General features: G+C 33.3%; 237 protein-coding genes, 1 pseudogene and 1 other annotated feature (2 of these 239 only partly in view). Of the genes and pseudogenes, 164 read left to right on the forward strand and 74 right to left on the reverse strand.

Annotated elements, in window-relative coordinates; all coding sequences use genetic code 11:
- Nucleotides 1–852: the 3' portion of a helix-turn-helix transcriptional regulator gene (locus CAB05_RS04675; RefSeq protein WP_244972763.1), read on the forward strand. Its footprint begins 117 nt before the window's first position; the window shows 852 of its 969 coding nt (coding positions 118–969); the start codon falls outside the window, past its left edge; its stop codon occupies nucleotides 850–852.
- A 165-nt stretch (nucleotides 853–1,017) separates the two neighbouring features.
- Here the strand turns inward: CAB05_RS04675 and CAB05_RS04680 are convergent, their stop codons facing one another.
- Nucleotides 1,018–1,731 (reverse strand): DUF421 domain-containing protein, encoded by a 714-nt coding sequence (locus CAB05_RS04680; RefSeq protein WP_087998681.1) that lies wholly within the window; start codon nucleotides 1,729–1,731, stop codon nucleotides 1,018–1,020.
- 231 nt (nucleotides 1,732–1,962) lie between these two features.
- Here CAB05_RS04680 and CAB05_RS04685 point away from each other — a divergent pair, with 231 nt between their 5' ends.
- The 3 genes from CAB05_RS04685 to CAB05_RS04695 are packed head-to-tail and all read left to right on the forward strand — an operon-like array spanning nucleotide 1,963 to nucleotide 4,346.
- Complete coding sequence (locus tag CAB05_RS04685) at nucleotides 1,963–2,685, forward strand: ABC transporter ATP-binding protein (protein ID WP_087998682.1); 723 nt, start codon at nucleotides 1,963–1,965, stop codon at nucleotides 2,683–2,685.
- Nucleotides 2,682–3,698, forward strand: coding sequence for an ABC transporter permease (locus tag CAB05_RS04690; protein WP_087998683.1), 1,017 nt, complete (start codon nucleotides 2,682–2,684; stop codon nucleotides 3,696–3,698). Before CAB05_RS04685 ends, CAB05_RS04690 begins: the two co-directional genes overlap by 4 nt.
- Nucleotides 3,699–3,701: 3 nt before the next feature.
- Nucleotides 3,702–4,346 (forward strand): TetR/AcrR family transcriptional regulator, encoded by a 645-nt coding sequence (locus CAB05_RS04695; RefSeq protein WP_235821368.1) that lies wholly within the window; start codon nucleotides 3,702–3,704, stop codon nucleotides 4,344–4,346.
- A 99-nt stretch (nucleotides 4,347–4,445) separates the two neighbouring features.
- On the opposite strand, the gene CAB05_RS04700 is transcribed toward CAB05_RS04695, so the two are convergent.
- Nucleotides 4,446–4,739 (reverse strand): RNA polymerase alpha subunit C-terminal domain-containing protein, encoded by a 294-nt coding sequence (locus tag CAB05_RS04700; protein ID WP_087998684.1) that lies wholly within the window; start codon nucleotides 4,737–4,739, stop codon nucleotides 4,446–4,448.
- A 236-nt stretch (nucleotides 4,740–4,975) separates the two neighbouring features.
- Here CAB05_RS04700 and CAB05_RS04705 point away from each other — a divergent pair, with 236 nt between their 5' ends.
- Nucleotides 4,976–5,209, forward strand: coding sequence for a YrhC family protein (locus CAB05_RS04705; RefSeq protein WP_158093176.1), 234 nt, complete (start codon nucleotides 4,976–4,978; stop codon nucleotides 5,207–5,209).
- Nucleotides 5,210–5,231: 22 nt separating this feature from the next.
- Here CAB05_RS04705 and sigK read toward each other — a convergent pair whose 3' ends face one another.
- Nucleotides 5,232–5,951 carry an RNA polymerase sporulation sigma factor SigK gene (gene sigK / locus CAB05_RS04710; protein WP_087998686.1) on the reverse strand — a complete coding sequence of 240 codons (720 nt, stop codon included), beginning with the start codon at nucleotides 5,949–5,951 and terminating at the stop codon, nucleotides 5,232–5,234.
- A gap of 258 nt (nucleotides 5,952–6,209) precedes the next feature.
- Nucleotides 6,210–6,440, forward strand: a binding site (T-box leader).
- Between the two features lie 112 nt (nucleotides 6,441–6,552).
- On the opposite strand from sigK, the gene CAB05_RS04715 reads away from it, so the two are divergent.
- The 4 genes from CAB05_RS04715 (at nucleotide 6,553) to CAB05_RS04730 (ending at nucleotide 10,762) form a co-directional block, all read left to right on the forward strand.
- On the forward strand, nucleotides 6,553–7,635 hold the full coding sequence (locus CAB05_RS04715; protein WP_087998687.1) for a bifunctional 3-deoxy-7-phosphoheptulonate synthase/chorismate mutase: 1,083 nt from the start codon (nucleotides 6,553–6,555) through the stop codon (nucleotides 7,633–7,635).
- Nucleotides 7,636–7,675: 40 nt separating this feature from the next.
- Nucleotides 7,676–8,776: a prephenate dehydrogenase gene (locus tag CAB05_RS04720; RefSeq protein WP_087999529.1), complete on the forward strand. Its 1,101-nt coding sequence runs from the start codon at nucleotides 7,676–7,678 to the stop codon at nucleotides 8,774–8,776.
- A 143-nt stretch (nucleotides 8,777–8,919) separates the two neighbouring features.
- Nucleotides 8,920–10,152, forward strand: coding sequence for an aminopeptidase (locus tag CAB05_RS04725; protein WP_087998688.1), 1,233 nt, complete (start codon nucleotides 8,920–8,922; stop codon nucleotides 10,150–10,152).
- Between the two features lie 160 nt (nucleotides 10,153–10,312).
- Nucleotides 10,313–10,762: an SRPBCC family protein gene (locus tag CAB05_RS04730; protein WP_087998689.1), complete on the forward strand. Its 450-nt coding sequence runs from the start codon at nucleotides 10,313–10,315 to the stop codon at nucleotides 10,760–10,762.
- An 86-nt stretch (nucleotides 10,763–10,848) separates the two neighbouring features.
- Here CAB05_RS04730 and crcB (CAB05_RS04735) read toward each other — a convergent pair whose 3' ends face one another.
- The 4 genes from crcB (CAB05_RS04735) to CAB05_RS04750 all read right to left on the reverse strand — a co-directional run bounded on the left by crcB (CAB05_RS04735) (nucleotide 10,849) and on the right by CAB05_RS04750 (nucleotide 13,355).
- Nucleotides 10,849–11,205 carry a fluoride efflux transporter CrcB gene (gene crcB, locus CAB05_RS04735; RefSeq protein ID WP_087998690.1) on the reverse strand — a complete coding sequence of 119 codons (357 nt, stop codon included), beginning with the start codon at nucleotides 11,203–11,205 and terminating at the stop codon, nucleotides 10,849–10,851.
- Nucleotides 11,202–11,591: a fluoride efflux transporter CrcB gene (gene crcB / locus CAB05_RS04740; RefSeq protein WP_087998691.1), complete on the reverse strand. Its 390-nt coding sequence runs from the start codon at nucleotides 11,589–11,591 to the stop codon at nucleotides 11,202–11,204. Before crcB (CAB05_RS04740) ends, crcB (CAB05_RS04735) begins: the two co-directional genes overlap by 4 nt.
- Before the next feature lie 65 nt (nucleotides 11,592–11,656).
- A complete protein-coding gene (locus CAB05_RS04745; RefSeq protein WP_087998692.1) occupies nucleotides 11,657–12,418 on the reverse strand; it encodes a CPBP family intramembrane glutamic endopeptidase in 762 nt (253 codons plus the stop codon).
- A 301-nt stretch (nucleotides 12,419–12,719) separates the two neighbouring features.
- Nucleotides 12,720–13,355 carry a GTP pyrophosphokinase gene (locus CAB05_RS04750; protein ID WP_087998693.1) on the reverse strand — a complete coding sequence of 212 codons (636 nt, stop codon included), beginning with the start codon at nucleotides 13,353–13,355 and terminating at the stop codon, nucleotides 12,720–12,722.
- Between the two features lie 262 nt (nucleotides 13,356–13,617).
- On the opposite strand from CAB05_RS04750, the gene CAB05_RS04755 reads away from it, so the two are divergent.
- Nucleotides 13,618–14,397, forward strand: a complete 780-nt coding sequence (locus CAB05_RS04755) for a phosphatidylserine decarboxylase (RefSeq protein WP_087998694.1) — start codon at nucleotides 13,618–13,620, stop codon at nucleotides 14,395–14,397.
- A 139-nt stretch (nucleotides 14,398–14,536) separates the two neighbouring features.
- On the opposite strand, the gene CAB05_RS04760 is transcribed toward CAB05_RS04755, so the two are convergent.
- A complete protein-coding gene (locus tag CAB05_RS04760) occupies nucleotides 14,537–14,677 on the reverse strand; it encodes a sporulation histidine kinase inhibitor Sda (protein ID WP_087998695.1) in 141 nt (46 codons plus the stop codon).
- 257 nt (nucleotides 14,678–14,934) lie between these two features.
- Between CAB05_RS04760 and CAB05_RS04765 the strand changes: the two genes are divergently transcribed.
- The 7 genes from CAB05_RS04765 to CAB05_RS04795 are packed head-to-tail and all read left to right on the forward strand — an operon-like array spanning nucleotide 14,935 to nucleotide 19,423.
- Nucleotides 14,935–15,456: a YqeG family HAD IIIA-type phosphatase gene (locus CAB05_RS04765; RefSeq protein WP_087998696.1), complete on the forward strand. Its 522-nt coding sequence runs from the start codon at nucleotides 14,935–14,937 to the stop codon at nucleotides 15,454–15,456.
- Nucleotides 15,453–16,562, forward strand: coding sequence for a ribosome biogenesis GTPase YqeH (gene yqeH / locus CAB05_RS04770; protein WP_087998697.1), 1,110 nt, complete (start codon nucleotides 15,453–15,455; stop codon nucleotides 16,560–16,562). Before CAB05_RS04765 ends, yqeH begins: the two co-directional genes overlap by 4 nt.
- Before the next feature lie 23 nt (nucleotides 16,563–16,585).
- Nucleotides 16,586–17,428 (forward strand): shikimate dehydrogenase, encoded by an 843-nt coding sequence (gene aroE, locus CAB05_RS04775; protein ID WP_087998698.1) that lies wholly within the window; start codon nucleotides 16,586–16,588, stop codon nucleotides 17,426–17,428.
- Nucleotides 17,422–17,712 (forward strand): ribosome assembly RNA-binding protein YhbY, encoded by a 291-nt coding sequence (gene yhbY, locus CAB05_RS04780; RefSeq protein WP_087998699.1) that lies wholly within the window; start codon nucleotides 17,422–17,424, stop codon nucleotides 17,710–17,712. Before aroE ends, yhbY begins: the two co-directional genes overlap by 7 nt.
- A 36-nt stretch (nucleotides 17,713–17,748) precedes the next feature.
- The gene (gene yqeK, locus CAB05_RS04785; RefSeq protein WP_087998700.1) at nucleotides 17,749–18,315 is read left to right on the forward strand and encodes a bis(5'-nucleosyl)-tetraphosphatase (symmetrical) YqeK; all 567 of its coding nucleotides are present in this window, start codon (nucleotides 17,749–17,751) and stop codon (nucleotides 18,313–18,315) included.
- Nucleotides 18,316–18,326: 11 nt separating this feature from the next.
- A complete protein-coding gene (gene rsfS / locus CAB05_RS04790) occupies nucleotides 18,327–18,683 on the forward strand; it encodes a ribosome silencing factor (RefSeq protein ID WP_087998701.1) in 357 nt (118 codons plus the stop codon).
- Nucleotides 18,680–19,423 (forward strand): class I SAM-dependent DNA methyltransferase, encoded by a 744-nt coding sequence (locus CAB05_RS04795; protein ID WP_087998702.1) that lies wholly within the window; start codon nucleotides 18,680–18,682, stop codon nucleotides 19,421–19,423. The genes rsfS and CAB05_RS04795 overlap by 4 nt, the downstream gene beginning before the upstream one ends.
- Nucleotides 19,424–19,538: 115 nt before the next feature.
- On the opposite strand, the gene comER is transcribed toward CAB05_RS04795, so the two are convergent.
- Nucleotides 19,539–20,354 carry a late competence protein ComER gene (comER, locus tag CAB05_RS04800; RefSeq protein ID WP_087998703.1) on the reverse strand — a complete coding sequence of 272 codons (816 nt, stop codon included), beginning with the start codon at nucleotides 20,352–20,354 and terminating at the stop codon, nucleotides 19,539–19,541.
- Nucleotides 20,355–20,443: 89 nt separating this feature from the next.
- Between comER and CAB05_RS04805 the strand changes: the two genes are divergently transcribed.
- The gene (locus tag CAB05_RS04805) at nucleotides 20,444–21,070 is read left to right on the forward strand and encodes a helix-hairpin-helix domain-containing protein (RefSeq protein WP_087998704.1); all 627 of its coding nucleotides are present in this window, start codon (nucleotides 20,444–20,446) and stop codon (nucleotides 21,068–21,070) included.
- An 8-nt stretch (nucleotides 21,071–21,078) separates the two neighbouring features.
- Entirely contained in the window at nucleotides 21,079–23,418 is a 2,340-nt protein-coding gene (locus CAB05_RS04810) for a DNA internalization-related competence protein ComEC/Rec2 (protein ID WP_087998705.1), read from the forward strand.
- 41 nt (nucleotides 23,419–23,459) lie between these two features.
- Here CAB05_RS04810 and CAB05_RS04815 read toward each other — a convergent pair whose 3' ends face one another.
- A complete protein-coding gene (locus CAB05_RS04815) occupies nucleotides 23,460–23,594 on the reverse strand; it encodes a YqzM family protein (protein WP_087998706.1) in 135 nt (44 codons plus the stop codon).
- 210 nt (nucleotides 23,595–23,804) lie between these two features.
- On the opposite strand from CAB05_RS04815, the gene holA reads away from it, so the two are divergent.
- Entirely contained in the window at nucleotides 23,805–24,809 is a 1,005-nt protein-coding gene (gene holA, locus CAB05_RS04820; RefSeq protein WP_158093177.1) for a DNA polymerase III subunit delta, read from the forward strand.
- A gap of 42 nt (nucleotides 24,810–24,851) precedes the next feature.
- Here holA and rpsT read toward each other — a convergent pair whose 3' ends face one another.
- Complete coding sequence (gene rpsT / locus CAB05_RS04825; RefSeq protein WP_087998708.1) at nucleotides 24,852–25,118, reverse strand: 30S ribosomal protein S20; 267 nt, start codon at nucleotides 25,116–25,118, stop codon at nucleotides 24,852–24,854.
- Between the two features lie 218 nt (nucleotides 25,119–25,336).
- On the opposite strand from rpsT, the gene gpr reads away from it, so the two are divergent.
- The 12 genes from gpr to CAB05_RS04885 all read left to right on the forward strand — a co-directional run bounded on the left by gpr (nucleotide 25,337) and on the right by CAB05_RS04885 (nucleotide 39,919).
- Nucleotides 25,337–26,437, forward strand: coding sequence for a GPR endopeptidase (gene gpr / locus CAB05_RS04830; RefSeq protein WP_087998709.1), 1,101 nt, complete (start codon nucleotides 25,337–25,339; stop codon nucleotides 26,435–26,437).
- Nucleotides 26,438–26,458: 21 nt separating this feature from the next.
- A complete protein-coding gene (locus tag CAB05_RS04835; RefSeq protein WP_087998710.1) occupies nucleotides 26,459–26,809 on the forward strand; it encodes a DUF3679 domain-containing protein in 351 nt (116 codons plus the stop codon).
- 109 nt (nucleotides 26,810–26,918) lie between these two features.
- Nucleotides 26,919–28,739: a translation elongation factor 4 gene (gene lepA, locus CAB05_RS04840; RefSeq protein ID WP_087998711.1), complete on the forward strand. Its 1,821-nt coding sequence runs from the start codon at nucleotides 26,919–26,921 to the stop codon at nucleotides 28,737–28,739.
- Nucleotides 28,740–29,039: 300 nt separating this feature from the next.
- A complete protein-coding gene (gene hemW / locus CAB05_RS04845) occupies nucleotides 29,040–30,176 on the forward strand; it encodes a radical SAM family heme chaperone HemW (protein ID WP_087998712.1) in 1,137 nt (378 codons plus the stop codon).
- Between the two features lie 336 nt (nucleotides 30,177–30,512).
- The gene (gene hrcA, locus CAB05_RS04850; RefSeq protein ID WP_087998713.1) at nucleotides 30,513–31,541 is read left to right on the forward strand and encodes a heat-inducible transcriptional repressor HrcA; all 1,029 of its coding nucleotides are present in this window, start codon (nucleotides 30,513–30,515) and stop codon (nucleotides 31,539–31,541) included.
- A 57-nt stretch (nucleotides 31,542–31,598) separates the two neighbouring features.
- Complete coding sequence (grpE, locus tag CAB05_RS04855; RefSeq protein WP_087998714.1) at nucleotides 31,599–32,174, forward strand: nucleotide exchange factor GrpE; 576 nt, start codon at nucleotides 31,599–31,601, stop codon at nucleotides 32,172–32,174.
- Between the two features lie 159 nt (nucleotides 32,175–32,333).
- Nucleotides 32,334–34,157: a molecular chaperone DnaK gene (gene dnaK, locus CAB05_RS04860; protein ID WP_087998715.1), complete on the forward strand. Its 1,824-nt coding sequence runs from the start codon at nucleotides 32,334–32,336 to the stop codon at nucleotides 34,155–34,157.
- 375 nt (nucleotides 34,158–34,532) lie between these two features.
- Nucleotides 34,533–35,663, forward strand: coding sequence for a molecular chaperone DnaJ (gene dnaJ / locus CAB05_RS04865; RefSeq protein WP_087998716.1), 1,131 nt, complete (start codon nucleotides 34,533–34,535; stop codon nucleotides 35,661–35,663).
- 153 nt (nucleotides 35,664–35,816) lie between these two features.
- Nucleotides 35,817–36,767 carry a 50S ribosomal protein L11 methyltransferase gene (prmA, locus tag CAB05_RS04870; protein WP_087999530.1) on the forward strand — a complete coding sequence of 317 codons (951 nt, stop codon included), beginning with the start codon at nucleotides 35,817–35,819 and terminating at the stop codon, nucleotides 36,765–36,767.
- A 1-nt stretch (nucleotide 36,768) separates the two neighbouring features.
- Nucleotides 36,769–37,521: a 16S rRNA (uracil(1498)-N(3))-methyltransferase gene (locus tag CAB05_RS04875; protein WP_087998717.1), complete on the forward strand. Its 753-nt coding sequence runs from the start codon at nucleotides 36,769–36,771 to the stop codon at nucleotides 37,519–37,521.
- A gap of 4 nt (nucleotides 37,522–37,525) precedes the next feature.
- Nucleotides 37,526–38,860, forward strand: coding sequence for a tRNA (N(6)-L-threonylcarbamoyladenosine(37)-C(2))-methylthiotransferase MtaB (gene mtaB / locus CAB05_RS04880; protein ID WP_087998718.1), 1,335 nt, complete (start codon nucleotides 37,526–37,528; stop codon nucleotides 38,858–38,860).
- A 228-nt stretch (nucleotides 38,861–39,088) separates the two neighbouring features.
- Nucleotides 39,089–39,919, forward strand: coding sequence for a peptidoglycan-binding domain-containing protein (locus CAB05_RS04885; RefSeq protein WP_235821369.1), 831 nt, complete (start codon nucleotides 39,089–39,091; stop codon nucleotides 39,917–39,919).
- Nucleotides 39,920–39,985: 66 nt separating this feature from the next.
- On the opposite strand, the gene CAB05_RS04890 is transcribed toward CAB05_RS04885, so the two are convergent.
- The 7 genes from CAB05_RS04890 to nikC form a co-directional block, all read right to left on the reverse strand.
- Entirely contained in the window at nucleotides 39,986–41,311 is a 1,326-nt protein-coding gene (locus tag CAB05_RS04890) for an SLC5/6 family protein (protein ID WP_087998719.1), read from the reverse strand.
- Between the two features lie 3 nt (nucleotides 41,312–41,314).
- Nucleotides 41,315–42,013 carry a response regulator transcription factor gene (locus tag CAB05_RS04895; RefSeq protein WP_087998720.1) on the reverse strand — a complete coding sequence of 233 codons (699 nt, stop codon included), beginning with the start codon at nucleotides 42,011–42,013 and terminating at the stop codon, nucleotides 41,315–41,317.
- Nucleotides 42,010–42,777 (reverse strand): sensor histidine kinase, encoded by a 768-nt coding sequence (locus tag CAB05_RS04900; RefSeq protein ID WP_087998721.1) that lies wholly within the window; start codon nucleotides 42,775–42,777, stop codon nucleotides 42,010–42,012. Before CAB05_RS04900 ends, CAB05_RS04895 begins: the two co-directional genes overlap by 4 nt.
- 89 nt (nucleotides 42,778–42,866) lie before the next feature.
- Entirely contained in the window at nucleotides 42,867–43,853 is a 987-nt protein-coding gene (locus CAB05_RS04905) for an ABC transporter ATP-binding protein (protein WP_087998722.1), read from the reverse strand.
- Complete coding sequence (locus CAB05_RS04910) at nucleotides 43,853–44,878, reverse strand: ABC transporter ATP-binding protein (RefSeq protein ID WP_087998723.1); 1,026 nt, start codon at nucleotides 44,876–44,878, stop codon at nucleotides 43,853–43,855. Before CAB05_RS04910 ends, CAB05_RS04905 begins: the two co-directional genes overlap by 1 nt.
- 12 nt (nucleotides 44,879–44,890) lie before the next feature.
- Nucleotides 44,891–45,811 carry a nickel ABC transporter permease gene (gene nikB, locus CAB05_RS04915; protein ID WP_087998724.1) on the reverse strand — a complete coding sequence of 307 codons (921 nt, stop codon included), beginning with the start codon at nucleotides 45,809–45,811 and terminating at the stop codon, nucleotides 44,891–44,893.
- A 12-nt stretch (nucleotides 45,812–45,823) separates the two neighbouring features.
- Complete coding sequence (gene nikC / locus CAB05_RS04920; RefSeq protein WP_371870386.1) at nucleotides 45,824–46,693, reverse strand: nickel transporter permease; 870 nt, start codon at nucleotides 46,691–46,693, stop codon at nucleotides 45,824–45,826.
- A 238-nt stretch (nucleotides 46,694–46,931) separates the two neighbouring features.
- On the opposite strand from nikC, the gene CAB05_RS04925 reads away from it, so the two are divergent.
- The 10 genes from CAB05_RS04925 (at nucleotide 46,932) to CAB05_RS22335 (ending at nucleotide 59,685) form a co-directional block, all read left to right on the forward strand.
- Nucleotides 46,932–48,488: a glutathione ABC transporter substrate-binding protein gene (locus tag CAB05_RS04925; RefSeq protein WP_087998726.1), complete on the forward strand. Its 1,557-nt coding sequence runs from the start codon at nucleotides 46,932–46,934 to the stop codon at nucleotides 48,486–48,488.
- A 137-nt stretch (nucleotides 48,489–48,625) separates the two neighbouring features.
- Nucleotides 48,626–50,098 (forward strand): chlorohydrolase family protein, encoded by a 1,473-nt coding sequence (locus CAB05_RS04930; protein WP_087998727.1) that lies wholly within the window; start codon nucleotides 48,626–48,628, stop codon nucleotides 50,096–50,098.
- Between the two features lie 187 nt (nucleotides 50,099–50,285).
- Entirely contained in the window at nucleotides 50,286–51,851 is a 1,566-nt protein-coding gene (locus CAB05_RS04935; protein WP_087998728.1) for a glutathione ABC transporter substrate-binding protein, read from the forward strand.
- A 300-nt stretch (nucleotides 51,852–52,151) separates the two neighbouring features.
- Nucleotides 52,152–53,405 carry an amidohydrolase family protein gene (locus tag CAB05_RS04940; RefSeq protein WP_371870387.1) on the forward strand — a complete coding sequence of 418 codons (1,254 nt, stop codon included), beginning with the start codon at nucleotides 52,152–52,154 and terminating at the stop codon, nucleotides 53,403–53,405.
- Between the two features lie 24 nt (nucleotides 53,406–53,429).
- Nucleotides 53,430–54,674, forward strand: coding sequence for an amidohydrolase (locus tag CAB05_RS04945; RefSeq protein ID WP_087998730.1), 1,245 nt, complete (start codon nucleotides 53,430–53,432; stop codon nucleotides 54,672–54,674).
- Between the two features lie 33 nt (nucleotides 54,675–54,707).
- Entirely contained in the window at nucleotides 54,708–55,952 is a 1,245-nt protein-coding gene (locus CAB05_RS04950) for an amidohydrolase (protein WP_087998731.1), read from the forward strand.
- Nucleotides 55,953–56,039: 87 nt separating this feature from the next.
- Nucleotides 56,040–56,933, forward strand: a complete 894-nt coding sequence (locus tag CAB05_RS04955; RefSeq protein WP_087998732.1) for a DMT family transporter — start codon at nucleotides 56,040–56,042, stop codon at nucleotides 56,931–56,933.
- Between the two features lie 25 nt (nucleotides 56,934–56,958).
- Nucleotides 56,959–58,242 (forward strand): uracil/xanthine transporter, encoded by a 1,284-nt coding sequence (locus CAB05_RS04960; protein WP_087998733.1) that lies wholly within the window; start codon nucleotides 56,959–56,961, stop codon nucleotides 58,240–58,242.
- 573 nt (nucleotides 58,243–58,815) lie between these two features.
- Nucleotides 58,816–59,349: a signal peptidase I gene (lepB, locus tag CAB05_RS04965; RefSeq protein ID WP_087998734.1), complete on the forward strand. Its 534-nt coding sequence runs from the start codon at nucleotides 58,816–58,818 to the stop codon at nucleotides 59,347–59,349.
- A gap of 162 nt (nucleotides 59,350–59,511) precedes the next feature.
- Nucleotides 59,512–59,685, forward strand: coding sequence for a hypothetical protein (locus CAB05_RS22335; RefSeq protein ID WP_217348560.1), 174 nt, complete (start codon nucleotides 59,512–59,514; stop codon nucleotides 59,683–59,685).
- 176 nt (nucleotides 59,686–59,861) lie between these two features.
- Here CAB05_RS22335 and deoD read toward each other — a convergent pair whose 3' ends face one another.
- Entirely contained in the window at nucleotides 59,862–60,572 is a 711-nt protein-coding gene (deoD, locus tag CAB05_RS04970) for a purine-nucleoside phosphorylase (RefSeq protein WP_087998735.1), read from the reverse strand.
- Between the two features lie 362 nt (nucleotides 60,573–60,934).
- On the opposite strand from deoD, the gene CAB05_RS04975 reads away from it, so the two are divergent.
- The gene (locus tag CAB05_RS04975) at nucleotides 60,935–61,669 is read left to right on the forward strand and encodes a GntR family transcriptional regulator (RefSeq protein WP_087998736.1); all 735 of its coding nucleotides are present in this window, start codon (nucleotides 60,935–60,937) and stop codon (nucleotides 61,667–61,669) included.
- Nucleotides 61,670–61,786: 117 nt separating this feature from the next.
- Here CAB05_RS04975 and CAB05_RS04980 read toward each other — a convergent pair whose 3' ends face one another.
- The 3 genes from CAB05_RS04980 to CAB05_RS04990 form a co-directional block, all read right to left on the reverse strand.
- On the reverse strand, nucleotides 61,787–62,425 hold the full coding sequence (locus CAB05_RS04980; protein ID WP_087998737.1) for a FusB/FusC family EF-G-binding protein: 639 nt from the start codon (nucleotides 62,423–62,425) through the stop codon (nucleotides 61,787–61,789).
- A 145-nt stretch (nucleotides 62,426–62,570) separates the two neighbouring features.
- Nucleotides 62,571–62,834, reverse strand: coding sequence for a CD3324 family protein (locus CAB05_RS04985; RefSeq protein ID WP_087998738.1), 264 nt, complete (start codon nucleotides 62,832–62,834; stop codon nucleotides 62,571–62,573).
- A gap of 273 nt (nucleotides 62,835–63,107) precedes the next feature.
- Entirely contained in the window at nucleotides 63,108–64,193 is a 1,086-nt protein-coding gene (locus CAB05_RS04990; RefSeq protein WP_503487624.1) for a UvrB/UvrC motif-containing protein, read from the reverse strand.
- 184 nt (nucleotides 64,194–64,377) lie between these two features.
- On the opposite strand from CAB05_RS04990, the gene CAB05_RS04995 reads away from it, so the two are divergent.
- Together CAB05_RS04995 and CAB05_RS05000 are read left to right on the forward strand one after the other, a co-directional pair.
- Nucleotides 64,378–64,713 carry a hypothetical protein gene (locus tag CAB05_RS04995; protein WP_087998740.1) on the forward strand — a complete coding sequence of 112 codons (336 nt, stop codon included), beginning with the start codon at nucleotides 64,378–64,380 and terminating at the stop codon, nucleotides 64,711–64,713.
- 81 nt (nucleotides 64,714–64,794) lie between these two features.
- Nucleotides 64,795–65,526: an AAA family ATPase gene (locus CAB05_RS05000; protein ID WP_087998741.1), complete on the forward strand. Its 732-nt coding sequence runs from the start codon at nucleotides 64,795–64,797 to the stop codon at nucleotides 65,524–65,526.
- 65 nt (nucleotides 65,527–65,591) lie between these two features.
- Here CAB05_RS05000 and CAB05_RS05005 read toward each other — a convergent pair whose 3' ends face one another.
- Nucleotides 65,592–66,140 carry a GNAT family N-acetyltransferase gene (locus CAB05_RS05005; protein WP_235821405.1) on the reverse strand — a complete coding sequence of 183 codons (549 nt, stop codon included), beginning with the start codon at nucleotides 66,138–66,140 and terminating at the stop codon, nucleotides 65,592–65,594.
- Between the two features lie 371 nt (nucleotides 66,141–66,511).
- Here CAB05_RS05005 and CAB05_RS05010 point away from each other — a divergent pair, with 371 nt between their 5' ends.
- The 3 genes from CAB05_RS05010 to CAB05_RS05020 are packed head-to-tail and all read left to right on the forward strand — an operon-like array spanning nucleotide 66,512 to nucleotide 70,189.
- A complete protein-coding gene (locus CAB05_RS05010) occupies nucleotides 66,512–67,957 on the forward strand; it encodes a spore germination protein (protein ID WP_087998743.1) in 1,446 nt (481 codons plus the stop codon).
- A 25-nt stretch (nucleotides 67,958–67,982) separates the two neighbouring features.
- Nucleotides 67,983–69,053 (forward strand): GerAB/ArcD/ProY family transporter, encoded by a 1,071-nt coding sequence (locus CAB05_RS05015; protein ID WP_087998744.1) that lies wholly within the window; start codon nucleotides 67,983–67,985, stop codon nucleotides 69,051–69,053.
- A gap of 17 nt (nucleotides 69,054–69,070) precedes the next feature.
- Entirely contained in the window at nucleotides 69,071–70,189 is a 1,119-nt protein-coding gene (locus tag CAB05_RS05020) for a Ger(x)C family spore germination protein (protein ID WP_087998745.1), read from the forward strand.
- 42 nt (nucleotides 70,190–70,231) lie between these two features.
- Here the strand turns inward: CAB05_RS05020 and CAB05_RS05025 are convergent, their stop codons facing one another.
- Nucleotides 70,232–72,457 carry a heparinase II/III domain-containing protein gene (locus tag CAB05_RS05025; RefSeq protein ID WP_087998746.1) on the reverse strand — a complete coding sequence of 742 codons (2,226 nt, stop codon included), beginning with the start codon at nucleotides 72,455–72,457 and terminating at the stop codon, nucleotides 70,232–70,234.
- Between the two features lie 122 nt (nucleotides 72,458–72,579).
- Between CAB05_RS05025 and CAB05_RS22030 the strand changes: the two genes are divergently transcribed.
- Nucleotides 72,580–72,825 carry a hypothetical protein gene (locus tag CAB05_RS22030; protein WP_158093178.1) on the forward strand — a complete coding sequence of 82 codons (246 nt, stop codon included), beginning with the start codon at nucleotides 72,580–72,582 and terminating at the stop codon, nucleotides 72,823–72,825.
- Between the two features lie 199 nt (nucleotides 72,826–73,024).
- Complete coding sequence (locus CAB05_RS05030) at nucleotides 73,025–73,609, forward strand: GNAT family N-acetyltransferase (RefSeq protein WP_087998747.1); 585 nt, start codon at nucleotides 73,025–73,027, stop codon at nucleotides 73,607–73,609.
- Between the two features lie 269 nt (nucleotides 73,610–73,878).
- Here the strand turns inward: CAB05_RS05030 and CAB05_RS05035 are convergent, their stop codons facing one another.
- The 6 genes from CAB05_RS05035 to CAB05_RS05060 form a co-directional block, all read right to left on the reverse strand.
- Nucleotides 73,879–75,210, reverse strand: a complete 1,332-nt coding sequence (locus CAB05_RS05035; protein WP_087998748.1) for a cytochrome P450 — start codon at nucleotides 75,208–75,210, stop codon at nucleotides 73,879–73,881.
- 171 nt (nucleotides 75,211–75,381) lie between these two features.
- Complete coding sequence (locus tag CAB05_RS05040) at nucleotides 75,382–75,681, reverse strand: hypothetical protein (protein ID WP_087998749.1); 300 nt, start codon at nucleotides 75,679–75,681, stop codon at nucleotides 75,382–75,384.
- Nucleotides 75,682–75,804: 123 nt separating this feature from the next.
- Complete coding sequence (locus tag CAB05_RS05045; RefSeq protein WP_087998750.1) at nucleotides 75,805–76,986, reverse strand: MFS transporter; 1,182 nt, start codon at nucleotides 76,984–76,986, stop codon at nucleotides 75,805–75,807.
- A complete protein-coding gene (locus CAB05_RS05050; RefSeq protein ID WP_087998751.1) occupies nucleotides 76,979–77,434 on the reverse strand; it encodes a MarR family winged helix-turn-helix transcriptional regulator in 456 nt (151 codons plus the stop codon). The genes CAB05_RS05045 and CAB05_RS05050 overlap by 8 nt, the downstream gene beginning before the upstream one ends.
- A gap of 396 nt (nucleotides 77,435–77,830) precedes the next feature.
- On the reverse strand, nucleotides 77,831–78,574 hold the full coding sequence (locus tag CAB05_RS05055; RefSeq protein ID WP_087998752.1) for a hypothetical protein: 744 nt from the start codon (nucleotides 78,572–78,574) through the stop codon (nucleotides 77,831–77,833).
- A gap of 158 nt (nucleotides 78,575–78,732) precedes the next feature.
- Nucleotides 78,733–80,190, reverse strand: a complete 1,458-nt coding sequence (locus CAB05_RS05060; RefSeq protein WP_087998753.1) for a S8 family serine peptidase — start codon at nucleotides 80,188–80,190, stop codon at nucleotides 78,733–78,735.
- 293 nt (nucleotides 80,191–80,483) lie between these two features.
- Here CAB05_RS05060 and CAB05_RS05065 point away from each other — a divergent pair, with 293 nt between their 5' ends.
- Together CAB05_RS05065 and CAB05_RS05070 are read left to right on the forward strand one after the other, a co-directional pair.
- A complete protein-coding gene (locus CAB05_RS05065; RefSeq protein WP_087998754.1) occupies nucleotides 80,484–82,136 on the forward strand; it encodes an FAD-binding dehydrogenase in 1,653 nt (550 codons plus the stop codon).
- A 134-nt stretch (nucleotides 82,137–82,270) separates the two neighbouring features.
- On the forward strand, nucleotides 82,271–83,143 hold the full coding sequence (locus CAB05_RS05070; RefSeq protein WP_087998755.1) for a LysR family transcriptional regulator: 873 nt from the start codon (nucleotides 82,271–82,273) through the stop codon (nucleotides 83,141–83,143).
- Between the two features lie 35 nt (nucleotides 83,144–83,178).
- Here the strand turns inward: CAB05_RS05070 and CAB05_RS05075 are convergent, their stop codons facing one another.
- Nucleotides 83,179–84,075: a PhzF family phenazine biosynthesis protein gene (locus tag CAB05_RS05075; RefSeq protein ID WP_087998756.1), complete on the reverse strand. Its 897-nt coding sequence runs from the start codon at nucleotides 84,073–84,075 to the stop codon at nucleotides 83,179–83,181.
- A gap of 427 nt (nucleotides 84,076–84,502) precedes the next feature.
- Here CAB05_RS05075 and CAB05_RS05080 point away from each other — a divergent pair, with 427 nt between their 5' ends.
- The 7 genes from CAB05_RS05080 to CAB05_RS05110 all read left to right on the forward strand — a co-directional run bounded on the left by CAB05_RS05080 (nucleotide 84,503) and on the right by CAB05_RS05110 (nucleotide 88,806).
- On the forward strand, nucleotides 84,503–84,892 hold the full coding sequence (locus tag CAB05_RS05080; protein ID WP_142283053.1) for a hypothetical protein: 390 nt from the start codon (nucleotides 84,503–84,505) through the stop codon (nucleotides 84,890–84,892).
- A gap of 138 nt (nucleotides 84,893–85,030) precedes the next feature.
- Entirely contained in the window at nucleotides 85,031–85,351 is a 321-nt protein-coding gene (locus CAB05_RS05085) for a YbjQ family protein (protein WP_087998758.1), read from the forward strand.
- On the forward strand, nucleotides 85,351–85,578 hold the full coding sequence (locus CAB05_RS05090; RefSeq protein WP_087998759.1) for a hypothetical protein: 228 nt from the start codon (nucleotides 85,351–85,353) through the stop codon (nucleotides 85,576–85,578). The genes CAB05_RS05085 and CAB05_RS05090 overlap by 1 nt, the downstream gene beginning before the upstream one ends.
- A gap of 150 nt (nucleotides 85,579–85,728) precedes the next feature.
- On the forward strand, nucleotides 85,729–86,214 hold the full coding sequence (locus tag CAB05_RS05095) for a VanZ family protein (RefSeq protein ID WP_087998760.1): 486 nt from the start codon (nucleotides 85,729–85,731) through the stop codon (nucleotides 86,212–86,214).
- A gap of 164 nt (nucleotides 86,215–86,378) precedes the next feature.
- A complete protein-coding gene (locus tag CAB05_RS05100) occupies nucleotides 86,379–87,365 on the forward strand; it encodes a cation diffusion facilitator family transporter (protein WP_087998761.1) in 987 nt (328 codons plus the stop codon).
- Nucleotides 87,366–87,607: 242 nt separating this feature from the next.
- Nucleotides 87,608–87,979, forward strand: a complete 372-nt coding sequence (locus CAB05_RS05105; RefSeq protein ID WP_087998762.1) for a VOC family protein — start codon at nucleotides 87,608–87,610, stop codon at nucleotides 87,977–87,979.
- 203 nt (nucleotides 87,980–88,182) lie between these two features.
- On the forward strand, nucleotides 88,183–88,806 hold the full coding sequence (locus tag CAB05_RS05110; RefSeq protein ID WP_087998763.1) for a class I SAM-dependent methyltransferase: 624 nt from the start codon (nucleotides 88,183–88,185) through the stop codon (nucleotides 88,804–88,806).
- Nucleotides 88,807–88,837: 31 nt separating this feature from the next.
- Here CAB05_RS05110 and CAB05_RS22285 read toward each other — a convergent pair whose 3' ends face one another.
- Nucleotides 88,838–88,996 (reverse strand): hypothetical protein, encoded by a 159-nt coding sequence (locus tag CAB05_RS22285; RefSeq protein WP_167374460.1) that lies wholly within the window; start codon nucleotides 88,994–88,996, stop codon nucleotides 88,838–88,840.
- 180 nt (nucleotides 88,997–89,176) lie between these two features.
- On the opposite strand from CAB05_RS22285, the gene CAB05_RS05115 reads away from it, so the two are divergent.
- Nucleotides 89,177–89,470 carry a hypothetical protein gene (locus CAB05_RS05115; RefSeq protein WP_087998764.1) on the forward strand — a complete coding sequence of 98 codons (294 nt, stop codon included), beginning with the start codon at nucleotides 89,177–89,179 and terminating at the stop codon, nucleotides 89,468–89,470.
- 85 nt (nucleotides 89,471–89,555) lie between these two features.
- Here the strand turns inward: CAB05_RS05115 and CAB05_RS22575 are convergent, their stop codons facing one another.
- Complete coding sequence (locus CAB05_RS22575) at nucleotides 89,556–89,690, reverse strand: hypothetical protein (RefSeq protein ID WP_268876377.1); 135 nt, start codon at nucleotides 89,688–89,690, stop codon at nucleotides 89,556–89,558.
- Between the two features lie 74 nt (nucleotides 89,691–89,764).
- Between CAB05_RS22575 and CAB05_RS05120 the strand changes: the two genes are divergently transcribed.
- Nucleotides 89,765–89,944 carry a hypothetical protein gene (locus CAB05_RS05120; RefSeq protein WP_087998765.1) on the forward strand — a complete coding sequence of 60 codons (180 nt, stop codon included), beginning with the start codon at nucleotides 89,765–89,767 and terminating at the stop codon, nucleotides 89,942–89,944.
- A gap of 64 nt (nucleotides 89,945–90,008) precedes the next feature.
- Nucleotides 90,009–90,365, forward strand: coding sequence for a hypothetical protein (locus tag CAB05_RS05125; protein WP_087998766.1), 357 nt, complete (start codon nucleotides 90,009–90,011; stop codon nucleotides 90,363–90,365).
- A gap of 78 nt (nucleotides 90,366–90,443) precedes the next feature.
- Here the strand turns inward: CAB05_RS05125 and CAB05_RS05130 are convergent, their stop codons facing one another.
- Nucleotides 90,444–90,983: a helicase gene (locus CAB05_RS05130; RefSeq protein ID WP_087998767.1), complete on the reverse strand. Its 540-nt coding sequence runs from the start codon at nucleotides 90,981–90,983 to the stop codon at nucleotides 90,444–90,446.
- Nucleotides 90,984–91,204: 221 nt separating this feature from the next.
- On the opposite strand from CAB05_RS05130, the gene CAB05_RS05135 reads away from it, so the two are divergent.
- The 3 genes from CAB05_RS05135 to CAB05_RS05145 all read left to right on the forward strand — a co-directional run bounded on the left by CAB05_RS05135 (nucleotide 91,205) and on the right by CAB05_RS05145 (nucleotide 93,533).
- Nucleotides 91,205–92,668: a flavin monoamine oxidase family protein gene (locus CAB05_RS05135; RefSeq protein ID WP_235821370.1), complete on the forward strand. Its 1,464-nt coding sequence runs from the start codon at nucleotides 91,205–91,207 to the stop codon at nucleotides 92,666–92,668.
- Nucleotides 92,669–92,906: 238 nt separating this feature from the next.
- Nucleotides 92,907–93,098, forward strand: coding sequence for a hypothetical protein (locus tag CAB05_RS05140; protein ID WP_087998768.1), 192 nt, complete (start codon nucleotides 92,907–92,909; stop codon nucleotides 93,096–93,098).
- A 138-nt stretch (nucleotides 93,099–93,236) separates the two neighbouring features.
- Complete coding sequence (locus CAB05_RS05145; protein ID WP_087998769.1) at nucleotides 93,237–93,533, forward strand: hypothetical protein; 297 nt, start codon at nucleotides 93,237–93,239, stop codon at nucleotides 93,531–93,533.
- A gap of 153 nt (nucleotides 93,534–93,686) precedes the next feature.
- Here the strand turns inward: CAB05_RS05145 and CAB05_RS05150 are convergent, their stop codons facing one another.
- Both CAB05_RS05150 and CAB05_RS05155 read right to left on the reverse strand, forming a co-directional pair.
- The gene (locus CAB05_RS05150; RefSeq protein WP_087998770.1) at nucleotides 93,687–94,583 is read right to left on the reverse strand and encodes a LysR family transcriptional regulator; all 897 of its coding nucleotides are present in this window, start codon (nucleotides 94,581–94,583) and stop codon (nucleotides 93,687–93,689) included.
- A gap of 280 nt (nucleotides 94,584–94,863) precedes the next feature.
- The gene (locus CAB05_RS05155; RefSeq protein WP_087998771.1) at nucleotides 94,864–96,330 is read right to left on the reverse strand and encodes a spore germination protein; all 1,467 of its coding nucleotides are present in this window, start codon (nucleotides 96,328–96,330) and stop codon (nucleotides 94,864–94,866) included.
- A gap of 388 nt (nucleotides 96,331–96,718) precedes the next feature.
- Between CAB05_RS05155 and CAB05_RS05160 the strand changes: the two genes are divergently transcribed.
- Together CAB05_RS05160 and CAB05_RS05165 are read left to right on the forward strand one after the other, a co-directional pair.
- Entirely contained in the window at nucleotides 96,719–97,621 is a 903-nt protein-coding gene (locus CAB05_RS05160; protein WP_087998772.1) for a DMT family transporter, read from the forward strand.
- Between the two features lie 207 nt (nucleotides 97,622–97,828).
- Entirely contained in the window at nucleotides 97,829–98,419 is a 591-nt protein-coding gene (locus tag CAB05_RS05165; RefSeq protein WP_087998773.1) for a dienelactone hydrolase family protein, read from the forward strand.
- A 138-nt stretch (nucleotides 98,420–98,557) separates the two neighbouring features.
- Here the strand turns inward: CAB05_RS05165 and CAB05_RS05170 are convergent.
- Nucleotides 98,558–98,719, reverse strand: a pseudogene (locus CAB05_RS05170) (DinB family protein); the annotation flags it as partial.
- 335 nt (nucleotides 98,720–99,054) lie between these two features.
- Here CAB05_RS05170 and CAB05_RS05175 point away from each other — a divergent pair.
- The 3 genes from CAB05_RS05175 to CAB05_RS05185 all read left to right on the forward strand — a co-directional run bounded on the left by CAB05_RS05175 (nucleotide 99,055) and on the right by CAB05_RS05185 (nucleotide 101,295).
- The gene (locus CAB05_RS05175; RefSeq protein WP_087998774.1) at nucleotides 99,055–99,750 is read left to right on the forward strand and encodes a Dph6-related ATP pyrophosphatase; all 696 of its coding nucleotides are present in this window, start codon (nucleotides 99,055–99,057) and stop codon (nucleotides 99,748–99,750) included.
- A gap of 195 nt (nucleotides 99,751–99,945) precedes the next feature.
- A complete protein-coding gene (locus CAB05_RS05180; RefSeq protein WP_087998775.1) occupies nucleotides 99,946–100,341 on the forward strand; it encodes a spore coat protein in 396 nt (131 codons plus the stop codon).
- Between the two features lie 390 nt (nucleotides 100,342–100,731).
- Nucleotides 100,732–101,295 carry a hypothetical protein gene (locus CAB05_RS05185; protein WP_087998776.1) on the forward strand — a complete coding sequence of 188 codons (564 nt, stop codon included), beginning with the start codon at nucleotides 100,732–100,734 and terminating at the stop codon, nucleotides 101,293–101,295.
- A 116-nt stretch (nucleotides 101,296–101,411) separates the two neighbouring features.
- Here CAB05_RS05185 and CAB05_RS05190 read toward each other — a convergent pair whose 3' ends face one another.
- Entirely contained in the window at nucleotides 101,412–102,806 is a 1,395-nt protein-coding gene (locus CAB05_RS05190; RefSeq protein ID WP_087999533.1) for a PQQ-dependent sugar dehydrogenase, read from the reverse strand.
- Between the two features lie 246 nt (nucleotides 102,807–103,052).
- On the opposite strand from CAB05_RS05190, the gene CAB05_RS05195 reads away from it, so the two are divergent.
- The 4 genes from CAB05_RS05195 to CAB05_RS05205 all read left to right on the forward strand — a co-directional run bounded on the left by CAB05_RS05195 (nucleotide 103,053) and on the right by CAB05_RS05205 (nucleotide 104,401).
- On the forward strand, nucleotides 103,053–103,475 hold the full coding sequence (locus CAB05_RS05195; protein WP_087998777.1) for a hypothetical protein: 423 nt from the start codon (nucleotides 103,053–103,055) through the stop codon (nucleotides 103,473–103,475).
- An 86-nt stretch (nucleotides 103,476–103,561) separates the two neighbouring features.
- Entirely contained in the window at nucleotides 103,562–103,849 is a 288-nt protein-coding gene (locus tag CAB05_RS05200) for a hypothetical protein (RefSeq protein WP_087998778.1), read from the forward strand.
- 41 nt (nucleotides 103,850–103,890) lie between these two features.
- Nucleotides 103,891–104,034 carry a hypothetical protein gene (locus CAB05_RS22035; protein ID WP_158093179.1) on the forward strand — a complete coding sequence of 48 codons (144 nt, stop codon included), beginning with the start codon at nucleotides 103,891–103,893 and terminating at the stop codon, nucleotides 104,032–104,034.
- A 187-nt stretch (nucleotides 104,035–104,221) separates the two neighbouring features.
- Nucleotides 104,222–104,401: a hypothetical protein gene (locus CAB05_RS05205; protein ID WP_087998779.1), complete on the forward strand. Its 180-nt coding sequence runs from the start codon at nucleotides 104,222–104,224 to the stop codon at nucleotides 104,399–104,401.
- Between the two features lie 55 nt (nucleotides 104,402–104,456).
- On the opposite strand, the gene CAB05_RS05210 is transcribed toward CAB05_RS05205, so the two are convergent.
- From CAB05_RS05210 to CAB05_RS05225, 4 genes are all read right to left on the reverse strand, one after another.
- Nucleotides 104,457–105,035 (reverse strand): hypothetical protein, encoded by a 579-nt coding sequence (locus tag CAB05_RS05210; protein ID WP_087998780.1) that lies wholly within the window; start codon nucleotides 105,033–105,035, stop codon nucleotides 104,457–104,459.
- A 96-nt stretch (nucleotides 105,036–105,131) separates the two neighbouring features.
- Nucleotides 105,132–106,478 carry a D-serine ammonia-lyase gene (gene dsdA / locus CAB05_RS05215; RefSeq protein WP_087998781.1) on the reverse strand — a complete coding sequence of 449 codons (1,347 nt, stop codon included), beginning with the start codon at nucleotides 106,476–106,478 and terminating at the stop codon, nucleotides 105,132–105,134.
- Nucleotides 106,479–106,743: 265 nt separating this feature from the next.
- The gene (locus tag CAB05_RS05220) at nucleotides 106,744–106,944 is read right to left on the reverse strand and encodes a cold-shock protein (protein ID WP_087998782.1); all 201 of its coding nucleotides are present in this window, start codon (nucleotides 106,942–106,944) and stop codon (nucleotides 106,744–106,746) included.
- Nucleotides 106,945–107,101: 157 nt separating this feature from the next.
- Nucleotides 107,102–107,818: a 3-ketoacyl-ACP reductase gene (locus CAB05_RS05225; RefSeq protein ID WP_087998783.1), complete on the reverse strand. Its 717-nt coding sequence runs from the start codon at nucleotides 107,816–107,818 to the stop codon at nucleotides 107,102–107,104.
- Between the two features lie 384 nt (nucleotides 107,819–108,202).
- Here CAB05_RS05225 and CAB05_RS05230 point away from each other — a divergent pair, with 384 nt between their 5' ends.
- The 3 genes from CAB05_RS05230 (at nucleotide 108,203) to CAB05_RS05240 (ending at nucleotide 111,384) form a co-directional block, all read left to right on the forward strand.
- Nucleotides 108,203–108,709, forward strand: coding sequence for a protease inhibitor I9 family protein (locus CAB05_RS05230; protein WP_235821371.1), 507 nt, complete (start codon nucleotides 108,203–108,205; stop codon nucleotides 108,707–108,709).
- Between the two features lie 518 nt (nucleotides 108,710–109,227).
- Nucleotides 109,228–110,526, forward strand: a complete 1,299-nt coding sequence (gene ftsZ / locus CAB05_RS05235) for a cell division protein FtsZ (RefSeq protein ID WP_087998784.1) — start codon at nucleotides 109,228–109,230, stop codon at nucleotides 110,524–110,526.
- A 204-nt stretch (nucleotides 110,527–110,730) separates the two neighbouring features.
- Nucleotides 110,731–111,384 carry a glucosaminidase domain-containing protein gene (locus CAB05_RS05240; protein WP_087998785.1) on the forward strand — a complete coding sequence of 218 codons (654 nt, stop codon included), beginning with the start codon at nucleotides 110,731–110,733 and terminating at the stop codon, nucleotides 111,382–111,384.
- 36 nt (nucleotides 111,385–111,420) lie between these two features.
- Here CAB05_RS05240 and CAB05_RS05245 read toward each other — a convergent pair whose 3' ends face one another.
- A complete protein-coding gene (locus tag CAB05_RS05245; RefSeq protein ID WP_087998786.1) occupies nucleotides 111,421–111,927 on the reverse strand; it encodes a hypothetical protein in 507 nt (168 codons plus the stop codon).
- 100 nt (nucleotides 111,928–112,027) lie between these two features.
- Between CAB05_RS05245 and CAB05_RS05250 the strand changes: the two genes are divergently transcribed.
- The 3 genes from CAB05_RS05250 (at nucleotide 112,028) to sstT (ending at nucleotide 115,274) form a co-directional block, all read left to right on the forward strand.
- Entirely contained in the window at nucleotides 112,028–112,612 is a 585-nt protein-coding gene (locus CAB05_RS05250) for a vWA domain-containing protein (RefSeq protein WP_087998787.1), read from the forward strand.
- Between the two features lie 173 nt (nucleotides 112,613–112,785).
- Nucleotides 112,786–113,493 (forward strand): YwaF family protein, encoded by a 708-nt coding sequence (locus CAB05_RS05255; RefSeq protein ID WP_087998788.1) that lies wholly within the window; start codon nucleotides 112,786–112,788, stop codon nucleotides 113,491–113,493.
- Between the two features lie 542 nt (nucleotides 113,494–114,035).
- The gene (gene sstT / locus CAB05_RS05260; protein WP_087998789.1) at nucleotides 114,036–115,274 is read left to right on the forward strand and encodes a serine/threonine transporter SstT; all 1,239 of its coding nucleotides are present in this window, start codon (nucleotides 114,036–114,038) and stop codon (nucleotides 115,272–115,274) included.
- 340 nt (nucleotides 115,275–115,614) lie between these two features.
- Here the strand turns inward: sstT and CAB05_RS05265 are convergent, their stop codons facing one another.
- Nucleotides 115,615–115,989 carry a hypothetical protein gene (locus tag CAB05_RS05265; RefSeq protein WP_087998790.1) on the reverse strand — a complete coding sequence of 125 codons (375 nt, stop codon included), beginning with the start codon at nucleotides 115,987–115,989 and terminating at the stop codon, nucleotides 115,615–115,617.
- A gap of 208 nt (nucleotides 115,990–116,197) precedes the next feature.
- On the opposite strand from CAB05_RS05265, the gene CAB05_RS05270 reads away from it, so the two are divergent.
- The gene (locus tag CAB05_RS05270; RefSeq protein ID WP_087998791.1) at nucleotides 116,198–117,157 is read left to right on the forward strand and encodes a RelA/SpoT-related domain-containing protein; all 960 of its coding nucleotides are present in this window, start codon (nucleotides 116,198–116,200) and stop codon (nucleotides 117,155–117,157) included.
- A 139-nt stretch (nucleotides 117,158–117,296) separates the two neighbouring features.
- Nucleotides 117,297–117,575, forward strand: a complete 279-nt coding sequence (locus CAB05_RS05275) for a DUF3892 domain-containing protein (RefSeq protein WP_235821372.1) — start codon at nucleotides 117,297–117,299, stop codon at nucleotides 117,573–117,575.
- 142 nt (nucleotides 117,576–117,717) lie between these two features.
- Here CAB05_RS05275 and CAB05_RS05280 read toward each other — a convergent pair whose 3' ends face one another.
- The 5 genes from CAB05_RS05280 to CAB05_RS05300 all read right to left on the reverse strand — a co-directional run bounded on the left by CAB05_RS05280 (nucleotide 117,718) and on the right by CAB05_RS05300 (nucleotide 125,823).
- Nucleotides 117,718–120,120, reverse strand: a complete 2,403-nt coding sequence (locus tag CAB05_RS05280) for an Ig-like domain-containing protein (RefSeq protein WP_158093180.1) — start codon at nucleotides 120,118–120,120, stop codon at nucleotides 117,718–117,720.
- A gap of 288 nt (nucleotides 120,121–120,408) precedes the next feature.
- Nucleotides 120,409–121,800, reverse strand: coding sequence for a glucuronate isomerase (uxaC, locus tag CAB05_RS05285; RefSeq protein ID WP_087998792.1), 1,392 nt, complete (start codon nucleotides 121,798–121,800; stop codon nucleotides 120,409–120,411).
- Nucleotides 121,801–121,818: 18 nt separating this feature from the next.
- Nucleotides 121,819–123,306, reverse strand: a complete 1,488-nt coding sequence (locus CAB05_RS05290) for a UxaA family hydrolase (protein WP_087998793.1) — start codon at nucleotides 123,304–123,306, stop codon at nucleotides 121,819–121,821.
- Between the two features lie 3 nt (nucleotides 123,307–123,309).
- Complete coding sequence (locus CAB05_RS05295) at nucleotides 123,310–124,737, reverse strand: tagaturonate reductase (protein WP_087998794.1); 1,428 nt, start codon at nucleotides 124,735–124,737, stop codon at nucleotides 123,310–123,312.
- Between the two features lie 84 nt (nucleotides 124,738–124,821).
- Nucleotides 124,822–125,823: a LacI family DNA-binding transcriptional regulator gene (locus tag CAB05_RS05300; protein ID WP_087998795.1), complete on the reverse strand. Its 1,002-nt coding sequence runs from the start codon at nucleotides 125,821–125,823 to the stop codon at nucleotides 124,822–124,824.
- A gap of 477 nt (nucleotides 125,824–126,300) precedes the next feature.
- Here CAB05_RS05300 and CAB05_RS05305 point away from each other — a divergent pair, with 477 nt between their 5' ends.
- From CAB05_RS05305 to CAB05_RS05315, 3 genes are all read left to right on the forward strand, one after another.
- Entirely contained in the window at nucleotides 126,301–127,791 is a 1,491-nt protein-coding gene (locus CAB05_RS05305) for an MFS transporter (protein ID WP_087998796.1), read from the forward strand.
- Nucleotides 127,792–127,811: 20 nt separating this feature from the next.
- Entirely contained in the window at nucleotides 127,812–128,957 is a 1,146-nt protein-coding gene (locus CAB05_RS05310) for a glycoside hydrolase family 88/105 protein (protein WP_087998797.1), read from the forward strand.
- Between the two features lie 115 nt (nucleotides 128,958–129,072).
- Nucleotides 129,073–129,900, forward strand: coding sequence for a sugar phosphate isomerase/epimerase family protein (locus CAB05_RS05315; protein ID WP_087998798.1), 828 nt, complete (start codon nucleotides 129,073–129,075; stop codon nucleotides 129,898–129,900).
- A gap of 97 nt (nucleotides 129,901–129,997) precedes the next feature.
- On the opposite strand, the gene CAB05_RS05320 is transcribed toward CAB05_RS05315, so the two are convergent.
- The gene (locus CAB05_RS05320; protein ID WP_087998799.1) at nucleotides 129,998–131,380 is read right to left on the reverse strand and encodes a hypothetical protein; all 1,383 of its coding nucleotides are present in this window, start codon (nucleotides 131,378–131,380) and stop codon (nucleotides 129,998–130,000) included.
- Nucleotides 131,381–132,460: 1,080 nt separating this feature from the next.
- Between CAB05_RS05320 and CAB05_RS05325 the strand changes: the two genes are divergently transcribed.
- The 9 genes from CAB05_RS05325 to CAB05_RS05370 all read left to right on the forward strand — a co-directional run bounded on the left by CAB05_RS05325 (nucleotide 132,461) and on the right by CAB05_RS05370 (nucleotide 140,946).
- On the forward strand, nucleotides 132,461–133,432 hold the full coding sequence (locus CAB05_RS05325) for an HNH endonuclease (protein ID WP_235821373.1): 972 nt from the start codon (nucleotides 132,461–132,463) through the stop codon (nucleotides 133,430–133,432).
- Nucleotides 133,433–133,575: 143 nt separating this feature from the next.
- Nucleotides 133,576–133,965 carry a (deoxy)nucleoside triphosphate pyrophosphohydrolase gene (locus CAB05_RS05330; RefSeq protein WP_087998800.1) on the forward strand — a complete coding sequence of 130 codons (390 nt, stop codon included), beginning with the start codon at nucleotides 133,576–133,578 and terminating at the stop codon, nucleotides 133,963–133,965.
- Nucleotides 133,966–134,052: 87 nt separating this feature from the next.
- Nucleotides 134,053–134,175, forward strand: coding sequence for a WCX domain-containing protein (locus CAB05_RS22725; RefSeq protein ID WP_371870388.1), 123 nt, complete (start codon nucleotides 134,053–134,055; stop codon nucleotides 134,173–134,175).
- Between the two features lie 166 nt (nucleotides 134,176–134,341).
- Nucleotides 134,342–134,671, forward strand: coding sequence for a nucleoside triphosphate pyrophosphohydrolase (locus CAB05_RS05340; RefSeq protein ID WP_087998801.1), 330 nt, complete (start codon nucleotides 134,342–134,344; stop codon nucleotides 134,669–134,671).
- A 169-nt stretch (nucleotides 134,672–134,840) separates the two neighbouring features.
- Entirely contained in the window at nucleotides 134,841–135,551 is a 711-nt protein-coding gene (locus CAB05_RS05345; RefSeq protein WP_087998802.1) for a metallophosphoesterase family protein, read from the forward strand.
- 964 nt (nucleotides 135,552–136,515) lie between these two features.
- Nucleotides 136,516–138,006: a spore germination protein gene (locus CAB05_RS05355; protein ID WP_235821374.1), complete on the forward strand. Its 1,491-nt coding sequence runs from the start codon at nucleotides 136,516–136,518 to the stop codon at nucleotides 138,004–138,006.
- Entirely contained in the window at nucleotides 137,999–139,165 is a 1,167-nt protein-coding gene (locus tag CAB05_RS05360) for a Ger(x)C family spore germination protein (RefSeq protein ID WP_158093181.1), read from the forward strand. Before CAB05_RS05355 ends, CAB05_RS05360 begins: the two co-directional genes overlap by 8 nt.
- Nucleotides 139,165–140,262 (forward strand): GerAB/ArcD/ProY family transporter, encoded by a 1,098-nt coding sequence (locus tag CAB05_RS05365; RefSeq protein ID WP_087998806.1) that lies wholly within the window; start codon nucleotides 139,165–139,167, stop codon nucleotides 140,260–140,262. The genes CAB05_RS05360 and CAB05_RS05365 overlap by 1 nt, the downstream gene beginning before the upstream one ends.
- A 441-nt stretch (nucleotides 140,263–140,703) precedes the next feature.
- On the forward strand, nucleotides 140,704–140,946 hold the full coding sequence (locus CAB05_RS05370) for a DUF2187 family protein (protein WP_087998807.1): 243 nt from the start codon (nucleotides 140,704–140,706) through the stop codon (nucleotides 140,944–140,946).
- A gap of 192 nt (nucleotides 140,947–141,138) precedes the next feature.
- Here the strand turns inward: CAB05_RS05370 and CAB05_RS22580 are convergent, their stop codons facing one another.
- The 3 genes from CAB05_RS22580 to CAB05_RS05380 form a co-directional block, all read right to left on the reverse strand.
- Nucleotides 141,139–141,264, reverse strand: coding sequence for a hypothetical protein (locus tag CAB05_RS22580; protein ID WP_268876379.1), 126 nt, complete (start codon nucleotides 141,262–141,264; stop codon nucleotides 141,139–141,141).
- Nucleotides 141,265–141,716: 452 nt separating this feature from the next.
- Nucleotides 141,717–141,920 carry a YbdD/YjiX family protein gene (locus CAB05_RS05375; protein ID WP_087998808.1) on the reverse strand — a complete coding sequence of 68 codons (204 nt, stop codon included), beginning with the start codon at nucleotides 141,918–141,920 and terminating at the stop codon, nucleotides 141,717–141,719.
- A complete protein-coding gene (locus CAB05_RS05380) occupies nucleotides 141,913–143,988 on the reverse strand; it encodes a carbon starvation CstA family protein (RefSeq protein WP_087999539.1) in 2,076 nt (691 codons plus the stop codon). The genes CAB05_RS05375 and CAB05_RS05380 overlap by 8 nt, the downstream gene beginning before the upstream one ends.
- Nucleotides 143,989–144,513: 525 nt before the next feature.
- Between CAB05_RS05380 and CAB05_RS05385 the strand changes: the two genes are divergently transcribed.
- The 3 genes from CAB05_RS05385 to CAB05_RS05390 all read left to right on the forward strand — a co-directional run bounded on the left by CAB05_RS05385 (nucleotide 144,514) and on the right by CAB05_RS05390 (nucleotide 147,577).
- On the forward strand, nucleotides 144,514–145,512 hold the full coding sequence (locus CAB05_RS05385) for an NAD(P)H-dependent flavin oxidoreductase (protein ID WP_087998809.1): 999 nt from the start codon (nucleotides 144,514–144,516) through the stop codon (nucleotides 145,510–145,512).
- A 189-nt stretch (nucleotides 145,513–145,701) separates the two neighbouring features.
- Nucleotides 145,702–145,836 carry a hypothetical protein gene (locus CAB05_RS22585; protein WP_268876380.1) on the forward strand — a complete coding sequence of 45 codons (135 nt, stop codon included), beginning with the start codon at nucleotides 145,702–145,704 and terminating at the stop codon, nucleotides 145,834–145,836.
- A gap of 346 nt (nucleotides 145,837–146,182) precedes the next feature.
- The gene (locus tag CAB05_RS05390) at nucleotides 146,183–147,577 is read left to right on the forward strand and encodes a hypothetical protein (protein WP_087998810.1); all 1,395 of its coding nucleotides are present in this window, start codon (nucleotides 146,183–146,185) and stop codon (nucleotides 147,575–147,577) included.
- 74 nt (nucleotides 147,578–147,651) lie between these two features.
- Here the strand turns inward: CAB05_RS05390 and CAB05_RS05395 are convergent, their stop codons facing one another.
- On the reverse strand, nucleotides 147,652–149,358 hold the full coding sequence (locus CAB05_RS05395; RefSeq protein WP_235821375.1) for a glycosyl hydrolase family 18 protein: 1,707 nt from the start codon (nucleotides 149,356–149,358) through the stop codon (nucleotides 147,652–147,654).
- Nucleotides 149,359–149,565: 207 nt separating this feature from the next.
- Between CAB05_RS05395 and CAB05_RS22040 the strand changes: the two genes are divergently transcribed.
- The gene (locus CAB05_RS22040; protein WP_158093182.1) at nucleotides 149,566–149,724 is read left to right on the forward strand and encodes a hypothetical protein; all 159 of its coding nucleotides are present in this window, start codon (nucleotides 149,566–149,568) and stop codon (nucleotides 149,722–149,724) included.
- Between the two features lie 17 nt (nucleotides 149,725–149,741).
- Here CAB05_RS22040 and CAB05_RS05400 read toward each other — a convergent pair whose 3' ends face one another.
- On the reverse strand, nucleotides 149,742–150,614 hold the full coding sequence (locus CAB05_RS05400; RefSeq protein ID WP_087998812.1) for a metallophosphoesterase: 873 nt from the start codon (nucleotides 150,612–150,614) through the stop codon (nucleotides 149,742–149,744).
- Nucleotides 150,615–150,799: 185 nt separating this feature from the next.
- On the opposite strand from CAB05_RS05400, the gene CAB05_RS05405 reads away from it, so the two are divergent.
- From CAB05_RS05405 to CAB05_RS05415, 3 genes are all read left to right on the forward strand, one after another.
- A complete protein-coding gene (locus CAB05_RS05405) occupies nucleotides 150,800–151,444 on the forward strand; it encodes a response regulator transcription factor (RefSeq protein WP_087998813.1) in 645 nt (214 codons plus the stop codon).
- 110 nt (nucleotides 151,445–151,554) lie between these two features.
- Nucleotides 151,555–152,841 (forward strand): sensor histidine kinase, encoded by a 1,287-nt coding sequence (locus tag CAB05_RS05410; RefSeq protein ID WP_158093183.1) that lies wholly within the window; start codon nucleotides 151,555–151,557, stop codon nucleotides 152,839–152,841.
- Nucleotides 152,842–153,067: 226 nt separating this feature from the next.
- Nucleotides 153,068–154,066 carry an LCP family protein gene (locus CAB05_RS05415; protein ID WP_087998815.1) on the forward strand — a complete coding sequence of 333 codons (999 nt, stop codon included), beginning with the start codon at nucleotides 153,068–153,070 and terminating at the stop codon, nucleotides 154,064–154,066.
- A 49-nt stretch (nucleotides 154,067–154,115) separates the two neighbouring features.
- Here the strand turns inward: CAB05_RS05415 and CAB05_RS22045 are convergent, their stop codons facing one another.
- A complete protein-coding gene (locus tag CAB05_RS22045; protein WP_158093184.1) occupies nucleotides 154,116–154,271 on the reverse strand; it encodes a hypothetical protein in 156 nt (51 codons plus the stop codon).
- Between the two features lie 122 nt (nucleotides 154,272–154,393).
- Nucleotides 154,394–154,885: an ABC transporter permease gene (locus CAB05_RS05420; RefSeq protein ID WP_235821376.1), complete on the reverse strand. Its 492-nt coding sequence runs from the start codon at nucleotides 154,883–154,885 to the stop codon at nucleotides 154,394–154,396.
- Nucleotides 154,886–155,158: 273 nt separating this feature from the next.
- On the opposite strand from CAB05_RS05420, the gene CAB05_RS05425 reads away from it, so the two are divergent.
- Entirely contained in the window at nucleotides 155,159–155,707 is a 549-nt protein-coding gene (locus tag CAB05_RS05425; protein ID WP_087998817.1) for a hypothetical protein, read from the forward strand.
- 188 nt (nucleotides 155,708–155,895) lie between these two features.
- A complete protein-coding gene (locus CAB05_RS05430; protein WP_087998818.1) occupies nucleotides 155,896–156,228 on the forward strand; it encodes a YjcN family protein in 333 nt (110 codons plus the stop codon).
- 91 nt (nucleotides 156,229–156,319) lie between these two features.
- Here the strand turns inward: CAB05_RS05430 and CAB05_RS05435 are convergent, their stop codons facing one another.
- Complete coding sequence (locus CAB05_RS05435) at nucleotides 156,320–156,715, reverse strand: YybH family protein (RefSeq protein ID WP_087998819.1); 396 nt, start codon at nucleotides 156,713–156,715, stop codon at nucleotides 156,320–156,322.
- Nucleotides 156,716–156,973: 258 nt separating this feature from the next.
- Nucleotides 156,974–157,144, reverse strand: coding sequence for a hypothetical protein (locus tag CAB05_RS22050; RefSeq protein ID WP_158093185.1), 171 nt, complete (start codon nucleotides 157,142–157,144; stop codon nucleotides 156,974–156,976).
- A gap of 252 nt (nucleotides 157,145–157,396) precedes the next feature.
- Between CAB05_RS22050 and CAB05_RS05440 the strand changes: the two genes are divergently transcribed.
- Nucleotides 157,397–157,693 (forward strand): hypothetical protein, encoded by a 297-nt coding sequence (locus tag CAB05_RS05440; protein ID WP_087998820.1) that lies wholly within the window; start codon nucleotides 157,397–157,399, stop codon nucleotides 157,691–157,693.
- A gap of 235 nt (nucleotides 157,694–157,928) precedes the next feature.
- On the opposite strand, the gene CAB05_RS05445 is transcribed toward CAB05_RS05440, so the two are convergent.
- The 4 genes from CAB05_RS05445 to CAB05_RS05460 all read right to left on the reverse strand — a co-directional run bounded on the left by CAB05_RS05445 (nucleotide 157,929) and on the right by CAB05_RS05460 (nucleotide 162,372).
- Nucleotides 157,929–158,999, reverse strand: a complete 1,071-nt coding sequence (locus CAB05_RS05445) for a Ger(x)C family spore germination protein (protein WP_087998821.1) — start codon at nucleotides 158,997–158,999, stop codon at nucleotides 157,929–157,931.
- On the reverse strand, nucleotides 158,986–160,065 hold the full coding sequence (locus CAB05_RS05450) for a GerAB/ArcD/ProY family transporter (protein WP_087998822.1): 1,080 nt from the start codon (nucleotides 160,063–160,065) through the stop codon (nucleotides 158,986–158,988). The genes CAB05_RS05445 and CAB05_RS05450 overlap by 14 nt, the downstream gene beginning before the upstream one ends.
- Nucleotide 160,066: 1 nt before the next feature.
- Nucleotides 160,067–161,398, reverse strand: a complete 1,332-nt coding sequence (locus tag CAB05_RS05455; RefSeq protein WP_087998823.1) for a spore germination protein — start codon at nucleotides 161,396–161,398, stop codon at nucleotides 160,067–160,069.
- A 212-nt stretch (nucleotides 161,399–161,610) separates the two neighbouring features.
- Nucleotides 161,611–162,372: an MBL fold metallo-hydrolase gene (locus CAB05_RS05460; protein ID WP_087998824.1), complete on the reverse strand. Its 762-nt coding sequence runs from the start codon at nucleotides 162,370–162,372 to the stop codon at nucleotides 161,611–161,613.
- A gap of 131 nt (nucleotides 162,373–162,503) precedes the next feature.
- Between CAB05_RS05460 and CAB05_RS05465 the strand changes: the two genes are divergently transcribed.
- A complete protein-coding gene (locus CAB05_RS05465; RefSeq protein WP_087998825.1) occupies nucleotides 162,504–162,914 on the forward strand; it encodes an Lrp/AsnC family transcriptional regulator in 411 nt (136 codons plus the stop codon).
- A gap of 157 nt (nucleotides 162,915–163,071) precedes the next feature.
- The gene (locus CAB05_RS05470) at nucleotides 163,072–163,632 is read left to right on the forward strand and encodes a GNAT family N-acetyltransferase (protein WP_087998826.1); all 561 of its coding nucleotides are present in this window, start codon (nucleotides 163,072–163,074) and stop codon (nucleotides 163,630–163,632) included.
- A 114-nt stretch (nucleotides 163,633–163,746) separates the two neighbouring features.
- Here CAB05_RS05470 and CAB05_RS05475 read toward each other — a convergent pair whose 3' ends face one another.
- A complete protein-coding gene (locus tag CAB05_RS05475) occupies nucleotides 163,747–164,181 on the reverse strand; it encodes an Ig-like domain-containing protein (RefSeq protein WP_087998827.1) in 435 nt (144 codons plus the stop codon).
- Between the two features lie 439 nt (nucleotides 164,182–164,620).
- Here CAB05_RS05475 and CAB05_RS05480 point away from each other — a divergent pair, with 439 nt between their 5' ends.
- Nucleotides 164,621–165,013, forward strand: coding sequence for a hypothetical protein (locus tag CAB05_RS05480; RefSeq protein WP_087998828.1), 393 nt, complete (start codon nucleotides 164,621–164,623; stop codon nucleotides 165,011–165,013).
- A gap of 100 nt (nucleotides 165,014–165,113) precedes the next feature.
- Nucleotides 165,114–165,245 carry a hypothetical protein gene (locus CAB05_RS22590; protein ID WP_268876381.1) on the forward strand — a complete coding sequence of 44 codons (132 nt, stop codon included), beginning with the start codon at nucleotides 165,114–165,116 and terminating at the stop codon, nucleotides 165,243–165,245.
- A gap of 67 nt (nucleotides 165,246–165,312) precedes the next feature.
- Here CAB05_RS22590 and CAB05_RS05485 read toward each other — a convergent pair whose 3' ends face one another.
- Complete coding sequence (locus CAB05_RS05485) at nucleotides 165,313–166,101, reverse strand: HAD family hydrolase (protein ID WP_087998829.1); 789 nt, start codon at nucleotides 166,099–166,101, stop codon at nucleotides 165,313–165,315.
- 217 nt (nucleotides 166,102–166,318) lie between these two features.
- Between CAB05_RS05485 and CAB05_RS05490 the strand changes: the two genes are divergently transcribed.
- On the forward strand, nucleotides 166,319–166,615 hold the full coding sequence (locus tag CAB05_RS05490; protein ID WP_087998830.1) for a hypothetical protein: 297 nt from the start codon (nucleotides 166,319–166,321) through the stop codon (nucleotides 166,613–166,615).
- 13 nt (nucleotides 166,616–166,628) lie between these two features.
- Nucleotides 166,629–166,916, forward strand: a complete 288-nt coding sequence (brfA, locus tag CAB05_RS05495) for a ribosome rescue factor BrfA (RefSeq protein ID WP_371870367.1) — start codon at nucleotides 166,629–166,631, stop codon at nucleotides 166,914–166,916.
- A gap of 22 nt (nucleotides 166,917–166,938) precedes the next feature.
- Here the strand turns inward: brfA and CAB05_RS05500 are convergent, their stop codons facing one another.
- The gene (locus CAB05_RS05500; RefSeq protein ID WP_087998832.1) at nucleotides 166,939–167,913 is read right to left on the reverse strand and encodes a hypothetical protein; all 975 of its coding nucleotides are present in this window, start codon (nucleotides 167,911–167,913) and stop codon (nucleotides 166,939–166,941) included.
- Nucleotides 167,914–168,387: 474 nt separating this feature from the next.
- Nucleotides 168,388–169,296, reverse strand: coding sequence for an alpha/beta hydrolase (locus tag CAB05_RS05510; RefSeq protein WP_235821377.1), 909 nt, complete (start codon nucleotides 169,294–169,296; stop codon nucleotides 168,388–168,390).
- 205 nt (nucleotides 169,297–169,501) lie between these two features.
- Here CAB05_RS05510 and nagZ point away from each other — a divergent pair, with 205 nt between their 5' ends.
- The 3 genes from nagZ (at nucleotide 169,502) to cdaS (ending at nucleotide 172,328) form a co-directional block, all read left to right on the forward strand.
- A complete protein-coding gene (nagZ, locus tag CAB05_RS05515; RefSeq protein ID WP_158093186.1) occupies nucleotides 169,502–171,178 on the forward strand; it encodes a beta-N-acetylhexosaminidase in 1,677 nt (558 codons plus the stop codon).
- 71 nt (nucleotides 171,179–171,249) lie between these two features.
- The gene (locus CAB05_RS05520; RefSeq protein WP_087998835.1) at nucleotides 171,250–171,522 is read left to right on the forward strand and encodes a hypothetical protein; all 273 of its coding nucleotides are present in this window, start codon (nucleotides 171,250–171,252) and stop codon (nucleotides 171,520–171,522) included.
- A 176-nt stretch (nucleotides 171,523–171,698) separates the two neighbouring features.
- Entirely contained in the window at nucleotides 171,699–172,328 is a 630-nt protein-coding gene (gene cdaS, locus CAB05_RS05525) for a sporulation-specific diadenylate cyclase CdaS (RefSeq protein WP_087998836.1), read from the forward strand.
- A gap of 46 nt (nucleotides 172,329–172,374) precedes the next feature.
- Here the strand turns inward: cdaS and CAB05_RS05530 are convergent, their stop codons facing one another.
- Nucleotides 172,375–174,762: an Ig-like domain-containing protein gene (locus CAB05_RS05530; RefSeq protein WP_087998837.1), complete on the reverse strand. Its 2,388-nt coding sequence runs from the start codon at nucleotides 174,760–174,762 to the stop codon at nucleotides 172,375–172,377.
- 204 nt (nucleotides 174,763–174,966) lie between these two features.
- Between CAB05_RS05530 and CAB05_RS05535 the strand changes: the two genes are divergently transcribed.
- The 3 genes from CAB05_RS05535 (at nucleotide 174,967) to CAB05_RS05545 (ending at nucleotide 176,366) form a co-directional block, all read left to right on the forward strand.
- A complete protein-coding gene (locus CAB05_RS05535; RefSeq protein ID WP_087998838.1) occupies nucleotides 174,967–175,395 on the forward strand; it encodes a DUF4395 domain-containing protein in 429 nt (142 codons plus the stop codon).
- Nucleotides 175,396–175,572: 177 nt separating this feature from the next.
- Nucleotides 175,573–175,917, forward strand: coding sequence for a MerR family transcriptional regulator (locus CAB05_RS05540; protein ID WP_087998839.1), 345 nt, complete (start codon nucleotides 175,573–175,575; stop codon nucleotides 175,915–175,917).
- Nucleotides 175,914–176,366, forward strand: a complete 453-nt coding sequence (locus CAB05_RS05545; protein ID WP_087998840.1) for a hypothetical protein — start codon at nucleotides 175,914–175,916, stop codon at nucleotides 176,364–176,366. The genes CAB05_RS05540 and CAB05_RS05545 overlap by 4 nt, the downstream gene beginning before the upstream one ends.
- A 395-nt stretch (nucleotides 176,367–176,761) precedes the next feature.
- Here CAB05_RS05545 and CAB05_RS05550 read toward each other — a convergent pair whose 3' ends face one another.
- Entirely contained in the window at nucleotides 176,762–179,137 is a 2,376-nt protein-coding gene (locus tag CAB05_RS05550; protein WP_087998841.1) for an immune inhibitor A domain-containing protein, read from the reverse strand.
- A gap of 477 nt (nucleotides 179,138–179,614) precedes the next feature.
- On the opposite strand from CAB05_RS05550, the gene CAB05_RS05555 reads away from it, so the two are divergent.
- Together CAB05_RS05555 and CAB05_RS05560 are read left to right on the forward strand one after the other, a co-directional pair.
- On the forward strand, nucleotides 179,615–179,869 hold the full coding sequence (locus tag CAB05_RS05555; protein ID WP_174567273.1) for a SemiSWEET transporter: 255 nt from the start codon (nucleotides 179,615–179,617) through the stop codon (nucleotides 179,867–179,869).
- A gap of 115 nt (nucleotides 179,870–179,984) precedes the next feature.
- Nucleotides 179,985–180,434 (forward strand): GNAT family N-acetyltransferase, encoded by a 450-nt coding sequence (locus CAB05_RS05560; protein ID WP_087998842.1) that lies wholly within the window; start codon nucleotides 179,985–179,987, stop codon nucleotides 180,432–180,434.
- A gap of 166 nt (nucleotides 180,435–180,600) precedes the next feature.
- Here CAB05_RS05560 and CAB05_RS05565 read toward each other — a convergent pair whose 3' ends face one another.
- A complete protein-coding gene (locus CAB05_RS05565) occupies nucleotides 180,601–181,302 on the reverse strand; it encodes an N-acetylmuramoyl-L-alanine amidase (protein ID WP_235821378.1) in 702 nt (233 codons plus the stop codon).
- Between the two features lie 431 nt (nucleotides 181,303–181,733).
- Here CAB05_RS05565 and CAB05_RS05570 point away from each other — a divergent pair, with 431 nt between their 5' ends.
- Together CAB05_RS05570 and CAB05_RS05575 are read left to right on the forward strand one after the other, a co-directional pair.
- Nucleotides 181,734–184,901: an ATP-binding cassette domain-containing protein gene (locus CAB05_RS05570; RefSeq protein ID WP_087998843.1), complete on the forward strand. Its 3,168-nt coding sequence runs from the start codon at nucleotides 181,734–181,736 to the stop codon at nucleotides 184,899–184,901.
- 261 nt (nucleotides 184,902–185,162) lie between these two features.
- Nucleotides 185,163–185,354, forward strand: coding sequence for a hypothetical protein (locus CAB05_RS05575; RefSeq protein ID WP_087998844.1), 192 nt, complete (start codon nucleotides 185,163–185,165; stop codon nucleotides 185,352–185,354).
- A 64-nt stretch (nucleotides 185,355–185,418) separates the two neighbouring features.
- Here the strand turns inward: CAB05_RS05575 and CAB05_RS05580 are convergent, their stop codons facing one another.
- A complete protein-coding gene (locus CAB05_RS05580) occupies nucleotides 185,419–186,459 on the reverse strand; it encodes an LLM class flavin-dependent oxidoreductase (RefSeq protein ID WP_087998845.1) in 1,041 nt (346 codons plus the stop codon).
- Between the two features lie 319 nt (nucleotides 186,460–186,778).
- Here CAB05_RS05580 and CAB05_RS05585 point away from each other — a divergent pair, with 319 nt between their 5' ends.
- From CAB05_RS05585 to CAB05_RS05685, 21 genes are all read left to right on the forward strand, one after another.
- Nucleotides 186,779–186,982, forward strand: coding sequence for an alpha/beta-type small acid-soluble spore protein (locus CAB05_RS05585; RefSeq protein ID WP_087998846.1), 204 nt, complete (start codon nucleotides 186,779–186,781; stop codon nucleotides 186,980–186,982).
- A gap of 381 nt (nucleotides 186,983–187,363) precedes the next feature.
- Entirely contained in the window at nucleotides 187,364–187,813 is a 450-nt protein-coding gene (locus tag CAB05_RS05590) for an RrF2 family transcriptional regulator (protein WP_158093187.1), read from the forward strand.
- 370 nt (nucleotides 187,814–188,183) lie between these two features.
- Nucleotides 188,184–188,543, forward strand: a complete 360-nt coding sequence (locus tag CAB05_RS05595) for a DoxX family protein (protein WP_087998848.1) — start codon at nucleotides 188,184–188,186, stop codon at nucleotides 188,541–188,543.
- Complete coding sequence (locus tag CAB05_RS05600; RefSeq protein ID WP_087998849.1) at nucleotides 188,540–189,394, forward strand: VOC family protein; 855 nt, start codon at nucleotides 188,540–188,542, stop codon at nucleotides 189,392–189,394. Before CAB05_RS05595 ends, CAB05_RS05600 begins: the two co-directional genes overlap by 4 nt.
- A 685-nt stretch (nucleotides 189,395–190,079) precedes the next feature.
- Nucleotides 190,080–190,907 (forward strand): electron transfer flavoprotein subunit beta/FixA family protein, encoded by an 828-nt coding sequence (locus tag CAB05_RS05605; RefSeq protein ID WP_087998850.1) that lies wholly within the window; start codon nucleotides 190,080–190,082, stop codon nucleotides 190,905–190,907.
- A complete protein-coding gene (locus tag CAB05_RS05610) occupies nucleotides 190,908–191,948 on the forward strand; it encodes an electron transfer flavoprotein subunit alpha/FixB family protein (protein WP_087998851.1) in 1,041 nt (346 codons plus the stop codon).
- On the forward strand, nucleotides 191,932–193,227 hold the full coding sequence (locus CAB05_RS05615) for an FAD-dependent oxidoreductase (RefSeq protein WP_087998852.1): 1,296 nt from the start codon (nucleotides 191,932–191,934) through the stop codon (nucleotides 193,225–193,227). Before CAB05_RS05610 ends, CAB05_RS05615 begins: the two co-directional genes overlap by 17 nt.
- A complete protein-coding gene (locus CAB05_RS05620; RefSeq protein WP_087998853.1) occupies nucleotides 193,228–193,524 on the forward strand; it encodes a ferredoxin family protein in 297 nt (98 codons plus the stop codon).
- A 5-nt stretch (nucleotides 193,525–193,529) separates the two neighbouring features.
- The gene (locus CAB05_RS05625) at nucleotides 193,530–193,709 is read left to right on the forward strand and encodes a tudor domain-containing protein (RefSeq protein ID WP_087998854.1); all 180 of its coding nucleotides are present in this window, start codon (nucleotides 193,530–193,532) and stop codon (nucleotides 193,707–193,709) included.
- Between the two features lie 501 nt (nucleotides 193,710–194,210).
- A complete protein-coding gene (locus CAB05_RS05630; RefSeq protein ID WP_087998855.1) occupies nucleotides 194,211–194,888 on the forward strand; it encodes a response regulator transcription factor in 678 nt (225 codons plus the stop codon).
- Entirely contained in the window at nucleotides 194,885–196,264 is a 1,380-nt protein-coding gene (locus CAB05_RS05635) for a sensor histidine kinase (RefSeq protein ID WP_087998856.1), read from the forward strand. The genes CAB05_RS05630 and CAB05_RS05635 overlap by 4 nt, the downstream gene beginning before the upstream one ends.
- Nucleotides 196,265–196,337: 73 nt before the next feature.
- Entirely contained in the window at nucleotides 196,338–197,426 is a 1,089-nt protein-coding gene (locus tag CAB05_RS05640; protein ID WP_087998857.1) for an ABC transporter permease, read from the forward strand.
- A 5-nt stretch (nucleotides 197,427–197,431) separates the two neighbouring features.
- The gene (locus CAB05_RS05645; protein WP_235821407.1) at nucleotides 197,432–198,103 is read left to right on the forward strand and encodes an ABC transporter ATP-binding protein; all 672 of its coding nucleotides are present in this window, start codon (nucleotides 197,432–197,434) and stop codon (nucleotides 198,101–198,103) included.
- A gap of 246 nt (nucleotides 198,104–198,349) precedes the next feature.
- On the forward strand, nucleotides 198,350–199,192 hold the full coding sequence (locus tag CAB05_RS05650) for an SAM hydrolase/SAM-dependent halogenase family protein (RefSeq protein ID WP_087998859.1): 843 nt from the start codon (nucleotides 198,350–198,352) through the stop codon (nucleotides 199,190–199,192).
- 36 nt (nucleotides 199,193–199,228) lie between these two features.
- Nucleotides 199,229–199,783: an ECF-type riboflavin transporter substrate-binding protein gene (locus CAB05_RS05655; protein WP_087998860.1), complete on the forward strand. Its 555-nt coding sequence runs from the start codon at nucleotides 199,229–199,231 to the stop codon at nucleotides 199,781–199,783.
- A gap of 82 nt (nucleotides 199,784–199,865) precedes the next feature.
- Complete coding sequence (locus CAB05_RS05660) at nucleotides 199,866–201,569, forward strand: ABC transporter ATP-binding protein (protein WP_087998861.1); 1,704 nt, start codon at nucleotides 199,866–199,868, stop codon at nucleotides 201,567–201,569.
- Nucleotides 201,569–202,399: an energy-coupling factor transporter transmembrane component T family protein gene (locus CAB05_RS05665; protein WP_087999543.1), complete on the forward strand. Its 831-nt coding sequence runs from the start codon at nucleotides 201,569–201,571 to the stop codon at nucleotides 202,397–202,399. The genes CAB05_RS05660 and CAB05_RS05665 overlap by 1 nt, the downstream gene beginning before the upstream one ends.
- A 453-nt stretch (nucleotides 202,400–202,852) precedes the next feature.
- Nucleotides 202,853–203,578: a WxL domain-containing protein gene (locus tag CAB05_RS05670; protein ID WP_087998862.1), complete on the forward strand. Its 726-nt coding sequence runs from the start codon at nucleotides 202,853–202,855 to the stop codon at nucleotides 203,576–203,578.
- 149 nt (nucleotides 203,579–203,727) lie between these two features.
- On the forward strand, nucleotides 203,728–204,762 hold the full coding sequence (locus CAB05_RS05675; RefSeq protein WP_087998863.1) for a WxLIP family cell surface protein: 1,035 nt from the start codon (nucleotides 203,728–203,730) through the stop codon (nucleotides 204,760–204,762).
- A gap of 28 nt (nucleotides 204,763–204,790) precedes the next feature.
- Nucleotides 204,791–206,473: an internalin N-terminal domain-containing protein gene (locus tag CAB05_RS05680; RefSeq protein ID WP_087998864.1), complete on the forward strand. Its 1,683-nt coding sequence runs from the start codon at nucleotides 204,791–204,793 to the stop codon at nucleotides 206,471–206,473.
- Between the two features lie 236 nt (nucleotides 206,474–206,709).
- Nucleotides 206,710–207,162 (forward strand): RDD family protein, encoded by a 453-nt coding sequence (locus CAB05_RS05685; protein ID WP_087998865.1) that lies wholly within the window; start codon nucleotides 206,710–206,712, stop codon nucleotides 207,160–207,162.
- Nucleotides 207,163–207,213: 51 nt separating this feature from the next.
- Here CAB05_RS05685 and CAB05_RS05690 read toward each other — a convergent pair whose 3' ends face one another.
- Nucleotides 207,214–207,522 (reverse strand): hypothetical protein, encoded by a 309-nt coding sequence (locus CAB05_RS05690; RefSeq protein ID WP_087998866.1) that lies wholly within the window; start codon nucleotides 207,520–207,522, stop codon nucleotides 207,214–207,216.
- A 207-nt stretch (nucleotides 207,523–207,729) separates the two neighbouring features.
- On the opposite strand from CAB05_RS05690, the gene CAB05_RS05695 reads away from it, so the two are divergent.
- The 23 genes from CAB05_RS05695 to CAB05_RS05805 all read left to right on the forward strand — a co-directional run bounded on the left by CAB05_RS05695 (nucleotide 207,730) and on the right by CAB05_RS05805 (nucleotide 228,902).
- Nucleotides 207,730–208,347, forward strand: a complete 618-nt coding sequence (locus tag CAB05_RS05695; protein ID WP_087998867.1) for a sterol desaturase family protein — start codon at nucleotides 207,730–207,732, stop codon at nucleotides 208,345–208,347.
- Between the two features lie 930 nt (nucleotides 208,348–209,277).
- Nucleotides 209,278–210,495: an MFS transporter gene (locus tag CAB05_RS05700; RefSeq protein ID WP_087998868.1), complete on the forward strand. Its 1,218-nt coding sequence runs from the start codon at nucleotides 209,278–209,280 to the stop codon at nucleotides 210,493–210,495.
- Nucleotides 210,496–210,648: 153 nt separating this feature from the next.
- A complete protein-coding gene (gene deoC / locus CAB05_RS05705; protein ID WP_087998869.1) occupies nucleotides 210,649–211,320 on the forward strand; it encodes a deoxyribose-phosphate aldolase in 672 nt (223 codons plus the stop codon).
- A gap of 164 nt (nucleotides 211,321–211,484) precedes the next feature.
- Complete coding sequence (gene rpsU, locus CAB05_RS05710) at nucleotides 211,485–211,658, forward strand: 30S ribosomal protein S21 (protein WP_003152957.1); 174 nt, start codon at nucleotides 211,485–211,487, stop codon at nucleotides 211,656–211,658.
- Nucleotides 211,659–211,672: 14 nt separating this feature from the next.
- Nucleotides 211,673–212,122 (forward strand): GatB/YqeY domain-containing protein, encoded by a 450-nt coding sequence (locus CAB05_RS05715; protein ID WP_087998870.1) that lies wholly within the window; start codon nucleotides 211,673–211,675, stop codon nucleotides 212,120–212,122.
- 278 nt (nucleotides 212,123–212,400) lie between these two features.
- Nucleotides 212,401–212,649, forward strand: a complete 249-nt coding sequence (yqfC, locus tag CAB05_RS05720; protein WP_087999544.1) for a sporulation protein YqfC — start codon at nucleotides 212,401–212,403, stop codon at nucleotides 212,647–212,649.
- Between the two features lie 48 nt (nucleotides 212,650–212,697).
- Complete coding sequence (yqfD, locus tag CAB05_RS05725; protein WP_087998871.1) at nucleotides 212,698–213,885, forward strand: sporulation protein YqfD; 1,188 nt, start codon at nucleotides 212,698–212,700, stop codon at nucleotides 213,883–213,885.
- Between the two features lie 3 nt (nucleotides 213,886–213,888).
- A complete protein-coding gene (locus CAB05_RS05730) occupies nucleotides 213,889–214,851 on the forward strand; it encodes a PhoH family protein (protein ID WP_087998872.1) in 963 nt (320 codons plus the stop codon).
- A 74-nt stretch (nucleotides 214,852–214,925) separates the two neighbouring features.
- Nucleotides 214,926–217,031, forward strand: coding sequence for an HD family phosphohydrolase (locus tag CAB05_RS05735; protein ID WP_087998873.1), 2,106 nt, complete (start codon nucleotides 214,926–214,928; stop codon nucleotides 217,029–217,031).
- Nucleotides 217,021–217,518, forward strand: coding sequence for an rRNA maturation RNase YbeY (gene ybeY, locus CAB05_RS05740; RefSeq protein ID WP_407920420.1), 498 nt, complete (start codon nucleotides 217,021–217,023; stop codon nucleotides 217,516–217,518). Before CAB05_RS05735 ends, ybeY begins: the two co-directional genes overlap by 11 nt.
- Nucleotides 217,499–217,876, forward strand: coding sequence for a diacylglycerol kinase family protein (locus tag CAB05_RS05745; RefSeq protein ID WP_087998875.1), 378 nt, complete (start codon nucleotides 217,499–217,501; stop codon nucleotides 217,874–217,876). The genes ybeY and CAB05_RS05745 overlap by 20 nt, the downstream gene beginning before the upstream one ends.
- A 46-nt stretch (nucleotides 217,877–217,922) precedes the next feature.
- Nucleotides 217,923–218,321, forward strand: coding sequence for a cytidine deaminase (locus CAB05_RS05750; RefSeq protein ID WP_087998876.1), 399 nt, complete (start codon nucleotides 217,923–217,925; stop codon nucleotides 218,319–218,321).
- Complete coding sequence (gene era / locus CAB05_RS05755; RefSeq protein ID WP_087998877.1) at nucleotides 218,314–219,222, forward strand: GTPase Era; 909 nt, start codon at nucleotides 218,314–218,316, stop codon at nucleotides 219,220–219,222. The genes CAB05_RS05750 and era overlap by 8 nt, the downstream gene beginning before the upstream one ends.
- Nucleotides 219,223–219,543: 321 nt before the next feature.
- Nucleotides 219,544–219,687, forward strand: a complete 144-nt coding sequence (locus CAB05_RS05760) for a YqzL family protein (RefSeq protein ID WP_087998878.1) — start codon at nucleotides 219,544–219,546, stop codon at nucleotides 219,685–219,687.
- Nucleotides 219,688–219,715: 28 nt separating this feature from the next.
- The gene (gene recO / locus CAB05_RS05765; protein WP_087998879.1) at nucleotides 219,716–220,498 is read left to right on the forward strand and encodes a DNA repair protein RecO; all 783 of its coding nucleotides are present in this window, start codon (nucleotides 219,716–219,718) and stop codon (nucleotides 220,496–220,498) included.
- Nucleotides 220,499–220,601: 103 nt separating this feature from the next.
- Nucleotides 220,602–221,240, forward strand: a complete 639-nt coding sequence (ccpN, locus tag CAB05_RS05770) for a transcriptional regulator CcpN (protein ID WP_087998880.1) — start codon at nucleotides 220,602–220,604, stop codon at nucleotides 221,238–221,240.
- A 20-nt stretch (nucleotides 221,241–221,260) separates the two neighbouring features.
- Nucleotides 221,261–222,073: a pyruvate, water dikinase regulatory protein gene (locus CAB05_RS05775; protein WP_087998881.1), complete on the forward strand. Its 813-nt coding sequence runs from the start codon at nucleotides 221,261–221,263 to the stop codon at nucleotides 222,071–222,073.
- 682 nt (nucleotides 222,074–222,755) lie between these two features.
- Nucleotides 222,756–224,564 (forward strand): DNA primase, encoded by a 1,809-nt coding sequence (gene dnaG / locus CAB05_RS05780; RefSeq protein ID WP_087998882.1) that lies wholly within the window; start codon nucleotides 222,756–222,758, stop codon nucleotides 224,562–224,564.
- Between the two features lie 29 nt (nucleotides 224,565–224,593).
- Nucleotides 224,594–225,712 (forward strand): RNA polymerase sigma factor RpoD, encoded by a 1,119-nt coding sequence (gene rpoD, locus CAB05_RS05785; protein ID WP_087998883.1) that lies wholly within the window; start codon nucleotides 224,594–224,596, stop codon nucleotides 225,710–225,712.
- A 194-nt stretch (nucleotides 225,713–225,906) separates the two neighbouring features.
- Nucleotides 225,907–226,443, forward strand: coding sequence for a hypothetical protein (locus CAB05_RS05790; RefSeq protein WP_087998884.1), 537 nt, complete (start codon nucleotides 225,907–225,909; stop codon nucleotides 226,441–226,443).
- A gap of 161 nt (nucleotides 226,444–226,604) precedes the next feature.
- Entirely contained in the window at nucleotides 226,605–226,961 is a 357-nt protein-coding gene (cccA, locus tag CAB05_RS05795; protein ID WP_087998885.1) for a cytochrome c550, read from the forward strand.
- Nucleotides 226,962–227,079: 118 nt separating this feature from the next.
- Nucleotides 227,080–227,787 (forward strand): tRNA (adenine(22)-N(1))-methyltransferase, encoded by a 708-nt coding sequence (locus tag CAB05_RS05800; RefSeq protein ID WP_087998886.1) that lies wholly within the window; start codon nucleotides 227,080–227,082, stop codon nucleotides 227,785–227,787.
- Nucleotides 227,784–228,902 (forward strand): Nif3-like dinuclear metal center hexameric protein, encoded by a 1,119-nt coding sequence (locus CAB05_RS05805; RefSeq protein ID WP_087998887.1) that lies wholly within the window; start codon nucleotides 227,784–227,786, stop codon nucleotides 228,900–228,902. The genes CAB05_RS05800 and CAB05_RS05805 overlap by 4 nt, the downstream gene beginning before the upstream one ends.
- 33 nt (nucleotides 228,903–228,935) lie before the next feature.
- Here the strand turns inward: CAB05_RS05805 and CAB05_RS05810 are convergent, their stop codons facing one another.
- Entirely contained in the window at nucleotides 228,936–229,880 is a 945-nt protein-coding gene (locus CAB05_RS05810; protein ID WP_087998888.1) for a 4-hydroxy-3-methylbut-2-enyl diphosphate reductase, read from the reverse strand.
- 83 nt (nucleotides 229,881–229,963) lie between these two features.
- A protein-coding gene (gene vrrA, locus CAB05_RS05815; protein WP_087998889.1) for a VrrA/YqfQ family protein crosses the window boundary here: on the reverse strand, nucleotides 229,964–230,686 show its 3' portion. The gene runs 45 nt beyond the window's last position; only the last 723 of its 768 coding nucleotides appear in the window; its start codon lies off the right edge, out of view; it ends in the stop codon at nucleotides 229,964–229,966.

Below are 230,686 nucleotides of genomic sequence, written 5' to 3' on the forward strand. Positions count from 1 at the left end.
ATTAACGAGATTCAAGCGATGGGATTTCCACTGACGTCGGAGCTAGGGCGAGGTGGAGGCTACTTTGTCCTGCAAAATCAGTATCTGCCCGCTACCCGCTTTACGCCAGATGAACTGAAGGCGATGTTTATCAGCTTTATAGCCTCGAAAAATTCACAGCTACCTTATCTGCAAAATCGCCGCTCAATCACTGAAAAACTCATCGGCATCGCGTCTCAAACCCAACAAGACGAGCTAATCGAGCTGAACAATATCTTGCTTTTTGAAAATACAAATCCTGCCAATCCGAATCTTTTGGAGCTGGATGATGCTGCGCCTGCGGAGCTGAACAAACTGATTTCTCTTGCTGTACGTGATAAGCATTTGCGTGTGACTTATGAGCTGACTCCTGGCTGGCCGCAGTTGATGGACGTTTATTTACTGCATATTTTTAACTCAAACGCTCAGTGGCTAGTCGAAGTTTATGATTTTGATTCGGAGGAGTTTCGTTATTTGCCTGTTGAAATGTTGCGGGATTCGGCAATTTCTGAACAGAAGATGAAGTGGTCTGAGCAAGAAATTTTAAATAAAAAACTACTTTTTGCACGTGAGTCCAATCTAGTTGTGAAGCTTGATACGACCGGAATTCAGCGCTTTAAGCGTATGCACCCGCCGGGGATTATTTTATCATTTACTGGGATGTTTCAGTCGAGTGGAATTTTCAATGTTCAACTGGATGTAACAGATGTTGAGGTGCTGGAGTATTATGCGGATTGGCTTTTGTTTTTGGGAAAAGGGGTCGAGTATGAGAGGATTCCTGATGAGCTGCGCATTATTTTGGAAGAGCGTTTAGCCAATTTAAGATTTCCTTGAGTTTTTTATGAGATAGTATTAGTTTTACCAATTAATAATAATATTGTAAATTAAACGTGGAAGGGCCTGTCATCAATGAGCAAAATTGTTTATTGTGATAGGCACTTTTTATGTCTAGATGAACGTTCAGAAGCTTGGCTAAGTATATAACAAGATTAATTACAATTATGATTCTTTATCTATTGGTGAAGTTATTTGATCTTTGTTCAAATCAAAATACAGTTGACCATTTGTTCCTTGAACACAATAAAAAACATCAGTCAAAGTTAATCCCCGTTGCTTTAATTCTGTAAAGATCCAACTTTTTGTTAAGTGGTGTTGAGTAAAATTTTTGGTAATAATTTGACCATCCATAATTAATTCAATAGGAAATGTTGATTGTGGTGGAGTAGAGATACCCAAATCTTTTCTAGTTACATATCGATATGGAGGTTTTTTTAATACGGATAATTGTCCATCAGCTTCAATTAAAGCGTATTCTACTTCGTCAATATCGAATATATCTTTTCTCCTCAAGGATTGATTTAAAGAATCAATTGTAAATTTTAATTTTTCCAAGTTTTTTTCAAGGATTTTTCCATCTTGTATAACAACAGTAGGTTCTCCATTAAATATTGCTCTAGCGTTTCTATTTTTCAATGAAACTAACGAGGCAATAAGAATAATTGTGCTAAAAATTACTAATGCAGTAATAAAGTTACTGAAATGAATGGAAGTATTAAAAGTCATATTTCCAACAATAGATCCGAGTGTAATTGAAGCAATATAGTCATGAAATGTCATTTGAGATATTGTTTGTTTTCCAAGTATATGTGCAATACAAGTAAGTAAAACAAAAGCTGATAGAGTTCTAAGTATGACTTCAAAAGTCACAATCATAATAATCACCTTAGGGACATTTTATTTAATCTAGTATTTTTACTATTAGCTAATTACTGTTCATCCATTCCTATGCATTTTGCCTTAAATCAAATACAGTATCAATTTTACGAATTATTGAGTGAGTACTCACTTTTTTTGTTGACGCTAACTTATTTGACGAATATGATAATAGTGAGTACTCACTCATTCTATAATAATAATATAAGGACTAAATTGGAACGGAGGATGATGATGAGCGAAGTTGTACGAATTCACGAAGTTGATCGTCTTTTTGGAAAGAAATCTGTCATAAAGAATATTTCAATGAATATTGGTGAAGGAGAGATTTTTGGTATTTTAGGCCCATCTGGATCTGGTAAGACAACATTAATTAAATTAATTGCTGGTATTGATAAATGTTCAAAAGGAGAGGTGCTAGTATACGGAACAGAAATGCCCGATTTTACTGTGCTCACCAAAATTGGTTATATGGGACAATCTGATGCATTGTATGCAGATTTAACTGGTTTCGATAATTTAAGCTTCTTTGGTTCGCTTTATAATTTAAAAGGCAAGGAATTAAAAAATAGAATTCAAGAAGTAGCAGAAATTGTTGGGTTAGAAGAGGCGCTGAATAAGCAAGTTAATCATTATTCAGGTGGGATGAAGAAAAGACTTTCACTTGCGATTTCGATACTCCATAAACCAACATTGTTAATCCTTGATGAACCAACAGTGGGAATTGATCCAGTTTTAAGAAAACAAATATGGAAGCAATTTATGGATATGAAGGAGCAAGGAACGACGATTATTATTACGACTCACATTATGGAAGAAGCTGAGAAATGTGAAAGAATAGGTTTAATACGTGAAGGTGAGTTAATTGCATTAGATACGACTGAAAGATTAATTTCAAAGTCTGAAACTGGAAAAATAGAGGATTTATATTTTAAAAACGAGGTGAGTTTATGAAAGTCTTTGCAATTGCAAAAAGAATCATAAAACAATTTTTGAAAGATAAACGCTCACTTGCAATGATTTTTGTAGCGCCTATTGTTTTATTATTTTTATTTTCTTATATTCTAAAACAGGACGATTCGAAACCAACAATGGCACTAATTAATGCACCACAGATTTTTGAAAATGAACTTAAAAATTTTGCTAAGATTGTAGATGTAGATGAGTCGAAAATTAAAGACCAACTGAAAGATAAAGAAATTGATGGGGCAGTTGTATTTAAAAATGAAAAAATAATTGTTCAGTTTGAAGGAACTGATAATGCTAGAACATCTGCTGTCATAACATCGATTCAAGACACGATTAAAGAAATTACACCATCACAATTCGAACTTGTGATGGAACCAATCTATGGTAGTGATGAAATGGAGACCTTTGATTCTATAGGACCCATTTTTATTGGCTTTTTCTCTTTCTTATTTGTTTTTATTCTAGCAGGTATTTCATTTGTACGTGAACGTTTAACAACAACATTAGAGCGATTACTTGTAACACCAGTAAAACGTTGGGAAATTGTTTTTGGTTATATAATTGGTTTTGGATTTTTTGCATTAATCCAATCTCTGATCATAACAATCTTTTCAATCAATGTATTAGATATGTATAATGTAGGTGATGCATGGGAAGTGTGTGTAGTTAACATTTTACTATCACTAACTGCACTTACACTTGGAATGTTGTTATCTGCTTATGCAAATAATGAGTTTCAAGTTGTTCAATTTATCCCTGTTATCGTTGTCCCTCAAATACTTTTCTCTGGTATTTTTTCTACAGCTTTCTTACCAGACTGGTTTAAGGTATTCGGTAGCATCTTACCATTAACATATGGTGCAGAAGCATTACGGGCTATTATGATAAAAGGTCAATCATTAGCAGATATTGGTTTACAACTTGCCATTTTACTAGGATTTTCACTATGCTTTATTGTGATCAATATTTTTGCTTTAAAGAAACAGCGTTCAATATAAGGAGTGTTACCCATTAAATTAGAAGATTTCCTACCACATGAAAAATTACAAGAGATGAATGAAAAAGAAATAAAGATCCTTGAAGCAGCGATTGATATTTTTGCAGAAAAAGGTTTCGTTAGTACCTCAACAAATGAAATTGCCAAAAAAGCAAATGTTGCAGAAGGAACAATTTTTCGTTATTTCAAAACAAAAAAAGATTTATTAAAAAGTATTATTAAACCAACTCTTGTCAAAACGATTGCGCCTTTTGAGATGGATCGTTTTTCAAAAGCGGTATTTCATATGGAATACGATACATTTGAAGATTTTCTAAAAGTGTTAATTGTTAATCGAATGGAGTTTGCGAAAAAGAATACAGCTGTTATCAAAATAATCATTCAAGAAATTCCATTTCAAGAAGAAATGCAAGAAGAACTAAAAAAACTATTTAAAGAAAAAATGTATCCAAGAGTTGAAAACGTTTTACAATACTTTATTGATAAAGGTCAAATTGCAGATTTGCCAATCCATACGATTTTACGTTTAATTATTACAAGTGTAATGGGGCTTGTTGTTTCAACAATTGCATTAAAAGATATTTCGATTTGGGATGAAAATCTAGAAATTGAGCGTACGATACAATTTATCAAACAAGGTTTACAATAATGATTCTGATTTAGAAAAATATGTTGAAGTAATAATAAAAACCAACGCTTAAGAGTAATGATTCTCTATGCGTTGGTTTTTAAGTTTTCACTTCATTTATTAGCTTTTGAATGATAATCCGCCTTCCAATAAGGCAGTTCTAAGTTTAGGTAAGGAAGCTGGGCCCATCCCGTGAAATTTCAAAATTTCTTTTTCGCTATAAGTTGATAGTTTCTCCAAAGAAGTAATACCATTGTTTTCTAAAGCACGTCTAGCAGGTGCTGATAGTAGTGATAGAAATCCGTTTTCAGGTTTTTGTTCCTGTTCACAAGTCGGACAGGTAGGGCAGTCAGAACTTTTATAATATTTGTGCCCTTTGTTGCAAACCCTTAAATTCTTTTCAGAAGTTGCCATTTTTAAGATCTCCTTAATCCACGTTACTTGTTAATAAAGTACAAATCTACCATGCAATCTAACAAGTTTATTTTAACACAAACAGTATAATAACCATTAATTTTCATTCGTTTGGTATACATAAAAATAGCCTTTTTTTCCTTCCATTTTCCTTCTTTTCCTCTATTTCCCTACTCAAAGTATGAATAAATTATGTTATAGTAAGTTAGACATTGAGAAGGGAAGGTGTAGATCACGTGAACTTAAAAAAACTACAAGCAAAAGTAAATGATTTTAAAACATTCGGTGCAATTACGACAGCATTGGCAACTTTTTTCTATATCGGGACTCTACTACCAAAGGACGGTTTATCCCAATCTAAAATTATCGTAATAGAATGTATTGTGTTCGGAATGCTTATTTTATCTCTAATCTTTTTCCTAACATCTAATCATTTTTATCGTAAACTGAAAAATGAGGAACAAGCATAAAAAACCACTGTTTTCACAGTGGTTATTTTTTATCCTTTTTCTTATCCTTCTCTGCTCTTAAAAATTCATGATACATTTTCATTAATGCACGTTTTTCAATTCTTGAAACATAACTCCTAGAAATACCCAATTTTTTGGCAATTTCACGTTGCGTTAACTCTTTATCCATATCGATACCAAATCTTTGTATAATGACATCTTTTTCGCGTTCATCTAAAATTTTGATATATTGTTTTATTTTTTCTAACTCCATGTTTAATTGAATTTGATCAACAACATCTTCTGTTTCTGTTTTTAGTATGTCGAGTAAAGATATTTCATTTCCCTCTTTATCTTGGCCAATAGGGTCATGTAATGAGACATCTTTTTTCGTTTTCTTTAAAGCTCTTAAATGCATAAGTATTTCGTTTTCAATACATCGAGCAGCATAGGTTGCTAATTTGGTTCCTTTACCTTGAACGAAGCTCTCAATTGCTTTAATAAGGCCGATGGTTCCAATTGAAATCAAATCCTCGGCATCTTCACCTGTATTTTCAAATTTCTTCACAATATGCGCCACGAGTCTTAAATTATGTTCTATTAATAAATTCCTTGCTTCACCATCACCCTCAGCCATTCGATTTAAGTAGAGTGTTTCTTCAGCTTGTGAGAGTGGCTGTGGAAATGCATTGTTTTTTACATACGAAACAAACACAAACACTTCTTTTAAGAAAAGACTTAAGGCGGTAAATAAACCAGGCATATAATCACTCCTAAGGAAGGTTAGGTAAGTTGTTATTTATATATCTATGAGTTGAAAGTGGTCTGTGTGTCTGTACCATATAAAAAATGTGAGAATTGTAAAAAAAATGTTGAAAAGAGTAAGCGCTACCATTTCAATGGACATGTATCTTTTTAAAAAATATCACATATCTTAAAAAAAATATGCATTGACAGTCCATTTAACAGTGCTATATAATCCTCATTAATACCTTTTATGAAGAATTTTTTGACAATTTAATACGTTGTGATGAAGAGAGCACAGTAAGCATAACTTCACTGTTTTAGAGAGCTGACGGTCGCTGGAAGTCAGTACATAAGCTATGCTGAATTACATTCTTGGAGCAATTTCTATCTCTTATTAATATGAGAGTAGAAACGGTCGATGATCGATCGTTAACAAAACGAAGGTGGTGAACGTTTTTGTTCACAACTAGGGTGGTACCGCGAACTTTATTAATTCGTCCCTACTGTTTATTCAGTAGGGATTTTTTATTTTCATTTTTTACATACTTACTTCAATTTTTATGAAGTTGTATTGGCAATATAAAAACTAATAATGAAAAATTTAGGAGGAAAAAGAAATGAGTACAAACAATGAATTGGTTCAATTACGTGACAAGGTAGATGAAATTAATTTAAAAATTGTTGAGCTTTTAAATGAGCGAGGTACAGTCGTACAGGAAATTGGTAAACAAAAAATTAAGCATGGTATTAAGCGTTTTGATCCGGTTCGTGAACGTGAAGTACTAGATATGATTGCGAATGTAAACGATGGACCATTCGAAACTTCTACACTACAACATATTTTCAAAACAATTTTCCAAGCAAGTCTTGAATTACAAGAAGATGATCACAGAAAAGCTCTTTTAGTATCAAGAAAGAAAAAACCTGAAAATACGATTGTAAGAGTGAAAAACGATTTAATTGGTGATGGCTCACAATCATTTATTATGGGACCATGTGCTGTTGAAAGTTATGAGCAGGTACGTGCGGTTGGGCAAGCAATGAAGCAACAAGGTCTAACTATGATGCGTGGTGGAGCATTTAAACCAAGAACGTCTCCATATGACTTCCAAGGATTAGGATACGAAGGTTTACAAATTTTAAGAGATGTTGCAGATGAGTTCGATCTTTCAGTCATTAGTGAAATTTTAAATCCAAACGATGTGGAACGAGCTTTAGAATACGTTGACGTGATCCAAATTGGTGCGCGTAATATGCAAAACTTTGATTTACTACGTACAGTAGGTCAAGTAAATAAACCAGTATTATTAAAACGTGGTTTATCTGCTACAATTGAAGAATTTATTAATGCAGCAGAATACATTATTTCTCAAGGAAATGATCAAATCATTCTTTGTGAACGAGGAATTAGAACTTACGAGAGAGCAACTCGTAATACATTAGACATCTCAGCAGTACCAATTTTAAAGAAAGAAACACATTTACCTGTTGTCGTTGATGTTACTCACTCAACTGGTCGAAAAGATTTATTATTACCAGCAGCAAAAGCAGCTTTAGCAATTGGTGCAGATGCAGTAATGGCGGAAGTACATCCTGATCCAGCGGTAGCATTATCAGATTCAGCTCAACAAATGAATATTCCTCAATTTGAAGAATTCATGCATGAGCTAAAAGATTTCCGTGCAAAACTTCAGTCATAAGCTTCAACATTCTATTTAAGGAAAGATGGGCGGTGAGGGCGTGAAAAAGAATGTCCTCTTAATTGGCACAGGTCTAATTGGCGGTTCAATCTCACTCGCAATCAAAAAAGTTCATGATGTAAATATCATCGGTTTTGATGTGAATGAATCGCAGTTAGAAATAGGTAAGAGAATGAAAATATTAGATGCATCCTCGATCCAACTGAAAGAATGTGCCGAGGATGCACATCTTATCATCTTTTCATGTCCTGTTGAGGAATCAATCAAATATATTCATATTTTGAGTGAGTATCAATTAAGAGAAGATGTCATAATTACGGATGTAGGTAGTACAAAAGGTGAGATCATGAGGCATTCGAAAATTCTTACTGATAAAGGATATTGCTTTATCGGTGGACATCCAATGGCTGGTTCTCATAAAACTGGAATTGAAAGTGCAAAGGTTCATTTATTTGAAAATGCATACTATATTTTATCACCTAATGAACATACTACTAAGGATCAAATTGATGGGCTTAAAAATTGGTTAAAGGGGACAGGGTCTCATTTTGTTGTCATAGATGAAAAAACACATGATAACATAACTGGGGTTGTCAGTCATTTCCCTCATTTAATTGCTGCTAGCTTAGTAAAGCAAGTCCAACAATATTCTAAAATTGAACCATTAGCAACTTCTCTTGCTGCTGGAGGGTTTAGAGATATTACGAGGATTGCATCAAGTAGTCCGAAAATGTGGACTGATATTGTGATTCAAAATAAAGATACGCTTCTCTCTCTCATCTCAAGTTGGATAGAAGATATGAAAGAAATGTATCATTTAGTTGAGCAACAAGAACATGAAGAAATCTACAATTATTTTAAAGAATCAAAGGATTTTCGTGATAACATGCCAGCAAAAGCAAATGGAGCAATTCCAAGCTATTTTGACTTATATGTTGATGTGATGGACCGTGTTGGAGAGTTATCTAATATCACGACAATTTTATCAATTCACCAAGTCAGTATCACGAATTTAAGAATTATTGAATCAAGAGAAGGCTTACCAGGCGTACTAAGAGTTAGTCTTCAAACTGAAAAAGATCGAGACAAAGCAAAAAACTTTTTGAATGTTAACGGTTATGAAACATATATTGTTAATTAAATGAAAGCACTTCATCAAGATTGGTGAAGTGCTTCTTTATAGAGATAAAAATGAATAGTCAGTCTATTTTGTGTACCAATTTTCTGAAATTTATATTATAATTTAGTTGTTAGTCAAAAAAACGTTTAATGGAGGGAATTTTTATGTCTCAGTTTGAACAATTACTAGAAAAATATGCTGAACTTGCTGTAAAGAGTGGAGTAAATATCGTACCAGGACAAACATTACATATAAACGCACCAATTATTGCTGCTGAATACGTTCGTAAGGTAGTAAAGTATGCTTATGAAGCAGGGGCTAAGCTTGTAAACATTGATTGGAATGACGACGTAGTAACACGTACGAAATATGAATTAGCTCCAGATGAAGTATTTGGAGAGTTTCCAGCTTGGAAAGTAACAGCTATGGAAGAATTAGCTGAAAATGGTGGTGCAGTTCTTTCAGTCATCTCACCAAATCCAGAGCTATTAAAAGGAATCGATCCTAAACGTATTGCAACATTCAACAAAACTGCAAATACTGCATTACATAAATACCGTGAATATATGATGGCCGATCGTATTCGTTGGTCAATCGTTGCTATCCCATGTAAAGAATGGGCAGAAAAAGTGTATCCAAATGAAAACATTGATAAAGCAATGGAATTACTTTGGGATTCTGTATTCAAAATTTGCCGCGTAGACAATGAAAACCCAGTTCAAGCTTGGGAAAAACACAATGATTTCTTACAAGAAAAAGTTGTTCAATTAAATGACAAGCGTTATAAAACATTACATTATACTGCACCAGGTACTGATTTAAAACTAGACCTAGTTGATGATCATGTATGGAAAGGTGGAGGAGCTAACAGTGAAGACGGAAAATGGTTCAACCCAAACATTCCAACTGAAGAAGTTTTCTCTATGCCACATAGCCACGGTGTAAATGGTACTGTAACAAGCACGCTTCCTTTAAACTATGGTGGAAATTTAATCGAAAACTTCTCACTTACATTTAAAGATGGTAGTGTAGTTGATTTCACAGCTGAAAAAGGCTACGATACATTACAACATTTATTAGATACTGATGAGGGAGCTCGCCGTTTAGGTGAAGTAGCTTTAGTTCCCCATGATTCTCCTATTTCTAATACGGGATTAATTTTCTATAACACGTTATATGATGAGAATGCATCTTGTCACTTAGCGCTTGGTAAAGCTTACCCGAACAATATGAAAGATGGCGAAAAATTAGCTCCAGAAGAGCAAGCAAAAAGAGGAATTAACCAAAGTTTAACTCATGTTGACTTCATGATTGGATCAGCTGAACTAAACATTGATGGTATTAAAGAAGATGGCACTGTAGAACCAATTATGCGTAATGGTAACTGGGCATTCTAATTTCAAAAAAGAAAAGACATCACTTAATTTATTAAGTGGTGTTTTTTTATTATAAAATGACATGAAGTTTAAAATATAAAAGATGGGAAAAAGTATAATTGGTATATAATGGAAGTGTTGTTGTATTGTTGATAACAGTCAAATAATTGGAGGTTATTGCATGGATCTTACGTATGAAATTTATATTAATTCAAAACCTGAGGACATTTGGAATATTTTTATTTCTCCTGAAGGTACAAAAGCTATTTTTTTCGGTTGTGTATTGAAATCAACATTTGAAGTAGGCGCACCTTATGAATATATTGGACCTGGAGCGGATGGAGATGAAACAGTTCATGTATATGGTGAAATACTAGCTTATGAACCATATAAAATGATGAGTTATACAGAGCATGCAGGACCATCATATCGAGAAAACCATGCAGAACTTGAGACTAGAATTACTTTATACCTTGAAGAGGTAGGAAATTGCACGAAACTTAAACTAGTTAATGACAAGTGGCCAGAAAATCATCCATCATATGAAAATACGAAATCAAGTTGGCCGATGATCTTAAGTAATGTAAAAACATTTGCAGAAACAGGAAAAACATTGGATTTTGGCTGGTAGGTAAAACCCTTTAAGACCATTTAAATGGGTGAACACAAGAAAAAAGACCTCTAACTAAATATTAGTAGAGGTCTTTTTTTGTATTTTCATGTAAATATGTTTAAACCAAGATATGCACTTAAAATACATAATATAGTAGAAAGTAAAACATAAAAAATGGCTATTTTGTATTTTTTGGACATAAATAATTGAATTGCCTCAAAACTAAAAGTAGAAAAGGTTGTGAAAGCACCTAAAAATCCCACCCCCAAAAAGAGCCAAATGTCTGTGGAAATTATTCGATCCCTATAGAAATGATTTGTTATTCCGAGTAACATCGATCCAATGATATTGATGAGAAAAGTACCATATGGAAATGAAATTTTGTTATATTTTGATATAAAGTTTCCAAGAGCATATCTAGAAACTGCACCTAAACCACCAAATAAACCAATTATGATCATGAAGTAGATGCACCTTCCTTCTTATGAAATTGATCTGTTAGTTTGTATCCAGAATATGATAAGAAAATCCCAACAAACATACTAAAGAATATATAAAGGAAGCTTACAAAAAATTGTTTTTCATTCATTAGAAGTACATTTTCAAGTGAAAATGTAGAGAAAGTTGTAAATGCTCCTGTAAAACCTGTACCAATTAATAAACTATATTCAGGTTTCAAACGGATTTTTGCGAAGGGTAAAAATGCACCTAAAAAGAAGCTACCAATGCAATTAATAAAAAATGTTTGAAGAGGAAATCCACTTGATAAAGGTTGAATCATATTTCCAACAAGATTTCGAGAAATTGACCCCAAAAAACCACCTATAAAAACAAATAAATAATACATAAACAAACCTTCACCTCTTTAAAATATCAATAGAAAAACGCTCCAGTTCGGAGCGTTAAGCAAATTTACTTTAGTAAATAAAAAGCCAAAATTGAAACAAAGTTGTTTAAAAAATGAGCTAATATAGAAACTTCTATACGTTTCGTAAAGATATAAAGTATACCAAAAATTAGTCCTGCTAATGAATATTGAATTAAGGCATAAAATGAAAAACCTGCAATCATATGCAATAATCCAAAACCGAATGAACTAACAATTAATCCAACATATGGAAGGTTTTTAAAAATGGAACCGATAATTAATTTTCTTGTGATCCACTCTTCTTTAATAGGAGCTAAAATGATGGCCGAAATCATCATTAATACAGGATTTGAAGAAAGTAAGTCTTCTACTGCTTTTTGATTATCAGGTGTAGCAATTGAAACGCCGAAACTTTTAAAGATAAAATCTAACAATCCAGCAGTTACAATCAACGCTGCATAAGCACCTAATATTAACAAGATGTCGTAAACCGAAATTTTAATTCTTCTTAATGAAAGAATACCGTTCTTTTTTGTATAGTAGTAAAGCCACCATAGACTAAGGAAACCAAAAATAGTATCTAAATAAATAGAAGCATCCGTAAATAGTTTAAACAGTTCGTCATCTGATATATCCATCCCAGTTGCAGCAACTACAATTGCAGCTGCGATCGATCCAAGAAATAAAAGTACATTCAAACCGATAACAAATATTAAAATATAATAAACAAGTGTCTTAATAGCTGTCTTTCGTTCATTAGGAATATTTTCAGGTATGAATGTATTGTAATGTAAGTCGTTATTCATTCGTTTCCCCCAATACACAGTTTATCTATAAGAACAAATTTTAATAAGAATTCTAACAGAACTTCATACTACTATATATTATTTTATCTTAAAATTGATGTTGAAAGAACTAATTTTACACATGAAGATAAAATAAATCAAAAAATAGATAAGAGAATTCCTTGTTTGATAGATTTTATTTGATCTTTTCAAGCACAATTTTAGATTTACCATTACTCAAATCCATAGCATACAAGCTTTTAGAAAAGAAGAAAAAAAGTGACTGATAGAATGGATCCTCAGTCACTTCCCAAAAGAACGATTATTTCTGATATTCTAGTTCTTTTATTTCTTCCATTTGATTCTTAATACTCTCCATTTTATAGTCCAAAGAATTAACCGTAGCTGAAGCCTCATTTAAGCTCTCGATAATTTCATTTGGAACTTTTTTATTGTATTTATAGAAAATTTTATGTTCAAGACTTGCCCAAAAATCCATAGCAACTGTTCGAATTTGAATTTCTACTTTGACTCTTTTAGTTTCAGATGCAAGGAATATCGGAATTTCGATAATCATATGGAAACTTTTATATCCGTTTGGTTTTGGATTTTTTATATAGTCTTTAACTTCTATTATATAGATGTCATCTTGCTGTTTTAATAATTCATAAATTTTATAAATATCACTGATAAATGAGCAACTAATTCGAACTCCAGCTACATCGTTAATATAGTGTTCTATGTTATGTTGTGACAGTTCAAGTCCTTTACGTTCAAGCTTATTAATAATACTGTCGGGTTTTTTAATTCGAGATTTTACGTGTTCAATTGGATTGTGATCATGATTTAATGTGAATTCTTCATTTAATATTTTAATTTTCGTATTTATTTCATCTAACGCAAATTTGTATATTAAAAGAGTGTTTTTCCATTCACCTAAGCTTTGTTCTTCAAACATAGGCTACCTCCTAATAGTCATTACATCCGTATTGTAACAGTTAAATGTGAACTTAGTGTGAAATTCAGATGAACGGTTAGTGACAGTATTTTAAATCTAGAGTAAAGTAGAAGGAAAAGTAGTACATCGATATGGGCAATTTAGATGTAAGAAAGAGTGGGCAAGAGGACGGTTAAGGAAATAAGGAGAATACGAATTAAGAAATTAAATTAGATAAGAATATAAAATAGTTATTTTAATTAAGTAAATAAGGGGTAAATAGATGAAACAAGGATTTTATCGTATGTTTATTGAACTAACAAATAATAGGGCAACATCGGGATTTCTTAGGAAATTCTCTACTTCAAGATTGAGTAAGGTACTCATTAAACCATATATTAATGCGTTTAAACTAAATATGGAAGAAAGTAAAAATACATCTTTTCCAACACTACATGCATTATTTACGAGAGAATTAAAAAATGATGCAAGACCAATTTATGCAGGCGAAAATGAATTGGCTTGTCCAGTTGATGGGGTATTAGAATCTCACGGTAAAATTGAAAAAGATATACAATTTATTGTTAAGGGAAAAACCTATAGTATTATTGAAATGTTAGGTTCAAAAGAAATGGCAGATAAGTATAATGAGGGATATTATATGGTGCTTTATTTAAGTCCAAGTCATTACCATCGTATACATAGTCCGATTGCAGGTGAAGTCATTTCTCAATTTGAATTAGGTGCTAAATCTTATCCTGTAAATAAAGCTGGTTTAACATATGGTAAAGATCCTCTTTCAAAAAACTACCGTGTAGTTTCAGAGGTGAAATCTTCTGAAAACGGGAAGCATGTAGCGATGATTAAAGTTGGTGCAATGTTTGTAAATACAATTGTAGTCACAGCAAAAGAAAAACGTCTTAATAAAGGTTCTGAAGTTGGATATTTTTCTTTTGGTTCAACAGTTGTTTTATTATTTGAAGCAGACAGTTTTACAGCAAATAATAAACTAAAGTCTGGTCAACCTATAAAAGTAGGGGAAAACTTAGGGAAACTACATTAAATATTGATGTAGTTTGCACTTTTTTTCACGAAATGAGAGCCATCGTGTAGAAAGATGGTTCTTTTTCTGTTATTGTAAAGAGTGCTTGTATTTTTATTTTACTTGTATTATTTGCTTATATTGAAAATAATAAAAAGTATTAAGATGTTTGTCTAATATAATAGTCAAGGCCTCTTCTTTTTATTTCTTTTTCAATTAAATAAATAAAGGCCGGATCTAGTTGCAGACCAAGTGCTTTTTTGTAGGACTCAAGTAACAAATCATCATTTAATTTGTACATAATATTGCCCAGCTGGGCTTCACCTCCGCGTGATAAAAGTGTTGGAAATACTTTGTAAGCCTAATGTATCAAATTTTTTTCAATAGAACAATCGTTCGTTTATCCACACAAATCGGTGGATAAGTTGTTAGTAATTTGTTTATATTTTCTGAAAATGTAGATGTATGGCAATAGGATAATGTGTATATTCTTATCCACAACGATGGTATTTGTTGTTATTTGTCGAACGATTTTATGAATATTATGAGGTGTTTATCATGTTAAAAAAGTTTTTACCGAATGAATTTGTAAATAATGTCTATGCAATCACACCTGAGCATTTGAAAAACTTAGGGATTAAAGGAATTATTACCGATCTAGATAATACGTTAGTTGAATGGGATCGTCCTTTAGCTACACCTGAGTTAACAAATTGGTTTAGAGGCATGAAAGACGCAGGGATTAAAATAACTGTAGTTTCAAATAACAATGAAACACGAGTAGGAAAGTTTTGTGAACCTCTTGGAATCCCATTTATTCATCGCGCTCGAAAACCACTAGCGGTTTCATATAAGAAAGCATACCAATTATTAAACTTGAAAGCTGATGAGGTTTGTATGATAGGCGATCAGCTTTTAACAGATGTATTTGGAGGGAATCGACAAGGCATTCATACAATCTTAGTTGTTCCAGTTGCGAGTACTGATGGAATTTGGACAAGATTTAATAGAATGGTTGAACGTAGAATTCTTTCCTCATTTAAGAAACAAGGATTACTACAATGGGAGGATAAAAAGTGAGTCATAATGAAATAAGATGTATTGGTTGTGGAGTCGAAATTCAAACAGAGGATAAAAACAAGTTAGGTTTTGCACCACCATCATCATTAGAAAAAGAAGAAATCATCTGTCAACGCTGCTTTCGTTTAAAGAACTATAACGAAATTCAAGATGTTGAGTTAACAGATTCTGACTTTATCCGTATTTTAAATGGAATTGGCGATAAAGATTGTCTTGTTATTAAAGTAGTCGACATTTTCGATTTTTCAGGTAGTTGGTTAAATGGATTAAACCGTTTTGTTGGTAAAAATAAAGTCTTACTAGTTGGAAATAAAGCAGACTTAATACCAAAGTCAGTTAAGAAGAATAGACTTACACAATGGATGAGTGGTACAGCAAAACGCTGGGGATTACATCCGGTTGGTGTTCATTTAATAAGTGCTGCTAAAGGTACTGGAATTGATGAATTGGCGGAGACAATTGAGAAGTTAAGAGAAGGAAAAGATGTGTACGTAGTAGGTTGTACGAATGTTGGTAAGTCAACGTTTATTAATACAATGATTAAGCGCTACAGTGAGGAAAATAATAATATTATTACAACATCACATTTTCCTGGAACAACTCTTGATTTAATTCAAATCCCTCTTGATGATGAAAGTGATTTAATTGATACGCCGGGAATCATTAATCATCATCAAATGGCTCATTTCGTTGATAAAAAAGGTTTGAAAATTATTACGCCTAAAAAAGAAATCAAGCCAATGGTTTATCAATTAAATGAAAGCCAAACATTGTTCTTCGGTGGATTAGCACGTTTCGATTATCTAGAAGGTGGAAGAAGATCGTTTACTTGTCATTTCTCAAACGATTTATCAATCCATCGTACAAAACAAGAGAATGCTGATGATTTGTATGAAAGACAAGCAGGTGAACTGTTAGTACCACCATATGGTGAACAAATTAATGAGTTACCAAAATTAGTAAAACATGAATTTATGATAAAAGAAGGAAAAACGGATATCGTTTATTCTGGACTTGGTTGGATCACAGTAAATGATCCAGGTGCAAAAATTGTTGCTTATGCACCAAAAGGCGTAGGTATAACACTTCGTAATTCAATTATATAAAGATTGATTTGGGGGCGGGAGAGATGAGAGACCAATTTTACGTGATCGGTCAACCGATTGGTCATTCAATGTCACCAACTATGCATAACGAATGGTTCCATGAAAATCAAATCCATGGCCATTATGATGCGAAAGAGGTTGGTATATCAGATCTAGAATCAATTGTGACAGAATTTCGTTCAACTGCGAAAGGATTTAATGTTACAGCACCATTGAAAGTTGAAGTTATGAAGTATTTAGATGAAGTCGATCCTTTAGCAAAAGAAATAGGTGCAGTAAATACTGTTATCAATAAAGATGGTCGACTTTATGGTAAAAATACAGATGGAATTGGTTATTGTAGAGGTTTATCTCTTGTATTAAAAAGTCCAATTGAGCAAGAAAATATTTTAATCATTGGTGCAGGTGGTGCGGCTAGAGCAATATTGTGTAGCTTATTGCATTTAGGTGTGAAGCATATTACGATCACAAACCGTACGACAGAAAAAGCATTGGAATTAAAAAATGGATTACGATTAAAAGAACAAGATGTAAAAGTTATTTCTATTACAGATGCAGAAGAACGATTAGGTACTTACTCTCTAGTTATTCAAACAACATCTGTTGGAATGAAACCGAATGAAGCTGCAAAACCAATGTCCCTTCATAACTTATCGCCTGATACAGTTGTGTCTGATTTAATCTATAGCCCGTACAAAACTGCTTTCTTAAAAGAAGCAGAACAAAAAAATGCAAAGATTCAAAATGGATTACCAATGTTTATTTATCAAGGTGCAATAGCATTTCAAGAGTGGACAGGAATTTTTCCAAATACAATTAATGCATATAAATTATTAGAAGAAAAGCTTGGAGGAACAAAATGTTAACTGGTAAACAAAAAAGATTTTTACGTTCAAAAGCACATCACTTAAACCCTATTTTCCAAGTAGGTAAAGGTGGAGTTAATGAAAATATGGTTAAGCAAATTTCAGAAGCGCTTGAAGTTAGAGAGCTTTTAAAAGTAAGTATACTTCAAAATTGCGATGATGATCGTTACGATGTAGCAGATCAGCTAGTTGAAGGTACAGATGCTGAACTAGTACAAGTAATTGGACATACAATTGTTTTATATAAAGAATCAGAAGAAAATAAAACAATCGTATTACCTTAATTAGACAATACCGTTAATTAGAGGAGAAGCGGATTAATGGATAAACAAAAAGCACTTTCGATTGTAAAAGATAAACTAACAAACCGGCGTTTTACACATACTATTGGTGTGATGGAAACTGCTGTCCGTCTTGCAGAACAGTATGGTGCAGATGTGAAAAAAGCAGAGCTAGCTGCAATTTTCCATGACGTCGCAAAATGTATGCCGATTATTGAATTAAAAGAGATAATGGAAAAGAATCAATTTTCATTAGAACTTTTACAACACAATAAAGAACTTTGGCATGCTCCTGTAGGTGCATTTCTTACAAAACATGAATATGGAATAGATGATGAAGATGTATTACAAGCAATTACTTATCATACGAGCGGTCATGAAGAAATGAGCCTTTTAGATAAAGTAATTTATGTAGCAGATTATATTGAACCTAACCGCCAATTTCCAGGTGTTGAAGAAGCGAGGAAATTAGCTGATTTGGATTTGAATCAAGCACTACTGTATGCATTAAAAAATACTATCACATACTTAATTGAGAAAGAACAAAGTGTCTACCCATTAACGGTTCAAACCTATAATTCAATTTTAAAGCAAGTTAAAAGTTAGGGGGAACTAAAATGAATGAAAAAGAATTAATGATGTTAGCTGTTAAAGCTGCTGATGATAAAAAAGCTGAGGAATTAGTGGTTTTAGAAATGAAAGGAATATCTGCAATCTCGGATTATTTCATTATTTGTCACGGTAACTCAGACAAACAAGTACAAGCAATTGCAAGAGAAGTGAAGGATCAAGCACTTCAAAATGGGAGAAATGTGAAACGTTTAGAAGGTTTTGACGAAGCTCGTTGGGTATTAGTTGACCTTGGAGACGTAGTAGTTCATGTATTCCACCGCGAAGAACGCGGATATTACAATTTAGAAAAACTATGGGGAGATGCTCCATCACTTGATGTTTATGGAGAGCTTCTTTCATGACATACAATCGCTTCGCGTATTTGTATGATGAATTAATGAATGATGTCCCGTATGATAAGTGGTTACATTTCGTTAATGACGTTTTTCAAAAGTATGAAATAAATCAACCCACAATTCTTGATATCGGTTGTGGAACAGGTACGCTACCAATTTTATTAGCAAAACAAAATTACACGATAAGTGGTGTAGATTTATCTGAAGAAATGTTAAGTGTTGCTATGGCTAAAGCAGAACAAGAGCGAGTTCAAATTCCGTTTTATCAACAAAATATGATGGAATTAGAAGGTTTCAATCAATTAGACTGTATTACCATTTTTTGCGACTCACTTAATTACTTACATTCAGAAGATCAAGTTTTGCGAACGTTTGAAAAAGTTCACGAAAGTCTAAAAGATCAAGGAATATTCTTATTCGATGTTCATTCTCCATATAAAATTGAAGAAATTTTTGGTGAAGAAACCTTCTTCATCGATGACGAAGAATTAAGCTTAGTCTGGTCTTGTACGCAAGGTGAGCAGCCTTTAAGTGTAGAGCATGATTTAGTGTTCTTTATGAAAGAAGAAAACCGTGATTCTTATGAACGGTTTGAAGAATATCACATTCAAAGAACGTTTCCAATTGAAACTTATCGTGCTTTATTAAATCAAGCAGGATTTGAAGTGAAAGAAATGATCGGTGATTTTGACCAAACTGTAGAAGAAACAACTGAACGAATCTTTTTTATAGCAACTAAAAAATAAAAAACCCTTTAGAGAAAAATTCTTTTTCTTAAAGGGTTTTTTACTTTATTAACGAGCGAAAAATGAAATTTCTCACTTTGAAGTTTTATTTGAAAAATTATATACTTATAAAAAATTAAAATTGTTCTTTCACTTTTTCGATTTCTTTATCAAATTTATTATGTGTTTTTTCAAAAATCTCCTCAAATAAATCACCAACACGTTCTTCTAACACTTTTATACCTTCTCCCGTAATACCGCCCTTTACACAAACCTTTTCTTGTAGCGTTTCCAAAGTAAAATGTTTTTGTTCAATTAGTTTTCCAAATCCGATAATCATTTCTTCCGCTAAAATAGTTGCTTGTTGTTTAGTAATTTCAGTTTGACATACTGCTGCATCAATGAATCTTTGAAGTAAGTAACTAAAAAAAGCAGGGCCACAACTTGCGATATCAGATGAAACCCTTGTTATGTCATCTGTAATCATAACTGGTTTCGAAATGTTCGAAAATAGTTCGATGATTGTTTCCTTAGTTTTTGCTGAACAACTTTTTCCAAAGTTAACTAACGTTACGCCACTTAATGCTTGGTTCGTAATACTAGGAATAACACGTGCTACTTGACAGGGTAATATGGCTTCTAACTGTTCAACATTGATTGGACTAGTAATGGAAATAACGCAATGATTTTTTGTAAAAGATGTTTGCAATGATGAGAGGAGTGGTTGTATTTCTAATGGTTTTACACAGATTAGAACGATGTCAGAAGCGCTAATTACATCTTTAGCATGTTCTGCTACTTTCAGTTCAGGGTATATATTTTTGAGCTCATAAGCTTTATGAATTGAACGGTTTGTAATTGTTAACTCGGAAGGTTTAAGGGCCTTGGATTTAATAAACCCATTAAGCAAAATGGATCCCATATTTCCTGTGCCTATGATGCCTACATTCATGAGTACATCACATCCTTTGCATACATTCTCTCCTACACTATATGAAGCAAGTTAGAAAATAATGTTATAAGTTCTAAGGAGGATTTTATATGTTCATAAAAATCATTCGAAATAAGTTTTTTTGGTTAACGTTCATAATCGCTTTGATTTTTACGATAAACTTATTTCAAAGCAATCGACAAAATGAAGTGATCGTCACGCCTGAAGCCTCACAAACAAAGGATTCTAATATTGTAGATAGAAACGACGTAGCAAAAGAAAATAAGCAGAATATAGAGCAAGAAGAAATAATCGTTGATCTGAAAGGGGCAGTAACAACACCGGGCATTTTTCGTTTAGAAGTAGGAAGTAGAGTGAATGATGCAATAAAACTTGCCGGGGGATTTAAAAGTGGAGCCGATCGCAATAAAGTAAATTTAGCTGAGAAATTAAAGGATGAAATGGTCATTTATGTGCCAAAAATTGGCGAAGAAACTGTAGGCGAAGTAAGCTCGGTTACAAATGACGAAGCGGATCATAAAGAGTCAGTTGACATCAATCATGCAACAATGGAAGAACTCCAAAAAATTCCTGGAATTGGTCCGTCAAAAGCAAAAAATATAATAGAGTATATCGAAATGAATGGTTCATTTACCTCAATCGAACAATTAGATGAAGTAAATGGAATAGGTACGAAATCATTGGAACAAATGAGACCATTTATATTGATTCGTTAAGGTTACTTATGAGTATTTATTTAGCTTACGTTTGTATTGTACAACTAATAACAATCGTCTTTTTTAAAGAATATCATTTACTTGTTTTATTATTTTTAATGATTCCTTTTTCGATTCTTTTATTAAATAGAAAGTGGATCCATATTACCTATTGTTTAGTAACAGTCCTAGTTACATCTTTAGTTTGTCTATATCAAAACCAAATAATAAAAGCACCGAAACCAAAGCCAGCTAATCTAATTCAAGGTGAAATTCATACAACTCCAATCATTGATGGGAATAAAATTTCCTTTACGTTTAAACTGAAAGAACAAAAAGTAATGGTCGTAGCGTATGCGAATAAACAAAGTGACATGTCAATTTTTCAAAGAAGGACCATAGACGATTTTTGTAGACTAAAAGGTGAAGCTTCTCAACCAGAGGCCAACACAAACCCATATTTATTTAATTACCAAGAGTATTTAATGTATCAAGATATTCAATGGATTCAAACAATTGAACCAAAAAGTTTAAATGATTGTGTACAAGGTAAAATGTCAATTATTCAGAAATTAATAAGTGGAAGACAGCATGTAACAAGATATGTTGAAAGTAAATTTAATGAAAATATTGAAGGGGTTATCAATGCTCTTCTTTTTGGGGACCGCACAAAGATGAGTCCGCATGTAGAATCACAATATCAAATAGTAGGAATCGTACATTTGCTTGCAATTAGTGGTTCTCATATTAGTTTGTTAAGTTTAGTAACATATTTTATACTCATTAGATTTGGAATTACAAAAGAAAGCAGCCTAATATTAACAATATTGATTATCATCTCCTATGGATTTTTAGCTGGTGCCTCAGCTTCCGTTGTTAGAGCTGTTATTATTGGCGTATTAGTTTGTATTATTAGATTACTAAAAATAAAGTTAAATTTAATGACACCACTCATTCTTTCATGCATTCTCATGCTTACTGTAAATCCGAGTTATATTTATGACATTGGATTTCAGTTTTCATTTGTCACGAGTTTTACCATACTACTAACAACGAAACGTATTTTAAGTTATCAATCATGGTATGCAAAAGCGTTGTTTACCTCAAGTACAACACAATTATCCTCATTGCCAATCCTCTTAGTGAATTTTCACGAATTTTCTCCTTACAGTATTTTCATTAATCTTATTTACATTCCATTTATTACATTTATCATTCTACCGTTATGTATTCTCTGTTTTATTGTGAGTTGCATTTTACCAGGTTTAAGTTGGATTTTCGAAAGTTTATTAACATTTTTAATTGAGTGCTCAAATAAATTTCTTGATCTTTGTATGCAATTACCATTCGTAAAGTTAGTTTTTATTCATCCGTCGAAGACAGTGGTTCTATTATATTTCATTATCATATTTGCAGTTTTTTATTTTATGGAAGAGAAGAATGATCAAATAAAATTTAAGATTAGCCTGTATTGTTTTTTCCTTCTTATTTGTAGCCATTATTTTTTCCCTAATGTAAATCCAGTAGGGAAAATTGTGTTTATTGATGTCGGTCAAGGAGACTGTACTTTAATAAAACTTCCTTATAATAAAGGGAATTACATTATTGATACAGGCGGGGTTGTGCAATTTAATCAAGAAAAATGGATGAAACGGAAAAAAGTGTTTTCCACTGGAACCGATATTTTACTACCGATTTTAAAGGGAGAAGGTATTAGTAATATAGATAAATTAATTTTTACACATGGTGACTATGATCATATAGGTGGGGCATATGAAGTTTTGCAATTATTCCCTGTTGAGAATCTGGTAATTGGTGACAAATTGAATTTTGGGAAAGTTGAACAAGAAAGAATAGATTTAGCAATTAAAAAAGGTACAAACATACAAAAAGTAAGTGAAGGTTTTAGTTGGAAAGTAGAGGATTTTAATTTTCAAGTGCTTTCACCAATCAAAGGATATGTTGGGGAAGAAAATCATGGTTCAATTGTGATGAAGGCAAAAATTGGAGATATGGTATGGATGTTTACTGGTGATGTAGACGAAAGTGGAGAAAAAAGTATCATTTCTAAATATGAAAATGTAAGGTCAGATGTATTGAAAGTGGGACACCACGGGAGTGATACTTCGACTTCGGATGCGTTTGTTAGATCCGTCGCACCAAAGTTTGCAATTATCTCGGTTGGTGCGAACAATCGTTATGGGCATCCTAAAAAAGAAGTGATTGATCGTTTACAAAAGGAACATATCATTATTTTGCGAACAGACCGTGATGGAGCGATATTTTATGAATTTAAAAAAGGACAAGGTACCTTTTCAACGTTTAAGGCATACCGTAAATCAAGAGACAAAAACCCAAAAGAAAAATAAAAAAGACTGCTAAAAGCAGTCCCATCATTTGTTTCTATGTATTATCGAGCAACGAATTCTACGATTGTTGCAATGATAAATAGAGTAGCGAAGAAACCAAATGAAACAGCAAAACCAACGCCTGAATCAACTGCATCATTACGTTTGCTTTGTACGTTTTTTTCAAATGTATTCACAATAACCCCTCCTAATTCACAATTTTAGTATAAATCAATATAACTAAAAAATCCATAGTATGTTTGTTTTAGTTATACCGTTTTAAATGAAGAGACCGGGTCTTTATTTAAAACGTTAATATAAATTAGAGATTAGTATTTACTAATCTCTTCCTTCTAATGTAGGACATGTTATACTATACTAAGAAAATTAGTGTAGGAGAGCAAAACATGATTACTGATTTACATAAAAAATTGAAAAAAAGTGTATCGCCGATTTATTTGTTGGTAGGTACTGAAGATTTTTTGCTTCAAGAAGCTGAAAACACAATCGTGAAAGCAGCTTTACAAGGAGAAATTGATGACTTCAACTTTCAAACATATGATTTAAAGGAAGTTTTTTTAGGAGACGCACTTGAAGATGCTCAAACTCCATCTTTTTTTGGAGGACATAAAGTAATAATAATCAAGTCATGTACGTTTTTAACTGCTCAAAAAGAAAAAAATGTACAAGATGTAGAGCCTCTTTTTGATTATATAGAAAATCCATCACCATTTACTACGGTGGTATTTGTCGCACCATATGAAAAATTAGATGAAAGAAAAAAAGTTACGAAAGCATTAAAAAAGCTGGTAGAACTAGTAGAATGTCATCCTGTAGAAGTGAATAATTTAGATAGCTGGATTAAAGATCAATTTACTGGAAACGTTATAATCACGAATGATGGTGTTGAATCGTTAAAACTTTTAGTGGGTAATAATTTATCTATTTTAAAATTAGAATGTGAAAAGTTACAATTATTTATCGGAGACGAAGGCGAAGTAAATGCTGAACTAGTTGAATTAATGGTTGCTAAAACAATAGAACAAAATATCTTTTCGTTAATTGAAAAAATAGCAGCAAGACAAACAACAGAAGCACTAAAAATTTTACATGAGCTTTTGTATGTTGGAGAAGAACCAATTAAAGTCGTTGCATTATTGGCTAGTCAAATTAGATTACTTTATGAAATTAAACAATTATCAGGTAATGGATATTCTAATAATCAAATTGCCTCTTCTGTTGGCGTATCACCAGGAAGAGTTTTTTATGGTCAAAAACAATCGAATTTATTTCAAGCAAATGAATTAAAAGAAGCAATTAAATTAATTGCAAAAGCAGATTATAATATGAAAACAGGACAAGGGGATAAAGTTCTGATATTAGAAATGCTAATTTTACAAATGAATAAATAAAAACGAAAAAATGGTGTCTCATATGAGACACCATTTAATTCATTACGCGTTCATAGCGTTAACTTTTTTAGCTAAACGAGATTTTTGACGTGAAGCAGCGTTTTTATGGATTAGATTGCTGTTAACAGCTTTGTCTAATTTTTTAGAAGCAGATAAGAAAGCTTCTTTCGCTTTTTCAGTTTCGTTATTAGTAACTAAAGCTTCAACAGTCTTCACTGCAGTACGCATTTCTGATTTTAGAGATGCGTTGTGAGCACGATGAGCCTCAGCTGTTTTTACACGCTTAATCGCTGATTTAATATTTGGCATACCTTTCACCTCCCGAATGCAGTCGAGAAATTTGCCCTCGATTACAAATAGAACAAAACTTATTTTATCAAAACAAGTACCATTTTGCAATAGAATTCATAAAGCTATTTTCGCCTTTTCAAAAGAAAAATAAACAATTCGTTTAGAATTGGTAACATCTAGCTAAACTAACTAAGAAGTGACTAGTTAAATTAGATGTAATAATGGAGGCTAAAGACATGAGTGAGTTAGATTTAAGTCAATATAGCGTTCGAACAGATTTAGCAGTAGAAGCAAAAGAAATGCTAGAAGAACGTGAGCAAACAAAGGAAGAAATTACTGGTGTCATTCTGAAAGAACGAGAAGTTGACGGCGTCAGTATCTCGCATGTACATATAAATGAATCCGCAACTGAAAGAATTGGAAAAAAACCAGGTAATTATTTAACGTTACAAGTCCAAGGAATTCGAGAACAAGATACTGATCTTCAAGAGAAGGTAGAAAAAGTCTTTGCAAATGAGTTTGCTGCTTTTTTAAAAAATTTAGGAATTACTGAAGATCAGACATGTTTAGTAGTAGGTTTAGGGAACTGGAATGTAACACCAGATGCTTTAGGGCCTATGGTAGTAGAAAACTTAGTTGTCACAAAACATCTTTTTGAACTACAACCAGAAAGTGTACAGGAAGGTTATCGACCTGTATGTGCACTATCACCTGGTGTAATGGGAATAACAGGTATTGAAACGAGTGATATTATTGCCGGTGTAATTGATAAAGTAAAACCGGATTTTGTCATAGCAATAGATGCACTTGCAGCAAGATCTATTGAAAGAGTAAATACTACCATTCAAATAACTGACAATGGCATTCATCCGGGTTCAGGTATTGGAAATAAACGTAAAGAATTAAGTAAAGATACTTTAGGAATTCCTGTAATAGCAATAGGTGTACCAACAGTTGTTGATGCTGTAGCCATCACAAGTGACACGATTGACTTTATATTAAAACACTTCGGACGTGAAATGAAAGAAGGAGACAAGCCTGCTAGAGCATTAATTCCTGCTGGTTTGACGTTTGGTGAAAAGAAAAAATACACTGAGGAAGATCTTCCTGGTGAAAAAGAGCGTATGGCGTTTATGGGGATAGTAGGAACGCTGGAAGATGAAGAAAAGCGTAAATTAATTCATGAAGTTTTATCTCCACTTGGTCATAATTTAATGGTTACACCAAAAGAAGTGGATACTTTCATTGAAGACATGGCAAATATCATTGCTGGCGGAATGAATGCTGCATTACATTCTAAAATAAACCAAGATAATATTGGTTCATATACACATTAATTTTAAAGTGAGGAGAAACCTGTGAAATATTTGTTTCGGTATTTTACATTAATCACTTTGTCTACAATCATCATTTTTACTTGTATGCAGGTAGCCAAAAATGGAATAGGTAAAGTTACGTCTACTGATTATTATCATGTAGATGATGTCGTAACGTTATCTAAACAGGATGGTAAGGCTGGAGCAGTTGTATTTGGCAAGGATTATACTGACAAAGGGTTAGCTGTAAGAGAAGAGCATCTAGAAAGACTAGGCGCGTTTAATTATTTTACGGTAGTTGGAAAAGGGATTTCTAATTTTGTTTCATATATTACGGAAAAAGGAATGAAGATTTTTGAAAAAATTCCTACTTTAATTGATGAGTTAAGATAGTCCTTCTAAACTTCATTCGACATATACTGCTAATAGAGATTGAATAATGGCCTCGTTTTTTGATATAATCAAAACTATCTATGCTGTCGAGAAATTTAGGAGTGATGAAATGAATAAAGAGTCAAGATCAGAAAGACAAAAGAGAATAAGAAACTTTTCAATCATCGCACACATTGACCATGGAAAATCTACTTTAGCAGACAGGATTCTTGAGAAGACAAATGCATTAACTCAGCGTGAGATGAAATCACAGCTGTTAGACTCAATGGATTTAGAACGTGAACGTGGGATTACCATTAAATTAAATGCTGTGCAATTACAATATAAAGCGAAAAACGGTGAAGAATATATTCTTCATTTAATTGATACGCCAGGGCATGTCGACTTTACGTACGAAGTTTCACGAAGCTTAGCAGCTTGTGAAGGAGCAATCCTAGTTGTAGATGCTGCACAAGGTATCGAAGCTCAAACATTGGCAAACGTATATTTAGCATTAGATAATGATTTAGAAATTCTACCGGTTATAAATAAAATTGACTTGCCTAGTGCTGACCCTGAACGAGTACGTCAAGAAGTTGAAGAAGTAATTGGGTTAGATGCTTCAGAAGCAGTATTAGCTTCTGCAAAAGCTGGAATCGGAATCGAAGAAATTCTTGAGCAAGTTGTTGCAAAAGTACCAGCACCTACTGGTGACCCAGATGCGCCATTAAAAGCACTAATTTTTGATTCATTATTCGATCCTTATCGTGGAGTTGTAGCTTATATCCGTATCATAGAAGGAACTGTTAAGGTTGGTCAAAAAATTAAGATGATGGCAACTGGAAAAGAGTTTGAAGTTGTTGAAGCTGGTGTATTCACACCACGTACAACTCAAAGAGAAGAATTAACAGTTGGTGACGTAGGTTTCCTTACTGCATCAATTAAAAACGTTGGTGATACTCGTGTAGGTGATACGATTACGCTAGCAAATAACCCAGCAACAGAGCCTCTTGCAGGTTATCGTAAAATGAACCCGATGGTATTCTGTGGATTATATCCAATTGATACTTCTAAATACAATGACTTACGTGATGCTTTAGAAAAACTTCAATTAAATGACGCAGCTCTTCAATTTGAAGCAGAAACATCTCAAGCTTTAGGTTTTGGTTTCCGTTGTGGATTCTTAGGCTTATTACACATGGAAATCATCCAAGAGCGTATTGAACGTGAATTTAAAATCGACTTAATTACAACAGCGCCAAGCGTTATTTATAACGTTTACACAACAAAAGGGGATGTAATTACAGTTGATAACCCAGCACACATGCCAGATCCTCAATCGATTGAACGTGTTGAAGAACCTTACGTAAAAGCTAAAATCATGGTTCCAAACGATTATGTTGGAGCAATCATGGAGCTTTGCCAAAAGAAACGTGGTAACTTTATCGATATGCAGTATTTAGATGCAAATCGTGTTTCAATAACGTATGAAATTCCTCTTTCAGAAATTGTTTATGATTTCTTTGACCAATTAAAATCAAGTACAAAAGGATATGCGTCATTTGACTATGAATTAATTGGATATAAAGCGTCTAAACTTGTGAAGATGGATATTTTATTAAATGGAGAGCAAGTGGATGCATTATCATTCATCGTGCATAGAGATTCTGCATATGACCGTGGTAAAATTATTGTTGAAAAGCTGAAGGAACTGATTCCAAGACAACAATTCGAAGTACCAGTTCAAGCAGCAATTGGACAAAAAATCGTTGCTCGTTCAACAATTAAATCAATGGGTAAAAACGTATTAGCGAAATGTTACGGTGGGGATATCTCTCGTAAACGTAAGCTATTAGATAAGCAAAAAGAAGGTAAAAAACGTATGAAAGCTGTAGGTTCTGTTGAAGTACCTCAAGAAGCATTCATGGCTGTTTTACGTATGGACGACTAAAATTAGATTGTAAATAATTGAACCTGCCCCTAATTCTAGGGTGCAGGTTTATTTTATTGAAGCGACGAACAAGATTTTATATTTTATGAGTATATATATTTATAAAATTTTGGCTAAAATATAGGTATATTTCATTCTTTCTTTTAGGTTATTTAGTTAAGGTCCAGCCTTCTTTTTAATAGACAAAAACAGAATGAAGATATACAATTCAAAAGAAATTAAAACACAAAAGTCCCTGACTCGAAACCTAGAAGGTATTTGATCAGGGGCTTTTCGCTACATAGAAAAGAGGAGAAACAAATGGTATCTTCCGTTTATATTCATATACCGTTTTGCCAGCAAATTTGTTATTACTGTGACTTTAATAAATTCATGATGGATCGACAGCCAGTTGATCAGTACTTAGATTATCTAGAAAAAGAAATAGTAGAAAGTATAAAGAGAACGCCGATTACAAATTTAAAAACAGTTTTTGTAGGTGGGGGTACGCCAACTGCATTAGACCTAGAACAAACTCAAAAATTAATAGATATGATTAATCGTCATATCATTAAAGGTCAAGCAGGGGTTGAAATGACATTTGAAAGTAATCCGAATGAAATTTCAAAAGAAAAGCTTCAAATCCTAAAAGACGGTGGAGTTAATCGTATAAGTTTTGGAGCGCAAACATTTGATGAGGGGTTACTGAAGAAAATAGGACGAACTCATTCCCCAAATGAAATAGAAGAAGCAATCCAGACAGCTAAAGAAGTTGGTATTGATAATATAAATCTTGATTTGATGTATGCACTTCCAGGCCAAACGATGGAACAATTTGTAGACTCATTAGACAAAGCGATGGAGCTACCGATTCAACATATTTCCGCTTACTCATTAATTATTGAACCAAAAACGGTTTTTTACATAGAAATGAATAGGGGGAAACTAAAGCCTGCCCCAGAAGAAGATGAAGCAGCTATGTATGATTTCTTAATGAAGTATTTAAACGAAAAGGGATTTCATCAATATGAAATAAGCAATTTTGAGAAAAATGGATTAGAGAGTAAGCATAATCTTGTTTACTGGAATAATGATGAGTATTTTGGATTTGGTGCAGGGGCACATGGTTATGTCAACGGAGTACGTTATTCGAACGCGGGACCATTGAAGAAATATTTCCAACTAATCGATGAAAAAGGTGTTCCATTCATCCACGAGCATACCGTGACCAAACAAGAAAAAATGGAAGAAGAAATGTTTCTAGGGCTTAGAAAAATGAAAGGTGTTTCCGAAGTAGAATTTTCTACGAAATATGGAGCGACCTTTAATGAAATCTTTCCGAATGTAATTGAAAAGTTAAGTAAAGATGGACTAGTTGAATATAAAGATGATTACTTACGATTAACGCATAAAGGCAAATTATTAGGCAATGAGGTATTTCAAGAGTTTCTATTATAATGTTTAAGAGACTATCTCAGAACTGAACTAGCGTTTGGCTGTTTTTTTAAAGATTGTTGTTTTAAACAGATTTTAAAGATGTTGATTGGAGCGGAAGGTGCGAGACTCCTGTGGGAGTAGCGGGACAGGCGAGATCCCACAGGCGCGAATGCACCGAGGAGGCTCACCGCACGCCCCACGGAAAGCGAGCATCCTGGAGCGGAAATCAACTAACTTCTTTATCAAAAAGCAATATCAAGCAGCTTTTCTTTTTTAATTGACATTATAAAAAGGATTTGTTAAGTTAATAATATATTTAGCACTCACTTGATAAGAGTGCTAATAGAGGTGATAAACATGTTGACTGAAAGACAATTGTTGATTCTTCAAATTATTGTCGATGACTTTATTCGAATGGCACAGCCTGTTGGTTCAAGGAGTCTTTCTAAAAAAGAAGGTATTTCATTTAGCTCGGCAACGATCAGAAATGAAATGGCGGATTTAGAGGATCTTGGGTATATTGAAAAACCACATAGTTCTGCAGGTCGAATCCCTTCTGAAAAAGGGTATCGTTTTTATGTTGACCATCTTTTATCACCACAGCTTGTTAATGAAGATGATGCTCGTTCTGTAAAAAGTGTTTTTGCTGAGCGCATTTTTGAAATTGAAAAGCTTGTGAAAAACTCTGCTGACATATTATCTGATTTAACAAATTATACGACTATTGCACTTGGTCCAAAGGTTTCTGAAAATAGGTTAAAAAGTATTCAGTTGATTCCAATCGGAACAAATCAGGCAGTATCGATTATTGTGACAGATACTGGTATTGTAAAAAATCGTACTGTTACGATTCCACCAGGAGTGTCAATGAGTGATATTGAAAAAATGGTAAATATATTAAATGAGCGTTTAATAAATGTACCAATTCATCAATTAAATGACAAACTCTATAAAGAAGTTGCGATGATCTTACGTTCACATGTTTCTAATTATGAGAGCGTGCTAAAGATGGTTTCGAATACAATTGATGTACCAATTGAACAAAAACTGTTTTTGAGTGGTAAAACGAATATTTTAGCTCAGCCTGAATTTCATGATGTAGAAACGATGAGAGTATTGTTAAACATGATTGAAAAAAAGGATGAATTAAAGAGTATTCTTCCAATTGAACAGTTAGGGCTAAGTGTCAAAATTGGTAAAGAAAACGAAAAGTCTGGTTTAGAAAACGTTAGTATTATCAGTGCGACTTATTCTTTAGGTGAAAATCAAATCGGTACATTTGCTGTGCTAGGACCTACTCGAATGGAATATTCTCGTGTGATTTCACTAATGCATTTAATAACAGGACAATTAAACTTATTATTTTCATCTAAGGATGTTGAATAAATCCATTGTGAATAGAAACAATGGATTACATATAAAAAAATAGGAGGTGAAGGTGACATGACAGAACGTCAAGAAGATCTTGTAAAAGAAGAAACAATTACAGATGAGGTAGTGAATGAAGAAACTACTGTTGAAGAACCTTCAATCTTTACAGAAGAACAAACTCAAGAAGTGAATTCAAACGAAGACGAGCTTCAAAAGCTACGTGCTGAGATTGACGAGAAAGAAAACAAATACTTACGTCTACATGCTGACTTTGAAAATTACAAACGTCGTGCATTAATGGACCAACAATCGTTAATGACTTATCGTGCACAAAGTCTAGTAACGGACCTTTTACCTGTACTAGATAATTTCGAGAGAGCATTACAGATTGAAACAACTGATGAGCAAACTGCATCTTTAAAACAAGGGATGGAAATGGTTTATCGTCAATTAGTTGAAGCTGTTAAGAAGGAAGGGATTGAAGAAATTCCTGCACTTGGAGAACAGTTTGATCCAAACTTCCACCAAGCAGTAATGCAAGAAAGTGATTCTTCAAAACCATCAAATGAAGTCCTACAAGAATTCCAAAAGGGCTACAAGTTGAAAGATAGAGTAATTCGTCCTTCAATGGTTAAAGTTAACGAATAGAACAGCATTAGGGCAATAAATAGTAGTGCCTGTGAATGGTAAAGTATACTTTGCTAGTCTATGATTGCAACTACCAGATTACACCCAATGTCATTCAACATAATCAAATTATAAAAAATAACTATAAAATATTTTTCTAGATTTTAGGAGGAACATGCAATGAGTAAAATTATCGGTATTGACTTAGGTACAACAAACTCTTGTGTAGCAGTATTAGAAGGCGGAGAGCCTAAAGTAATTCCAAATCCAGAAGGTGGACGTACAACTCCGTCAGTTGTTGCGTTTAAAAATGAAGAGCGTCAAGTTGGGGAAGTAGCAAAGCGTCAAGCGATTACAAACCCTAACACAATTATGTCAATCAAACGTCATATGGGTACAACTCATAAAGAACATATTGAAGGCAAAGATTATTCTCCACAAGAAATCTCTGCAATCATTCTTCAAAACTTAAAGGCATCTGCTGAAGCATACTTAGGAGAGCCTGTAACAAAAGCTGTTATTACAGTTCCTGCTTATTTCAACGATGCTGAGCGTCAAGCAACTAAAGATGCTGGTAGAATTGCTGGATTAGAAGTAGAACGTATTATTAACGAGCCAACTGCTGCTGCATTAGCTTACGGTTTAGATAAAATGGATGAAGACCAAACAATCTTAGTTTATGACTTAGGTGGCGGTACATTCGACGTATCAATCCTTGAATTAGGTGATGGAATTTTTGAAGTAAAAGCAACTGCTGGTGATAACCGTCTTGGTGGAGATGACTTTGACCAAGTAATCATCGATTATTTAGTAGCTGAATTCAAAAAAGAAAATGGCGTTGATTTAAGTCAAGATAAAATGGCTTTACAACGTTTAAAAGATGCAGCTGAAAAAGCGAAAAAAGACTTATCAGGTATCACATCTACTCAAATTTCATTACCATTTATCAGCATGGGTGCAGCTGGCCCATTACACTTAGAGTTAAACTTAACTCGTGCGAAATTTGAAGAGCTTTCTCATAACTTAGTAGAAAGAACATTAGGCCCAACTCGTCAAGCAATGAAAGATTCAGGCTTAACAGCTAGCCAAATCGATAAAGTTATCTTAGTTGGTGGATCTACTCGTATTCCTGCAGTTCAAGAAGCAATCAAAAAAGAAACAGGAAAAGAGCCACATAAAGGTGTTAACCCTGATGAAGTAGTAGCTTTAGGTGCTGCAATTCAAGGTGGCGTATTAACTGGTGATGTTAAAGACGTAGTATTACTAGACGTAACACCACTTTCATTAGGTATTGAAACTATGGGCGGAGTGTTTACTAAATTAATCGATCGTAACACTACGATTCCTACAAGTAAATCACAAGTATTCTCTACAGCTGCTGACAACCAACCTGCAGTAGACATTCACGTTCTACAAGGTGAGCGTCCAATGGCTAATGACAATAAAACATTAGGTCGTTTCCAATTATCTGATATTCCACCAGCACCACGTGGAATTCCACAAATCGAAGTATCATTCGACATCGATAAAAACGGTATCGTTACTGTTCGTGCGAAAGATCTTGGAACGCAAAAAGAACAAAACATTGTGATTCAATCTTCTTCAGGCTTAAGTGACGAAGAAGTAGAACGCATGGTAAAAGAAGCGGAATTAAACGCTGAAGCTGATGCAAAACGTAAAGAAGAAGTAGACCTTAAAAACGAAGCTGATCAATTAGTGTTCCAAGTAGAAAAAACATTAAAAGATCTTGAAGGTAAAGTTGATGAGTCAGAAGTTACAAAAGCAAACGAAGCAAAAGATGCATTAAAAACTGCTTTAGAAGCTGGAAACTTAGACGACATCCGTACTAAGAAAGATGCTCTTTCAGAAATCGTTCAAGCTTTATCAATGAAACTTTATGAGCAAGCAGCTGCAGCTCAGCAAGCAGCTCAAGGTGCAGAAGGCGGAGCAAAACAAGGCGATGTAGTAGACGCTGAGTTTACTGAAGTGAAAGACGAGAAATAAGATACTAAGTGAAAGTGACTCACTTTAGCCTCATTTAGTATAAAAACAAGTAGGTTAATTAGTAAGATTACATTGCTTGGATAATTAACAATAGAGGTTAGTCACTAAAAGTTAGTTCAAAAATATATAGATACAAAGGGAAAGTCAAAGTCAGGGTAGTCTTGGCTTTGGCTTTTCTCACTTTAAGAAAGTATAAATTGGTAGAATGATGAGCACTCGACGTAGTAGCCAATTTTATGAATAAAGTATAAGTGCAACTACGCCTCTGACTTCGCCTAAAAGGCTCGTCAGTCGACGAGTTTTCTTTATTTTCTTTTAGAAAAGCACAGAATATGTTAAAATATTCTTTATGTGAAAGGAGCGGATTGAAACACTATGAGTAAACGTGATTATTATGAAGTGCTTGGTGTAAGTAAGAGTGCTTCAAAAGATGAGATAAAAAAATCGTTTCGTAAGTTAGCAAAATCATATCATCCTGATGTAAATAAAGATGCTGATGCACCTGAAAAATTTAAAGAGGTACAAGAAGCATATGAAACGTTAATGGATGACCAAAAACGCTCTCATTATGATCAGTTTGGTCACACTGATCCAAACCAAGGCTTCGGCGGAGGCGGCTTTGGTGGTGGAGGTTTCGGATTTGAAGATATTTTCAGTCAGTTCTTTGGTGGAAATGGAGGCGGTCGTCGCCGTGATCCAAACGCACCTAGAGCAGGAGCTGATTTACAATATACAATGACAATTCAGTTTGAAGAAGCTGCTTTTGGAATGGAAAGAGAAATTGAAATTCCAACAGAAGAAACATGTAACACTTGTAGTGGATCAGGTGCAAAACCTGGAACGTCAAAAGAAACATGTAAACATTGTAGTGGTTCAGGTCAAATGAGTGTTGAACAAAATACACCATTTGGACGTATTGTTAACCGTACAACATGTTCACACTGTCAAGGAACTGGACAAATCATTAAAGATAAATGTAATACATGTCATGGAGCAGGACGTGTGAAAACACGCAAGAAAATCATGGTGAAAGTCCCAGCTGGTATCGATGATGGACAACAAATTCGTTTATCAGGACAAGGCGAACCAGGTAAAAATGGTGGCCCTGCAGGGGATTTATATATTGCATTCCATATTCGTGATCATGAGTTCTTTGAGCGTGATGGAAATGATATTTACTGTGAATTACCATTAACTTTTGCACAAGCAGCATTAGGAGATGAAGTTGAAGTGCCAACGCTTCATGGTAAAGTAAAAACAAAAATACCTGCTGGAACGCAAACTGGTACTAGAATGCGCCTAAAAGGTAAAGGGATTAAAGATGTTCGTGGATATGGTCAAGGTGATCAACACGTAATCGTGAAAGTCATTACACCTACGAAGCTGACAAGTCGTCAAAAAGAGCTTCTAGAAGAGTTCTATAATATTGGTAAAGACCATAAAGACGATAAACATGACTCATTTTTTACAAAGTTAAAACGTGCTGTAAAGAATTTTAACGAATGAGTTGTTCATTAATACAAGTTCGCCGTTATGTAAGGTAGAAAATGGTAACAATAATAATTGAAGAGTAAAATAAATGGCACCCTCTAGACCATTGGAATTGGTTAGAGGGTATTGCCGACTAAAGAAGAGAGTATGAATGGAGTTGGTAGATTTATGAAATGGTCAGAGTTAAGTATTCACACTACACAAGATGCGGTTGAACCGATTTCTAACATCTTACATGAAGCAGGTGCCAGTGGTGTTGTCATTGAGGATGTGTTTGATTTGACGAAGGAACGAGCGCAGGTGTACGGTGAAATCTACCAACTTAACCCAAAAGATTATCCAGAGGAAGGTGTAATCGTAAAAGCATACCTTCCTGTGAATAGTTTTTTAAATGATACTGTCGACGGAATTAAAGAAGCAATCAATAATCTGATTTCATTTGATATTGATTTAGGTAAAAATACGTTTACAATCCATGAAGTGAATGAAGAAGACTGGGCAACTGCTTGGAAAAAGTATTATCATCCGATTTCTATTTCAGATCGTTTTACAATTGTTCCTACTTGGGAGGAATATGAGTCGAAAAAAAATGATGAGCTGATTATTGAATTAGATCCAGGTATGGCATTTGGTACTGGTACTCACCCAACAACTGTTATGTGTATTCGTGCACTTGAAAAGGTTGTTAAAGTAACAGACCGTGTTATAGATGTTGGAACAGGCTCTGGTGTATTAAGTATTGCAGCGGCTAAACTTGGTTCAACAAATATTGAAGCATATGATTTAGATGATGTAGCGGTAAATAGTGCAAAAGAAAATGTTCGATTAAACAGAGTAGACGATGTTGTAAAAGTAGATCAAAACAATCTTTTACAAGGAATCGATGGTCCGTTCCAAGTTGTTGTAGCAAACTTACTTGCAGAAATTATTCTTCGCTTTGTAGAAGATGTTTATAATGTTTTATCACCAGAAGGAACATTCATTTCTTCAGGTATTATCGGTTCGAAGCAACAAGATATAGAAGATGAACTGAAGCGAGTTGGATTTGAAATTGAAGAAGTGATTCATTTGGAGGACTGGGTTGCTATTATCGCAAAAAAACCAGCACAAGTGATTTAATATGCAAAGATACTTTATAGAAGCAACACAACTACAAAATGATATTGTCACAATTATTGGTGATGATGCGCATCATATTTCAAATGTCATGCGAATGAAGCCAGAAGCAGAAATCATTTGTACAGTACCAGGTTCTTCTACAGTTCGGTGTGTCCTTACAAATATTTCTAGTGAAACAGTAACTGCGACTGTTGTAGAATATGTTGAGAATACAAATGAACTGCCAATTTCAATTACCATTGCAAGTGGTCTTCCAAAAGGCGATAAATTAGAACTGATTGTCCAAAAAGGAACAGAACTTGGTGCCTCTGGATTTTTGCCATTTGCTGCTGCTCGTTCGATCGTTAAATTAGATGATAAAAAAGCAGGTAAAAAGGCTGAGAGATGGCAAAAGATTGCAAAGGAAGCTGCAGAGCAATCGTATCGACATATTGTTCCAACAGTCGAACAACCAGTAGCTTTTCAACAATTACTTAATATCATACCGCAATTTGATGCGTGTATTGTAGCATATGAAGAAAGTGCAAAAACAGGAGAAACAGCACAGCTCGTTCAAACATTCCAATCATTAAAAGAAGGGACACGATTATTAGTTGTATTCGGACCTGAGGGTGGATTGTCTGAAAAAGAAGTTGACCAGCTAACAGCTAAAGGTGCAAAACTTTGTGGATTAGGACCTAGAATTCTACGGACAGAAACAGCACCATTTTATGTATTAGCGGCTGCCTCCTATCATTTTGAATTAATGGGGTGAAGAAATGCCACAAGTAGCTTTTCATACATTAGGCTGTAAAGTTAATCATTATGAAACAGAAGCAATTTGGCAGCTATTTAAAGCAGCAGGCTATGACCGTACGGAATATGAAAGCCAAGCTGATGTTTATGTAATTAATACTTGTACAGTTACAAATACAGGTGATAAAAAGAGTCGGCAAGTTATTCGTCGTGCCGTGCGTAAAAATCCAGATGCAGTAATTTGTGTAACTGGTTGCTACGCGCAAACATCACCAGCTGAAATCATGGCGATTCCGGGTGTTGACATAGTTGTCGGTACACAGGATCGAACAAAAATGCTTGATTATATCGAGCAATATCGTATTGAACGTCAACCAATTAACGGTGTAGGCAATATTATGAAAGCACGTGTTTATGAGGAATTAGATGTACCAGCTTTCACTGATCGTACACGTGCATCATTAAAAATTCAAGAAGGTTGTAACAACTTCTGTACTTTTTGTATCATACCTTGGGCGCGTGGTTTAATGCGTTCTCGTGATCCTAAAGAGGTAGTTCGACAAGCAACTCAATTAGTTGAATCTGGTTATAAAGAGATCGTATTAACAGGTATTCATACAGGTGGATATGGTCAAGACATGAAGGACTATAATCTTTCAATGTTATTAAAAGACTTAGAAACTGTTGATGGCTTAAAACGTGTTCGTATCTCATCAATTGAAGCAAGCCAAATTACTGACGAGGTAATTGAGGTTTTACGTCATTCAAATATTGTTGTACGACATCTACATGTTCCATTACAATCAGGTTCTGACACAGTCTTAAAACGTATGCGTCGTAAATACACGATGGCACAGTTTGCTGAAAGAATTGAAAAATTACGTGAAGTACTACCAAATTGTTCGATTACATCTGACGTAATTGTTGGGTTCCCAGGTGAAACTGAAGAAGAATTTATGGAAACTTATAACTTTATTAGAGACAATAAATTCTCTGAACTTCATGTATTCCCATACTCAAAACGTACAGGTACGCCTGCAGCGCGTATGGAAGATCAAGTTGATGAAGAAATCAAAAATGAACGAGTACATCGTTTAATCGAACTTTCAAACCAATTGGCAAAAGAATACGCATCAATGTTTGATGGCGATGTTCTTGAAGTAATTCCAGAAGAAACATACACTGAAGATGGTCATGAAGGCTATCTAATCGGATACACTGATAACTATCTTAAAGTTGTGTTTAAAGGAACTGAAGATATGATTGGTAAAATTGTAAAAGTCAAAATTGCTCAAGCTGGTTACCCAGTGAATAAAGGTGAATTTGTTCGAGTTTTAGAAGATGTAGCAGTTAACTAATTAACATATACCTAAACATTATTGCCTAGTTCAGTAAATGAACTAGGCTTTTTGATTTTGCGAATTTAATTTCTCATTTGTTACTTTAATTGACCTCGAAAAGCACCCTTTCATTCAAGGTATCTTTATTGTTTTTTGATATATGAAAGATGAATTTTTGAAAATGAAAAGGGAATAGTAAAATTTGTAGTTTAAAAAATTCTTAATTTTTGAGGGATGGTGTAGCAAGTGAAGAAATTTGATAGAGCAAAAATTGCTCATGACAAAAATCAATCTATCATTCGTTTTGGTAGAAAAAGCATTCAAACAGTTTTATTATCATTAATGCTAGTACTTGGTTTATCTACTACAGGTTTTGCATTTGGAAGAGGATCAGAAGGACCTGATGTTTTCGTAGTACAAGGAATGTTGAAATCGATTGGAAGTTATTCTGGCAAAATTACTGGTCATTATAATAGTTTAACAGTTAAAGGCGTTAGATATTTCCAAAAAACTCATGGACTCCCAGTAACTGGCGCAGTCGACAAAGCTACATTTGAATCTATTTCTTATGCTTATGCAGTTGTGAAATTTAATGCTGGAAGCGGAGCAGGAAATGGCAGCGGCACTGGAGGCGGAGCAGGTGAAGGTGGCGGTGCTGAAGGCGGAGCAGGTGAAGGCGGCGGCACAGGAGGCGGAGCAGGTGAAGGCGGCGGCACAGGAGGCGGAGCAGGTGAAGGTGGCGGCGCTGGAGGCGGAGCAGGTGAAGGTGGTGGCACTGGAGGCGGCACTGGTGAAGGCGAAGGCCAAGGCGGAGGAACTGGTGAAGGCGAACAACCAGGTAAAGGTGAAACAGAGCAACCAGGTAAAGGTGAAACAGAGCAACCAGGTAAAGGTGAAACAGAACAACCAGGTAAAGGTGAAACAGAACAACCAGGTAAAGGTGAAACAGAACAACCTGGAAAAGGCGAAGCAGAACAACCAGGAAAAGGCGAAACAGAGCAACCAGGTAAAGGTGGAAATGAAGAGCCAAGCAAAGGTGGAAATGAAAACCCACCACCAAGCAAAGGTGGAAATTAATTTTTACAATTAGAATGTAGTAAAAAAAGAGCATCCAATCAGATGCTCTTTTCGTTTAACTAGAGTTTATTGCTGTTTTACATGATGAACTTTTCTATTGATAGTAAATTTGAAAATTGTATGTGTCATTACAATGAAAAAAGATACAAATCCACTAATCCAAATACTTTGAAAGTCACTTGCAAACGGAAGAAAAATGAATGAAATTATGATACCGATAACAGCACTGAATGGAATGATATTCGAAACTTTGCCCTTACTAAATACAATTGAAACAATTGGCGCCAATAATGCGGAATAAATATTCCCTGAGTAAAATAATAATTCTACAATTGAAGAGGAGTTTAGAATTGTAGCAAAGTAGGTGAGAACACCAATACAAATTGATAATAAGTATGCCATTCTTAGTTTTTGTTGCTCATTGGAGTACTTACGGAACGGGCCGATTACATTCACTACGATGAAACTGACTAGAGAATGAAGACCTGCTCCAAATGTAGAAGTTATGGCACTAAATGCACATAAAACGAACAGGATAAAAAAGAATGGAGTCGTAATTTTATTTGCCAGTCCAACTAAAATAGATTGAATATCAGAAAAACCACCTGTGAAAATGACGATGATAAACAGTGATGTAAATGATAATGGGAAGATCAGCCAAATCAATCCGGTTAAAGAAAAAGTTAAAGGCACTTTTTTGATTTCAATCATAAATAAACGATGCCAAGATGTAAGGTCAAAGAAAAACTGACCGAATCCTACGAGCATGCCTGCAATGAGAAAGCTCCATATATCATAATGATTAATCACTAACATATAAGGGTGATAAAGACGTATACCGTCATAAACAGGTTGAATTCCTTCCTTGACGAAAAAATATAAAGGAATCAGTATGACCGCAGCAAACATGATAATGACTTTAAATGCTGCCAGATGATGAATCATTTTTAACCCACCAAATCCTGCAAACAGAACACAAAAACAAATAAATAGAAACATCTCAATAGAAAGGGAGGAATGGAATAGAAATCTAAATAGAGTAGAAGCAGCCATACCTTGGATAAATAAAATATGTAAACTCGTTAAGATTAATATGAAAACGAATGTCCAATAGCCAAGAGGATTTAGCTTTGTTTTTAAATAATCTCCGATCGTTAACCCCTCTGGAAAATCCCTTCTAACTCTTTTACCGATAAAACTAAAAGCAAATAAAGCGAATGCTCCCATCAATGCATACCCAATTCCACCGAATACTCCATATTTCACCATTGATTCAGGAGAAGATAAAATTGTTGAGCCTGTCACCCAGCGTGCTAATAAGGAGAGGATACCCATTCCCATCCCAATTTGAACGGGGCCTTGCACATATTCTTTAAATGATCGTTGATTCAATGTTTACTTTCCTTTCTCACGATACTCTTTCGGTGTAATTCCTTCTATTTTGCGAAATAATGTACTGAAGTAATGCTGACTATTAAACCCTGAGTTTTCAGCAACATCTGAAATATTCCAGGTTGGATTATTCATTAAGAATCGTTTAGCAGCTTGAATTCTATAATGAATAATGTATTCCGAAAACGGCATACCGACTTCTTCATGAAATTTTCTACTTAAGTAAGTTGGGTTTGTATGCACTTCTCGTGCAATATCCGAAAGTGTTAATTTCTCTGTAAAATTGTCATGGATAAATAAAAGTGCTTGATAAATTAAGCTTGAATAATCATTGGACGATTGAGTGTCCTTATACTTTGCTAACACTTTTTGTAAATCACTCTCAATAACTGGCTTCGTTAAATAATCAACAACACCAATTCTAATGGATTGCCTAGCATAATCGAAACTTTGATATGCTGTGACCATGATAATATCTACCTCTTTATTGATTGTTCTTAATTCTTCTGCAAATTCAAGGCCAGACCGCCCCGGTAGATTAATGTCTAAAAAGGCTAAGTTGATTTTGTGATTTTGGTTAATTGTTAGAGCTTGGCATGCGTCGGCAGCTTTATGAAACTTCCATAAAGGAAATGTAGTTTTAATCATGTATTCCATCTGTTCTAGTTCTAAAGGTTCGTCATCTACTAATAATACATTCATTTTTTTGCTACCTCCTCATTTGTCGTGTTGTAAACTAGTGGCCAAACAACCTCTACCTTCGTACCTGTTTCAATTGACGAAATTTGAATGAGGGCTCGGTCATTAAAATATAACTCTAAACGCTTTTTTATATTGTCTAATCCATGGCCATCGTGATCTGAAACTGAAACATTTAAACCCATTAATCCATTATCAATTACTTCTAAAAAAACAGACTCTGATTCCTGGTAGAAACGAATGTTGAGAAGAGCTTCTCCGACTTTTTTTTCTAAACCATGTTTAAATGAATTTTCAACCAAGGTCTGCAAAATAAATGGGGGAACAAGTGCAATAAATAATTCCTTCGGACAATCCATAGCGATCTTCAGTCGATCGCCAAATCGAATACTTTGGATATCTAAATAATGCTTTGTATATTGAATTTCTTGTTCAAGTGGGATTAATGGTTCAGATGCTTTATATTTAAATTTCAAGAATTGTGAAAAAGCTTCAAGCGCACGAATCAATTCAGACTTTCTATTTAAGCGTGCTAACCCTAAAATAACATTTAGTGTATTAAATAAAAAATGGGGTTGGATTTGCTGGTTTAATTTATTATATTGAGCTTCTTGAAGTGCTTGTTCTAAGCGAATTTCTTTGTTTTTATTTTCAAGCAGATCTATTTTTTTCTCAAATACAAATAGAAATAAAAGAGCAATAGCTCCCATAATAGGAGCTAAGATAAATAGCATAATTAATAATGTAAATCCCTCGTAACTAAGCATCGATGAACCTCAATTTTAAAATATTTTAATCGTAAAGCTATCTCTCTACAAACTAATTTATAAAGCTACCTTTCGAAAAACTATACTACTTATGACACGATGTGACAAGCCACTTGATGGTTTTGAGCAGAAATTTTCAACTCTGGTGCTTGCGATTTACAAATATCGATTGCGAAAGGACAGCGGGTATGAAAACGGCAACCACTTGGTGGATCAATCGGTGAAGGAACGTCACCAGTTAGAATAATTCGTTCTCTTTTCTGTACCGGATTTGGTACGGGTATGGCAGATAATAATGCTCTCGTATACGGATGTTGAGGCTGTTCGAAAATGGACTTTTTATCCGCGATTTCCACGACTTTGCCTAAATACATTACCATTACACGATCAGATATATGTCTCACAACTCCTAAATCATGTGAGATGAATAAGAAAGTTAAATTAAATTGTCGTTGTAGTGATTTTAACAAATTTAATACCTGAGCTTGAATAGATACATCAAGTGCAGAAACAGCTTCATCACAAATAATTAATTTTGGTTCAACTGCAAGAGCTCTAGCAATCCCAATTCGCTGACGCTGACCTCCACTAAATTCATGAGGATATCTTTCCATCGATTCCGGTCTTAAGCCAACATGACCTAGTAATTCCTCAATTCTATGTTTTCTATTTTCCTTTGGTACTACATTTTGAATGGCTAATGCCTCGTTAAGGATTTGTTCCACAGTCTGTCTTGGATTCAGTGAGGCAAAGGGATCTTGGAATATAACTTGTAAATCTTTTCTTACTTTTCGCATTTCTTTCTTACTTAAAGAAAGTAAATCTTTTTCTTGAAATTGAATAGTACCGCTAGTAGGTTCATCTAGTCGTAGGATCGCACGGCCAGTTGTTGATTTACCACAACCAGATTCACCAACAATACTTAACGTTTCACCTTGGTAGATGTCAAAGCTAATGTCATCAACAGCTTTTACATGATTAACGGTTCTTCCAAAAATTCCACCTTTGATTGGAAAATATTGCTTCAATTGATTTACGCTTAATAAAACCTTTTTCTCTTCAACTGTGATACTCATTATTCAACACCTACTTTCTCATGTAAAACAAATTCTCGATCCCACTGAACAGTATGCTTCCAACAGCTAACTTGTGTACTCTGATCAATATGTTGTAAATCAGGGACTATTTCTTCGCAAATTTTCTTTGCAAAAGCACAACGAGGAGCAAAGCTACACCCCTTAGGCATATTATATGGGCTAGGAACAGTACCGGGAATCGTTGTTAATTCTTCCTGATCCATGTCTAAACGTGGTAAAGAGTTTAATAAACCAATCGTATAAGGATGTTTAGGATTTTCAAATAGTTCTTTTGCTGTTGTATATTCAACAATTTTTCCAGCGTACATAACAGCAACACGGTCACATGATTCGTATACAACACCAAGGTCATGAGTGATTAAAATCACTGCAGTTCCGAATTCTTTTTGTAGATTTTTAATGAGTTCTAATATTTGTGCTTGAATGGTTACATCAAGAGCTGTCGTCGGTTCATCAGCAATCAATACCTCAGGATGACATGCAAGTGCCATTGCAATCATAACCCTTTGTCTCATTCCTCCACTTAGCTCGTGTGGCTCTTGTTTTGCCCTTTTTTCTGGAGAGGGGATTCCAACAAGCTTCAGCATATCTACAGCCTTTTGCCAAGCTTCTTTTTTTCCAAGGTTTTGATGAAGGCGGATCACTTCTGCAATTTGTTCGCCGACTGAATAAACGGGGTTCAATGATGTCATTGGCTCTTGAAAGATCATAGAAATTTCATTGCCACGGATTGAGCGCATTTGTTTATCGGTTTTAGATAGTAAATCCTCACCTTTAAAGTAAATATTACCTCCAACAATTTTTCCAGGAGGTGAAGGGATTAATCTTAAAAGTGATAAGGAAGTAATACTTTTGCCACTTCCAGATTCACCGACGATTCCGAGTGTTTCACCTTTTTTTAATGAAAAACTGACTTTATTAACTGCTTTACTCGTTCCTTCATCTGTAAAAAAGTAGGTCTCGAGATCTTTAACTTCTAGTATGTTTTCGTTCACCTGTTTCATCTAAGTACCTCCTTAGTTTAAGTCAATTCGTTTATTAAAATATCGATATAGTACGTCAACAGCTAAGTTCATAAATACGAAGATGACAGAGGCGATTAAAACCCCACCTTGAACCATTGGTAAATCCCTTGTACGAATCGCATCAACTATTAATCTACCAAGTCCATTTATCGCAAAAACTGATTCTGTTAATACAGTACCACCAAGTAGGGCACCAAATTGAAGGCCAACAACTGTAATGACTGGGATTAATGCATTTTTCAGTCCATGCTTGTAAATGATGATATGTTCTTTTAATCCTTTGGCTCTTGCAGTACGAATATAATCTTGTCGTACAACCTCCAACATGCTTGAGCGTGTCATTCTGGCAACAATTGCCGCACCACCTGCTCCGAGTGTAATGGCAGGTAGAATCATATGCTGAATCGTTCCCCAACCTGCAACCGGAAATATATGAAGGTTAACAGAGAAAAAATAGATTAGCATGAGTCCAAACCAAAAACTAGGTAAAGAGATTCCTAATAGTGCAATAATCATAATCGAAATATCTGCCATCGAATATTGCTTAGTAGCTGATATAATACCGGCGATCATACCAAGAACAACTGTAATCAAAATGCTTGCAAGTGCAAGTTGTAATGTAATAGGAAGTCGGATCATAATCTCGTCTAAAACAGGTCGATTATTACGAAGGGATTCGCCGAAATCACCTTGAATTGCGTGAAATACATAATCAAAATATTGGTATATGATTGGACGATCCAATCCAAGTTCATGACGGACCATTTCAATTGTTTGTTTTGTTGCACCTTCACCTGCAAGAAGTGTAGCAGGGTCTCCAGGAACCATCTGCATAATAAGAAAAACGACTAAACTTACTCCGAGTAAAACAGGTATTGTTTGTAAGATTCTTCTAATAATGAATAGTAACATTCGCTTTCCTCCTTATTTTTTCATTCTAGGATCAAGTGCATCTCTTAAACCATCACCAAAAATATTAAAGCCAAGTACTAGAGTTGATATCGCAATTCCCGGGAATAAAGCAATGTGTGGTGCACTAAATAAATAATCTCTTCCACTACTTAACATTGCACCCCATTCAGGTGATGGCGGTTGTGCGCCTAAACCAAGATAAGATAAACCTGCTGCTGATAGAATAGCGGTAGCTAAACGAAGAGTAGCTTGGACGATTACCGGTGATAGAATATTCGGAAAAATATGTTTAATGATAATTGTTAAATCCGTTGCACCTAAAGCACGTATGGCATCTATATATTCAAGCTTTCTAACTGATAGAGTTGAACCACGTACAATTCGAGCAAACATCGGAATTGAAAATACACCAACTGCTACCATTACATTGATTAAACTAGGTCCAAGTGCACTAATAATAGCTAATGCCAGTAAGATTCCAGGGAAAGCAAGTAGTACATCAACGATTCGCATAATAATCGTATCCATCCATTTTCCGTAGTATCCAGCCAATAAACCTAGGATAATTCCGATGGCTGCCCCGAAGAATACGGATACAAACCCAACTGTTAATGAAAGTCGACTCCCAAATATTAATCTACTTAATATGTCTCTTCCTTTATCATCAGTACCCATCCAATGATCGAGCGAAGGGGGCTGGAGTTTGTTTACTAAATCAATTTTAAAAGGATCCTGTGGAGAAATGATTGGTGCGAAGATAGCAACTAAAATATAAAACAGTACAATATATCCACCAATCAGTGCCAATTTATTTCTCTTAAACTTCTTATAAAAGGCTTTCCAGCGTTTTAGTTTTTGAGATTCTTTTTTTACAATAGTCATTTCAGATTGATTCATAGCGATCTCTGGCTTCATTGTAGTTCCTCCTTTTCTTTCATTAAATTTATTCAAAATAAGAATTGAAGTAAATATGAAGTGGAAAAGCAGTAAAGATATTAAAAAAACGAGTAAAGATTCTGAAAATATAAAATTTTGTTTTTTTTTATAATTTGATTAAGCCTGATGTACTCATTACAAAAAACTGGAGAAACAAAGGCAAGTATGAAATGGAGGAATCAAAATGAGAAAGAAAACGGTTGGATTATTATTTGCATCACTATTAACAGTCTCGTCTGTTTTATCAGCTTGTACATCAGATAAAACAAGCAGCAATGCATCGGGAACAAAAGCGCAAGCAGGAGGAACATTAGTTGTTGCACGACTATCCGATGCGACGACATTAGATCCGCATTTCATTACAGATATCCCTTCTGCAAATGTTGTGTATGAAAAGGTGTATGAAACATTAGTTGTTCCAGATAAAAATATGGAACCACAGCCTTTACTTGCAAAAGAGTGGAAGCAGCTTGATGACGTAACTTGGGAGTTTAAACTACAAGAAGGTGTGAAATTTCATGATGGAGCGCCATTTAATGCAGATGCAGTAAAAACAAATTTTGAAAGACTACTAGACCCAAAAACAGCTTCACCTCAAGCTGGTAAATTAGAAATGATTAAAGAAATTAAAGTAATCGATGAAACAACAGTACAATTTGTATTGAAATATCCATATGCTCCACTATTATCAATTCTTGAAAGTAATGAGGGTAGTATCATTAGTCCTAAATCGATTAAAGAGAACAGTGATAAAATTGGACAAAATCCAGTAGGAACAGGGCCATTTGTCTTCGATTCTTGGAAATCTGGTGAAGAAATTACGATATCAAAAAATAAGGATTATTGGGGAAATAAACCAAAAATTGATGGAGTTGTTTTTAAAGTTGTACCTGAGGATGCGACGAGGATTGCAATGATTGAAACTGGTGAAGCACATGTAACAGATCAAGTACCAGTAACGGAAATTGAAAGAATAGAAGCATCAGACACAATGGACTTATACAGAACAGACGGACTTGCTGTTGAATACTTAAGTTTCAATACGAAGAAAAAACCATTTGATGATATTCGAGTTCGAAAAGCAGTAGCACATGCAATTGAGGTCGATGCAATTATTAAAGGGGTTTATAACGATATTGGTACAAAGGCTAATTCTACAATGAGTCCAAAGGTATTCGGATATGATCCAACAATTAAAGGATACGAATACGATATTAATGAAGCGAAAAAATTATTAGAAGAAGCTGGGGTAAAAGACGGCTTAGAATTTACATTAACAACAAGTGATCGTAAAGAAAGAATTAATATGGCAGAAGTTATTCAGTCACAATTAAAAGGAATTGGCATCAAAGTGAAAATTCAAGTTCTAGAATATGGAGCTTATATTGAAGCAACAGCAAAAGGCGAACATCAAGTTTCAATCGGTGGTTGGGGAAATGCAACCGGAGATGGAGACTATAATCAATATAATCTTTTCAATAGTAAATCACAAGGTGCAGCGGGTAACAGTGCATTCTATAGTAATCCCGAAGTAGATCAATTAATTGAATCAGCTCGTAAAGAATCTGATAGCGAAAAACGTAAGGCATTATATTCTGAAGCACAAAAAATTGAAAGAGAAGATGTACCATATGTACCAATTCGTAACTACGAACATTTAGCTGTATATGGAAAATCCGTTAATGGTTTATGGTTAAACCCTGCAAACTATTTAATGCTTGAAGATATTACAGTCAAATAATTACTAGATATACATGGAAAGGCAGCATAAGTTTAATATGCTGTCTTCTCAGTTTATTGAGCATTTTTTTGGACATGCCGCAAGTTTGTTGATGAAAAAAGATAAATTGAAAATGAAACCTTGAAAAGGAGATTAAGATGAAAACAAAGCTTAAAGGTCGATATGTCATTGCTTTTAATGGTGAGTATCACGTTATGTTAGAACATGCAGAAGTCGTTTACGAAAATGATACGATCATTTATGTGGGAAAGAATTATGATGCAGAGGTTTCTGAGGTGATCGATACTGGCAACGCGGTCATTAGTCCAGGATTTATTGATTTAAATGCGTTAGGTGATATTGATCATGATATTTTACATTTAGAAGCGAGTGTTACAAGACAAAAAAATCTACTTTGGTCTAAAGAATATATCGAAAAAGGACATAGTGAATGGATGACTGCAGAGGAGGAAGAATTTAAGTCTCTTTATGCGTATTCTCAACTCATTCTTCATGGAATCACAACGGCGATGCCAATTACTTCTGTTTTTTATAAAAAGTGGGCCGAAACATATGAAGAATTAGCTGCTGCTGCAAAACATGCTGCTAATTTAGGTTTAAGAATTTATCTTGGTCCAAGTTATCAATGTGGGATTCGAGTTGTTGAACCGGATGGAACGATAAGAATGCATTGGGATGAGAAAGAGGGAGAAGCGGGTCTTGAGAGAGCGGTACAATTCATTGAAGAATTTGATGGTGGCTATGATGGATTAGTTCGAGGTATGTTAGCTCCTGAAAGAGTTGAGTCTCAAACTGCAAATGTATTACTAAAGACAAAAGAATATAGTGAAGCATTAAATGTTCCAATCAAGCTTCATGCTGCTCAAGGTAGTTTTGAATTTAACACAATATTAAATGAACATGGTGTCACACCAATCAGATACTTATATAATTTAGGATTCCTTGGCAAAAAAACAGGGATTCCACATGCACATTTTGTGTCAGGGTATAGCGAAGCAAATTGTAATATTGATAATGATATTACTCTACTAAAAGAAACAAACACAACAGTTATACATTGCCCATTGATTATCGGTAGACACGGATCTGTATTAGAGTCATTTGCAAAATATAAAAGGGAAGGAATCAATATAGCAATCGGTACAGATACATTTCCTCCCGATATATTTCAAAATGTAAGAACGGGAAGCATGCTCTCTCGTTTATTTGAAAAAGAGGTCGAAGGGTCAACTTATGCTGACTTTTTTCGTTCTGTGACGCTCGATGCCGCAGCTTTTCTTGGACGGGATGATCTCGGCCGAATTGCCAAAGGTGCGAAGGCAGATTTGATTGCCATTGATTTGAATGGATTTCATATGGGGGTAATCGATGATCCTATTCGAACAATGTTTGTCAGTGCAACAGGCAGAGATGTGAAATTATCAATCATTAATGGCAAAATCGTCATGAAGGACCAACAGATTCCAAATGTAGATTTAGAAGAATTGCAGGAAAAAGGGCAAGTTTATTTTGAAAAGATGAGAAATGGATATATGGAAAGAGATTACCAACAGCTGCCAGAAGATGAATTGTTTAAACCATCTTTTCAAACTGTCAAAGCGATTGAATAAATCAGTTCAAGACATTTGAAATGACAAAAACATGATGAAATCGAAATCATATTGACGAGAGTAAACGAATTGAAATTGGTAAAGAAACTGAAAAAGATAGTAAAGATTTTCGAAAATAATATTCTGAATATTTTATATAATTAGATAAATATTGAGGTTGCAAAATAAAAGCAGGGGGTCGAAGTCCATGAAATTCAAACGTGAGATTGGAAAGATTTTTCTTGTACTGATTATGGCTATTATTTTAACTGGATGTTCATCTAATGAAAATGTAGGCACAAAAGCAAATGACCCGAACAAAAATTCAAATGAAGGAGGAACTTTAGTCATCGCTCGACTATCAGATGCTGAGAACTTGGACCAGCAGTTTATGTCCACTATTAATGCTGCGAGTGTTACACATCATAAAGTTTATGAAGGACTCGTGCAACGAGATAAAAATAATGAAATTCAGCCAATGCTAGCAGAAGAGTGGAAACAACTGAATGATACAACTTGGGAATTTAAACTAAAACATGATGTTAAGTTTCATGATGGCACTCCTTTTAATGCTTCTGCCGTAAAAAAGACGTTTGATAGATTACTAGATCCAAATGTAGCTTCACCTAGAGCGGTCGTTTTAAAAATGGTAAAAGAAATAAAAGTGATAGATGAGTATACAGTTCAATTTATATTAAAAGAGCCTTTCTCACCATTACTTTCGATTTTAGCCAATCATGAAGGAGGTATTATTAGTCCAAAGACAATTGATCAATACGGTAAAGAAATTATTCAAGAACCGAATGGAACGGGTCCTTTTAAGTTTCAATCATGGTCACCAGGACAAGAAATTACATTAGTTAAAAACACTGATTATTGGGCAGATGAGCCAAAAGTTAACAAAGTAGTCTTCAAAGTTGTTCCTGAAGATTCTACAAGGATTTCAATGATCGAAACAGGTGAAGCACATATTGCTGAACCACTTCCAGTAGCAGTTATGGAACAAGTAGAGTCATCACAAGCAATGGATATTTATCGAAGTGAAGGCTATGGAACAGAATATATCGGGTTTAATGTGACGAAAAAACCATTTAATGATGTTCGAGTTCGTAAAGCAATTGCTCATGCAGTTGAAATGGATTCAATCATAAAAGGAGTATTTAATGATGTTGGTGTAAAAGCAAACTCATTAATGGGATCAAAAGTATTTGGATATGACGAAAAGCTAAAAGCCTATGAGTATAACTTAAAAGAGGCCAAGAAATTAATGGCTGAAGCAGGATATGCAAAAGGCTTTGAAGCAACAATTTTAACGATGGATAGTAAAGAAAGAGTGAACTTAGCAGAGGTTTTACAATCGCAGTTAATTGGGATTGGGATTCATCTAAAGGTTCAGGTTATGGAATATGGCTCGTTTGTTGAAAAAGTAAATAGTGGACAATCAGAAATGTTCATCATTAGTTGGAGAAATGCAACAGGCGATGCGGATTATAACCAATATAATCTGTTTCATACAGACTCCCAAGGAGGAGCAGGAAACACGTTTTTTTATAGCAATCAAAAGGTCGATGACTTAATTAATGCTGCCCGTAAAGAAAAAGATGAAGAAAAACGAAAAGAATTTTATGCAGAGGCTCAGGAAATTGAAATGAATGACACACCTTATATACCTGTTAGAGTAATTGAAAATGTCGCTGCAGTAGCAAAAGATGTAAAAGGATTTTCAATCAGTCCTTCTGGTTATTTAGAAATCAATGATGTTGCAATTAAATAATCGACAGACAAATCTCAAATTCTCACTTTTTCATTGCTTTCATCTTTTTTGTGGTGATTATTGCAATCATAAGAATTAACTTAACAGGGTGGTCTCATTGTTTTCTATTAGTCTGACATTTATTTTTTGTACGTAGTTAATGCACTGAAAGTTCATCTTTTTATAGGTGAACTTTTCTACGCTAGTAAATGCTTACAAATAGTAAAAATAACATAAAAATGTGTAAATATCCTGAAATGATTTCATTTTTATTAGATTTATAATGGAATAGATACAAATATAAATTGGAATGGAAGGGTGATTAGATTGTCAAAATCATATTGGTTAACAAATGTACGTCTGGAAAATGGGTTTACTTATCAAGAAAATGAAACAATTAACGGAACTGCAACTCAGATTTACAATGTAAAGGTTGAAAATGGGAAAATAGCTTCGATTATTTTAAAGAACGAACCGATTACGGATGGAATTCCTCAGCATGATGTGAACGGTCTTCTAATGATCCCTTCGTTTAAAGAAATGCATATTCACATTGATAAAACTTATTATGGTGGGCCATGGAAGGCATGTATTCCCGCTTATAATGGCGTAAGAACACGCATAGAAGAAGAACAAATTTTGTTACCTCAGTTATTACCAACTGCCAAAGAAAGAGCAGAAAAGATGCTCGATTTATTATTGAGTTACGGTTCAACGCATGTACGAACACACTGTAATGTAGACCCTGTCATCGGATTGAAAAATCTTGAAGCGACAATTGAAGCTTTAGAAGGATATAAAGATAAATTATCTTATGAAATCGTTGCGTTTCCACAACACGGACTATTGCGTAGCAACTCTGTAGGTCTAATTAAAGAAGCGATGAGAAATGGTGCCAACTTTGTTGGAGGAGTTGACCCAGCAACGATTGATGAAAATATTGAACGATCACTTGAAACAATTATGGATATCGCTGTAGAGTCAAATGCTGGTATTGATGTGCATTTACATGATCCAGACCATCTTGGCCTATTTACGATGCAACGTCTTGCTGCATTAACAGAAGAAGCTGGCTGGCAAGGTCGAGTAACTGTTAGTCATGCAAGTGGATTAGCAGACCTATCAGTTGTTGAAGCAACTAGCATTGCAGAAAGATTTGCAGAATTAGGTATCTCAATTACTTCAACTGTACCTATTTTTAGAACGATTCCAATCCCATTATTACATGAAAAAGGTGTAAAGGTTGAATTAGGTAATGATAGCCTAACTGATCATTGGTCACCATTTGGTATTGGTGATAATTTGGAAAAGGTAGGTCGCTTAGCTGAAAGATTCCGAATGATAGAAGAAAAATCATTAGCAAATAGTTTGCAATTTATCACTGGTGGAAAAACTCCTTTAAACAACAAAGGAGAAAAAGTTTGGCCACAAATTGGAGACGAAGCTAATATTGTCCTTGTTGAAGCAAGTTGTTCAGCTGAAGCAGTGGCAAGACGAGCAAAACGTGCAGCGGTTATCTTTAGAGGTAATATCGTAAGTGGTTCAATTTCTACGTTAGAAACAACGAATATCTAAACTTCATTTAAAGAGAGTGATGAAATGGAACAATCATATTGGCTGTTAAACGTTACACTTGATGATGGATTTATATTTGAAGACGGAAAAATTATTGGTACAAAAACAGAATTATACAATCTTTATATAAATAATGGTGTAATTGACACGATTCAATTAGCAGAAATACCAATTTATTCAACTAAAACATCAGTTCATGATGCAGGAAATTTATTAGCACTACCAGCTTTTAAAGAAATGCATAACCATCTTGATAAAACTTATTTAGGACTGCCGTGGAAGTCTTGCATTCCAGCTGCAAATTTAATAGAGCGTCTAAACTTAGAAGCAAAAGAGTTAGCTGAGCTTGCAAGTACAGGGCAACACCGAGCTGAGCAAATGCTTCAACTTTTATTAAAAGGTGGCGCAACTCACGTTAGAACACATGTAAATATCGACCCTTATATCGGTTTGAAAAATTTAGAAGAAATTCAAAAAGCACTTGAAACATTTGAGGGGAAAATGACTCATGAAATCGTCGCTTTTCCACAACATGGTTTGTTGCGAACAAATTCAAGCTCTTTAATGAGACAAGCGATGAATGAAGGTGCAACAATTGTAGGAGGTCTAGATCCAGGCGGTGTTGATTTAAATATCGAGGCTTCTCTGCATGAAATGATGGATATTGCTGTTGAATTTAATGCTGATATTGATATTCATATACACGACCCAGGTCATTTAGGTTTCTATACAATTCAAAAATTAACGTCTTTGATTGAAGATGCCAGATGGAACAATAGAGTTTCTTTAAGTCATGCCTTTGCACTAGGAGATGTGCCAATCGAAAAATCACGTGAAATGGCTAGTATTCTAGCAAATTTAGGCGTCTCGGTTATGTCAACAGTACCGATCAATCGTGTCATGCCACCAGTTGACTTACTACATGATTACGGAGTCCATGTTGCACTTGGCTGTGATGGGTTTTATGACTCATGGTCACCATATGGTACGGGCGATATGTTAGAAAAAGTTGGCCGTTTAGCTGAAAGATATAAATGGATAGATGAATATTCCTTATCCCAATCACTTCAATTTATAACCGGTGGAGTAAAGACACTGGACAAAGATGGCAAGCGCTTATGGCCAAATGTTGGTGATGAAGCAAGTATGGTACTTGTTGAGGCATCCTGTTCAGCAGAAGCTGTTGCAAGAAGAGCTAATCGCAATGCAGTGATTTCACATGGTAGACTCGCTTATGGAGGACTAGTTATAGAATCAGCATTGAAGTAAAATTGACTATTTATGAAGAGAAGGGATGAGTTCATGAAAGCAATTTATTGGTTAAAGAATGTACGATTAGAATGTGGCTATGAAAAAGAAAATGGTAGGGTAATAGGCACACAAACTGAACTAGCCCATTTGTTAATAGAGAATGGAATCATCGTGAAGATTGTGAAAGGTGAATTCATCGGAACCGACCTACATGAGGAAGATGCAGGAGGTTTATTATTATTACCTTCATTTATTGAAAAGCACGTTCATTTAGATAAAACATTAATGGGCGATGTTTGGAGAGCCTGCACACCTACCTCTAGTGTAATTGAACGATTTGAAAATGAAAAAAATGTACTTCCTACAATTGGAACGAGCACAAATAAACGTGCAGAAGCTTTACTTGATATCCTCTTAGCATCAGGGTCAGCACATGTACGAACGCATGTTGATATTTACCCGGAAATAGGATTGAAAAACTTGGAACAGGTTCAAATGGCATTAGAGAACTATTCTGATAAACTTAGCTCTGAGATTGTCGCATTTGCACAACATGGATTATTACGATCCAAATCTACTAAGTTAGTAAGAGAAGCATTAAGAAATGGTGCAGGAATTGTTGGAGCAGTTGACCCTGCCGTAGTTGACCAAAATATTGAAGCTTCTTTAGTTGAATTATTCGAATTAGCAACGGAAGGAAATGCTGATATTGACTTACACTTACATGATCCAGGTCATCTAGGTACTTTTACAATGAAAAGACTAGCAGCTTTAACAAAACAAGCGGGCTGGGAAGGAAGAGTTGCCATTAGCCATGCATTTGGATTAGGTGATGTTGCTAGGGAAGAAGCCAATGAGTTAGCAGATATGTTAGCGGATGCAGGGATCTCTATTGTCACTAGTGTCCCAATTAATCGAAATATGCCCCCAGTTGATTTATTAAATGAAAGAGGCGTAGAGGTATCAGTTGGGAATGATAATATCTTTGATGTTTGGTCTCCTTTAGGAACAGGCGATATTTTAGAGAGAGCTGGTCGTCTTGCTGAACGCTTTAAATGGATCGATGAAGTCTCTTTATCGCAATCTCTTAAATATATTACAGGTGGAATTACGCCATTAGATGTTAAAGGAAATCAAGTTTGGCCAAAAGTAGGCGATGTTGCTAATTTAGTATTTACCTCAGCAAGCTGCTCAGCTGAAGCCATTGCAAGGCGCACTGAACGGAAAGCTGTCATGTATAAAGGCAACATCGTATTTGGTTCTCTAGGTAAGCAAAATCAATCTATTCAAGTGTAAATGGTCTGTTCAAAAAAAGGATTTCTAGATTCATCTGGATTTCCTTTTTCGTTTGTTTAATAGATGTTCAGAAAGCAGGATTCTACCATGGTTAAATCTTATTTGTTTTTGCTAATTTGTGTAATCTGTTGGGGGAGCAATTTTGTTTTTGGAGCCATTTTAGTTAAGGCATTCCCACCGATGTTCCTTGCAGTATTCAGATTATTTTTTATCGTACTGTTTATGATGATCTATGCCGTTATGGTTAATAAATGGAAAAAGATTCATAAAAAAGACTGGTTCTTGATGTTTCTGTTAGGATTAATAGGTACTTGTATCAATCAATGGTCATTTTATGCAGCGCTAGAAACAGCACACCCAACAACCTCCGCATTAATACTTGCACTTGCACCGATTACGACGTCACTTTTAGCATCAATCTTTCTAAAAGAAAGAATAATAAGGCAATTTTGTTTCGGATCGATTGTTGCTCTTATAGGTGTCTTTTTAGTCATCACAAATGGTAAAGAGCTCAATTTTTCAATTGGACTGATTTGGATTTTTATCACGATGCTCACTTTTGCAATCTCGATCATCATGATCAAGAAATTAACAGAGAAGTATCATTCTATTACAATTTCACTCTATTCGAATATAATTGGATTTGGTAGTTTAGTACCTTTTCTGGCAACCGAAAAAACGTCAAAGATTAGTATGGATATTTATCCTTGGATTTTATTAATTGTCACTGCCATTTTGATGCATGGTATTTGTACTTTAATCTGGAATCATCAAATTCAAGTTGTCGGTGCTTCAAAGGCTGCCATGTTTTTGAATCTTGAACCATTTATCGCTATGCTTGTAGGACTGATTATTTTAAAAAATAATGTAACGATTTCTCAACTATCTGGGGGGCTCTTAATAATAATTGGTGTCATCCTTTCAACTTCTATGAAAATGAAAAAAGAAGTTGGAGAACAATTGTATTCACAAAAATCTTAGAAATGTAAACAAGGAGGGGGACAAGATGAAAAGCTTAAAAGACTCTGTAACGCTTTTTTCTTCTTTTCAATGGTTATTTTTTATTTTTGCAAACACTGTAGTAGTTCCAATTTCAATCGGAGCTGCATTTCATCTTCCTTCAAGTGTTACTGAAATGACGATGAGAAGCTCACTAATAATAACTGGAATCGCATCTTTTATTCAAGGTTGGAAGGGACATAAGTATCCAATTATGGAAGGGCATTCCGGTTTATTATGGGGCGTCATGTTGAATTTAGGATTAACTGCTCCTGCGATTGGTTTAAGCTATACCCAAATTGGGGGGGGCATTGCGACTGGATTTATAGCCGCAGGAATCGTAACGTTATTACTAGCTGCAATGAATCTAGTATCTTACGTGCAAAGAATTTTTCCACCAATGGTTATGACAGTCTATTTATTCCTACTATCCTTTCAGCTTATTTTTGTCTTTTTTAAAGGAATGCTTGGGATAGCGGAAGACGGAAAAATGAATCTACCAGTTAGCTTACTATCTTTAGGAATTGTTTTATTTGTTAGCATATTGAAGATAAAAGGATCTAAAAATATTAGCAATTTCTCAATCTTAATCGGTATGATTGTTGGTTGGATATTTTATGCTATTTTATTTTCCGATTCTACGCCAAAAATGGAATCGGCAAATGCTACATTTTCACTCTCCCCATTAGGTAAACCAAACCTAGAATTTGGAATCATAGCGATTGCTTTCTTTGCAGGATTAATGAATTTAAGTAATACCTTTGCTTCATTACAAGCGGCATCTGAAGTAACTGGAATCGAAGCGAAGCCGAAGCAATATCGTTATTCGCTTTTTTTAACAGGTTTGTTTTCAATGATTGCGCCGGTATTTGGACTTGTACCTTATACACCTTTTACATCATCAATTGGATTTCTACAAAGTACGCAACTTTACGAGCGAAAGCCGTTTTTAATTGGGGGAATGCTACTTACATTAGTTGGCTTAATTCCGCCGATTATTACATTTCTAGCAACAATGCCAATTACGGTTGGAAATGCTGTATTATTTGTTGCGTATATTCAATTATTTGGAACGGCTTTTAATAGTACAAAGGGGCAAGTATTTACATCCAATTCAATTTTTAGAATTGCAGCACCTGTATTAGTAGGTGTTAGTCTAATGAATATATCTCCTACAATATTCGGTGACTTACCAATGTATTTACAACCGTTTTTAACAAATGGGCTAATTATGGGTGTGATTATTTCTATTATGTTAGAGAAACTTGTAAATTGGGAGAAGTTATCATAATGAACCGGAATGGTTTTAAATAAAGTAAAAGACTGATTTCTATTTTTTTAACGGGTTAAAATATATAAATAGATAAGTAATTAGAGGACTAAATCGCATATGATTTGGTCCTCTTGTTTTTATTATGAAATTAACCTTTTAAATATGAATATGTATAAATTAACATTCTAATTGACAGGTTGACACTTAGAATTGTCTAGGGGGCTGTCCCTAAAATATAAAAAGTAGATTTTCACTATTTAAGAATATAGCTTTTTATAAATGCTAGTAATATTGCTAGTAATATTAAAATAGTTTCTTTTAGAGTCCACTCATCAACACATTTTCTTTTTGTATAAATGTAAAGGGGCGTCTCTTTGTCAGATAGACTTATGAGCCAGCCCCTATTTCAATTGCTGATAATATTGTTATTTACTAGATTAATTTGAGATTTTTTTCACTTACTAATTGCTGTGTTATTTAAAGTTTTGTACTTCAAATCCGAAACCGTTACTATTTTTTGAATCAGACTTTTTTGTTATTTATTTTATGGTAAAATATGGTTATTAAATTATTAATAGGAGGGGTTAAAATTTGAAAACGAAACAAAATATTCCATGGGAATTAATTAAAATAATTGCCTATTCATTTACGTTTGCGTTTATTATTAAACTATTTATTTTCTCTCCCTTTATAGTTGAAGGAGCATCAATGCAGCCAACTTTGCATAATGAAGATCATTTATTTGTTAATAAAGTAGCTTTACACATATCAGATGTAGAGCGCGGAGATGTCATTATTATCAAAAAAGAAAATAATCCAAAATACTATGTAAAACGTGTAGTGGGTCTTACTGGAGATAAGGTTGAGATAAAAGATGGAATACTAAATGTAAATGGAGTTCCAATCAAAGAAGATTACCTAGATAAAGGTTTAAAGGCCGAATATAAGAAGTATTTACAATATGATCGAGTGACAGTTCCGAAGAATTCTTATTTTGTAATGGGAGATAATCGTCTTAACAGCAAAGACAGTAGAAATGGATTAGATTACATTCAGAATTCAGAAATAGTAGGAAAAGTCCAAATCATATATTATCCGTTTAAGAGATTAAAATTTATAGAATAAAAAATACATAAGTTTCATGTATAACGTATGAATAGAATAGGAACCAATTATGAATACGTAAGTGTGAGAATTAAAGGGGATACTTTTGAAAGTATTTGTTACTAACAATTGTGTACTTTATCATAAATAGAAAATTACTTGATTAAGTCAAACAAATTCCCGGTGTTAGTTAAACAACCTAATAGGAAGAAGGAACATATTTATATGATGAGTTCTCTGTTTGGATTTTTAATTTTTATTGGTATCTTCTTAGTATTTGATGCAGTTAGAAAATTGAATAATAACATCATTACTCAGACTGAAGAAATAAAAAAATTACACGAGCGTTTAAAATAAGATACTTATTTTCTTTAAAATGATGCATGATCATGATCATTCAAGTCTTAAAAGTACAAATTTCAGTCCTAGCCAACTGTGGTGAGATGGCTGGGAGTATCCGAAATATCTTGTTTTAAAAAATAGAAATGCCAATAAATGCTTTTGCATCTATTGGCATTTTATATTTTTACACTTTATAGACAAGCCTCTAATGCGATTTGAAGCATTTTATTGAAAGATGTTTGTCTAGCTTCCGCACTAATTTCTTCATGTGTAACTAAAGAATCTGAAATAGTAAGTAATGAAGCTGCTTGCTTTCCTAATGTTTTCGCATTATGAAATAATGCATAGCTTTCCATTTCTGTACAAATACACTTATGGTTATTATAAAAATCGATATAGTTTGGTACAGAACTTTCATAATAAAACACATCACTCGAATGTATTCTTCCTCTAACAATAGGAATATTTATTTGCTTTGCAGTTTCTTCAATTTTATTCGTTAATAACTCAGAAGGGTACTGAATATCACCTTCTACACCTGCTTGAACGTTTGCATATGTAGATTGGCTCCAAGAACTATCTACAAGCACAATATCATGTATGTTCAATTCATCTGTATAAGTACCTGAACTACCAACACGGATAATATTTTCTACATCATAGAATTTATATAATTCGTAGGAATAGATTCCTATACTTGGCATTCCCATACCAGATCCCATTACAGATATTTGTTTTCCTTTATAAGATCCTGTATAGCCAAGCATATTACGGATACCATTAAACTGTATTGGATTTTCTAGAAATGTATCCGCAATATATTTCGCACGTAGCGGATCTCCTGGCATTAAAACTGTTTTAGCAATTTCTCCAACTTTAGCGGTATTATGTGGTGTTGTCATATAATTACCTCTCCATTTCTATTTTTTTAATCTACTTCATTATCAAAGCCTATCATTCAACTAATAACCCTCGTATATCAAGTAATTTGTTCATTCCTTATAAAATATATCCCTTTCAAAAATAAAGAAATAGATTAGATCATTTTTCAAGATATAAAAATAATACTACGACATACAGTGGTATAGTTAGTTGTCTAATTTATTTGATTATATTCCAACATATTAAATTAAGCAATTTTCTTAAGGTTAGTAATTTCAAGTTTTTGATGAAAATGAGGGGTGGTCGTGTCTACCATCACTATTTAACAGACGAGATTGCTAATAATTTATAACCCGATATAATATTCGTAAGGAGTGTTGATATGTACGGTGAAAATAAAAAAAAAATACCTCTATACGTAAATGTTTATGAAAAATTATTTAAACTAATTAGTGAGGGAGTCTATCCAATTGGAAGTAAGCTACCTTCAGAACTAGAACTTTCTAAGCTGATGAATGTTAGTAGAATGACTCTAAGACAAGCATTGGGATTACTAAAAGAGGATGGTTATATTGAAGCAATCCATGGACAAGGGAATTTTATAAAACAAAATGTGAATGTACGAAATGTTGGATTAGAAAAGATTGATAATACAGTTTCTCAATGTTGTACAGAAACAATTGATGATATAGATGCTTCTTTAGAAGTTAGTTTTTCAGACGATTTTGATTACATTAAAAAGATTTTTAATCAAGATTCAGCAGTAATGATCAGGTTTAATAGATGGTACAAGTGTAAACATAAAATAGTTGCGCATGCTTTTACAATGTTCCCAAGTGAGACAGCTTCCCAATATCAAATGAATCTAGGCGATCAGCACAGTATACTTAAAATACTAGAAGAAGATATTTATAGGTTAATTCATTCATCAACAATCGAAATAAAATATACAGAAACTGTCCTTCCATCTGAAAACCATGAATTACGTTCAAATAATAATTTATTCGTATTACTAATTGAGAATCTATATGACTCAATGGGAAATGTTGTACTTAAAAATAAGATTTATATTCCAGTCGAACTTAGTTCAATAAAAATTAATCGAATAAACAAATAAAATTTTCTTTTTTATAATATGTTCATTGAACTTTAGGAGTTGCTTACTGATATTATCCCCTTTAAAAAGAAAGGCAAGCTTTTTAAAAAGCTTGCCTTTTAACATTGCAATACGCCATTAACCATTCACTAATTGTATAAATTCATGCAGTTTATTTAATGATGTAATATTTTCATTACATTTCCTGCTATCTTTGCAAATGTAATTTCCTCTCTTTATAAAAGTACCTTGATCCGCACCTTTTGTTTTTGTCATGAACATTCCGATTTCTTCAAATTTATGGCAAAATGTACAAATTCCTTTTTTGTTTACTAGATTAAATGTACCTTGTAAGCCTATTAACTTTTGATTGTAGTAGGTAACAATATATTTTTTATTTGAGCCAATATCATCCCAACCCAAATAAGTAATTTCTGTTAGATCTAGATTTTCTAAAATAGGCATCTTTAGTTTTTTAGCTTTCGGGAATAATTTTTTTATTGCTTGTTCGGAAATCTTCTTAAAAGGAAATACATATGGCTTGATTTGCGCTAATACTTTTTCAGCTTTTGACTTATCTTCAATTGTGATAATTAGAGAAAGTAGCTGAATTTGTTCTTCGTTTATGTCAGAAAACATATTAAAAACTTTTTCATGTGTAAGAGATTTTAATGCGCGCAACACAATCCGATCATTAACAGTCGAATGTGCATTCACAAGCACTTGTATTTGTGTTCTGATGAAGTTATATTGATCACTTCTTATAAAGGGTTCCATTTTCTTCACTCCTAATCAAGGTATACCCATATACAATCATTAATTTTACTTTACACAATATACATCTAAATTAATATGTAGAAAATGATTAGCAGTCAAACTCGCCATAAAAAAAAGCACTGATACGCATCAGTGCTTTTATAGTTTATTTCGTATAAATAATTTTTTTAATCGTTTCAATAGAAAGGAAATATTCATCAGCTAATTGATCAATCGAGGTCCCAGCTTTATAAGCTTTTTTGATCTTGATATTTCTTTCGTCAATGAATTTTCTGGTTCCTGAACGAGAACCCCATTTTTTATGAGTCGTTTCTGGTTTTGGAATATAAATTGTTTCTCCCTGAACATACTTTTGAATTTCCGAAATCAATTTTTCAGGTAAAATAGCCGTTGCTTTTAAATATGTCATGACTGTAACGCCCCTTATTTATGTTTTGTCTAAAATAAGGTGCAAAGCCAATATTTAAAAAAGCTTACTTGGGCGATTAAATGTAGTACTCACCCCATGCAAAGTATCGCCTTTCCAATATTAGGCTTTGCATGAGACGTTGCAGAATCTGACAAACGCACATTACTTGTCATTTTCTATCACCTCCCTAAAGTAAAAATGTTAAATCAATTCCTTCTAATTATAAATGATGATTTAGGTAATTGTCGTTGTACATGTAAAAATCAAGAAATTTTAGAGTGCTAAGATAATCTTCAAAAGCTCTTTATTAAGAGTTGAAGAATTTTTAGGTTTTAGCCACTGATCCTTTATGATGACTGAATGACAGTTTGGGCTATTAAGATAGCTATAGATAATTTGCGCCTCATCAATTTCATCACGACTTACATCATACGATTCTTTCAATTCATAATTAAGAAAGTATGCTTGAGCGTTTAATTTAATTGCTTCTATTAATTGGTCAATCGATTTGTTATTCATTTGATAAATTTCACTAAAGAGAACTTGAGTACGTTTCACTAGAAACATCTTTATGGAAGTATCATCTAAGCGCTCAACTATAATGATATTATGATTTTTTTCGGTAAATTCAATCACTTTTTCTTTCTTTAATAGAAGTGAAACGGTGTCTATCCAGTCTCGATATTTAGTAGCTGCTTCAAAATTAAATTCTTCAGAAGCTTGGTGCATCATCTGTTGCATTTCCTCTATTAAGCTCATATCTGTTCGATTCAAAAAACCAATCAGTCGATTAATGATTGCGTTATATTCCTCAACTGCCTTACCACCTAAACAAACGCCATTGCATGTACCTAATGAATAATTAAGACAAGCACTATTTTTAAAAGTTGAAAATGCACAATTAATTTTAAAACAATCTTTTATGCCATTAATCGCTCGTTCAACTAAACTTCTACTCGTAAAAGGGCCAAAGATGAAAGAATTGTCAATGTCTGTTAGTTGATTGCTAACTTCGATTTTTCGGACTTTTTTATGAGAATCTATAACTAAGTAAGCAAAGGACTGTGGACTTTTCATCATTCGATTATAATGTGGCTTTATTTCTTTTATTAGGTGACATTCCAGCATAAAAGCATCGAATTCTGTATCTGTTTGAATCGTATCAAAATCCTTTAAATGCGCTACAAGTTTTTTAATTTTTGGGGAATGAGTCTTTGTATTTTGAAAATATGTTTGTACTCGCTTTTTCAAACTTTTCGCTTTTCCTACATATAAAATATGACCTTGTGAATCTTTCATTAAATAAACACCAGGAGTAAGAGGTAGATTTTTTACTTTTTCTTGTAGATTAATGTTGATTCATTCCTTTTCTAAATATATATTTTCCATTTTATCACGAGAATGAAGAGCTTGGTGTATTCGCATTTTTCAATTGTATAAAAATTTTCATCTGACAAGGAAGAGAAAAAGCATAAACGAAGTAGGAGTCGCGTAAAAATTGACTACAGAGGATATCTGTAAAAATAGAAGGAGACGTGATCAAATGAAAACGATATATACAACATCTTCCTTCTTCACATGGATTGTTGCTTGCATCTTGAATGCTGTCATTATTTTGGGATGTTTTAAATTCGCTAATGTAATTGACTGGTCTTATCTAGACCTGGCTTTCTTTTTATATCTTGTCATTTTACTTTTTTACTTTATATGTCTTAAAAAAGATGAGGGCTTTCCAGCGCTTTTCAGACAGCATATTCTTCGCAAAAAATTCTTATTGCTACATGTATCAGCATTTGAAGTGACACTAATCCTAGTGAGCGTTTTCCATATTGTAAGAGCAATCATTTTATATAGAGATGCAATTGTAACGCTTTTTTAAAGGGACAACAGATCTATTCTGTTGTTTTTTTATGTCTCGAAAATCATTTTAAATATTGTATAATTTGTTTAGGTGATGAACATGTTTTTAAAGAAAATAACACTATTACATGAAGATATACCCTCTTTTTCTACCTATCCTTTCTCAATACCTTCAATTCGAAAGTTAGATGAGCTGAATTTAGAAAGTAATATTACATTTTTGGTTGGAGAAAATGGTTCTGGTAAATCAACTCTATTAGAAGCGATTGCTGACAAATGTGGATTTCATACAGCTGGTGGGGGACGTAATAATAGCTATGAAGTATTTGCGTCTGGATCTTCACTCAGTAACTATATAAGACTATCTTGGTTGCCAAAAATAACAAATGGCTTCTTTTTAAGAGCGGAGTCTTTTTATCATTTTGCAACTTATCTTGATGAAATGGATGATCCAAGAGCATATAATAGCTACGGCGGAAAATCATTACATGAACAATCTCACGGTGAATCATTTTTGTCATTATTTTTAAATCGTTTTAATGGAGATGCGATCTACTTACTAGATGAGCCTGAGGCTGCACTTTCTCCAGCAAGACAATTAACTTTTTTAAAAATTCTCCATGATTTAGCTGAAGAAGGCAATTCCCAATTTATTATCGCTACGCATTCACCAATCTTACTTGGTTGTCCTAATGCGAATATATTAAGCTTCGATAACGGCGAAATATCCAAAATAGCATATGAAGACACAGACCATTATCAAATCACAAAATACTTCTTACAGCATCGAGAAAAATTTTTAGCAGACTTATTAAGAGAAGATGATGAGTAGTAAATAAATATAAAGACAGTAAAAAGCAGAGTATGTAATAGAGCATACTTTGCTTTTTTTACAAATCATTTGAATTCTTGATTACTACGTAAAACTGTAATGAAGCCATCTAATATGTCATGACTGACTGTGAAACCTTTTCGTTTATAAAATTCTAGGGCATCTTCATTGCCATTAGAAACATAAATGAAATAATCATCTACATCATCAAATTGTTTTAACCAATTCATTGACATTTTAAATAGGATGGACCCTACTCCATATTTTCTGTATTTTTCTTTTATATAAAACTGGGATAAGCAACCAACATTTTGTTTCTCAACAGATGATAGGTCAAAAAAAGTAGCAAAGCTGTTTGAATAAACTTCTTTTGGTGAGATATTTGCATAAACATAACCTACTATTTTATCAGCATCTTTTACGATCACTATATAGTTATGTATGGCATTTTTAACTGATGGAACTAATCTCGTATCGAAATTCATGCTATCAAATAATTCTGGTGTAATATGTGCTTTTGATTTCTGGAATGCCATTAGTTCATTACATAAATCTCTACAATATTCTATTTTTTCTTCTGATATCACTTCATAAATTAAGTTCAAACTTCCCACTCCCATAGGCGAATTTTTCTGACGATCAGTCTCTATTATCTGAAAGCTTGTTACAAATAATTTTATTACATAGAGAAAAAGAATCGCAACTATTTATAGATGCTTCAATTGATGTTAGAAGCCATTTTCTACAAGTTTGTATCTTTTTGAGTTTTTAACTATGCAGACATAAGCTGATTACAATGGATGGTGAGAGACTCCTGTGACCCCGGAGGCTTATTATTTGGCTCAGATCAATCCCTACGGTAAGGGAGCATCCTGGAGTTGTAATCAACTAACGCATTCAATTCAATTCACGGATTATGAAGAAAATACCATGCATATTTAACCCCCAAAATGCACAAACTTAGTTGCTAGGAGTGAGTAACTAAATGGATTTACAAAATGGTAGTTTCAAAAATAAATATAAAATACGCTCATCGACAATTAATATCGATGGGAATATCGAAGAAAATGAGGATTTAATCCGTAAAATATTTTCAACCTCTGATATCAGAAAAAAGATTTTAGTTATCAATAAAAAGCAAGCCTTTCTATTTTATTTGACGGGTTTAGTAGATGAACAAAAGGTTGATTCATTTGTAAATAATATTTCAGCTAGTTCAGATGAACTTGAACTGTTTATGAGTAATAATGCTGTTAGATCAAATAAAATTGTAGACATAGAGAAATCGATTTTAGAAGGTAAAAGTATTTTATTTTTAGAAAATGAGCCTGCAGCTTTTATTTATTCAACAGAAAACTTAATGCAAAGACCTTTTTCTCCACCAACAATTGATAATTCACTGAAGGGTACAAAAATATCTTTTGTTGAAACATACCAAACAAATATTGCACTACTTAGAAGATATATTACTACTAGTAGTTTTCGTACACATCAAACTGAAATAGGAACTGAAAATAAGCGTACTGTTTCACTTGCATATATAGATGGAGTAGTAGATGAGGAGTTATTATCTTCAATACAGAAAAAAATTTCGGAAATAAAGGAAGATTCTATTTTAAATGTGAATCAATTGGCTCAATTGTTAGAAAGAAATCCAATCTCACCGTTTCCTCAATTATTAACAACTGAACGTCCCGACGAGGCTGCTTCTGCTTTACTCAAAGGGAGAGTCATTTTGATTTTAGATCGGTCAGCGGAAGTCGTTGTACTTCCTTCTAATTTTTTATCTTTCTTTCAAAGTATTGATGACTATTCTTCAAGAACACTTGTCGGTTCATTTAATCGGATCCTTAGAGTCGTCGCTTTTTTTATCACGCTATTTTTACCAGGTTTATATATTGCCATCATTTCTTTTAACTATGAAATTGTTCCATTGAAATTACTAATTTCAATAGGGGAATCTCGGACAAGAGTTCCATTTGATCCTTTGGTTGAAGCAATCATTATGGAAATTACACTGGAAATGTTAAGAGAAGCTGGAATTCGACTACCGGCTCCAATTAGTACGACTGTAGGTGTAGTAGGAGGAATCGTAATTGGTCAAGCTGCAGTTCAAGCAGCGATTGTTAGTAATATCATGGTTATTGTTGTTGCTCTCACAGCAATTTCGTCTTTTATTATTCCGAACTTTGAAATGGCGTCTAGTTTAAGGATTGTTAGGTTTCCAATCATGGTAATGGCTTCTTTATTCGGGTTAATTGGTCTTGTTGTTAGTACGATGGTCCTCATTGTACACGGCTTGACATTAACTAATTTTAATACATCATACACCGTACCATTTTCACCACTAAAGATTTCACAACTAAATGATACTTTATTTAGAATACCGTTAAGATTTCTATGGAATAAAAAAAACAAACGGAACGAGTAAATAAATTTGTTGGAAGGGATATGTCATGAATGGGAAGATAAATATATCAATATTACAATTCATATTAATAATATTTGGCGTTCAAATCGGCATAGGCATGTTAGCCCTTCCACGTGAATTAGCAGATAAATCTGGTACAAGTAGTTGGATTGCAATCATTTTGGGTGGCTTTATTAGTACAATCATCAGTATTACTTTTATAAAGATAAGAGAAAAGGCACCAACAAAAAGTTTCGTTGACTTTTTTACATTTTATTTAGGAAAAATACTTGGAAAAGTCATTGTATTTTTCTTTTCCATTTATTTTTTGTGTATGGGATATACGGTATTAGTAAGAACAATTCTTTATATTCAATCTTATATACTTCAACAAACAAGTGTAACGATTGTTTTATTAATATTTTTAGTTCCAACATTTCAATTAGTGTCTGGTGGTGTGCATTTAATTGCTAAATATATAGAGACAATTTTTCCTATTATCGTATTTGTATTACTAATGCTTCTTTTTACGTTGAAAGATATGAATATATATTTTATTTTGCCAATCATCAAAGATGGGTGGATGCCTATCTTTAAAACAATCCCAACTACAACAATGTCGTTTTTAGGAATTGAAATCATCATGATAGTTTACCCTTATTTAAAAGAAAAAGATAAGGCAATAAAAGGAGTCATTATTGGGAATGCAATGAGTACATTTACATATTTATTTGTGACATTGATTTGTTTCGTAGTTTATAGTCCATATGAAATATCAAGAATTTATGAGCCGGTTATCGATATTTTAAGTGTTCTTGAATTTCAATACGTCGAAAGACTAGATTTCGTGTTATTGTCACTATTTCTATTGGTTATTTCTAAAACCTGGGTCACATATTTGTGGGCGGGAATGTGTGGCATAACTGAGTTATTTAATATAAAAAGGTTTATCATCATACTTTTCCTCCTTTTTATTGTATTTGTATTGATTACTTACCTAGTAATTCCTACTTTTACAACGACAAATATTTGGATTAATTATATTACGAACACTGGAATTTGCATTATTATTGGGATACCTATCATTTTGTGGATAGGTGGTTTAATCAAAAAATGATATAGGGTGAATAGAGTTTGAAGCTTTTTCAAGTATGTATACTTAGTGTTTTCTTATTTATTGGTGTAACAGGTTGTAGAGATAAAATGAATATAGAAGATATAACAATGTCACTATTATTAGGTTTAGATGTAAATGAAGAAGGTAAAGTTGAAATGTTTATGTCAAGCCCTGTCTTTAGTGAAGATGCAAAAGAAAAAAATGAACATTTTGAAGTGAAAACTTTGTCTATGAAGGAAGCTAGAAATTACTTTGATTCAATGGCAACTGGAATTACTTCGGGTGGTAAAGTTCAAGCCGTATTAATAGGTTCAAAGATGATTGAACATAAAAACTGGTATTCAACTTTAGATTTTTTATATCGGGATCCGAAGTTGAGACTAAACGCAGATATTGTTTTTGTTAATGGTTCAGTTTCAGATGTTTTTGATCTTGATTTAAAAGATAAACCAAGATTATCAATTTTTTTACCACAATTATTGGAAACTGCAAACTTTAGAGAAGTTGCGGTAAGAACTTCATTACGGAATTATTATCAAATGTATTATGATAAAGGAATCACACCGTTTGCACCAGAACTCAGTATAGTAGAAAATAAATTAAAGATGACTGGGACGACATTATTAAACGATCAGAATTTGTATAGTAAGACTTTATCTATGAAAGAAACGCAGTTGTTTAAAATCTTAAATGATAAAGTGGAAGGGCAGTTATCATATACACTGGCTCTAGATAAATTTAAAAAAGATGTTGATATTTTCAAAGAAAATGCAGTTAGTTTCTATGCGAAGGATATTAGAAGAAGGATTCATAAAAAATATAAAAAAGGTCAATACCAATATAATATTAATCTAAAAATGCCAATTGTCATTAATGAATCGCCAATTAAGTTAAATGATCAAACAGAAAAATCTTTACGAGATGAAATAGAAAAGGAATTAGAGAAGGAATTAAATGATTTAGTAACATCATTCCAAGAAGCAAAAGTTGACCCTCTAGGTTTAGGAATTTATGCATCCGCCTTTAATCATTCAGTATGGAAGAAAAATGATGATAAATGGATTTCATTCTATGAAAAAGCCAAAATTAAAGTGAATGTTGAAATCATTATTTTTGATAAGGGTATATCAATGTAAAAAGGGGTACTGTTCGGATAGAACAGTACCTTTTATTATGTTTCATTTCAGTTTCACAGTTCTCGTATCACTCATGTTTCCACTCGAATCTTTGGCATAAACTTTAATAGACATTCCTTTTTGAGGACTTGGTATCTTCAATTGAAAGTTTCCATTTGAGTTGGTTTTGGTCGTAAATACTTCATGATCTATCTCGATAAAAATAGTAACAAATTTTTCTGATGTTCCAGAAAGTGAATTAATCGTTTTTGTTATCGGATGTATTGTCGGAGTTGTTGGAGCTGTTTTATCTAATACAATCGTTTCGGTCGATGCTTCCTTATAAAACGCATTTTTGCTTTTCACAATTACTGTTAGCTTTTTACCTGCTAATTGCTTGTTAATCTTAATGTTAAAGTTCCCATTTTGATTTGCAATACCTTTGGCAATCGTATCGTTTCCTGAATGAATACTTACCATTGCATTACCTTGTGTAAAACCACTAATCTTTAAGCTTTTATCAGATACCGCACTTACAAAAGGAGTTGTAATCGGTTTGGTCACAATGTAGTTTGACCCATCTGATAATGTAATTCGATATTGATCTGCTGTTAATGAAAACTGTGAGACAGTTGTTGGCGTAGTACTAATACTAGTAAAATATTGAATGTTTTTACCACTAGATTCAAAATCTAATTGTTTAATTGGGAAAATTTCATTAAAAGTCGTTGATGCAAAACCACGAATCGGATTCATTTGTCCAAAATATTCTTTTAGGTATGATGGATTATGCTGTTTCATCGTGATGGAGTCATTTAATTTAATTGTATTTGTATCTATAGTTTTTGTAGGGATTGTTTGTCCTATATTAAAAATTTGATTTGCAGTATGTTGTGTGTCAGAAAGCACTTCGTCTTGAATACATGTTATTTTCTTTTCTTTTAAATAAATGATGGTTCGATAAACAGTAACACCAGAATAAATCGTATGTTCACCAGTCATGATGACACTGTCTTTATTTTCTACTACATTAGAAATTTTTGATTTCCCCACATTTTCTAATGAAATTGGATATGATTTGCCATCAATCGTGACAACGTTGTGAGCAAAGGTTGTACGTAAATATTTTTGAACTGCTTCTCTTGTGTTGTAATTATACTTGCCACTATCAATGAAAATATCTTGTCCATTTTGAGAAAATAGAAATGATAAATCATCAGCGTGCTTATGAACGACGCTAAAATTACTTGCAGAAAAGACGATGGATGAAGTATCATCTCCCCAACCATCACGAATCACAGCCAGTGAATCAGATACATTAGTAACAAGAGGAGGTTGCTTTCCTTTTTCTCCTTTTGTTATCACATATTCAAATTCAGGATCCAGTTTTGAGTAAGAGTTTGTGATTTGTGCAGAAGTATAATCTGAATCTCCTAAACCAGGTAATCTAAAGTCGGATAAAACAATTTTTGAAAATGCATTTTGACCCTTTAATACTAATTGTGACAATTCTGGATCCTCAGCAATTTTATTAATATCTTCAATTAAGTTCATCACTAGTAAAAAATAAAGTGGACTATGTTCTTTATGTAAACCTTCTGGGGTAAAGTCTTTTAAGATATGTTGCTTTGTTCGATATAAGGCATGTTCCTTCCAAACTGAGCTTGTTGAAAACTCAGGAAAATAAGAGGCCAATTCAATTAAAGATCGATCTTCATAAATTCCATGATTTGAACGGAAGTTATAGTATTGATCATCGTTTAAAACAACGCCATGTTTTCTAAGTATGACTTTCAAATAGTTTTGAATATCTTTAGTTGCAATAGGAGAACTCACATAGTAGTGATAGAAATACATTAAATTATTTGTACGGTTCGCCATTGCATGTGATTCATATGTATACGAATCTGTAGCTTTTTCTGGAGAATGATTTACTTTCCAAAATGATTGAATCATCTCTAGTCCATAAGTTAAGTATTTTGGATCATTCGTCATTTCATAAGCATTGGTTAAATAACTCAATGCATCCAAGCTTTGATAATACAATCGCCATGTCGTACTTTTGTAGGGATCTTCTTTCCAATTTACAGGTAGCGTTATTTTATAAGCTGGATAATTAGGGGAAACAAATAATTCTCCACTTAAAATTTTTTCTGCATATTCCAATGTGTTATCCGAAACAGCACTTCTCTTTGTTATGTATATTTCCTTATTCTCTTCTGCAAATGTTTGTATTGAAGATGATATCAAAATAGCCACGGTTAAAAAAGTACATAGAATCTGTTTCATAAACCCTCCATTTAACGAATATTCTAAATATTTATTATACAACAAATATAGAATACTTTCTTACCTGAATTTATGAATCTAGTCGAAAAAGAGTGAAAGAAGTAGATTTTGCTTAAACTTCTATGAAAAAAGTATTCGTGATTTCCACTTCAGGATGCTCCCTTTCCGTGGGGCGTGAGCTGAGCCTCCTCGGCTTCACCTGCGGGGTCTCACCCTTCCCGCTACTCCCACAGGAGTCTCGCACCTTCCGTTTCAATTATTCTCTTTATCATCGTTGTGCTTTAAAAGGACTATTTTTAAAACAAGTTCTTTTAGAAAAGAATGATTTTTTTAGAAGTAACCAACACTCTTATCTTATAAAAGAGTAACGTCGTTATTATAAAACAAAGTGCAAAATGCTTTACTTATATTAATTTTTAGATACGGCATAAATATAAAACTAGACTGCCATATTTTTAAATAAAAGCTGCTATTGTTCAGTTTAGATTGTGAATTTAATTTTGAAAGGTCATAGAAATTTTATGTTAAAATAAATTTAATATTTTGAAAGATTAGGAGAGAGGTTATATGTTATTACATAAAATTGATGAAGAAGTTTCGTTAAGAATGTTTAACGAAGACGACGCTGAAGAATTTTACAATCTAACTATCAGTTCAAAATCATATTTAAAAGAATGGTTAGGCTGGCTCGATTATGTTGAAAGTGTAGAAGACACTGCTCAAAATATTAAATCAAGATTAAACGAATATGTAGAAAATAGGGGATATCCAAAATCATTTGCGATCATTTTTAAAGGAAAAATCGCAGGGACAATTGGATTTAATGACATAAATAGAGCAAGTAAAATTGGTGAAGTTGGCTATTGGTTAGGAGAACAATTCCAAGGTGAAGGAATCATGACAAAAGCGCTTAATGCATTAATACAATATGGCTTTGAAGAATTGGGGCTTAATCGAATTCAAATTAAAGTAGCAGTAGAAAATAAAAAAAGTAGAGCATTGCCTGAACGCTTAGGCTTTACACAAGAAGGTATTATTAGACAAGCAGAATGGTTATATGATCATTATGTAGACCATGTAATGTATGGACTTTTAGCTGATGAATGGAATAAATTTTTTGTAACTAGGAATTTAGCCAAAGAACAATCATGAAACAAATAAAAAAAGCTTGGAGATTCCCAAGCTTTTTATTATGCCATTGTTTCTAAAAGTTTCTTTTAAAGTACAATTTTGGTATAAAGATAGTGATTGGAGCGGAAGGTGCTCGACTCGTGTGGGAGTAGCTGGACAGGTGAGACCACGGAGGCTCACCGCACTAGCATACTTGAGTGGAAATCGACGAATTTCCTTTATTTGAAGCATCAGAGTAACATGCTGAATAGTGTGTCATTTTAGTTTTTTATTGCGAAGTGGACCTGTTTTTACTTTCTCTTTTTAACTATCATTCGTAAACCATTCTTCGGGCGAAGGGTTATGAGAGGTTCTGCTTCGACCTTATGATGATTTGAGACAAGTTCAAACGAATAGTGTTTTACTAATGTTGCGAGAACTAGTGTTGCCTCCATGATAGCAAAATGATTCCCTATACAAACGCGTGGGCCTCCACCAAATGGGAAATATACGAATTCGGGAACACCTTGCACTTTACCATTCTGAAATCGTTCTGGGATAAATTCATCTGCATTTGTAAAATATTTTTCAGAGCGATGCATGATATAGGAACTCATCATGACTGTTTCACCTTTATGGACTTTATATTGTCCGATTGTTACGTCATTCATTGCTTTTCTACTGATCAACCAAGCGGGAGGGTAGAGGCGCATGCTTTCCCAAATCATTTGCTGCGTATAGATTAAGTCTTTCATAGAATCATAATCTGCTCGTTTTTTACCAAGTACACGATCAACTTCTTCGTATAAGAGTTTAGCTTTATCTGGGTGTTGTGAAATTAAATATAGGCACCATGACAATGCATTTGCTGTTGTTTCGTGACCAGCAAGGAAAATAGTCATAGCTTCATCCCTCAATTGTTGATTAGACATTCCTTCATTTGATTCTTCATCTCTAGCACGCATTAACACTTCTAATAAATCATTTTGTGTGTCTAAGTTACTTCTATTTTTGATGATTTCATATAATACATCATCTATTTTCTTAATCGCTTCTGTTAGTGATTTATTTTGTGGTGTTTTCAAAGCTAAGGGGGATTTTAAGACTGACCGGATTCGCTTTGTTGCTATATTCATAATTACATCTAAGTGCTTACCGACTTTTTCATGACCCTGTTTCATATCCATGCTAAACATTGTTTTAGCAATAATAGCTAAAGTGAGTTCCATCATATCTCTGCTAGTGAGCCGTTCTTCGTCGTCACCCCAAGAAGTGATGAATTCTTCCGTAATCATCGTCATTTTCTCAGCATATGTTTGTACATGCTGCTTTGTAAATGAAGGCTGTATTAATCTACGCTGTTTCATATGAAAATCATCTTCGCTAGTTAATAATCCTTCCCCGAGTAAGGTTTTCATTTCTTGAAATGGTTTAGATTTATGAAAAGAATTTTGTTTAGAAACTAGTACTTCCTTAATGAGGTCTGGCTCTAATAGTAAATGGATTTTACGATGAGCAAATCGAAAAGAGACAATCGTTTCATATTGTTGATAAAGATCACTTAAAAATAGAAGAGGGTCTTTTCGAAACTCATTTAAATGACCTAAAGGTGAAATAGAAGCCAGTCCTTTTATTTCAAGCATATCGTTTCACTCCAATCAGGAAAGTTTTTCACAGATATTCCTATTATATTAACGATATGCAATAACTCATGCTATCCATCAGTATCTTTATATCATTCATTGCATTCCTATTTGAAAAACCCCTAAAAGTAGTTGTTTAGGGGAGTTTAATTTTAGAAAATGAATTGTTTTCTACCGATTATTAAAATATACCGATAATGCCTCTTTCAAATGTTCGAAGTCTCCATTTGTCTGAATCATAAAATGGTCTCCTCTTAGGGCAGAGGAAAAATCATGAATCCCTTGGATTCGTAAAAAATCTTCAACATCTGAAAGTTTTTCTCCAGCAGTTTTTAATGTTTTGTGTCCGACAAACTCATCATTAACATACACTTCATATGTATCCTCATTTAATTTCACATTATTCTCTGAAGCTAAATTTACACCTAAAATTGGAAATGGATAGCCGTCATTCGGATTTTCAGTACTCATTTGGATTCCTCCATATCATTTTTAGTATTACGTTTTCCTTATCAGTGTTGATTTATGCTGGTATTGAACAAAAGGCAGTGTAAAAAAACTCGCCAATATAGGCGAGTTTTTTTGTAAATCTATTTAAGCTGCTTGCTTACTGATTTCTGGTACCATTTTTTGTTTTCGATCGTGCAAGAAATAATAAATTACAGTAGTTACTAAAACGATTAGTGCAGATAAAACGTACATTGAATGGAAAGAAGTTTTTGCAGTGACAATTCCAAGTACGAAAGAACCTAATCCAATACCGATATCAAAAAACATAAAGTAAGTGGCTGTTGCCATACCTTTTCTTGCAGGAGCTGCGGTGTTAATTGCTAATGTTTGGAAACTTGGTGCGATTGAACCGTACCCCAAACCAATTAAAACAGCTGAAAGTAAAAAAATCGAAGGGATATTAGAAAATCCTAGAACAATTAGTCCAATTGAAAAAACGATGATGCCAGGATAAATAATGATATTTTCACCTTTACGGTCAAATAACTTTCCTGTAAAAGGTCGCGACATTAATACGACAACCGCATATACGATAAAGAAAAAGCTAGCGATTTCTACAAACCCTAATTCATTCGCATAAAGAGTAATAAATGACATGATACTACTATAACCAAACGAAATAAATGCTGCTGTTAATGAGATCGGTAAAGCTTTTCGTTCAATTAAGTTAGAAATTCGAATCGGAGTTTTAGCACTAATGCTTTGTTTTGGGATATTTGTCGTCATTCCAAACACAAAGGAAAGAATTCCAAAAATGCCACAAATTAAAAATAAAATAGAAAAACTGAAATGATTCATAAACGTGATTCCTAAAAATGGGCCAAAAACCATCGCTAAAATCATTGCTGAGCTAAAATAACTCATACCTTCACCTCGACGTTTTGGAGGTATGATTTCTGCTACAATTGTACCTAAAGCAGTTGTTGCTAATCCAAATGAAATTCCTTGAATAAATCGAAGTGTAAGTAATCCGAAGAAATTATTTACGATTAAATATAAAAATGTAGTGATTGCAAAGAAAGCTAACGAAGATATTAATATTTTTCTTCTTCCAATTGTATCAAGCCATATACCACAAAAAGGTCTGATGATAACGGCTGAAATTAAGAATACTGTGATGACAAGGCCAACCTGACTTTGTTTTTGACCTAAATCATTTAGTACATAAATAGGCAATGTTGCTGTTAATGTATAAAAAACTAAGAAAGCAAAAAATGCGCTTAAGCTAACACTAATAAAATCCTTTGTCCATAAACGTTCATTCAATTAAAATTCCCCCAGTTGTTTCTCCTTCAGATGCTTTCATATTGTTCATCATTTTTTGAAAAACTTGATGTGCAATCTCAAGCTCTTCATCGGATATATCTTTGATCACTTCATTTTCAAACGAAATGATTTTCTCTTGCCAATCGTCAATTTGATTGATTGCTTTATCAGTAAGATGAATCATTTTTTCTCTTTTATCACTACCTTCTTTTCGAACAATTAAATCAAGACTCTCCATTCTGCACAAAGTTCTTGTTAATGTAGGAGGCTCAATATTCAAATTCGAACAAATAGTACGTTGAGTACATGGTCCATGAAGGTTAATGTAACGAATAACAGACCATTGTGCTAAATATAATCCTGTCGGTACAAGATTTTCATTAAATGACTTTGAAAATTGGCGCGTAACTTGATTAAGTGAAAAAAAGAAAGGCTGGCGATTTCGCATATTCATTCTCCTAAAAAGTAAATTAGTTAGTTAGCTAATTAAATTAGTTGTCTAGCTAATTATATTGGAAAATGTGGAGAATGTCTAGGGGGTTAAAATGTTACTGATATATTAATTTTGATTTAAAAAAGTATGTGCTGGTTTCCACTCCAGGATGCTCGTTTTCGTGGGGCGTGCGGTGAGCCTCCTCGGCGCGCCTCCGGGGTCTCACCTGTCCCGCTACTCCCACAGGAGTCGAGCACCTTCCGTTCCAACCAATCATGAAACAACAGTATGCAATTAAAAAACTAGAATAATGTTCATTTAGAAAATTTCAATATTACTCTAAAATAAGGATCAGTGAATCTTTTCTAAGTTAATTGTTATTTTAATTTCATTAAATACTTTTTAATTTTTCTATCCAAAATAAGATTTCAGTTTCTGTTTCATATCTTCCTTATTATTTGCAAACTGCTTATGACGATGACCGTTCCCGCCTGATGTATGAGGAAATCCATGTAAAATAGAATTAAAATCAATATAGTCGTTATTTCCAAGGAATGTTAAAACTTTGGTTACGTTCACTCCTAAAGGGATAATGAGCGGATTATTTAGACTCACTATTTCTTTCGAAAAATTATTAACGATATACTTCCTTAATAGTTCAGTATTGACTATATTTGGTGTTGATCCATTATAATTTTTACCTTTATAGAAGACAGGATAGGTGATTACCGAAGTAGTTTGAACTAAATTACTAGCAGTATTAAATAGTTCACTTGTCGATGAGATTCCTAAGTAGCTGTGTAATTGTAATTCATCTAACATGGCAATTAGATTTTTGCGCATTGGTCCTTCAAAGCTAGATTGTTTTTTGACCTCGTGAAGAATGACTTGATCGCTTGCTGGATTTTCTTTAAAGCTAGCTACAGTTGAATAGGCTTGCTTCATTTGATGCAAACCAGGGGTAATCCCGACAATTAAAACTTTTGCATTTTCATTTATGTACTCAAAAGGAGCGTAATATATTTCTAGGTGTTTCTTTTCATCTTGATCGAGTAAAAACTGTTCATTCTTAAAGGAATTGACTTCAAGTGGAGTCGGTAAATTTAAAATATGTTTCTTATATGTATCAAATAAAGAATAGGGTGCGATTGTCAAAGAAAATTCCTCCATTTTGTTTGTTTTTTAATTCATACTATTTTATTCTTTATACTACTATTGACTAGGGTTGGCAAATCGATTATGTAATGTTCTTTTTTAGTAGGTCATCGACTGAAATGAAAAAAACCGCTGAGAAAGGACTCAGCGGCTTGAGCTTATTTGTCATTTGATAAGAAATTATAAATATTAGCTTCACCAGATCCATAAAGTGCATCTGAACCGGATTTTCCATAATCAGCAGCACTTTGTCTGATTGCAGCTGCTACTTGAGAAGGTGAATATTCAGGATGAGCGGCTTTAATCACCCCGGCAATACCAGCAACTTTTGGTGCTGCCATAGAAGTTCCATGTAAATATGAATATCCATGCCATTTACCATCGCTAAATTGAGTAGTTGCATTTCCACCACCTACAGGATATGAAGGATATGTAGACAAAGTACGGTAGGTAAAGTCACGTTTATTTAAATAGTTTCCAGCAGGGTTTTGACGATACAGACTATCATATAATGGTCCATTATCTCCACCTGGAGCTGCAACGTCAATTGCACTTCCATAGTTAGAATAGAAAGCGATGCTGTTTGTTGACCATTCATTAGAAGAAGAAACAGTAATCACACCTGGAATCTGTGCAGGAACTACACGAGATGGCCCTTTAATATCTAAACCGTATGTTGCTTTCCAGTAAGCTTGCATATCATGTAAATTGTTAAAGTCTTTTGAGTCATTTCCAGCGGATACAACTACAGTAACTCCTTTTTTAATTGCGTATTGGATCGCACGGTGATAGGCAACCATTGAAGCAGAATCACCTTTCTCATCTAAGTTATGAGCCATCCAACGCCAGCCACCAATTGACATGTTAATTACTTCAACACCATCGTTTGCTGCTGAAACAATCGCATCCGTAATCCAAGATTGTTGAGCTCCACCAGTTGCTCCAAATACACGATAAGCACGAACTGTTAAATTTGGTCCTACGCCTTTAACTACACCATTTGCGGCAATTGAACCAGCAACATGTGTCCCGTGACCATTTTGGTCCCATGCATTTGTTGTACCAGGTACAAATGTTTTTGAACCTGCAAGGTCAGCGTTAGCCTTTAAATCTGGGTGACCAAAGTCAATTCCAGTATCAATTACTGCAACAACTGTGTCATGATTTCCTGCATTTAATTTGTATGAATCACCATCATGTGTTAAACGCTGCATGTCCCATTGTTTATCCCAATAACTTGTAGCATTTGCATCTAATGTAACCTTGCCACCATCTGGCGTACCAGGGGTAAAATTAAGGGAATCATCAGGATCTTTTTCTAAGTATGCTTCAAGCTCTTTACCTGCTGTAGTGATATTTGTATCATTTTTAATATTTGTAAGGAAGGCAGAATCAGTTGAAGCAACCTCAACGATTCCAATTTCTTCTATAATCCGTTCAACAGTTCCCCCCGCTTTTGAAATTGTATCAGAGAAATTACTAGGTAGATTTCCTTTATAAGCTAATACGTAATGTACCTGTTCAGGTGCCGCCTTAACCTTAGTTGTTTGTGTTCCAACAAGTAAAGAAAAAGATAAAGCAGAACAAATTGATAAAAAAGCTAATTTTTTTCTCATTTACATTCCCCTTTATTACGAATATTAACGTGATTCACGTATGACTAGATTTTAATACAAGCTCTTAAGTATGTTTGTCGAAATAAGTTAGAGATTTTGGTAAAAAAACTGACAAAAATTTTCATACGAAATTATTTAATATTAGGGACATTGAGCATTATGAATAATGAATTCAACTTGTAGCGCTATAAAATGTAAGGTATCATTATAAATGACTGAAAATTAAGAATTCTAAATAACTCTATACATAAAATGATATTCTTTTTTAATTAAGTAATTGTGAGGTGTTAGAAATGCAAAAATACGATGCGATCGTTGTAGGTGCTGGTTTAGCAGGTTTAGTAGCAACAGCCGAAATTGCTGATGCAGGGAAGAAAGTGTTGCTATTAGATCAAGAACCTGAAGCTTCATTAGGTGGACAGGCTTGGTGGTCTTTTGGTGGTTTATTTTTAGTAGATACGCCGGAACAAAGAAGACTTGGTATTAAGGATTCTAAGGAACTAGCGTGGCAAGATTGGCTTGGAACAGCTGGATTTGACCGTGAAGAAGATGAGGATTATTGGGGTAAGAAATGGGCAGAGGCATATGTCGATTTTGCAGCAGGAGAAAAAAGATCGTGGCTATATAATATGGGCGTTCGATTTTTTCCAGTCGTTGGATGGGCTGAACGTGGTGGTTATCTTGCTGAAGGTCATGGGAATTCGGTTCCACGATTTCATGTAGTTTGGGGAACAGGTCCGGGTGTGGTCGCTCCATTTGAAAAAAGAGTAAGAGAGCACATGAAAAATGGTTTAGTAGATTATCGTCCGCGACATCGAATAGATCAGTTACTAACTCAAGATGGTGCAGTTGTTGGTGTGAGCGGTGCAATTCTTGAAGAAAGTAGTGCAAAACGTGGGGAAGATAGTTCACGTGTTGAGGTTGAGGAATTTACTTTTGAAGCAGAATCAGTATTAGTTTCAAGTGGTGGTATTGGCGCAAACTTTGATTTGATTCGCCAAAATTGGCCTAGTAGATTGGGGCAAGCACCTAAAAGAATGATTTCCGGTGTTCCTGCACATGTTGATGGAAGGATGTTAGCAATTACTGAAAAAGCTGGCGGGCGAATCGTCAATCGAGATCGGATGTGGCATTATACGGAAGGCCTAAAAAACTGGAACCCAGTCTGGTCTAACCATGGCATTCGTATTCTACCTGGACCTTCATCAATCTGGTTAGATGCGCGTGGTCAAAGATTACCAGCACCGAATTTTCCTGGCTTTGACACTCTAGGTACACTAGAAACAATTCAAAAAACGGGTTTTGATTATTCTTGGTTCATTTTAACAAAAAAAATCATCCAAAAAGAATTTGCCCTATCTGGTTCTGAACAAAATCCTGATTTAACAGGAAAAAGCATTAAACAAGTAATCGGAAGAGCAACAGCTGGAATTCCTGGACCTGTAAAAGCCTTCATGGAAAAAGGTGAAGACTTTGTTATTTCTGATACGCTAGAAGAGCTAGTGAAGGGAATGAATCAATTAACTGGTGAAAATTACATACAATATGAAGAAATTGAGCGTCAGTTAAAAGCGCGTGATCGTGAGATTGAAAATAAATTTACAAAGGATTTACAAATCACGGCCTTAAGAGGAGCTCGAAATTATATAGGTGATAAATTAATTCGAGTAGCGCCACCTCATAAAATTTTAGATCCAAGTAATGGACCTCTAATTGCGGTGAGGCTTAATATAGTTAGTCGTAAAACTTTAGGTGGCCTTCAAACGAATCTTGACGGTAGCGTGCTTAATGAATCAGGTAATGTGATTCCTGGATTATATGCTGCAGGTGAAGTTTCAGGATTTGGTGGCGGTGGCGTACATGGTTACCGATCAATGGAAGGAACTTTTCTTGGTGGTTGTTTGTTCTCTGGCAGACAGGCTGGTCGTGCGATTGGAAGAAAATAATTTGTTGTAAGTTGAAGTGGAGGCGAGCAATTCGTTCTCCATTTTTCTATGTTGAGTAATATAATGATAAGGATTAAGGAGCAATGCGATATTCAATAAGTTTACAATTGTGGAAAGCGAAAGGGGGATGAATTTTGAGTACTTTTCAATATGAAGTATTTTTAGAAGTTGTTGAAACTGGGAGTTTTACGAAGGCAGGTGAAAAATTGGGCCTAACTCAATCAGGTGTGAGTCATAACATTTTGACACTCGAAACAGAATTAGGCGTTGTACTTCTTCATCGTAATCGTAATGGCATATCTTTATCAGATGCAGGTGAAAGATTGATTCCTTATATTCGTCAAATCATTCAAACTGCAAAACGATTAGAACAAGAAGCAGCATTCATTCAAGGTATTGAAGTAGGAACCATTAAAATAGGTAGCTTCCCAAGTTTTTCGTCGAAGTTTCTTCCGGGTATCATCAAAGATTTTCAAAAAATATACACAGGTATCAAAATCGAACTGTTCGAAGGTGATTACGGAAATATAAGAAAATGGCTGACACAAGGAACAATAGATCTTGGTTTTTTACCTTTACCAATTCATGATTTTGAAACGATATCTCTACGAAAAGATCGATTATATGTTTTTCTTCATAAACATCACCATTTAAGTACATTAGAAAAATTGAACGTAACTTCATTACAAAATGAATCATTTATTATGCCTAAATCAGGCTGCGAGATTTTAGTAAAGGGATTATTTAAAAAGCATAACATCGAGCCGAATATTGTATTTGAAATTGAAGATAACCAAACAATTATCTCAATGGTTGAAGAAGAAATAGGATTGACGATCCTACCAGAGTTGGTATTACCAAAGCATTTCTCAAATACAAAAGTGATTCCACTCGAACAAGAAGTGTATCGTGAAATTGGGTTAGCGATAAAATCAATGAAGCAAGCCTCACCATCTGTTAAGAAATTTATAGAAATTGTAAAAGAAAAATGTAACAGCTTGAATTGAAAATCCAAAAAGAGGATTCAATTCAAGCTGCTTTTTTATAGCGTTAAAATGCCTCTAATTGTAATTGTTGCTTCACCTGCGACTTTAATCTTTGCAGTATCATTCTCAGGGATAACTGTAATGTATAAAGTTCCTGGTCTGCCAATCGCATTTCCCTGTGCAATCTTCAAGTGTGTTGTTTCATTTTTTGAAATAATTCCTTCTAAAAAGAGAAAGCCTGCAAGCGCACCATTTGCTGCTCCAGTTACAGGGTCCTCATTAATTCCTATACCTGGTGCGAAATCCCTCGTATACAAATCATATTCATCATTTGTATTAAAAGTATAAAGATGAGTTGTGCTGATCTGATGTTCTTTATTATGTTTGGCTAGTGAAGATAAATCTGGAACTGCAGCATCAATATCCTCTTTATTTTTCATTGGAACAAGCAAATGCCAATTACCTGTACTTGCTAATTTAATCGGGAGGTTTTGGTCAATACTGTCTTCTTTCACTCCTATTAGAGAACTAAGCGTATCAAGTTGTATCTCAAATCCTTCTGCTTTAGGCGCAACTTGGGTCATTTCAACAGTCTTTATTTTTCCATTTTCTTTATGCCAAATAACAGGGATATGTCCGACATTTGTTTCTAGAACGATACCATCTTTTTCATCTGCTAAACCCATTTCAGTTGCAAGTAACCAAGTTAACCCTACCGTAGCATGACCACAAAAGTTAATTTCCTCGGCAGGTGTAAAATATCTCACTTTATAATCAGCAGCTACATCCGTTGATGGTAATAAAAATACAGATTCGGGTAAATTTAATTCTTTCGCAATATTTTGCATCTCAGACGCTGAAAGTTTTTCAGCGTCTAAAATCACCCCAGCAGTATTCCCACCAAACTTCTCTGATGTAAAAGCATCCACATGATAAACACGAATTTCCTTCATTTGAATATCCCCTTTCAAACTCCTTTGATAGTTCTATCATATGACTCGAGGTACTATTAGTAAAATGAATCTTTCTTATGTATTAGATTAGAAAAACTGATTTATTGAGGGAATGGGGTAGTGCATTACATAGCAATCTTTTTATAATGCCTACTGCTAATTATTTGAATATGAACTAAACATCTTTTATGAATAAATTGTATAATTTATTCGTGGTGACTCTTATGGAATATGAATACAAAATAGTAGACATTTAAAATGACTTAATAAATGATACTTGTTATTTTGACTGATCTTGTACATGGGACTGCTTCAGCATTCTTTTCTTATTTATGTTAATGGCTTAATTAACAAGGAGAAATAAATTGACATGAAGAATTGTAATAGAGGATGTGTTTATTTCTTTAAGATAGAAAGGGTGCAGTATATGACTAAATTCATTAAAGCGATCATTGTCCTATCTATAATCGTTTCCTTATCGGCTTGTTCAATAAATCAAAATAAAGAAAGTTTCAGGATATTCGATGAAACTCAAAGTAATGTAACTACAAAAGAAATTAACAATGAGGATGAGTTTAATAGATTAAAAAAATTATTGAATGATGCCAATCTACCTGATGATAAATGGCCAGATCGTGATGCGGACTATACTATAAAGCACGAAAAAGAGGGCCAGTCGGAATTAATAAATAATTATAAAGTGTGGATTGAGGACAGTCAGGTAATTCTAGTAGATATTCTTAATCATAAGTATGGCAAATTTGAAGATGTAGATGCACAGAAACTTAAGGAAATATTAAAAATAGAAAACCTATAAAATTGTTTCTTACTCGGCTAAGTCACTTATTTTTAAGCTACCAAATAAGGTATATATTTTAAATTTAATATAAAAAATAACACTTGGGTAAAGGACGAGGCTTTAGGTTTATCAATGCTAAAAAAGGAGGAGATTAATATGTTGGTAGTGACCACAGAAAAAATTGAAGGCTATAAAGTTTTTGAGGTAAAAGGACCTGCCTTTGGTCTAATTGTTAGAAGTAGAGGTCTCGGTGGGGATATTATGGCAGGGCTAAAATCGCTAGTAGGAGGAGAAATCAAACAATATACTGCTATGCTAGAAGACTCGAGAAAAGAAGCCTTGGATCGTATGATTAAAAATGCGAATGAAATGGGCGCAAATGCAATTATCATGATGCGATATGACTCTGGAGAAATTGGTACAAACATGAGTGAAATTGTAGCATATGGAACAGCTGTCGTTGTGGAGAAATTATAATGGAATTGGTCATAGGCTATTATGTCTTACAAGTTCTCATCATTGTCATTTGCATATTGCTTGGATATTTTATCTATGACAAACGGTTTAAACATAATCATGGGTCAAAAATTCCAGACGGATTCCAATCGACAGAAGAAATAAACATCGACCCTGTATCGGGCGAAAAAACAAGAGTATATTATAATCCTGATACAGGTGAACGTTTTTATAAAAAAGAGAAATAATTGAAGGTGCAGGGAAATTAGAATATCGAAAACAAACTATGGACTGCTTTTGCAGTCTTTTTTGTTTGAAAACTCGTATAATAGTTCAATATTAACTGGAAAATTATGTTATATTAGATAAATGATTAATCTATTAGGAGTCGTAATGCATTGAAATATTTTGTGAAAATTGTCTTAACTTTAGTATTTTGTATTTATCTAATAGTAATTACAAATCAGATCTTATTTAAATACGGTGTTCCATCAGAAGTTTTCAGCCATTTTAAGGATGAGAGTTGGCATGCTTATAATTTTATTCCATTTAAAACGATAATATATTATTTGTTTATAGCAGATATAAACTTAAATATTCGGATAATGAACTTAGGAGGAAATATCATTGGCTTTATTCCTTTTGGTTTAATACTCCCTTTCTTGTTAAAAAAGTTTATGAATTTTAAAATGCTTCTAATCGCAGTTTTTAGTTTTAGTTTCACATATGAAGCTTTTCAATTTATATGTAATTTAGGGAGTTTTGATATTGATGACTTAATATTGAATACTTTTGGAGGGGCATTGGGGTATTTACCAATTAAACTTGTTCATATCATAAATTCAAGAAAGCATAAACAGGAAAATGAGGTTTCATTTAAGTAGAAGAAAATCTAATTGATTTGATAGCAGCCTATAGCTGCTTATTTTTATTATTTTTATGGAAAAGATAGTTAAAAAAGTAAATAGTAAATAAAATAATACATTTTAATCATTGAGATAAAAGTAACAATAAATAACATAAAAAATAATCGAAAAGAGGATAATGTATGAAGGAGTTTCTACTATTATTAAAAAAAGGGAATAAATCTGCTTTATTGGCAGCTATTGTTAATACAATAATAGCCATTTTAAAAGGGATTGGGTTTGCGCTGACAGGGAGTGTAGCTTTATTTGCTGAGATGATGCATAGTGCTGCCGATACTGCCAATCAGCTTTTTGTATTTACTGGTTCTGCTTTAAGTAAAAAGTCACCAACGGATCGGTTTCCAAATGGATTTGGTAGACTTGTTAATTTAGTTTTGCTGGGTGCTGTCTTAATAGTAGGGATTATGGCGTATGAAACAATCGTTGAAGGGATTCATCATATAATAAAACCTACTCACCCGTCAGGGTTTATTATAAGTCTAGTTATTTTAGGAATTTCCGTATTGCTTGAATCATTTGTACTTTATAAAGCAATGAAGGAAATCAGCCATGAACTGGGAATAAATTCAAGTGGTTTTGGAGTTGTAACACAAGCAATTTCCAATTTGGGAAAAGCAAAACCGGCTACAAGATTAGTTTTCTTAGAGGATGCAGTTGCTACTCTTGGGGGATTATTAGCCATGATAGCAGTAATTGTTGCTCATTATTCACCATTTCATGAAGCTGAAGGAATTGCTTCTGTCATCATAGGTATTTTGATGTTTATTGTTGTGGGGAAAGTTTTTCTTGATAATGCTGCCGGGGTCATCGGAGAAGCTGACGAAGAAATGGAAATCAAAATTGGTGAGATGGTAATGAATGATCCTGATGTAAAGGATATTCAGGCTCTTACAGTTTTAAAAGAAGGCGAAGATCTACATGTTGAATTGGAAATAGAACTTGATCCTAATTTAACAGTTGCTGAGGCTGATGATATAAAAGATCGATTAGAAGAGAAAATTATGAATGAAAAAGGCGTAACGGATGTAATCATCGAATTGGATGAGGACGATGGAATTCAGAATTGGTCTGAAGAAAAAAATGAGCCAGAGTTAGTTGAAAAAAAGTAGACTTTGATAGCCTTTTTAATATTAATAGTTAATGGAATTAGAGAAATTCATTTTTAATTCATTTGCATTTGTTACATAAATAACCAGTTCGCATTGGTTAACCTATTTTAGCGATCTTTGAATAAAAAGTTATTTCATGCTATTAAAGAGAATTATTTCTTGATTAATATAAGTATTTAGTACGAAAGTGTTTTAGGAGTTGCTAGACTTTCAATATTATTAATTGTTTATTAGGAGGAAATATGAAACTAGGGGCATTTTCTGTCAGTTTAACTGTTAAAGACATTAACAAATCAAAATCATTCTACGAAAATCTAGGATTTCAAGTCTTGGGTGGAGATATAACCCAAAATTGGCTCATTATGAAAAATGATAATTGCATAATTGGTTTATTCCAAGGAATGTTTGAGAAGAACATTCTTACGTTTAATCCAGGATGGAATGAAAATGGAAAAAATCTTGATTCGTTTACTGACATTCGAGACCTTCAAAAGCAGCTGAAAGCAACAGGAATTAAATTTCAATCGGAAGCAGATGAATCAAGTGAAGGACCCGCAAGTTTCATAATTGAAGATCCAGATGGTAATCCGATTCTTGTAGATCAACATAGGTAATTAGTGGATTGATTTAAATTAAATTTCCAAGTTAATGAACGTGGGGGCCGAGAAAAATCGGCTCCTATTTAACTATAAGCAGTAATTTAATTAGAAAAGGTAATATAAGAGCTAATAGTAGAATGATTTGGTATAATCTAATACAAAATTGGAATTAAATTCGAAGTAGAGAATGTATACTTAAGGTAAAAAGGAGATAAAGAATGACAGAATTCTGGGAAGAAAGTTTTATAGAAAATCAAATGATGTGGGGATTTGAACCTTCAGACTCAGCAATTTTGACGAAGGACTTCTTCCTTGAGAAGAATGTTAAGGATATATTAGTACCTGGTTTTGGATATGGTAGAAACGCTAAGGTTTTTATAGATAACGGAATAGATGTTACAGGAATTGAGATTTCAAAAACAGCGATTGCTCTAGCTAGAGATAATGGGCTTGATATTAATATTTTTCATGGTTCAGTAACTGATATGCCTTTTGAAGACAAGCTTTATGATGGTATATTTTGTTATGCACTAATTCACTTATTGAATAAAAGTGAGAGAGAAAAGTTTATTAAAGATTGCTATAATCAGTTAAAGCCAGACGGATATATGATTATTACGACAATTTCAAAAGATGCCCCAATGTTTGGAAAGGGCAAGAAACTAGATGAAGACTATTTCGAGATTATGGAAGGGGTCAAAATGTTTTTCTATGATATTGACTCGATTAAAAAAGAATTTGGAAATTATGGACTAATAGAGTCTTCGGAAATTGTAGAGCCTCATAAGAATATGGAAAATAAACCTCCTTTTAAATTTATGATGGTAAAATGTCAAAAGTAATGAAAAAGAAAAAACCACAAAAAGTGGTTTTTTAATCGCGCATTGCTCCTGCCTCTCGAGAAGTCATTGCTCCTTGTCCGTGGCTAACGTCATTTTGAATTTCTTGTTTTACTTTTTGAGGATCAGTTCCAGCAACATTTGATGTCGTATTAGAACCCAAATTTGCTTTCCCTTTTTGATTCTGTGGCATAAAAGCCCTCCTTAATTTTATTAAGTACAATCATATTATTTACAAAATAGCTAAGTATATCCCGAGGAAAGAGCAAAAATAGTATTAACTAAAATAATTTTTTAAAAATTGGCAAATAATTTAAGCTTACTTAATATATTTTATGCAAATGGAACCATCTACCAAGGGAGGAAAATGCACTTGTATACTCTAACGGATCATCAATTTGTTATTATAGTAGTCTTAATGGTAGTATTTCTTCTGGCACTTACTAAAAATAAAAAAATAATTGCTTTATTTATCTCATTTTCATTATTAGTTATTGGTACAATAATGTTTTTTTTAGGATTTGGCACGATCGGAGGCTTTGAAGGAATGGCTGTAACATTAGCTGGATTTATATATGGAGCAGTTGGATTAGTATCGATATTAATTATTTCCTTTGCAATTTATTTTCGCTCTAAAAGTGAATCAAATTCAATTGATAAATTTTAATACATATTGTTGAAGAAGAATAGTCTACACTGGTAGTCTATTTTTTTATTGTACAAAATAGCGGTGAAGTAATTTTTATAGAAAATTAGTAAAGACTTCGTGCAACAGATGGTGAACTAAAATTAGACGATAAAGATGATGATGCAGTTGTTTCAAACAATCGTTTTGCTTGGTTAAAGAAAGTCGTAAATCCTGATGCTTTAAAGTTGGCTACGGTCACTTTTGCAAATGGAGGAGATCATATCGGGGTATATATACCATATTTTTCTAGTAAAAGTATTGGGGAAAATTATAATGATTATAATAATTTTCCTTTGTCTAGTAGTATTATGTGCTTTATTCTTTCGTCATCCGTACTTTGCAAAAGGTATTGAAAAGGAATGTAATTTCTTGAAAAACTACCAAATGAATGAAAAAACCATCAATGATTCTAAGCAACAAAATACAAGATTAATTGAATTGTTTGTATTATGATAGCGTCTCAAAACATACAATATTCTTAATACTGTATTATTTTTCTACTTTAGGGGATGGGGAAATGAAATTTGAGATGCAAAAAGCAAATATGTTAGCTGACAGTATAAATGGCTTTATAAAATTTATTCATAAAAGTCATGAAACTAGTAAAAACAACTTTATTAAAAATACAGATAAAATATATCAAATAAAACTACTAATCGAGGAGTTTAGGTTTCAAGTACTAGCAGATGAACTGATCAGAATTAATCGATTTACTTGGGATGAAAAATACACTTATTTATTAGTAGACAATTTTGTAAAAGGGATAAATATTATTAGTGAGTACATAGAACGGAACTATAATGAACTATATATTTTTACAGCTAGGGTATATACATTAAAGAATCTCAGTATTTCATTTAGCAGACAAGTATAATCTTCTCGCGGACTGCAACACATTGGCAGTCTTTTTCTTATTTTAGTAAAAGTAGTTTTGCTCTAATAAATCATCACTTCAGTTTGTTTGACAAAAGATAAAATGATCACCAGGATTCCAAACATGTAGATGATCAGCGCGGTAACCGCGGAGCCACAATTCACCGTTTATTCGTCTAAGATAAAAGCCTTTCGGAAAATCCTCATCTTCAGTAAGTACTTCGGAAGCTATTGTAATCGAACCTGATGGAGCTTGATGCTGCATAGAACTTCCAAAATTACCTTCTGGCTGATCAAGATATTCGAGTCTTAAGTACGGTCCAAGCTCAGGTGGACACAATCCCAAACCGAGTTCACTAGCTCTTTTAAAAATCTGAGCAGTCGTAGCACCAAAAAAAAAGCCGAGGTTGCTAACGGTTAGTTCTACGGTTTCAAGGCTGTACTTTGTATCAGAAGTCGTAAATTTTTCATTAGCTAATAACAGTTCTCCATACTCATTCAACAAGATAGAATTTTCCTGTAATTTCATAATAAGCTGTGATTTCGTAAGTCCGCCAACCTCTACTGACCTGGTAATAGTCTGACATTTTGGATATATTTTCTGATTTTCAATACTCATTCGAATTCACTCCTATCAACTTTTGTATAAAGTCTCACAAAACGATTTAATGGACTGACTTTTAATATTCTAGAAAATCTTATAGATTTCCTTGTTCGACTAAATGTCAGGTTAGTTATATAAGTTTTTTATCAGAAGAATAAATTTTTTGAAATTCTACTTTAACTTGTAAATGAATAATATGTAATGGATATTTATATATTGCAGTTGAGGTGATATTTATGATTCAAAAATTACTGCTTTCTATGGAGCAAATGATTCACATTATTCATAATGGATTACAAAAAACAAATTCACCGAAGGATGTAACCGTTATAGGTGCAGGTATATCCGGTTTAGTTGCAGCTTCACTATTAAAAGAAGCTGGACATCGAGTTACGATTATAGAAGCTAATAACAGAATTGGTGGAAGAATTTACACAAAAAGGGAACCTTTTATTAATAATCAATATATAGATCTAGGTGCAATGCGTATACCTTCAATTCATCATCTAGTTTTAGAGTATATAAAAAAATTCAATCTTCAAGTGAATGAATTTATTAATAGTACACCAAATGATTTAATTTTTATTAATAATGTATTAACAAATCAAACCAATTATAAAGCAAATCCAGATCAACTAAACTTTAAAGTTTACCCAAGTGAACAAGGGAAAACTGCAACTGAATTACTATTATTAGCAATTGGACCTGTAATTGATTTTATTAATCAAGATCCTGATAAAAATTGGGAAATAGTTATAAATTTGTATGATCATTATTCAATGGCTAACTTCTTAAAATATAACCCTGTTAGTGTATCCTTATCACCAGAAGCAATCGATATGATTGAAACGATGGTTGGATTAGAAGGATTTAGTGAACTTGCATTTACTGCCATATTAAGAGAAGTTTTGGTACTCTTAACAAAGGACCTTAAATTTTATGAAATTACAGGGGGAACAGACCATCTTATTAATGGATTTTTACCACAGCTTAAAGATGATATTATTTCGAATCAAAGAGTTAAAAAAATCATACAACAAGAAACAAACGTAACAATATATACGGAAAATCAAATATTAAATACCGAGCATCAACTGACTAGCGATTTTGTTATTTCTACAATTCCATATACATTGCTGAATTTTGTAGATTTACTTCCCTTTGAATCCGTATCATATGAAAAGAGAAAAGTAATTAGAAAGATACATTATGCTAATTCAACCAAAATAGGTCTACAATTTAAAACAAGGTTTTGGGAAAAATATGGGATATTTGGTGGGAAATTAACTACTGATCTTCCAATCAAATTTGCATATTTTCCTAGTCATAGTGCCGGTGGAACGAACAGTACAGGAATTATGCTAGCTAGCTACACATGGGAAGACGATTCAAGCATCTGGGATAATATGACACAACATGAGCGAATAAAAATTGCTTTGAATGATCTTTCTTATATATTTGGTAATCAAGTATTTTCGGAGTTTTTAATAGGATTCTCACATAATTGGTCGGAATTTCCTTATTTCGGAGGGGCATTTGTGATGTTTAAACCTGACCAATTAAAAGAATTAGGTCAATATATAGGTATACCGGAAGGTAGAATTCATTTCGCAGGATCACACTCATCTACTACTCCCGGTTGGATACAAGGTGCGATTGAAGCTGGTATTAGAACAGCTTATGAAGTTAATAATAGATAATCTTAAATTTAAGTAAATTATTGAAATAGAAGAATTTCTTGTTCAAGTAAGAATGCGTTAGTTAATAAACTTTTTTCAACGTTTCTAAAGGTATCAATATATTACACATCGAAAGAATCTTCTTAGATAAGAGATTCTTTTTTTGATTTACTAATGATTTTTTTAAGAAGGGTTCAAAAAAGGATAATGTTTGATGATATGGAATTATATATTTTAAACTATTCAGGAGGAAAGTTAATTGAAGATTAGTGGCGATCTTATTACATCGAGTAATAAGAACATTCCATATACTTTTTATAAACATGATGAAAAATCAAATTGTTTAGCCATTATTTTACCTGGCACTGGGTATACAACGGAGTCTCCATTGCTTCGTTATACTATACAGATTTTGATAAAAAAGGATATTGATGTTCTGCATGTGAACTAAAGGTATTTTCAAGAGGAATTATCTGCATTAAATGAAGTTGATTTTACAAATGATGTTCTATCTGTAATTGAATCAATCATCTCTGAATATAAATACGAACATTTTAAAATTATAGCTAAATCGATTGGAACTATTGCAATGACTTATCTTTTAGATAATCCTAAATTTCATTCTGCAGAAGCATATTGGTTAACTCCATTATTACAAAGAGACGATGTTTATCATGCATTAAAAAATGCACATCAAAAAGGACTTTGTATCATTGGTGACTGTGATCAGTGGTATAACAAAAAGAGGTTTGAAGTCTTAAAAGGTAATAATATATTAAATCTAAATTTAATTGAAGGAGCTAATCATAGTTTAGAAATAGAGAACAACATATTCGATTCAATAGACTTATTAAAGAAGATAATGAACATAATAGATAAATTTTAATATTTAATCCATATTAAACTAACACATGCGTTAGTCCTATTTTCATTCACTGTTGTGAATCTAGTTTTTTGCGATTCATCGTTGCTAACACAGAGTTTTATTCGGAAAATTATGGAACATAGTAGACTAATAAGGAATCATTAATAGCCACCATCATTGAGTGGCTATTTCTTTAACAATTTCAATAAATTTTTTGCTTATATTAGTAAGGTTTTTGTTTTTTGGATAGATTACCCACAAATCTTTATAAACGTAATCATCATTTTCTTTGTAAGGTATAGATTTAATAATTCCACTGAGAATATCCGGATGTAATTTGGCTCCTGACTCATGAGAATATACAAATAGATTCTGTTCTTTAACAGCCTCTGTAAGGATATTTATACTGTTTGTAGTTATCTTGATTTTATTATTATTCTTTTTAATTAACTTAGAATAATAATAATCAGAATAGATTGAATAGCACCCTGTGTCCATATTTAATACATCAGATTGTGTTACGTAGTCAAAATGAAATAGAGGGGAGTGTATTCCTACAATAACATGAACACGATCAGTTCGAATTAAATCATAGTTAATATTTTTTTCACTCTCTAGTACCTCTAAATCTTGAGGAAAAAAACAAAAATCATATTCAGTGTGTCTAATCGTTTCCATGATTAGAGGTGGAGCTTTTTCCTCAATTTCAATTGTTACGTTAGGATGTTCCACATGGATTCTATTCAATGCTTGTTGAAGTACAGAAGCGAAAGTAGGGGCAGCTACAACTTTTAAATGAATATTTTTAGTATTTTTATAATCAAACAGCTCTTCATTTAATTTAGAAATAATTTGCAAGACTTCACTAGCTCTTTTAATGACAATCTTCCCTTCTTCTGTAGGAACTGTTCCTTTTTTCGAACGGTTAAAAATAGTTATTCCTAATTCATTCTCTAGTTGGGAGATAGATTGACTAATTCCTGAACTTGTAATATGTAATTTTTCTGCAGCCTTATTCATAGATTTCTCGTTCGCAACACTCACGATATATTCCATTTGCTCAAATTTCATAAATTCTCCTCGAATAAAAGTTTACACACTTATTTTTTTCTTTCAATTGAAACTGTATACATTCTTCTAGGAAAAAGTAGTAAATATCAAAATGAAATCATCAAGTGGCAGTTAGAAAGAATATAATCAAGTTATAACTATCGAATACGGTAGTTGTATAAGAAAAATAAAGTATAGAGGACCCTTAAAGATCCTTTATACTTCATTTTTTTTATTAATTTATTTTATAAATTTTTTAAATTAAAGGTAAAGTTGCATCGAACAACTTGTTTTTTCTTGTCTAATTATTTTTATTCTTATCATCATGTGGATATTTGTGTGGACTATTTATTAATTTACGTAAATCTCCCCTATAAAAAACATCTTTAAATTCTTTGAAATTAAAAGGGATGAGCGGTGCTAGATAGGGAACTCCTACTGAACGTAAACGAGACATATGTATAATCAATAGTAACAACCCAATACCCATACCAGTGAAACCGAAAAAATTTCCTATAAAAAGAAAAATATAGCGGATAGGTTGAAGGGAACTCGGTAATGTCCCTGTTGTAAGCATAGTGCTAGTAAGGTAAACTACCCCCGCTATGATGAGACTAAGGGGGTGTACTAGCTTTGCATCTACTGCTGTTGTACCGATTGTAATTGTAGAAATTAATGAAACAACTAGCATCATTTCCCTTGAAATTTTATATGAACCAAGTCCTAATATTTGTAACAAAAAGGTAAGCAAAAATACTTCAGCCCACAAAGGTAAAATAGTAATTGTTTCTTCAAAAAACTTTTTATGTATCTCTTTTGATACCAAATTGTCATGAAATTTTGCAAATGCAAGATAAAATCCAGGTAATAAGATTGTTATTAGGAAACTTAATATTGTAATAAGGCGAACGCTTAACTTTAATTGTTTAAGATAATAGTCACTTGGCTGCTGAAAGTATTGAACGAATAAATTAGGCACAATTGTTGCAGTTGGGGTACCGTTCACCAAAATAGCAATTCTTCCTTCATACAATGCGGAAGCTACAGCATCTGGCAACTCTGTAATAAATGACAGCGGAAAAAATGTTTTCTGTGTTCCTTCAATTGCTATTTCAACTATTCTTGACTCAAGTACATAATCAACTTGTAATGAATCAATTCTATTTTGAACTTCTTTCAAAGCAATTTGATCAACTCGATCAGTTAAATAAACAATCGCTAAATCTGTTTTAGCGACCCTTCCGATTTTCTTCTTTTCTACCATAAATGTAGAAGATTGAATTAAATTACGAAGTAAATTTAAGTTCACTTTCATTTGTTCTGAGAAAGCAATCAACGGTCCTTGAATATTACGTTGTCTTATACTTTGTTCAACTGAACGTTGTTGCCATTCAGCTGTATCAACAAGTATGCCACTTTCAAATCCATCAATTAAAACAAGTGTTTTACCACTAATAATCCCCTCAACAGAAGATGAAATCGATGTTACCACCTCAACATTTTCTGAACGAATATAATAACAGGCTAACGTATTCATAAATGTATCTTTATCCTTGATTCGGACACTATGTAATGGTTCAATAATACTTTGCCGAATTAGCTCCGTATTAACAATTCCTTCTATATACAATAATGCACCTATGTTGTCTCCATTTTGGTCCAATTGAATCTGCCTTACAAATAATTCAGGTGACTCATGTAATGCTTCTTTTATCTTTTTTATATTTTTATTCAGGCCTTTGGTTAAATCTTGTACTACGTTATTCATATATCACCTCGAATCAAACATTGTAGCAATCTCTTTTAGTATCTTAAATTACTTGATTAATATTCAATTAAATGTACTTTCTTTTTCAATGAAAATATACCTTTATTTAACTCTTGTTCAACTAATGCAAGCGATAGTTGAACAAGAGTTAAATTGAAACTAATTTCAATCATGACTCATTGAAGGAATTATCATTTAAGTTCAAGGATTATCATATTATGAAAATTGAGGGTCGTGGAATATGATTAGAATTTAATTGTTAATTTCCATTGTTTTCGCAATGTGAGTACTATTAATATGTCAAAACAGAGTTCTTATTTATCAAATCCAGTTAATAGTCGTTTAATTCATATAGGGGTTTGAATAGACATGGTTTGGAGTGATTGCTATGAATAAAGTAACTAAAGGCTGGATTAATGGTTTCCTTGGAGTACTCATATTCAGTGGTTCGCTACCTGCAACGCGCTTGGCTGTTGCTGATTTTGATCCGTTGTTTTTAACAGTCTGTCGTGCTGCAATAGCTGGGGTATTGGCAGGAGCTCTCCTTCTAATCTTCAAGGTGAAACGACCTGTCAGAAGCGACATTGTTCCACTATTGGTAGTGGCGTTCGGGGTTGTGATTGGTTTCCCGCTACTGACAGCGTTGGCCCTTCAGTATGTCACGTCCGCACATGCTATTATCTTCATTGGGCTACTTCCACTCTCGACGGCAATTTTTGGTGTACTTCGGGGTGGTGAACGCCACCGACCACCCTTTTGGATCTTTTCAGCAATAGGTAGCTTCTTGGTGACAGGATTTGCCCTAATCCACGGAGGGGAAACTTCACCAATCGGTGATGCTTTCATGCTGGCATCCATCATCGTATGTGGTCTCGGTTATGCAGAAGGTGCTAGACTATCACGTCGTCTAGGGAACTGGCAGGTGATCTCTTGGGCTCTCGTTCTGTCTCTTCCCCTTATGCTTCCACTTTCGTACTACTTAGCTCCGAGCTCGTGGGAGGACATTGGCCGTCCTGCTCTCTTCAGTCTTGCTTATGTATCTTTATTCAGCATGCTCATTGGCTTTGTGTTCTGGTATCGAGGTCTTGCGCAGGGAGGCATAGCGGCGGTTGGACAGCTGCAGCTTCTCCAACCTTTTTTTGGACTATTGCTTGCCTCTTTGATTTTGCACGAGAAAGTTGGTTGGTTACTTGTGGCCGTGAATATCGTCGTAGTAATATGCGTGATAGCAGCTCGTAAATTTGCAAAGGAACAAGTAGTCCCATTTAAAAACGAGATTGAACAGAATTAGCTAGTACCCGTTTAATCTCGTTTATCGATGTCTGAGTTTATTGAACAACGCAAGCGTTAGTTGTACACCAAAATCGACTGTTTAGTCGATTTTTTTATTGAGAAAATCATAGTTCATTAGTAGTTTGACTGGTTCGTTCATCAGTTTAATGACAAATGATATAATTACATTTATATAATTGTAGAATCACATTTTAGGGGGATCAAAATGCAGATAATAAAAAAATCAGATAAATTGATTATTTTGATACACGAAATTTATGGTATTAATCAACATATAAAGAATTTTTGTGATCTATTATCACAACAGGGTTTTGATGTGATCTGTCCGAACTTATTAGAACGAGAACAAGCATTTGATTATTCTGAAGAGGAGATTGCTTATCTCAATTTTATGGAAAATGTAGGATTCTCTGATGCTACTCGTAAAATAAAGAATTTATTATATGATGTTAAAAATAAATACCAGAAAATATATATTATTGGATTTAGTGTTGGGGCAACTGTTGCTTGGTTGTGTAGTGAAGAAGAGTGTCTCGATGGGGTTGTTGGATACTATGGTTCGAGAATTAGGAATTACATACAATTAGTGCCACGGTGCCCTACAATTTTATTCTTTCCTCAAGAGGAGGAATCCTTTAGTTTGGATGAGTTAATTTCAAATTTACAAATAAAGAATATAGAAATATATAAATACTTTGGCCAACACGGATTTAGTGACCCATACTCTATAAATTTCAATGAACAATCATACCAAAAAGCTTTAAACAAAATGTTAAATTTCTTAAAGAAACATTGATAATGAAACAAGGTTTTATCCTTACTCCTGCTTTAGTTGAATAAGAAAAACAAAGATCCTTCTAAAAAAGAAAGGATCTTTGTTTTAATGTTAAATGTTATTTTAGAGCAAAAGAAAACCACAACCATCCTTCGGCCATTAAATATGAAATAAACCCCTACCAATCAAGTTTGCAGTAACTGGCTTTTTTCCAATTTCTCGTGACCATATAGATAATTGACCAATATGGTGGATTTCATGAACGATCACGTGCCGCATCACTTCACCGTATTTATGAGCTTCCTGTTTTCCATTATCTAAGATATCAATCATACGGCAGTAAAGTTGTACAAGGACTTTTTCTAAATTCAAAGAATTTAATCATATAATTCATTTGAAAGGAAAAGTAAGATGTATGATAAAAACTTTTAATAAATTGATACATAGTTATTCAGGTGAAGATTTATCATCTAAGGGATTTAGTTTAAGCTTAAAAACAGTGGATGGCAGTATGTATTATGAGAAAAGAATGAATGGTTTTTGATAAATATGTAAAGGATTACCAATTTAAACAATTATTTTTAAGTTAATGCAAGACGTTATTTAAACAGAAAAGGTCTTCCATAGCAGGAATATCTAAAAAGGAGGAAATCACCATCGTTAAGAAAAAAGTAGCAGTATCTTTTAGTGGTAAAGATTCAACATTGGCATTGCATGATCTTTTGCACTCTGATGAGTATGAAGTAGTTGTGCTTATTGCTTCTGTAACAGAGGGGTTTAATCGGACGAGTATTCATGGGGTTAGGGTCGAGTTATTAGAAGCTCAGGCAAAATCAATCGGACTACCTCTCCGAAAGATATGGATTCCAGAAAATTGTTCTAACGAAACGTATCAAGAGATCATGATTCAAGTAAATACAGAGTTAAAAGAGCAAGGGATTGATCATGTTGCTTTTGGAGATTTATTTCTTGAAGATGTACGTAAGTATCGTGAGGAAATGCTTAAGCCATTAGAAATAATTCCAATCTTTCCATTGTGGGGAGAAGGTACGACAAATGTACTTAATCGATTTTTGTCTCTAGGCTATAAAACGATTATTACTTGTGTGGATTTAACAAGATTGCCAGAAGAATTTTCTGGTAAAGAAATAAATGATCAATTTATTGAAGAACTTCCTGATGAGGTTGACCCTTGTGGCGAAAATGGTGAGTACCACTCTTTTGTTTTTGATGGTCCCATTTTTAAAATGCCTATAGAATTTCTTGTAGGAGAAATGAAGCTGACAGCGGATGCATATACAGGTGAAACTAGGTTCTGTTTTACTGACTTAATTCTTAAAGAAAAACATTAAAATTAAACCAAAATGAACAGTTTTACTAGTGTAATAGCTCAATTAATGCGTGGGTTATTTGCTTAATAACATAACCACCAGTAATACCGTGTGATTTGCTAAACTATTAAATTCCATATTTGTACTAGGTTGCCTGTCCAATCTACTTTCTAATATTTTGAATAAGTTATATTAAATATTAAGGAGGTGATTTACATGGCACTCTATCCAATTCGTTCACTTAATAATAATGTAGAGGAAAGACAAAGAACTTTTAATAGATTAGAAAATACTCAAGCAGAATTTCAAAGATTAGTAATTCGCGATTCACACAACGTTGCTGTTACTCAGACTGAAGCTCAAGGTTTAGTATTAGTACAAGCATCACTACAAGCTGCTATTGAGGCTGTGATTATTCTATTTGGGGATGATCCAAGAATTAGTCAATTACAAAGGGTTGCTCAATCCTTAGAAAACCTTCAATTACAATCACAAGCAGTTTGGATTGAAAATGCAGATGGGATTGTAGTAACACAAACTGAACTGCAACTTGAAGCTGTTATTCAAGCAGCAATTCAATTGTTAGCACAATTAGTAGCTAAAATCGGCTAATAATATTTGGAGAAGCATTGGACAAAGTATGTATGTCCTAACACCTTTTTGATTTTTTCAAATTTATTAGATGATTTTTTGCGGGATTTTATGACTTTTTTGAAGCTTTTGGTAGTCACTGATCTTCAAAAAGTTATCCTGATGTAGATTCTTTTTAATACCATCTTCTTTGTCAAAAACGACAAAAAAGATGGTATTTTAGTATTCTTCAACAACGATTCTGATTGTTAGTACAATAAAAAACTTCACAAGTATATGAAAACAGAAGAGTTGAAGAATTTTTTTAGATTAACTTTTCTAAAGTATATTGATGAATAAAGTATTTCTAATGGATTCATCTCATATAAATAGTGAATATCAAAATGTGTGTTTTTTTAATGAGGTGGAAATGTGTATTTTTTTAGAGATATTTCTAATGAGGTTCGATTAATTCAAAAAATGTTTCAAAAACATAAAAGTACTTTGAATTTCATTATAGTGTCTATGTTTGCTTGTATTGCAGCAATTTTGCAGGCTGCAGGTGCCTATTTACCAGGGATTGGATTATTTTTAAGTCCACTTGCTACTGCTTCTATTTTATTATGTTCGATGTTTTCCATTTCATCTGGGATAAAGTGTTATATTTTGACCATTTTATTATTATGTATCCTACAACCGACGGAACTAATGGTATTTCCTTTTACAACAGGGGTGTTGGGACTAGGGATTGGTTCATCTTTTTACTTTTTTAAGAAGAGAGTAAGTATTATTGCAACTGGTGCAATTCTATTATTTTTAGGCATTATGAGTCTATTATTTGTTTTTCACTTTCCTGTGTTAGGTCCAGGGGTTTCTGATTCCTTTTCAATTTTTACAACAGGAGGTATCTTTTTATTTGCTTTCCTTTATAGCTGGCTGTGGGTTGAAATAGGTTTGATTATTTTTAATAGAATAAAAATGATTTTTATCAACTAATTTTTTAATTCACCTGAGTCTTAGGAATGTAGTGGGGATAATGGGATACAGATTTTATTACATAGAAAATAAGTAAACCACGGGAGTGAATTACGCCCGTGGTCATTTTAATTTATTCATTGAATGATTTCAAAAATAGTTCCTTTGTTATAATCAGTTACTTTCATTGAGCCATAGACCCCTAAATATAAACTGGTTTGATTTAGATTTGTACCTAAACTAACATAAAATGATGATTGAGATCCAAAATCATATTCGGTTTGAATCACACTATAATCATTTTGTTTCCCATCAGGTCTTACTTTTGTATAAGCTAAAACCCCATGAGATTTCTGGGCTAAATCTGTAAACACAACGCTTCCAGTTAAACCTGGGATTCCATTTCCCATATACGGCTGGACTCCCGTTATTGCAATTCCTTCAAATTTATCAGGTCTTGAATCTTTATGAAAATAACTAGTTAAGGGCTGAAGTCGGTTACTTGAAAGTGATACTGATTCATTGTAAAAAGCAATTGTTTTCTCATCTGTTTTCGGTTGATCTGTGCATGGGCTGATAAAGGAAGTAGGTAAAGCACCTTCCCAGCCTCGCCATCCAAAGTTAATAAAACCCTCTTCATTAAGTTCAGAATTCATGGATGAAGCTTGAATAATTTGAGAAACGGGTATTGGTTTATATTGAACAAATGAATAAATTGACTCAACCAAATTCTGACCAACATTACCCGCATATTTAATATACTGCTGATAAACCTTCTGAAATGAAATGCCTGGTATATTGCGAACCCCTTTGACCATTACAGAGAGTGTTTGTTGGATTGATGTGGGCAGTTCATTAAAACGTGTGACTAAAGGTGGGGAATTGATGTTTGTATTCTGTTCTACATCAATTTCAATGATTTTACCTGCGATTTCGAGATTGTCCTGGCTTAAGTTAAATGGATCAAAGCCTGAACCACCATCTCCGTTTGTTAAAACAAGTCTCCCTGTTTCAGGTGAAAAATTTAAGCTATTAAAGCCATTATGATTAGAAAATGGCCTTCTTAAGTTCAGTAAGGTTCTTCTTTTTTGTGGCTGAGCATTTGATTGTAAAACCCATTCCTCAACTGTATCAATATGATCATATTGAGTTTCTCTATTCTCCCATTTAAGGTTTAAAGTTTTTGGGTCACATGGATTAGGTTTAAACGTTTTATGAAGAGCACCTGGACCTTGAGTTCCGGCTACCGAATAATGAAGATAAAACAGACCGTTTTGATAAAACTTGGGATGAAACGCTAGTCCTAACAATCCGCGTTCATCATAACCGCCATCAGCACCTAATTTCAAGACAAGCGGACGAATATCTAAAAAAGTCCTGATCTCTCCATTTCCTATGTAAAAGATCTCTCCAACCTGGGTTGCTATAAATAATCTTTCAATCGATTCACCTGGAAGTATAGTTGTTTTTAATACAGTCGGTAAATTAATCTTACTGACAAGGGGACGTAAACGAACCTTCACTTTTTGCACCAACTATACACCTCCTTAAACTTTTTTCTTCTATAAAAATATGATGAGAGCGGTTCTGTTAGTACCGATTAAGATTTTGACATGGCATTTATAGTAGCTAAAGATTAAAAGTGACTTAAGTGGAAGAGGGGTAAGTGATTAGTCCAATATAAAGATTGAAGTAAGTTTCGTTATCATTTACGATACAATTAACGAAGGTGTTTAGTTGAAGATTATTAAGGACGCAGCAAAAATTGGAGGATTAGTATGATTTCGTTTAAACAGGCTGAAAGTTATTTTAAAGACCGAATTGGTGAAGATACCAATGATATAAAAAAAGTTTGGGAAACATTTAAGAATTTCTGTCAGGAACCAGTTGAGGGAGAAGAGGAAAAAGAAATTCTAGTTCAATGTGGAGTATATGATTTTACTGGAGAAGAACTTTTTCATTTTGATTTTGTCCGTCAATTTACAGTTTATGATGAAGACGAATATTCTCATATGGAACAACTCCACTGTGAATTTTTATTTAATCCTACAGTTGAACTAAGAAATATTACGATAGAAGAATGGTCAATGGATTTTGTGAATCTAGACGATTTTTTTCATCATGTAGAGAACCTTCAAGAGTTTAAAATTCCTTTGAATTTGAAGGCGATAAAATTAGAAATATATCAGGAAGAAATTTAAGTTTTGATAAATTAACGAATAACCTAGCAATTTAATAGTTAGATTGTAGGAAGAACAAACAACAAGTAACTTCTAAGGAGAAACACATGAGTTTTCTTAAAAAAATATGTAAACAGTTTCTAAAAGGGAGATTAAAAGGCTTTGTAATTATGCAAGCATTTCTAGTCATACCGATAATTGCTTATTTCATTTTTACTTATACAAATGATGAAGTAAATTATTTTTACTGCGGACTTGCTTTTATTAATATAGCAATCATTATTTTATTAAGAAGTATTGAAAAATTTGTTTTGAAACAAAGTGGCTACATTGCTGACTTTATTCTATTTTTAATTCCCTTATATATGGGAATTGACTATATTATAAACTACTGAAATTATATCATTACATCATTGTGAAATTTGGGGGCAGTACATTGGAACAAGAAGTCGGATTAGAATATTTAAATACATTATTTGAAATCATTGGATTTTTGCTCATTATCATATTAGTAATCTATTTTCTAATTAAAGGTATTCGAAAAGGGAATGCACAAAAGCGAGATCAGAAAATAAATTAGCTTGAAAAGAGAATAGAGCGGCTTGAAAAACTTTTAGATAAAGAGTAAACAGAGAGTGCAAAACAACTTGAAATCATTTCGTAAACAAGCGATAGATGGTTGTACAAGAATTTCCTTCATAAAAAAGTGAATAGATTATTTCGAATTGATACAAACTAATTAAAAAAACATAATTGAGGGTGAGCACTTGAGTATCGAATTCGAAGTAGGAAAAGACTATGAAGAGGGTTCAATTCTAGATGTTTTGCATGATTTAGGGTTTCAAGATGATGGTAAGACATTCGCTAAGGATGGTAAGCGCTACAATTATGTAGGTTGCGATCGTTATCAAAGTTATGTGTTTTCGGTTACGATGAATCAATTATAAGGATAGCAAAAGAGAAACCTAAGTATAGGTTTCTCTTTTTGTGTTTGATGATTGTTTATGAAGTTAAGTCTTCTCTAGTACACAATTCTAATGAGAGTGCAAATTCGGTTACTTCTTCAGATACAGCGTTTTTCCAAATCCATTGAAATAAATTATTCTTGTGAAGAATACCGTTTACGATACCATTTCCTAATTTATCTCTCATATCAATAAAGGTCTTTGCCTCTTTTTCTGATCTGATCGACACTTTTAATTCGTTAATTAATTTCTCTGCAAATGCTATTTTTGATACCATTCGTGGTTGGTTTTTGTAAGTCCCTGTACTCATTATATTTTTGTATAAAAGTAGTTCTTTTTCTTCGTCTTCTAATTGTTTAATAAAATCTACACGTAAAGTCGTGGCCCAGGCTACTTGTTTTTCACTACCAATCAAAGCAGGTAAGCCCATTTCATTTGAGATTTCCATTGAATAGTCATTCTTTTTCTGTTTATAATTCTCAAATTCTGCATTTCTACAATCGTAACATTTTTTCAAAAAAATCTTTTCAACATAAAATTCATTATAGACTAATTGATCATCCAGCTTTATTTTCCCCGGGTGTCCACAAATATAAGTTCCATTGTACCAATTCATATTGTTTATACCTCCTCCAATATTCATATTCTTCTTATGAGTATTGACGAGAGATATTGGTTTCATAATGTTTTACAAAAGATTTTTTCTATTTAATCAATTTCGACTTGCTAATGTTGAGCCTGTTTGAATATATAATTCCATTTCTTCCTTAGGAACCATACTGCCACCAGTTCCCCAAATAATATGAGTCGCATTCTGCATTTTTTCTGTTAGATTATGCTTGAGTATATAGTCCGTATTTTCGTTACATAATTTTACTGGCCCAATCATACCTGCAAGAGCAGAAGGTTCTAAAAAGATATTTTCTGTATCAAGAAGTTCTTTTAGTAATAAATATAATTGTTCATCACTCACTGTATAATTCCCACTTAAGAATGGTTCGATTGTTTTACCGACAAAACCAGAGGCTCTGCCAACTGCAAGTCCATCGGCGGCAGTGATATTATCGATGCCGACATCCTGTACCGAAATTTGATCATGTAAACCTGTCATTAAACCAAGTAGCATACACGGTGAATGAGTCGGTTCAGCAAAGAAACAGTGAACATTGTCTTGGAACATTAATTTTAATCCGAATGCGACTCCACCAGGACCACCACCGACTCCGCATGGAAGGTAAACAAATAAAGGATGTTCTTGATCTACTTTGACTTGTAAAGCTTCTAATTGCTTACTTAAACGAGAAGCGGCTACCGCATATCCTAAAAAGAGATCATGGGAATTTTCATCATCAATAAAGTGACATGTTTGATTATTTGCTGCCTGTAATCTACCTTCTTCAACGGCTTTACTATAATCCGCCTCATATTCAATGACTTCAACCTGTTTACTTCTAAGTAAGTCTTTTTTCCATTGCTTCGCATCGGCTGACATATGAACTGTCACTTTGAACCCTAATTGTGCACTAATGATGCCAATACTAAGTCCAAGATTTCCAGTTGAGCCTACTGCGATTGAAAATTGTGAAAAGAAATGACGAAACTTATCACTATGTAAGATCGAATAATCTTCATCAATTGTTAACATGCCATGTTGAAGGGCTAATGATTCAGCAGTTTTGAGTACTTCATAAATGCCACCTCTAGCTTTAATCGATCCTGAAATAGGAAGGTGGCTATCACATTTTAGTAATAATTCTCCAAATATTTGTTGATCGTATGTTCTTTCTAACGATTTTTTCATTGAAGGAATTTTTACTAATGGAGACTCAATAATCCCATCTGATTTTTCTGTTTCAGGGAAGGCTTTTTTTATATATGGCGCAAATCTTTGTAAGCGAACTTCTGCATCTTTTACATCCTCTTGAGTGAGAGGGGATTTTTTGATTGCAGTTTGAAATTGTTCAATATTCGGATTCACCCAAAATACTTCTTGCAGAGAAATGAGGTTGTTCAGTAAAGGGTGTTCGTTTTTTAATGCTTGAATTTCAATTTCTTTCATCAGTTGTTCCCCCAATATAATTTTTCTATTTATTTTATTCTTTTAGGAGTGTGGATACACCTTTATTAGTTTTTCAGTAATTAATGTATGTCTTGTTTATGGAAATTTGTTAAGCGTGGTAATCGTTTGTTCATTAAATAAAAGGGGGAAGTAGATGATTATGGTGGAAAAGAACTTAGTTAATTGTGGAGTATAGATGAGGTAAATTGTTTGAAATAAAAAACAAAGTCAGAACCTAAAAAGGTTCTGACTATTTTTGGTTCAATTATGCTTTTTGAACGTTTGTAGCTTGTGGGCCACGTTGACCTTGCTCAACTTCGAAAGTTACAGCTTGGCCTTCGTCTAAAGATTTGAATCCATCAGTTTGAATAGCTGAGAAATGTACGAATACATCGTCTCCGTTTTCGCGCTCGATAAATCCAAAACCTTTTTCTGCATTAAACCATTTTACTTTACCATGTTCCATTTAAAAAAGCCTCCTTGTGTGCTCTGCACACGAATTAATATCTTTATATTACCAGTTATTGTCAAGATAAGCAAATCGCCTACAATCTTTTACTATAATTGGTTTAACTTCACCTATCTATGAATTGAAAAATTCATGATTCATTGGCCATAGATGCTTAAGGATTTGTTGACCAAAGCCCAGCTGATTTTACAAAAACTCTACGATTAAGTTTTAAACTTGAAACGATTAAATCAGCTAAGTCTTCAGGGTGCATAACGTTTTCTTCATTACCTTTAACAAGATTTGTATCAATTGCCAAATCTGTTACTACCGTACTAGGTGTTAAAGCCGTTACACGGATATTATGCTTTCTTACTTCAAGCATAAGCGATTCTGTAAGACCTAAAACAGCGAATTTAGAAGCACTATATGCACTTGTAACCGGAGCACCTTTTTGACCAGCAGATGAAGCGATATTGATAATATCACCAGTTTTATGCTCAATCATACCTGGAAGTACTGCTCTTGTTACATTATATACACCCATTAAGTTAACTTGGATGATTTTTTCCCACTCCTCAGGCGTTAATTCAAGAAACCCACCAAATTTAGCAACACCTGCGTTATTGATTAAAATATCAATTGAACCAAGATCGGATTTGATATGTTCAACAGCATGAGTAACTGACTCAAGATCGGTTACATCTGCAACTGCGGCAGAAACATTTACATCATATTGTGAAAGTTCAGCAGCTACCTTTTCAAGATTAGGCATGTTTAAGCCAATCAATCCTAAATGAACACCTTCTTTAGCTAACGCGATTGCAGTAGCGCGGCCAATCCCTCTACCTGCTCCTGTAATGATTGCAGTTTTTCCATTTAAAGAATTCATTTCATCACTCCTATAAATTAAAAATATTGTTAAATCATACCAAAAGTAAATTCTAATTACGAATAGAATGACTCCCATCTGCTTTAAAAGAAGGGCGCAGTTTCATTACAACTAGTTCGCGACTTATATTTTTTGTAATTTAGTGTACATTAATCATTAGTATAAGACCGGTTATATCCAGAAGAAGTTTTTAAATGTCTTTTTAGGTTAGCACAAGCTTTATTTCTGTTGTTTTAATAATAATGAAATCATTGTGAAGTATTGTTAAAAGTCATAAAATTGTCGGAATTGGTTGAGATAGAGTGAATCTATCAGGTAATAAAAATTAAGGTAAAAATATTAATTAGATTGCTGCATTACATGCTAAAAGGAGTTGTCTTCATTATGAAGAAGTATTATAGAAGATGCATTTTATTTGTAACAATACTTTCTAGCATTTTTAATTGGAATGATCGTACTCCTTTTAAGGATGGTTTGATAAATGAAGAGAAGGTGGTTAAAGATACGATGAGTACTTCTTTCTATGTAGATCCGTCGATTGACCTTTCTAGTAATCAGTTCATTTCAATTATCATTGAATTTAAAACAAAGCCAGCAAAGATTGCTGTTTTGGAAGCTGAGGCCGAGGGAAAGCAGTTAACATTGGAAGAAGCAACAAAACAGGTTGAGGAAAGTCATGAATTATTTCAGAAGGAACTGAAGACATTACTTGATGATCATCAAATTCCATATTCTATTAGACATACGTATAAGACTGTCCTTAATGGTGTATCAATGGATTTACCTGCAATGGAAATAAAAAGATTATTACAATCAACTGTTATCGAAAAAATCTATCCAAACAGAAAAATTCACCTAACACCTCCAATTGCACCGTTTAATCAATTGTAAAAGTGGAAACGAAGAAAAAAGACGTAATTCATTTTTTTACTTGTTGGTATAGAAATATTCACCGATATTACTCAAATAAAGGGGAGTATTAAAAAGGTTTATTAATTATTAAAAATCTGTATCAAACATTATCGTTTCAATTGCTTTACGTAATGATACTCGTGAAATTCATGCAATTACACCACAAAATGAAATATCAATTATTCTACTAAACACTTTAAAATAACTTTATAATAAGGGGGGAGTACTTACTAGAGTAGGGAGCTTGCTTTGTAACTTTGAATGAACTCCTAGTAGCGTAATCTACATGAGCTTTTTTAAGCCATTCTCTTATTTATTTGATGTACTTAAAAGTTTTGGTAAATTAGATCATCAAAAAGTTAGTTATATGTCAGCTAGTCTCCTATTCTACAAAAATACATATAAAAAGATAAAAGGTTCGATACATATGAGGGGTTCTTCGGTCAAACTTTGGTTAGCGTAAACCATTGGGATTTGAAAGACAAGGAGGAATAATCATGTTTGAATTTGATGCAAATATAGAACAATTAGCGAAAATAAAGGTCATCGGTGTTGGCGGTGGAGGAAACAACGCCGTGAATCGAATGATAGAAGATGGAGTTGAGGGCGTAGAATTTATTGCCTTTAATACAGATGCCCAAGCACTTAAACAATCAAAAGCCAGTATCACAATGCAAATTGGTGCTTCGCTTACTAGAGGGTTAGGAGCAGGTGCAAATCCGGAAATAGGAAAAAGAGCTGTAGAAGAAAGTAAAGATCAAATTGAAGAAGTGTTAGCAGGCGCAGATATGGTATTCGTAACAGCTGGTATGGGCGGTGGGACAGGCACTGGTGCTGCTCCAGCAATCGCGAAAATTGCCCGCAATCTTGGTGCGCTAACTATAGGGGTTGTCACTCGTCCGTTTAAATTTGAAGGCAAGAAGCGTGCAACAAACGCAGAGGGTGGAATAAAAGCACTTAGAGATGCGGTGGATACGCTTATTATCATTCCGAACGATCGCTTATTAGAGCTAGTAGATAAAAAGACACCAATGCTAGAAGCGTTCCGTGAAGCGGATAATGTACTTCGCCAAGGGGTTCAAGGGATTTCCGATTTAATTGCTGTACCGGGATTAATCAATCTGGATTTTGCTGATGTAAAAACGGTCATGTCACATAAAGGAACAGCCTTAATGGGAATTGGTATAGCAAAAGGTGACGGTCGTGCGATTGAAGCGGCTAAGAAAGCGCTCAATAGTCCATTACTGGAAACATCGATCAATGGCGCACATGGTGTAATCATGAACATAACTGGCGGTCACAATTTAAGTCTGTTTGAAGTACAAGAAGCAGCAGATATCGTTGCTTCTGCTTCCCACGAGGAATTAAATATGATCTTTGGCTCGGTAATTGATGAGAACTTAAAAGATGAAATTATCGTAACTGTCATTGCCACTGGGTTTACAGAGCAAAAGGATGCACCAATCAAAACTGCTCCTCAGCCTAGGGCGGAGGAAGTATCTAGATCATATCAAAGGGAACAACGTCCACAATATGAACCAATCAACCGTAGCGAAAGGGTTCAAGTACAAGAATATGATCGTTATGAATATGAACCAATCAACCGAAACGAACGAGTTCAAGAATATGACAGATATCAATATGAACAACCAAATCGTAATGAACGTGTGCAAGAATACGAAAGACCACAACGCGTCACTCGTAGCGAACAACAAGAATATGATCGTTACATAGAACAGCCAGAAGAATCTTCATATATCCCAGCGTTCTTACGTAAACGAAAAAGACAACAATGATTGAATAAAAAAGCTGATTTCTATTTTTGGAAATCAGTTTTTTTGTATTTTATAAGTTTGCTATGTTCGGGGGGCTAGTAAGAAAAAATCACATAATGAAAATAAAATTCATAAATAAGTCACAAGACATTCAAGAGATTCCTTCCAACCTTACTTATTTACATGATGAAATATAAAAAATAGTTAGGAGGAGGAAAATGAATTATGTCTTTTATTGATGATATTCTGCCACATGCACAGCGCATTCAAAAAGAATTTAATATTCTAGCATCAATCATCCTTGCGCAAGCTATTCTTGAATCAAATTGGGGGAAAAGTAGACTAGCTATAAAGGGAAAGAATTTGTTTGGTATAAAGGGTTCTTATTTGGGTGAGTCCGTCACAATGAGAACTGCCGAATACAATGCTAAAAAAGAAAAATATTACGTTGATACAGCATTTAAAAAATATCCTTCCTGGTATGATTCACTTTATGATTTAGCAATTTTATATCAAAACGGGGTTAGCTGGGATCGTAATAAATATAAAAAGGTAGTTGGAGAAAAGGATTATAAAATAGTAGCACAATTCATTCAAGAAGCGGGTTATGCAACTGATCCTGATTATGCAAGTAAGCTGATAAAGGTCATTCAAGTAAATAATCTAACTCGATATGATATTGTGTCTTATCCATTATTGAAGTTTGGTTCTAGAGGCGTTAATGTTGAAAAAATCCAACGATTATTAGACGTAAAAGTAGATGGAATTTTTGGAGTAAATACATTAACTGCTGTAAAAGCTTTTCAAAAAGAAAAGGGCTTGGTAGAAGATGGAAATGTTGGAAAAGATACATGGGAGAAAATGAGTATGCTAAATTAAAAACCCTATTCTGATAATTGAATAGGGCTTTCTTATTTACTTAAGTATTCCATTCAACGGCTTTAGACTGTAGTATTCCAAAGCTTGATTGACTAAATCAATATCATATATTTTTTTCTCTAAACAGAACTGAATGACTAAATCGCTCGTATCACTGTCTGATAAGGAGTAACCGGCAGTGCTTAATAGTTCTTCAAATTCAAGTTCGTTTAGTTCAAGCGCTAATGCTAGAGCAATAATGGTATTTTTCTTTGGAAGATAGTTTGGATTGGAGCGGATTTTTGAAAAGTGTTTTCTATCAATTCCCGCCTTTTTATAGATCACTGGATCACTAGTATTTTTTTGGTCAATAAATCGAAACAGACATTCGCTTAGTGTTGGTTTACGTTTATTATTTATAAAATCTTCTAATTCCACGGAGTGAAGATCGATACGTTCTTCTTGGAGACTATATTGGTATTCTTCTAAAACATGAGATGAGAAGGGAAGTAAATGGTTATCAATATACTCCTTTAATTCTTTTAAAATCTCTTTAGTAAGCATTTGAATCTTTTACCCTCCTAGAAATGTCGCTTCACAGGCGACCAAATCATGAATGAATTTCGTTACTATTATAACATCAAGGCACAGGAGGATGATGAGAATGAATCGTAATAAGACAGAAATTATTTTTTTACTAGACAGAAGTGGATCAATGGCGGGACTTGAAAGTGATACAATCGGTGGATTTAACGCATTTATTGAAAAACAATGTAAGCTAGAAGGGGAAACTTTTCTGACAACCGTGCTTTTTGATGACCAATATGAGATTTTATGGAATGGTATTCATGCGAACAAAACAAAGTTAACTGAAGAAGAGTATTTCGTTAGAGGTACAACGGCATTATTGGACGCAGTAGGAAAGACGATACTTGATGTTGGATATAGATTGACAAAAACAAGTGATGACGAAAGACCGGGAAAAGTAATTTTTGTTATTACAACAGATGGAATGGAAAATGCGAGTAGCGAATTTACTAATAGTAAAGTACAAGAACTGATTAAACACCAACAAGAAAAATACAATTGGGAATTTATTTTCATGGGAGCAAATATTGATGCAGCTAAAGAAGCAGAAAGTATTGGGATTACAAGGGAAAATGCCTATCATTTTGAAGCTTCTGAAGAAGGGGTCGATTCCATGTACAATATCATTTGTGAGGCTGTATCTGAGAAAAGGATGAAATGATAAGAAACTAGATATATAAGAGGAACAAGAGAGAGTTGAGAGCATGAATCTTAGCTCTCTTTTTGCATGAAATATTTTTTAGTAGTACTAGTCTGCTAGCGTCTTAGTTCATTTGTGATGGAATACAATGGATAGTAAACAGCACTTCAATTTATATTAAGAGGTGAGACATCATGTTTTCTGTTACAGAAATACGTGATTTCGAAATGTTTTCATTGTCCCATATTGTTACACTCATTTTATTCTTAATAACTTTTTTCGCTTTAATTTATTACAGAAAGACACTTCAGCCATACAAAAAAACAATTAAATGGGTACTTTTTAGTATGCTGCTCCTTAGTGAGGTTTCCTTGCATTTATGGTTAATTGTGACAAAGCAATGGGACGTTAGTAATCTTCCAATCCAACTTTGCTCCATTAGTACTTTTTTAGCACTATTCTTATTCCTCAAAAGGAATGATAAAGTGTTTAACTTGTTATTTTTTATTGGTATTTTTCCTCCTATTTTAAGTATGGTTACACCTGAGATTGGTTACCATTTTCCTCATTTCCGTTTCATAAAATATTTCCTACATCATTCAGCGATTCCATTGGCAGTTTTGTATTTTATTCTTTTTGAAGGCTACAGAGTTCCTAAGAAAGCCATTTTATATAGTTATGTATGTGTGAACATAATTGCCGTACCAGTTTTTTTCTTGAATCAGCAGCTTGACACAAACTTTTTCTATTTAGCGAGCCCAACCGATTCAAAAACAATATTATCATTTTTGGGCAGTGGAATCATGTATTATATTAATCTCGAAATCATTGCTATTTTTGTTTTTATCATTACGTATATTCCTATGGGCATGTTACAAAGAAGGAAAAGAGAAAATGGATGATTTGTTTTAGGATTCTACTAACCAGGAAGAAATCAGTAGAACATAAAATATTCTCATATTTTTTTTATCTGTTTTCTTGATCCGATTGTCATTAGCCATATTGAAGATTCATTCATGCATTTGTTTGATTGCAGTATTCTTATAAAGCAGGAAGTATAAAAACATAGTTCATAAAAAAGGGTACTAGATTTATATCTAGTACTCTTCTTCGTCTTATCTCAACAAGATATATAAATTTTCCCAGCCAATAATTCTATCTCAGTATTTATTAAATAAAAAATATATTTAAAGAATAAAACGAATTTTAGAATATTGAAGAATTTCTATGATGAACCTTATCAACATTAGGATCCAAACTAAAAAAACGTAGACACTAGAATATGAATATGTGTTCACGGATGACCTTCCATCTATTGTAAAATAATTAAAAAATCATTATACTATTTTTAATCTGAATTTATAGATTAGTTGAAAAATGAAACGTTTTACAGAGAGAAAAAACTAGTAGGAACAGATTTAATTTCACAAAGGGGAGAATTTCGATGTATAACATGATGAAAAAGTGGAATCAAATAAGTCTGGTAAAACAAATAGCTATTGGTTTAATTATTGGTATTATCTTGGCTATAACAATTCCAGAGGTAGCAAAACCTGTTACCATATTAGGCTCTTTATTTGTAGGTGCATTAAAAGCAATTGCACCTGTTTTGGTACTGTTCTTAGTTATGTCAGCCATCGCGCAGCATAAGAGTGGTCAACAAACAAATATGAAATCTGTTATTATTCTATATCTTTTAGGAACTTTTTTAGCCGGTCTAATTGCAGTAATTGTAAGTTTTATGTTTCCTGTAGGTTTGACACTTACAAAAGGAGTTGAGGAAGTAACGGCTCCTGGTGGTGTAACAGAGGTTCTTAAAGGTTTACTGTTGAACATCGTTGATAACCCAGTAAAAGCTATTTTTAATGCAAACTATATCGGTATTCTAGCTTGGGCAATACTTCTTGGTTTGACATTAAAGAATGCCTCTGACACGACAAAAACTATGATATCTAATTTCTCAGATGCAGTTTCTAAAATGGTTACATGGGTAATTAAGCTTGCACCATTAGGAATCATGGGGTTAGTCATCGAGTCTATCACGACAAACGGAATTGAGTCTTTACTAAGTTATGGAAAATTACTTTTCGTTTTGATCGGTTGTATGCTTCTAGTGGCTCTTGTTGTCAATCCAATTATCGTATTTATTGCTATAAGGCAGAACCCATATCCATTAGTATTTAGATGCTTAAAGGAAAGCGGTATTACAGCATTCTTTACTCGTAGTTCTGCTGCAAACATACCAGTAAATATGAAATTATGTGAAAAACTAGGATTAGATAAAGATACATATTCTGTATCAATTCCACTAGGTGCGACCATCAATATGGCTGGTGCAGCTGTTACAATTTCTGTTTTGACACTTGCAGCGGTTCATACTCTTGGGATTCAAGTAGACATCCCTACAGCAATCATCTTAAGTGTTCTGTCAGCAATATGTGCTTGTGGAGCTTCAGGAGTTGCTGGAGGTTCCTTATTACTGATTCCTCTGGCATGTAGCCTATTTGGAATTCCAACTGATGTTGCCATGCAGGTAGTTGGTGTAGGCTTTATCATTGGTGTTTTACAAGATTCCTTTGAAACTGCTCTAAATTCATCAACAGATGTACTTTTCACTGCAACTGCTGAATATAAGATGCAGATAAAGGAAGGGAATAAAGTTAATATCAATAAAATAGCATAAGAAGGGTGCCCTCTATCTGGCGGTAGGGGGTGCTTTTTTATTTACAATCTGCACGGTGAGGATATAAGAAATGATATGTAGCTATTACTTTTGAGGAAATCATAAATTAACATGATACGATGAACTGTATCATGTTAATCTGGTATTTTTACATGGATAGAATGATTCTGCTGCTAATTCAAAATAGAGAAGTTTAAAAATGTAATTACATTAAAACGATACAGGATTACCTAGACATTATTTTGTGTTAAGATACTCTAGCAGATCTTGTCCACATGTTAGGTATTCAAGTTAGATTGTGAAAAGTTTACGGCCTTATCATATCTAATAAGTTGAATATCTATCTTTGCCTATTAATTCTGGACAATCTTGGTAATCTAAATTGTTCCACTGCTTCTTCCAGAGTTTCAGCGCCTTCGTTATGTTGTTCAGTTGATTCTAAAACACTGTCTCTGATTCTACTATCTCGGACCTTAATCCCTTGCTGACCACCTAATTCATCATTGTTTCTACCAGCAATACCACTTCTACCATTGCCATCTGCAAATTGTGATCTATTATTTGCAGTTGAGCTATGGTCGACCGCTATTTGGCCGCCTTGGTTAGCGTTAGCCCCAACATTTCTTAGAATCTGGCCACCACCTTCAGCTCTTTGTTCGATATTGTCGCCAATATGAAAGTGGTATTCAACATTTATCTCAATCTTTTTTCCCAAAAAGATCATTCCTCCTTTTTCTTTCTATAATAAAATATTCAATATTTTTAGTTTGGATTAGACAGATTGATAGAGAGTAGACTATTTTTATATTTTTTTAATAGAATTAAGATAGATCATTAGAGAAGTTAACATAGATGAAGTATGCTTAAACAGAAAATATGGTAGTATATGGATAAATGTAATCGTTTTTATAAGGAGAAAATGTATGGACTTAATTGAAAATCAAAAAAGATTCTTTGAAAAATATAAAATAGATGAACAAGAATTTGGGCAGTATGCTTTAGGATGGGCCAACTATATTGACATATATCAGGATTACTTAGCTGAAATACCGAATCTTGAAACAGTCGCTTCATTTATATCAGAAATACTTCGAAAAAATCCTCAAATTCATACAGTGAAATCGAGAATAAAATATCCTGAGCATCTAATCGAAAAGATTATTCGTAAAACAATAAAAGGTAAAAAAAGCGACCCTTCATATGAAATAAATGTATCAAATTATAAGTCTGAAATAGGGGATTTAATTGGAATAAGAGCCCTACATTTATACAAGCATCAAGCTGCAGACATCGATCAAACAATTCGAATGAATTGGAACTTACATGAAAAAGCAACAATCTATCATCGTCTTGGAGATTTAACAAATGAACAATATATTGATCAAGAAAACTTTCAATTTTTAGTTCACGATGCCGGTTACAGGTCTTGGCATTATGTCATCAAATCGCAAATGACAAAAGTGAACTATTTAGCAGAAATACAAGTACGAACGATTTTTGAAGAAGGGTGGAGCGAAATCGACCATCAGCTAAGATATCCATATGACTTGGATAATAAAATATTAAATGAGCAGCTGTTAATCTTAAATAGGATTTCCGGTGGTGCTGATGAATTAGTAAATGCCATCCTTCACACGAAAATGAGTATATATCAACAAGAACAAGAAAAAGAAAATCGAGATCAACAAATTAAGGAGTTACTAAAAGAGATTACTGTTTTATCTGAGGAAGGAAAACTAAGTGCAGATGAAAAAGGATCTTTAGAAAAAAAGCTAATGAAATTAGAAGAGACTCAAGTAGTTAAGGATTTTAGTAATTTATATAATTATCGATCAATTGAGAGTCATTTGAATCCGAGGACAATGCCTTGTGATGATAATTGAAATAATGTACAACCCTCTTTTACAATGTAGAAGAGGGGTTATTTTTATTCCATTTAAAAGAAAGATCACAAAGAAATAGAATAAATATAGCAGCCTCCAACCATACTAAACTTGAATTACTTACATGGAGGTGCGCGAAATGACTTTCCAAAATCGCGGAGAAGGAAATCCTGAACATCATATTGACCCCAATAAATTACAAATCGTAGCAGTTCGAAAAAATGGTGATGGGGACATATCGGAAGTGAAGTTCCAAAATGGCGAAACAGCAACAATCGAACAAGCCATTGTCATGGCAGAGCAGGATTTAATTGAAGATGTAAACACAGGTACAACACGAGGACATCAACATAAAACGCTTCGTTCGTATCCTGATGGAGATCCGTCTAATAACTTGAGTAATTTACCATCATTTTAAAGATAAAAGAGTCACGATTAAACGTGGCTCTTTTTATGTTACGATGCGTAAGATTATCGAAGCCTGGTTGATAAGATTAAATTCATACAGAACTGTAAACAAAAAGACCCTGAAAACTAGTTTCAGGGTTCTTTCTATTTGCTTATTTTACTACTACTTTTGTTACTTTACTTACATTTCCTGCTTTATCTTTAGCAGTGAAGTACAGGATTGTACCAGACTTTTGTTTAGAGATTTTGAAAGTAAACAATCCTTTTTTATTGCTAATTGTTTTATAAACTTTCTTACCAACCTTTAATTGTACAGAAGAACCTACTTCTGCCTTACCTACTAAACTAGTAGTAGTACTAGTTACTTTTGTCACCAATACAGGTGCAGTTGGAGCAGTTTTATCAACTACTTTTGTAGTTACTGTAGGGCTAGTATTGCCACCTTTGTCTACTGAAGTTACAGATAAAGTAGTTCCAGCTTTTAAAGTTTTAGTTAATGTCACTGTGTATGTTCCTTTATAGTTAGCGTTTGCTGTGCCAACTACAGTTTTGCCAGATTTAACAGTTACTGTTGTACCTGCTTCTGCTTTTCCAGTAACTTTCATGTCATTGTCGTCTACTTGATTAACTACAGGTTTTGCCGGCGGGATAACATCCTTAACCTTAACTTGTGCATTACTTACATTTAATTTAGCGTCACTTGCAATCACATTAATTGTTGTTCCAGCTTTTTGAACTGGAATTTCTACTGTAAAGCTTCCATCTGTAGAAGCAGTAGTTGTACCTATTACTTTTCCATTTGCTTGCACTTTAACTAAAGCATCAGCAAAAGCTTTCCCTGTTACCTTTGTTGATTTGTTTGTCACTTCACCAACAACAGGAGTAGCCGGAGTTACCTCTACAAGTTGAACTCTGCCTTCAACAGTTGAGCTAACTGGTCCTTTAAATGATTTGAAATAATTAACAAAACCATCTAAATCTACAATACTTGTCACACGGTTTGTCCCAGATTTCAGGATCGTAAAGCCGTCACCACCATCAGCCATAAAGTTATTTACAGTGATTGAATATTCTTTAGTTGGATCGATTTTAGATCCATCTGGTAGATAAATATCAAGTATTTTCTTTCCGTAATCATTCTTATCCGTCCAAGTATAGTGAAGACCAGCGATTGCCATGATCTTGTTATAACTTGGAGGAGCATTGAATTGTTGATTTAATAAAGTTCTTACTTGCTCTCCAGTAATCTTCATCGTAACTAAATCGTTACCGAATGGTTGAACTTTGAATAAATCTCCCCAAGTAATTGTTCCTTTTGGTAGTGGGTTACGAATACCACCAGCATTCATGAATGCAAAATCTGTATTTGTTGTTGCTTTCATTCCGTCAGCAATAAAGTTACCAAGTGCTGACTCACCACTTGCATTAGCTGCGTTAGTTAAAATATCTGCTGTTTCACCCATTACTTGACTTGTAATTGGTTGGATATCAGCTTTATAACCATCAAGCTCAGCTTTAATTTTTGCATCAGGTGTAATTTTGCTATGTAGAGTATCAACAATCTCAGCCTTTGCTTCTACGATATCTTGTGTAGCTGGATCAATTGTTAATTCAACATCCGAGAATGCTGTTCCATAAGACCATGATTGTACTAGAAGCTTACCATTTACTTTTGCGTTTAAAAGTTTATGATCATGTGCACCAAAAATTACGTCAACTGAAGCGTCTGTTGCATTTGCTATGTCGACAACTCTTCCAGTTGCATTTGATCCGTCTGCTTGAGAAGAACCAGGATTATGTGCAAGAACGACAATTGACTTAACACCTTTATCCGTTAATTCTTTTGCATATTTGTTAATAGCCGCAACTTCATCTGTAAATTTAACACCTTCAACACCTTTTGGTGATACAATCGTTGGTGTTTCAGTTGTTACAACCCCAATAAATCCGATCTTAGCTCCACCAACTTCTTTTACTACATATGGAGGTAAAATAGGTTCATTTTTATCATCTACTACGTTAGCTACCACATAGTCCATTGTTGAACCAGTAAACTTGCCATATTTTGCTTCATATTTCTCTGTTTTCGGGTTGCTTCCGCCATAGATTAGACGCTTCATTTCAGCAACGCCTTCATCAAATTCATGGTTACCAATTGTACCTACATCAAATCCAAGTTCATTCATAAAACGAATCGTAGGCTCATCTTGTAATAATGCAGAAACAGGAGGACTCGCTCCAACAAGGTCACCAGCTTGAATCATTAGAGTATTAGCAGGGTTAGTAGCTTCTCTTTCTTTTAAGTATGCAGCTAAATACTCGATACCACCAGAGTAATCAACTACTTTACCAGTTGAATCTTTAATAGATCTCCAAGTATCAAGCTGACCATGATAGTCGTTAATGCCTAATAATTGAACATGAATGTCTCCGTTTGTATCCGCTTTCACAGATTGAGGGAAAATATTTAGTGGAGCCATTGTAATGGCTAATGCAGCTACTAGAGAACCATTAAACAGTTTCCACTTAGTGTTTTTTGAATTCTTTCTATTCACACGTTTTCCACCTTTCGACAAAATATTTTGTATTGCAAGAATATTTTACTAGTATTAAAGCTAGATTAATAGACTTTTTTGAATTATTTTTTTGTAAAATATTTGTTTAGGTGGAAGTCTGATTAAAAATTTAATTCGTTAAAAGCAGTAGTACATGTAAAAAATGCGTTGTTTTTTATATTATGAATAGACTAGGCCCAGATGGAGATCGGACTAATAATTTGAGTAATTTACTATTATTTTAGAATCCTAAAGAAAAACCCCCTTATAAATAAGGGGGGCCATTGATTAAGCATTAAAATTAAAATAATTAGCAGCATTTTCATAAGAAATTGCTTTTACCATATTTCCAAGAAGTTCGAAGTCATCAGGAACTTCTCCTCTTGAGTGCCATTCCCCGATTAGATCACACAAGATTCGGCGGAAATATTCATGCCGTGGATAGGATAGGAAGCTTCTTGAATCTGTTAGCATGCCAACAAAGTGATGTAAAATACTATTTTCTGCGAGTGTCGTTAACTGTTTGCGTATGCCACTTCTTGTGTCATTAAACCACCATGCTGAGCCAAGTTGTAGTTTAGCCAAACTGTCTTTTTGAAAACAGCCTATTATGGTTGCTAATACTGGGTAATCATTTGGATTTAATGAATAAAGAATTGTTTGTGGTAACATATCTTTTTGTTCAAGATGGTTTAAAATTGCAGCTAGATTTTGAGCTAAGGAACGATCACCAATACTGTCAAATCCAGAGTCTGGTCCAAGTGTTTCGAGCATTTTGAGGTTATTGTTTCTTTGTGCATTTATATGGAGCTGCATTGTCCAGTTGTATTGATGATATTGTTCTACTAAATGCGTTAACGTTACCGTTCGATAGATTGATAGTTCATCAGTTGATAAATCCTGATTTTCTAGTGCTTTCTTAAATATTGAAGCAGCTTGATCTTTGGTTCCTTCTTTAAAAACTAGCGTATCAAGTGCATGATCTGAAAGTCTGGAACCATTTTTGTGAAAATAGTGGACACGGGTCGATAATGCTGTAAGAAATTGGTCATAGTTTTGAATTTTGCTATTAATGCTAGATTCTAATTTCGCTAGCCAATTCGTAAATTCAGGGGCTTCAATTTGCAAAGCTTTATCTGGGCGGAATGCTGGTAAAACTTGTGTGAACATTTCTTCTTTCTTTAATTTTTGGTGAAATTCAAGTGAGTCAACTGGATCATCTGTTGTACATAATGTATCAATATTGAATTTAGCTAAAATTGTTCGTGGCTGTAAGTTCTTTAACTGTTGATTTGCTTCATTCCAAATGTCCGGTGCGGTAGTCGGAGTTAGTAAAATATCAATCTGAAAATATCTTTTTAATTCTAAATGAGTCCAAACGTACAGAGGATTTCCTATTATTTTAGGAACGGTTTCTGCCCAGGCTAGAAATTTATCATAGTTGCTAGCATTTCCTGTAATATGTGACTCGGGAATGCCATTTGCACGCATTAATCTCCATTTATAGTGATCACCTGCAAGCCAAATATCAGTTAAATCTTTAAACGGTTTATTTTCATAAATTGTTTGTGGGTCTAGGTGACAGTGATAATCAATGATGGGAGCATTCTTCGCATAGGTTTCATATAGCTCTTGTGCTAGTGGTGTTGATAGCAGATAGTGATCATTTAGAAAAGTCATTTTGTGTTCCTCCTTGTTTTACAATGTAACACCTGTTTTAAATATGGCTAGCTCGCGGATATTGTTTTGTTCATTTTTCGTGAAGTTTCCGTTGGCAACACCAATTAGATAGGAGATGAATTCATCCAGCACAGCATCCATTGGTTTTGTAAGTAATTGGCCTGCATCAAAATCCATCCAGTTGTTTTTCCTTGTAAACAAATCTGTATTGGAAGCGACTTTTATCGTAGGAACAAAACCGCCAAATGGTGTTCCGCGACCCGTTGTAAATAAAACCATATGACTTTCAGCAGCAGCTAAGGCAGTAGTAGCAACTAGGTCATTTCCTGGTGCTTGAAGGAGGTTTAATCCTTTTTCTTTTAATGTTTCGCCATATTTGAGCACATCGATAACAGTCGACGATCCTGCTTTTTGTATACAGCCAAGCGATTTGTCTTCTAACGTACTAATTCCTCCATCTTTGTTACCAGGAGAAGGATTTTCATTTACTGTTTCTCCGTTTGTTAAGAAATAAGCTTTAAAATCATTTATTAAAGCGACGATTTTATGAAAAACAGCTTCATCCTTCGCTCGTGACATTAAGATTCGTTCGGCCCCAAACATTTCAGGCACTTCGGTTAGAATGGTTGTGCCGCCTTGTGAAATCAAAAAATCAGAAAATGCACCTAATAGTGGATTCGCTGTGATACCTGAAAAACCATCAGAACCACCACATTTTAATCCGATTTTTAATTCAGAAAGAGGTATTTCCTCACGAGTATCGAATTTTGCCACCGAAAAAATATCTTCAAGTAAATTAACACCAGCTTCAATTTCGTCTTCATGTTCTTGTGCGATTATAAATTTAATCCGTTCATCATCAAATTGACCGATCGCTTTTTTAAATTCTTGAATTGTATTGTTTTCACAGCCAAGACCAAATACAAGGACGCCGGCAGCATTTGGGTGATTTGTTATATTTTTTAAAATCGTTAGCGTATTCATATGGTCATCGCCTAGTTGAGAGCAACCATATGGGTGTTTTAGTACGGAAATATTGTCTATGCCAGTTAGGTCTGGGTTTCTTTCTTTAAATAGATTAATAGTTTGTTCTGCCACACCATTCACACAACCAACAGTAGGAACAATCAACAAATCGTTTCGAATACCGACTTTTCCATTTTTGCGACGATATCCTTGGAAGGTAAGATTTTTTCTTTCATATGTATTGGTGCGAAGTTCCTGGTTAAAAGTATAGGCTTCTTCAGCGTCTAAATTTGTTTTCAAATTATGAGTATGAATCCACTCACCTTGTTTGATCGGTTTTGTAGCATGTCCAATGGGGTAGCCATACTTAATGACAGGTGAATTTTCATTTATATCAATTAATGAGATTTTATGACCTTGTTTAATATCCTCTTTGACCACCAATTTCTTACCATTTATATAAAGCTCTTCACCAGCTTGAAGGGGATGAAGTGCGACAGCGACATGATCAATCGAATGTAGTTGCATACATTTATTCATTTTTTAAACCTCCGTTTTTGCTAAAAGATGATGAAGTGCTTCTCTCAATCCAAATTGTTCAATATTATTTAGATGTGTTTGTAATGATTCTTCTAAACCCTCGAGGGAGCTAAGATCTTCACCCCATATATTAGAATTACTCAGTAGCGTATGGACAAGGGTTTCTGGATTTTGCCACGCATGCTCAATCACTGCAATGACTTGTTCATCATCTTGACGTTCTTCAGAATCACTTTTATACAAAAAGAGTAAAGATGCTAATGAGAAAATCGTATAGTCAGGCGTATTCCGTTTTTGTTCTATATTGTTTTTTAGAATTGGTAATAAACGTGTTTTAAATTTAGAAATGCTGTTTAAAGCAATCGATTTTAATTCATGGCGAATAAAGGGATTTTTAAAACGCTCAAGCGTGGAACGAGCAAAATTTTCTAATTGATTCCTAGGAAGCTGAAGTGTAGGAATGATTTCATTTTGGACTAGATTATTTATAAATTGAGAAAGGTCTTTGTCTTGCATAACTTGTTCCACTGTTTCAAGGTTCGCTAAAATAGCAGGAGGGACCATAGCGGTATGAGATCCGTTTAGAATATGTACTTTTTGGTTGCGGTAAGGTGTCATATCATTCGTAAAGATTACATTTAGATTGGCTTTTCTTAATGGAAGTTCATCTTCTATCCAGCTTGGTCCTTCAATCACCCAAAAATGAAATGGCTCAGCCGTTACCATTAAATGATCAGTGTAGCCAAATGTATCCCAAAGCTCTTGCTCTTGCATTTTTGGATAGCCAGACACAATCTGGTCAACAAGACTTGAGCAAAATGTATTTTCAAGGTGAATCCAATTTATAAATTCTTCGCCAAGTTTCCATGAAGCTGCATATTGTAAAACAGCATGTTTTAACGCTTCACCATTTTTTTCAATCAATTCACATGGGATTAGAATAAAACCTGCTTTGTTTTGAATGTAACGATGATACAGTAATTGTGTTAGCTTGCCAGGGAAAGTAGTAGAAGGGAAGTCCATGCTAAATGTTTCTGTCGCATCAAATTGGATGCCAGCCTCTGTTGTATTTGAAATAATAAAGCGAGCATCGTCATCATTTGCTAAATCTAAAAAGGATGGAAAGTTTTGATAGGGATTCGTGATACTAGATACACAAGTAATGATTTCGTTTGTATTGATTTTTTCTCCATTTTGAAAACCATTTAATCGAACTGTATATAAGCAATCTTGTTTTTGAATGAGATGCTCAAGTCCGTTACTCAGTGGCTGAACAATAGCAACATTGCCATTAAAAAATCCGATTTGGTTCATTTGTTCGATTTTCCAATCTACAAATGCGCGTAAAAAATTTCCTTCTCCAAATTGAATGATTTTGATCGGACGATTTGACTTGTTTGTAAATAGTTGATTGGATAAAAGTGGTTTCATAATGATGATTTCTCCTTACGATTTTAAATTAGATAAAAAATGCACACGTTAACATTTTTGTATAAAAACTAAACTGAATAAATGTTAATTATCCAGTTTAGCTGCTGATTCTCTTATTTTTAAAGTTGAAACAATGACAGACGTTTTTGGTTCTAATTCATTATCTTCTATTAACGAAATGAGGGCTTGAATACCTTGCTTGCTTATTTCAGCCATTGGACGGTTTACTGTAGTGAGTGGTGGACTTGTATAATTTGAATAGCAAATATCATCAAATCCTACAATTGAAATTTCTTCTGGAACTCGTATCCTTTTTGCATAACATGCATTTAATGCACCAATTGCCATATCATCATTTGAGCAAAAAACTGCAGTCGGCGTATGTTCATTTTGAAGTAATTGATTCATCGCAACAAATCCACTTTCAGAGCTATAGTCACCAGAAATAAAATTTGCCTGAGAAATTGGAACATTATGTTTAATCATCGCTTGAATAAATCCTTCTATACGTTCAGTAGCAGATTTAAAGCTTTTTTCCCCTTCGATGATAGCAATATTTCGATGACCTAATTCTATTAAGTATTCTACTGCAAGGCATGCGCCGTTTTGATCATCACTAATCACATTAGTAATTGTGCTGTCATCCAAATTTCTGTTTAGTACAACAAAGGGGATGCCAGTATTTTTTATATAATAGATAAAATCATTATCGTCTTCGCTTTGACTCATAATGATGATCCCATCATAGCGCTGTCGATTCACAAATTCATAGTTTTCGAGTGTATCGATACTATTAACAGCTAATTGGTAGTTCGTATCGATTAAATCCGTAATACTTTTCACAATTTGTGATAAAAAACTGGATGACGTTCCTCGATCAATACTCGAAAAGAAGAGACCAATCATATAAGATTTTTTCAAAACAAGGCTTTTTGCATTGAAGTTTGGCGAATAATTCAGTTCCTTTGCAATTGCTTTTATCTTATCTGAAGTGACTTTCTTGATGAGGGGACTGTTATTCAATGCTCTTGAAACAGTTGTATGAGAGACATTGGCAATTTTTGCAATATCTTTAATCGTTACCATAAACATCCTCAATTCATATTTGGTCAATTTGATTACAGTCCAGATTATATGTAAAAAAATGATTTTCGTCAAACGAAATGCACACGTTAACAAACTATCAATCTTTTAGACAATATTTAGACAAGAAAAAAAGATAGATAGCGTTTTTATTGTACTATAATGAAATCATGAAAAATGAAATTTGGAGGCAGTTATTGATTGTATTACAATTTTGTTTTTCATAAATTGTTAACGTTAACATTTACGAGATTAATAGAACTAAACTGTATTTCCTAAAATTTTAGTAGTAAGAAATGTGAAAAAATTCAACTAGAGAATCAAAAATAGTTAGTAGCTTCGTTTTTATGTTTTTATGCAAACGTTAACAAGAATGTTGTTAAGTATGAGGTAATTTTATTTAACATCATTTTGTTAACGTTAACATTTATTGAAATGGCGAAAAAGAGTGACTTGAGATGTTAGGAGGAGAAACGAAAAATGAAGAAGATTCACCTAGGGCATCAACTAGCTTATGGTAGTGGAAACCTTTTAGGAAGTGGAGCACTGGCAGTTAGTGGTGCTTGGTTGCTTTATTTTTATACGACCTTTACAGACTTAACAATGGTTCAAGCAGCAAGTATTTTTTCGATTGGGAGTATTGTAGATGCGATTAGTAATCCGATAATGGGGCATATTTCCGATAACTTCCATCATACAAAACTTGGTAAAAGATTTGGTAGACGAAGATTTTTCATTATGATTGCGATTCCATTGATGATTGTTTATCCGCTTATGTGGATGGATGGCTTTGGATACTGGTATTACTTAGGAACGTATATCCTTTTCGAACTTATTTACACAATGGTTATGGTTCCATATGAGACACTTGCTACCGAAATGACATCTGACTTTTCACTTCGATCAAAGCTGACTGGATATAAAGCTATTTTTGGTAAAATCGCGAACTTTATGGCAGCTTTTATTCCAGGACGCTTTATGGCAATGTATGGGGAAGATTCTTCAAAATCATTTCTTTACACGGGTATTTTGTTTGGTGTAATTTTATCGATTGCAATGGCAGCTCTGTATTTCACTTCTTGGGAACGTCCATTTCATGAAATTGTAGGTGAAAAAATAAAATCACCATTAGAAAACTTAAAACAATTGGTTTTAAATATGCTTTCTACCTTTAAGGTTAAGACGTTCAGAAATCATTTAGGAATGTATCTTTTTGGGTTTGGTGCTGAATGGCTCTTTTCGGCGTCATTTACATATTTTATTGTATTTGCATTAGGACAGAAGGCAGAAATGGTATCAAATTTGAATAGTTTTAGTAGTATTATGCAGTTAATTTCAACATTTGGCTTTATTACACTTTGTATAAAAATGGGCTTTGCAAAACCGTTTAGAATCGCGCTAAACATCGTTATTCTTAGTGTGATTGCCTATACAGTTCTTTATTTCACAGATTCATCAAATATGGTGATCATCTTATTTGCAATTACGGCATTCTTTGGACTTGGAACTGGTGGGGTTTACTATATCCCGTGGAATGTTTATACATTCTTAGCGGATGTGGATGAAATGGTGACCGGTAAAAGAAGAGAAGGCGTTTATGCTGGTGCAATGACATTCTGTGGAAAGTTAATGCGTTCTGTCATCGTATTTGGAATGGGTTGGGTACTTGACGCGTTTGGCTTTGTGTCAGGAGAAAAAGTACAACCAGCATCGGCGATTAATGCATTAATTACCATCTTCTCGATTGGCGTTATTTCACTAGCGATTTTAGGCGTAATTTCTGCTTTTCGAATGAAACTGGACCGAGCGACACATAAAATTATTTTGGATGAGATACAACGTATTAAAGACGGCGGAACAATGCAACAAGTATCAGCTAAAACAAAAGAAGTCGTGGAGCAATTAACAGGATCTAAATATGAAACTTGTTATCAAACAGTAAGTGCATCTTATCAAAGCCAGAAACATTGAAAAAAGAGGAGAGTTGATTAATGAACGTGGCAAATGGATTGATCCTAGCAAAAATGACTTGTGACACAGTAGCTACTAGAAAACCTGAAATAAATCCAAAAATGAAATGGGAATATGAAGATGGCGTAGTGTTAGAAGGTTTTTTTCAACTATATAAGCAAACTGGAGACAAACAATATCTGAACTATGTAAAGTACAATTTAGATCTATTTGTTGATGGAACAGGAAATATTCCTAAATATTCATTATCAGAGTTTAATATCGACCATATCAACAATGGAAAAGTTTTAATAGATTTATATGAAGAAACAAAAGATGAACGATATAAAAAAGCAGTAGATTTACTAAGAAGTCAGCTCGATCAACATCCTCGTACTTCAGAAGGCTCATTTTGGCATAAGTATATTTATCCTTACCAGGTTTGGCTTGATGGGCTGTATATGGGTTCTGTGTTTTATGCAAAGTATGCTCATATTTTGGGTAATACAGAGGATTTAGATGATGTATTACAGCAGTTTGTGTTATGCGAGAAAAATCTGCGTGATCAAGATTCCGGATTACTATATCATGCGTGGGACGAGAAAAAGGTCCAACCTTGGTGTGACAAAAACACAGGATTATCTCCAAACTTTTGGGGCAGGTCAATGGGTTGGTTTGTCATGGCGCTAGTAGATGTCATTGAATATTTTCCACAAAGTCATTCAGGAAGAGAAACATTGATCCAAATTTACAATCGAGCCATTTCAGCATTAATGGAAGTACAAGATGAAAAAACAGGGCTTTGGTATCAAGTATTAGACAAAGGAGATAAACCGGGAAATTACTTGGAGGCATCAGCTTCCAGTATGATTGTTTACGCCATTCAAAAAGGTAGACGTCTTGGTTATTTAAACACTGCCGGTCATTATGATCGAGCACAATTTGTTTATAGTAAACTAGTAGAATCTTTTAATACGATTACAAAAGAAAACCTAGTGAATGTGAATAAAATTTGCTATGTAGGTGGCTTAGGTGGCGTTGACCAACGCGATGGTTCATATGCTTATTACATCAGTGAGCCAATTGTTGCCAATGACCATAAAGGAGTAGGGCCATTTATTCTAGCAAGTGTTGAAATGGCTAAGGTCAGTGTAGCTAGTGAAGCACAAACTATTAAATTGATGTGAATTGCTATTTGACATAATTTTTCAAGTCATAAGTTAAATAAATCATATATTCGTAGCGATTGTATTTGAGCATTTTCTAATATACAATCGCTATTTTTTTAAAGGAGAAAAGTAAATGCTTAATTTAGGAGTTAGAGCACATGATATTCATGCAGAAAATATAGAGGAGCTTGTGGAGAAGGTACACCAACTTGGTCTTAACCATATTCAATTTGCTCCATCAAAAAGCTTTCCAGACATAACGACTGAACAGTTGACACCAGGTCTTGCCAGACATATAAAAGATGTCTTTGCACGTAAAGGAATTTCTATATCAGTGCTTGGTTGTTATATTAATCTCGTTGCTAGAGATCGTGAAGTTAGAGAAAAGGAGTTTCAAAAATTTTATCGGTATTTGAGATTAAGGGAAGATTTTGGTGCTAGTTTAGTTGCTACTGAAACGGGTAGTGTCGGAAATGGTTATACACTTGCAAATTTTACTGAAGAAACGTTTCTTCTTGCTACCTATTTTGTCAGACAGATGGTAGTTCAAGCAGAAAGGTTTGGATCTACTATTGCAGTTGAAGCAGGGATTAATCATCCAGTACATACAATTGATAAATTGGAGAGATTACTTGAAGCTGTGCCGTCTAATAATATCCAAGTCATACTTGATGTTGCGAACTTAATGACTTTAGATAATTGGCAAAATCAAGGACCAATTATTGATGAAGCGAAAGAAAAGCTTGGGGAACGGATTGTGGCGATTCATTTGAAGGATTTTATCATTAAAGATAATAAGATTGAAATTGTTTCGATGGGGAAAGGTTTGTTGGATTTGGAGAGGATTGTTGCTTTTGTGAAAAGGGAAAGGCCTTGTATGTATTTGTTGTTGGAAGGGACGAGGGAAGAGGATTTGGTGGGGGCTGTTAGGTGGATTAGGGATGTTTATGAAAAAGTATAAAGATAGATAAATTTCAAAGAGGAAAGTATTCCTACATAAAAAAAATTAAGAGTTAATGCGAAAAAGCTTAAGTATACTTACTTAAGCTTTTTATTATTTATATTAAGAAAATAGCCACAATTGTTGTTACTACTAATCCAATTAAGACCGGCAATAAATTCCTTCTAGCTAATTCAAACGGACTTACATTACAAATAGCAGCTGCAGGAATCAATGCCCAAGGGATCAATGTTCCTCCGCCAACCCATATAGCCGCAATTTGCCCCAATGCAGTAAGTGTGGCAATACCATGACCAATAGCTGTAGCGAATAATGAAGCAACCGATCCAGCAAGTGAAATACCAGAGAAGCCCGATCCATCTAAACCTGTAATTGCACCTACAGTTGTTAATGTTACTCCTGCTACTGCTGGGTTTACTGGAACTGCATGAGCAAGTGCAAACCCTAGATCATTTACAATACCATTTGATCCTTTTGGTAAAAAATCCCCGATTATCGTTGTAAATCCACTATCTCCAAGATAGAAGAAAGCGGCGATTGGAATAACCGGACCAAATACTCTAAACCCAAATTTAAATCCATGAATTAAATAGTTAGTTACTTCCTCAAATCCTTTAGATTTATGACCCATCATGGAAAGGATTGAAAGAATGATAAGAGAGGTTCCTCCGATTAATGCAGTTGCATCTCCACCTTGTAAATTGAAATGAATCATTGCCCAGATATCAACTGCGAATAAAAAGAATACTAAAGCAGCCATCCATTTTTGTTGAGCAGAGGAAAGTAAATAAGTTTCAGTTTTGGAATCGTTTTCAACAGATTCTACTTTTAGAAGTCCTTTTTTCATGTCTCGTTTTAAAAAGTAGAATGCTGTTACAGTTGTCACGACCCCCATAACAATAATTAATGGAACACTTGCAGAAATGACCTCAGAAACAGGTATACCAGCTGCATCTGCAGTTAATTTTGGAGCACCTTGAATTACAAAATCACTTGAAAGTGCAATACCATGACCGAATAAGTTCATTGCCATCGCAACACCTAATGCAGGTAATCCAACTCGAAGCGCGACTGGTAGTAACACTGCCCCGATTAATGCTACTGCAGGAGATGGCCAGAAAAACCATGAAACGACCATCATTACAATTCCTATTGTCCAGTAAGCGAGTGAGGCGTTTTTCATTACCCTTGTAAATGGACTGATGAGTGCTTGGTGTACTCCGCTCTCTGTTAAAGCTTTACTCATAGAAACGATGATTGAAATAACTAGAATCGTAGAAAGTAATTCGGTTATTGCATATATGAAACTTGAAAACAAGATACTGACTGAGCTAGTAAGTGATTCTGTAGCGACAAGACCTAATAGAAAAATTCCAGCTAGACATACTAGACTAGTATCGCGTCTTAAGATTAAAAATAAGATGATAATTCCTATGAATGTAACATAAAGCCAGTGTATGGCTGTTAAATCGACATGCATTTTATTCCCCCCTTTTAGCCTAGATATATTGATTAGTAATATATGCATTTGCCTATAGAAGGTGAGACATATGTACTTTGAAATTTTATTAAAATTTTCTTATGTAAAGTAAATATGTTGGATTTGGGAAAAAGATAATTGAGAGGAGTTTTAAACTAACTTGACAGGTTAGGGGTCACTGGTTCAAGTCCAGTTGGGATCCTACCTGGCCACAACAATGTTGGGACAATATTTTGTCAGAACAAATTGAATGTAGAGTTGCAATCAACTTTTGACCGAAACACCCCATTCATTCTAAATTTTAGAATATACGGGGTGTTTTTTCGTCTTTAAAATTTTTCACTGAAAGAGGTAAGAGTTGGAAAAAGTCAGCCAAATACCCTATAAGATACAAAAATTTGCTTAGATGATATTTGAAAATTTTTTGAGGCAAAGAAAAAGCAGAATTTAAGAGCCAATCGTTAATTCAATAAATCGTATTATTCAATAGCCCCATAACTCAGGTAATCGAGAAGTCTACATAATACTGTAAAAATATTTACATAGAAAGAACCATGAATATGGATTTCTACTATGATATGTTTCACATTGTATGAAATGAAATGGAAAAAAATCTAGAGTTTAAAATAAAAAGTTAAATCAAAATTAATGTTTTTTTTGATAGTTTTATATAAGTTTTTACATGGTCTGAAAGTTAGACTTTGTTAAATTTTTACTTTATCTAACCTCGTAAAAAATTTAACTTCCTCTAAATTAGAGAAAATAAGCTAATATCTTTTAATTGAAAAAAGGATTGCATACTTAATAATTGATCTATAAATATTAATATATCTCTCCAGATAACTTACTAATTATCAATAATCATAACTATTTATTTTTAATAGGGAAGTTTGAAAAAGTAATGATTGATCATTACTTTTTTTATTTTAGTATTTTGAAAAAAAGTTCACAAAATGTACAAAATAAAAATATTATTATAAAATATCTTGTGGATTTCTATATTTTCAGAATTTTCATTCAGGAAACACAATTATGAAAATTTTTGAATTACACAGAGTTAGTTTATGGGGAGTGTATTGTATGATCGATCAAAAAGAATTGCAAGCAAAATTGCGAAAAGAATACTATAATAGAGTATTTTCACCTGACGTTATAAGGAAGATGGTTAAAGCTGGAATGCCTATACATTTTAGTGGTAATTATGTTCTTGATGAAGTGGTACAGTGGATAGACTATAAGCAAAGTGAAATTGATGGTTTAGAAATTGGTTCAATCTATACTAATAATGAATTAGTTGAAATTTTTGTTATTTCAAATCAAGGAGGTATGAGGAGGTCGCATGTTACAAATTCGCTAGTAATATTTTCAGACCATACAAAAATGTATGATGATAAGTGGTACGAGAATATTTTACACTATACAGGCATGGGGCAAAATGGTAATCAGGATATTATGTTTGGTCAAAATAAAACATTACTTGAAAGTAATACTAATGGTATTAGTGTTTACTTATTCGAATCCTTTAAGTCTGGAAAACATACTTTTGTTGGACAAATTAAATTAGTAGCAGAACCATATCAAGCTACTCAAAAAGGGCAAGATGGTTCAGAAAGATTAGTATGGATCTTCCCAGTTCAACCATTGACAGATCAGTTTATTGAAAAAGAAATAATTGAAGTGAATCAGGAAGATAAAGAAGGCGAAGCTGCTAAATTATCAATTGAGGAATTAAAGAAAAAAGCTTTAGAAGCAAATCAAAAGCCAGGATCTAGAACTACAAGTGCAACTACATATGAACGAGATCCGTTTATTGCCGAATTTACGAAACGTCGTGCAAACGGAATTTGCGATCTATGTAATCTACATGCACCCTTTAATAATAAAATAGGGGATCCATATTTGGAATCGCATCATATTGAATGGTTGTCAAAAGGTGGGGAAGATTCTATCGAAAATACTGTAGCGCTCTGTCCAAATTGCCATAAGAAAATGCACATTGTTAACGACTTGAGGGATGTTCGTTCATTAAAAGAAAAATACAAATCAATATAAATGATAAAGTACTTTCTATTAATAATTATAAAAAGTTTGTCTTCTCATTAAATATTTATCATCAAGTTAAATTATATTATATAGATATTAAAGGTCATCATTTTTTGAATATAAAAGGTAATACGTGAAAAAGGGATGTAAAAATGAAAAAACAAATTAAAGTAGTTGGTGCTGTAATTCGTAACAATGAAAACCGAATTCTGTGTGCTTTAAGGTCACCTGAAATGAGTTTACCCAACGTATGGGAATTTCCAGGAGGTAAAATTGAAAAAGGTGAGCGACCTGAAGAGACATTAGTACGTGAGGTCTATGAAGAATTAGGTTGTGAAATTGAAGTGTTTGAGCTTGTTGAAGATGTTTTACATGAGTATCCTTCAATTGTTGTAAATTTATTAACATATGAAGCAAGGATTAAAACAGGACGTCCTGTACCAAATGAACATGCAAAATTGGCGTGGAAAAAAATTTCTGAATTGGAAGAACTTGAATGGGCTCCAGCTGATATTCCTACAGTCGAAAATTTGATGAAGTAAACAAAGGGCGTTTGGTTTGAATGCAGATATTCAACAAATAGATAATGAGCATTTTGTATTGTTAAAGCAGCAATTAGTTATGGATTAATTACTTGGATCTTAACATGGGGTAAAGATGCAGAAGTTTTAAGTCCTCAGTCTGTAATTGATAGAGTAAAAGAACAAATTGAAAAGATGAGTAAGTTATATAATATAAATCTTAAGAATTAATTTTAGAAAAAGAGAATCTTATTTAGATTCTCTTTTTTCTTTCTTATTTATTTGAACTCCTTGTGACTTAAAGTATAAGTAAAAGTCTATAAATAACCAAGGTAGAAGATTGTAGATTTTTGATAAAATGGATGGGTGAATAATCTTTGAATATGAGGAGGACAATATGCCAATCAAATATTATAACAAACTAGTAAGAGACAAAATTCCTTTAATAATTGAAAAAACAGGAGATACTTTTGAAACGGAAATTCTAGGACTAAAGGAATATGAAGGAAAATTATACGAAAAGTTAAAAGAAGAACTTGAGGAGTTTTATTCAGCCACTGGAGATGAAGTCGTAGGAGAAATAGCTGATGTTCTAGAAGTCTTTTATACAATAGCAGAAACAAAAGGGATTACTATTGAGGAAATAGAAAAAGTAAGAATTCAAAAGCAGGAAGAGCGTGGTGGATTTAAAGAAAGAATATTATTGAAACATGTTGTGGAGAAATGATGGAAAATAAATATAAAGGTATGCTAAAAATGTTGGGATTTAATAATCTTTAAAATGAGTAAATTACATTTCGTATGTTGCTTCTGAATTTTTTAAAATTTATATAAAATATGTCATAATATAAGAATTATAAAATTATTTAAAATATATTCTAGAAAGGACATGCAGTATGCAAAAAGATACCATATTCACAATCGGCGACATCCACGGCTGCTCCAACGAACTCAATGAACTACTAAAACAATGGAATCCCGAAAAAGAACAACTAATACTACTAGGAGACCTAGTAGACCGCGGCCCACAACCATACGATGTAGTCCGCAAAGTAATCCAATTACAAAAGGATCACGGAGCAATCGTATTACTAGGAAACCACGAAAGAATGCTACTAGACTGGCTAGACCAACCAGAATTCAAAAAAGACTACTACTACGGTCAAGGCGGCTACGAAACAATCAACTCATTCTTTGGATCTGATATTACAAATCACAAAGAAGCTGATGAAATCGCTCAATTAATGAAAGTTCAATTTAAAACTGAATTGGAGTTCTTAGAAACTAGACCGCTATACTATGAGTGGGAGGATTTCGTTTTTGTTCATGCTGGTGTGAATTTGAATCTAGAAGATTGGAAGAATACGAGCGAGAAAGAATTTTATTGGATTCGTGATGAGTTTCATTTCGGTAATAACGAAACTAATAAAACATTTATCTTCGGTCATACGCCTACATCAATTCTTCATAAAACTGAGAAAAAATTTGATATTTGGACTTCACCTTGCAATACAAAAATTTGTATAGATGGTGGAGCAGTTTATGGTGGTTATTTACATGGCATGAAAGTAAATAAAGAAGGTATTGTATCGACTCATTCTGTTTGATGTAAATCAGGGTCAGGGAAGTATCTGGTGTAAATAAATATATCTAGTTCTAGTTGTAATACAAAAAATTTGGTTCACTACTAACATTTTAGTATTTAATATGAAGAATTTTATTGTTATCTAAGAATATTAGGCAAAAGAAGCAGATGATTATGTTGCTTCTTTTTTATGTCTAATTTATGGATAGAGGATTAGAAAGTATAAATTTTGTAAAGAAAACTAGTAAAATCTTATGTTTTATTCTAAGATTCAATCTATTTTCACAAATAGAAAAATAATTTCACTCAATAATATGTTAAGGTTTTCACAAACTGGTATGAAGTTTTTACTAGAATTTTATTAAACGGGGTGAAATAAAATGGAAATTTAATAGATCGTTGATGCGTTGTTAACTAAAAAATTGGGAGGGAACGATGTTTAAAGATTTTAAAAAAGCTCAATAAAAATAATATTAGTTTATATGATTTGATTTTTTCAAGAAAGAAAAAAATTTAATGTAAGGAGTGAATATGAAAAATAAAATAGTTTGGATAGTATTTTTAATTCTTTTGATCATTCTAGTTGGATTAATTACAATAATATTTCTTCTTCTACCTGTTTCTAATGAAACTGATCATTCTACAAAAACTAGTAGTTACAATAATATAGATAATATTCAACAATTAATAATCGAAACAAAAAAGCAGCTCATCTGAAGTTAACCCAAAAGTTAGATAAATAATTTTATGCTGCTAAAGAGGATTGGCTCTGTATTGAACAGGGGACAATCCTTTTAGTTTTATCTTAATTCAGCTATCATTTAGGTAATGAAGAAAATTAGATAGAGAATGATTTAAGGCCGAAAGACACGTTTCCAATTCAGTGTTTTCGGTTTTTTTATTTGAATATGAAATAAAAATGCAATGCATACATAAGAAAGACATAACAAATAATAACCCATATTATGGAATTAGGTGGACATATTATGGTTGATCAAAACACGATGACTTTTGAGAAGTTAATAACTCTTGCAAAAAAATCTAGAGATTTTAGTCAAATAGAGAATAGGGTTAACGATACGAAAGTACTGATTTCATACTTTTCTACTTTAGTTAATCATGAACTTATGCAAACTTCGTTTCTTTCAAACCTTAACGTTAAAGACAAGAATCTTAAGATAAAATCATTAAAAGACTTACAAGAATTATTGCCACTTTCAGAGATGAGTATCACAAATGATATTGTGGAAATTGAAAATAAGCTGTATAAAGGCCAATTAATTGTACAAATCGAAAACGACGCATCTAATTTTCTATTAATAAATATAAATAGTTGCCAAACTGGATTAAGACAATTTAATGATTCAGAGAATGAGTTTAGTGTTGTTGGCCCGAAAATGGGTTTTGTAGAAGACATTGATACGAATATGAACCTATTAAGGAGAAAGATTAATTCTCCTAAGCTTGTCATTGAAGAAATCCTGATTGGCTCTTTATCAAATACCCGCGTCATGATTGTTTATATGGATGGAATAACAAGTGAACAACATATTAATACTGTTAGAGAAAGATTGTCGGATGTTGATATTGACATTGTTTGGGATACTTCTCTACTTGATCAAGTCATTAGGGATAATCAAAATACGCCATTCCCACTTTATTTATCGACTGAGAGAATTGATCGGATAACGTATACCATTGTAAATGGACAAGTCGCCATTTTTAGTGATGGAACACCTTATGCGATTTCAGGCCCTTCAACTTTATTTGATTTTTTTATTTCACCAGAAGATTATTATTTGAATTGGGTATTAGGATCATTTTTTCGATTCATTCGGATTATGGGTGTATTTTTTTCTATTTTCACTTCCTCGATTTATGTAGCGGTATTAACGTTTCATTATGAAATGATCCCTAAAGATTTATTAGGACCACTCATTGAATCTAGAGCAAACGTACCATTCCCACCAATTTTAGAAGTAATATTTTTGGAATTAACAATCGAGTTGTTAAGGGAAGCGGGAGCAAGATTACCAACTAAAGTTGGACAAACACTAGGAATTGTTGGCGGTATTGTCATTGGTCAAGCGGCAGTAGCTGCTGCGTTAACTAGTAATATTCTATTAATTATAGTTGCTCTTTCAGCACTATCATCTTTTACAACGCCAATTTTTGTTATGTCAAATACGATTCGGGTTCTAAGATTTATTTTTATCGTATTGGCATCTTGCTTGGGTGGTTTAGGAATCATATTAGGCTTCGTTTTCTTGTTAGCTCATTTATTTAGATTAAAATCATTCGGAACACCATACTTGGTTCCACTATATCCTTTTAGACGGAACGAACTGGCTGATTCATTTATTCGTACCCCTTTTAAATTTATTAATAAAAGACCTGAGTATCTTCGTCCAAAGGAACCTATAAAATATAGAGTGAAAAAGAAAAAGAAAACCAAAGGAGACTTGAATGATGAATAGCGTGAAAGTATACAAACAACCGAAGTTCATCATTTCAATCATAGTTACAATGGTTATTTGTTTGATCCTATCTGGCTGTATTCCTAGAAGTATTATAGATGAATTAGGGATCACACATACGATTGGGGTTGATGCAGAAAAAGGAAAAATTATGGCAACTGTTCTTTATCCTAATTATACAAACAGTAATAAGGCGAGTATTATTAAAGCTGCAGCTGATAATCCTGCCACATTAAAGACAAATTTGGGTCAAAAATCACAAAATCAAATTGTAATTGGTCAGATCAGAACATTCGTTTTTGGAGTTGATTATAGTAAAGCAGGAATTTCTAGAGTATTAGAAACCATTTGTAAAGATGCAAGAATTGGAAATATTACGTTCGTCATAAGCGATTCGAAGGCTGAAGACATTTTAAAAGGCATAAAAGATGCTCCGCCTCTTTTTCTTTCACATCTAATAGAAACGAGTGTACAACACGAGGGAATACCTAAGACAAATCTACATACATTACTCGCTCAATATTATGGAAGTGGGATCGATATTTACCTTCCAAATATTAGTTTTGATAATGAGAAACAATTACGAATGAATGGATTAGGTATTTTTAAAGGAGATAAACTTACATTAAACGTTTCTAATAAAGAAGCATTCCTTTTTAAAATAATCAGTGAAAAAAATAAAAGAGGATATTATGATATAACGCTTCCAAAGAAAGACAATCAAAAAACAAATAAAAATAATGAAAATCAAAACGGCAAACAGAATGAAAAAAAACCAGGAAATGAAAACAATTTTGCGTTTAACTCATTATATGGGAATCATAAAATTACCCTTCATAAAAAGGATAATGAGTATACAGTTAACGTGAATTTAAAATTAAATGTTGAATTAAAGGGTACACCAGAATCAATTAATATTGAAAAAAAGGAAGATTTTCATTACTTGCAAAAAAGTATGGAAAAAATCCTCGCAAAAGATATTGAAACCTTTTTAATAAAGCTTCAAAAAAATGAGGTTGATCCGCTTGGATTTGGTATAATCTATCGAAGTCAAAGTAAAGAATGGAATGAAAAAAATTTTTATAAGAATGTTTATCCTAAAATGAAATTTTCAGTAAAAACAGATCTAAATTTACGTCAGATGGGAGTGGGGGAATAGTGAAAAGTATTGTAAAGGAACAATTTCTAGTTTCAACCTTTTTTACTTTTTACTTAGTCCATTCCTCTCAAATTGGAATTGGTATTCTTAGTTTTCAACGTGAAATAAGTAAAGATGCTCAGCAAGATGCTTGGTTATCAGTTATCATAGCAGGTCTCTCTATTCATATACTAATTTGGTTAATCTATCGAACACTCGATCAAAAACATAATGATCTAGTTGCTGTTCATGATTTTTGTTTTGGAAAAGTGATTGGTAATATATTATCGATTTTAGTTCTAGTATATTTTCTACTATCAGCATTTACGGTTTTTCGTACGTATATCCAGATCATTCAAGTATGGGTCTTTCCAACGATTAAAACTTGGCAATTGGCTTTGGTATTGGGCGTCATGATTTATTATATCGTATCTGGAGGTTTCCGGATTTTAACAGGTTTTAGTGTTTGGGGAGTGATTATACCTGCTTTTTTACTATTGCTCCTTTACTTTCCACTTCAATATATGAATCCGCGCCTGTTAATGCCTGTTTTTAATCACTCTGTTAAAGAAATTCTACTTTCTACAAAAGCGTCCATTCTTCTCTATGTAGGTTTTGAATGGATTTTTATATATTATCCTTTTATAAAGGATGCGGAAAAAGGTCAAAAGTGGGCACATCTTGCTAATGGCATTTCAACTGTTCTTTATTTAATAGTAGCAGTTGTCACCTTTATGTATATCAATCAAGATACACTTCAACATGCTACATGGGCGACACTATTCATGACAAAGATTATTCAATTACCATTTATTGAACGATTTGAATATATTTTTATTCTCACTTGGATATTAGTCATTATTCCTACAATGTGCATCCCAATTTGGGCTTGCACGAGAATACTAAAAAGAATATCCATTAATGTGAAACCAAAAATCTCACTAGTTTTTTTCATTCTAATTATGGTAGTTGCAGCTACGTTTATCGAAGACTTCGTAGAGGTAGATAAACTAGGTAAATTTATTTCAAACGTTGGATTTTACTTCCTTTATTTATATATTCCATTCATTTTCCTAATGAAACTATTTAGAAATCAATTAACAAAAATGCTTAGTTAAGCACAATGATATTTCAGTAATGAAAATAGTTGAGGCAAAAAAGGAGGATCTATTTTAGATTCTCTTTTTATTTACGATTTACTTTTTACAATTCCCCCTCCATAAATTTCCAAAACTTGTTATAATTTAAGGGAAGACTCATAATTTACACGGTGAGCAAGGAGGTAAAGTATGAAGATATTAATTTGTAGTGATCTTCACATTGACTTCAATGAAAAAAAGCTAGGTATAGCATTTAATGAAGAATTTATTACTTTTGTGAAAAAGAAAGAGCCCGATTGTATTCTCGGATTTACAAGTTATTTTAGAAGAAAGTTGTGTTATTTTAGAAGTTTAAAGTAGAAATAGTAAAAAAGTTTTTTATTTTTAGTAGATTATTCACTTTTAACATTTGTAATATTCTATATAATTGAATTAAATACATAAAAAGGTGAGGAAACAATGAATAAAATTACTAATCAAAACCCTAATACAATTGTTAAACCTGGTGATGAAATAGAGTTCATGTCAATTGAGAATAAACAAAGAGAATTGATGCCGATTTTATTAAAAGGCATCGTAACGAAAGTGATGACAAACTCGGTTATCGTTGATATGAGTAATGATCTAAATCATGTTGGATATTATGAAACTGAACATACTGTTGTAAATCATAAGAAATATAAAATCATTACAGTGGCTTAAGCTGGATATTAATGATGACTCATTCAGTGAAATCCCCTGAAATAAGGAATTAATTTATTGAGATTCAAATCCTTAAAGCTAGAATGGTTCATATGTAAATAGATGTCTAATATAAAAATTTAAACCGCTGAGGATATTCACCTGAGCGGTTTTTGGCTTGACTAAGTCTTACAAGTGGTCTTTTACAATATTTCACTTTTCACATTCATATGCAACTAATGTAACGCTTAACTCATCTTCCAGGTTTTCAATTTTACTTTTCGAATCATCAGTCAATTGTGCAATATGAAAATCTTCATTTCTTAACTCTTTGTTCATTTTTCATTCTCCTTATCACGAATTGGTATCATTTTCATATTTCCCATTGATGAAAAAAACTATCCTTAGGTATAAAGAACATTGGGATAGAAATTTTATTTGAATAAAAGTATTTTCAGAAACTAAATGAAAAGATAAACAAAAAAATAAGAGTAAAGATAGTAAGTAGTCAATTTTCTTACTATCTTTATTCTTATTAAAAGGCTCTGTAAAAAAAGAATGTTAATTTCCATTCCAGGTACTTCGCTTTCCATGGGGCGTGACTTGAGCCTCCTCGGCGAGCCTCCGGGGTCTCAAGTTTCCCGCATCTCCCAAAGGAGTCTTCGCACCTTCCATTCCAATTACTCTAGAACCAGCTATTTTCTTTTCATACTCTTAATGTATTTAACTAAAATCAACAATTAATATTAACAGAGCCTATTAAAAGGAAAACAAAGGTTTTGATTTTTTTGTTAACAGCACCTAGAAACCTTACCGCCTTTGGCGTTGTAACGAGCTTCTTGAGCTTCACAGAAAAATTCCTTTCTAGATTTCACAGAATCATCGGGATGGCACTTTTTCATATGCTCGACGTATGTTTCGTAGCTTGGAACGCCGACAAGAAGACTTAGGAATTGCTTTCTATACGATAAGATTTTCTTTAATTTGTTAAGCATAATTTGTAAAATCTCCACCGTCACGAGGTACAGGAGTTGTCTCATGCAATGGTAATTTGTGGTTAGTAATGACTTTAATCCAAATCCTGATTGCTGAAATTAATACTGTAATGACAACTGCAATAAAAATTACACATAGTGTGGCATCAAGATAATCATTTACCAGAATTTGTTTCATTTGTGCCGGCGATGTTGCAGGTGCTAGTACTTTTCCATCATTATAGGCCTCTTTAAAAATGTTAGCATGGGCAAGGAATCCAATTTTAGGATTTTCATGGAATAATTTTTGCCAGCCAGCAGTTAGAGTGACGATTAACAGCCATGTTGTCGGAAGCAATGTTACCCAAACATACGCTTTTTTGCCCATTTTAAAGAGGATAGTCGTACCGAGTAGCAGGGCAATAGCAGCTAACATTTGGTTAGCAATACCAAACAGCGGCCATAGTGTATTAATTCCTCCAAGCGGGTCAATAACACCTTGGTATAAGAAATAACCCCAAAACGTTACACATAGAGCGGTTGCGATAATATTAGGAATTAAAGCATCCGTTCTAGCAAAAGGCTTATAAGCAGTCCCGATAAGATCTTGAATCATAAAACGTCCAACACGTGTTCCTGCATCAATTGTAGTTAAAATAAAAAGTGCTTCAAAGAGGATAGCAAAGTGGTACCAAAATGCCATTAGTGCCTTTCCACCGATGACTTTGGAGAATATTACAGCCATACCGATTGCTAGCGTCGGTGCACCGCCAGTTCTTGAAAGAATGGTTTGCTCCCCAACGTCATTTGCAAGTGCTTTTAAATCATCAGGAGTGATTGTAAAGCCCCAGCTCGAAACCGTTGAAGCGGCTTGGACAACATCCGTTCCGATTAAAGCAGGTGGACTATTAATCGCAAAGTAAACGCCAGGTGTCAATACGCATGCAGCAATCATAGCCATAACTGCAACAAAAGATTCTGTCAGCATTGCTCCATATCCGATCGGACGAGCATGTGACTCACGTTCAATCATTTTAGGGGTTGTACCTGAGGAAACCAACGCATGGAACCCAGAAACAGAGCCACAGGCAATTGTAATAAATAAAAAAGGGAAGAGATTTCCTGCAAATACTGGACCTGTACCGTCTATGAATTTTGTAACACCTGCCATTTCAAGGTTTGGTGCAACAATAATGATTCCTAACGCTAGGCCAAGGATCGTACCAATTTTTAAAAATGTACTCAAATAGTCACGCGGTGCTAGTAGAAGCCAAACTGGTAAGACAGATGCAATAAATCCATAAATAATCATCATAATAGCAATTGTTTCACCTTTAAAGGTAAACATAGCTGCTAAAGTTGGATTTTCAGCGACTGTTTGTCCGAAGAATAGTGAAATTAGCAACAAGACAATACCAATTAGTGAAGCTTCTCCAACACGCCCTGGGCGAATATAACGCATATAAATTCCCATAAATATAGCGATTGGAATGGTAGCAGCAATGGTAAACATTCCCCATGGACTGCCTACTAATGCTTTCACAACCACTAATGCTAATACAGCTAATAAAATAACCATAATTCCTAAAATACCAATCATTGAAATAATTCCTGTTACACGTCCCATTTCGTCCTTAATCATTTCACCGAGTGACTTACCATTTCGGCGCATGGAACCGAAAAGAATAATAAAGTCCTGAACAGCTCCGGCTAAAACAACACCTACTACAATCCACAGTGTTCCAGGTAAATATCCCATTTGTGCTGCAAGAATTGGACCAACTAATGGTCCTGCACCGGCAATGGCAGCAAAGTGGTGTCCAAAGAGGACCCATTTATTTGTCGGAACATAGTCTTTTCCATCGTTATGTATTTCAGAAGGTGTTTTACGTTTGTCATCGAGTTGAAACACTTTATTCGCAATAAACCTACTGTAGAAACGGTAAGCAATTGCATAAACAGAAACTGCTGCTGTTAAAAGCCAAATTGCATTAATACTTTCTCCACTATTTAAGGCCATCACCGCAAATCCTGCTGCTCCAAGTGCAGCAATTAATCCCCAGATTAAAATTGATTTAAGCGCTTTAATAAACATCGCCACCTTTTCCAAAATTTACAAGTATTATATCTTAAAATTAAGAAAATTCTAATAATTAATTCGACCTATTATGAAATAACATGTAAGTACAATCTTACCAATTTGTAAAATGATTGAATTACGTTTTGGGAGTGTAATGGGAGTCACTAGTTTTAATTTCGTTTAATCATTAATTTAATGAATGTTTTTGATTCTAGGAGAAATAAATTTAAGCTTTTTGTTAGGAATACCAACTATAATTCAAATAATAATTTTTTTAACAACTAGTAAAAAATAAAAAGAATCTAAAACATTACAATCCATTATTAAATAAGAATATTTTATTAGTATGTCCTACCTAAATAGGGCTTTTTTAAAGTTTGTATTAATTATTTTGGTATATCAAATTCGAGAGGGAGAAGTTTTGATTCACCATACAACATGCTTTTTTACATTTAGATTATTGAAAATAATAGTTTACTAATGTAAGATTAAGTAATAATCAGAAAATTCTGTTATGAGAGTGAGGCGTTTTGTATGGGTAAGAAAATTCCTGAACAATGGTGGAGTCAATTAAAATTGCCAGCCATTTCTGCTCCAATGTTTTTAGTGTCTGGACCTGAGTTAGTAGAATCAGTATGTTTGAATGGCGTGATTGGGTCTTTCCCTGCACCAAATGCTCGTCCGATTGAGCTTCTTGATCAATGGATGGGTAGTTTGAATGAGAATCTTGCTTTAGCGCGAGAAAAAGAACCAGAGCGTAAGATTGCACCTTGGGCTATTAATATGGTCGTTCACAGTTCATATAGCCGTTTGCAAGAGGAGCTTGAACTGTTGAAAAAACATCAGCCTCAGCTTGTAATTACTTCATTAGGAAGTCCGAAAGTTGTTGTTGATATTGTACATAGCTATGGTGGACTTGTATTTTCTGATGTCAGCGATATGAAGTTTGCTAGAAAAGCGGCTGAAGCTGGGGTTGACGGTTTGATTCTAGTTTCAACAGGAGCAGGCGGACATGCAGGAAATCTAAATGGATTTGCCTTTGTTGATAGTGTACGTACATTCTGGGATGGCATTATCGTGCTTGCAGGTGGAATTTCTACAGGGAAAAGCATTTTAGCTGCACAAGCGGCAGGTGCCGATTTAGCATATATGGGAACACGCTTCATCGTTGCTGAAGAAAGCTTGGCAAATGATGAGTACCGTCAAATGCTAGTAGATTCTACGCAAGACGATATCGTTCTGACAGATGCTTTCTCTGGGGTAAAAGCAAATATGCTAATTCCGAGTATTGTAAAAGCCGGTCTTGATCCAGCCTTATTGAAAAAGAAAGATAAAGTTGAATTTGATAGCATGAAAAATGAAACGAGCGCAAAAGCCTGGAAAGAAATTTGGTCAGCAGGCCATGGGGTTGGTGCGATTACAAAAATCAGTTCAGCAGCTGATATTATTAGCGAGCTTGAAGTAGAGTATAATGAAGCTGTTGAAAAATTAAATGCACAGGCTGAAAAATTAAAGTCGACAGTTATTAAATAAGGTAAATTTGAAAGCGTTTTAGTAATGGATCAAAACACTTCGGAAAACTTTTTCTGAAGTGTTTTTTTATGTATTTTAATTTGTTGAAAAATAGTCATTTAATGAACACAACTTCCATCATTTTCTTCTAATTATATATGTTAATATTTTCACAAATTATATTCGGTAATATGTAGATTGGAGGATTTTATGAAAGAAAATACAAAAATGTGGTGGAGTATTGCATTTTTATTATTCGTGGTCAGTATTGGAGCTGTATTAAAGATGATGGACGTTCCACCTTATGGGATTGAATTTATGAAGGATCTTTTTAATTTAAAATGAAGAAGATCATTAAATTAGGTTTGATAATATTGGGGCTTGAAATCCTAATTATAATTATTGGTATGTTCTTTAGATCTTGTTCGTAATAGTAAATTCAAAAGACACATTTATATAACGAATCCACACTCAAACATAGAATTTTCAATGAAGTAATTGAGGGACCAAGTATTACTATTATAAAACTTATTTATTCATAAAGTGTAGATGCCTAATTCTGTGTCATTTTAAAATCAAATTAATCTTTCAATAATACAATATACCCTTCTACTATTATACTAAAAGGGTTATTTTACATGTAGTAGATAGTATTTGAGTCATGATATACTTTCATGCGGAGGGGAAGAATTTGAATCATCTAAAGAGAGTATTTATTGCATTAATTTCATTGTGTTTTTTATTCACAGCATCACCCGTTTTTGCTTGGGTCCCACCGACTGGAGAAAAAGGCAAGGTAACTAATTTAAATGCAACACACAAAAATCATGTCGTTACATTAACTTGGGATTGGAACAAGGACGATGAATATACTATTTTGCGTAATGGTGAAGTACGCGATGATAATGTAACTGGCGGGGAATACGAAGATACATATATGGTAAAGGACGATATCACGTATACTTATACAGTCTGGGCAAACGGCTCGGAAGAAAAAGCTTCCATTGATATCGTAATCGAAAAGGATACGACTCCACCACCAAACGTTATTCCTAAAGAACCAATACTACTAGGTAACCATTTTGTTAATCTGTTATGGAATAATTCAGAGTATACATTTGACGGAGATGGAGTAGACATATTTGTTAATGGCAATCTTGTTGATGACTTAATCTATGAACCAGCGGGTGCAAAAGTAACAGGCTTAGAAGAGGGGACAGAATATACATTTTCATTCTGTTCAAAGGATAAATCAGGAAATGTTACACCACTTGAGGATTGTGCAAATCAAGTTATTACTACAACGAGAGATTATATCGCTCCAGCCGAGGTTAAGGATTGGCACATTACTTTTGTATCAAGATGGGTTTACGATTGGTATTATGAAAAAGAAGTAAAAGATGAGTACATGAACTTTACATGGGAAAGACCAAATGACAAGGATTATGCAGGATCTATAATAACTTTCCCAAATGGTGAAAGATACTATTTTGATAATTTTTCATTTAAATACCGACCAAAAAATATGTTTATGGAACAAAAGTTTATCATGCAATCCGTAGATTTTAATGGCAATATTTCAGATGGTAAAGTATATATCTGGGACCATCCGAAAAGACCACCTGGTGAAGTAAGTAATATTAAAATTGTTGAAAGTAAGGGTATGATCAATATTTCATTTACCCCACCTAAAGACAATGATTATTTCTATACTCAGATTACACTTCCAGGAGGGAAAGTTGTACAAGTTAAAAAAGGATCAAGTAAATATAGCTACAAAGGTACATTTGTAGTTGGTCAAACATATGATTTTCTTTTACAATCATCAGATGGATGGAACAATGCAAAAGGAATCAAACAAACGATCAAGCCAAAAGCTACCATTATAAATAAATATCACAATACAAAAACATCAACTAAACTAAAATCACTTACAGATGGAAAAGGAAAATTTATTAAATCTATTTCTAAAGGTAAAAAGGTTTATGTTTATAGTACAGGTTACGGTACAAATCATGATTATGTTTTCGTTAAGTATGATGGGAAATATAAAGGTTATATTCCAAAATCGGCAGTTAAATTTTAAAAGAGAGTTGTCTTTGACAACTCTCTTTTTATTTAGGCTCTGTTAATATTAAATGTTGATTTTAGCTAAATACATCATTTCACCAACCCAAACAACTTCGTCTGAGTTTCCTTCCCGGCAATTCCATCAACTTTTAACTTATATTTCTTTTGAAAATTAGTAACTGCTTGTTTTGTTTTTGAGTCGTAGATACCGTGAGTAGATCCGGTATAGAATCCTAGTTTCTTGAGTGCATTTTGTAAATCGGTTACACTTTTTCCTTTTGAGCCTGGTTTTAATGTGGCGAATACTTCTGGTGTTTGCAGGCTATAAAGCTTGGTTTGTACTTGTTTTCCTGCAATTCCATCAATCTTCAAATGGTATTTCTTTTGAAATGTAGTAACAGCATTTTTAGTTTTAGCATCGTATAGTCCGGTGACTGTCCCAAAGTAGAATCGATGTTTTTTGAGTGCAGTTTGTAATTTTTTTACACTTTCACCTTTTGAACCAATTTTTAGTGTTGGATAAGTAGTTGTAGCTTTGGCAGGTGGGGGAGGTGTGACTTTCTCGTCATGAGTTGTCATCCATCTTTTATAATTGCTCCAAATTGCTGTGTTTTCATCTCCAAGTGACCAGCTACCTGTGCCTTTTAAGTCATATTTATGAACTAGGTCTACTTTTGCCTTTAGGGAAGTAAGATTTTCATACCAAAATACGTATGTTCCTGGTTGTAATGTTCTTCCGTGAATGACTGGAAGTGGATCACCACTTTTAATTGTGATTGTTGCTTTTGGTGATTGTTTTGTTAGATCGTATGACACAACGCCATTATATTTCGAAATGAGCGACTCTACTTGATTTACTCCTACGCCATATCCACCAACCGCACTACCATCCTTCCAATACCGACCAAAGAATGGAACACCAAGCACGATTTTGTCTTTTGATACCCCTTGGTTTAACGCGTATTGAATGGATTTGTCGACCCAATCTCTACTTGCCACCGGCCCAGCAGTTCCACCTTGATAGTGTTCATCATAAGCCATGATGAATAAATAATCGGCATAACTAGCTAGTGCTTTATAGTCATAGGATCCATGCCACCCTTGTGTCCAGCCATAGGGATTTGCAGCGACAGCAACTGAAACTTCTTTATCCTTTGGTAGTTTGTTTCGTAGTAGCTTTACTAAATCAGTGAAAGCATCTCGATCATCATCGGTTACATTTTCAATATCAACATTAACGCCATCTAGATTGTTTTTCATGATAAAACTGGCAATTTGACTGGATAAGGCTTCACGGTTTGCTAAAGCAGTTCGTCCTAATTCTCGATCCCAATGATTACTTAGGAAAGGTACAACTTTCATGTTTCGTTTATGTACTTCACTTACTAATTTTTCACTAAATTGATTTGTAACTTTAAGTGTTCCATCAGGATTAATATCAAAAAAGCTTGGAGCAACGAGATTTAAATTACCTTTCGTCTGATCAATTTGTGAAAGATATGAGTCTGTGTTACCAAAGTATAAATAGCTCATATTAAAATTTGCTGAATGTGCAGAACTTTTCATTGGAAATGACGCTAATATAAACGAACCAGCCACAATACTAATCGTTGCAGTCTTAATTTGCGGCACATTTTGCTGAATATATTCAATTGCTGACTTTTTTAAGTTAATGATCTTCTTGACTGATGTCGTTCCAAATTCACTTGAAAACTCTTCTAAAAAAGGCGATAAATGAACGATGATTGTAGTCTCGCCATTTATCTGCTTAATCTCATATCTTTTAAATAATTCCACTTCGACTCCACCTACCTGCTTTTCAACAAATTTCATAGTTAGTATTTAAAAAAACAGGAAGATGTATCCAAATATTTATAAAGGTTATATCTACAAATTGGGTTGAAATTTATACTGCTAAAACGACGAATTTAGTTATATTGGTAAAAAAGTATACATTTTGCATACAAGCCTTCATTTGACCGAGCTGTAAATAATGGAGTTTTCATGTCCATTTCTGCAGGTAATAGTGCAAACTTGGGTAGTGGTATCGATAATCCATACGCCGAGAATCAAGATATTGGACTAGTTGGTTCACCTGGTTTATCAACAAACAAACGAAATCTATTAAAGTTAATAAGTAAAAAAAGCTTGTGGACGTATTAGTCCACAAGCTTTTCTATTTATTTCAAGCTACGTAATGTAAAGACCGATAATTCAGGTTGGCTAAAAAATCTAACGGGTAGTCTTGTTGTGCCAATTCCTCGGTTTACGTAAAGCTTCATTGGTTTTAAGCTTTTTTGAATATCATAAAGCCCTTCAGTATATTTTGTGGCAAGTGGTGGTGTATAAATTGCTTTATGAAATGGTAGTTTCACTTGGCCACCATGACTATGTCCAGATAACTGTAAATCAATTGGATACTCATTTAGTCTATTAGCGATGTCCGGTTCGTGCACTAATAATAATGAAAAAGCATTTTTGTTGATTTTATAAAATGCATTTGTTGGATTTGGCTTTCCTAGTAAATAATCATCTAAGCCAATAATTGAAAATTCATGATTATCTTCTAATTGTATCGTTTTACTGGCATTTTCTAAAATCGTAAAATCAGCATTAGTTAGTACTTGAGAATAAACCGTCTTTCCAGCACCACCCACATCATGATTTCCGTATATTCCATATTTTCCATATGTTGCTTTGAGCTGCTTTAAGATTGGTGTTATTTCATTCCTTTCTTTATATAGTGCACTATTATCAATTAAATCTCCTGTGAAAACAATCAGATCAGGATTTTGATCATTAATATTTTCGACCAATCCCTGTAATTGAGAAAGTGAATAATCTGAGCCTAAGTGAGTATCACTGAATTGAACAATCTTAAAACCATCTAATTCATTGGAAACCGATTTAGATTCAATAACAAATTGGTTGACATCTAATAATTTTGGTTCAATGTTTCTTGAATAATAAAACAGTAAAATTGAACAAATTAATAATAGTATCGTAAAAACTATTAATCTTCTAATTAGTTTCCGTAAAATGTTATATTTCATGTTACAATTCCATCCTTCATTCAATGATGTGACATTACAAAAAGTATAAAAGTATCTTCAATGTATTGATTAGAAAGCTAGAATACTTCATAACTCTTTGATAAGATTGTAAAATGCCTTTGTTACATGAGAGTGACAAATAACGAATGAATTTAATAATAAAGTATTTATAGGAGGAAAATAACATAAATATATTAATTGCTGATGACGAATTGGATATGTTGAAAATATTAAAAGTGTATTTTGAAAAGGAAGGATATACTGTTTTTTTAGCGGAGGATGGGGAAAAGGCGCTAGACATTTTTTATCAGGAAAAAATTGATTTAGCAGTGATAGATTGGATGATGCCTCACGTAAGTGGTGTAAGTGTTTGTAAGGAAATAAAGCAAAAAGGTGATACAAAAGTTTTAATGCTAACAGCCAAAAGTGAGGTTGAAAATGAATTGTATGCATTAAATATTGGAGCGGATGATTATGTGAATAAACCTTTTCATCCAGGAATTCTCTTAACGCGCGCGAAAAAACTGCTAAAAGACGATCAATCTATTTTATTTGATGAGTTGAAAATCGATTTACAAGCAAAGAAAGTGTTTAAAAATGATGTTGATTTAAATTTAACGAAAAAGGAAATGGATTTAATCAGTTGTTTCATTCGAAATCGAGGGAAAATCTTATCTCGTGAAAATTTATTAATGACAGTTTGGGGCATTGACTATGAAGGTGATGACCGAACTGTGGATACACATATTAGAAGATTACGTGAAAAAATAGGTGGGGAGTTAATTCAAACACATCGTGGTTTAGGATATAGCTTCGTAAAAAATAAATGAATCGATTAGGAAGAAAAATATCGATCATCATTACATGTTGTATATTGCTTGTGTTCCTTTTGTATTTTGTTCTTAATTCTTTTTTACTACCGAAGTATTATCTTTATCAAATGAAAAACCGTCTACATGACATTTCAGATGAATTAAATGAGATTTCGTTGAAGGATTTGAATCAATCGGTATCTGAGTATGAAAAGAAATATAATGTGACCATTGCAATTCAACCAATCTCCTCAAATAACGATGAATTTAATGGAGCACTACGCGATAGTTTAAATCAAAAGAAAGTAACATTAAACAAATTTTGGGTAACGGAAGACACAATTCATCGAGTTAAAGAAGGTAAAAAGGTCAGTAAAATATATGATCAAGGTAAGCTGAAATCTAGTTTTTTAGTTGATTTTATCGAGAAAGATCAACATTTTATTTTAATAGGCGTTTCAATTGTGTATTTGAGTGAAGCGGTAAAAATCGTCAACCAATTCACCATTTCAATTATGATCTTACTCATCTTGATTCTGATTAGTATGGTTTGGATTTGGTCTAAAAAGATTACGGACCCATTAAAGGAATTAAAGGATATATCGAAGGAAATTGCCAAGTTAGACTTTAGAAAAGTTGACATTCACACAAATGATGAAATAGAGGAACTAGCAGAGAGTATTAATGAAATGAGTGAGAAATTGCAAGTTGCACATGAGGATTTGAATGAAAGAAACGCAAATCTAAAACGCTTTATTTCGGATATAACCCATGAATTAAAAACACCTTTGGCATTAATAAAAGCATATTCTGTAGGGATTCAAGATGGGATTGACGATGGTACTTATGTTGAAACCATTTTAAAGCAAACAGATCAAATCAATCATTTAATTGATGAACTATTAGCGTTATCGCGTATAGAAAGAGAAACATTACATATTCAGGAAGTAGATTTCATCCATTTAGTTAACAGATGTATCCAAAATTATGAGATAGAATTAAATCGGTCAGATATTACAATTCATCTAGACCAAAATGATATACAACAAGTATTTGTAGAAGCTGATCTGGGCCAAATGGAAAGAGTCATCAATAATCTACTTAGTAACGCAATAAAATATACGGAAAATAATAAGATTTTCATTTCGTACAAAGAAAGTGAAAAAGAATACTTATTTCATATAGAAAACAATACAAAATTCAATAATCCAGAACGTCTTCAAAACGTATGGGAACCATTTTATGTAATGGAAGCTTCTAGGAATAAAAATATGTCAGGGACAGGTCTAGGCTTAGCAATAGTTAGATCAATCCTTAATCGTCATCATTTAAGACATGAAGTATCTCTTATTAATGGGAAAATAAGATTTACGATCCATTTTAGTAAGAAATACAAAGAAAAACCTCATTTATAAATGGGGTTTTTCTTTTATTAAAATTGAGTAAACAAAAAAAAGCTCTTTTTTTATTTGAAATTCAAGAATCTTGCTCAGTGCGTCGATATATAAGGAGGAAAGTCCATAATAGATTCAATTCTAAATAGTTCTTATGTCAGGATACATATTCTGGAAATTAAAGGATTTTCTTGTTATATGTAGTATTTAATACGAAAGTAAGAACTTTAAGGGAGAACAGAGTGAGATGGAAATATCGAGAAAGAACATAAAAAAGAAGAAAAAATATAGAAAAGTGTTATTTTTTATTCTATCAATTTGCTTGATTCTCTTAGCGGTTGTTGGATATAAGGGATATGTTACGTATACAGAACTAAATAAAATAACACAAGGTGAAGAAATTAAGTCAATCATTAGACCGGAAAAAGTTGAGGTCGATGTTCAAGAAGAACCAATTTCAATATTGTTTTTAGGGCTGGAAGATTATGTAACAAAGGGAGTTAATGGAAGAACGGATGCCATCATATTAGCGACTTATAATCCAAAAGATCAAACACTGAAAACATTAAGCGTACCAAGGGATACATATGTTGATATTGTAAACTTTAATGTTACCTCTAAAATAAATGGTGCATACGCAAGAGGTGGAATACAAACAACTGTACAGACGATTGAGAATTTCTTACATGTGCCAATTGACTATTATGTAACTGTCAATTTCGATGGATTTAAAAACATAGTTGACGAAGTTGGTGGGGTAACAGTAGATGTGCCATTTGATTTCTGGGAGCATACCGATTCGGTACCTAGAGAAAAGGTCTATTTTACAAAGGGAATGCAGCATTTAAATGGTCAAGAAGCGTTAGCATATTCTCGAATGAGAAAACGTGACATAAATAATGACTTTGGACGACAAGAGCGTCAAAGACAAGTGTTGGCTGCCATTTTAAATGAACTAAAATCTCCAAAATCACTATTAAAAACAGATACATATGCAAAAGAATTCAGCAAAAACATTCGTACGAATATGGGTATTGGTGACGCGATCAAACTATATCGCAGCCTACCAGATGATATAACAGCACATATTGAACCGTTAAGTTATACTGGTAAAAATGAATTAATTAATGGCATCTGGTACTATGTTGCAGATCAATCAAGTGTCGATGATATATCATCAAAATTTAAAAATCACTTAGGGATCACTGATAATACAGTTGGAAAAATAATAGAATCAGCCCAGTAAAAGAAAAAGTCTTCAAATTTGAAGACTTTTTTATTGTTTGGAGTAATGCTTATGATGATCCATCACCAGGTGGAAGACCGTTAGATTTAATACGCTCTAATTCCTGTAATTGCTGTTCTGAAAGTTCACGAGAAGGCCTGCCAATCATCCCAATTATGAAGATGATGACAAATATTCCAATAAAAAAAATGATGTTCCAAATCATAGTGAAATACCTCCTTTTGTTACATTTTATGCTAGTTAATATGATTTATCATAATTATAGAATAATGCGAAAGGACGATTAACATAGTATGCTATGTAATCGTCCTTTTTAAAATTTAATACTTATTTAGTTGGAGATGGAAATCTCGCAGCTTCAAAATGAGTACTAGCTTGACCATCTGCATTTACTGCAATAATACCAGCAGTACTACTTTGGGCAAAAATTTCAACTTGGTCCCTTGGTCTTAGTTTTAGGATCGTTGAGACATTAGCAACATTTCCAAAGTTTATTGGACCAAAGAAATCGTTGTCAATAGCGATCGCAGGTCTTCCATTCACGCGAATTTCAATGCGGACTCTATAATTAACATTGGTATTATTAGGAGCAAAAGAAATCGTTCCAGAAACTAAATATACACCATTATTATTTGGTCTAAATGTTGATGTAATTGGATTATACTCATTTGCTAAATCAAACTGTTGAAGCTGATAGTTTACTTTTACAAAAGTATTTTCAGGTACATTTTGATTTGCATTATTGACAGCTCTAAAGGCAGAAGCAATATTCATATTTTCTTCATTTGAATCATTTGGTTTTTTCGGTTTAGGTGGCAAACTGTTCACATCCCTTATATAAACTTCTATATTATATTAGGGCGAGACTGATGGGATTGTATGCTTGTCCATGATTTTGGTATAAATTTTACATACACTATAATTTTTAGTTATGTCAATTTAGTTTCATAGTCTATAATATGATAAATTTAATTATAAAGGCACAAGTCTCCTTAAGGAGTCGTGTGAATGATAGGATGATCGTTTTTTAAGGTTTCTTCTTTAAAAAACAAGAATACACACCGTTAGATAACTTTTTAAAGGAGAAGTATTATGCCAAATTTCAAAAAATATAGGGTGCTATTTAGTTTAATATTACTATTCTATATATGGTTCCTATTCTTAAAATCTAGTTTTATAGTAAATGGAAATAATAAGGAAAATATAGAAAAAGTTATCCAATCTGTTGATTGGTACAATAAGAAGGATTCAATTGAAATCATAAAAATTATTGATTCAAAGAATGATCGATTTGTAGCTTTTTTGTATAATAACAATCCTGCATATATTCATTTTACTAAAAATGAATTTGGAAACTATGAAGTCACATATAAAGAATTTAGATCTAATGAATCACTCTCGACTTTTACTGTGGATGTTTCTTTAGATAGAATACTAGTCATTACGAATAATCTTAATCAAATTGCTAAATTGAATTTAAGAGTGAACGGAATAAATCAAATTGAGGATGAAATGAAAGTCGGAAAACCATCTGCTTTATTATTAGAAATAGATCATTTACCAAAATCTATCGATAACAGCTATGAGTTTCAATATCAATTTTTTGATGAAAATGGTAAACAGATTATAACAAAGGAATAGTGTGATTCTCTTGCCTAATTAATCTATTACCTGAAATTGAAATGAAGAGTGAATAAGAGTTTAAAGGAGTTGCTATACAACTCTTTTTTTTTCTGTAGAAATGCAACTACATCATAAATAAAAGGGTTTTTGAATGCCTTATAGAATTAAAAATAAATGGAAATTTTTAGTAAAAATGAGGTGTTCACATGATTCAAACAAAGTGGTCTGAAATATTTTTGATGCTTATTCCTGTCATCATAATCCCTGCCATTTTATTTATTGTTTTACATTCTTCTCCTAAATTAGCTTTAAGAACACATGTATTTTTTAATGGTCATCCGATATTGGCTTTTCAAACTGAAATCATTGATGATCAGGAACATAATAAAATGGACGAGGAGTATTTAAAGAAAGAACAAGCGAAATGTTACTCTTTAACAAAAGCACCTAAAGAACGTGTAACGGACTCTTATTTAACCAATTATATTGTTCGAAAAAAGGGATTCATCTATAAAGCTAATTATTATGGGAATGCTTAAACATTCGCTTATTTGTGAATAGGGATATATTAAAAAGATAAGTTCTTATTCTACTGAAGCTAATAGTAGAGTAAGAACTTTTTAAGTAAGTTTAGTTTAATTCCTTCAATAAGTCTGTACCATATGAGTTGTCGATTGAACAAAGCCATTCACCTTTTGAGCTTTTCTTGAAAACATATGTGGCATTTCTCTCCATCGATAACGCCAATTCATTTTTGTCTGCGTCAAGGAAAGTTTGGGAAAGTACTAATGCGGTATCTCCGGCTTCTAAAATAATCATTTCACCCTGTGTCGGTGCAAGAGTATTATTAAAATATTTTGCAATGGCAATGAATGCTTTTTTGATTTCCTCTTTTCCTCGTGCGATCATATCTGGTTTTACAACAAGGATTGCATCCTCAGCATAATAATTCAGAAGGGTATCGAAATCCTCCTGTTTAATTGCCATATCACACTTCTTAATCAACTCTTTTAATTCGTGTTCCACTTAATTCTCCTCCGATAATTGATTAAATTTAAAGACAAGATATTTTTAAAAATACATACAAATTATTTCAATTATAATATACTAAAATTAAGAATTTGTAAAAATCTGAATATTATCTCGAGAGGTAACGTTCAACTATAAATAGTGAGTACCAAAGGACTTTAGGTTTGCTGAACAATCTTTATCTAGCGAACTGATCATTAGTGTGAATTAGAAAAAAACCTAGATTATTATTTCTAGGTTTCTATAGTAGATGATTTATTTTAACCATTTTTGAATTATATAGTTTTCTTCACTAGATAGAGTAAGAGGCTTCTGTTGATCGGATTTGATTGATTGAACTAAAGGTCGATGGATAAAGATTTGTATGAAGAGAAATATCAGAATGATGATAATAAGGAACCCTTTTAATAAACGTAGTAAGGTCATCTTAATCACTCCTTTATACAATCTATTCGCAATTAGTCCATCTATGTTTTATTCGAATGATTAATGAGTAATTGTTTTAGAGAAATGTTATAGGGCGAAAGACCGTTGCATTCTTTGAAATAGAAATGCAAAGTTTGTAAAAAGATTTAATTGAGAATGATATTCATTTTTAATTGAAAATGAGATATAATGTTTTTAACAGATTTCAAAAGTATGTAAAGATCATTAATCTATATTCTGTGAGGAGAAATTATGGATACTACAAGAGTATTTTTTAGGTGGATCAATAAAAATAGAGACAAAGGTGATTTATATTTTATTTTACTAGTTGTTTCAGTCATTCTAACATCAGCAATTATGACAAAATTATTTGAACCTAATCTAGCCGTAGCCATGCTCTTATGTTTCATTTTTTTAGTTATATTTAGAGTAATTGAGGATTGTATCGGTTTTTTATTTAAAGCGAGAAACAAAAAAGAACAACTATATATTTCAATCATTCCTCATAGTTTGATCATTTCAATCACATTCTTACTGAACTATTTTTAATTATTTGAAAGGATCCTACTTTTTAGACTTAACATTCTCAATTAGTAACCCATAAAAAAATATGAGCCGTTGTTCACCTTATGTTTCAAATGAACACCGGTTAAATTGAAAAACCGCCGTGCGGTGGAATACCGAACGCCGGTTTGAGCTTAGTTTGTTTAAGTGAGCTCTTTTATTACTATCCACGACTTAAAAAGGGGTATAGTTTGTCATGATTTATATTATTAATTTATTTTTAGTGTGTAATTAAATTCCCTCCGTTCTGAATGTCTACTTGAACTTGGAAGTCCATTGTTAATTTTGAATAGTACTTCGACCGCCAATTCTTTAACTCTTTTCTTGGAATCTTATTTCTATAATATTGACCTAGTCCTAATATATCAGCTTCACTGTCCTGTATTTTAGTAAACATTTTATTAAACCGATTTGTTAGAAGCTTTTCCATATCATTTTTGATTGACCCTAAAGATGTGTCCCCTGTTGTTTCAAGTATACTAACTTTTAGCTTCAATTTACTTTTTAAGTATGCTCTTTCATTTTTGAACTTACTTTTGTGTTTCATTTTATTACTAAGGATCAGGACAGAACCATCGTGTGTGACCTCAATTTTCCCATTGTTGCTTTCATCGTTGAAGGCATTGAATAAAAGGGTTTCATCAGAATTAATCTCTTCAACCAACTTCCCTTTTTTTATAACCGCTGAACCAACTTGTTCAACTAAAGTACTTTTCCCAATCTTTAACATTGGAATCGCAACGTCCTGAGTATAAGAATGGATACTTCGATAAGTCATCCATACGCTAGTCAAAGCGATTTGTGGATTCCATCCAGCGTTTTTTTCGAAATACTCTAAAAGAGCAGTTCCTTCCGGTTCCGTAGATTGCTTCATTTTTGAAAAGAATAAACCAATGTCATCATCACAGATGGCAACCATCGCTTTTGGTGAGACATCCCTAGACCTCATAAAACCGGAAATCAAGTCATTCATCCCTTTTTGGGCTAATTTTTTTTCAAAAACGATCACCTTTAAATGTAGTAAGTCTACACTACTTTCCATATTTGTACTGATTTTATCGACTGCTTGGCTAATTGTTTTCCCTGTTCCTATTACTATCTTAGTTTTAATAGTGCCTTGAGAGGGTTGAGGAATCTGTAGAAAGAGTTTGTATTCATCCTTTAACATTGAAATGCCTAATACAACAGGCAATACCCTATGATTGATATCTTTGTTATCCCAGCAAGCGCTTAGGGTGGATGCTAAAAAAGAAATCAAAATTATTACCCTAAGCTTCTTAAAAGTTTTCATTATTTCCTTCCTTCCTTATCCGCATTCCAAAATATAAAACTGAGATTGGCACTGCACATATTACATAGAATCTCAAATATGTGTTCCAAAAGAAAATTCTTTCAATGTCATTCCAATTTGGAATAAGTAAACAAAGGAGAAAGATGAATACCGAGAGTATAATCGTAAGATAAACAGGTTTAACAGATGGAAAACAGACATTGATAATTCTAATCGTCTTCCAAAGCACCAATGATATATACAACATGATGAAGGTTATCAAGCTCATCAAGAAAAACATGGTAACTCTGTCAAATATTATCCAATCCAATTCTACGGTATCCAGTGCCATGACGAAAGGAAACATGAACGTGGATGCAGTGGCCTGTCCGAATGTAAGGATAGGGATATAAACCGATAGTATAAAGCACGGAATTAGGAAGAGTGCACCTATTAAGATTTTTTTTCTCTGGTAAGATAAATATGGTTGGATAAACCCAAGGAACAAAAAGCCCCCTCCAACTGCAAAAAAACTTACATAAAATGATGAACTAGTGAAAAAAGTAAATTGTTTATCTACGATAGGAAATAAATAGTGCCAGTCAACATTCTGTATAGAGCTGCCGAAGATCAAAATAATAAGGGGTAAGAATAAAAAAGCAATTAGGGCACCGGTTCGAAAAATGGATTCCACTTCTTTTGAAGCTAAATATGTTGAAATGAAAAGCAAAAAAGCCATTATTGCCCATAATGGGGTCTTGGATAAGAAGACGATTGTAATGATTTCTGAATAGGCACGAATAGTAATAATAATGATCATAATAAAGTAAAGGGTAATCGGTAATAGAAATATAATAGCAATGACTTTTCCAATCCCTAGATAAATAGTGATTAGGTCCTTATTTGGGAAGTAACTCAGCCCTTTCATATATATTGCAATAAAGAGAAAATGAAAAATTAGCCCTATCATGATAGGTAACCAATGACCTTCACCAGTACTTGCTATTATGTTTCTAGGATACATAAAAAAAATAAGACTTAAATGAGTTAAAATATACATAATGACAACTTGAAAACTTCTATCCATCTTAAATTTCATCCTTTTTCATATTGAAATATAAATATGGAACACCAAATGTGGTAATACCAGCAAAATACGTACATATTAGAACTAAACCACCCATAATTCCCAAAATACCAAAAATTGAAGCCAAAATGGCAATAATATACTTAAACAAACGGGTTGAGAGGGAGTTTTGGAAACCGACTACAGTCGAGTTTGCAATTGTTGTAGCTGCAAGTACGATTATTAGGAGGTTGCTCACTAACTTTGCATCTACAACTGCCTGTCCAATAATAATTCCACCGACCATAGTTAACGTAGGACCTATACTTTTCGGCAATCTTACACTGGCCTCCATAATTAATTCCAAGATCACTAGCATTAGTATCATTTCTACAAGTGCAGGGTATGGTACACCATCACGGCTTTGGGCAATAGATAAAGCAAGCTCAATTCGTAAAACTTCTGGATTGACGGCAACCAAGGCAACATATAAACCCGGTAAGATCAAAGTCATTAAATAGCCGATAATACGTAATGAACGTATGACAAACATGAGAGGAACAGGATAGTTCCGATCGTTATCAATTGCAAACATGTCCCAAAATAATCCAGGAAGAACAAGAGCAAAAGGAATTCTGTCAACGAACATAATAATCCTTCCCATTACTAGGAATTTGCTAGCCTCTTGAGGAAGTTCTGTTGTATTAAATTTGTTAACTGCCAGCCAAGAAGAAAAGCCCATCATTTTTGATAAATCTTGCACATTATTAAGTTCTTTTTCTAAATTACTTTCAATATGGTTAATGATTTTTTTCACAAGGTTCATATTTGCGTTATTTTCAAAATAAAGTACTGATAGTTTCTTTTTTCTATTTGTTCCTACAGAATAGGCTCTGATCTGTAAACTATCAGAAATGGTATGTTTTCTTAAGATACCTATATTGGTATTTATATCTTCATTAAAGGAGCTTAATGGACCCTGAAGGACATTCTCATTTGTTGGCGATTCAATGGAACGATTAAGTATCTGTGAAATGGGTTCTACAATAACATACTTCCGATCATTTTCATTTTGTAAGAGTATGACTAATTTACCTTCTATGATTGCTGAAAGTGCCTCTTTCGTATCGTTCACTTTAACTTCGCCAATCCAATGCATTAATTGATCAAAAGTCTTATCTGTCAGGAAAATTGATTCTATGCTTTTTTGAATTGAATTTAACGTTTTCGGTAAGTCAATCAAACTCCTAAATCCCAATAAAACAACAGGAGCATTAACAAAATGCTCTTTTAAAATAAAGAAATCATCATTTTTTCCAAACGTTTCTTTCATTTCCTGTAATAATGATTTCAAGTAGGTACCCTCCTCAAGAAGAACATTATATTTAATTTACAAGCGTAAACTACATATAGAGTTACTTTGACCAACTTTAACTTTATTTATTAACTTTTGCATGATTTAAATTACTTATTCATGATTAAGAAAGTTGGATTAAAAAAAGACCCTTAGAGGGTCTCGTGATTCACTTTAATTAACATTAGAAAACTTTCGTGTTGGTGCTTCACTTAAAATGTGTATAATTCTCCATCATCTGGAACTAAAACTTTAGATGAAATTCCTTTTTCATCAATAAAGCTTTTTAATTCTTTTCTTGATAATGTCCAATGATTTACAGCTTCCATGTGACTAACAATGATTTGTGCATCTGGTGCAGCTTGGGACAATTCATAGATATCATCTTTCCCCATGACAAGAGAACCACCTTCAAAAAATTGATTATCTCCACCATTTACAGCAATAATTTCTGGTTTCTTTGTATTAATCACTTCTTGAATTTCTTCATACCAAACTGTATCTCCAGCAACATATAAAGTTTTTTCAGATTGGTGTTTGAAAATAACGCCACAGACTAAACCTGTGCGCTTTAATATTGCCCCTCTACCATGCTCACCTTTCGTTTTGATTAATTGGATTCCCTCAAAGACCGTATCCTCTTGCAAAACCACTACATTTTGGAAACCAACCTTTTTAACTTCTATAGCATCTTCTTCATTTTGAACAAACATTTTTATATTTTTTGGTAAGACTTCCTTGGCAACATCGTCAAAATGGTCTAAATGTAAGTGAGTTACAATCACAGCATCTATTTCATACATAATATCTTCAATTGACATCGGTAAATTAACTAAAGGATTATATTGATCTTGCCTTATTGAATTTTGGAAAGGTGGATAAGTACCTTTATCAGCTAACATTGGATCAATTAGAAATTTTTTACCTGCATATTGAACAATTAGTGTTGCATTTCGAATTTGTCTAATATTCATTTCTTATATCCTCTTTTCTTTTGTTAGAGTTTATTGCATATGATAAGTTTAATCTATAAGCAGATACCTTTTACATAGATAAAATCAAGTGTTTTTAACCTTTTACTTTAATTTTGAAAGGAGTTGATTTCATGTTAGATCAAACAGACCTGCGAATAGTGGAGGAGTTATCTAAAAATAGTCGTATCACTATGAAAGAATTAGGAGAGAGAGTACATTTAACAGGGCAAGCAGCTGCATCTAGAGTAGCAAAATTAGAGGAAAATGGAGTCATCGAAGGTTATACAATTAAAATTAATCAAGTTAAATTAGGGTGTTTTATACATGCTTTGATTAATATCTATACTAAAAATATATCCCATCAACCGTATCTATCATTTATAAAAACACAAGAGAAATATATAATAAAAAACTATAAAATTAGTGGTGATAGTTGTTATCTTCTTGAATGTAAGTTTCCATCTAATGAAATATTAGATCAATTTTTGAACGACTTAAACAAACATGCAAACTATAAATTATCAATTATTATTAATAAATAATGCATAGATTACCAGTTTGTAAACACAGGAGTACTATTAATAGCTCCTTTTTTATGAGATAAAAGGGATTAAAGAAAAGGATAATCAACAAATAAAAAAGAACTTGTATATAGAACAAAAAAGAACAAGTATATAATGCAACAATGGAGGAGTTAAAATGGCACAACTAATTGTTCGTCCCTATACGTATGAAGATGCAGAAGAAAAACTACAATTACACCAAGAAAATAGAGAACATTTCCAAAAATGGTCTCCGGTTAAAAGAAAAGAAGAGTTTTTCACACTGCAAGGACAAATAGATAGCATAAAAGAGTACTTAAAAAATAGTTCAGAGGATAAAAGGTACGATTTCGCTATTTTTCTAAAAGATGATTCCTCACATAAATTGATTGGAGAAGTTCAGTTCGTCTTTGTAGAACGAGGTCCTAAACAAAGCTGCATGGTAGGATATCAAATTGGAGAAAAATTTAACGGTCATGGATATATGACAAAAGCCTTGGAAATTGCATTAAAAATTGCATTCCAAGAATTGAAATTTCACCGAGTAACCTCAGAAGTAAATCCAGAAAACAAAGCATCCTTACGAGTACTCGAAAAACTAGGCTTTGTAAAAGAAGGATACCTCAGAAAAAACTTAAAAGTTGGAGACGAATGGTGTGACCATGTTTGTGTGGCATTGTTAGAGGAAGAATTTATTGCATTGAATCATAGTAAATAAGTTCAACATATTTTTGCTGAAAAAACAATTGGCATAAAAAAATGGGAGAAGGGGGTATTAAATTAAAGCCCCTTCTCTTAACATTAATTATAGATCGTTTGAATTCTTTACATTCTAAAGACTTTCAGATGTAGAGAATTTTATTTTATAAGTTTTAGGTAGATTTAGATTATCGACATTTTCAAGATCTAAGTCTCTTTCAACATATAGAACATAAGTCGAATTTTTTGAGTATCCACCACTAGGCGGTAAAATTGCAAGTTTGTTATGATCTTTAAATTCTAAGCTTACATGAACTTTATTTTTTTCTTTATCTAAAATATAGACAGAGTTGTTATTTAACATTTTTTTATTCAAGCCTGCATCAAACGAAATAGTCCATTTGTGTTGTAAAGAAATATTTGAAAGATTAGAATCAAATAAATTAATTTGTTTTGCTTCTTTTGTAATAGTAGAAACATTTTTATCAATCGTATGTTGAGAAGAGTATGCGTATCCAACTAAAATTAAGACTATGAATGCAGTTAAAATATAGTAATGCTTTTTCAAAAGAATAAACCTCCAATCGATTATAATGTTCTTGAATATATTCTAGAACAATAAAAACAATCAATTAAAAATTACGGTATCATTTAACGAAGGATAAGATGCGAGAAATTATTTCCCAGGCACTAATTTTTTCTTAAAGATTAAGTTTTTTTACAGATAAATTATGAAGTTGAATGGAACGGAAGGATGCTCGACTCCTATGGGAAATGCTGGACAGCTGAGACCCCACAGGCGCGAATGCGCCGAGGAGGCTCAGCGCCAGCCCCATGGAAAGCGAGCATCCTGGAGTGGAATTCAACATACTTCTTTTCACAGATCAAAGTGAGACTAATAGTTTATGTAAGTATAATTATCTAAAAATTAAAAAAATGATTGCATTAAATACTTCAACCGTGTCAAAATATGATTACATCGAAAGAACAAGCACGGAGGAGATATCTTGAAAAAAGTATTATTTATATTTTTGGCATTATGCATTTTTAGTACAGGCTGTGTAACAGAAAATAAAGCCGAAAAACTGACAAATCGCATCATGAAAAACACTGAAGTTCTTGAAAACCTGTATCAGAAACATCGTAGAGACAAAACACTTGATGCAGAAACTGAAATGAAAAAAGTTCATCTTGCTAAAGTACTTAAAACATTAAATGAAGATTTAAGTGATTTAGAAAAGTTGTATAAAGAAGAACCAGCCTATCATATAAACACGATGCTAATGAGTATTCCTTATATGGAGCAATCTGTAGATGACAGAGATCTATTATTATTTGAACAAGGCTATTCAACTTACATGAATGGATATTTAAATTTTATTGATATTGTTAACGAGTAGATGTTTTGAAAAACTATTTAAAGTAAAATGTATCATTCTTTCCAACCTTGTTAATAATACAAAAATTACAATAAATAATCATTTAAAAGAGGTGTAATCAATGCACGTTAATGACCCAAACGAGTTTGATGAAGTGAACAAAAACGATGTTGATTTACATTTTAAAAATGAATTACCAGTAATTGAAGATGCAATAGGAATTGATGAAATACTTAAATGGTTAGAGGAATAATGTTCAATTTTTTACACAAAAAAAGTACTTTCTACTAAGAAAGTACTTTTTATTTTGAATTCTATTTTTATAAGTTTAAAGAATCAATGATGCCAAATAACTCTTCTAAATGAGTAATTTCATATGTAGGTATAACTTCATTTCTCTCTTTATGATGACGATTAATCCAAACATTTTTCATTCCGATTCGATTAGATCCAAGTATGTCTGTCATTAAATTATCACCAACCATCAATGCTTCATCTTTTGATAAGTTCATCAATGATAAGGCATGTTCAAAAATAGTTGGGTCCGGCTTACCCTTGCCAAAATCACCTGAGATTAGAATTTGATCAAAGTATTCTTTTATTTCTGGTGTAATGGACAGCTTTGTATGTTGTAAATCAGGGGAGCCATTTGTCAAAAGTAATAATTGATATTTACCTTTTAACGCATCTAATACTTGGAAAGTCTCTTCATAAACATAAGGATTTCCTTTTCGTTCTTCCGGGAATGTTTCAGCTAAAACATGACCAAACTCAGGGTCATCAATGCCAAATGCTTTTAATCCTAATGTCCATGCATTTTTGCGATAGGATGATGAGTTTGCACGCATTTTAGGAAAATCAGCGTGTTCCTCCAAAAAATTACCCCAAAGTCCTTCAAAAGGATTAATTCCAATTAACTGAGTAAACTCATACGTATCATAGGATGCATATAGTTCTCTAGCAGCATTTCTGACTGCTTCTTCAAACGCTTCAGGTTGAATCCCATATTTCTTTTCAACTAGTTTACAAGTATTTTCAAAAGCAACCTTCACACTTTTCTGATCCCAAAGCAATGTATCATCCAAATCAAAAATAATCCCTTTAATCATCGGAAATCTCCTTTTATGTTTGAATATTTTAAATTATTCATAATGGTACAAGGAAAAAGGAGTTTAGTAAATAGGGAAAGTGAAACTATAGAATATGTGAGTGGTTTATAAATAACATTCGTTGTTTTTATGTTTGAAAAACCCAAAAAAATTTGGACTAATGAGCCAAATACTTTAATATATGAAGAATAGAAATAAAATAATAGGATGGTTCAAAATGAAAAAATATATATTCATCATCATTTTAGCAATCGTTTTAATTGTCTCAGCAAAAACGAACCCATCGAAACATCAATTTGTTGTATGGGCAAAAGATAAACTAGTGGAGGAATCAAATAATAAATATCTTAAATTTGGGATTGAACTTGTAGGTGATCGATTAATTAGTTCAGTTACGACAAAGCATGACTATGTCTTTTTTTCACTTTATGAGGTAAAAGTATTGGATAAAGAGATTAAGGTTATTGGTGTATTTGATCGATTTATTCCGATTTCGAAAAAAGATGTGAAATAGTTACTTTTAGAGAGTGGAAAATTTCAAAGGTAAGTATATAATAGAAGGAGAAAATGACAAAAGAGGTGCTGAAATGAGTAAATCAAAAGCTAGGAAGTTTAGAGAAAAAATAGCTAGAGAAGGAAACAGAAACCCAGAATTAAGTAGAAGTCCATTTGCAATGTTAGATTTAAATACTCGTAAGACGAAAACCAAAAAAGATAAATTACAGCAGGTGAAGCATAAAAAACAGTCCTTTGGAAGAGATGACTTTCAAACAAAGGACTGTTTTTATTTTATATTCACAAAAAAAGAAGAGTAATAAATTACTCCTCTTATCTTAATTAGTTAGCAGGTGTTTCAGTAGTTTCTGCAGGTTGTTCTTTCGCTTTATCTGCAAACTTTACAGGTAAATTCGTTTTGTAAGCTTCAATATCTGCTTTTATTTTTTCAATTAATTCATTATATAATTTAGCATCATTTGTCGTTTTAATAATTGCGATTTTAACTTTTAATACATCTCTTTTTTGGATTGCTGAATATAAGTCGTCACTGCCCATAAAATCCATTATATCTTCAAGAGAATCTTCGTTAATGTATTTTTCAATAATTCCCTCTAAGTCAGTTTGAATTTGTTTGTATAAAGGATAATCCATATTAAGGACTTTATATGCATGAGATTGAACTTCTTGTTCAACTGTAAAAAATTCAAGTGAACCTTTCATTATCTTTGCCATTTCAGCATCATAGTTTTCATATTCAGTTGGTAACTGATTATGAATGTAAATTTCGTTTTCTGTAAAGATTTGTTCTTCAATTTCATAAGCATAATCTTCAATGTCATACATTAAATCATCTTGGTAAATAAGAATAGCAAGTAATTTTGCCTTTTGTTTTACGTAATATGCTTTTGCATTTTTCGTATCACCTTTTTTAAGGTAAGCATTAAATGTAGCAGAAACTTTCTTCATGTCTACAGCTGAGTTATCTTTACGAGTTTTATCAAGTTTTGCTCTGAAACTTGTAATCTTTTTCGTTAGTTCATCTTTACCTGTATATCCATACTTTGTAAACTCTTTACTGTATCTTTGTAGATCCATGTAAAGTTCATAAATGTACTCATCATTATCTTTAATATCTCTTTTATAGTTGTTTAAAGTTTTGTTGTATGCACTAATCTGATTTTTAAATGCTGTTTGCGCTTGAGTAGTTTTTGATGTAGTTTTTGCAGATGCTGCTGTTGGGACTGAACCTAAAAGAATTCCTGCTGTTATTGTCGTTGCAGTAACGAATGATGTGATTTTCTTAAAGTTTTTCATTATGGTCTCCTCTATATGTAATGTGTTTTTCCCTATATTAGTATATTATAAGTTTTAAAAATATTAAATATAAATTAGTAAAATTAAATAATAGTTAAAATTGTTTTACAAAAATGATTCAAAAGTTGCAGGAATAAATGTATCGAAGGGTAATAAGTATAGAGCAGGGGATTGAGCAAAAGGAGGTATGAAAATGGGAGATTACCATTTTACAATAAATCTGATTAGAAATATAATCATGACATTTTTTCAAAGTGGTATTTGGGTAGTAGGATTTTTTTACTTACTTAATAAAACGCATTCAAGTAAATCCTTATTAAAAGCTTCAAAAATAATCATGATTATAGTTTTCGCATGCTTATTGCTTTATTCAATAGATATCAATCGGTAATTTACAGATGTAATATATGTTAAAAAACGCTCAGAAATTATTTTCTGGGCGTTTTTTTAGAAAGATTAAAAGGTTACTGTTCATTAATCCCTTCCTGCATTAACGATTAAATGAGCGACTTTTCTCGGTTGTAATTTTGCAGTAGTCATATGATCTCCATGTCCTTGAATGAAACGGAAAATACCTAATCTACTAGCCATATGTGGGTACCATCCATAAGTTTCTCCAGCTGGTATAGCTGTATCTTCAAGTAAGTTGATAAAGCTTCTAGGAATAGTTAACTGATAAAATGCTTTTAAATCTAGTTTTTCAGTCAGTGGTGCTGATGGTTCTGGGGTAGTAGTGTTATATATTTGCTGTGCTGTTTGCAGGTCTGCTAAGTTAACGAAAACTTCCCTAAAATAAGAAAAAGGTAGTTTAATTGAATGGTCAGGAGACTGTTGCGCAAGTCCTAATATGAACTGCTGTCCTTGTGGTGGAAATTGATCTGCCATGCTTTCGCCATCTTTTAAAATAAAAGCGTTCCAAAAGACTAAGCGCTTAATTCGATCTGGAACCTGTTCAGCTACTTTTTGGATAACGCTACCACCAAAACTGTGGCCAACTAAAATAATGTTTTTTAGATTTTGTGTTGTAATATATTCAACAACAGACTGAGTAATCATTGCGTGGGTTACATTTTTGTTTTTATCTGTACCATGACCTGGTAACTGAGGTGTATGGACGATATGCCCCATTTTACGTAATTCTCCAGCTATTCCATTCCAAAAAGTAGGGTCAGCCCAAGAGCCATGAATTAATACAAATGTTAGGATATGTTGACGAAAATATAAGTCATTGTGATCTATTAATCCATTTTGAGTTGTATTTGTGTAATATTCGTTATTGAAATGATAAGGTTGATAAGAATATGGAGTTGATTGATTAGGATTCATATGTCTAAAATAATAGTTATATTGATACATTACATCATTATGTTCTTTCGTAGTCATTAAAAAGGGTCCCTCCTTGTTAATCTTTCTCATGTTATGCATAATTAGATTGAAAGGTGCCCAATACATTATTAAAAATGATTAACAAAAATCAATTTCTAAAGAGTTATACATAGATTGTCATATAAGAATATTTTAGGAGGAGTTAGCAATTAAAAGAGCACTCTGGATGATGATTGGCATTATCCTAATATGTGGGATTAGCGTGTTTTATGTGAAGGGTGATGCAAAAGAAGAACATCCTTTAAAACAAAGTCAGCCTTCATTTCAAACTGAACAAGAAGTTGAAGATGAAAGCGAATCGTTAGATGAACAAGAATTATTAGCATTAATTGTTTCAAATGCTCAACAAGGTAAGATATCCGAAGCAAGTATTTTTGTAGGTAAAACGGATATAAACGAGGTAATTGGAAGATTTGGAACGATCAGTGAAAAAGATGAGGTTGAAAAAGGAACTTATTTAACTTTTAAAGATCGAGCAATCGCTGTAGGCTATGATCAAGATGGATTTGTCTTTGAGGCGAGATCCTATAAACCAAATCTACACGAAATTCACTATGATTCGATTATTGAGTTATTACAGAATCCGACTACAATTAAATATTATAAAGATCAAGAAGTTGATCAAATTATTCTTGGTTATAAATTAGCTCATAATTATGAATTAAAGTTTATTTTACCACGACCAACCGATGAGTTACCAAATCCGTCAGTACATCATATATCTGTATCAATTATGAACAATACGAACGAAGTCATACCATCAGATTTTTTATCTATTAATATTGAAGAGCAGATTAAAAACATGAGCTTAAATGAAAAAATTGGACAAATGATTTTTTCTGGAATTTATGGAACTAAGTATACAGTAGAACTGAAAAACTTAGTGCAGCAAAATAAAATTGGTGGATTTATTTTTTATAGCGACAACATAAAAAGTAAACAACAATCTGTAAAATTAATAAACTCTTTAAAGAAGGCCAACGAATCGAATCCACTGCCGATTTTATTTGGAGTAGATCAAGAGGGTGGAAGGATTTCACGATTGCCAGTTAATATTGGAAAGATTCCTTCTAGTGCAGAAATTGGGAAGCGAAACAATCCTGAATTGTCATTTGCAATTGGTCAAATCTTAGGGAAACAAGTGAAAACGTTTGGTTTTAACCTTGATTTTGCACCAGTACTTGATATTAATAGTAATCCGCATAACCCAGTCATTGGTGATCGATCATTTGGCAATAGTGCTTCAATTGTGAGTGAACTTGGAATTCAAACAATGAAAGGGATTCAATCAGATAATATCATACCTGTTATCAAACATTTTCCAGGTCATGGTGATACAGGTGTTGATTCACATTTAACATTACCGATCGTTTATAAATCATATGATGATTTAAAAGACTTTGAATTGGTTCCTTTTAAAAACGCGATAAAGCAAAATGCCGATGTTGTGATGATTGCCCATATTTTATTGCCAAAAATTGATTCGAGCAATCCTTCTTCAATGTCTAAAAAAGTGGTCACCAATATTTTAAGAAATGATATGCAATTTAATGGGGTCGTCATGACGGATGATATGACGATGGATGCGATTGGGAAACATTTCAACTTAGCTAATGCATCTGTAAAATCTATTCAAGCTGGAAGCGACATCATTATGGTTGCTCATGATACGAATAAAGTAAAAGCAGTATTTAAAGCAATACAAACAGCTGTAAATAATGGCTCGATTTCAGAGGAACGTATAAACCAAAGTGTTAAGCGGATCATTTTATTAAAACAAAAGTACAAAATTGACAATAAAACAGTACCTAACTATAGTACGGATGAGTTGATTGATAAAACAAATAGAGTATTAAAAAAATATCATCTTGAACCTTGAGGAAAAAAAAGGAAAATACCATCTTTTTGTCGAATAAATGATTAATGATAATGGAGAAAGGTGGTGTTTTTATGACTACGATGATTTCTGATGCAGAGATGATGTTACTTGCAATCTTCAAAGAACTTCAAGAAAAAGAGCCGAATTTTGAAAAAGGGATTCACAATGAAGTTGGAGTTGCAATTGAATACGTTACACCTGCGATAATCGATCTAGAACAAGAAGGTTATATCAACGGTATTATTTGGGTAAAAAGTGATGTAGATCAAAATGAAATACCTTCTTTTAATAATGTTGCTATAACACCGTCTGGGATGATTAAAGTAATAGAATTACTAAAATAAAAAGATAATAGATAAAAATATATATTGTTATTAAATGGGAAAAAACCTCAGAAGGCATGCGTCTTCTGAGGTTTTTTTGAATGATTTTGAAATGGTAAAGAATGGTATATGTTCATGTGATGGTGGGTAAAGTAAAATAAGCTAACTAGGTTTGAAAGAGAGTTGATGATTTTAAAATGGAAGAAATTGAATCTCTATTAACACCATCAGTACAGAAAAACTTAAAGAGTACACTTACACAAATCAATACGAAAATCGAAGGTATGATCGGAAAAATAGAAAATAAAGGTTGCGGTATTTTAACAGACTTTGAAAATATCCATCGTGTATTTAATAAATTACAATTAGAAGCCTCTTCCTTCTATTTAAATTCATATCTTTCACCTTATACAGATATTTTTGAAGAACTAACGATTGCAGTTCAGCATCTATCAGAGCGAAAGCATGGTGGATTAATTGTAGTAAAGCGAGATGATACACTCGAACATCTAATGAGTTCGGGGATACCAGTAGGTGCAACATTATCATCTGCACTATTAGAATCCATTTTTTATCCTGGTAGCCCATTACATGATGGAGCGGTATTGGTTGAACAAAATACAATTATCTCCGCTGGGAATGTTCTTCCATTATCAAAAATAACATATGAAAATAAAAAACTAGGGACGAGACATCGTGCAGCAATTGGGATATCAGAGGAAAGTGATGCGCTTGTATTGGTAGTATCTGAAGAGACTGGAAAGATTTCTTTTGCGTTTAATGGGAGTTTATATCCTGTTCAGTCTGGTTCACCGAATGTAAATTAGCAAAAAAAATCTACCTAATCAGGTAGATTTTTTTTGAGTTTATTAATTATTTTACTGTCGTTATGCCAGGTAAACTTGTGGCTCCTAAACCATTTTTACAGTATACAGATAGTTTGCTCCCTTTTTTCTGAGGAGTAATTTTTACTGTATATAATCCTTTACTATTCACTTTACTTGTACCAAGTACTTTTGAGCCGTATTTAACTGTAATCGTTGTATATGGCTGAGCTTTACCTGTTACGGTCTTACTTTTATATGACACTTTATTAACAGTAGGTGATTTCGGTGCTTTTAATGTTTTAACTGTCGTCGCTTTACTAATATTGTTTGAAGCATCGGTTGCAGTAACCGATAAAAGTGTACCAGCTACTTGTTTTGGAACTTTAACTGAATAACCACCATTCTTTGATGCTGTAGAATTACTAATTAATTTTCCGTTTTTTCTTACAAGAATTTTTGCATTTGGTTCAGCTACACCATTAACTGATGTAGAAGTATCACAAAATGTAAATACGCGTGGAGCAGTTGGTGCTTTTGTATCTAACAATTTTGAACGAGTGGGTTTACTTTTATTTCCAACTAAATCAGTTGAAGTAGCTTTAAAGAATCCTAATCCACTCATTCCTTTGAGAGACAATTTGAATTTTCCATCTTTTCCGGCCTTAGTCGTAAAAGTTGTTTTACCTGAAGTACTATTACTACTTCTTGGTAGGATTGATAAAGTAGATTTAACAGATAAATTCGAACTTGAAACATTATTTTGATCTGCAATGATTGTTATTAATGCATTCGATTCTGTAATTCCTTCAACTTCTGAAGTTGTTTCATCTATCTCAGTTATAGTTGGTGGCTTCGGCGCAACAGTATCTCGTATGACTGATTCGTATAAATAATCTGCTCCATCTTTTAGCATAAAGTGAATGAATGTGTTTGCTTTTAAAGGATCGTCTATCTCAAAAGAGAAGGTTCCATCATCTTTTACAACTGTTTGATATTCTTTATCAACAAAACCGAATACCGTTGCTCCAGCTGGAGCAGTTCCTTTAATTGTTCTTGAAGAATCATATAAAGTTTCAACGCTTATTAAAGACGTTGACTTTTCTTGTACTTCGACTGATAAGTAATCCGTTTGACCATAATAAGTAGCTTTTACAAGGGTATTTCCAGCTTTATTTGCGATAATTTTATTAGTTGAATCGATTGTTAATACATTTTCATCTAATGATTCTAACTGAAATTCTTCAGGGTCAAGAAGTGATCTTTCACCAAAATCATTTATATATTCAAGACTATAATAAGTAGAAGTTCCTTCTCGTAAGTAAATAGCTGGGTCTTTAAATTCTATAGTATTAACTGTTTTTGATTGAATTGGATAATCTTGAACCTCAACATATTCTGGCATATGTCCAGAATTATATCCAACATTTTTAGTATAAGCAATTTTACTCATGTCTTTAGAAAATACTACATCATTATAATCACCCGATAGAGTACGGAGGTATGAACCAGTATAAGAATTAAAGAATTTAATTTTATCTGAGTAATGTAATATGATTTCATTATTTTTCCCATATGAGATTTTATATGGGTTTTTCTCGGGTTCGTTAGTATAAGCATTGATTGATAAAGTTGATAAAGTATAGTTTTGTGACTTATCACTAATATATTGTAAAAATGGTTTTTCAGCTCCATAAGCATTAACCATATTTAATTTTCCATCGTTGCTATATGATAACTGGTAAATTGCCCAATATTGTCTAGATTCTGGGTAATTAAATGGATTTTCTATTTTACTAATTAATTCTTTTGTCTCATAATTTATGATTTCGACATCCAAACCATATGATACTGCAACTATAGGAAGAGTCGGATGCATTGCAACCTTCATTGTATTGTCAGTTGGATAGTCTTTTTCGTAAATGACAGATTTTGATTTAGTATCAAAAATACTTAATCTATTACCTCTAAGTAGTTCATCGTTTGTTGAATAAGCAAATGCAATAAGGGTATCATCCGTTTCTTTAAATGAGAATTCAGTGTAATAATAAGGAAGACTTTTTATTTTTTCACCAGTTTTACCATCTAGTAATAAAAAATAATCTCCATTTAAAGCGATATACGATCCTAACGGACTATAGTTAGGATAATCAGTACTATTATCAACGGTAATCGTTTTCAAGAGCGAACCGGTTTGAGTATCATACAAACCTATATCGTATACATTCTCAATTTTATTATCCGGTCTGCCTTTTCCGACAAATACAGTTTTACCATCGGGAGATAATGCTGGCCAATTTCCATATGTTGCAAATACAACTTGGTCATTCTCTTGATTTGTTTCCGCATGTATTCGAATATGATCGAATTGAACGGGTATTGTTCCCAGTACTAATAAAAAACTTAATAAGCAGGTGAAAAATCTCTTGTTGTTCATCTTAATCTCCTAAATTAATATTTTTTTACTCTACTCAGTATAATGAATTAACATGATAAATTATATAAAAAATTAGAAATTAACAAAAAATATTAACGAAATTTTAGTAATTTTTTAATTAAATTTCAAGACGTATATATTGTAAAAGAATTCATCATACAATATCATTAAATATAATTATTCCGATATGAAAGGTTGGGTATAATGACGAAACCAAAAAGTGGTTCGATTCCATTACCATTAGTACGGACAAATCAGTGGACGATAGTATTATCTGTTTTACTAACCTTATTTACTGGTGTTTATTGGTTTTTGTTAATCCCATTAATAAGTGGCTTAGGTGGACTGTTCTTTCAATTTAATCCAGTCATGAGAATTGCGAAAACCTTCTTGAAAAAAAATCCTTCTGAATATATCCAAGAAGATCAGCAACAGCAAAATTTCAACCAAGTTATTTCAGTAGTCTGTTTAGCAATTGCATTTATAAGTGCATTATTAGAATTTAAGATTTTATTTTATGTATTTACGATTATGGTTGGCTTAGCTGCATTCATTGCTATACTTGGGTTTTGTGTAGGTTGCTTTATTCATTTTCAATATAATCAATACAAATATAGAAGAAGTTTAAAATAATTATTAAAAGAGGAATCATTTATGGTTTCTCTTTTTTTTTGTATTGCGTTTTTTTTAACACCAATCTGTTACATTAACTTTTTTATATCAATCTAACTTAGGTATATACTAAAAAAGAGAAATATATATTGACCGTGTGGTGTACCCCACAGTTTATGATGTAGTGGGAGGATAAATATGTATAAAATAAGTGATTTCGCAGAGATAACAGGACTAAGTAAAGAAACTTTGCGATACTATGCTGAAGTGAAGTTGCTTGAACCAGCTTATATTGATCCTAAAAATAATTATCGCTATTACGATGATGGAAGTTATTTTCTCGCCATACTTTTAGGCAAATTACGTAGATTTGGGTTTACGATTCAAGAAATGGTTACTGTTATGGAAGATGAATCGTTTACAAATTTAGAAGAGTTGTTAAATAATAAAAGAAAAAATATCCAGCTGCAAATAGAAGATTTAACATTACAATTAGAGGAAATTGATGACTTTATTGCATCTGGTAAGGAGGAGCCAAAGTGATTCAGTGGAAAGAAGATATTATGATAGAAACAAATATTGAAAAGGTATGGAGCTTATTTTTGGATAAAAACATTCAAAAAATCATGCCTAAAGTCGAAGAACATATATTAATTGAAAAGAATGAAAACGAAATTGGTGCAAAACACCAACAAAGCTACCGAGAAGGAAAGCGTGTAGAAACCTATATTGTGAATACATTAGACTATGAAGATACGGAAAATTGTAAGAAAAAGCAAATAAGCTTTGTTTTAGCAAATGCTTTTGAAACGAATCTACTATTTAAACTTGAAAAAATAGATGAGAATCATACAAAATTTATTTATGAAGGTTCAAATAAAGGCGTTAATTTCGTTGGACGTGCAATGCTAAAACTAGGGAATAAAAAAGGTGCTATGAAAGTAGTAGAAGATTTTTTACAAAGAGTTAAACAAGAAGCATTAAATATGTAGTTTATGAGATGTGATTTTTCATAAACTCTCGAAATTTTTTCTAAAACCTACGAGAAATTTTTTATAATCTTCCGGAATGGATTTAAAAACAAAAAGGAACGTATTTCTTAATCGAAATATGTTCCTTTTTTATTTTTTCTTATACAACATAATGGAAACTAATGTCTTATGCTGGATTAGGACATAAGAGTGATAATACGCATGAAATAGTTTTTGCGGTTAACACTTTTACGTAGCTCACTATGAGTAGGTTTGAGGTTTTGGTAAACAAAAACAAAATCCTCCAATCAAGTCCATTACAAGTGGATTTGGAATAGAAAAAAAGAAAAGCAATTGCACTAAATGGCAATTGCTTATAACTTCACCTGTTTCTAAAGGAAGCTTTAATTTTTAAATTATTTAAATATCAGGACTTTACCAACTGTGCCATCCGCACTTTCGTTTACCACACGGAATTTTAATCCGTATGTTGGAATGTTTCGTCCCGCATCGATTAGACCAGGGTTTGAGAAGTCTGCTTTATCATCAAACAATGGGTTGCGAGCAGTAAAATTGTCTTTCATTGTAATGCCTAAAAGGTTTTTGTAATCTAAGAACATGGCATTTGTTTTATTCAATCCAAATGCAGCGTCATGGACTTGGTAACGAGAAGAGGCAACCGCTTTATCACTCCAGCTCATTGCATGCTGATCCGCATCAACAACTCCTAGGAATCCATCACCTGGGTGAACACCTGTCCAGTTGTTGTCAAAGCTTTCATCCACATACCAAACCACTAGACCTGGGTCATAGCTCATAAGACTTGCACCACGACGGATGTGTCCTAAGGCCGCATCCACCCCGTTATGAGATCTCCATTCTAATAGGTAGTAATGTGTAGAGAGGTAAGTTCCTTTGTCTTTTGCGAATCCTTGGAACGTAAACGCTGAATTTCCTTCTGCATTATCCGATAAAATCGTTTGACCATCAGATATGATTTGAATATCGTCCACGTAAAAACCACGTTGAGCAACGTAAGGGTCTGTCCAGTAGTTAAACTTAATGCTCACTTGTTTTCCTGCATAAGCACTTAAATCGAATGTAGCCGGTAACCATCCGTTTGATGTACCTGTAATCCCGTGACCAGGATTTTGGTTGTTCGGATTGCTGTCTTTTGTAATGTTTCCTGAAAGGGAAGTCCAAACGTTGGACCCTTCTTCTTTCACTTGAATAGACGCATAATCCCAATCTTCTTCAATGTCGTACCAAGCTTGGAATGTTAACTTCGGTTGAGTAGCATTTGTCAGGTTAACATTCGCTGTCATTGAATGTTCCATATCATTTCCTGAACCACTATAATATTCGTATGTTCCGCTTGTTGGAATGTTCACGTGATTTTCTTTTTCTGGTAAATTCACGCGTACCGCGTCATTGTTAGTTCCTTTCGTGGAACCTTCATCTAGTAGAATCGTTGTGCCCGCTTTTGTCACATCATTTGCGTGAATCGTGGTTCCGCTGAGCCAGTTTCCACCATGTAAATTCTGTAGCATTTCTTTATCATACGGACTAAATCCAGTTGGTTCTGTACCTGGAATGGCTCCTGCCCAGCTTCCTGCTGACATGATAGACCAATACGCGACTGGTTCTCCAGCACCTGTGTATTGTGTGTCATATTCATCTGGAAGGCCTAAATCGTGACCAAATTCATGAGAGAAAACACCTGCAGCACCGTCTTCGGGTTCAATTGTATAATCCCAAGCCCCTAATAATCCACCAAAGCGGTTGCTATTGGATTTTCCGCCTGGAACCGCAATTGGACCTGTAGCAAGTTTCGAGCGGTGAGACCAAATTGCATCGAATCCTAAGCTTCCGCCACCCGCTTCTTCTCCTGCTCCTGAGTGAATGACCATTAAGTGGTCAATGATGCCGTCAGGCTCATTGTAAACGCCGTTTCCGTTGTAATCGTCACGATCCCATGCATCGTAATCGGCTAAGTTGAGGGAAGGATCTTTAGCGGCTTTTTTCAACGCTTCTACCACCAAACCTCTAGCGTTTCTGTCAGCCCCATCTGGTGCTGGATAGTTTCCTCCGTAGTAAGCAGCTGGGTGATCGGCTGTATACCAGCCTGCTACCGTTCCATCGACGGTATAGCTTCCGCCCGATTGCGCTTCATAATATTGTTTCATTGAAATCATATTTTTGCCATTTGGTCCTGTGTAGCCATTTGGCCCGAAAATCATATTTTGGAAATGTTCATGCGTGTAATCTTCATAAAACATATCCGTTTCTTCTTTGGTAATAGAGCTTTTCGCGTAATCTGGGAAATCAATCGCTAAAACGAGTACTTTATCTTTACGGACACTACCGTTATAGTTTTCTTTTTCAACAGAATCAACCGTTGATTTGTTTGCTTGTCCCAATTTATTACCCTTGCCGTTCGTCAATCCATTAGCGTTTGTATTCGATTTACCTTTTGGCACTTCTAGAACATCGGATTCGAACCCTTTTGTTTTAGGTGCTTGATTTTTCGCTTTCAAAAAAGTTTTCAACGCTTTTTCAGCTTCCGCAGGACTTGCATCTTTTGCGATTTTCCCTTGCTTTTTTAACAGCTCAATAAGTCTTTCGTCATTGGCAACCCCTAAATCAGTCGTTGACCATTCTTTAGTGGCTGCTTTTGCTACCTGTTTTTCCGTATGGGACCCAACGAACGTCCCGCTAAATAAGGCGCTCACCACAATGGCACTGACGGACATGCTGGAAAGAACTTTCCATCCTGTTTTGTTTTTCGGCATTTCTTTTACCCCCTTGTTATATGTAGTGTATTACAAGACTAATCATATGTTTTTGTGTGAAAATTGTAAATATTCTAAATGTTAATAAATAACAACAAATTACGACTTTCCTACTGGAAGAAAAAACAGTCTGTTACCAATGTAATACTTAATGTTAAAACAAACGCCTACTAAATAATTGCAAGGTAGAAAGAACCTTAGCATTATTGACCTTTTTAGATATATAAGCAAAATAAAAATTTAGTTTTTCTTATTCAACTAACGCATGCAATAGTTGAAGTCAAAGGGTTGTTTCAACAACCTTTTATATTTGTGATTAAGAGAAGGATAGATGAACTAGAGCATATAATATATAGATAAATAGTTTTATACAAAGGGAATGAACAATGGAACTAGCACACCTTTATTGTGTAGGTCTCATTTTTTTGCGGGTTAATTGGAGGACACAAAAATATTTTATAAGGAGTGAAATAGTAAATGATTACAATCATCGGTTTCATTGCTGCGATATTAACAACCGCTTCCTTTTTACCACAAGCAATCAAAACGATAAAAACAAAAGACACATCAGGCATTTCATTAATGATGTACATTTTATTTAGTGCAGGAATTTTACTTTGGTTAGTTTACGGAATATTTATTAATGATCTTGCAGTAATTTCGGCTAATGCAGTAACATTTGTGTTTGCATTAATTATTTTATTTTATAAGCTAAAAAGTCCACGCTCTTAAATATGCTTACATAGCTATTAATGTGTGCAAGTTCAAAACTTAGAAAACGGTAATAGTAGAACGGTAATAGTAGTTATAGTCTTTAGTTAAATACAAACATGAGGGAGTATGTATAGTGACTCAACAAAATATTATCGTTAAAAAGTATAATCACAATTACGCTGTACATATAGTGAAAATGTGGAGAGATAGTAAGGAACATGCTATTGGTCAAAAAGAAACTCATAGCTTTGAAAACCACGTTTATTTTCTAAATCATATATTACTCGAAAGCTTTGAAGTAGATATAGCGTTAATTGATGAAAAAGTGGTAGGGATGATTGCCTATAATGAGAGAGAAGTAAGCCAATTATATATTCATAGAGATTACCAAGGAATAGGTATTGGTCAATTATTACTAGATATAGTAAAAGTGCATTCAAGTGGGAGATTAAGACTAAAAACATTTGAAGTAAATGAAAAGGCTCAACGCTTTTATGAAAAGAATGGCTTTAAAGTAATTGGTAGAGGGAACGAAAATGAAGAAAATTTACCCGATATTCAATATGAATGGGTATCTGAATAAATTTATATTGAATAATAATGAAACAGTTTAAAATACAAATCTACTAATATCTAAAATTTGCTTGTACAACAAAAAGAGGATTTTCATAAATCGATCGTCCTCTTTTTTACTAAATGAAGTTTAAATAAAGCCATTCAGCTAAATAACCAGTGATGAAAAATTCTACTTACTGAACAGATTTCACGATCCCGTTGACCAGTCCGTTTACAATACTTTGCTGGTAGCTTTTGGTGGATAGTCGTTTGTCTTCTGTTGAATTAGACATAAAGCCCATTTCAATCAGTACAACTGGAGTTTTGGACCAATTAAAACCCGTTAAATCACTTCGAGGGAGAAGTCCGTCTCCATAGCCTTTTTTCGCTTTTGTTGTTAGGATACTTTCCGTTAATAGAGTTTTCGCAATGGATTCGCTCACTTTATTAATGCTTTTCGTTGAAGTACCAGATGGGTACAAGAGAGAAAGACCTTGTGTATTTTTGTTCGTACTTCCATCCGCATGAATGCGAATCGACAAAGCAGATTTTGCATTGTTACAAATTGTCGCACGGTCGATATTGCTTAGGTTCACATCATGCTTCATTCGCGTCATTATCACCTTGTAATTCTTTTTTTCGAGTGCTTTTTGTAACTGAAGTGCCACTTCTAAATTCAACTCATATTCATATTTTTTGGTAGCAACACCGCGCGTACCAGCTGACACTTTTGCTTTTTTTACTTTTGATCCAGGTGCAACTGGTTCAGTCTGAAGATTTTGCTTTTTTTGATGTCCTGCATCAATACAAATCGTTTTTTGTGGTTCCGGTTTTGTTATTGCTTCGGTCGATTGAAGAAAAATTGTCCCAACCATTCCAATAACGGAAGCAAACAAGATAATTTTTTTCAAAACTGTTCTCCTCCAAAGATTCCATTTTTTTATGTATAAGACACATCCTTAAGTGTAACAGAATCCAACAAACAAGGGAGATTGATTTGCTTATTGCGCTCGAAATCGCATTCCGGAAGTTAATGAAAAATCTCAATTAGAAACGGAGAGATCTCTTGTAAAAAGGTGGCTCTTTTTTTATTATCCCGGTTAGTGTTTTTCTGAAATTATAATTACCAATTTATTTAGAAATAGAACTTTACTATGATATACGTTTGCATACTCGTCATTGTATAATAATCTATGAATCGACAAAATTCGTATTAACTTGGAATGAATAGTAACCAATAAAGGAAGGAGGATTTGTAAGTAAGTCTAAAAAGTAACACAGTTTGGAAAGAATAAGTATAGAGAACTAGAACTGAGAGGATGAAACTATGAAAATAAATCAATTAATTGCGAACAATATACATAAGTTAGATGCAGTACTTCCAGTCGATCAATCATTAGGTGTAGCTGGATTATCTGGATCTGGAAAAACAACTTTCTGTCAATCTATTGGGGAAGAATCAAAGAAACGTCTTGTATCTTTATTACCTAAGGCGGAATATCAATATCTATTTTCAAATATTATGGAAACCAACTTCAGTGCCATCAAAATGGAAGAAATGCCGCTAGTCCTTTTTCTAGGAAAATCATCTATTTCATCAAATCCTCGTTCAACAATTGGTACACACACTGGTGTATTTAAAGAAATCCGTGATTGCCTTGCTGAGAAGTTTCATCTTTCTCCGGAGGTTTTTTCATTCAATAATGAATTAGGTTGGTGTCCAGCTTGTAAGGGCCGCGGTACGACTAAAAATGTTGAATGTACAAAATGTCATGGGAAGCGCTATAGCCAAGAAGTTGAACAATATACAATTGAACTGTTTGATAAACTACATACTATTTCCGACATTAATAACTTAAGCATTGAATCTATTCTTTCTTTATCAGAAGAATTAAATATTAGTGAAGCCAAACAACATATTCTTAAAAACATTATTAATATGAATATTGGTTATTTAACACTTAATCGCATAATGGGTACTTTATCAGGTGGAGAATTAACAAGACTATATTTAGCTGAATTCATGGCTACTAGTGAAGACACTGTCATTATAATTGATGAAATCTCTGTTGGTCTTGATCACCAAACACTTTTAAAGATACTTGAACAAATTAAACAATTAGGTTATAAAAATCAAATTTGGCTGATTGATCATTCAGATACAGTCCTAGATGCTTCGGATGAACAATTATTCTTTGGTCCAGGTAGCGGTAAATATGGTGGGAAAATTGTTGAAGAATCACCACGTCCAAAACCGATTATTTGGGAACGTAATGAAGCAAAGCCAAGTGATTATTATCAATTTCATGATCTTTACTGTCGAAATATTCAAATTGATGAAATTCAAATTCCAAAAAATAGATTAGTAACCTTTACGGGTGAATCTGGGTGTGGAAAATCTACACTTGTTAACGACTGTATGGCGAAGGATTTTCTGAATAGACATCCAAAGGATAAGCTAGTGATTGTAGGACAAGATCGTAATCAATCAATTACAAGTCGATCTACAGTTGCGACTTTCCTAGATATTAAAAAGAAACTGACAAAATATAGTGATGACATTGATGATATTTTTGAGCGTTCGATTGAAGATATTATTGATGAATTGCCAAATGAAGACATCGCGCACAAACGCTTAAGCTTATTAATTAAGCTTGGACTTGGCTATTTAACATTAGAAAGAAAAACTCAAACATTATCAACTGGTGAGTTTCAATGTGTTCATTTAGTTTCTGAACTATTTGGTAATACAAGAAATCCACATACTTTGTTTATTTTTGATGAGCCTTCTAAAGGATTGTCTCAAAATATTTTAAACCAATTCATTGATAGTGTTAGGGTGATTCTTGAGGATGAGTCTGTTTCAATTCTGATGATTGAACATAATGCTTATATGTTAGAAAGCTCTGATTACATCGTAGATTTTGGTAAAAGGCAGATCGAACCAGTAAAGCATCTTGATGTGCTTAGTCATGAGGAGTATTATCGTAACTTTGAAACTGTACATAATGATGCACCTTTGGAAATCACTTCAACCATTCATCAAAAAAATGGGATATATTACATCAAAGAAAACCATATAGATTATTTTAAAAATGCGGAAAATATCTATAAAGGTGGTATCTTAAAAAGTTTATCGTCAATGGCTAGATTGATTTATGGTGAATATGAATCAGAAAAGATCGCACCAGTAATCGCGATTGATCTTGAGAGACACTTATATAGTCAATTTAGTTTTCTTTATGAAATTGGCGGGCTAATCAACCATATTGTAAGTGCTCATCCAAAGAATAAAGATACGAAAAGCTTTGATTTCTATAACCAAGAAAACCATTGTCCAAGTTGTTCTGGTCGTCGTGTTATCGAAAAATTTGATATTGATGTTGTGATTCAAGACAAAAAAGTGCCATTTTGGGATGGTTTATTACATCCAGACGTAATGGAAGTATTAAAATATTATCAATATCCTAAATTACAATTCCTATTTGATGAAATAAAGAATGAACTTGGTCATGATATTAGTAAAAGTTACAATGAGATGACTGAGGCTGAAAAACATACGTTTTTATATGGTTATTGGGAAAAGTCTTTTTATGATAAAGCAGGTAAGGCTTCTAGAACTTGGGAAGGTTTCAATTTAATCATTGGACGTTATATGTTTATTTCTAAATCAATGATTAAAGAGCAAATGAAAGAATCAAAAGAGATGATTACTTGTCCAGTTTGTGAAGGAACAGTTTTAAAACATCATAAAAAATTAATGTTTGGGAACAGTGACATCCGTGAAATCATTAATCAACCAATTGATCAAGTGATGAAAACAGTAGGGAATTTACCTGTTCTTGAAAAATTGAAATCAATTGTTGGTGGCGATATCGTACTAACAGAGGATGTTTCTTTACTGCCTAGAGAAAAACAAGTAGCGCTTAAAATGTTTGAAATTGAGCAAGCAAGTTTTGTACATTATGAAGTAGTTTTACAAAATGCTTTACCTTTCTGGGATCAAATTAAAGGTAATATTGAAGCAATTAGTAGTAAAAACCAAATTACAATCTGTGATTTTGAGGGTATTTACGAAACGAGAGAAAACATCATCGATCAATATTTTACAAATGGAAAATACAAAAAATTAACTTATGTATATGAGGCATTTGGTTATAAAAAAATTGTGACATTGATTAATAAAGTTAAATCAAGTAACCCTTGTCCATTCTGTAAAGGGAAAAAGGTTATTTCAGAAGATGGTCTTCATGATGGTGTCCATAAATTATCAGTACCTTGTGTAAGTTGTTATGCAAGTGGTATTAATGATGAAGGACGAAAACAGATTGTCGAGGGTATTGAAGTTCAAACGTGGCTAACTGGAAAAGTTAGTGATGTAGTTGAAGAGAGCCAAATTACAGAGCAAGTTGCAGATATTCCAATTTTCAATCGAATTCGTGAGTTGAATAAGCGGGATATGATGGCAGTGTATCAAATCCTTTTAGCAAAATAGAATGTATTATAAAGATAAAACTCATTTGTCTTCAAGTTACAAATGAGTTTTTTCATCTTTTGATAATGAAAAAAACTGTGTTGAAATAAATTGATGTTTTGACATGCATTTTTGTATGTTTTACCTAGCAGATTTTGAGTTTAGTAAGAAGGAAGTTATCCATTTTTATTGAAATAAGTTAAGTATGACGTAGTTTCATTTACTCAATTTTATTAGAGGTGAATCAAAATCAATACATTTTTAAGAGTTTTAGGAATTGTTTTGTTCGTAGTAGGTGCACAAGGGATTATTCGCGGGATTATTCTTGGTGTTATTGATCGTAAATTTGAATACCAATTTATATTGCCATTTATTCCAAATCAATATGCATTGATTGCAAATATCGTATTACTGCTGATTAGTTTTGTAATTTTCGCTAAAACGAAGCCATTCGAGAATGAAAAGAATAATTAGTACGTACTTACACTTTATAGAGTAAATAAAAAACTCATCTTTATTAGAAGATGAGTTTTCTTTATTACTTCATTTCAGCAGCTTTTTTCAATAATTCATATGAATATAGTCGAGCAGAGTGGTCGAATACGGAACCGTTGACCATTATTTCGTCGGCTTTCGTCATATTTAAAACTGCTTGTAGCTTATCTTTTACTGTGTCAATACTTCCAATAGCTGACAGTCTCATTTGATTTTCTAATGTTTGTTTTTCGAATGGACTCCAAATATCATCCATATTATCAACTGGTGGTTTCAGTAAAGAAGGTTTACCACCACGAACTAAGTTCAAGAAGGATTGCTGTTGCGTTGTAAATAGTCTATTTGCTTCTTCGTCTGTATCTGCAACAACCACGTTTAGGCCAATCATTGCATATGGTTCATCTAATACATTCGAAGGTTTGAAATAGTTATGATAGATTTGCATTGCTTGAACTGTATAGTCAGGCGCAAAATGAGCTGCAAATGCAAATGGTAGACCCAGTTCAGCGGCTAATTGTGCGCTAAAACCACTTGATCCTAATAACCAAATTGGCACATTCAAGCCCTCGCCTGGAATTGCTTGAACATGTGCACTGCCATTTCCAAGTGACGGATCAAAATAAGTTCTTAACTCATCAAGTTGTGCAGGGAAATCTTCGCCGCTACGCAAGTCACGTCTTAAAGCTCTTGTTGTTAACATATCACTTCCTGGTGCACGACCAAGTCCAAGGTCTATTCGACCAGGGTGAAGTGATTCAAGTGTACCAAATTGTTCTGCAATTACTAATGGTGGATGATTTGGTAACATGATCCCACCTGAGCCAACACGAATAGTGGATGTCCCACTTGCAATATGACCGATTACAACAGAAGTAGCAGAGCTTGCGACTGCAGGCATGTTATGGTGCTCTGCAAACCAATAACGAAGATATCCTAATTTTTCGGCATGTCTTGCTAAATCAAGACTATTTTTAAATGCATCAGCTGGGGTGCTGCCCTCCACAACTGGTGCTAAATCTAACACTGATAAAGGGATTTCGTGTAATTGTTTTGCTAATTTATCTTGAAATCTATTTGTTGCCATTCTATTCTCCTCCTTCGTACAAACTTATCGTGTACATTGGTATTTATTTACATGGATATATGTTTTATTTTGTTTAAACTGTGCTATTATTTTATACAGTATACAGGAATTATAGTGAATAATCTTAGAATGTACAAGTTTTTGAACCTACATAAATTTTTATGTAATCATGTTTTCCTAATTTATGATTGGCAACAAAAAGTAAAATTGGAAAAAGAAAAAAAATTTGTAAATATATGTATAGAATAATTTAACTGAATCATACTATCTTTAATCTGATGAAACATCAGAGCATCCAAAAAACAAAGGAGTCGACAACATGGCAAACAGAAGATCATCAAATCAATATGTTTCACCAAACGCTTCATCAGCAATTGATCAAATGAAGTACGAAATAGCTTCTGAATTTGGAGTGCAATTAGGTCCGGATACAACATCTCGTGCTAATGGATCAGTTGGTGGAGAGATTACAAAGCGTTTAGTTCAAATGGCTGAGCAAAGCTTAGGCGGATATGCTCGATAAATAGAAAAAGATGGAGAAAATTCTCCATCTTTTTTATTTTTGGCTCTGTTAATATTAATTGTTGATTTTAGCTAAATACATTAAGAGTATGAAAAGAGAAAAGCCGGTTCGAGATTAATTGGAATGGAAGGTGCGAAGACTCCTATGGGAGATGCGGGAAACTTGAGACCCCGGAGGCTTGCCGAGGAGGCTCAAGTCACGCCCCATGGAAAGCGAAGTACCTGGAATGGAAATCAACATTCTTTTTTAACAGAGCTTTATTTTTTAAGCCCTTTTAAACAGTAACAAAGTTATTTTTAATATAAAATTTACCGAAATCGACTATTTACTTGCAAGGCATTATGAAACAAGAGATAATAATGTCACTGGTAGGTGATTAAATTGTCAAATTGTAAAAATTCAGTTACTCCGAAATGGTTCGGATTTGCGATACAAGCATTGGTATTACTAGCTACAACTGATGGTGTCACTCCAAGTAAAGCAATTGCTAAACATATTCGTTCTGGTGTTTCATTTATGAGAAGAATTATGGCACCTTTAGTAAAAGATAAAATAGTAGAAGCTAGAGAAGGTAGAGATGGTGGATATCTCCTTGCGAGAGCACCGGAGGATATCACTCTTAAAGAAGTGTATCTCGCATTGCAAATGACTGAACCATTATCGACAGCGTTAATCGAATCAACTTCAGATTGTTCAAGTGGACGAGTAATGAATAATGTTTTTTCTGATTTTGCTATTGAGGCAGAGGATCATATGCTTAGTTTCTTATGTAATTACACTTTAGCAGACTTTGTAAAACGAGCTAATCATAAAAGTTTAGAATCAATATAAAAATATCGTACAAATATATGTGCGGTATTTTTTTATTTAGGAACTTGAAGTGGATGAACATCAACAATATAAAAGAGGTTATACAGTTATCGAAGAATAAATATTAAACTAAATGTAAAATTGTACTTGTAACGAGAACAGTTATCAGATATACTGTTCTTAAGTTGAGCACACTTAGTGGATGACTGAACTTAAGAACTAGAATTAAACTTAAGGGTATTTTTTGTTACTATGCTCAATTACATTAGTTGCAGAATTATGCAGGCAATCAGTTTTGGTTCATTTATGCATCAAACTGTTCTTAAATTGAGTTCAGAATAAAAAACTTAAAGTTACCATTTATAAATATATACAAAAGGGAGAGAATGAGATGAAGTGGTTAACTCGTATCTTACAAGTAGTATTAGTTATTGCGTTTTTAATGTCTGGAGCTATTAAGTTAAGTGGTAATACCCAGATGTTACATGATTTTAAAGAAGTATATGGGTACTCTAAAGGTTTCATGTATTTAATCGGAGCTTTTGAAATACTTGGAGCGATTGGTCTGATTGTTGGCTTTTGGAAATCTAAAATAGCTACACTTGCATCAGCTGGATTATCCATTATTATGGCGGGTGCGGTCTACACTCATCTAAGTGCAGGTCAAGACTTAAATGTTGCAATGGCTCCGTTTGTTTTGTTAGTGTTAACATTAATTGTATTATTTTCTAGAAGGGGTAATGTAAAGTGAATTTCCATGTGAAGCCACAAGTTTATGCACCAACTATAGAATTAAAAGTATCTAATTTATCACGCTCAATTACATTTTATCAAGAAGTAATTGGATTAAGAATTTTAGATCAATCAGCGACTAAAGCTAGATTAACTGCTGATGGGGTTAAGACATTAATTACGCTAGAACAAATTGATCATAGCGTACCAAGAAATGATAGAAATACAGGTTTATATCACCTTGCTTTACTTTTACCAACTCGAAAAGATTTAGGTATTGTGTTAAAGCATTTTATAGAAACTAGAAATCCACTACAAGGTGGTTCTGATCATTTAGTGAGTGAAGCATTATATCTAGCTGATCCTGATATGAATGGAATCGAAATATATGCAGATCGTCCACACGAGGGCTGGAACTGGCAAAATGAACAGGTTGTAATGGATAGTCGTCGCCTTGATGTAGAGGGTTTATTATCACTAGCTGGAGAAGAAACATTCAAAGGTCTACCGCAAGAAACAATTATGGGACATATTCATTTACAAGTTTCTGATTTAGAAAGCACAGAAAGATTTTATTGCGAAGGCTTAGGTTTTGATGTAGTCACTAGATACGGCAACCAGGCATTATTTGTATCAACAGGTCATTATCATCACCATCTAGGCTTTAACACATGGCATAGCGCAGGTGGTACTGCTCCACTTGAAAGCAGTGTTGGATTAAAACATTACACATTGCTATATCCAAGTGAAGAAGAAAAAACAAATGCCATTACTAGATTAACAAACATCAATGCGACAATTTTTGAAGAGAATGGAATTACTTATACTAAGGATCCATCAGGAAATACAATTCAAATACTAGTCGGTTAAAAAATAAGATTTTCATCAAGAGACATTTGCGAGTAATGACGCGAATGTCTCTTTTTATTTGGAGCTAATAATTATAGTAGCAATTCAATTTTTATTAAAAGTATGTTGTTCTTTCATCTGATATTACGTGAAAGATTGATACTGATGTTTGTAAACCTTTATCGGGATAGTGGAACAGAAGAGAAACTGCAGGCGGAGGCACTAAGAAGCCCTCATCGCAGCCCAATGGAAAGTGAGTATTTTGAAGTGAAAATCTATGTGTTTCTTTTATATTGATCTGTTAAAGATAATTGTTTAAATTTACATATAACTTTTTTTAAAAAAAGAATGTTGTTTGTAAAAGTATTTTATAAACATACTGTTTTTACATGAACGATTGGAACGTAAGGTGCTCGACTCCTGTGGGAGTAGCGTGACAGCTGAGACCCCACAGGCGGAAACGCCGAGGAGGCTCAGCGCACGCCCCACGGAAAGCGAGCATCCTGTAGTGGAAATCTACGAATTCTTCTTTTAATAAGAAACAAGATTCAAAAAAAGACATTTGCGAATGTCTTTTTATTAAACATAACAAAATATTAAAACTAAACTCTCACTTCTATCATATTTCCTTATAAAAATTAATATAGTTGAATACATGTACATTTACTAGCTAAGGGTGAAGGGAAGATAAAGGGGAGTGAAATAGGTGTTACATATTGTAGTTTGTATTAAACAAGTACCTGACACAAAAATCATTAAAATGAATCCAAAAACCAATACGATGGACAGGGCAAGTGCGCCTGCAATTTTGAATCCATACGATGCACATGCAGTAGAAGAAGCGGTTCGATTGAAGAAAAGATACGGTGGGACAGTGTCTGTTATTACAATGGGACCGCCTCCTGCTGTAAAGGCAATTCGAAAATGTATTGAAATTGGTGCTGACGAAGGATATATGATTTCAGATAGAGCATTTGCTGGAGCAGATACGTTAGCGACAAGCTATGCCTTAACGAAAGCGATTGAAAAAATAGGGGGAATTCAACCAATTGATTTGATCGTTTGTGGAAAAATGACAATCGACGGTGATACTGGACAAGTTGGGCCAGGAATCGCTCGGCGACTTGATATCCCACCTTTAACATCTGTAAAAAAAGTTCATGAGATAAATAAAGAAGATGGCTATGCGATTGTTCATCGAAAAATTGAGGACGGTCATGAGGTTATTAAGACTACATTACCTTGTTTATTTGCAGTTGAAAAAGAGATCAATAATGTCCCTTACTCTTCATTGCCAAATATGATTAAAGCTGCTAAATATCAACCAACTATTTGGGCAGTTAAAGATTTAGAAGATGTGGATATAAAACAATTAGGTTTAAAAGGCTCACCGACGATTGTATCAAAAGTTTGGGCTCCACCAAAAGCAAAAGGTGGCACAGTTTTTGAAGGCACTTCTAATGAAAAAGTAGCAGAATTAATGAAGATTTTAAGTGATAAGAAGGAATTATTTGAAGTGAAGGGAGGGGTATAAATGGATTTCTCAGATTACAAAGGTATTTGGGTATTTATTGAGGAAAATGACAAAGTGATTGCACCCGTTTCATTGGAATTATTAGGTGCAGGTAAACAATTAGCTGAAAAACGCGGCTGTGAACTAGCAGGGATTTTAATTGGTCATGATGTGAAATCGTTAGCCCCTAAACTTTTTGAATATGGTGCTGATATTGTATATATTTATGATCAGCCTATTTTTAAAGATTATCGAACGGAATCTTATATGAAAGCAGTATTAGAATGTAGTAACAAATACAAGCCAGAAATCTTATTATATGGTGCAACCTCAAAAGGTAAGGATTTGGCTAGTGCTGTTGCGACAGACTTACCAACTGGTTTAACTGCAGATACGACAGTCTTAGACGTTGAAGAAGATACAGGCTTATTATTAGCAAGTCGTCCGGCATTTGGTGGTAACATCATGGCGACGATTTTATGTAAAAAGTATCGTCCGCAAATGGCAACTGTCCGTCCGAAAGTGATGAAAGCGCTAACTCCTAATCCTGGTGCTGAAGGAATTGTAATTGAAGAAGAAATTGACTTAAGGGAAGAAGATATTCGAACGAAAGTATTGGAAATTGTGCGAGCGACAACGAAGAAAGTTCGGATTGATGAAGCTGACATAATTGTTGCAGGTGGAAAAGGACTTGGTAGTAGAGAAGGCTTTGAAATCATTAAGACTTTTGCAGAATCAATTGGTGCAGCTGTTGGTGCGAGTCGAGATGTAGTCGAAGCTGGTTGGGTGGAACACCATCATCAAGTAGGTCAAACTGGATTAACAGTTACCCCTAAAATATATTTTGCAATTGGAATCTCAGGTGCAATTCAACATATTGTTGGGATGCAAAACTCAGGTCTCATCATTGCCATTAATAAAGATCCGGATGCACCTATTTTCCAATCGTGTCACTATGGCATTGTAGGCGACGCATTCGAAATCATTCCACTCTTAATTCAACAATTCCAAGAAAGCTTTTCTTTAAAGGAGGAAAATCACGACCATGCCGGAAAAATTTGATGTAATTGTCGTTGGAGCAGGACCAGCAGGAATCTCATGTGCATACGAGCTAGCTAAAAATGGTGTTAACGTAATCCTCATTGAAAGAGGAGAGTATCCAGGGTCTAAAAACGTAATGGGAGGCGTTCTTTACCGTAAAATGATGGAGGACGTAATCCCTGAGTTTTGGAAGGAAGCGCCAATCGAGCGTGTCATAGTGGAGCAACGTGTCATGATGTTAGATAAACAATCTGCAACCACATTTGGTTATAAAGGATTGGAATTTGCTGAAGAGCCATATAACAATTTTACCGTGCTTCGTTCAAAGTTTGACCAGTGGTTTGCACAAAAAGCTGTTGAGCAAGGCGCATTACTAATTAATGAAACGGTCGTATTGGAATGTATCGTAGAAAATGGGGTTGTTGTCGGTGTCAGAACTGATCGACCAGATGGAGATCTATATGCAGACGTGGTCGTGTTGGCGGATGGCGTAAACTCTCTATTAGGAAAATCACTAGGATTTCATAAGGAATGGAGACCTGATGAGGTTGCATTAGCGACGATGGAAATAGTCAAGCTCGATAGCAAAATCATTGAGGACCGCTTCGGTTTAGAAGGAAATCAAGGTTGTGCAATTGAGTTGTTTGGGGATGCGACAAAAGGAATCGTTGGAACGGGCTTTTTATACACGAATAAAGATACATTAAGCATTGGAGTCGGTACATTACTTTCGGGTATGATTGAACATAAAATAAAACCGTATGAATTGCTAGAGTATGTCAAAAAACATCCGATGATCCGCCCTTATATTCAAGGAAGTGAGCCACAGGAATATTTGGCACATTTAATTCCAGAAGGTGGCTATAAATCTATTCCGAAACTAGTCGGCAATGGGGTTGTGGTGATTGGAGACGCAGCACAATTAGTAAATGCGATCCACCGTGAAGGTTCTAATATGGCAATGACTTCAGGTAGACTCGCAGCCGAAACAATTATTGAAGCAAAAGAAATTGGTCAATATACCGAAAGTGTCTTAAAATCGTATGCTAATAAATTACTAGATAGCTTTGTTGGCCAAGATTTAAAAAAATACAAAGATGCTACTCATCATTTTGAAAAATTCCCTCAATATTTCGAGCAATATATCCCTCTTCTTAACAAATCAGCAAGTCAAATGTTCACTGTCGACGGTAAATCAAAATGGGAAAAACAAAAGAAAATTATGAGCGATTTGGGAGGTGTCAAATCTAAATATAAACTTGCGAAAGATGTATATAAAGCATGGAAGGTGATGAAATAAATGAGTGAGACAAAGAAAGAGCATACAATTGAGGAAAAACAATATCTCGTTCGTTTTAATGCTGATACAAAATCGCACTTAACTGTACTAGACTCGGATATTTGTTTAACAAAATGTCCGGATAAGGTCTGTACAATTTTCTGTCCGGCTGAAGTCTATAAATGGGAAAATATTCGAATGCATGTAGGTTATGAAGGATGTCATGAATGTGGAAGTTGTAGAATTGGATGTCCTCATCAAAATATTAAATGGGAATACCCGAAAGGTGGGCACGGAATTATCTTTAGACTGGGGTGATTGCAATGTTCGCAATTGGCAATTATGTGATGTTTAGTTTAGATGGTGCTGTCGGTACTGTTATGGAAACTAAAGACAATCAATGCTTAGTCGCTTGGGAAGACCGTGTTGTTAGCTGGGCAAATAAAGAGCTACTTAAAAAGATTAGTTGTGCAGAACTAATTCAACTTTTTACCCCTAAGTAAAGATTTCTTTGATTAAGGAACTGCCAATCGCTCCAAATAAATTTGGATGATAGTAAAAAAATGATCGATCTAGAAGATTAATAGACTGACTCTACTAGAACATGATGAAACAAATTTGAGACTGCTTCGGTAGTCTTTTTTTGATTTCATTTGTCCGTTTAGTTGAAAATGAATGAAGAAAATCCACGATATTTTTTATTTTTGTAGTAATAATCGTAGATATAAAAATGTAATTTGCGTAAGTGTTGAGAAGCCCTTCTTCAATTGAAGAAGGATTTTTATTGTGTAAAACAACTGATTCTAATGGTACAATTTCTTTTTAATTTTGATAAAATACCATTGATAAACAAAAAGTATATTATGAGCTTTCTTAACATTAATTTAACAACGTTTTTCAGATCATAGTTAAGTTTTGATGATATGATCAATTGAAAAAGAAAATCGTACGAACAGAAAGAATTAGATTTAGATTTATTTTTTAAAGGGAAAGTGGAGGTTTCTATGATTCGAATTTTAATTGTTGATGATGATGCTCATATTCGAGAATTATTAAGACATTTTCTACAAGCTGAAGGTTATGCAACATTTGAGGCGGCAAATGGGGAAGAGGCTTCATTATTGCTTGCTGAGCAACAAGTGAATTTAGCAATTGTTGATATTATGATGCCGAATAAAGACGGATATGAGCTTTGTGAGGAAATTAGAAATGATTATGATTTTCCCGTTATTTTACTTACTGCAAAAAATCAATTAATAGATAAGGAAAAAGGGTATAGAGTTGGAACGGATGATTATGTAACGAAGCCTTTTGAGCCGAAAGAATTATTGTTTCGAATTAAAGCATTGCTAAGACGTTTTACGATGGTAAATGCAACTCAAATTACCCTAAATGAAACGATAATTGATCGAAGAAGCTATGAAGTTTCTTGTAAGGGTAAGCTGCTAATGCTGCCAATGAAAGAATTTGAATTATTATCACAATTAGCAAGTTATCCAGACAGAATATTTACACGCGAGGAATTAATTCATTTAATTTGGGGTGCCGATTTCGATGGTGATGATCGTACAATAAATGTTCATATTAAGAGACTAAGAGAACGTTTTTCAAATTTAACAGATGATTTTTCCATTAAAACTGTACGTGGCGTCGGTTATAAATTGGAGGTCACGAAAAAGTGAAAACATTATATGTAAGGATTGTGATGACGACTATTTTTGTCATGATTTTTAGTGGCTTAGTATCGTTTCTAATATCAAATATTTATTATCATTATAAACTGAAGCCTTATAACGATCAAAAGCTAACAAGAATGGCAAATGAAGTGAAATCATTTTATGAAAAGAATCCTAGTTTAACGATACAGGATTATTTAGAGAATGTAGGAGATTTAGGTTATCAAGTTTTATTAGTAGATGAGAATGAGAAACAGACCTTTTACGGTGGTTCTTTTAAGAAGAGTCAATTGGATAGGACCACTATAGAATCAGTCTTATACGGGAAAGTTTATCATGGTATAGCTAAATATCCGACTAATTGGTTCGTGACAGGATTTTTTGATAATTCAGTTATAAATACAATTGGTGTTCCAATTAATCATGGAAAAAATCATTATGCACTATTTTTAAGACCGAATGTAGAGCTTCAGTTTGGGGAGCTTAGAATTTTATTTTCGATCATTCTAGGTCTAACAATTTTATTAAGTATAGTAATGGTATTCATTAGCACACGTTACATTGTCAAACCAATTGTGAAGTTAACAGAAGCCACAAAAATTATCGCTGAAGGTAAATATAAGATTCGATTACAAATTAAACGAAAAGATGAAATTGGTAAACTTGCAAATCATTTTACAAAAATGACAAAAAAATTAGATCAAATTGAACAAATGCGCCAGGAGTTTGTTTCAAATGTTTCGCATGAATTTCAATCACCACTAACGTCAATTCAAGGCTTTTCACAATCATTACAAGCAGATGATTTAACTGACGAGCAAAGAAAAACATTTTCATCAATTATCGAAAAAGAAAGTAAACGCATGTCTTTATTGAGTAAGCAATTATTAGTATTAGCCTCATTAGATAAAGAGGAAGAAATTTTACAAAAAACGGAATATGATGTTGCCGAACAAATCAAACAAATAATCGTAACAAATGAGTGGAGCTGGCGAACAAAAAATCTAGCAATTGAAATGGAATTAGCTCCAACGAATATCTTTGCAGATAAAAACTTATTACATCAAGCTTGGACAAACTTAATCATGAATAGTATTAAGTTTAATAAAGAAGGTGGTTTGATTTCGGTAAGACTCTCTAATGAACATGACATGGTAACGATCGAGATAAAAGATACCGGTATTGGAATTTCAGAAAATGACTTGCCTTATATATTTAATCGATTTTATATTGCTGATAAGGCAAGAATGCGTAAAGAATCAAGCACTGGTTTGGGATTAGCGATCACGAAACAAATTATTGAATTACATAATGGTGAAATACATGTTGAAAGTAAATTGAATGAAGGATCATTGTTTTTGATTAAAATTCCACAAATGTAATGAACTGTTCACCTTCTGTTCACTTTCCATTTCTATACTCAAGAGAGAAATTAGAAAAGGAGATGAATAGTTGATGTTTCTTGCTTTAAGAGAATTTAAACATGCTAAATTTCGCTTTCTACTAATCAGCTGCATTATGATCCTAATATCATTACTTGTTCTATTTGTAACTGGGCTGGCGAAAGGATTGTCATTTGATAATGCCTCGTCAATTGAAAGTATGAAAGCAAATTATATCGTTCTTCAAAAGGATTCTGATAAACGTTTGAGTCATTCCACATTAAATAACGAAAATTTAAATGAAGTGCAACAATATATAAGTGAAAAAAATGCAACTCCTTTAGGTATTCAAATGACTACAATAATGAAGGATGGGGAATCAAAAAAAATTGATGCTTCATTTTTCGCAATTGATACAAATGAATTTCTCCAACCAAAGGTCATAGAAGGTAGAATGATCAATAATGGTACAAAATCTGAAGTAGTCGTTGATGCTTCACTTAAAGACGATGGAATTCGTTTAGGAGATAAAATAATTGACCAAATTTCAGGCAAAGAGTTTCAGGTTGTTGGATTTACAGAAAACCAATCATTTAGTCATACACCTGTCATTCATCTGAATTTTAACGAATGGACGATGATTTTTAATGCTAATCAAGGTTTTAATGCGATTGCATTAAATACAAAATCGGATCATGCAAAAAATTTAGAAGAAAAAATAGTTGGAATTGAAGTAATTCAAAAAGATGAAGCATTAAAAGGGATTCCCGGCTACAAGGAAGAACAAGGTTCTTTATACATGATGATTATTTTTCTATTTATCATTGGAGCGTTTGTATTAGCAGTATTTTTCTATGTAATAACGATTCAAAAGATCAACCAATTTGGTGTATTGAAAGCAATTGGTTCAAAAACAAGTTATTTAGCAAAAAATATTGTTTCTCAGGTTCTTGTTTTGACGGTTGCGAGTCTTATACTTAGTAGTTTATTAACTTACGGATTATCAAAAATATTACCAAATAGTATGCCATTTGTTTATAACTTACAGTTAGTAGTAGGCTGTTCACTATTATTTCTAGTTGTAGCTCTTATCGGATCATTATTATCCTTATACCGAATTACAAAAATTGATGCGGTTGAAGCGATAGGGAGGGCTAATTAATGAGTATTAAACTAGAACTAGAGAATATTAGTAAAGTTTATAAAGATGGAGACTCTTCAATTAAAGTACTTGATGAAGTATCTCTTCAAGTGAAATCAGGTGAACTTGTAGCGCTTGTAGGTCCTTCTGGGTCTGGGAAAAGTACATTTCTTTCGATTGCTGGTGCGTTACTATCCCCTAGTAGTGGGAGATTATTTATAGATAATATAGAAATTAGTAAGCTACCTCCTTCTAAACTTACTGAATTTAGATTGAGTAAGATTGGTTTCATTTTTCAAATGTCCAACTTGTTGCCGTATTTAACAGTAAAGGATCAATTGTTATTAATTAGCGAATTAACTGGAGGTCAAACAACAGTAGCTAATCAAAAAGCCGATGAGCTGTTAGAGCGGTTGGGCTTAACAAATAGGAAAATGAATTATCCAGAAAATTTATCAGGCGGGGAAAAACAAAGAGTAGCCATCGCAAGAGCGTTTATGAATGATCCAGAAGTTATTTTCGCAGATGAACCAACTGCTAGTTTGGATGCTGAACGCGGCCGAACGGTTGTTGAAATGCTAGCTAATGAAGTGAAAAAACGAAATAAAGCCGCTATCATGGTTACACATGATAAACGAATGTTAGACTTATGCAATCGAGTTATATTTATCGAAAACGGGCGCCTAACTGAGAAGTAAATAATCAATAGTATTATTACGCGGAAAGGATCAATCGTTCCTGAGAATAAAAATAAGCTTTTTACGTCACAATATTTTAAAGATATAGTAGCTACTTACTATATCTTTTTTATTTTGTGGCAGAAAAAATTTGGAATGCAAAATGCGAATGAAATATATAGTAATCATAAATACTTTTTTATATTGACTAGTAAATTAATAGGATTTATATTTAATTTTAAATATTCTTACAATAGGGGTGTATAGATGGGTAACGCTTTGGTATTTCAGTCTGATTTTGGTTTGCTAGACGGAGCGGTTAGTGCTATGTATGGTGTTGCTTGTAGTGTGAATCATGATTTAAAGATGTACGACTTAACCCATGATATTCCTCAGTACAATATATGGGAAGCATCCTATCGACTGGTTCAAACGATGAATTATTGGCCAGAGGGAACAGTTTTTGTTTCAGTAGTCGATCCAGGAGTTGGTTCAGATCGAAGAAGTGTTGTAGCTAGAACAAATTCAAATCATTACATCATTACCCCTGATAATGGAACATTAACGCATATTTCAAAAAATGATGGGATTAATCAACTGAGAGTAATTGATGAGGAAATCAATAGATTACCTAATTCAAGTGAGAGTTATACATTTCATGGAAGAGATATTTTTGCCTATACAGGAGCTCGCTTAGCTTCTGGGATAATTGATTTCGAAAATATTGGACCAGAAGTTGATCCAAATTCATACATAAAACTACCTACGAAAGAATGCACTAGAGAAAACAATAAAATAAATGGAACCATTGATATTCTTGATATTCGATACGGTAGTATATGGTCAAATATTGGTAGAACAGAGTTTATTAATCTAGGGGCCAAGTATGGGGATACTGTTGAAATTTCGATTGAAAATGAAGGGAAAAACATTTTTCATAAGTTAGTTAAATATGGAAAGTCATTTGCCGATGTAAATATTGGTGAACCGATTCTTTATGTTAACAGTCTCGATCAAATGGCTGTTGCTGTTAATCAAGGATCATTCACGAATGAATATGGTATTTCAACAGGTATTGACTGGACGATTTCAATCAAGGTTTCAAATTAAAAAATAGAGAAAGAAAGTAAAGAGGGAGAGTGTAAAATGAATAGCAATTTGTCGATTAAAACGATTGTTGCAATCGGAATTGGAGCAGCAGTGTTTATTATTTTAGGAAGATTTGGTTCAATACCGACTGGAGTTCCTAATACAAATGTTGAAACAGCATATGCATTTTTAGCACTTATGGCTGTTTTATATGGACCGCTTGCTGGATTATTAATAGGACTAATTGGTCACACATTAAAGGATGCAATTTTCTATGGTTCTCCTTGGTTTAGTTGGGTAATCGCATCTGCAATTGTTGGATTAATCATTGGTCTTGCATCAAAAAAAATCAATATCCAAAATGGCGAATTTGGTAACAAAGGTATGATTCAATTTAATTTGATTCAAGTACTTGCAAACGCATTAGCTTGGTTTGTTGTTGCTCCAGCATTAGATATTTTAATTTACTCAGAACCAGTTAATAAAGTCTTTGTTCAAGGTGTTGTTGCAGGTGTAGCAAATATTGTTACTGTTGCAATTTTAGGAACGATTCTATTAACAGTATATGCAAAAACAAGACCAAAACAAGGTAGCTTAACGAAGGATATGTAGTCGGTGGAAATCTCACCGACCTTTTTCATTTTCATATAAATGAACCACAACTTAAAATTTTATTGATTAAAGGAAGATGAAATTGAAAAAAGCAATTATTGAGTTTCGTAACTTTTCGTTTCAATACAAAGCGCAGGCCAAACCAACACTGAAAGATATTAATTTAACCATTTACGAAGGAGAAAAAATATTAATTGTTGGTTCGTCAGGTTCGGGTAAAAGTACTATTTCACATTGTTTAAATGGACTAGTTCCATCTTTTTACGAAGGAGAAATAAGTGGAAGTTTAAAAATTAATGGTAAAGAAACAAGAAATCAATCAATTTTTGAGTTATCTCAACATGTAGGTACCGTTTTACAAGATCCAGATGCTCAATTCATTGGATTGACTGTCGCTGAAGATATTGGATTTAAATTAGAAAATACTGGAGTACATCAATCAGAAATGATAGAAACGGTAAAAAGTATTTCGAAGATGGTTGGAATTGATCGTCATCTACATTCAGCTCCTCACCAATTGTCAGGAGGACAAAAGCAAAGAGTAACGCTTGGTGGGGTAATGGTAGATCAAGCAAATATATTATTATTTGATGAACCACTCGCGAACTTAGATCCAGCAACTGGAAAAATTGCGATGGAATTAATCAATGATATTCATCAAAAAACGAATAGTACAATTATTATTATTGAACATCGTTTAGAAGAAGTTCTTCAAATTGATATTGATCGAATTATTGTCATAAATGAAGGCGAAATCCTAGCTAATGTAAGTACTAATGAATTACTTAGTGCAAACTTACTAGAAAACTTAGGAATACGTGAACCTCTATACATCACTGCTTTAAAATATGCAGGGTGTGAGATTACCCCTGAAACAGAACCGAAAAATATTGATTCGATAAAAATAGATTCATATATTAACAAATTAACAAGATGGTTTCACCGTGCAGAGAAATTAAAAAAATTAGTAGACGATGAAGTTGTGTTAGAACTAAAGTCAATTGATTTTAGTTACAGACAGAATGAAAAAATCATTCATAATGTGTCCTTTAAAATAAATAAGGGTGAAATGGTTAGTATTGTTGGAAAAAATGGAGCAGGAAAATCCACTATTTCTAAATTAATTTGTGGTTTCTACCAGCCGACAAACGGAGAAATCTTTTTTGAAGGTAATGATATGAAGCATTTATCGATAAAAGAACGTGCAGAATTTATTGGAATTGTCCTGCAAAACCCAAACCAAATGATTTCTCAAACATCTATTTTTGATGAAGTAGCTTTAGGTTTGAAATTTAGAGGAGTCTCACAAGATGATATAAAAGAAAGAGTAATGAAAACATTAAAGGTTTGTGGCTTATATGAATTTAGAAACTGGCCAATTTCTGCTTTAAGCTTTGGTCAAAAGAAAAGAGTAACAATTGCAAGCGTACTTGTATTGAATCCAAAAATTCTTATATTAGATGAACCAACAGCTGGACAAGACTATAAACATTATAATGAGATGATGGAATTTTTAAAGGAACTACAAGATAATGGAATGACAATTATTTTAATAACTCACGATATGCACTTAATGCTTGAATATACAAAAAGAGCGATTGTATTTTCTGATGGACGGATCATTGCAGACGATTCTTCTGCTAACATTTTGACAAATTCAGAAGTTATTAAACAAGCGAATTTAAAAGAAACATCATTACAGCAGTTAGCTAAAAAAGCAAATATATTCAATTCTGTTGAGTTTGTACATAAATTTATAGAATATGATCGGAGGGTTCGAGCTTGATGAACAATCCTATGCTTTCTTATATCAGCAAAGATTCCTTCATTCATGATTTAACGGGTGCAACAAAACTCATCTTTTTCGTATTGTGGTCAACGACTGCTATGGTAACATATGACACTAGAATTCTATTAGCGATGTTTCTAATGGGTATATTATGTTTTAAAGTTTCCAAAATAGCGTTTAAACAGGTTTCTTTTGTACTTTATTTTATTTTGTTTTTTATGTTATTTAATAGCTTGATGACCTTTATTTTTGCACCGTATCAAGGGGTTGAAATTTATGGGACAAGACATATCTTATTTCATATTTTTGGAAATATCAGTATTACTGCTGAACAATTATTCTATCAATTTAATATTAATTTGAAATATTTCACGGTTATTCCCGTTGGTATCTTATTTATTGTAACAACAAATCCGAGTGAGTTTGCCGCTTCGTTAAATAAAATAGGGGTTAACTACAAAATTGCTTACTCAGTTGCAATTGCATTACGATATATTCCAGATGTGCAACGAGATTATCAAGATATTTCATTTGCACAACAAGCGCGTGGATTGGAATTATCAAACAAACAAAATTTATGGAAGAGAATCGTAAATTCTGTTTCAATACTAATGCCCTTAATTTTTTCTAGTTTAAATCGAATAGAAGTTATTAGTTCTGCAATGGAATTAAGAGGGTTTGGCAGTAAAAACTATCGAACATGGTATAATGAACGAAATTTTGAAAAGAGAGATTATATTACATTTATTTTTATTGGTATTTTATTTTTCGGATCGTTATTCATTACTTTCCATGATGGCAATCGTTTTTATAATCCCTTTCTTTAAAAAACGTAAAAAGAAGTTTACTAAACAAAAGAGTAAACTTCTTTTTTATTTTAAGTATAGATGTTAGAGCAAAATTACAAAAAAAGTAAAAAATGAATAAAAGTTCTTAATACTTTTATTAAATTAAATTTATCATCATTTTTTTGGGATTTATAAGGATAATAGGCTAATTTATTAATAATTTAAGGTTTCATAAACTATACAAATTTATGTAAATAAATTTAATCTTAATATATTTATTATCATTATATAGTAAAGTTAGTGAAAAAATTCACAAATTTTCCACAGACAAATTTGTGAATTTTTTGTAATATTTACTATAAGTTAAGTTGTTAAGACAACTAGTCCAATGATTACATAAGATAAAAATATTTTATTACTAGTTGTGGATGTTAGTTGTTCTTTAATAAAAATTAACTAAAAATTAAAAATTGGAAAGGAAAGATTAGTATTATGAAATTTGCAAAAATCGCAATAGGAAGTGTATTGGGGATTACAACCGTAGTTGGAGCCTCTCATTCAATTTTAGCAGCAACTGATGGGGTACCTTCTGTAGCCAATTCAGATGCTTCAATTACATTTTTATCAGGAACTGGACCAAGTACACCAGTAGATCCTGAAAATCCAACAAACCCACTTAACCCTACCGATCCCAATAATCCAACAGATCCATCCACTGGTAATACTGGACCATTAACATTAGATTATGTATCTTCAGTAGACTTTGGCTCTCAACAAATCTCTAGCTCAACGGAAGTGTATTCTTCAAAATCGAAAAAACCATTTATCCAAGTTAGTGATTTTCGTGGAACAGATGCTGGGTGGACAGTATCTGCAAAAGCAAGTACTTTTTCAACGGATGGTGGTACTACAGCTTCATTGCCAGGTGCAGTGTTAACATTTAAAAATGGAGCAGTCATAACACCAGATGTATCTGTAGCACCAACTCCAGAGCAAACTGTAACATTAAATGCAGATGGTACGGCTTCTTCTAAAGTAGTATCTGCTAAGCCAGGTACTGGTATGTTTACTTGGTTAACAAAATGGTTTGGAGAAACACCTAATGACGAGAATTCTCTTAATAATAATGTTACGTTAACGGTTCCAGCAGGTGCTGCTTCAGTTGGTAATCATGAAGCAACTGTTACTTGGACACTCACTGATGCTCCTGGACAATAATTATTAGATTTAATATTTAATTAGTTTGATAACAGGTTGGGCTCGAAGAATCAGTACTTTGAAAATAAGGCTATTATTCTTCGAGCTTTTTTAATATGTAAGATTTTTTTACAAGTATTGAACAAATTCATCGAGGAGAGCAGAAGTATATGAACTTAAAGTTACAAAAATATATATTAATTTTCTCCGTCATAGTAATTGCATTCACAATCATCCCATTCTCAGTGAATGCGTCCGAGAGTGATGTTGGTTTTTCGGTTCGGGCGATCATTCCAAAAAATCAAATTGATCCACTGAAATCGTATTTTGATTTAAAAATGAAACCTGGACAAAAACAAGTAGTTAAGATTGAAGTATTTAATAGTAGTTCCCAAGAGGAAACCATTGAAATGGATGTTGCTTTTGCTACTACAAATAGAAATGGATTAATAGATTATTCAGAAGTTGACACCAAACGAAAAGATGAAAGCTTACAATTTCCTTTAACAGAAATTGCTAAAACAGAAAATAAGGAGATTGTGATCCCCGCTGGTAAGTCTAAGATTGTTCCAATCAACATTTCAATGCCAAAGCAAAAATATGATGGGGTAATTTTAGGAGCGGCTCATTTTAAAAAGAAGTTAAAAGAGACGAATGAAAACTCAACATCAGGCGTCGAAATAAAAAATCAATATGCATATGTAGTAGGAATAAAATTGACTGAAACAGCAAAAGATGTTTATCCAGATTTACATTTAAAATATATAAAACCGAAGTTAATTAATTATCGAACAGCAGTTGTTGCAAATATTCAAAATAGCGAAGCAGTAATTGTTGAAAACATGGATGTAACAGCAAAAATATATAAAAAGGGATCAACTAAACATATATACAGTTCAGATAAAAAAGATTTGAACATGGCCCCAAACTCAAATTTTGAATATCCGATTGATTTGAAAAATGATCCTCTAAAACCTGGAACATATCGTTTGAAAATGAAGGCAATTATCGGAACCCAAATCTGGGAATGGGATGAAGACTTCACAATTGGAAAAGTAGCAAATAACTTAAATGAGAAAGCACTTGAATTAAATAAAAGTTACTTATGGTGGTATATAGGTGGAGGAATGTTACTCTTACTTGTTTTACTATTTATCATTGCTAAAAAAGTAAGAATGAAAAGTGATAGAGTTCAAGATAAATAGCTTATGATTTTTAAGGAGAAGGTGGAAATTGAAAAAAATAATACATAAAACGTTAATATATCCAAAGTCCTCACGTGTCTCATTAAATATAATTGTCTGTGCTATGGTCATTTTATCAACCAATTTATTACCTTCACAAATAATAGCTCAGTCAAACCCTAATGAGATAAAAGCTAGTACATTAGAAGTTTGCCCATTAGGAGAAGAATTGGTGAAGCCAGTTACACAAATTAAAAGTGGGACGAGTACTACTTTTTCAAATATAGCGTTTGCTAGTGATTTGAAGGAGACTGTATTTAATGGGAGGACTCAATTGCAAATTAATGGCACGGAATGGCCTCGTTTTTCAGGTGAAACTCATCGGTTAATGTATGCTGATAACAGACTTTTTGCATTAGGGATTTACGATACAATTCTCATAAATAAGATGGCATTGGCTGCAGGTATTAAATTCGATACTTTAATTGGTGAAGTTTACGCTGTATCTATCCCGTATAATTTCGGATTATATGATGCAACTGGTGATGAGTATCAAAATTTTTTATACGAATTGTTCAATTCTAACCAATTATCATTAAAAAAGGGATCTATTCCACTTACTAAGGACGGACAAACTGGTACTGTAAATTTTACATTTATAGGTACTGGAATAACGGTTGGATTAGCCTTTGGCCTTGAATCTACTAGTGAACTAAAGAAACATAAGGATATGAGAATTGTTTCCTTCAATCCTAGTGTAAAAATGGTGAAACAAATACAACAAATTTTTCCTGATATAAATCTATCTCAGGCGATAGCAGCGAAATTAGGTAAGCAAATAACGGATTACGTATCAAAGGAAGAATTGGAATCTGTTCAAGACTTAACAGCAACAAATAAATCCATTCAAGACTTAAGTGGTATGCAATGTTTAACTAAAATTAAAGATATTAATTTCTCAACAAATCAAATTAGCGATCTAAGTCCATTGGCTGGGTTAACGAATTTAACCAATTTAAGAATAGATCATAATCATATCTCTGATTTGAGTCCTTTAAATGGGTTAAATCAATTAACCCATTTAAATCTAGTAAATCAATCAATCCAATTAGAGCAAGGAACAATCAGAGTCCCAACATTAATCACTATTTCAAATTCGAATGGGAGTACACCACCAATTGTTTGGTTACAAGGAACAGGGACATATGAAAATGGCAACCTTATTTGGAGTACACCTGGAGACAATCAATTAACATGGAGTAATTATGTAACGATTGGTAATGCTAGTTCTGATTTTAATGGAAAAGTGTTACAAAATACCATTGGATTTTTATATTTTAAACAAGTCCCTGATTCAATTAATTTCCAGACTACAACAATTCCTTCAAAGGAAACAATCATCCAAAGGGATGATTCCAATTGGGAAATGTCTGTGTATGACGAACTCCCTGGTAGAGGATGGCATATTACAGCTACAATTGACACCCCGTTAACGTCTACGAGTAATTCATCGCATAAATTGTTAGAGGCACTAGTTTATGTTGATGAAGGAAATACAACTCCATTAAGTAAAACGCCTTTAAAAGTATTTGAGTATATTACTGGGACAGAATCTATTATCCCTATTAATTGGGAGGCTAATAAAGGGGTTTTATTGAAAATAAATCCTACGGAGGTTTATGCAGAATTATATACTACAACAATTAATTGGACATTGACTGATGCACCTTAAATAATAATTTTAACTGAATAATATTTTCTCTGTTACATTTATAGATGGTACACCACTATATAATTTGTGGTGTGCTTTTCTGTTTTTGGCTCTGGATAAAAATAGAATGTTGATTTCCACTGTTCGTTTTATAAAGGGCATTTACTGAGTCAACTCGGCGCAATTTAACATTTTTGTTTCTTTTACGAGATATATAGATTATTTTAAGAATATGGTAATTCTAAAGGAGGATTATAATGGATACTGATTTATACTTAGCAAGTCGGTCTAGCAGACTTTTAGCCGTATTGATTGATGCTTTTATAACTTTTTTATTCTTCATTCTAATGGCATTTTTAACAGGTATTTCAACATCTGAATTTATCGATAACACATTTAATGTAAAGTTTTTCATAATCTCGATATTGAGCATTTTGATATTTAATGTCATTATTCCTACATTTGTATGGAAGGGGCAGACACTTGGGAAACGTTGGATAAAAATTGCAGTTGTAAAAGATACAGATGAAGAAGTTGATTTGGTTACGATGTTATTAAGATCAGTTTTTTTATTTTTTGGTCAAATAACTTTGCCAATCATTTCAAAAATTATCAACCTTATCGCTTTTATTGATCCATTGCTAATTTTTAGACAAAATAAAAAAACAATTCACGATATAATTGCGAAAACGAAAGTAATTGATGTTTAATTGATAAAAAAAAGAAGATAGCCTAATTTATATAGGCTTTCTTCTTTTTTATCATAAAATATGCATACTATGTATATGTTCTCTCGTTTCTTCTGACCCTAAATCATAAATTAATTGGTATGCCTGTTTTAGAAAATAATCATAGCCATTCTTGTTTTCGTGATTCATATCAGTGATCGGCGCAATAAATGCCGTTTGTACGCCTAAAGCTTCATCGTATTTATCAATTTCATCAAAAATCCTGCCCAGTCTTTCTGCTTCATCTTCAGTTGCATCTATTTCAAGTTCATATGGTGCATCACCTTGGTTTGGAACCATTGTTCTAGCTTGTACTGAAACATAATATCTCCTTTTTTCCATCACGATCTCCCTTACATTCATATTTTGTTCTATTTATTATTATCTTCTCTGAACAATTGATTATTCAATTTTATATAAATATCATTTTTTGCAAGCAAAGGGTATGATGTAGAAAGGAATTTGTTGTTATGATATTGAATATTATGTTGATAAATAACACCTTTAAAGTCTGTTTTATAAAAGAGTAAAAAACATGGGGGGTAAGAAATGAAGAGTAAAGGATTATATCAAGATTTTTTTCTACACTTTGATATTTTAGTAATGGGCATCATTTTTGCAATTGGATTTATTTATAGTGTTGGTTTTCACTTTTCATGGGCTGTTTTACTAATCTTTATTGCAGGTTTAGTATTCTTTATGTTTAGTGAGTATGTAACCCACAGATTTTTATTTCATTTAAAAGTACCTAAAAACCAATTATTCCTAAAATTTTTAAAGCGCATACATTATGATCATCATACGTACCCAGAGGATTTAAAGCTATTATTCTTACCTATTTGGTATAGCATCCCTAACTTAGGTGCTCTATGTATCATTTTCTATCTAATCACACAAAATCTTACCTTAACATCTGCTTTTGGAGCAGGCTTAGTATTGATGTTACTTGTTTACGAATGGAAACACTATGTCGCACATCGACCAATCAAACCAAAAACAAAATTAGGTCGTCACATTAAAAAGCTTCACATATTACATCATTTTAAAAATGAAAACTATTGGTACGGTGTATCAACTCCTATTTTTGATGGATTATTTGGAACACTAAAAGATGAAAAAGAAGTAAAAACAAGCGCAACTGCAAAATCATTAGAAGAAAGAATGTAGTAAAAACGCCTTAAATGGCGTTTTTTTATTTGTCTATTTTTAATGGGATGTTTGTGGATTGAAACTAGGTGCTCTACTAATTTAGGAAATGGGAGAATGGCCAAATCCTACTTGCGGTAATGGAGGATTTCTATTCTTTGTTTTTTCTTGTTTTAAATAATTATTGTTCTCCGTCTTTAATAACTACTAAAAGTATCTTTAAGAATTGTTTTACAATTATTAAATTGATAATGTTAATCTGTCTCAAAAAAAAGAAAGTCTCACAAGAAGTTGATTGTAGCGGAAGATGCTCGACTCCTATGGGAAATGCGGGAAAGTTGAGACCTAACAAGAGAAAAAAGGTAGGCATAATAAACACATGTACATGAGAAGTAATTTATTCAACTGATAATTGTTTACCTGCCCTATAAAATAGAAAGTTTTTTACAAGAAGTTGATTGAAGCGAAAGATGCTCAACTACTTTCGGAAATACGAGAAAGATGAGACCTTACAAGGGAAAAAAGGTAGGCATAATAAGCCCACGCACTTGAGAATATACAATATTCAAACTGATAATTGTTTACCTGCTCTATAAAATAGAAAGTTCCACAAGAAGTTGATTGAAGCGGAAGGTGCTCGACTCCTATGGGAAATGCGGGAAAGTTGAGACCCCACAGACGCGAATTCGTCGAGGAGGCTCAACTCACGCCCCATGGAAAGCGAGCATCTGCAGCGGAAAGCAACATTCTTCTTTTACAACGTAAGTATTTAAGAGCGGGTTTTAAAAAGAACATTAACGAATTATTAAACTTATGATAAATATCAAAAAATGTAAATAATTGGACTATGTAATCACTATACATATTAGTAAGGGGAATGAAGTGGAGTTTTAAATTTAGCCTAGAACCTAATCGATATAGTGAAGGTTATTCTAAAATTAGGAGATGTAAATGAATAACTTAAATTACCGGAAAATCTTGTTACTTGGATTTGGATTTTTTGCAATTAGTTTAACATGGTCTGTTTATAATGCCTTTATGCCGAAGATATTAAGTGACTATATCGGATCTTCAGCATTAATTGGTTTTATCATGACATTTGATAATTACTTTGCGTTATTTCTACAACCGGCAGTTGGAGTTTACAGTGATCGTCTAAACACTCGGTTTGGAAGACGAATGCCATTTTTAATGATCGGTATGCCACTAGCAGCACTTTTTACCTTATTAATCCCTTTCCACCAGTCCCTAATGTTACTAGTATTTTTTGTTGTATTTATGAATTTGAGCATGAGTGTTTTTCGTTCCCCGGTTATTGCACTTATGCCAGATTTAACAAGAACTGAACACCGAAGCAAAGCAAATAGTATTATTAACTTTATGGGTGGAATTGGAGCGCTCATTGCTTTTTTTATTGGCTCAATATTATGGGATATGAATGAGGGCTTTCCTTTTTATTTAGCAGGTTCCCTTATGCTCATTAGTTTTATCATTTTGTTTCATTTTATAAAAGAAAAAAGAGACGTCATCAATTATGAAGAAGCAGAAGAAAAAGTGAATTTAAAAGAAGGTTTTAAATCGGCAATAGCCAATAAAAATGCATTATTCCTCTTACTTGCAATCCTCAGCTGGTTTATAGGATTTAATGGTATTGAAACATTCTTTACTCGTTATGGAGAAGTTTATTTAGGAATAAAGGTAAGTGCTGCATCATTTTCTTTTGCGTTTATCTCTTTAGCCTTTTTAATATTTGCGATTCCAGCGGGCTTTATTGGTACTAAAATTGGAAAGAAGAAAAGCATAATCATTGGTATTATCGGCATAATTGTTGGATTTGGCGTTTTGTTTTTCTTGAAAGATATCACTGCGATTCGGATCGTTTTCTTTGTGATGGGATGCTTTTGGGCAATGGTGAATATTAATTCATATCCATTTTTAGCTGAGATGGCACCTGTAGGCTTTATTGGCACATATACTGGCTTATATTATTTATTTGCTTCAATTGCAAATATCGTCTCACCACCACTATTAGGAGCGCTACTTGATATGATTGGTTTTAAATTTATGTTTTTATATGGTGGTTTCTTTATCATTGTTTCTTTCTTTATGATACTTAAGGTTAAGGAAGGTAATATAACGATTGAGAGAAATTCAAACGCATCAATTTAGGTTGATGCTCCTGAGTTTCTTTTTTTATGAGATCAAGGTTCAACTCACATATTTACAATGGAATTACGAATACTAAAACTGCACTTCTTGATTCAAAATTAATTTCTATTCATATAAATGTATTCAAATTTCTAAAGATAAGGGGTATTCATTATGACAACAAATATTTCTAAATTGATTGACCACACGGTATTAAAGGCAGAGACAACTAAATCTCAAATTGAAAAGTTATGTGCTGAAGCGAAAGAGCATCATTTTGCATCAGTTTGCGTTAATCCAACTTGGGTAAAACTTTGTGCATCGTTGTTAATAGGAACAGATGTAAAAGTATGTACTGTAATTGGCTTTCCTTTAGGTGCAAATACAAAAGAAGTCAAAGCATTCGAAACGCAAAATGCAATTGAAAATGGTGCAGACGAAGTAGATATGGTGATCAATATTGGTGCCCTAAAAGATAAGGATACAGAATTGGTAGAACAAGATGTTGCAGCTGTCGTCGGTGCAGCTAAAGGTAAAGCAATTGTCAAAGTAATCATCGAGACAAGTTTACTAACTGATGAGGAAAAGGAGCTAGCTTCAAAATTATCTGTAAAAGCTGGTGCGGATTTCGTAAAAACTTCAACTGGATTTTCAACAGGCGGTGCAACAGTAGAAGATGTAGCATTAATGAGAAAAACAGTTGGACCAGATATTGGTGTTAAAGCTTCAGGTGGTGTACGAGATATAGCTAGTGTGAATGAAATGGTTAAAGCAGGAGCAACACGAATTGGTACGAGTAATGGGGTCACAATTGCTCAAGGAAATGTTGCTACAGAAGGTTATTAAAAAGCACCAGTTATTATAGGTGTGTTAAGGTCCAAACTTGACATTTACCTGTTGACCTAACAATGCTTTATGTATTATAATCGTAAAAGACATGTAGAAAAGTGTTCTTTTTTGCAGTGTTTTTATTGATTGTAAGTGGTAGCTTGGAGGGAGGGAAAAGTAAGATGTCTAAAACAGTCGTTCGTAAAAACGAATCTTTAGAAGATGCTCTTCGTCGTTTTAAACGTTCAGTTTCTAAAACTGGTACGCTTCAAGAAGCAAGAAAACGCGAATTTTATGAAAAGCCAAGTGTAAAACGTAAGAAAAAATCAGAGGCAGCAAGAAAACGTAAATTCTAAGAGAGGGTGTTACTATGAGTCTTCTCGAACGTTTGAATTCAGATATGAAACAAGCGATGAAGGAAAAAAATAAAGACAAGTTAAATGTTATCCGTATGGTGAAAGCATCATTGCAAAATGAAGTGATTAGCTTAGGGAATAATGTAACATTGTCAGCTGATCAAGAGTTAACAATTTTAACTCGTGAAGTGAAACAACGTAAAGACTCCCTCCTGGAATTCGAAAAAGCTGGTCGTGATGACCTTGTGGATAAATTAAAGCAAGAATTACTGATTCTAGAAGAATACTTGCCTCAACAATTATCTGAAGACGAACTTCTTGAAATCGTGCGTGCAACAATTTCAGAAGTTGGTGCTACATCAAAAGCTGACATGGGGAAAGTAATGAGTGCAGTTATGCCTAAAGTTAAAGGACAAGCTGATGGCTCTTCTGTGAATAAAGCTGTAGCTAGTCTGTTAAAATAAACGTCTATTTATAGACGTTTATTTTTTTTGCCCCCAAAAGATGTATTCCTCGTTCATATGCTCGTTTACTGAAACCACATACTAAGTCGAAATCTAATATAAATTTCCAACCACATTGATAAATTTCCCTTATATACGAATGCTTTTAAAGTACTTCCGAACAAATTCATCCGCCATTTCCCTTTTTGTATCATACGTTCTCTAATTTAATCATAAATATGATATGAAAGGGGGAGGAGTCTATCTTGAAAAGATTAGCGCACAATATTAAAAACTGGATGTCAAGTAAGATGGACTTACCACCAGATGTACTCCTTGAGTTACCACGTATTACAATGTTGGGCCAATTACATATTTATATTGAAAATCATAGAGGTTTATTAGTTTATTCAGACAAGGAACTTCGTTTACTGATGAAGCAAGGTCAGCTTCTCATTAAAGGGAAGGATTTTGTATTGAAAACAATGTTACCAGAAGAAATTTTATTAGAAGGCGAAATAGAGCACGTTTATTTTATTAATGAATAACAACTAGAACTTACACCATGATCAGTAAATTGAACATGGGGGATAATCATGAAAAATCAGTGGACAGCAAATCTTACAGGGATGGTTCAAGTAAAAGTAATGGGACTTGGACCTGAACGATTTTTAAATGAGTGTATGCGAAAAGGAATACCATTAAAAAATGTGAAAAAAAATGGACCAAATTCGATTTCCTTTACGATTGATTTAAAGGATTATAAGCGGATCAGAAATATTCCTCGAAAAAAAGAATACAAGGTTTATTTTATAGGAAGACAAGGTCTGCCTTTTGAGATTAGACGAGCTTGGAAGCATTTCGGATTTGTCATTGGTTTAGTAGGCTTTCTCGTCGTATTATTTTTATTATCTAATATGGTTTGGAGAATCGACGTGAAGGGTGCCTCACCTGAAATTGAATATAAGCTGCGTAAAGACTTACATTCACTTGGTGTCAAAACTGGTGTGTCACAATTTTCATTACCAAAGCTTCAAACAATACAAAAAAAATTACAGGATGATAATCCGTCAATCACTTGGATTGGTGTTCAATTAAAAGGGACTACCTTTCATTTTGAAGTTGTAGAAAAGCATTTACCAAAGCCTGATCGAAAAATAAGACCAAGACATATCGTAGCGAAAGAAGAAGCAGTTATTACGAGTATGTTCGTCGAAAAAGGAAAACCTTTAGTTACTACGAATGATTATGTAAAAAGGGGCCAAGTATTAGTTTCAGGCATCATTGGTACTGAAGATCACCCGATTATCGTTCCAGCAGTTGGAAAAGTAATTGGGGAAGTTTGGAGAGAAGAAATTGTCAGCATCCCTTTAAATACAAAATTTACTGTACTGACAGGAGAAAAAAAGAAAAGATATTATATCGGAACAAGCCAAAGTAAAATAAAATTCTGGGGTTTTGATAAAAATAAGTTTAAAGCTTTTCAAACTGAAGACAATAAGTATCAATTTAAATTCCTAAAGTGGAAATTACCAATTTATTTTACGAAAAAAACAATCCATGAAAGTGAAGATATTGTAAGAACATACACAAAGGCTGAAGCAATTAATGTCGGAAAACAAACAGGTAGAAATGATTTAATGGATAAGTTAAGTCAGGATGCCAAAATTTTACAAGAAAAAGTTTTGCACGAGTCATTAGACAATGGTAAAGTTAATTTAAGAATATATTATAAAGTTTTAGAAGATATTACGAAAACGAAAACTATTGTTCAAGGGGACTGAGTAATGCCAGAACAACTACTAACGATAAATCAACAAATAGAAGATCCAAACGAAGCGATTGCCTTATTTGGCACAAATGATAAGCACCTACAAATTATTGAAAATATGCTTGATGTGAATATTGTCACGCGTGGTCAATCTGTACAAGTATCTGGAGCTAGTGAAGACGTAGGAACTGTTGAACAAATTATTCAAGCGTTATTAGAGGTTATCAGGAATGGTGTGAGTATTACATCAAGAGATGTTACTTACTCGATTCAAATGGCTAAAGAAGGAAAGTTAGCATCATTTGCAAGATTATATGACGAAGAAATTATTAAAAATTCTAAAGGGAAAGCTATTCGAGTAAAAACCTTTGGACAAAGACATTATCTTCGCGCTATTCAATCAAATGATTTAGTATTTGGTATAGGTCCTGCTGGAACAGGTAAAACATATCTTGCAGTTGTAATGGCTGTTCAAGCATTAAAAAATAACAAAGTGAGTAAAATTATTCTAACGAGACCAGCTGTTGAAGCTGGTGAAAGCTTAGGATTTTTACCAGGTGATTTGAAGGAAAAAGTTGATCCATACTTAAGACCATTGTACGATGCATTACACGATGTACTCGGTCAAGAACACACGGTCCGTTTAATTGAAAGAGGTACGATTGAAATAGCACCTCTTGCATATATGAGGGGAAGAACATTAGAAGATGCATTTGTCATTTTAGATGAAGCTCAAAATACGACGATGGCTCAAATGAAAATGTTTTTAACTCGTCTAGGATTTGGCTCTAAAATGGTTATTACAGGTGACCCTTCTCAAATTGATTTACCAAAAGGAGTTAAATCTGGTTTAATCTCTGCTCAACATACGCTAAAAGGTGTCGAAGGTATTGGAATGACAATACTAGAGCAGACAGACGTAGTCCGTCACCCACTCGTTCAAAAGATTATTCAAGCTTATGACGTAGCAAAAGAATAAATCGTAGTGACCCTACAAAGTGATAGGGTCATTTCGTGTTTTATCGAAGGTGCAGTACTAGTAAGGGGGAAATGATGAATAATTTGCAAGCTTTACTCCAACGATTTAAGAATCAATCACTTGTCATATTATTTTGTATCATAACTTTAGGTTTAACGAGTTTTCTTCTTCTAATTAGTCATGTTAGACCAATAAAATACGATGTTGAGCTATTATCAATTTCAGACCAAACAATCTATTCTCCGATTACAATTGAAGATAAGGTTGCTACATATAAAAAACGTCAAGAAGCTGCAGCAAGAGTTGAAGATGTATATAAATATGAAGAAAATTACACCCAAAATCGGATCGATATTGTTAATTCTATTTTTGATATTGTAGAAGAAGTAACGAACGAAAATGTTAAAAGTAGTCAATCTATCAATGGACAAGCGTTAATCAAAAAAGAGATTAATCAAGTGAAAGAAAAGCTTCCAGATGATATTCGTAAAAATTTTGAAGACGATTTAATCAGTTCTTTATTGAAGTCATCAACTGAACAATTAAATATCGCAAAGGCTTCTTTAAATACGGCTATCAATAATGTTATGTCCGATGAAATTACAACAAATCAAATTGAAGAAGCACGAGCAAATCTTAGAACAGAATTATCATATGTTAGCGTTAATCCTGGTTTAAAAGATGCGATGATCAATATAGGGGAATTTGCAATTGTTCCAAACTATTTTTTTGATGCAGACGTAACAAAAGAACGCAAACGACTAGAAAGCGAAGCTGTTGATAGTGTCTATATTCTTCAAGGGCAGGTTCTTGTAAAAGTTGGAGAAACGATTACAAAAGAAAAATATGATCAATTGAAACTAGTCGGACTGATTAAAAACAATCAGTCTGTTCAGCCATATGTTGGTTTAATTTTATTAATAGGTGTCTTGCTTTACTTTGTGTTAAAACAAACAGAGTCTTTAAAAGAGAATGATAATAACTATATCGTCGCTTACTTTGGTATCGTCATTTTTACACTTTTAATATTGAAAATTGTAAGTTTGTTCCAAAAAATTGAGTTTTCAGGTCTTGTATACGTTGCACCAGTTGCAATCGGTACTTTGTTAATTAAATTCTTATTAGGGAATCGCTATTTAATGGTGACGGCGATTATCTTCTCAATTTGTGGAAGTATCATGTTTAATGAAGAGGTAAATGGTGCAATTAATTATTCAACGGGAATTTACATATTATTTAGCTCAATTGCCGTTTTATTTTTAAATGAAGAACGAAATAAACGTTCGATGATTATCCATGCCGGTGTGCTTATCTCGTTAGTTAATATCGCAACTTTATCGGCACTGATGTTAATTCGAAATGGACAATATTCTTCAGTGGAAATTGGCATTTACTTATTAATGGGATTAATTTCTGGGATCTTATCTAGTGTGATCACAATGGGAATTCTTCCATTTGTAGAGGATTCTTTTGGTATGGTTTCGTCATTTAAGTTAGTTGAGTTAGGTAGTCCGAATCATCCATTATTACGTAAAATCTTATTAGAAGCACCAGGAACATATCATCATAGTATTATGGTTGCGAATCTGGCAGAAGCCGCATGTGAAGCTATTGGAGCAAATGGCTTATTAGCTAGGGTAGGATCGTATTATCATGATATTGGTAAGACGAATAATTCAGGCTTCTTTATTGAAAATCAAATGGGTGGTCATAACCCGCATGACCGGATTAAACCTTTACAAAGTAAAGATATTATTTTTCGTCATGTAAGTGATGGAGTAAAAATACTAAAAAAATATAATTTGCCAAAAGATATAATTGATATTGCAGCTGAACATCATGGTACAACTTTATTAAAGTATTTTTACTACAAGGAAAAAGAAGTTAATCCTGAAGTTAAAGAAATTGATTTCCGTTATCCAGGTCCTAAAGCTCACACGAAAGAATCTGCCATTGTTGGTATTGCTGACAGTGTTGAAGCAGCAGTACGTTCTTTGAAGGATCCAGATATGGAAAAAATTGAAGAGCTTGTTTCTGCCATAATGAATGATCGTTTAAATGACGGGCAATTTGCAATGTGTGAATTGAATCTAAAAGAATTACATATCATTGAAAAATCATTATGTGAAACATTACAAGGTACCTTCCATTCTAGAATACAGTATCCAGATGAAAGATAAGGTGAAAAAAATGGTTCAATTAGAAATAGACTTTATAGATGAAACGAATGAAGTAACAGACGAGCAACAAGAAGATTTAAAAGGTCTTATTGAATGTGCCCTTGAATTTGAAGGATTAAGTGGTGAGGTAGAAGTCTCAATCTCGTTTGTTGACGATGAAAGAATTCACGAAATCAATAAAGAATATCGCGAAAAAGATCGTGCAACAGATGTGATTTCATTCCCTATGGAAGAGCTAGGTGAAGGTGAAATTGAAATAGTCGGTGTTGACTTGCCTAGAACACTTGGGGATATTGTGATCTCTATTCCTACAACAAAAAGACAAGCAGAGGAGTACGGACACTCATTTAGACGTGAGTTAGGCTTCTTAGCTGTACATGGTTGCTTACATTTACTTGGTTATGATCATATGAATGAAGCTGATGAAAAAATTATGTTTACTAAACAAAAGGAAATTTTAGAAAAATATGGGCTTGAGAGACTATAAGAGAGCTTCATTACTGAACTCCTTTGGATATGCAATAAATGGTATTATTCGTGTGATTAAAGAGGAAAGAAACATTAAAATTCACTTATGTGCAACATTAATTGTGATTGCTTTGGCTTCATATTTTCATTTTAGCCGGAATGATTGGATGGTTTTATTGATTATCATCACAATTGTCATTTCGCTAGAACTTGTAAATTCTGCAGTTGAAGCTGTCGTCGATTTAGCATCTCCAGAAATTCATCCATTGGCAAAAAAAGCGAAAGATGTAGCTGCGGGTGCTGTTTTGGTTGCTGCAATTGTTTCTGTCATAATAGGATTTTTGCTATTTCTTCCTTATTTTACTATACTACGGTAATAACACTGATTTTCGTAATTCTCTCGATATGAGGAGGCTATTTTACATGGATAAACAATCATTAATTAATGAAGCTATAAAAGCTAGAGAAAAAGCTTATGTACCATATTCAAAATTTCAAGTAGGAGCGGCATTACTTACAAAGGATGGTCAAGTCATTCATGGATGTAATGTAGAAAATGCTTCTTATGGACTTACAAATTGTGCTGAACGAACTGCGTTATTTAAAGCGTACTCAGATGGTATTACTGAATTTTCAGCAGTGGCTGTCGTTGCAGATACGAAAGGACCAGTTCCACCATGTGGTGCGTGTCGCCAAGTATTATTTGAACTGTGTAAACCAGACACAGTTGTTTATTTATCAAACTTAAATGGAGTAGTCCAAGAAACTACAGTAAAAGAATTATTGCCAGGAGCATTTACACCGGAGGATTTAAATGAATAAAGAAAGTTATAAATCAGGCTTTGTTTCAATTATAGGAAGACCAAATGTAGGGAAAAGTACGTTCCTTAATCGAGTGATTGGTCAAAAAATTGCTATAATGAGTGATAAGCCTCAAACAACTCGTAATAAAATTCAAGGTGTGTACACAGAAGATGATGCACAAATTGTCTTTATTGATACACCAGGTATTCATAAGCCGAAACATAAACTTGGGGATTTCATGGTAAAAGTGGCTCAAGAATCAATAAAAGATGTTGATGCAACTTTATTTATGGTGAATGCCGATGAAGGTTTTGGTCGAGGAGACGAATTTATTATCGAGAAGCTACAAGGTACACGTAGCCCAGTTATTTTAGTTATCAATAAAATTGATACGATTCATCCAGAAGAACTGTTTAACATCATTACAAAGTATAAAGATTTATATGAGTTTGCAGAAATCGTACCAATTTCAGCGCTTCAAGGAAATAATGTGGATCGTTTACTAGAAGTTATTAAAAAATATCTTCCTGAAGGACCTCAATATTATCCTGCAAATCAAGTAACGGACCATCCGGAACGATTTATTATTTCGGAGTTAATTCGTGAAAAAGTATTACATTTAACTAGAGAAGAAGTTCCTCATTCAATTGCCGTGATTATCGAACAAATTGAAAGAAGACCTGAAGGTAACGCTATTTATGTGAATGCTACAATAGTCGTTGAACGTTCATCGCAAAAAGGTATTATTATCGGTAAACAAGGTAGTATGTTAAAAGAAGTTGGCAAACGTGCTCGATTAGACATACAAAATTTACTAGATACAAAAGTATTCCTTGAGCTTTGGGTTAAAGTTCAAAAAGACTGGCGTAACAGAATGTCTCAATTAAGAGATTTAGGTTTCCGTGAGGACGAATATTAATCAAGTAAGTTAAAGGGAATTGAGTTTTAAGCGATTCCCTTTTTTGATACAGAGGTGGACAGGCTAAGGAGAAAAATCTTAGTGTAAATATTAAAGAAACATTCTTGCATTGCACTTTGATAAGTTCTCTGGCTCTTGTCACCATAAAAAAATAATGCACACTTTTTATAGTTTTGCAAGAGTTTTATTTGTATTTTTTATAAATTTTGTGCACATGAAAACTGGGAGAGAAGGTCACATTATAAGTAAGCAGGGAAAGTAGTATTTGGCTAATAGGTAATGAGCAATGAGTTGTAGCTATTCTTGAAAGGTGGTTTCTCAATGTTGAATTTTACCTGGGATGTCTTTTCTAAAACTGGAAATGTTGAGACGTATTTAATATTTAAGCAGCTTGAACAGGAACATGTGGAACAGAAAAGTTACATTGATGAAGAAATAGCTGATATTGATTCCCTACATACGTAACCTTCATCCAATTGGATGGTGAGTTGTATTGTTACAACGAGTAGAAGGGATAGTTTTACGTGCTAATCCTTATGGAGAGTCAAATGTAATTATTACTCTCCTGACTAGAGAATTAGGTAAGATTGGAGTTGTGGCAAGAGGAGCAAAGAAGACAAATAGTCGACTCGCTTCTGTTACACAACTCTTTACATATGGTTCATATTTAATTCAAAAAGGTTCTGGATTAGGTACCTTAAGTCAAGGTGAGTTAATTGATTCGTTTAGAGATTTGAGGGAAGATTTGATCGCTACTTCCTACGCTTCGATAATTGTTGAATTAACTGATAAAGCAGTTGAGGAGAAAAAAAATAATCCATACTTATTTGAGTTAATTCTCCAACTTCTTCAACGTATGAATGATGGTGCAGATGCGGAGGCGTTAACTTACTTATATATGACAAAAATGATACCAGTATTAGGATATCATCCTTTCTTTGATTATTGTATCAACTGCAAATGTAGTGCCAATGAAAATATATTTGTAGCTTTCTCTGTGAAAGATGGTGGATTTTTGTGTCAGCGTTGTAAACATACTGATCCATATGCATTCTCCATAACTGAAAAGTCTGTCAAACTAATGAGATTGTTTTATCATTTCGATGTAAATCGACTTGGTAAAATTGAAGTTAGTGAACAGACGAAAAAGGTATTACAACAAATTTTGTTTTCATATTATGATGAGTATAGTGGGATTTATCTAAAATCCCGTAAATTTTTAGAACAATTGAAGGCGATGGATAATTTCTTAAAATCGGATAAGAAGTCGGAATAACTTGAAGAAGGAAATAGGCTAACTATTTCCTTCTTTCTTTTGTAAATTGTAAAAATAGTATATAATATTTAGTTAGAGAGTATAGCATATTGGAACGTTAGGGGTGAGGAACATCGAACTGACAAAAAGACAAACTCAAATTCTTGAAATTGTAAAATCAAATGGGCCGATTACGGGAGAACATATAGCAGATAGGCTCGCACTAACTCGAGCAACGCTTCGCCCTGACTTAGCAATTCTTACAATGACTGGATTTTTAGAGGCAAGGCCACGAGTAGGTTATTATTACACGGGAAGAACGAGTGGTGCTCAAATTATTGAGAAAATCAAAAAATTGACTGTGAAAGATTTTCAGGCAATACCAGTTGTAGTTGATAGAAGTTCGTCAGTATATGATGCAATTGTTACAATGTTTCTTGAGGATGTAGGTACTTTGTTTGTTGTCGATCAAAATACGGTATTATCGGGTGTATTATCTAGAAAAGATTTACTTAGAGCAAGTATAGGAAATAAGGACCTGCATACATTACCTGTAGATATCATTATGACTAGAATGCCAAACATTACAATTTGCTATAAAGATGATACAATCTATAACGTAGCAAAGAGTTTAATTGAGAAACAAATTGATGCTGTCCCAGTTGTTCGTGAAAGTGAACATGGACTTGAGGTAATTGGTCGATTTACAAAAACAAATTTTACTCGTGCGATCGTAGACTTAATGAACAATGACATGTTTTAGTAAAATTAAGAGGTGAACATATGGGGAATTCAATCGTTTATGTTGTATCTGATTCAGTTGGTGAAACAGCGGAGCACGTCGTTAAAGCAGCTATCAGTCAATTTCATTATAAATTTGAAATTAGACGCGTACCTTATGTTGAGGATGTAGCAACACTTATTGAAATCGTTCAAGTAGCAAAAGAGAATAACGGAATTATTGTTTTTACATTAGTAAAACCAGATATGAGAAATGCAATCCTTGATGAATCGAAAAAAGCCGGTATCATTGTATATGACTTAATTGGTCCACTAATTGATACGATTGCGTCAATTAACCAAATGGAGCCAAAAAATGAACCAGGTGTTGTCCGAAAATTAGATGAGGATTATTTCCAACGAATCGAAGCAATTGAATTTGCAGTGAAGTATGATGATGGAAGAGACCCTAGAGGGATTGAAAAAGCTGATATTGTATTAATTGGTGTATCAAGAACATCGAAAACGCCTTTATCTCAATACTTAGCACATAAAGGCTTAAAGGTTGCGAATGTACCATTAGTACCAGAGGTAGATCCTCCTGAGCAATTATATAAAGTTCCAAAAGAACGTTGTTTTGGGTTAATGATCTCACCTGAGAAATTAAATCATATCCGAAAAGAAAGATTAATTTCATTAGGGCTTCATGATGGGGCGAGTTATGCAAACATCGCAAGAATTGAAGAGGAACTTAAACATTTTAATAATGTAGTGACTCGTATTGGCTGTCAGATCGTTGATGTTTCAAGTAAAGCGGTTGAAGAATCAGCAAATGTAATTTTAGGTCAGTATTATCAAAATAGACATATTAGATAATTTCTTTTAGTTTTTGTTCTTGTCGACACAATGACAAATAGACACATTAGATCATTCTAATGTGTTTTCTTTTTTTAAGGCTCTTTTCAGAAATTGTTGTTTTTTCAATTGAAAATAAGTTGCAACGGAAGGTGTGAGACTCCTGTGGGAGATGCGGGAAGGGAACATCCTGGAGTTGTAATCAACTAACACATTCTTAAATAGCAACAATAGATACAGAAAACAGCCTTTTTTTAATTCATAAAAATGAACAAAAAATTCTTTGATGCATATTGCTAGATTTCCACTGTGAAATAGATTATAATAAAAAATTGTATGAAAAGAGTTAATTATAGGTTTAACTTTTTATACTTACGAATAAACTATGAATATGTGCTTCCTAGTTTATCGAAAGAAGGAAATAAAACTACATAAATCGATACATGTTTTGAAGGAATTAGCAAAGACATGTAGAAATTAATCATAAGCAATAAATAAATAGGGTTTTATATAAACCAGAACTAGCAGTTGAATGCAATGCTTATGAACTACTGTAGCGCCTCTTTTTCAGACAATTAATAATACATATAAGACTTGAAATGATCAAATGATTTTTTAAGAAAAAAATATGAAAAAAATATTGTCGAAACTTGAAGGAATACAGCGAGTTTTATCGAATAAAATAGTATATGGAGCTGTCAATATGGGAAACAGAATTCCCGATGAACTTATTGAGCAAGTTCGTGAGTCAGTAGACATAGTTGATGTAGTGAGTGAATATGTTCCTTTAAAAAAACAAGGAAGAAATTACTTTGGACTTTGTCCATTTCATGGAGAAAGCACACCATCTTTTTCAGTATCACCTGAAAAGCAGATTTTTCATTGTTTTGGTTGCGGTGCTGGTGGGAATTCAATTTCCTTTATTATGCAGCTTGAAGGTTTAAACTTTCAAGAATCTGTACAACAACTTGCACAGAAGGCAAATATCACTCTACCAACAGATGCGATTGACACTGTGAAAAATCCACAATCTACTGAGCAAGCGATCATGCATGAAGCTCATGAGTTTGTCAAAAAGTACTATCATCATCTATTAGTTAATACAGCAGAAGGTAAAGAAGCGTTAGACTACCTTATTAACAGAGGCATTTCTAAAGAAGAAATAAAACATTTTGAACTTGGTGTTGCACTTGATTCTTGGGATGCTGTTACAAAGGTATTAGAGAAACGTGGATATTCCATGTCAATCATGGAAAAAGCCGGTCTTGTTGTTCGTAACGAGCGTGATGGGAACTATTATGATCGATTTAGAAATCGATTAATTTTTCCTATTCATAATCATCAAGGTAAGATTGTTGCATTTAGCGGAAGAATTATGGGTGAAGGTTCACCAAAATATTTGAATAGTCCGGAATCATCAATCTTCCATAAAGGGAAATTATTATATCATTTCTATCAAGCTAAAAACGTGATGCGTAAGCAAAACAGAGCAGTTTTAATGGAAGGCTTTGCCGATGTTATCTCTGCATATAAAGCTGGCGTCAATGACGCTGTTGCTACAATGGGTACTTCTTTAACAGAGGATCAAGCAAAAGTGTTAAAAACTACTGTAGATCAAATTATCATATGCTACGATTCAGATCAGGCTGGTATAAACGCGACCGAAAAAGCAGCAAATATTCTTCAAAAAGAAGGTTTTACAATAAAGGTTGCACAAATGCCAGATGGCTTAGATCCTGATGAGTACATAAGACAATTTGGACCTGAAAAATTTAACTCCTCTATTATTGAAGCTAGTGTATCATTAATGAGTTTTAAAATGCAATATCATCGAAAAGGAAAAAATCTCCTAGATGAAACTGTTAAATTTCAATATATTAAAGAAATGCTTCAGGAAATTGCAAAATTAAGTCAACTCATTGAACAAGATTATTACTTAAATCAACTCTCAAAAGAGTTTTCTATCTCAATTGAAGTGCTTAAGAAGGAATTTGGACAATATAGTAATCAGGCAAATCGTATAACAAATGTAACAGAAGTAAAAACTGATATCAAACGAGATATATCTTCTAAAACACTTTTACCTGCACATGTAAGAGCAGAACAAACACTCTTAGCACACATGTTAAATAGCAGAGATGTGACCGAGAAGGTTAGACAGCAATATCAGGGTCTATTCTACAATAATGATTATTCCGAGATTATAATCCATCTTTATGCTTATTATGAAGAGGGCAATGAGTCTAATATTAGTAAATTTATGAATTACCTTCCTTCAAAAAGGTTACTTGAAGTAGTTTCAAAAATTGTCAATTTACAGATAGCACCTGAACTAACAGAGCGAGAGTTAAAGGATTATTTAGATGCATTAAACAACTATGATAAGCAACAACGTATACGTGAAAAAGAAATAGACTTGAAAAAAGCTGAACGTGAAGGAGATTTCGTAAAAGCTGCGACAATCCTCCAACAAATTACTCAGCTCCGGTCTAGTATGAAATATGTTAAATGATTCGCGAACTTTTCGAAGGAGGGGAACAAATGGCTGATAAATCGGCTCGTTCTAAAGATACGGAAACAGAAGTAACACTCGATCAAGTAAAAGCATTATTAATTGAAAATAGTAAAAAACGTGGTGTAATTACATATGAAGAAATTGCTGATCGTTTAAATGGTTTTGAAATAGATTCAGATCAATTAGAAGAATTTTACGAACAATTAGGTGAACAAGGAATTGATATTGTCGGTGATGCTGACGATGAGCCTAGAGGTGCTCAGTTAGAAAAAGAAGAAGAATTCGACTTAAATGATTTAAGTGTTCCTCCTGGTGTTAAAATTAACGATCCGGTGCGTATGTACTTAAAAGAAATTGGTCGAGTTGACTTACTTTCTGGACAAGATGAAATCAATTTAGCAAAACGTATTGAAGAAGGCGATGAAGAAGCAAAACGCCGCTTAGCTGAAGCAAACTTACGTTTAGTAGTAAGTATTGCAAAACGTTACGTAGGACGTGGAATGCTATTCTTAGACCTAATTCAAGAAGGAAATATGGGATTAATAAAAGCTGTAGAAAAATTTGATTACCGTAAAGGTTACAAATTTAGTACATATGCTACTTGGTGGATTCGTCAAGCGATTACTCGTGCAATTGCTGACCAAGCAAGAACAATCCGTATTCCAGTACATATGGTTGAAACAATTAATAAATTAATCCGAGTTCAGCGTCAATTACTTCAAGATTTAGGTCGTGAGCCATCTCCTGAAGAAATTGGAGAAGAAATGGATTTACCACCAGAAAAAGTAAGAGAAATTTTAAAAATTGCTCAAGAGCCTGTATCACTTGAAACACCAATTGGTGAAGAAGACGATTCACATTTAGGTGATTTCATTGAAGACTCAGAAGCTACTTCTCCGGCTGAACATGCTGCTTATGAGATGTTAAAAGAACAGCTAGAAGATGTACTTGATACATTAACTGACCGTGAAGAAAACGTACTTCGTTTACGATTTGGTTTAGATGATGGCCGTACTCGCACTTTAGAAGAAGTTGGTAAAGTGTTTGGTGTAACACGTGAACGTATCCGCCAAATTGAAGCGAAAGCACTTCGTAAGTTGCGTCATCCAAGTCGTAGTAAACGATTAAAAGACTTCTTAGAATAGAATATTATAGAAAAGTTTATCCATTTTTGGATAGACTTTTTTTATTTTCAATTGAATTAATTAGGCATAATGGCTTATGAAGAAATTTGTCAAAACCAATCGAATGACCATACTCAAATTCCAATAAAAGTGATATTCTAATAACAAAGTGTGATTTTTCAGAATTTTTTCGAGAAATCATTGGAGGATGCAATATGGATCAGCAACGAAAACAAATTATCATAAAAGAAATAAAGTTCTGGAAAGAAAATCGTATGTTACCAGAGCAATATTGTGATTATTTATTAAGTATTTATACTGAAGGTGAATTAAGGGATAATTCTCTAGTTTTTGGTTATCATAAATTATGGGCACTCTTAGGAGTTTTACCTTTATTAATGATTCCATTTGTCACCTATCTCCTTTATTTTACAGAATTGTCTTTAAATTTGCAAATACTCATTTTCCTATCTGTTTTTCTTTTTTTAGGCATTAATGCAGTACTTTTGACATCAAAGCAGCTTATTTGGAGACATATTACTTATCTCGTCATTGCAATTATTTTTTTAGAACTAATAGTAGAAGGGGTAGGAAGCTTTATCAATTTGTCTGCAATGGTAATGGGGAGCATATTATTTGTAAATTGTACCCTGTGGATTGTAATTGGTTTCTTAAAAAAACTTACGTATTTCATTTATTCAGGGGTGAGCTTAATCATTTTATCAATCGCATATATTCTCTATATAATGTAATTCTTAAGAGTGGTATGGGTTTAAGTAAAATGTAATCGGTTAACTATTTTTAAAATTATCCAATATAATACTTTTTTTATTGTTTTTAATCGTATACAATAATAATGTTATAGTAATTAAATACTTTTTATTTTTTAAGGGGTTACATAAGGGGGATCATAATGAAACGAAATCCATTAATTCCTTTTGCTTTAATTGCAGCACTAGGAATCGCAGTAATGCTAATTATCTCATTAAAAGGGGCAAAACAAGCTGATGAGATAGCTAATGGTGGTAAGAAGGAAGAGCAAACTGCTTCTACTAAACCAGATGAAATATACGCTCAAACTTGTGTCAGCTGTCATGGTGACCAATTACAAGGTGCAGTTGGACCTAACTTAACAAAGGTTGGCGCTAAATACTCTGAAGAAGAGATTAAAGCAATCTTACAAAATGGTAAAGAAGGCGGCATGCCAGCAGGTTTAGTATCAGGTGCACAATTAGATGCAGTTTCAAAATGGTTATCTGAGAAAAAATAATCATATTAAATGACCTTTTCTATATGGAGAGGTCATTTTTATTTGTTCAATATTAGGATTCTTACATGAATTAGTGTAAAATATTGTCATGAAAATAATATGAAATGGTGATTTTGTTATGAATGAAGTAAATTTATCAATGAGATTAAAAAGAGTTTTTGATTATATCCCAGAAGGTACTAGATTGGCTGATATCGGTTCGGATCATGCTTACTTACCTTGTTATGCTGTTTTAAATAAAAGATGTACATCGGCGATTGTAGGTGAAATAACAGAAGGTCCATTTAATTCAGCTCGTTCAACGATTCGTCAAAGTGGTTTAGAAGGTATTGTTGAAGCTAGAATGGGAGATGGATTGGAAGTTTTAAAACCGAATGAAGTAGACGTTATTACGATTGCTGGAATGGGTGGTTCACTAATTGCAAGTATACTTGAAAAAGGGAAAGAGAAGCTTCAAGGTGTAGAAACCCTAGTGTTGCAACCAAATATCGGTGCTTATCAAATTAGAAATTGGTTAGATCAAGAAGGGTATTCATTAATTAAAGAAGACATTTTAGAAGAAGATACGAAAATATATGAAATTTTGGTTGCCTCGAAATCAAGTACATATAAACCTTATTCAGATTCAAAGAATAAAGAAATGTTTATCGGACCGCATTTGATGCACGACCAAAATGACGCTTTTAAGAAAAGATGGAATCACGAGCTTAAAAACTTTGAACGAATTCTTATACAATTACAATCAGCAAAACAAACAGAAGAATCTATTCAAAAAATAAATGAAATAAAACAAAAAATTGAATGGATAAATGAGGTGCTCGCATGAAATCTGTGAATGGTTATCAATTGGTTCAACAGTTTGAAGTGCTTTTTCCAAAACATCTTGCTGAAGAAGGGGACCCAAATGGTCTTCAAATTGGTACATTATCGAATCAAGTAAAAAAAGCATTAATTGCGCTAGATGTTACAAAGGAAGTTGTAGAAGAAGCAATTTCAATTGGAGCGAATTTGATCATCGCACACCATCCAATTATTTATCGCCCATTAAAGAAAATTGTTACTGATGGTGAAGCAGGTAAAATCATCGAATTATGCATTAAACATGATATAGCTGTTTTTGCTGCTCACACAAATGTTGATATTGCAGAAGTTGGCGTTAGTGATTTCCTAGCAGAGGCATTGCAGTTAGAAAATACCCGAGTACTTGCACCTACGTATGTAGAAAAATTAGTGAAGTTAGTCGTTTTTGTACCCAAATCGCATGCTGAGGTTGTTCGCAATACAATTTGTGAAGCAGGAGCAGGGCATATAGGGAATTATAGTCACTGTACGTTTAATGCGGAAGGTACGGGAACATTTTTACCATTAGCAGACACAAAACCTTTTATTGGTCAACAAGGTCAACTAGAGCAGGTAGAGGAAGTCAGAATAGAGACAATAGTTCCTGAATCAATTCTGAAAAAGGTTATGAAAGCAATGTTAAATGCTCATCCTTATGAGGAAGTAGCCTACGATACAATTCCTTTATTAAATGAAGGTAAAACATTTGGTATTGGAAGAATAGGTACTTTAAAGGAAGAATGTACTTTAGAAGAATTTGCTCATTATGTTAAAGAGAAATTGGATTTAAAAGGTGTTCGTGTTGTCGGTAAATTAGGTGATAAAATCAAGAAGGTTGCAATCGTTGGTGGAGACGGTAATAAATTTGCGTTCCATGCCAAACGACATGGTGCAGATGTCTATGTAAGTGGAGATATTTATTATCATGTAGCGCAAGATTGGAAGATGGAAAATTTAAATATCGTAGACGCAGGTCACAATATTGAAAAAGTGATGAAAGATGGCGTCAAAAAATTATTAGATAAGAAACTAATTGAAAATAATCTAAAATGTGAAATTGTTGCTTCAAAAATAAATACTGATCCATTTGTATTCATTTAAAGAAAAAACTCGCCCGGAAAAGGCGAGTTTTTATTATTCTTTTATTCTTACTTTTGGAAGAATACGACTTAACTCTACATTAGAAGTAATGTCCCATGTGCTTTCATCTTTTGGGTCATAACGTTCTAAGAAGGCAATGACTTCGCGTGTAATTGGTGTTGGAGTTGATGCGCCAGAAGTGACAGCGACTGTTTCAATACCATCTAACCAACTTAATTGAAGCTCAGTTAAATCTGAAATACGATAAGCTTTTGTACCTGCTATTTCATGAGAAACTTGTGCAAGACGATTTGAGTTATTACTCATAGGGTCACCTACGACTATTGTTAAATCGGCTTCCCCAGCACGGTCAGCAATTGCTTCTTGGCGTACTTGCGTTGCCATGCAGATTTCTTTATGAACATGAGCAGTTGGATATTTCTTAATTGCATATTGAATTAAGTCGACAACATCCCATTGACTCATAGTCGTTTGATTCGTGATGATGATTTTATCAGTAGGAATAGACAACTCGTCAATATCTGATTTGTTTTGAATTAAGTGAACGATATCTGGAGCAATACCAACAGCACCCTCTGGCTCGGGATGCCCTTTTTTACCGATATAAATAAAGTGATATCCTTCAGCCATTCTATCTTTAATTAAATCATGTGTTTTTGTTACGTCAGGACATGTTGCATCAATTGTTGTAAGTCCTTTTTTTATTGCTCTGGACTTTACCTCTGGAGAGACACCATGTGCTGTAAAAATGACAGTTCCTTTATCAATTTTATCAAGTATATCTAAACGACTTGGTCCGTCTAATGTGATGATTCCTTCTTCTTCAAATGCATCTGTGACATGTTTATTATGAACGATCATACCAAGAATATAAATTGGTCTAGGTAATGATGGATCCTTTGCAGCATTTCTAGCGATTACCATTGCATCTACAACTCCGTAGCAATAGCCTCGTGGGGTAACTTTTATAACTTTCATGGAGTAGCCCCTCCTTTATTATATTGTTGTACATTTTTTATTATAAAGGAGGGAGATAGAACTATACAAAGGAAAATGTCTATTTACATAAACAATTTTGGTTTTGGAGAATCATTTAAGACACTACTTTCTTGAATTTGTATCAATTCACTATCGTCATTCATGATTGTTTTTTTTCTACTTCTTTTCTCTTTTGTTGGCGTTTGGACACTATTTTCGCTTTTAGCAGCTTTTTTTGTATCGCTTGGATCATCAGTATTTACTTCTTTAAAAATCTTATATAAAGATGGTAGGTTTTTTACAATTGGTCCGTATTGTTGAATCATTGGTGTAACTTGTTGAGCTGTTTGAACAGCTCTTTGCATATTGCCAATTATCCCAGTAATAGATGTGTCGCCGCCCAACACTCGAGATAAAAATCCTGTGCTACCACTTTCTTGTCTATCTGGTGGTTGCCCTGTCATCGGATATTGACTCTGAGCTGGTTGTTGTTGAAACATGCTGCTATTATGCGACTGAATAACAGGTTGATTTTGAAATGGCACAGATTGTAATAATTTATTTTGATTTACATATTGCTGATAAGCATTTAATTGAGGTTGGGCTGTTGATGGTTGCTGAAAATATCCTTGGTTTTGAGGGTGGGACTGTTGCCCTCCTTGGAAATAGTTTTGTTGAAATTGGTGTTGTTGTGGTGGTTGTTGAAAATTTGGATATTGTTGATATTGCGGTCTCATACCGTATGGATTTTGCATATTAGGGTAAGGCTGATGATAGCCATTAAAAGAATTCGGTCCGTACATGTT

The organism is Gottfriedia solisilvae (assembly GCF_002128405.1).
Taxonomy (GTDB): Bacteria; Bacillota; Bacilli; order Bacillales; family Bacillaceae_G; genus Gottfriedia; species Gottfriedia solisilvae.

Bases quoted from the DNA above. Each gene is read 5' to 3' on its own strand.
- CAB05_RS04680 (WP_087998681.1), bottom strand. From the start codon at position 1,731: ATGATTGTGACTTTTGAAGTCATACTTAGAACTCTATCAGCTTTTGTT.
- CAB05_RS04685 (WP_087998682.1), top strand. From the start codon at position 1,963: ATGATGAGCGAAGTTGTACGAATTCACGAAGTTGATCGTCTTTTTGGA.
- CAB05_RS04690 (WP_087998683.1), top strand. From the start codon at position 2,682: ATGAAAGTCTTTGCAATTGCAAAAAGAATCATAAAACAATTTTTGAAA.
- CAB05_RS04700 (WP_087998684.1), bottom strand. From the start codon at position 4,739: ATGGCAACTTCTGAAAAGAATTTAAGGGTTTGCAACAAAGGGCACAAA.
- sigK (WP_087998686.1), bottom strand. From the start codon at position 5,951: ATGCCTGGTTTATTTACCGCCTTAAGTCTTTTCTTAAAAGAAGTGTTT.
- CAB05_RS04715 (WP_087998687.1), top strand. From the start codon at position 6,553: ATGAGTACAAACAATGAATTGGTTCAATTACGTGACAAGGTAGATGAA.
- CAB05_RS04725 (WP_087998688.1), top strand. From the start codon at position 8,920: ATGTCTCAGTTTGAACAATTACTAGAAAAATATGCTGAACTTGCTGTA.
- CAB05_RS04730 (WP_087998689.1), top strand. From the start codon at position 10,313: ATGGATCTTACGTATGAAATTTATATTAATTCAAAACCTGAGGACATT.
- crcB (WP_087998690.1), bottom strand. From the start codon at position 11,205: ATGATCATAATTGGTTTATTTGGTGGTTTAGGTGCAGTTTCTAGATAT.
- crcB (WP_087998691.1), bottom strand. From the start codon at position 11,591: ATGTATTATTTATTTGTTTTTATAGGTGGTTTTTTGGGGTCAATTTCT.
- CAB05_RS04745 (WP_087998692.1), bottom strand. From the start codon at position 12,418: ATGAATAACGACTTACATTACAATACATTCATACCTGAAAATATTCCT.
- CAB05_RS04750 (WP_087998693.1), bottom strand. From the start codon at position 13,355: ATGTTTGAAGAACAAAGCTTAGGTGAATGGAAAAACACTCTTTTAATA.
- CAB05_RS04755 (WP_087998694.1), top strand. From the start codon at position 13,618: ATGAAACAAGGATTTTATCGTATGTTTATTGAACTAACAAATAATAGG.
- CAB05_RS04760 (WP_087998695.1), bottom strand. From the start codon at position 14,677: ATGTACAAATTAAATGATGATTTGTTACTTGAGTCCTACAAAAAAGCA.
- CAB05_RS04765 (WP_087998696.1), top strand. From the start codon at position 14,935: ATGTTAAAAAAGTTTTTACCGAATGAATTTGTAAATAATGTCTATGCA.
- aroE (WP_087998698.1), top strand. From the start codon at position 16,586: ATGAGAGACCAATTTTACGTGATCGGTCAACCGATTGGTCATTCAATG.
- yhbY (WP_087998699.1), top strand. From the start codon at position 17,422: ATGTTAACTGGTAAACAAAAAAGATTTTTACGTTCAAAAGCACATCAC.
- yqeK (WP_087998700.1), top strand. From the start codon at position 17,749: ATGGATAAACAAAAAGCACTTTCGATTGTAAAAGATAAACTAACAAAC.
- rsfS (WP_087998701.1), top strand. From the start codon at position 18,327: ATGAATGAAAAAGAATTAATGATGTTAGCTGTTAAAGCTGCTGATGAT.
- CAB05_RS04795 (WP_087998702.1), top strand. From the start codon at position 18,680: ATGACATACAATCGCTTCGCGTATTTGTATGATGAATTAATGAATGAT.
- comER (WP_087998703.1), bottom strand. From the start codon at position 20,354: ATGAATGTAGGCATCATAGGCACAGGAAATATGGGATCCATTTTGCTT.
- CAB05_RS04805 (WP_087998704.1), top strand. From the start codon at position 20,444: ATGTTCATAAAAATCATTCGAAATAAGTTTTTTTGGTTAACGTTCATA.
- CAB05_RS04810 (WP_087998705.1), top strand. From the start codon at position 21,079: ATGAGTATTTATTTAGCTTACGTTTGTATTGTACAACTAATAACAATC.
- holA (WP_158093177.1), top strand. From the start codon at position 23,805: ATGATTACTGATTTACATAAAAAATTGAAAAAAAGTGTATCGCCGATT.
- rpsT (WP_087998708.1), bottom strand. From the start codon at position 25,118: ATGCCAAATATTAAATCAGCGATTAAGCGTGTAAAAACAGCTGAGGCT.
- gpr (WP_087998709.1), top strand. From the start codon at position 25,337: ATGAGTGAGTTAGATTTAAGTCAATATAGCGTTCGAACAGATTTAGCA.
- lepA (WP_087998711.1), top strand. From the start codon at position 26,919: ATGAATAAAGAGTCAAGATCAGAAAGACAAAAGAGAATAAGAAACTTT.
- hemW (WP_087998712.1), top strand. From the start codon at position 29,040: ATGGTATCTTCCGTTTATATTCATATACCGTTTTGCCAGCAAATTTGT.
- hrcA (WP_087998713.1), top strand. From the start codon at position 30,513: ATGTTGACTGAAAGACAATTGTTGATTCTTCAAATTATTGTCGATGAC.
- grpE (WP_087998714.1), top strand. From the start codon at position 31,599: ATGACAGAACGTCAAGAAGATCTTGTAAAAGAAGAAACAATTACAGAT.
- dnaK (WP_087998715.1), top strand. From the start codon at position 32,334: ATGAGTAAAATTATCGGTATTGACTTAGGTACAACAAACTCTTGTGTA.
- dnaJ (WP_087998716.1), top strand. From the start codon at position 34,533: ATGAGTAAACGTGATTATTATGAAGTGCTTGGTGTAAGTAAGAGTGCT.
- prmA (WP_087999530.1), top strand. From the start codon at position 35,817: ATGAAATGGTCAGAGTTAAGTATTCACACTACACAAGATGCGGTTGAA.
- CAB05_RS04875 (WP_087998717.1), top strand. From the start codon at position 36,769: ATGCAAAGATACTTTATAGAAGCAACACAACTACAAAATGATATTGTC.
- mtaB (WP_087998718.1), top strand. From the start codon at position 37,526: ATGCCACAAGTAGCTTTTCATACATTAGGCTGTAAAGTTAATCATTAT.
- CAB05_RS04895 (WP_087998720.1), bottom strand. From the start codon at position 42,013: ATGAATGTATTATTAGTAGATGACGAACCTTTAGAACTAGAACAGATG.
- CAB05_RS04900 (WP_087998721.1), bottom strand. From the start codon at position 42,777: ATGCTTAGTTACGAGGGATTTACATTATTAATTATGCTATTTATCTTA.
- CAB05_RS04905 (WP_087998722.1), bottom strand. From the start codon at position 43,853: ATGAGTATCACAGTTGAAGAGAAAAAGGTTTTATTAAGCGTAAATCAA.
- CAB05_RS04910 (WP_087998723.1), bottom strand. From the start codon at position 44,878: ATGAAACAGGTGAACGAAAACATACTAGAAGTTAAAGATCTCGAGACC.
- nikB (WP_087998724.1), bottom strand. From the start codon at position 45,811: ATGTTACTATTCATTATTAGAAGAATCTTACAAACAATACCTGTTTTA.
- nikC (WP_371870386.1), bottom strand. From the start codon at position 46,693: ATGACTATTGTAAAAAAAGAATCTCAAAAACTAAAACGCTGGAAAGCC.
- CAB05_RS04925 (WP_087998726.1), top strand. From the start codon at position 46,932: ATGAGAAAGAAAACGGTTGGATTATTATTTGCATCACTATTAACAGTC.
- CAB05_RS04930 (WP_087998727.1), top strand. From the start codon at position 48,626: ATGAAAACAAAGCTTAAAGGTCGATATGTCATTGCTTTTAATGGTGAG.
- CAB05_RS04935 (WP_087998728.1), top strand. From the start codon at position 50,286: ATGAAATTCAAACGTGAGATTGGAAAGATTTTTCTTGTACTGATTATG.
- CAB05_RS04945 (WP_087998730.1), top strand. From the start codon at position 53,430: ATGGAACAATCATATTGGCTGTTAAACGTTACACTTGATGATGGATTT.
- CAB05_RS04950 (WP_087998731.1), top strand. From the start codon at position 54,708: ATGAAAGCAATTTATTGGTTAAAGAATGTACGATTAGAATGTGGCTAT.
- CAB05_RS04955 (WP_087998732.1), top strand. From the start codon at position 56,040: ATGGTTAAATCTTATTTGTTTTTGCTAATTTGTGTAATCTGTTGGGGG.
- CAB05_RS04960 (WP_087998733.1), top strand. From the start codon at position 56,959: ATGAAAAGCTTAAAAGACTCTGTAACGCTTTTTTCTTCTTTTCAATGG.
- deoD (WP_087998735.1), bottom strand. From the start codon at position 60,572: ATGACAACACCACATAATACCGCTAAAGTTGGAGAAATTGCTAAAACA.
- CAB05_RS04975 (WP_087998736.1), top strand. From the start codon at position 60,935: ATGTACGGTGAAAATAAAAAAAAAATACCTCTATACGTAAATGTTTAT.
- CAB05_RS04980 (WP_087998737.1), bottom strand. From the start codon at position 62,425: ATGGAACCCTTTATAAGAAGTGATCAATATAACTTCATCAGAACACAA.
- CAB05_RS04985 (WP_087998738.1), bottom strand. From the start codon at position 62,834: ATGACATATTTAAAAGCAACGGCTATTTTACCTGAAAAATTGATTTCG.
- CAB05_RS04995 (WP_087998740.1), top strand. From the start codon at position 64,378: ATGAAAACGATATATACAACATCTTCCTTCTTCACATGGATTGTTGCT.
- CAB05_RS05000 (WP_087998741.1), top strand. From the start codon at position 64,795: ATGTTTTTAAAGAAAATAACACTATTACATGAAGATATACCCTCTTTT.
- CAB05_RS05010 (WP_087998743.1), top strand. From the start codon at position 66,512: ATGGATTTACAAAATGGTAGTTTCAAAAATAAATATAAAATACGCTCA.
- CAB05_RS05015 (WP_087998744.1), top strand. From the start codon at position 67,983: ATGAATGGGAAGATAAATATATCAATATTACAATTCATATTAATAATA.
- CAB05_RS05025 (WP_087998746.1), bottom strand. From the start codon at position 72,457: ATGAAACAGATTCTATGTACTTTTTTAACCGTGGCTATTTTGATATCA.
- CAB05_RS22030 (WP_158093178.1), top strand. From the start codon at position 72,580: ATGAAAAAAGTATTCGTGATTTCCACTTCAGGATGCTCCCTTTCCGTG.
- CAB05_RS05030 (WP_087998747.1), top strand. From the start codon at position 73,025: ATGTTATTACATAAAATTGATGAAGAAGTTTCGTTAAGAATGTTTAAC.
- CAB05_RS05035 (WP_087998748.1), bottom strand. From the start codon at position 75,210: ATGCTTGAAATAAAAGGACTGGCTTCTATTTCACCTTTAGGTCATTTA.
- CAB05_RS05040 (WP_087998749.1), bottom strand. From the start codon at position 75,681: ATGAGTACTGAAAATCCGAATGACGGCTATCCATTTCCAATTTTAGGT.
- CAB05_RS05050 (WP_087998751.1), bottom strand. From the start codon at position 77,434: ATGCGAAATCGCCAGCCTTTCTTTTTTTCACTTAATCAAGTTACGCGC.
- CAB05_RS05060 (WP_087998753.1), bottom strand. From the start codon at position 80,190: ATGAGAAAAAAATTAGCTTTTTTATCAATTTGTTCTGCTTTATCTTTT.
- CAB05_RS05065 (WP_087998754.1), top strand. From the start codon at position 80,484: ATGCAAAAATACGATGCGATCGTTGTAGGTGCTGGTTTAGCAGGTTTA.
- CAB05_RS05075 (WP_087998756.1), bottom strand. From the start codon at position 84,075: ATGAAGGAAATTCGTGTTTATCATGTGGATGCTTTTACATCAGAGAAG.
- CAB05_RS05080 (WP_142283053.1), top strand. From the start codon at position 84,503: ATGACTAAATTCATTAAAGCGATCATTGTCCTATCTATAATCGTTTCC.
- CAB05_RS05085 (WP_087998758.1), top strand. From the start codon at position 85,031: ATGTTGGTAGTGACCACAGAAAAAATTGAAGGCTATAAAGTTTTTGAG.
- CAB05_RS05090 (WP_087998759.1), top strand. From the start codon at position 85,351: ATGGAATTGGTCATAGGCTATTATGTCTTACAAGTTCTCATCATTGTC.
- CAB05_RS05100 (WP_087998761.1), top strand. From the start codon at position 86,379: ATGAAGGAGTTTCTACTATTATTAAAAAAAGGGAATAAATCTGCTTTA.
- CAB05_RS05105 (WP_087998762.1), top strand. From the start codon at position 87,608: ATGAAACTAGGGGCATTTTCTGTCAGTTTAACTGTTAAAGACATTAAC.
- CAB05_RS05110 (WP_087998763.1), top strand. From the start codon at position 88,183: ATGACAGAATTCTGGGAAGAAAGTTTTATAGAAAATCAAATGATGTGG.
- CAB05_RS22285 (WP_167374460.1), bottom strand. From the start codon at position 88,996: ATGCCACAGAATCAAAAAGGGAAAGCAAATTTGGGTTCTAATACGACA.
- CAB05_RS05120 (WP_087998765.1), top strand. From the start codon at position 89,765: ATGATTATAATAATTTTCCTTTGTCTAGTAGTATTATGTGCTTTATTC.
- CAB05_RS05125 (WP_087998766.1), top strand. From the start codon at position 90,009: ATGAAATTTGAGATGCAAAAAGCAAATATGTTAGCTGACAGTATAAAT.
- CAB05_RS05130 (WP_087998767.1), bottom strand. From the start codon at position 90,983: ATGAGTATTGAAAATCAGAAAATATATCCAAAATGTCAGACTATTACC.
- CAB05_RS05135 (WP_235821370.1), top strand. From the start codon at position 91,205: ATGATTCAAAAATTACTGCTTTCTATGGAGCAAATGATTCACATTATT.
- CAB05_RS05145 (WP_087998769.1), top strand. From the start codon at position 93,237: ATGACTTATCTTTTAGATAATCCTAAATTTCATTCTGCAGAAGCATAT.
- CAB05_RS05150 (WP_087998770.1), bottom strand. From the start codon at position 94,583: ATGAAATTTGAGCAAATGGAATATATCGTGAGTGTTGCGAACGAGAAA.
- CAB05_RS05155 (WP_087998771.1), bottom strand. From the start codon at position 96,330: ATGAATAACGTAGTACAAGATTTAACCAAAGGCCTGAATAAAAATATA.
- CAB05_RS05160 (WP_087998772.1), top strand. From the start codon at position 96,719: ATGAATAAAGTAACTAAAGGCTGGATTAATGGTTTCCTTGGAGTACTC.
- CAB05_RS05165 (WP_087998773.1), top strand. From the start codon at position 97,829: ATGCAGATAATAAAAAAATCAGATAAATTGATTATTTTGATACACGAA.
- CAB05_RS05180 (WP_087998775.1), top strand. From the start codon at position 99,946: ATGGCACTCTATCCAATTCGTTCACTTAATAATAATGTAGAGGAAAGA.
- CAB05_RS05195 (WP_087998777.1), top strand. From the start codon at position 103,053: ATGATTTCGTTTAAACAGGCTGAAAGTTATTTTAAAGACCGAATTGGT.
- CAB05_RS05200 (WP_087998778.1), top strand. From the start codon at position 103,562: ATGAGTTTTCTTAAAAAAATATGTAAACAGTTTCTAAAAGGGAGATTA.
- CAB05_RS05210 (WP_087998780.1), bottom strand. From the start codon at position 105,035: ATGAATTGGTACAATGGAACTTATATTTGTGGACACCCGGGGAAAATA.
- dsdA (WP_087998781.1), bottom strand. From the start codon at position 106,478: ATGAAAGAAATTGAAATTCAAGCATTAAAAAACGAACACCCTTTACTG.
- CAB05_RS05220 (WP_087998782.1), bottom strand. From the start codon at position 106,944: ATGGAACATGGTAAAGTAAAATGGTTTAATGCAGAAAAAGGTTTTGGA.
- CAB05_RS05225 (WP_087998783.1), bottom strand. From the start codon at position 107,818: ATGAATTCTTTAAATGGAAAAACTGCAATCATTACAGGAGCAGGTAGA.
- CAB05_RS05230 (WP_235821371.1), top strand. From the start codon at position 108,203: ATGAAGAAGTATTATAGAAGATGCATTTTATTTGTAACAATACTTTCT.
- ftsZ (WP_087998784.1), top strand. From the start codon at position 109,228: ATGTTTGAATTTGATGCAAATATAGAACAATTAGCGAAAATAAAGGTC.
- CAB05_RS05240 (WP_087998785.1), top strand. From the start codon at position 110,731: ATGTCTTTTATTGATGATATTCTGCCACATGCACAGCGCATTCAAAAA.
- CAB05_RS05245 (WP_087998786.1), bottom strand. From the start codon at position 111,927: ATGCTTACTAAAGAGATTTTAAAAGAATTAAAGGAGTATATTGATAAC.
- CAB05_RS05250 (WP_087998787.1), top strand. From the start codon at position 112,028: ATGAATCGTAATAAGACAGAAATTATTTTTTTACTAGACAGAAGTGGA.
- CAB05_RS05255 (WP_087998788.1), top strand. From the start codon at position 112,786: ATGTTTTCTGTTACAGAAATACGTGATTTCGAAATGTTTTCATTGTCC.
- sstT (WP_087998789.1), top strand. From the start codon at position 114,036: ATGTATAACATGATGAAAAAGTGGAATCAAATAAGTCTGGTAAAACAA.
- CAB05_RS05270 (WP_087998791.1), top strand. From the start codon at position 116,198: ATGGACTTAATTGAAAATCAAAAAAGATTCTTTGAAAAATATAAAATA.
- CAB05_RS05275 (WP_235821372.1), top strand. From the start codon at position 117,297: ATGACTTTCCAAAATCGCGGAGAAGGAAATCCTGAACATCATATTGAC.
- uxaC (WP_087998792.1), bottom strand. From the start codon at position 121,800: ATGACTTTTCTAAATGATCACTATCTGCTATCAACACCACTAGCACAA.
- CAB05_RS05290 (WP_087998793.1), bottom strand. From the start codon at position 123,306: ATGAATAAATGTATGCAACTACATTCGATTGATCATGTCGCTGTCGCA.
- CAB05_RS05295 (WP_087998794.1), bottom strand. From the start codon at position 124,737: ATGAAACCACTTTTATCCAATCAACTATTTACAAACAAGTCAAATCGT.
- CAB05_RS05300 (WP_087998795.1), bottom strand. From the start codon at position 125,823: ATGGTAACGATTAAAGATATTGCAAAAATTGCCAATGTCTCTCATACA.
- CAB05_RS05305 (WP_087998796.1), top strand. From the start codon at position 126,301: ATGAAGAAGATTCACCTAGGGCATCAACTAGCTTATGGTAGTGGAAAC.
- CAB05_RS05310 (WP_087998797.1), top strand. From the start codon at position 127,812: ATGAACGTGGCAAATGGATTGATCCTAGCAAAAATGACTTGTGACACA.
- CAB05_RS05315 (WP_087998798.1), top strand. From the start codon at position 129,073: ATGCTTAATTTAGGAGTTAGAGCACATGATATTCATGCAGAAAATATA.
- CAB05_RS05320 (WP_087998799.1), bottom strand. From the start codon at position 131,380: ATGCATGTCGATTTAACAGCCATACACTGGCTTTATGTTACATTCATA.
- CAB05_RS05325 (WP_235821373.1), top strand. From the start codon at position 132,461: ATGATCGATCAAAAAGAATTGCAAGCAAAATTGCGAAAAGAATACTAT.
- CAB05_RS05330 (WP_087998800.1), top strand. From the start codon at position 133,576: ATGAAAAAACAAATTAAAGTAGTTGGTGCTGTAATTCGTAACAATGAA.
- CAB05_RS05340 (WP_087998801.1), top strand. From the start codon at position 134,342: ATGCCAATCAAATATTATAACAAACTAGTAAGAGACAAAATTCCTTTA.
- CAB05_RS05345 (WP_087998802.1), top strand. From the start codon at position 134,841: ATGCAAAAAGATACCATATTCACAATCGGCGACATCCACGGCTGCTCC.
- CAB05_RS05355 (WP_235821374.1), top strand. From the start codon at position 136,516: ATGGTTGATCAAAACACGATGACTTTTGAGAAGTTAATAACTCTTGCA.
- CAB05_RS05360 (WP_158093181.1), top strand. From the start codon at position 137,999: ATGAATAGCGTGAAAGTATACAAACAACCGAAGTTCATCATTTCAATC.
- CAB05_RS05370 (WP_087998807.1), top strand. From the start codon at position 140,704: ATGAATAAAATTACTAATCAAAACCCTAATACAATTGTTAAACCTGGT.
- CAB05_RS22580 (WP_268876379.1), bottom strand. From the start codon at position 141,264: ATGAACAAAGAGTTAAGAAATGAAGATTTTCATATTGCACAATTGACT.
- CAB05_RS05375 (WP_087998808.1), bottom strand. From the start codon at position 141,920: ATGCTTAACAAATTAAAGAAAATCTTATCGTATAGAAAGCAATTCCTA.
- CAB05_RS05385 (WP_087998809.1), top strand. From the start codon at position 144,514: ATGGGTAAGAAAATTCCTGAACAATGGTGGAGTCAATTAAAATTGCCA.
- CAB05_RS22585 (WP_268876380.1), top strand. From the start codon at position 145,702: ATGAAAGAAAATACAAAAATGTGGTGGAGTATTGCATTTTTATTATTC.
- CAB05_RS22040 (WP_158093182.1), top strand. From the start codon at position 149,566: ATGTCCATTTCTGCAGGTAATAGTGCAAACTTGGGTAGTGGTATCGAT.
- CAB05_RS05400 (WP_087998812.1), bottom strand. From the start codon at position 150,614: ATGAAATATAACATTTTACGGAAACTAATTAGAAGATTAATAGTTTTT.
- CAB05_RS05410 (WP_158093183.1), top strand. From the start codon at position 151,555: ATGAAAAACCGTCTACATGACATTTCAGATGAATTAAATGAGATTTCG.
- CAB05_RS05415 (WP_087998815.1), top strand. From the start codon at position 153,068: ATGGAAATATCGAGAAAGAACATAAAAAAGAAGAAAAAATATAGAAAA.
- CAB05_RS22045 (WP_158093184.1), bottom strand. From the start codon at position 154,271: ATGATTTGGAACATCATTTTTTTTATTGGAATATTTGTCATCATCTTC.
- CAB05_RS05425 (WP_087998817.1), top strand. From the start codon at position 155,159: ATGCCAAATTTCAAAAAATATAGGGTGCTATTTAGTTTAATATTACTA.
- CAB05_RS05430 (WP_087998818.1), top strand. From the start codon at position 155,896: ATGATTCAAACAAAGTGGTCTGAAATATTTTTGATGCTTATTCCTGTC.
- CAB05_RS22050 (WP_158093185.1), bottom strand. From the start codon at position 157,144: ATGACCTTACTACGTTTATTAAAAGGGTTCCTTATTATCATCATTCTG.
- CAB05_RS05440 (WP_087998820.1), top strand. From the start codon at position 157,397: ATGGATACTACAAGAGTATTTTTTAGGTGGATCAATAAAAATAGAGAC.
- CAB05_RS05445 (WP_087998821.1), bottom strand. From the start codon at position 158,999: ATGAAAACTTTTAAGAAGCTTAGGGTAATAATTTTGATTTCTTTTTTA.
- CAB05_RS05450 (WP_087998822.1), bottom strand. From the start codon at position 160,065: ATGGATAGAAGTTTTCAAGTTGTCATTATGTATATTTTAACTCATTTA.
- CAB05_RS05460 (WP_087998824.1), bottom strand. From the start codon at position 162,372: ATGAATATTAGACAAATTCGAAATGCAACACTAATTGTTCAATATGCA.
- CAB05_RS05465 (WP_087998825.1), top strand. From the start codon at position 162,504: ATGTTAGATCAAACAGACCTGCGAATAGTGGAGGAGTTATCTAAAAAT.
- CAB05_RS05470 (WP_087998826.1), top strand. From the start codon at position 163,072: ATGGCACAACTAATTGTTCGTCCCTATACGTATGAAGATGCAGAAGAA.
- CAB05_RS22590 (WP_268876381.1), top strand. From the start codon at position 165,114: ATGCACGTTAATGACCCAAACGAGTTTGATGAAGTGAACAAAAACGAT.
- CAB05_RS05485 (WP_087998829.1), bottom strand. From the start codon at position 166,101: ATGATTAAAGGGATTATTTTTGATTTGGATGATACATTGCTTTGGGAT.
- CAB05_RS05490 (WP_087998830.1), top strand. From the start codon at position 166,319: ATGAAAAAATATATATTCATCATCATTTTAGCAATCGTTTTAATTGTC.
- CAB05_RS05500 (WP_087998832.1), bottom strand. From the start codon at position 167,913: ATGAAAAACTTTAAGAAAATCACATCATTCGTTACTGCAACGACAATA.
- CAB05_RS05510 (WP_235821377.1), bottom strand. From the start codon at position 169,296: ATGACTACGAAAGAACATAATGATGTAATGTATCAATATAACTATTAT.
- CAB05_RS05520 (WP_087998835.1), top strand. From the start codon at position 171,250: ATGACTACGATGATTTCTGATGCAGAGATGATGTTACTTGCAATCTTC.
- cdaS (WP_087998836.1), top strand. From the start codon at position 171,699: ATGGAAGAAATTGAATCTCTATTAACACCATCAGTACAGAAAAACTTA.
- CAB05_RS05530 (WP_087998837.1), bottom strand. From the start codon at position 174,762: ATGAACAACAAGAGATTTTTCACCTGCTTATTAAGTTTTTTATTAGTA.
- CAB05_RS05535 (WP_087998838.1), top strand. From the start codon at position 174,967: ATGACGAAACCAAAAAGTGGTTCGATTCCATTACCATTAGTACGGACA.
- CAB05_RS05540 (WP_087998839.1), top strand. From the start codon at position 175,573: ATGTATAAAATAAGTGATTTCGCAGAGATAACAGGACTAAGTAAAGAA.
- CAB05_RS05550 (WP_087998841.1), bottom strand. From the start codon at position 179,137: ATGCCGAAAAACAAAACAGGATGGAAAGTTCTTTCCAGCATGTCCGTC.
- CAB05_RS05555 (WP_174567273.1), top strand. From the start codon at position 179,615: ATGATTACAATCATCGGTTTCATTGCTGCGATATTAACAACCGCTTCC.
- CAB05_RS05570 (WP_087998843.1), top strand. From the start codon at position 181,734: ATGAAAATAAATCAATTAATTGCGAACAATATACATAAGTTAGATGCA.
- CAB05_RS05580 (WP_087998845.1), bottom strand. From the start codon at position 186,459: ATGGCAACAAATAGATTTCAAGATAAATTAGCAAAACAATTACACGAA.
- CAB05_RS05585 (WP_087998846.1), top strand. From the start codon at position 186,779: ATGGCAAACAGAAGATCATCAAATCAATATGTTTCACCAAACGCTTCA.
- CAB05_RS05595 (WP_087998848.1), top strand. From the start codon at position 188,184: ATGAAGTGGTTAACTCGTATCTTACAAGTAGTATTAGTTATTGCGTTT.
- CAB05_RS05610 (WP_087998851.1), top strand. From the start codon at position 190,908: ATGGATTTCTCAGATTACAAAGGTATTTGGGTATTTATTGAGGAAAAT.
- CAB05_RS05615 (WP_087998852.1), top strand. From the start codon at position 191,932: ATGCCGGAAAAATTTGATGTAATTGTCGTTGGAGCAGGACCAGCAGGA.
- CAB05_RS05620 (WP_087998853.1), top strand. From the start codon at position 193,228: ATGAGTGAGACAAAGAAAGAGCATACAATTGAGGAAAAACAATATCTC.
- CAB05_RS05625 (WP_087998854.1), top strand. From the start codon at position 193,530: ATGTTCGCAATTGGCAATTATGTGATGTTTAGTTTAGATGGTGCTGTC.
- CAB05_RS05630 (WP_087998855.1), top strand. From the start codon at position 194,211: ATGATTCGAATTTTAATTGTTGATGATGATGCTCATATTCGAGAATTA.
- CAB05_RS05640 (WP_087998857.1), top strand. From the start codon at position 196,338: ATGTTTCTTGCTTTAAGAGAATTTAAACATGCTAAATTTCGCTTTCTA.
- CAB05_RS05650 (WP_087998859.1), top strand. From the start codon at position 198,350: ATGGGTAACGCTTTGGTATTTCAGTCTGATTTTGGTTTGCTAGACGGA.
- CAB05_RS05655 (WP_087998860.1), top strand. From the start codon at position 199,229: ATGAATAGCAATTTGTCGATTAAAACGATTGTTGCAATCGGAATTGGA.
- CAB05_RS05665 (WP_087999543.1), top strand. From the start codon at position 201,569: ATGAACAATCCTATGCTTTCTTATATCAGCAAAGATTCCTTCATTCAT.
- CAB05_RS05670 (WP_087998862.1), top strand. From the start codon at position 202,853: ATGAAATTTGCAAAAATCGCAATAGGAAGTGTATTGGGGATTACAACC.
- CAB05_RS05675 (WP_087998863.1), top strand. From the start codon at position 203,728: ATGAACTTAAAGTTACAAAAATATATATTAATTTTCTCCGTCATAGTA.
- CAB05_RS05685 (WP_087998865.1), top strand. From the start codon at position 206,710: ATGGATACTGATTTATACTTAGCAAGTCGGTCTAGCAGACTTTTAGCC.
- CAB05_RS05690 (WP_087998866.1), bottom strand. From the start codon at position 207,522: ATGGAAAAAAGGAGATATTATGTTTCAGTACAAGCTAGAACAATGGTT.
- CAB05_RS05695 (WP_087998867.1), top strand. From the start codon at position 207,730: ATGAAGAGTAAAGGATTATATCAAGATTTTTTTCTACACTTTGATATT.
- CAB05_RS05700 (WP_087998868.1), top strand. From the start codon at position 209,278: ATGAATAACTTAAATTACCGGAAAATCTTGTTACTTGGATTTGGATTT.
- deoC (WP_087998869.1), top strand. From the start codon at position 210,649: ATGACAACAAATATTTCTAAATTGATTGACCACACGGTATTAAAGGCA.
- rpsU (WP_003152957.1), top strand. From the start codon at position 211,485: ATGTCTAAAACAGTCGTTCGTAAAAACGAATCTTTAGAAGATGCTCTT.
- CAB05_RS05715 (WP_087998870.1), top strand. From the start codon at position 211,673: ATGAGTCTTCTCGAACGTTTGAATTCAGATATGAAACAAGCGATGAAG.
- yqfC (WP_087999544.1), top strand. From the start codon at position 212,401: ATGTCAAGTAAGATGGACTTACCACCAGATGTACTCCTTGAGTTACCA.
- yqfD (WP_087998871.1), top strand. From the start codon at position 212,698: ATGAAAAATCAGTGGACAGCAAATCTTACAGGGATGGTTCAAGTAAAA.
- CAB05_RS05730 (WP_087998872.1), top strand. From the start codon at position 213,889: ATGCCAGAACAACTACTAACGATAAATCAACAAATAGAAGATCCAAAC.
- CAB05_RS05735 (WP_087998873.1), top strand. From the start codon at position 214,926: ATGAATAATTTGCAAGCTTTACTCCAACGATTTAAGAATCAATCACTT.
- ybeY (WP_407920420.1), top strand. From the start codon at position 217,021: ATGAAAGATAAGGTGAAAAAAATGGTTCAATTAGAAATAGACTTTATA.
- CAB05_RS05745 (WP_087998875.1), top strand. From the start codon at position 217,499: ATGGGCTTGAGAGACTATAAGAGAGCTTCATTACTGAACTCCTTTGGA.
- CAB05_RS05750 (WP_087998876.1), top strand. From the start codon at position 217,923: ATGGATAAACAATCATTAATTAATGAAGCTATAAAAGCTAGAGAAAAA.
- era (WP_087998877.1), top strand. From the start codon at position 218,314: ATGAATAAAGAAAGTTATAAATCAGGCTTTGTTTCAATTATAGGAAGA.
- CAB05_RS05760 (WP_087998878.1), top strand. From the start codon at position 219,544: ATGTTGAATTTTACCTGGGATGTCTTTTCTAAAACTGGAAATGTTGAG.
- CAB05_RS05775 (WP_087998881.1), top strand. From the start codon at position 221,261: ATGGGGAATTCAATCGTTTATGTTGTATCTGATTCAGTTGGTGAAACA.
- dnaG (WP_087998882.1), top strand. From the start codon at position 222,756: ATGGGAAACAGAATTCCCGATGAACTTATTGAGCAAGTTCGTGAGTCA.
- rpoD (WP_087998883.1), top strand. From the start codon at position 224,594: ATGGCTGATAAATCGGCTCGTTCTAAAGATACGGAAACAGAAGTAACA.
- CAB05_RS05790 (WP_087998884.1), top strand. From the start codon at position 225,907: ATGGATCAGCAACGAAAACAAATTATCATAAAAGAAATAAAGTTCTGG.
- cccA (WP_087998885.1), top strand. From the start codon at position 226,605: ATGAAACGAAATCCATTAATTCCTTTTGCTTTAATTGCAGCACTAGGA.
- CAB05_RS05800 (WP_087998886.1), top strand. From the start codon at position 227,080: ATGAATGAAGTAAATTTATCAATGAGATTAAAAAGAGTTTTTGATTAT.
- CAB05_RS05805 (WP_087998887.1), top strand. From the start codon at position 227,784: ATGAAATCTGTGAATGGTTATCAATTGGTTCAACAGTTTGAAGTGCTT.
- CAB05_RS05810 (WP_087998888.1), bottom strand. From the start codon at position 229,880: ATGAAAGTTATAAAAGTTACCCCACGAGGCTATTGCTACGGAGTTGTA.